Source organism: Sphingobacteriaceae bacterium, assembly GCA_016715905.1.
GTDB lineage: Bacteria > Bacteroidota > Bacteroidia > B-17B0 > Aurantibacillaceae > Aurantibacillus.
The window spans coordinates 461,373-646,955 of the sequence record JADJXI010000017.1 but is presented as its reverse complement, the minus strand read 5'-3'; the positions used below and the strand labels follow the sequence as shown (position 1 = coordinate 646,955).

Annotated in this window: 162 protein-coding genes, 3 tRNA genes and 2 pseudogenes (1 of these 167 cut by a window edge); 98 read left to right on the top strand and 69 right to left on the bottom strand. The window is 35.0% G+C overall.

The window, feature by feature from the left end; translation table 11 throughout:
* The first annotated feature begins 1,112 nt into the window (after nt 1–1,112).
* The 12 genes from IPM51_15300 to IPM51_15245 all read left to right on the top strand — a co-directional run bounded on the left by IPM51_15300 (nt 1,113) and on the right by IPM51_15245 (nt 10,282).
* Complete coding sequence (locus tag IPM51_15300; protein MBK9285666.1) at nt 1,113–1,286, top strand: GH3 auxin-responsive promoter family protein; 174 nt, start codon at nt 1,113–1,115, stop codon at nt 1,284–1,286.
* Between the two features lie 42 nt (nt 1,287–1,328).
* Nucleotides 1,329–1,439 (top strand): hypothetical protein, encoded by a 111-nt coding sequence (locus tag IPM51_15295; GenBank protein MBK9285665.1) that lies wholly within the window; start codon nt 1,329–1,331, stop codon nt 1,437–1,439.
* Between the two features lie 241 nt (nt 1,440–1,680).
* Complete coding sequence (locus tag IPM51_15290) at nt 1,681–1,872, top strand: hypothetical protein (GenBank protein ID MBK9285664.1); 192 nt, start codon at nt 1,681–1,683, stop codon at nt 1,870–1,872.
* A gap of 52 nt (nt 1,873–1,924) precedes the next feature.
* Nucleotides 1,925–2,131, top strand: coding sequence for a GH3 auxin-responsive promoter family protein (locus IPM51_15285; GenBank protein ID MBK9285663.1), 207 nt, complete (start codon nt 1,925–1,927; stop codon nt 2,129–2,131).
* Nucleotides 2,132–2,243: 112 nt separating this feature from the next.
* Complete coding sequence (locus IPM51_15280) at nt 2,244–2,600, top strand: GH3 auxin-responsive promoter family protein (protein MBK9285662.1); 357 nt, start codon at nt 2,244–2,246, stop codon at nt 2,598–2,600.
* 18 nt (nt 2,601–2,618) lie between these two features.
* A complete protein-coding gene (locus IPM51_15275; protein MBK9285661.1) occupies nt 2,619–2,795 on the top strand; it encodes a hypothetical protein in 177 nt (58 codons plus the stop codon).
* A 1,778-nt stretch (nt 2,796–4,573) separates the two neighbouring features.
* Nucleotides 4,574–4,729: a hypothetical protein gene (locus IPM51_15270; protein MBK9285660.1), complete on the top strand. Its 156-nt coding sequence runs from the start codon at nt 4,574–4,576 to the stop codon at nt 4,727–4,729.
* A gap of 1,179 nt (nt 4,730–5,908) precedes the next feature.
* Entirely contained in the window at nt 5,909–6,133 is a 225-nt protein-coding gene (locus IPM51_15265; GenBank protein MBK9285659.1) for a hypothetical protein, read from the top strand.
* 1,761 nt (nt 6,134–7,894) lie between these two features.
* Nucleotides 7,895–8,134, top strand: coding sequence for a hypothetical protein (locus IPM51_15260; protein ID MBK9285658.1), 240 nt, complete (start codon nt 7,895–7,897; stop codon nt 8,132–8,134).
* 92 nt (nt 8,135–8,226) lie between these two features.
* Entirely contained in the window at nt 8,227–8,457 is a 231-nt protein-coding gene (locus IPM51_15255) for a hypothetical protein (protein ID MBK9285657.1), read from the top strand.
* A 1,090-nt stretch (nt 8,458–9,547) separates the two neighbouring features.
* Nucleotides 9,548–9,826, top strand: a complete 279-nt coding sequence (locus IPM51_15250) for a hypothetical protein (GenBank protein ID MBK9285656.1) — start codon at nt 9,548–9,550, stop codon at nt 9,824–9,826.
* A gap of 225 nt (nt 9,827–10,051) precedes the next feature.
* Entirely contained in the window at nt 10,052–10,282 is a 231-nt protein-coding gene (locus tag IPM51_15245) for a hypothetical protein (protein ID MBK9285655.1), read from the top strand.
* Between the two features lie 807 nt (nt 10,283–11,089).
* On the opposite strand, the gene IPM51_15240 is transcribed toward IPM51_15245, so the two are convergent.
* Both IPM51_15240 and IPM51_15235 read right to left on the bottom strand, forming a co-directional pair.
* Nucleotides 11,090–11,263, bottom strand: coding sequence for a chorismate-binding protein (locus tag IPM51_15240; GenBank protein MBK9285654.1), 174 nt, complete (start codon nt 11,261–11,263; stop codon nt 11,090–11,092).
* A gap of 57 nt (nt 11,264–11,320) precedes the next feature.
* Entirely contained in the window at nt 11,321–11,419 is a 99-nt protein-coding gene (locus tag IPM51_15235; protein ID MBK9285653.1) for a chorismate-binding protein, read from the bottom strand.
* Nucleotides 11,420–12,423: 1,004 nt separating this feature from the next.
* Here IPM51_15235 and IPM51_15230 point away from each other — a divergent pair.
* The 5 genes from IPM51_15230 to IPM51_15210 all read left to right on the top strand — a co-directional run bounded on the left by IPM51_15230 (nt 12,424) and on the right by IPM51_15210 (nt 14,689).
* Nucleotides 12,424–12,642, top strand: a complete 219-nt coding sequence (locus tag IPM51_15230; protein ID MBK9285652.1) for a hypothetical protein — start codon at nt 12,424–12,426, stop codon at nt 12,640–12,642.
* A gap of 577 nt (nt 12,643–13,219) precedes the next feature.
* A complete protein-coding gene (locus IPM51_15225; GenBank protein ID MBK9285651.1) occupies nt 13,220–13,711 on the top strand; it encodes a hypothetical protein in 492 nt (163 codons plus the stop codon).
* Nucleotides 13,680–14,039 (top strand): hypothetical protein, encoded by a 360-nt coding sequence (locus IPM51_15220; GenBank protein MBK9285650.1) that lies wholly within the window; start codon nt 13,680–13,682, stop codon nt 14,037–14,039. Before IPM51_15225 ends, IPM51_15220 begins: the two co-directional genes overlap by 32 nt.
* Nucleotides 13,981–14,505, top strand: coding sequence for a hypothetical protein (locus IPM51_15215; GenBank protein ID MBK9285649.1), 525 nt, complete (start codon nt 13,981–13,983; stop codon nt 14,503–14,505). Before IPM51_15220 ends, IPM51_15215 begins: the two co-directional genes overlap by 59 nt.
* A 7-nt stretch (nt 14,506–14,512) precedes the next feature.
* Entirely contained in the window at nt 14,513–14,689 is a 177-nt protein-coding gene (locus IPM51_15210) for a T9SS type A sorting domain-containing protein (GenBank protein ID MBK9285648.1), read from the top strand.
* 325 nt (nt 14,690–15,014) lie between these two features.
* On the opposite strand, the gene IPM51_15205 is transcribed toward IPM51_15210, so the two are convergent.
* From IPM51_15205 to IPM51_15130, 16 genes and pseudogenes are all read right to left on the bottom strand, one after another.
* Nucleotides 15,015–16,406 (bottom strand): NADH-quinone oxidoreductase subunit N, encoded by a 1,392-nt coding sequence (locus tag IPM51_15205; protein ID MBK9285647.1) that lies wholly within the window; start codon nt 16,404–16,406, stop codon nt 15,015–15,017.
* Nucleotides 16,407–16,536: 130 nt separating this feature from the next.
* Nucleotides 16,537–17,996 (bottom strand): annotated as a pseudogene (locus tag IPM51_15200) (NADH-quinone oxidoreductase subunit M).
* Nucleotides 17,997–18,010: 14 nt separating this feature from the next.
* Nucleotides 18,011–19,897, bottom strand: a complete 1,887-nt coding sequence (nuoL, locus tag IPM51_15195) for an NADH-quinone oxidoreductase subunit L (GenBank protein ID MBK9285646.1) — start codon at nt 19,895–19,897, stop codon at nt 18,011–18,013.
* 23 nt (nt 19,898–19,920) lie between these two features.
* The gene (gene nuoK / locus IPM51_15190; GenBank protein ID MBK9285645.1) at nt 19,921–20,220 is read right to left on the bottom strand and encodes an NADH-quinone oxidoreductase subunit NuoK; all 300 of its coding nucleotides are present in this window, start codon (nt 20,218–20,220) and stop codon (nt 19,921–19,923) included.
* A 20-nt stretch (nt 20,221–20,240) separates the two neighbouring features.
* A complete protein-coding gene (locus IPM51_15185) occupies nt 20,241–20,609 on the bottom strand; it encodes a four helix bundle protein (protein ID MBK9285644.1) in 369 nt (122 codons plus the stop codon).
* 24 nt (nt 20,610–20,633) lie between these two features.
* Nucleotides 20,634–21,146, bottom strand: coding sequence for an NADH-quinone oxidoreductase subunit J (locus tag IPM51_15180; protein MBK9285643.1), 513 nt, complete (start codon nt 21,144–21,146; stop codon nt 20,634–20,636).
* Nucleotides 21,147–21,155: 9 nt separating this feature from the next.
* Nucleotides 21,156–21,758, bottom strand: a complete 603-nt coding sequence (gene nuoI, locus IPM51_15175; protein ID MBK9285642.1) for an NADH-quinone oxidoreductase subunit NuoI — start codon at nt 21,756–21,758, stop codon at nt 21,156–21,158.
* 39 nt (nt 21,759–21,797) lie between these two features.
* Nucleotides 21,798–22,856: an NADH-quinone oxidoreductase subunit NuoH gene (nuoH, locus tag IPM51_15170; GenBank protein MBK9285641.1), complete on the bottom strand. Its 1,059-nt coding sequence runs from the start codon at nt 22,854–22,856 to the stop codon at nt 21,798–21,800.
* 3 nt (nt 22,857–22,859) lie between these two features.
* The gene (locus tag IPM51_15165) at nt 22,860–23,864 is read right to left on the bottom strand and encodes a (2Fe-2S)-binding protein (GenBank protein MBK9285640.1); all 1,005 of its coding nucleotides are present in this window, start codon (nt 23,862–23,864) and stop codon (nt 22,860–22,862) included.
* Between the two features lie 41 nt (nt 23,865–23,905).
* Nucleotides 23,906–25,243 carry an NADH-quinone oxidoreductase subunit NuoF gene (gene nuoF / locus IPM51_15160; protein MBK9285639.1) on the bottom strand — a complete coding sequence of 446 codons (1,338 nt, stop codon included), beginning with the start codon at nt 25,241–25,243 and terminating at the stop codon, nt 23,906–23,908.
* Nucleotides 25,243–25,824, bottom strand: a complete 582-nt coding sequence (nuoE, locus tag IPM51_15155; protein MBK9285638.1) for an NADH-quinone oxidoreductase subunit NuoE — start codon at nt 25,822–25,824, stop codon at nt 25,243–25,245. Before nuoE ends, nuoF begins: the two co-directional genes overlap by 1 nt.
* 25 nt (nt 25,825–25,849) lie before the next feature.
* On the bottom strand, nt 25,850–27,061 hold the full coding sequence (locus IPM51_15150) for an NADH-quinone oxidoreductase subunit D (GenBank protein ID MBK9285637.1): 1,212 nt from the start codon (nt 27,059–27,061) through the stop codon (nt 25,850–25,852).
* 37 nt (nt 27,062–27,098) lie between these two features.
* The gene (locus tag IPM51_15145; GenBank protein ID MBK9285636.1) at nt 27,099–27,599 is read right to left on the bottom strand and encodes an NADH-quinone oxidoreductase subunit C; all 501 of its coding nucleotides are present in this window, start codon (nt 27,597–27,599) and stop codon (nt 27,099–27,101) included.
* Nucleotides 27,600–27,611: 12 nt separating this feature from the next.
* Nucleotides 27,612–28,139, bottom strand: a complete 528-nt coding sequence (locus tag IPM51_15140) for an NADH-quinone oxidoreductase subunit B (protein MBK9285635.1) — start codon at nt 28,137–28,139, stop codon at nt 27,612–27,614.
* Nucleotides 28,140–28,196: 57 nt separating this feature from the next.
* Nucleotides 28,197–28,568, bottom strand: coding sequence for an NADH-quinone oxidoreductase subunit A (locus tag IPM51_15135; protein MBK9285634.1), 372 nt, complete (start codon nt 28,566–28,568; stop codon nt 28,197–28,199).
* Nucleotides 28,569–28,645: 77 nt separating this feature from the next.
* Nucleotides 28,646–31,867 (bottom strand): PKD domain-containing protein, encoded by a 3,222-nt coding sequence (locus tag IPM51_15130; GenBank protein ID MBK9285633.1) that lies wholly within the window; start codon nt 31,865–31,867, stop codon nt 28,646–28,648.
* A gap of 151 nt (nt 31,868–32,018) precedes the next feature.
* Here IPM51_15130 and tatA point away from each other — a divergent pair, with 151 nt between their 5' ends.
* From tatA to IPM51_15110, 4 genes are all read left to right on the top strand, one after another.
* Nucleotides 32,019–32,216 carry a twin-arginine translocase TatA/TatE family subunit gene (gene tatA / locus IPM51_15125; protein MBK9285632.1) on the top strand — a complete coding sequence of 66 codons (198 nt, stop codon included), beginning with the start codon at nt 32,019–32,021 and terminating at the stop codon, nt 32,214–32,216.
* A 62-nt stretch (nt 32,217–32,278) separates the two neighbouring features.
* Entirely contained in the window at nt 32,279–33,703 is a 1,425-nt protein-coding gene (gatA, locus tag IPM51_15120) for an Asp-tRNA(Asn)/Glu-tRNA(Gln) amidotransferase subunit GatA (GenBank protein MBK9285631.1), read from the top strand.
* Between the two features lie 80 nt (nt 33,704–33,783).
* Complete coding sequence (locus IPM51_15115) at nt 33,784–34,650, top strand: cation transporter (GenBank protein MBK9285630.1); 867 nt, start codon at nt 33,784–33,786, stop codon at nt 34,648–34,650.
* A 10-nt stretch (nt 34,651–34,660) separates the two neighbouring features.
* The gene (locus tag IPM51_15110) at nt 34,661–35,398 is read left to right on the top strand and encodes a sulfite exporter TauE/SafE family protein (GenBank protein MBK9285629.1); all 738 of its coding nucleotides are present in this window, start codon (nt 34,661–34,663) and stop codon (nt 35,396–35,398) included.
* 11 nt (nt 35,399–35,409) lie between these two features.
* Here IPM51_15110 and IPM51_15105 read toward each other — a convergent pair whose 3' ends face one another.
* Together IPM51_15105 and IPM51_15100 are read right to left on the bottom strand one after the other, a co-directional pair.
* Nucleotides 35,410–36,135, bottom strand: coding sequence for a hypothetical protein (locus IPM51_15105; protein ID MBK9285628.1), 726 nt, complete (start codon nt 36,133–36,135; stop codon nt 35,410–35,412).
* A gap of 3 nt (nt 36,136–36,138) precedes the next feature.
* Nucleotides 36,139–36,867, bottom strand: a complete 729-nt coding sequence (locus IPM51_15100) for an outer membrane beta-barrel protein (GenBank protein ID MBK9285627.1) — start codon at nt 36,865–36,867, stop codon at nt 36,139–36,141.
* A 73-nt stretch (nt 36,868–36,940) separates the two neighbouring features.
* On the opposite strand from IPM51_15100, the gene IPM51_15095 reads away from it, so the two are divergent.
* Entirely contained in the window at nt 36,941–37,765 is an 825-nt protein-coding gene (locus IPM51_15095; GenBank protein MBK9285626.1) for a T9SS type A sorting domain-containing protein, read from the top strand.
* 2 nt (nt 37,766–37,767) lie between these two features.
* Here IPM51_15095 and IPM51_15090 read toward each other — a convergent pair whose 3' ends face one another.
* The gene (locus IPM51_15090) at nt 37,768–40,212 is read right to left on the bottom strand and encodes a T9SS type A sorting domain-containing protein (protein ID MBK9285625.1); all 2,445 of its coding nucleotides are present in this window, start codon (nt 40,210–40,212) and stop codon (nt 37,768–37,770) included.
* Nucleotides 40,213–40,305: 93 nt separating this feature from the next.
* On the opposite strand from IPM51_15090, the gene IPM51_15085 reads away from it, so the two are divergent.
* Nucleotides 40,306–41,841, top strand: a complete 1,536-nt coding sequence (locus IPM51_15085) for a hypothetical protein (protein MBK9285624.1) — start codon at nt 40,306–40,308, stop codon at nt 41,839–41,841.
* Nucleotides 41,828–43,366 carry a hypothetical protein gene (locus tag IPM51_15080; GenBank protein ID MBK9285623.1) on the top strand — a complete coding sequence of 513 codons (1,539 nt, stop codon included), beginning with the start codon at nt 41,828–41,830 and terminating at the stop codon, nt 43,364–43,366. The genes IPM51_15085 and IPM51_15080 overlap by 14 nt, the downstream gene beginning before the upstream one ends.
* Here IPM51_15080 and rfaD read toward each other — a convergent pair.
* Complete coding sequence (rfaD, locus tag IPM51_15075) at nt 43,363–44,328, bottom strand: ADP-glyceromanno-heptose 6-epimerase (protein MBK9285622.1); 966 nt, start codon at nt 44,326–44,328, stop codon at nt 43,363–43,365. The two genes, IPM51_15080 and rfaD, sit on opposite strands and share 4 nt — an antisense overlap.
* Before the next feature lie 69 nt (nt 44,329–44,397).
* Here rfaD and IPM51_15070 point away from each other — a divergent pair, with 69 nt between their 5' ends.
* Nucleotides 44,398–46,173, top strand: coding sequence for a long-chain fatty acid--CoA ligase (locus tag IPM51_15070; GenBank protein ID MBK9285621.1), 1,776 nt, complete (start codon nt 44,398–44,400; stop codon nt 46,171–46,173).
* A 3-nt stretch (nt 46,174–46,176) separates the two neighbouring features.
* Here the strand turns inward: IPM51_15070 and IPM51_15065 are convergent, their stop codons facing one another.
* The 3 genes from IPM51_15065 to IPM51_15055 are packed head-to-tail and all read right to left on the bottom strand — an operon-like array spanning nt 46,177 to nt 51,292.
* On the bottom strand, nt 46,177–49,689 hold the full coding sequence (locus tag IPM51_15065; GenBank protein ID MBK9285620.1) for a SpoIIE family protein phosphatase: 3,513 nt from the start codon (nt 49,687–49,689) through the stop codon (nt 46,177–46,179).
* A complete protein-coding gene (locus IPM51_15060) occupies nt 49,689–50,228 on the bottom strand; it encodes a YceI family protein (protein ID MBK9285619.1) in 540 nt (179 codons plus the stop codon). The genes IPM51_15065 and IPM51_15060 overlap by 1 nt, the downstream gene beginning before the upstream one ends.
* A 47-nt stretch (nt 50,229–50,275) precedes the next feature.
* Nucleotides 50,276–51,292, bottom strand: coding sequence for an SPASM domain-containing protein (locus IPM51_15055; protein MBK9285618.1), 1,017 nt, complete (start codon nt 51,290–51,292; stop codon nt 50,276–50,278).
* 11 nt (nt 51,293–51,303) lie between these two features.
* On the opposite strand from IPM51_15055, the gene IPM51_15050 reads away from it, so the two are divergent.
* The 10 genes from IPM51_15050 (at nt 51,304) to IPM51_15005 (ending at nt 60,539) form a co-directional block, all read left to right on the top strand.
* On the top strand, nt 51,304–52,980 hold the full coding sequence (locus IPM51_15050) for an Ig-like domain-containing protein (protein ID MBK9285617.1): 1,677 nt from the start codon (nt 51,304–51,306) through the stop codon (nt 52,978–52,980).
* Between the two features lie 513 nt (nt 52,981–53,493).
* Nucleotides 53,494–54,021: a hypothetical protein gene (locus IPM51_15045; GenBank protein ID MBK9285616.1), complete on the top strand. Its 528-nt coding sequence runs from the start codon at nt 53,494–53,496 to the stop codon at nt 54,019–54,021.
* A 148-nt stretch (nt 54,022–54,169) separates the two neighbouring features.
* A complete protein-coding gene (locus IPM51_15040) occupies nt 54,170–54,496 on the top strand; it encodes a PUR family DNA/RNA-binding protein (protein MBK9285615.1) in 327 nt (108 codons plus the stop codon).
* 85 nt (nt 54,497–54,581) lie between these two features.
* Nucleotides 54,582–55,157, top strand: coding sequence for an aminodeoxychorismate/anthranilate synthase component II (locus tag IPM51_15035; GenBank protein MBK9285614.1), 576 nt, complete (start codon nt 54,582–54,584; stop codon nt 55,155–55,157).
* The gene (locus tag IPM51_15030) at nt 55,154–56,227 is read left to right on the top strand and encodes a 3-dehydroquinate synthase (GenBank protein MBK9285613.1); all 1,074 of its coding nucleotides are present in this window, start codon (nt 55,154–55,156) and stop codon (nt 56,225–56,227) included. The genes IPM51_15035 and IPM51_15030 overlap by 4 nt, the downstream gene beginning before the upstream one ends.
* Complete coding sequence (locus IPM51_15025; protein MBK9285612.1) at nt 56,208–57,437, top strand: 3-phosphoshikimate 1-carboxyvinyltransferase; 1,230 nt, start codon at nt 56,208–56,210, stop codon at nt 57,435–57,437. The genes IPM51_15030 and IPM51_15025 overlap by 20 nt, the downstream gene beginning before the upstream one ends.
* Nucleotides 57,438–57,497: 60 nt before the next feature.
* Nucleotides 57,498–58,808 (top strand): aminotransferase class V-fold PLP-dependent enzyme, encoded by a 1,311-nt coding sequence (locus IPM51_15020; protein MBK9285611.1) that lies wholly within the window; start codon nt 57,498–57,500, stop codon nt 58,806–58,808.
* Between the two features lie 12 nt (nt 58,809–58,820).
* A complete protein-coding gene (locus tag IPM51_15015; protein MBK9285610.1) occupies nt 58,821–59,258 on the top strand; it encodes a RidA family protein in 438 nt (145 codons plus the stop codon).
* 98 nt (nt 59,259–59,356) lie between these two features.
* Nucleotides 59,357–60,193: a twin-arginine translocase subunit TatC gene (tatC, locus tag IPM51_15010; protein ID MBK9285609.1), complete on the top strand. Its 837-nt coding sequence runs from the start codon at nt 59,357–59,359 to the stop codon at nt 60,191–60,193.
* A gap of 1 nt (nt 60,194) precedes the next feature.
* Entirely contained in the window at nt 60,195–60,539 is a 345-nt protein-coding gene (locus tag IPM51_15005; protein MBK9285608.1) for a carboxymuconolactone decarboxylase family protein, read from the top strand.
* A gap of 25 nt (nt 60,540–60,564) precedes the next feature.
* Here the strand turns inward: IPM51_15005 and IPM51_15000 are convergent, their stop codons facing one another.
* The 3 genes from IPM51_15000 to IPM51_14990 are packed head-to-tail and all read right to left on the bottom strand — an operon-like array spanning nt 60,565 to nt 63,639.
* On the bottom strand, nt 60,565–61,875 hold the full coding sequence (locus IPM51_15000) for a YHYH protein (GenBank protein MBK9285607.1): 1,311 nt from the start codon (nt 61,873–61,875) through the stop codon (nt 60,565–60,567).
* A 22-nt stretch (nt 61,876–61,897) separates the two neighbouring features.
* Nucleotides 61,898–62,917, bottom strand: coding sequence for a c-type cytochrome (locus IPM51_14995; protein ID MBK9285606.1), 1,020 nt, complete (start codon nt 62,915–62,917; stop codon nt 61,898–61,900).
* Nucleotides 62,914–63,639, bottom strand: a complete 726-nt coding sequence (locus tag IPM51_14990; GenBank protein MBK9285605.1) for a hypothetical protein — start codon at nt 63,637–63,639, stop codon at nt 62,914–62,916. Before IPM51_14990 ends, IPM51_14995 begins: the two co-directional genes overlap by 4 nt.
* Nucleotides 63,640–63,780: 141 nt before the next feature.
* On the opposite strand from IPM51_14990, the gene gcvP reads away from it, so the two are divergent.
* From gcvP to IPM51_14970, 4 genes are all read left to right on the top strand, one after another.
* On the top strand, nt 63,781–66,651 hold the full coding sequence (gene gcvP, locus IPM51_14985; GenBank protein ID MBK9285604.1) for an aminomethyl-transferring glycine dehydrogenase: 2,871 nt from the start codon (nt 63,781–63,783) through the stop codon (nt 66,649–66,651).
* Nucleotides 66,652–66,701: 50 nt separating this feature from the next.
* Nucleotides 66,702–68,702, top strand: coding sequence for a tetratricopeptide repeat protein (locus tag IPM51_14980; GenBank protein MBK9285603.1), 2,001 nt, complete (start codon nt 66,702–66,704; stop codon nt 68,700–68,702).
* A 1-nt stretch (nt 68,703) separates the two neighbouring features.
* Nucleotides 68,704–70,167: a hypothetical protein gene (locus IPM51_14975; protein MBK9285602.1), complete on the top strand. Its 1,464-nt coding sequence runs from the start codon at nt 68,704–68,706 to the stop codon at nt 70,165–70,167.
* A 79-nt stretch (nt 70,168–70,246) separates the two neighbouring features.
* Nucleotides 70,247–71,800 (top strand): tetratricopeptide repeat protein, encoded by a 1,554-nt coding sequence (locus IPM51_14970; protein MBK9285601.1) that lies wholly within the window; start codon nt 70,247–70,249, stop codon nt 71,798–71,800.
* Nucleotides 71,801–71,806: 6 nt separating this feature from the next.
* On the opposite strand, the gene IPM51_14965 is transcribed toward IPM51_14970, so the two are convergent.
* Both IPM51_14965 and IPM51_14960 read right to left on the bottom strand, forming a co-directional pair.
* Nucleotides 71,807–73,735: an ABC-F family ATP-binding cassette domain-containing protein gene (locus IPM51_14965; GenBank protein MBK9285600.1), complete on the bottom strand. Its 1,929-nt coding sequence runs from the start codon at nt 73,733–73,735 to the stop codon at nt 71,807–71,809.
* Nucleotides 73,736–73,740: 5 nt separating this feature from the next.
* Complete coding sequence (locus tag IPM51_14960) at nt 73,741–74,235, bottom strand: hypothetical protein (protein MBK9285599.1); 495 nt, start codon at nt 74,233–74,235, stop codon at nt 73,741–73,743.
* Nucleotides 74,236–74,326: 91 nt separating this feature from the next.
* On the opposite strand from IPM51_14960, the gene IPM51_14955 reads away from it, so the two are divergent.
* Nucleotides 74,327–77,608, top strand: coding sequence for a T9SS type A sorting domain-containing protein (locus tag IPM51_14955; protein ID MBK9285598.1), 3,282 nt, complete (start codon nt 74,327–74,329; stop codon nt 77,606–77,608).
* 888 nt (nt 77,609–78,496) lie between these two features.
* Here the strand turns inward: IPM51_14955 and IPM51_14950 are convergent.
* The 5 genes from IPM51_14950 to IPM51_14930 are packed head-to-tail and all read right to left on the bottom strand — an operon-like array spanning nt 78,497 to nt 84,090.
* Nucleotides 78,497–80,290: a gliding motility-associated C-terminal domain-containing protein gene (locus tag IPM51_14950; protein ID MBK9285597.1), complete on the bottom strand. Its 1,794-nt coding sequence runs from the start codon at nt 80,288–80,290 to the stop codon at nt 78,497–78,499.
* The gene (locus tag IPM51_14945) at nt 80,280–80,501 is read right to left on the bottom strand and encodes a T9SS type A sorting domain-containing protein (protein ID MBK9285596.1); all 222 of its coding nucleotides are present in this window, start codon (nt 80,499–80,501) and stop codon (nt 80,280–80,282) included. Before IPM51_14945 ends, IPM51_14950 begins: the two co-directional genes overlap by 11 nt.
* A 48-nt stretch (nt 80,502–80,549) precedes the next feature.
* Nucleotides 80,550–82,970 carry a TonB-dependent receptor gene (locus IPM51_14940; protein ID MBK9285595.1) on the bottom strand — a complete coding sequence of 807 codons (2,421 nt, stop codon included), beginning with the start codon at nt 82,968–82,970 and terminating at the stop codon, nt 80,550–80,552.
* On the bottom strand, nt 82,925–83,416 hold the full coding sequence (locus IPM51_14935; protein ID MBK9285594.1) for a hypothetical protein: 492 nt from the start codon (nt 83,414–83,416) through the stop codon (nt 82,925–82,927). The genes IPM51_14940 and IPM51_14935 overlap by 46 nt, the downstream gene beginning before the upstream one ends.
* Nucleotides 83,413–84,090: an SDR family oxidoreductase gene (locus IPM51_14930; GenBank protein ID MBK9285593.1), complete on the bottom strand. Its 678-nt coding sequence runs from the start codon at nt 84,088–84,090 to the stop codon at nt 83,413–83,415. The genes IPM51_14935 and IPM51_14930 overlap by 4 nt, the downstream gene beginning before the upstream one ends.
* Nucleotides 84,091–84,161: 71 nt before the next feature.
* Here IPM51_14930 and IPM51_14925 point away from each other — a divergent pair, with 71 nt between their 5' ends.
* Nucleotides 84,162–84,701 carry a hypothetical protein gene (locus tag IPM51_14925; protein ID MBK9285592.1) on the top strand — a complete coding sequence of 180 codons (540 nt, stop codon included), beginning with the start codon at nt 84,162–84,164 and terminating at the stop codon, nt 84,699–84,701.
* Here IPM51_14925 and rlmD read toward each other — a convergent pair.
* The gene (rlmD, locus tag IPM51_14920) at nt 84,686–86,110 is read right to left on the bottom strand and encodes a 23S rRNA (uracil(1939)-C(5))-methyltransferase RlmD (GenBank protein ID MBK9285591.1); all 1,425 of its coding nucleotides are present in this window, start codon (nt 86,108–86,110) and stop codon (nt 84,686–84,688) included. The two genes, IPM51_14925 and rlmD, sit on opposite strands and share 16 nt — an antisense overlap.
* 88 nt (nt 86,111–86,198) lie before the next feature.
* Between rlmD and truA the strand changes: the two genes are divergently transcribed.
* The 3 genes from truA to mdh all read left to right on the top strand — a co-directional run bounded on the left by truA (nt 86,199) and on the right by mdh (nt 89,730).
* Entirely contained in the window at nt 86,199–86,963 is a 765-nt protein-coding gene (gene truA, locus IPM51_14915; protein MBK9285590.1) for a tRNA pseudouridine(38-40) synthase TruA, read from the top strand.
* Nucleotides 86,956–88,707 carry an ABC transporter ATP-binding protein gene (locus tag IPM51_14910; protein ID MBK9285589.1) on the top strand — a complete coding sequence of 584 codons (1,752 nt, stop codon included), beginning with the start codon at nt 86,956–86,958 and terminating at the stop codon, nt 88,705–88,707. Before truA ends, IPM51_14910 begins: the two co-directional genes overlap by 8 nt.
* An 87-nt stretch (nt 88,708–88,794) precedes the next feature.
* Nucleotides 88,795–89,730, top strand: coding sequence for a malate dehydrogenase (gene mdh / locus IPM51_14905; protein MBK9285588.1), 936 nt, complete (start codon nt 88,795–88,797; stop codon nt 89,728–89,730).
* A 202-nt stretch (nt 89,731–89,932) separates the two neighbouring features.
* Here mdh and IPM51_14900 read toward each other — a convergent pair whose 3' ends face one another.
* Nucleotides 89,933–90,934 (bottom strand): T9SS type A sorting domain-containing protein, encoded by a 1,002-nt coding sequence (locus IPM51_14900; protein MBK9285587.1) that lies wholly within the window; start codon nt 90,932–90,934, stop codon nt 89,933–89,935.
* A gap of 172 nt (nt 90,935–91,106) precedes the next feature.
* Between IPM51_14900 and IPM51_14895 the strand changes: the two genes are divergently transcribed.
* The gene (locus IPM51_14895; GenBank protein MBK9285586.1) at nt 91,107–92,705 is read left to right on the top strand and encodes a hypothetical protein; all 1,599 of its coding nucleotides are present in this window, start codon (nt 91,107–91,109) and stop codon (nt 92,703–92,705) included.
* Here IPM51_14895 and recO read toward each other — a convergent pair whose 3' ends face one another.
* The 3 genes from recO to IPM51_14880 form a co-directional block, all read right to left on the bottom strand.
* Nucleotides 92,706–93,428 (bottom strand): DNA repair protein RecO, encoded by a 723-nt coding sequence (gene recO / locus IPM51_14890; GenBank protein MBK9285585.1) that lies wholly within the window; start codon nt 93,426–93,428, stop codon nt 92,706–92,708.
* Entirely contained in the window at nt 93,428–95,746 is a 2,319-nt protein-coding gene (locus IPM51_14885; GenBank protein MBK9285584.1) for a hypothetical protein, read from the bottom strand. The genes recO and IPM51_14885 overlap by 1 nt, the downstream gene beginning before the upstream one ends.
* Nucleotides 95,747–95,846: 100 nt before the next feature.
* Complete coding sequence (locus tag IPM51_14880) at nt 95,847–96,332, bottom strand: hypothetical protein (protein MBK9285583.1); 486 nt, start codon at nt 96,330–96,332, stop codon at nt 95,847–95,849.
* Nucleotides 96,333–96,463: 131 nt separating this feature from the next.
* Here IPM51_14880 and IPM51_14875 point away from each other — a divergent pair, with 131 nt between their 5' ends.
* Nucleotides 96,464–97,003: a hypothetical protein gene (locus tag IPM51_14875; GenBank protein ID MBK9285582.1), complete on the top strand. Its 540-nt coding sequence runs from the start codon at nt 96,464–96,466 to the stop codon at nt 97,001–97,003.
* A gap of 2 nt (nt 97,004–97,005) precedes the next feature.
* On the opposite strand, the gene IPM51_14870 is transcribed toward IPM51_14875, so the two are convergent.
* A complete protein-coding gene (locus IPM51_14870) occupies nt 97,006–97,464 on the bottom strand; it encodes a ComF family protein (GenBank protein MBK9285581.1) in 459 nt (152 codons plus the stop codon).
* Nucleotides 97,465–97,742: 278 nt separating this feature from the next.
* Here IPM51_14870 and IPM51_14865 point away from each other — a divergent pair, with 278 nt between their 5' ends.
* Nucleotides 97,743–98,669, top strand: coding sequence for a hypothetical protein (locus tag IPM51_14865; GenBank protein MBK9285580.1), 927 nt, complete (start codon nt 97,743–97,745; stop codon nt 98,667–98,669).
* Between the two features lie 48 nt (nt 98,670–98,717).
* Here IPM51_14865 and queA read toward each other — a convergent pair whose 3' ends face one another.
* Nucleotides 98,718–99,767, bottom strand: coding sequence for a tRNA preQ1(34) S-adenosylmethionine ribosyltransferase-isomerase QueA (gene queA, locus IPM51_14860; GenBank protein ID MBK9285579.1), 1,050 nt, complete (start codon nt 99,765–99,767; stop codon nt 98,718–98,720).
* A 242-nt stretch (nt 99,768–100,009) separates the two neighbouring features.
* On the opposite strand from queA, the gene IPM51_14855 reads away from it, so the two are divergent.
* From IPM51_14855 to IPM51_14830, 6 genes are all read left to right on the top strand, one after another.
* Nucleotides 100,010–101,746: a S41 family peptidase gene (locus tag IPM51_14855; protein ID MBK9285578.1), complete on the top strand. Its 1,737-nt coding sequence runs from the start codon at nt 100,010–100,012 to the stop codon at nt 101,744–101,746.
* Between the two features lie 49 nt (nt 101,747–101,795).
* Nucleotides 101,796–102,311, top strand: a complete 516-nt coding sequence (locus IPM51_14850) for a ferritin (GenBank protein MBK9285577.1) — start codon at nt 101,796–101,798, stop codon at nt 102,309–102,311.
* Nucleotides 102,312–102,364: 53 nt separating this feature from the next.
* A tRNA-Arg gene (locus IPM51_14845) sits at nt 102,365–102,438 on the top strand.
* 507 nt (nt 102,439–102,945) lie between these two features.
* The gene (locus IPM51_14840; protein ID MBK9285576.1) at nt 102,946–106,185 is read left to right on the top strand and encodes a hypothetical protein; all 3,240 of its coding nucleotides are present in this window, start codon (nt 102,946–102,948) and stop codon (nt 106,183–106,185) included.
* Nucleotides 106,185–107,906: a hypothetical protein gene (locus IPM51_14835; protein ID MBK9285575.1), complete on the top strand. Its 1,722-nt coding sequence runs from the start codon at nt 106,185–106,187 to the stop codon at nt 107,904–107,906. The genes IPM51_14840 and IPM51_14835 overlap by 1 nt, the downstream gene beginning before the upstream one ends.
* 48 nt (nt 107,907–107,954) lie before the next feature.
* Entirely contained in the window at nt 107,955–108,500 is a 546-nt protein-coding gene (locus IPM51_14830; protein ID MBK9285574.1) for an NAD(P)H-dependent oxidoreductase, read from the top strand.
* 34 nt (nt 108,501–108,534) lie between these two features.
* Here IPM51_14830 and IPM51_14825 read toward each other — a convergent pair whose 3' ends face one another.
* The 4 genes from IPM51_14825 to IPM51_14810 all read right to left on the bottom strand — a co-directional run bounded on the left by IPM51_14825 (nt 108,535) and on the right by IPM51_14810 (nt 113,619).
* Nucleotides 108,535–110,547, bottom strand: a complete 2,013-nt coding sequence (locus tag IPM51_14825) for a urocanate hydratase (protein ID MBK9285573.1) — start codon at nt 110,545–110,547, stop codon at nt 108,535–108,537.
* 4 nt (nt 110,548–110,551) lie between these two features.
* Nucleotides 110,552–112,645, bottom strand: coding sequence for a SpoIIE family protein phosphatase (locus tag IPM51_14820; protein ID MBK9285572.1), 2,094 nt, complete (start codon nt 112,643–112,645; stop codon nt 110,552–110,554).
* Complete coding sequence (locus IPM51_14815) at nt 112,642–112,812, bottom strand: hypothetical protein (GenBank protein MBK9285571.1); 171 nt, start codon at nt 112,810–112,812, stop codon at nt 112,642–112,644. Before IPM51_14815 ends, IPM51_14820 begins: the two co-directional genes overlap by 4 nt.
* 189 nt (nt 112,813–113,001) lie before the next feature.
* Nucleotides 113,002–113,619, bottom strand: coding sequence for a thioredoxin family protein (locus tag IPM51_14810; protein MBK9285570.1), 618 nt, complete (start codon nt 113,617–113,619; stop codon nt 113,002–113,004).
* A 257-nt stretch (nt 113,620–113,876) separates the two neighbouring features.
* On the opposite strand from IPM51_14810, the gene IPM51_14805 reads away from it, so the two are divergent.
* The 3 genes from IPM51_14805 (at nt 113,877) to IPM51_14795 (ending at nt 119,175) form a co-directional block, all read left to right on the top strand.
* Nucleotides 113,877–114,959, top strand: a complete 1,083-nt coding sequence (locus IPM51_14805) for a T9SS type A sorting domain-containing protein (protein ID MBK9285569.1) — start codon at nt 113,877–113,879, stop codon at nt 114,957–114,959.
* A gap of 88 nt (nt 114,960–115,047) precedes the next feature.
* Nucleotides 115,048–117,633 carry an AsmA family protein gene (locus IPM51_14800; GenBank protein MBK9285568.1) on the top strand — a complete coding sequence of 862 codons (2,586 nt, stop codon included), beginning with the start codon at nt 115,048–115,050 and terminating at the stop codon, nt 117,631–117,633.
* A gap of 36 nt (nt 117,634–117,669) precedes the next feature.
* Nucleotides 117,670–119,175, top strand: coding sequence for a HAMP domain-containing histidine kinase (locus IPM51_14795; protein MBK9285567.1), 1,506 nt, complete (start codon nt 117,670–117,672; stop codon nt 119,173–119,175).
* Here IPM51_14795 and glmS read toward each other — a convergent pair whose 3' ends face one another.
* From glmS to IPM51_14780, 3 genes are read right to left on the bottom strand one after another with little or no spacing between them, the layout of a single operon-like run.
* Entirely contained in the window at nt 119,176–121,020 is a 1,845-nt protein-coding gene (glmS, locus tag IPM51_14790; protein MBK9285566.1) for a glutamine--fructose-6-phosphate transaminase (isomerizing), read from the bottom strand.
* 45 nt (nt 121,021–121,065) lie between these two features.
* Complete coding sequence (locus tag IPM51_14785) at nt 121,066–122,328, bottom strand: pseudouridine synthase (protein ID MBK9285565.1); 1,263 nt, start codon at nt 122,326–122,328, stop codon at nt 121,066–121,068.
* 13 nt (nt 122,329–122,341) lie between these two features.
* Nucleotides 122,342–122,689 carry a YraN family protein gene (locus tag IPM51_14780; protein MBK9285564.1) on the bottom strand — a complete coding sequence of 116 codons (348 nt, stop codon included), beginning with the start codon at nt 122,687–122,689 and terminating at the stop codon, nt 122,342–122,344.
* A 100-nt stretch (nt 122,690–122,789) separates the two neighbouring features.
* On the opposite strand from IPM51_14780, the gene IPM51_14775 reads away from it, so the two are divergent.
* A complete protein-coding gene (locus IPM51_14775; GenBank protein MBK9285563.1) occupies nt 122,790–123,428 on the top strand; it encodes a hypothetical protein in 639 nt (212 codons plus the stop codon).
* 35 nt (nt 123,429–123,463) lie between these two features.
* On the opposite strand, the gene IPM51_14770 is transcribed toward IPM51_14775, so the two are convergent.
* From IPM51_14770 to IPM51_14755, 4 genes are all read right to left on the bottom strand, one after another.
* A complete protein-coding gene (locus IPM51_14770) occupies nt 123,464–123,847 on the bottom strand; it encodes a phage holin family protein (GenBank protein ID MBK9285562.1) in 384 nt (127 codons plus the stop codon).
* Nucleotides 123,848–125,113 carry an asparagine synthetase B gene (locus IPM51_14765; GenBank protein ID MBK9285561.1) on the bottom strand — a complete coding sequence of 422 codons (1,266 nt, stop codon included), beginning with the start codon at nt 125,111–125,113 and terminating at the stop codon, nt 123,848–123,850. It abuts the gene before it with no gap.
* 67 nt (nt 125,114–125,180) lie between these two features.
* Nucleotides 125,181–125,564, bottom strand: coding sequence for a DUF4296 domain-containing protein (locus IPM51_14760; protein ID MBK9285560.1), 384 nt, complete (start codon nt 125,562–125,564; stop codon nt 125,181–125,183).
* A complete protein-coding gene (locus tag IPM51_14755; protein MBK9285559.1) occupies nt 125,545–126,150 on the bottom strand; it encodes a hypothetical protein in 606 nt (201 codons plus the stop codon). The genes IPM51_14760 and IPM51_14755 overlap by 20 nt, the downstream gene beginning before the upstream one ends.
* Nucleotides 126,151–126,365: 215 nt before the next feature.
* Here IPM51_14755 and IPM51_14750 point away from each other — a divergent pair, with 215 nt between their 5' ends.
* Nucleotides 126,366–126,644, top strand: coding sequence for a septum formation initiator family protein (locus IPM51_14750; GenBank protein MBK9285558.1), 279 nt, complete (start codon nt 126,366–126,368; stop codon nt 126,642–126,644).
* Between the two features lie 21 nt (nt 126,645–126,665).
* On the opposite strand, the gene IPM51_14745 is transcribed toward IPM51_14750, so the two are convergent.
* Nucleotides 126,666–127,067 carry a hypothetical protein gene (locus IPM51_14745; GenBank protein MBK9285557.1) on the bottom strand — a complete coding sequence of 134 codons (402 nt, stop codon included), beginning with the start codon at nt 127,065–127,067 and terminating at the stop codon, nt 126,666–126,668.
* Between the two features lie 189 nt (nt 127,068–127,256).
* On the opposite strand from IPM51_14745, the gene IPM51_14740 reads away from it, so the two are divergent.
* Nucleotides 127,257–127,484 carry a hypothetical protein gene (locus tag IPM51_14740; protein ID MBK9285556.1) on the top strand — a complete coding sequence of 76 codons (228 nt, stop codon included), beginning with the start codon at nt 127,257–127,259 and terminating at the stop codon, nt 127,482–127,484.
* On the opposite strand, the gene gatC is transcribed toward IPM51_14740, so the two are convergent.
* Genes gatC through IPM51_14715 form a run of 5 tightly spaced genes read right to left on the bottom strand, consistent with a single transcriptional unit; the run spans nt 127,459 to nt 140,834 of the window.
* The gene (gatC, locus tag IPM51_14735; GenBank protein ID MBK9285555.1) at nt 127,459–127,761 is read right to left on the bottom strand and encodes an Asp-tRNA(Asn)/Glu-tRNA(Gln) amidotransferase subunit GatC; all 303 of its coding nucleotides are present in this window, start codon (nt 127,759–127,761) and stop codon (nt 127,459–127,461) included. The two genes, IPM51_14740 and gatC, sit on opposite strands and share 26 nt — an antisense overlap.
* Nucleotides 127,745–128,497, bottom strand: a complete 753-nt coding sequence (locus IPM51_14730; protein ID MBK9285554.1) for a 1-acyl-sn-glycerol-3-phosphate acyltransferase — start codon at nt 128,495–128,497, stop codon at nt 127,745–127,747. The genes gatC and IPM51_14730 overlap by 17 nt, the downstream gene beginning before the upstream one ends.
* 41 nt (nt 128,498–128,538) lie before the next feature.
* Complete coding sequence (locus IPM51_14725; GenBank protein MBK9285553.1) at nt 128,539–130,734, bottom strand: OmpA family protein; 2,196 nt, start codon at nt 130,732–130,734, stop codon at nt 128,539–128,541.
* A 17-nt stretch (nt 130,735–130,751) separates the two neighbouring features.
* Nucleotides 130,752–131,708: a type IX secretion system membrane protein PorP/SprF gene (locus IPM51_14720; GenBank protein MBK9285552.1), complete on the bottom strand. Its 957-nt coding sequence runs from the start codon at nt 131,706–131,708 to the stop codon at nt 130,752–130,754.
* Between the two features lie 12 nt (nt 131,709–131,720).
* Nucleotides 131,721–140,834: a gliding motility-associated C-terminal domain-containing protein gene (locus tag IPM51_14715; GenBank protein MBK9285551.1), complete on the bottom strand. Its 9,114-nt coding sequence runs from the start codon at nt 140,832–140,834 to the stop codon at nt 131,721–131,723.
* 236 nt (nt 140,835–141,070) lie between these two features.
* Here IPM51_14715 and mutL point away from each other — a divergent pair, with 236 nt between their 5' ends.
* The 17 genes from mutL (at nt 141,071) to IPM51_14630 (ending at nt 162,358) form a co-directional block, all read left to right on the top strand.
* The gene (mutL, locus tag IPM51_14710; protein ID MBK9285550.1) at nt 141,071–142,888 is read left to right on the top strand and encodes a DNA mismatch repair endonuclease MutL; all 1,818 of its coding nucleotides are present in this window, start codon (nt 141,071–141,073) and stop codon (nt 142,886–142,888) included.
* 35 nt (nt 142,889–142,923) lie between these two features.
* Nucleotides 142,924–143,613: a rhomboid family intramembrane serine protease gene (locus tag IPM51_14705; protein MBK9285549.1), complete on the top strand. Its 690-nt coding sequence runs from the start codon at nt 142,924–142,926 to the stop codon at nt 143,611–143,613.
* Nucleotides 143,610–144,434 carry a rhomboid family intramembrane serine protease gene (locus IPM51_14700; protein ID MBK9285548.1) on the top strand — a complete coding sequence of 275 codons (825 nt, stop codon included), beginning with the start codon at nt 143,610–143,612 and terminating at the stop codon, nt 144,432–144,434. The genes IPM51_14705 and IPM51_14700 overlap by 4 nt, the downstream gene beginning before the upstream one ends.
* A gap of 41 nt (nt 144,435–144,475) precedes the next feature.
* Entirely contained in the window at nt 144,476–146,041 is a 1,566-nt protein-coding gene (locus IPM51_14695) for a PD40 domain-containing protein (protein ID MBK9285547.1), read from the top strand.
* A 54-nt stretch (nt 146,042–146,095) separates the two neighbouring features.
* Nucleotides 146,096–146,905 carry a carboxypeptidase-like regulatory domain-containing protein gene (locus IPM51_14690; protein ID MBK9285546.1) on the top strand — a complete coding sequence of 270 codons (810 nt, stop codon included), beginning with the start codon at nt 146,096–146,098 and terminating at the stop codon, nt 146,903–146,905.
* A 212-nt stretch (nt 146,906–147,117) separates the two neighbouring features.
* On the top strand, nt 147,118–147,861 hold the full coding sequence (locus IPM51_14685; protein ID MBK9285545.1) for an ABC transporter permease: 744 nt from the start codon (nt 147,118–147,120) through the stop codon (nt 147,859–147,861).
* Nucleotides 147,858–148,607 (top strand): ATP-binding cassette domain-containing protein, encoded by a 750-nt coding sequence (locus tag IPM51_14680; protein MBK9285544.1) that lies wholly within the window; start codon nt 147,858–147,860, stop codon nt 148,605–148,607. The genes IPM51_14685 and IPM51_14680 overlap by 4 nt, the downstream gene beginning before the upstream one ends.
* Nucleotides 148,608–148,617: 10 nt before the next feature.
* Nucleotides 148,618–149,622 (top strand): hypothetical protein, encoded by a 1,005-nt coding sequence (locus IPM51_14675; GenBank protein MBK9285543.1) that lies wholly within the window; start codon nt 148,618–148,620, stop codon nt 149,620–149,622.
* Entirely contained in the window at nt 149,623–150,825 is a 1,203-nt protein-coding gene (locus IPM51_14670; protein ID MBK9285542.1) for a TIGR03862 family flavoprotein, read from the top strand.
* Nucleotides 150,826–150,951: 126 nt separating this feature from the next.
* Nucleotides 150,952–151,740 (top strand): enoyl-CoA hydratase/isomerase family protein, encoded by a 789-nt coding sequence (locus IPM51_14665; GenBank protein MBK9285541.1) that lies wholly within the window; start codon nt 150,952–150,954, stop codon nt 151,738–151,740.
* A gap of 93 nt (nt 151,741–151,833) precedes the next feature.
* On the top strand, nt 151,834–152,427 hold the full coding sequence (locus IPM51_14660) for a DUF420 domain-containing protein (protein MBK9285540.1): 594 nt from the start codon (nt 151,834–151,836) through the stop codon (nt 152,425–152,427).
* An 8-nt stretch (nt 152,428–152,435) separates the two neighbouring features.
* Entirely contained in the window at nt 152,436–153,827 is a 1,392-nt protein-coding gene (locus tag IPM51_14655) for a hypothetical protein (protein ID MBK9285539.1), read from the top strand.
* A gap of 139 nt (nt 153,828–153,966) precedes the next feature.
* The gene (locus IPM51_14650; GenBank protein MBK9285538.1) at nt 153,967–156,525 is read left to right on the top strand and encodes a T9SS type A sorting domain-containing protein; all 2,559 of its coding nucleotides are present in this window, start codon (nt 153,967–153,969) and stop codon (nt 156,523–156,525) included.
* A 123-nt stretch (nt 156,526–156,648) separates the two neighbouring features.
* Nucleotides 156,649–158,439: an elongation factor 4 gene (gene lepA / locus IPM51_14645; GenBank protein MBK9285537.1), complete on the top strand. Its 1,791-nt coding sequence runs from the start codon at nt 156,649–156,651 to the stop codon at nt 158,437–158,439.
* Entirely contained in the window at nt 158,439–159,671 is a 1,233-nt protein-coding gene (locus tag IPM51_14640) for a glycoside hydrolase family 16 protein (GenBank protein MBK9285536.1), read from the top strand. The genes lepA and IPM51_14640 overlap by 1 nt, the downstream gene beginning before the upstream one ends.
* A gap of 96 nt (nt 159,672–159,767) precedes the next feature.
* Nucleotides 159,768–161,507, top strand: a complete 1,740-nt coding sequence (locus tag IPM51_14635) for a hypothetical protein (GenBank protein ID MBK9285535.1) — start codon at nt 159,768–159,770, stop codon at nt 161,505–161,507.
* Nucleotides 161,508–161,527: 20 nt separating this feature from the next.
* The gene (locus IPM51_14630) at nt 161,528–162,358 is read left to right on the top strand and encodes a hypothetical protein (protein MBK9285534.1); all 831 of its coding nucleotides are present in this window, start codon (nt 161,528–161,530) and stop codon (nt 162,356–162,358) included.
* Here IPM51_14630 and IPM51_14625 read toward each other — a convergent pair.
* The 3 genes from IPM51_14625 to rlmN form a co-directional block, all read right to left on the bottom strand.
* A complete protein-coding gene (locus tag IPM51_14625; GenBank protein ID MBK9285533.1) occupies nt 162,355–162,861 on the bottom strand; it encodes a hypothetical protein in 507 nt (168 codons plus the stop codon). The two genes, IPM51_14630 and IPM51_14625, sit on opposite strands and share 4 nt — an antisense overlap.
* The gene (locus tag IPM51_14620) at nt 162,839–163,771 is read right to left on the bottom strand and encodes a polyprenyl synthetase family protein (GenBank protein MBK9285532.1); all 933 of its coding nucleotides are present in this window, start codon (nt 163,769–163,771) and stop codon (nt 162,839–162,841) included. Before IPM51_14620 ends, IPM51_14625 begins: the two co-directional genes overlap by 23 nt.
* A 61-nt stretch (nt 163,772–163,832) precedes the next feature.
* Nucleotides 163,833–164,891 (bottom strand): 23S rRNA (adenine(2503)-C(2))-methyltransferase RlmN, encoded by a 1,059-nt coding sequence (gene rlmN, locus IPM51_14615; GenBank protein MBK9285531.1) that lies wholly within the window; start codon nt 164,889–164,891, stop codon nt 163,833–163,835.
* Nucleotides 164,892–164,983: 92 nt separating this feature from the next.
* Between rlmN and IPM51_14610 the strand changes: the two genes are divergently transcribed.
* The 10 genes from IPM51_14610 (at nt 164,984) to IPM51_14565 (ending at nt 172,906) form a co-directional block, all read left to right on the top strand.
* Entirely contained in the window at nt 164,984–166,135 is a 1,152-nt protein-coding gene (locus IPM51_14610) for an amidohydrolase family protein (GenBank protein MBK9285530.1), read from the top strand.
* A 12-nt stretch (nt 166,136–166,147) separates the two neighbouring features.
* Nucleotides 166,148–166,783, top strand: a complete 636-nt coding sequence (locus tag IPM51_14605) for an MBL fold metallo-hydrolase (protein MBK9285529.1) — start codon at nt 166,148–166,150, stop codon at nt 166,781–166,783.
* 196 nt (nt 166,784–166,979) lie between these two features.
* Nucleotides 166,980–167,483 carry a hypothetical protein gene (locus IPM51_14600; protein MBK9285528.1) on the top strand — a complete coding sequence of 168 codons (504 nt, stop codon included), beginning with the start codon at nt 166,980–166,982 and terminating at the stop codon, nt 167,481–167,483.
* The gene (locus tag IPM51_14595) at nt 167,480–168,547 is read left to right on the top strand and encodes an FAD-binding oxidoreductase (GenBank protein ID MBK9285527.1); all 1,068 of its coding nucleotides are present in this window, start codon (nt 167,480–167,482) and stop codon (nt 168,545–168,547) included. The genes IPM51_14600 and IPM51_14595 overlap by 4 nt, the downstream gene beginning before the upstream one ends.
* Nucleotides 168,544–168,966: an ATP-dependent zinc protease gene (locus tag IPM51_14590; GenBank protein ID MBK9285526.1), complete on the top strand. Its 423-nt coding sequence runs from the start codon at nt 168,544–168,546 to the stop codon at nt 168,964–168,966. The genes IPM51_14595 and IPM51_14590 overlap by 4 nt, the downstream gene beginning before the upstream one ends.
* A gap of 136 nt (nt 168,967–169,102) precedes the next feature.
* On the top strand, nt 169,103–169,999 hold the full coding sequence (rimK, locus tag IPM51_14585) for a 30S ribosomal protein S6--L-glutamate ligase (protein MBK9285525.1): 897 nt from the start codon (nt 169,103–169,105) through the stop codon (nt 169,997–169,999).
* Nucleotides 170,000–170,002: 3 nt separating this feature from the next.
* Complete coding sequence (locus IPM51_14580; GenBank protein ID MBK9285524.1) at nt 170,003–170,947, top strand: succinylglutamate desuccinylase/aspartoacylase family protein; 945 nt, start codon at nt 170,003–170,005, stop codon at nt 170,945–170,947.
* 123 nt (nt 170,948–171,070) lie between these two features.
* On the top strand, nt 171,071–171,322 hold the full coding sequence (locus IPM51_14575) for a twin-arginine translocase TatA/TatE family subunit (GenBank protein ID MBK9285523.1): 252 nt from the start codon (nt 171,071–171,073) through the stop codon (nt 171,320–171,322).
* Nucleotides 171,323–171,395: 73 nt separating this feature from the next.
* Nucleotides 171,396–171,806 carry a hypothetical protein gene (locus tag IPM51_14570; protein ID MBK9285522.1) on the top strand — a complete coding sequence of 137 codons (411 nt, stop codon included), beginning with the start codon at nt 171,396–171,398 and terminating at the stop codon, nt 171,804–171,806.
* A 68-nt stretch (nt 171,807–171,874) separates the two neighbouring features.
* A complete protein-coding gene (locus tag IPM51_14565; GenBank protein ID MBK9285521.1) occupies nt 171,875–172,906 on the top strand; it encodes a Rieske 2Fe-2S domain-containing protein in 1,032 nt (343 codons plus the stop codon).
* Here IPM51_14565 and IPM51_14560 read toward each other — a convergent pair.
* From IPM51_14560 to IPM51_14550, 3 genes are read right to left on the bottom strand one after another with little or no spacing between them, the layout of a single operon-like run.
* Nucleotides 172,901–173,716, bottom strand: a complete 816-nt coding sequence (locus IPM51_14560) for a purine-nucleoside phosphorylase (protein MBK9285520.1) — start codon at nt 173,714–173,716, stop codon at nt 172,901–172,903. The two genes, IPM51_14565 and IPM51_14560, sit on opposite strands and share 6 nt — an antisense overlap.
* Nucleotides 173,676–174,758, bottom strand: a complete 1,083-nt coding sequence (lpxK, locus tag IPM51_14555; GenBank protein ID MBK9285519.1) for a tetraacyldisaccharide 4'-kinase — start codon at nt 174,756–174,758, stop codon at nt 173,676–173,678. Before lpxK ends, IPM51_14560 begins: the two co-directional genes overlap by 41 nt.
* Before the next feature lie 45 nt (nt 174,759–174,803).
* Nucleotides 174,804–175,577 carry a hypothetical protein gene (locus IPM51_14550; GenBank protein MBK9285518.1) on the bottom strand — a complete coding sequence of 258 codons (774 nt, stop codon included), beginning with the start codon at nt 175,575–175,577 and terminating at the stop codon, nt 174,804–174,806.
* A 36-nt stretch (nt 175,578–175,613) separates the two neighbouring features.
* Between IPM51_14550 and IPM51_14545 the strand changes: the two are divergent.
* Nucleotides 175,614–175,975 (top strand): annotated as a pseudogene (locus IPM51_14545) (nuclear transport factor 2 family protein).
* Here IPM51_14545 and IPM51_14540 read toward each other — a convergent pair.
* A complete protein-coding gene (locus tag IPM51_14540; GenBank protein MBK9285517.1) occupies nt 175,976–176,611 on the bottom strand; it encodes a DUF4294 domain-containing protein in 636 nt (211 codons plus the stop codon). It abuts the pseudogene before it with no gap.
* A 48-nt stretch (nt 176,612–176,659) separates the two neighbouring features.
* A complete protein-coding gene (gene accC / locus IPM51_14535; protein MBK9285516.1) occupies nt 176,660–178,144 on the bottom strand; it encodes an acetyl-CoA carboxylase biotin carboxylase subunit in 1,485 nt (494 codons plus the stop codon).
* Nucleotides 178,145–178,277: 133 nt separating this feature from the next.
* Between accC and IPM51_14530 the strand changes: the two genes are divergently transcribed.
* The 4 genes from IPM51_14530 to IPM51_14515 are packed head-to-tail and all read left to right on the top strand — an operon-like array spanning nt 178,278 to nt 181,209.
* Nucleotides 178,278–179,054 carry a YdcF family protein gene (locus IPM51_14530; protein ID MBK9285515.1) on the top strand — a complete coding sequence of 259 codons (777 nt, stop codon included), beginning with the start codon at nt 178,278–178,280 and terminating at the stop codon, nt 179,052–179,054.
* Complete coding sequence (locus IPM51_14525; GenBank protein ID MBK9285514.1) at nt 179,047–180,270, top strand: DUF2851 family protein; 1,224 nt, start codon at nt 179,047–179,049, stop codon at nt 180,268–180,270. The genes IPM51_14530 and IPM51_14525 overlap by 8 nt, the downstream gene beginning before the upstream one ends.
* A 28-nt stretch (nt 180,271–180,298) precedes the next feature.
* On the top strand, nt 180,299–180,535 hold the full coding sequence (locus IPM51_14520; GenBank protein MBK9285513.1) for a PspC domain-containing protein: 237 nt from the start codon (nt 180,299–180,301) through the stop codon (nt 180,533–180,535).
* A 5-nt stretch (nt 180,536–180,540) separates the two neighbouring features.
* Nucleotides 180,541–181,209: a hypothetical protein gene (locus IPM51_14515; protein ID MBK9285512.1), complete on the top strand. Its 669-nt coding sequence runs from the start codon at nt 180,541–180,543 to the stop codon at nt 181,207–181,209.
* Here the strand turns inward: IPM51_14515 and IPM51_14510 are convergent.
* Nucleotides 181,206–182,054, bottom strand: coding sequence for a DUF3108 domain-containing protein (locus IPM51_14510; protein ID MBK9285511.1), 849 nt, complete (start codon nt 182,052–182,054; stop codon nt 181,206–181,208). The genes IPM51_14515 and IPM51_14510 overlap by 4 nt on opposite strands.
* Before the next feature lie 156 nt (nt 182,055–182,210).
* Between IPM51_14510 and IPM51_14505 the strand changes: the two genes are divergently transcribed.
* The 5 genes from IPM51_14505 (at nt 182,211) to IPM51_14485 (ending at nt 184,030) form a co-directional block, all read left to right on the top strand.
* A tRNA-Ala gene (locus tag IPM51_14505) sits at nt 182,211–182,284 on the top strand.
* Nucleotides 182,285–182,318: 34 nt separating this feature from the next.
* Nucleotides 182,319–182,564, top strand: a complete 246-nt coding sequence (locus IPM51_14500; protein ID MBK9285510.1) for a GIY-YIG nuclease family protein — start codon at nt 182,319–182,321, stop codon at nt 182,562–182,564.
* A tRNA-Ala gene (locus IPM51_14495) sits at nt 182,561–182,643 on the top strand. The genes IPM51_14500 and IPM51_14495 overlap by 4 nt, the downstream gene beginning before the upstream one ends.
* Nucleotides 182,644–182,677: 34 nt before the next feature.
* Entirely contained in the window at nt 182,678–182,923 is a 246-nt protein-coding gene (locus IPM51_14490; GenBank protein ID MBK9285509.1) for a GIY-YIG nuclease family protein, read from the top strand.
* A 141-nt stretch (nt 182,924–183,064) separates the two neighbouring features.
* Nucleotides 183,065–184,030: a hypothetical protein gene (locus IPM51_14485; GenBank protein ID MBK9285508.1), complete on the top strand. Its 966-nt coding sequence runs from the start codon at nt 183,065–183,067 to the stop codon at nt 184,028–184,030.
* On the opposite strand, the gene IPM51_14480 is transcribed toward IPM51_14485, so the two are convergent.
* Nucleotides 184,031–184,204 (bottom strand): hypothetical protein, encoded by a 174-nt coding sequence (locus IPM51_14480; protein MBK9285507.1) that lies wholly within the window; start codon nt 184,202–184,204, stop codon nt 184,031–184,033.
* Between the two features lie 155 nt (nt 184,205–184,359).
* Here IPM51_14480 and IPM51_14475 point away from each other — a divergent pair, with 155 nt between their 5' ends.
* Together IPM51_14475 and IPM51_14470 are read left to right on the top strand one after the other, a co-directional pair.
* Nucleotides 184,360–184,965 (top strand): transferase hexapeptide repeat family protein, encoded by a 606-nt coding sequence (locus tag IPM51_14475; GenBank protein MBK9285506.1) that lies wholly within the window; start codon nt 184,360–184,362, stop codon nt 184,963–184,965.
* On the top strand, nt 184,962–185,583 hold the 5' portion of the coding sequence (locus tag IPM51_14470; GenBank protein MBK9285505.1) for a tetratricopeptide repeat protein. Its footprint extends 824 nt past the window's final position; only the first 622 of its 1,446 coding nucleotides appear in the window; its start codon is at nt 184,962–184,964; the stop codon falls past the right edge of the window. Before IPM51_14475 ends, IPM51_14470 begins: the two co-directional genes overlap by 4 nt.

The following is a 185,583-nucleotide window of genomic DNA, read 5'->3' as shown; positions in this document are numbered from 1 at the left end:
TTAGCAACCAGCAATCTGAATTAAGTGTACGCCTCGTCGGGCAAATTCGAAGAAAATGTGAAACTATGATAGTATTCAAATTTTAATTGACGGAAAGAAGAATTGCGATACCGCCGAATTAGAAAAACGAATTCCACTTGCTGCTGAATTTATTTATTGTGAGCCGGAAGAATTTCATCTCAAACTTTTTGAATTAACAGCAACAACCGATCATTTAAATAAATGTGGCTTTCTATAATTTAGAAGAAAATATTTTTTCAGATGAAGAAGCAAATTTACAGCGCACTTCATCTGCAATATATTGAACCCGAATTAAGAAGGGTTAAACAGTTAGAGTTGGCTGCCCAAAATAATATCTTGAATTAATAACGTGCTACCGATTTAAAAGGCATTCTTCATAATCATTCCCTTTACAGCGATGGTGTTCATTCCTCGAAGAAATGGCCATGTACCGGGTAAACAATTGGGGTTTGAGTACTTTGGCATTTGCGATCATTCTAAAACCGCAGTGTACGCACAGGGATTAAGTATTGAACAAGTAAAACTACAACAAAAGAAATAGATAAATTAAATGCTAAAGAAACTTTCTTTAAAACTTTAAAAGGTATTGGGGGTTATATTTTATCGGATGGCTCCCTGATTATCCTTAAGAAACATTAAAAACATTTGATTTTATTGTGGCTTCCATTCATTCTACTTAAAAAGTGACGGAAGAACAAACCACCCGATTAATTAAATATTGAAAACCTTATACCAGTATTCTGGTCATCCCACCGGACGATTGGGGTTAGCCAGGTCTGGTTATCCCATCCATCATAAAAAGTAATAGACGCTTGTGCCGCTAATAAAGTGCACATATTGAATTAAACGCACATCCTTATCGGGACAGATATTGACTGGAGATGGACACAGTATTGTATCGAAAAATAACTAATTTCCATTAATCCCGATGCACATCATGCGAAGGTTTTCGATATGTATTACTGGGCTTGTTCCGGCACGCAGGCAAATGCTTACCAAAAGAAATGTGTTTAAATGCACTTTCCTATACCGAATTAATTAACGCATTTAAAAAATAAAATGGCGATTTTAAACCCATAGCCAGCTGGTTGATGAAAAAAGAATGCATCAAACAATATTCATTAAATATCCAATTGATACAAAGCGAATGGTTAAGCAGTTTATTAAAAGATGCGTCAAAACCGGAATATTTTAAAAAATATTCATTTGCCCACATTTCCAGTTGGCATGAATTTAAAAACAAAGTGCCTGTTGTTAATATGTGAAAGTTTAAACCTTCATAGAAAGAACTCAAAGGGGAACAAAATATTTGTAAGTACAGTGATATTAAATGGTTTGCGAAAAGTAAAGGCACAACGGATCAAAGTAAATTCATTCCTGCTTCAGAAGAAAGTTTCTTAAACGGCTATTGGCCATAATGCCGGAAGAGAAGTGGTTACTTTAAGATTGTTACATTAATCCCCAAACCAAATTATTCACCGGAAAATCTGGTTTAGCAGGAAGTTTAAAACCGATCAATTTGGAAATCATAATTTTCATGGCGATGTAAGTGCGGTCATCATTCAAAATCTTCCTAATGTGGGCCGATTATTTCAGAGCTCCTGATGTGAACATTATGCTGATAGCGAATGGTTAACCGAAAAGATTGCCCTTAGTATGATGGATGAAAACGTAACCATCATAGCCGGTGTACCCAGTTGGATGTTGGTTTTGCTGAATAGAATTCTTGAATTAAAAGGATCGGATCATTTTAAAAAATGTCAGCCTAATTTAGAAGTGTATTTTCATGGCGGCGTTAGTTTCAATTTCTTATCAGGAAAAATTCTCCGAAATATTTTAGTCCTAAAGTAAATTACGGTCAACTCTATAACGCCTCTGAAGGTTTTTTGGCATTCAAGATCAATTGAAAAGCGATGAAATGCTTTTAATGCTCGACTATGGTATTTACTATGAGTTTTTAGAATTAAAATATTTGAAAAATAATGAATATAATCGATGTATACCATTGGAAGATGTACAAATTGGCATCGATTATGCCATGATTATTACATCCAATGCCAGTTTATGGAGATATGATTTTGGGCGACGTTGTACAATTTATAAGTACTAACCCCTATCGATTCAAAATTAGTGGTAACAAAACAATATTTAAAATGTATTCGGAGAAGAATTAATGATTCAATAATACGGATTCTGCAATTGCATGGGCTTGGGAAAATCGCATGCTCCTGGTCAATGATTATACAGTTGTGCCCTTGTTTATGGATACCTCATCGGGAGCCCATCAATGGATTATTGAATTTGAAAAAGAACCTGATAATTTTGAATATTTTGTGGCCCTGCTCTACGAAAGCTTAAAAAGTCAAAACAGCGATTATGAATCAAAGATAAATGATTGTTCTTTAAAAGTTCCTCAAGTAATAAAAGTACTACCCAATCTGTTCTATAATTGGCTTAAATTCAAAAATAAATTGGGCGGACAAAATAAAGTACCTCGTTTATGTAACGACAGAAAAATTGCCAAGATATTTTGCTGTTCTTTTAAACGAAATTCAACCGGTTTTTTAATTAAATTTTAGTTTATAATTGAATTTCTGATGAAAAATATCAAATTCTCTTTTACGATTCGCGCTATCTCTGTATCTCTTTTCTTATTCGTGAATTTCGTTCCGCCCGATGCTGGACCTGTATTCACCATTAAAACAAAACACAATTATTTTACTACCGATAATTTAGGAAACATCTATGCGGTGAACGTGATGATGAACTCTTAAAGTATTTAAAAAACGGTACCTTTTAATCGATACAGTAACCTAAAATTAGGAAGCATTACCAGTGTAGATGCCGTTAACTGCATTAAAATTTATTATACTACCGTGATTTTCAACAATCGTTTTAGATAATCAATTAACTTCCAATAGCGAGATTATTTTCTTTAGAAGCATTGGGACATGAACAAACCGAGTGCTGGTTTGTGCCAGTGCCAATAATAGTTTTTGGACAATATTGATAAACAAAACAATGAACTAACCCGGTTTAATGAAAACTTTAAAAGCCTCAACCGGTAAGTTAAAACAAATTTTGCAAAGCGAATTGAACCTAAATTTATGCTCGAATACAATAATTATTTGTATTTAAACTGTCCACAAACCGGAATTTACGTATTTGATATTTTGTCGCCTATAGTAAATTACTCGCATTAAAAATATACAAAAGTTTAGGGTAAATGACTATTTAATTTATTATCAGAAAGATCCATCTATTTGTAGTTACAACCATAAGTTGTTTGAGGAGGGCTGTAAACCTATCCTTAATGGATCCGGCTGCAAAAGTGTAGAAATAGGTAAGCGTTTATTATATTTATCCTATTCCGACTCCATCGCCGTAGTAAATCTATAAGGCCCTTAGGCGGACAAATACTGGACCCAGCGTCATCCCATTTATTATTCAAATTTCACCCTCTTTAACAATTATTCATACAAGAAAACTTTCCTTTGTTATATATTTGAACCAAGCCATCCTGGTATTTAATACATGAAATGTGAGGTAAATTAAGCTTTGTAAGCATCTAACCATTAGAATGCAGCAACAACAAAATTTTTAATTGAAAACTGGACGAGTTTGTAACGCAAGTATTACAAAAATCACTCCTTAAAAGGCCTCATTTATTCCGGTGGGATATTACTTCGGCTTTTTTAACCGTTGTATTGTTGGAATATTTGGTGAATTTGATTCGGTTACCCGCGCCGTATTTTATTTTTGGTTTCTCAGCGCTGTAGTATCGGAGCTTATTAAATACATTACCATTCCTTTATTAAAACTGAATAAAATAGGCAAGATTATTTCAATGATCAGGCGGCCGACATTATTGGTTCACACTTTAACAGCGTTCAGGATAAATTGCTTAATGTATTGCAACTTCAAAATAATCAGCTTTTAAACGGATCCGGACACTTGCTACTCGCCGGAATCAATCAAAAAATTAAAGAACTAGAGCCCGTTCCTTTTCTACAGCTATAGATTTATCCGAAAATAAAAAATATTTAAAATATATAATTCCGCTTTTATTATTCTCCTCGCACTTTTATTTTATGGCCACAAGTGATCGCCAAAGTACAGCTCGTTTGGTTAATTATTCCACTTATTACGAAAAAGAAACACTTTTCGAAATAAATCTTTTAAATGATAAAACTGGAAGCGCTTCAAACTAAAGATTTCCCCTTAATGTAGAAGTAAAAGGAAATCAGTTACTGGCCGAATTAGCTATCAATATCAAAGGAATTGAATATAAATTGGAGAAAGAAAGTAAAAGCAATTTTTATTTTACTTTAAAAACTTCGGGATGAATACGCCTTTTCATTTAAATGCCGCCGGCTTCGATTCTAAAGAATATGAACTCAAAGCTTTCCCAAAACCTACCTTATTGCCAATTTAATCTCCAGCTTATTTATCCGGCTTACTTGCAAAAATAACGAGCGACTTAACAAGGCGGTGATTTACAAATTCTGCAAGGCACAAAAGTAGTTGGACTTTCAACACCAAAAACACCTCGATGATTTGTATCTTACGTATTGCCGATAGCGTATACAGCACCGCGCACAGTTCTATGGATTTGTTTACTTACGGTAAACGATTTATGGAAAGCAGTTCGTATAGCATAAAAGCCGTAAATCAAAAAGTAAAAAGTTTTATAGATTCGGTAAACTAGCAGCATTCGTGTAATGCCCGATCAATATCCCATTATTGAAGTAAGTGAGAAAAAGATTCGTGGGAAACCGGTAATGTTTATTTCAGCGGTCATGTAAGATGATTATGGATTTACTCGCTTGAATTTCAATATAAAAATACAGCACCGATTCCAGCGGTAAAAACTGAACTTTCCCGATCAAAACCTATTAATATCGATAGTAAACAAATTACGCAACCCTACTATCATTTTTTGATGCTAATCGTTTTGAATTGGGCCCCGTAAGTGATAAAAATAGAAGATTATTTGAGGTGTGACAATGATGGAGTAAACGGTGCTAAATCCACCAAAACACAGTTAATGTGTTTTTAAAGCCCCAACCAAAGATGTAAAAATAAACGAAGCTACCTCTAAAAATAACAACGCAATAAAAGAAGATTTAGAAGAAAGTATTAAAAAGCCAAGCAATTACAAAAGATGTAAAATGAAAATGGCCACAAATCAACGAGAAAAACAATTGGGCTATGAGGAGAAAAAGAAAATTGAGGAACTTATTAAAAACAAATGAGTTAAGAACTAAAGTGGATGAAGTAAAACAACAAAACCAATTAAATAATCAGCAATAAAATCAGTTTTCGGCAAACCGATGAAAAGACGTAGAGAAACAGAAACAGCTAGAGGAATTGTTTGAAAATGTAATGACTCCGGAAAATGAAAAATCTTTGATGAGTTGCTAAATAAGTTGATGGAAAAATGGATAGAAATGAAATTCAACAAAATTACGAACTCAAATTCAACTAATGAAGATATTGAAAAAGAACTCGACGAAATTTGGAAGCCTTTAAACAATCGGAAGCGCAACAAAAATGCAAACTGCTATTGATAAACCCGACGAGTTAAAAACAAAGAAATGAACTAGGTAAAGAAACTGAACAAGCGTCCCAGGATAAAAAGAAAACAAAAACGAAGAAAAGTCAAAAGAGTTAGAAAAGAAACAAGATGCCATAAATAAAGAATTTGATAAATTAAAAGAAGAATTAAAAGATATAGAGAAGAAAACAGTGAATTGGAGGTACCCATGTCGCTTCCCAAAAATGATAGGTCTAAAAGAAGAAATCAGTAAAGACTTAGAAAAGAGTTCGGAATCATTGAAGAAAATAAAAGAAATGCATTGAAGTCGCAAAAGGAGGCAGGCGAAAAATGAATGAGATGAAGGAAGACATGGAAAAATCCATGGAAGAAGAAGAGAGTCAGCAACAGGAAGAAAACGCTGAAGCCCTGCGTCAAATTCTTGAAAACTTATTAAACCTGTCTTATGCTCAAGAAGAATTAGTAAAAGAATTACCTAAAACCCGAATTGATAATCCATTGTACGTTAAAATTCCAGCAAGTACAAAACAAACTGAAAGATCGACAGTAAAATAACTGAAGATAGTTTATTGGTCTCTAAAGTAAAAGAGCCCCGCAAATTAGTGCCATTGTAAACCGCGTAAATTAATGCCATTAACTTAAACATGGATAAACCGTAAAATCATTAGCGGAAAGAAATACCAGTGGAGCTCACCATACCGATGTAATCAACCATGACTTGCGTTAATAATCTCGAAATTTTTAAACGAATCGCTCGAACAAAATGAGAAAGAGCAAATGAAACAACAACAAAAATGCAGGGTATGCCCGGCAAAGGCAAATGCAAAAGGCTGGTAGGGGTCGGTAAAAAACCTTCCGATAAACCCGGCACGCCTAACATGCGTCAATTACAAGAACAATTAACTCAGCAATTAGAACAACTTAAAAGCCCTTGAAAACGGCAGTAAAGTCAGGGATAAAACTGGGGATAAAAAGGACCTAAAACCTGTGAAGGTGGGCTAGGAAAACGTTCAACCCAGTACAGATACCCGGAAGCAGGTTAACAGTTGGCTTAAATGGTCATGCAACAAGAAGCCATACGCCGACAAATTGCGGAAATGATGAGTAAATTAAAAGATAAGGGGGAAATCCGGGAGGAGAAATGATGGAAATGATGGAACAAACTGAAAAGAGCATTGTAAATCGCCAGATTAGCAATGAAACCATGAAGCGCCAACAACAAATTTTAACCAAACTGCTTGAAAGTGAGAAAGTTGAGAGGGAAAGGGAACAGGATGAATAACGCAAAAGTAATGAGGCAAAAATGGAAAATTTAAGCAACCCTATCAGTTTTAGAGTATAAAGATTGAAAGAAAAGAACTGGAGTTGCTGAATACCGTACCTCCGGGTTTAACCCCTTGGTTTATAAGGAAAAAGTAAATAATTATTTCAATAACGTAAATGGTGCCGTCCAAAGGTGAAAATATAAAATAAGTTCTAGTCCTAAAAATCTGCACTGGTAGAACGCTTAATTGATGATGTTTGCCAGGTTTATAAAGTAAATGAAGATAGTTACGGTAATATTTAATTGCGGTAACCGAAGCGGTAAACAACGCTAAGTCTCATGGCAATAAAAATGATCCGCAAAACAAGTACATATTGGTTTCGAGGTCAACGATGGGCGGAACTTACCTTTAAAAATAAAAAGATGAAGGTCCGGGCTTTGATTACACTAACCTCCTTGACCCTACCGATCCGGCTAACCCCGAAAAATAAATGGCAGAGGCGTTTTTTAATGGAAAATCTGGCCGATAAAATTGAATTTCAAAACAACGGCAACGAAGTTTACCTGCATTTTCAGAATTAAACTTCTCACTTTATTCTTTTTCGGCCAACACAAAATCCCTTAAAATTATAGGCATCTATTCAAATTACAAGTATCTTTAATGTACTAATATTTAAAGAACTGCTTTATACTTTTACTTTTTGTTTCTTTCAGATTAGGCCTTGCGCAAACCTGTTCATAGGCAATGAATATGCCTTAGCCACGCAGTATTACGAACAGCGGGAATATGGTAAGGCCAACATTTACTTTGAAGACTTATTCGAAAAAAAAATCAGCACGGTATTTTTCCTTCTTATTATCAGGAGTTTGTTTACATTAAAAGATTTTTCTAAAGCCGAAAAATCACCAAAAATTTCTGAAAGCCAACCCATACAACGTGTATTTATACGTTTACCTTGCCCGTGCATTATAAAGCCGAAGAAAATCCCAAAAGAAAAGAAGCTTACGAGAAAGCAATCAAAGAAGTTCCATCCATTCAATAATACGCGCAAATGTTAGCCAATGCATTTGTTGAAGATGGTTTATATGATTATTCATTGAATGTATATGATAAGGTAAAACCAAAGATTATCCTTACTTCTATGAAAAGGGAAGTGTATAAAAAAAAAGGAGATTTAGTGAGTATGATTAATCAACATCTGGATGCGCTTGAATTCAGAGAAACTGAAATATTGATGGCGCAAACTTTTTTACAAAACTCCTTAGGTTATGATGATGAGAAGGTGGAATGAAAACCCAATACTAAAGTAAGAACTTCAAAACGATTACAAAAATCCGGATAAACTAATTTTATTGAACTTGGTGTTTATTTTAAAACAACAGAGTGATTTTGACGGCGCATTTGTACAAACTAAAAGCATTAGATAAAACAAATGAAGAAGTAAGTCGCATTTACGACTTAGCTCGAATTTGCACGGCCAATGAAGCCTGGGATGCAGCCTATCGTTGTTATGAATACATCATTCAAAAAGGTCCCAATAATTTATTTTATGACGGAGCTCGCGCTGATATTTTACATGTGGAATACAAGGCTCACCGCTATTGCCTAACCTAAAAAAAAAAGAAGATTTATTGGCCTTTAGAAAATAAGCTCATTAAAGCGCAGGAAATTTATGGAGAAAATTCACCTCAATGCCTTTATTGTAAAAACACTCGCCAACCTGCAAGCCTATTATTTAAATAAAGCCGACCAAGCCATTGAAATTTTGAGACCATAATTACACAACCCGGATTGGAAGCAGTAACAAAGCAGAATATAAAAATGTTACAAGCCGATATTTATGTAATCATTGGGCAAATTTGGGATGCTTTGTTATTGTATTCCTCAAGTTGAAAAGATTTTAAATACGAGGCCATTGGGCAAGAGTGTAAATTCAGAAATGCGAAGTTGAGTTTTTTATGCCGAGATTTTGAATGGGCCAAAAACAAGCCGATATCTTAAAAGGAGCAAATTGCAAATTAATTGCCAATGATGCCTTCCTGATTTTGCTTTAATTATTCGATGCCATTGGTGTAGATACCAATGCTGTGCCTTTACAGATTTTTGCTTTATCCGAATTAATGGTACTGCAACATAATTTTGATGCGCCTTGTTAGCATTAGATAGCATTAATAAAACATTTTGCACGCACACTTTAGGTGAGATGATATTTATTTTAAAAAAGTGCAGATCTTTAAATCAACAGGTAAACACGGAGGCGGAAAGCATGTATAAAAATATTTAGAATACTTTCCGAATGAACTGTATGGGGATGACGCTCAATTTAAATTGGCTGAATTGTATGAAAGAAATTTGCTCGATCAAGAAAAGCCAAACCGGCTTATCAGGATGTGCTTCACCAAATACCCCGGCAGTATTTATGTAGTTGAATCTCGTAAGAGATATAGAGATTTATAAGGATGCGATAAAGAATTAAAGTAAAACTTAATTATCTTTAACCCCGCCGCATTTTTCTGTATTTCCCATCATCATTTGTTTTGTCAAACTTCATTCTTAAATTCCTGCAATATGTTTTAAAAGACATATTTTTCTATTATTTCTAATGGCCCTTTTTAATTCCTTACGGCCAGAAATTGGATTCACTTAAAAATATATTGAAAACAATGACTAACGATTCAATCAAAACAAAGCCTCTTAGGGTTCTTTGGCTGAATTGGCTAATGATGAGGAGTTTTGGCCTTCACATAACAAACAAGCAAAAATCTCTTGCACTAAAAAATTAAAAGAATTAAATAATCAAAATTTTAACTTTCACACTAAATGCCTAGCTGATGCGCTTGGAAATGAAGGTTATTTACACGGTCTCAACGGCCAATTAAATGGAAGCGCTTCTGAGCTATACAATCAAAGTTTGCTATTACGTATTCAAATAAATAATAAGGATGGAATATCCAATTTCATAACAACATGGGGCGATATTTGAATAGAATTAAGGAAATATATCCAAAGCCTTAGAACATTATTTAAGTGCTTTAAAAATTAGAGAAGAATTAGGGCTTAAGAAAAACACATATATCTCTGATTAACATAGGTGTACTTTACAGTGATCAAGGGATAAAGATAAAGCATTAGAAATATTATTTGCGTAGTTTAAAAATTCAAGAAGAAATTGGTGATTTGGCTTATCCAGCAAACTCTTTAAACAACATTGGCGCACTTATGCCGACAGAAAAGAAAACATGTTACTTTGGAGTGCCATAATCGTAGTTTAAGTATTCGTAAAAAGTTAGGGGATAAAAGACAAATGAGTTATACCCTCAATAATATAGGCATGATATATTTGGATTCGGGAGAAAAAGACATAATTGATACGGTGCTATTTTACACTACCCGAAAAAGAGAAAAAGCTTTGGCTTGTTTTGCAATCACTACATATTAGTAAAGAGTTGGATGATAAAAACGGAATAATTGTAGCCATGAACAATATTTTGTTATTACTATTTCTGTACAAAAAGTTATCATAAATCGACAGAAATGGAGAATTAGCTTATGAGATACAAAAGAATAGTGGTTTTTTAAATACATTAAAAGTATTTCTTCATAGTAATGTTCCTATAAAGAATTGGGAAAAACAGGTCAGGCCCTAAAATTTCAAGAAATTTATGTTTATACAAGAGATAGCATTCGAAATTTAGATTTCAGAAAATCAAACTTTAAAGCCCAGGTAAAATACGAATTTCCAAAAAAGCAGCTGCTGATAGTTTAATCATTGTAGAAGAAAAAGGTTGCCCGAGCTAAAATTAGAAAATGAAAAACACAAAAGTATGCTTTGTTCGGGGTATTACCTTATTGGTGTATTTGGTTTTATTTATGGTTAATCATTAATGTAATTAAAAACAAAACGCATAATCGAATTAAAAGAAAAGAGACTCAAATTCAGAAAATAAAATAGAAGAAAAACAATTGGAAATAACACAGCATTCAATACGCCAAACGAATTCAAAATTCATTTCTACCAACCAATCATTACATTAATAAAATTGACGCAGATGATAAATAAACAGTGATATTTATTAAAGATTAATTTATCTCCGCATTCAAAGCTTCTTAATAAAGTTTTCCTGCTTTTAATAAACATTCTTTATATTCTTGCTCCGGTCGCCCAGGTACGTTATGGCACCGTTTACCGCAATAGACAAACGATTTGTTTTGGATTATAAAAAATACTTCGGATAATTACACACAATCAAAAATCCCCATTTTCTTCTATCAAACCCATTGCCCCGGAATAATACCTTCTTGCAAATTTTTCAAAGTGTTCAATAAAATTCATAGCGCTTATTTTAGGAGCTCCTGTCATACTGGCCATCGGAAATGTGGCCTCGATAATGGTATCAAAATCAGCATTTTCTTTGAGCACACTGCACCGTGCTTACCATTTGATGCATTTGTTTCAAAACTTTCCATATTATATAATTTATTTTACGTTTACACTTCCCCGTTTTGCAATTACCGATAAATCATTCCGGGCCACATCCACGGCCATTACATTCTCGGTCCTTTTCTTTGTTCTCAAATAATTTCTTTTTTAATTGTTCGTCTTCTTCCGGCGTTCTCCTTTCGTATGGTTCCTTATGGGTTTTGTAAAAAGTTGGAGTCCTTCTTTTAAAAAACAACTCCGGACTAGCGCAAATAATAAATTGCTCCTATTTTACTAAGGAAACATAAGGAGCCTTGCTAATTTCTGCAGAGTTTTAGAAATAAGAGATTCCGGGTCAATTTTGTTCCTTCGGCATAAAATTCCAAGCAATAATTTAAATTCATAAATATTCCTAAAGCAATTTCAAGCATTAATTTTTTTTAACATTTGTAAGATATTCCCTTAGAAATAATAGGTTTTAATTTATTTTAGCTCACTCATGTTGACTTTTGGATGGTAAACTGTTGAATTATTTATCTAAAAATCAATTGTATTTCCTCAAGGGGATGCTGATATTTAATCAGACAATAAGAGAGTTCACTCCAATGAAAAATTGTTTAACAGAAGAGCTAATTCCATTTTAATAAACTTTCCTCCTTCTTGCTTATTTTGATTAATTAAAAATCTACTTGTATTTTTAGATTTTTTAGATGCTAATCTGCCTACAATCCTAACTAAATTATCAACTTATCCACGCGACTTTGTAACTTTAATAGTCCAAATCACATGAATTTTATTAAGATTAAAATATTTTATCCTTTTATACTGTTTGTGTATTAATACCATTTTGCACAAACGAGTGTTAGCGAAATTGGTATGCAACCTAAAAACCGCTTTCGAGAACTACACTTCTTTAGCCCCAGTCCGTCTCCTATCAGTAAGCAGTAATTAGACCTGAAAACTCAAGAAGCATTTAAATCACATCCTGAATATGGCATTAATCCTTACAACACCCAATGCAGTGATTGTATTGAATTAATTGATCGCTGAACGGGACAGTAGCCGATATTTTATTAAAAACGGAAGCAATGGCTCCAACTTTTTTGTTCAAAAAGGTTTTGCCCACTTCCTTTCAAGAATACTAATAATCACTCAATCTATTGATGCCGACTAAAACTCATCCGTTCACAGCCAACAAATATTATGCTCCTAATCAGCAAATGCCCACATCTTATAATTCCATAAATGGTAATACTTCAATTCTATTAAGTCAATTTGAATTGATATTTAACAAAAACAATAAAGTTTATCATGTAATTAATAATAGTGAAAATATTATTTTTGGTAATGGAAACTTAGCCTCCAACTACTATTGGTGAAGACGGGGGCAAAAACTACCGGTATTGGCAGGGAACAGATAGAACTATATTGTTTGACAGAGGAAGTGTAAAAACAAATTACATTTTAAACGCTTCGCCAAATTTGCCGAATTTTTAGGTTGGCTTGCCTTTTGGAAGAGAAATTACATTACCTATAGGATATAAGATATTTAAAGATACTTTAGAGGGGGGGTGTTTATCCCTTATTGGTTATTGGAATGGAGAATTAATTATTATAAATATGTCTAACGGTCTTGAAGTTGGTAGAATTGGGAACCCTTAGTATATGACAGTAATGAACAAAAGCCTCATCCCATTTAACTGCTTATAGAATAAAATATCTGGGCAACACTTATTTTTGCAAGTGATGGTTAAGGCGAGTTGGTCATGGACATTAACACTTCATATCCGGTAACCGTTGATCCATTGATATCCGGAAATAAATACTTGGTCCGCCGGAAATATCGGATTTACAAACTATAATCCAGGGAATGGTTTTTGCGGGAATTCATCCACATGGTGTTTAGGAGGGACTTTAAATGTAACCTTTCCGGGAGGTGGGCAAATTACTAATGTATTGTGGTCAATGGTATATATTGCCACATTAGGAAATCCAATGCAAAGTGCGGGCTTTAGAATGGTTGGTCCATGTGGAGAAAACCCCACAAACACCAATAGCTGGTGGAGTTGCAACACAATTGCATCCGGAACTTGTAACACAACTAATTTGTCGGTTCCTAACTTGGCAACATGTTATCTTCCTTCCTGCAACCCAACTGTCGTTCCATTCCAGGTAAAAAATATTAATTGTGCTCAAAATGATGGAGTCTGCGGAACTACAAGATATTATACATTAAATAATTCTTGGATAGTTACCGTGCAAGGATTAACCGTAGAACAACCACCTGTTCCAAATTCGTCTTCCGGAACAACATTTTGCTCAGGTTTTTGCACAGTATTATCTGCAACTGGAAATTATGGTGTACCAGCTTACTCATATGTATGGAATCCGGGCGCAATCGCTGGTAATTCTATAAATGTATGCCCGCCTCCAAACACAACTAACTAATTACACTTGTACAATTACAGATCAATGTGGAAACACTGCAACAAACGTCGTTGCTATAACTACACAATCTGCCACACTCCCCTTACCCGCTATTAACGTTCAAATGAATCCTCCGAGTGGTTCTCCTTGTCCGGTAACCGTTACTGCTTGCTCGGATGTTGGAAATAATTACGGTGGTGGGCCAGAAAATTATCAATGGACTTTTCCAGGTGGTGTTGTTACAGGCGGAGGTGCATTATCCGGTTCTGCAAACGGTTCTACATACGGAGGTGCAGGATCTGCAAACGTTTTGCGCCGGAGGAGCATCATACACTATCGTTTACAATAGTCCCGGAACATATAATTTAGGCGTAGACATGGTTAAAGGTTCTGATTGCGCGGCTAACACAACACCCATAACTGTAAACTGTTTTATTTTACCCATAGAACTTTTGGAATTTAATGCGCACTATAACGGGACAAATGTGGAATTGAATTGGGCCACGAGTTCCGAAATGAACAGCGATTATTTTGAAATTGAAAGAAGTGTTGATGGCTTTAATTTTACATCTATTGAAAAAATAAAAGCGGCAGGTAATTCAAATACATTAAAAAAATATTCTGCCCTGGATTTAAATCCGGGAGATTACGGACAAGTTTACTATAAATTAAAATTATATGACATTGGGCACTCAGATGCTAAATTCACGCAAACTAAAATGGTAAACATTGTGAAAGGATTAAGCACTAAATTAAAAGTACAACCTAACCCCGCAACACAATTTAGAATTATTTGTGCCAAAATCTTTTTCTAGTAATCAATTGTTTATACAAGTATTTGATCAAAACGGAAAACGTGTATTCAATAAATTAGAAGAGAATTCTATTCCCGGTGCAGCTTTAAAAATTAACCTGGAACAATTTCCTAATGGAAGATATATTGTTCGGGTGGTAGATGAATTCGGCAAGTCTACTGAAAACAGTTTTATTAAAAATTAATATTCAAGCTTCTTCTTTTTTGAAATTGAATCATAATACAAAAGTAAAGTATTCTGAATTAAAATATTGCTATGATTAATAGCAAAACAATTTATTGTCAGTTCGAGTAGCGAAATGAAATGAAGTGTATCGAGAACTGCTTCGAAGAATCACTTCTCGATACGTCCCGCTAAATGGGGGACTACTCGAAGTGAAAATATGGTTCAATAAACTAGAAGATTTGAAAATTAGTATTTTACCCCCACTTTACTGCGAGGAAGATTAGTGGGTAGTGCACAGGCGTTCTAAAAAATTCTTCCAATCAAAAACTTTCGTTTTCTTGAGTTTAAAACTTAAACATATCGGCAATTAATCCGGGAACAACCCCAATTGCAATAATAACGATAGAGGCTATCACAATCACAAAGGAGTTAGAAGGTTTAATTTCAATGGACTCTTCCGTTTCCTGATTTTTAAAATACATGGCAATAATTACTTTTAAATAATAATAAGCGCCAACTGCGGAAGTTAAAACCGCTAAAATCAATAACCACTTATATCCTGTTCCAATCATGGCTGAAAATACAAAGTACTTTGCAAAGAAACCGGAAGTGATTGGTATACCTGCCAACGAAAGCATGGCCACACTCATACAAAGTGCCAATGCCGGATTTCTTTTTGCTAAACCGTTAAATGCAGAGATATCTTCATTGCCGTTGCGCGTAACGTTATACAAAATACCGAAAGCCGCAATGGATCCAATTGAATAAGCAAATGAGTAATATAAAATAGCATCAATCGATAAATTGCTTCTTACATTGGCTAAAATAACCATCAACATAAATGCAGCATGACTAATACTTGAGTAAGCCAACATACGCTTTACGTTATTTTGCATGGCTGCGCTAAAATTGGCGATAATTAAAGATAAAGCCACAACAGAAGCAAGTGTTCCGGTCCATATAGGACTTACTCCCGCAAATCCTATCATAAACAAACGAAGAAATGCGGCAAAGGCTGCGGTTTTTACTACAGTACTCATCAACGCGGTTATTAACGTTGGAGAACCTTGATAAACATCCGGGGCCCAGAAATGAAATGGAGCGGCAGAAACTTTAAAACACATGGCCACCAACATTAACATCACACCTACATAAAAAAACATGGGCATATCACCTGAATGATTAGCAATATACTGTTGAATGGCGCTCATGTCAAAAGTGCCGGTAGCGCCATAAATTAAAGCTATACCAAACAATAAAAATCCACTGGCGAAAGAACCCATGATTAAATATTTAAATCCGGCTTCATTGCTATATAAACTATTTTTTGCGCTGGATGCTAAAACGTACATAGGAATACTCATGATTTCTATTCCTAAAAATAAAGTAGTCATGTTTTTAAACGACGTCAACATCAACGCTCCCGTTAAGGCAAACAAAACAAGTGCCACGTGATCAACAATTGTATTTTCGTTGGAGAAATAATCATTGGCCAGAATAAACCATAAAAATGCTGTTGCTAAAATAATTCCGGAAAAAGCCAGTGCAATTTTATCAAAACCTATCATGTTATCAAAATAAGAAATACTGCAAGGCTGATTCCATTCCATAAAATTGAATGCATATGCAGCTACAATACCCAATAACACAAGTGGTAATAAAAGTTTTTTAAAGCGGAATATTTCTGCCAGCATGGCAACAATCCCTAGTCCGCTTATGATTAACATTCCTTTCATGTGTATTTATTTTATAAGTTTTTAAAGGTTACATGGAATGCCGCATAAAATTTATTCATTATCGGTGCGTATAATGTTAAATTTTATGCTTCATTTCATAATATTATAATCTCACTTTTTAATTTCAAATTTATTTTAATGATAACATAATCATTTTAATTCCTTCTTCGGCCAAATCGTTTAAAGGTTTAGGATAAACTCCAAAAACAATAATCACAATACAAATTATACTTAATACAATTTTATCAGTGGATGCTAGAGATCCGAATGCAATATGTGAATCTTTCTTTTCTCCCAGCATAATGCCCTGATAACTTCTGAGCATATAAACTGCGCCTAATATTACACTCAATCCTGCAAACGCGCCATTGTGGCACTAAACTGATACACGCCATTTATTAATAAAAATTCACCAACAAATCCATTCGTTAACGGTAAAGCTACAGCACCCAATAAAACAATTAAAAATAGCACTGAGAAGTTTCCATTCATACTACGAATACCTCCTAATTTATCAATTTCGCGGGTACCGGTATGTCGCAATAATATATCCGCTATTAAAAACAAGCCAACCACATTTACGCCGTGTGCTAACATTTGAATTACCGCGCCTTGTAAGCCTTGTTGGTTAAGTGATAATATTCCGGCGGAAATTAATCCCACGTGAGCAATAGAAGAATAAGCAATTAAACGTTTGAAGTCCTTTTGCACAATGGCAATACACGAAGCATACACCACACCAATTACTGAAAGCAACATGGCTGTTCCGCCCCACTGTTCTAACCCCATTGGTACAATTGGCAATAACCATTTGATGGCTCCAAAAGTTCCCATCTTTAACATAATACCGGACAATAACATGGTACCTTGTGTAGGTGCGTTCACATAGGTATTGGGTTGCCAGGTATGAAAAGGGAAAATTGGCATTTTAATAGCAAATGCAATAAATATTAACCAGAATACAATACCTTGTTGTTTATCCCCCAGTGATTTTCCGGCTTCATACAATTCCTGAATTGCCCACGATTTTGATCCATCAGCTCCGGTGTGATTGTATAAATAAATTAATCCGATTAGCATGAACAAGGAACCCAATAATGTATACACAAAAAATTTAAAGGTGACAGCACCTCGATTCTCTCCTCCCCATAATAAACAAATAAAATAAATTGGAATTAATGCAAGTTCCCAGAATACATAAAATAGAAAACCATCATTTGCAACAAAAACGCCAACCAATGCCATTTGCATAATTAAAATCAATCCGTAAAATGAAGATTGATTTGAATATTCGTTTCTAAATGAAGAAAGAATGATTAGTGGAACTAAAAAAGCAGTTAACAAAACCATCAGCAAGCTCAAACTATCTATCCCAACGGAGAAGTGAATGCCCAATGAAGCTACCCAGGCATAATTAGCAGAAAGCATCGGGCAATCCGGATCACCTTTATGACAAAAATATGCAGCAATGGATAATAGAAATTCTATTATAGAAAATCCAAGCGCTGCATTTCTGGCTGAATTTCCTTTTAAAAAGAATACCAACAAAGCTGCCAGTAGTGGAAATCCTATTAATGTAAGTGTAAGCATAATCTATTCAGAAATTAAATTAAAAAGGTTAATAATATTATACAAACAACACCAAGCACCATGCCTACAACATAAAAACCAATGTTACCTTGTTGTAGTAATCGTATGCCGGATCCAAGTCCTCTTACCGCCGCCCCTACGCCATTCACAATTCCATCAATCATGGCTAAATCAATAAATTTATGAAACACTTCGGATAATATATCCAAAGGCTTACGGATAAGCGCATCGTAAATTTCATCTACTTTATACTTATTATAAATCAGCCTTTGCCAAGGTTTAAGTTGTTCTTCTTTTTGAACCGGAAGTACTCCGGACTTAATAAACATATTATAGGCAAAATAAATAATTGCTAAAGCACCTGCCACCGCAATACCCATAAGCATCCATTCTGTATCATGGTGCATAATGCTTGGGTTTTTGCGTAAAATAATCTCATCCAAATGGTGATGCATCCAATTTGGCATTCCCCAAAATTCAGGCAATCCTAACAGTCCGCCTAATACCGACAATATTGCTAACACAATTAAAGGGATTGTCATAGTTGATGGCGATTCGTGAAGATGATGTTCTTGTTCGTGAGTTCCTCTAAACTTTCCAAAGAAAGTGATAAACATCATTCTGAACATGTAAAAAGCAGTAAGCATAGAAGTGATTGTTCCTATAATCCATAGTACTTTGTTATGTTCATACACATGCGCTAACAACTCATCTTTACTAAAAAAACCACTGAATGGAGGAATACCACTTATGGCAATAGAACCAATGAGCATAGTTAGAAATGTAATTTTAATATGACCCTTTAAGCCGCCCATTTTTCTGATATCCTGTTCACCACCCATGGCATGTATAACAGAACCTGCTCCTAAGAAAAGAAGCGCCTTAAAAAATGCGTGAGTTGTAACGTGGAATACAGCTGAGCTGTATGCGCCAACACCCAAAGCCAAAAACATTAATCCCAATTGAGAAACGGTTGAGTATGCTAATATTTTTTTAATGTCGTTTTGCAATAAACCAATAGTAGCAGCAAATAACCCGGTAGCTGCTCCTACAACGGCAACAACCATGGCTGCAGTATCCGAAATGGAGTAAAATATATTTGAGCGGGTAACCATAAAAATACCGGCAGTAACCATAGTGGCCGCATGTATTAAAGCGGATACAGGAGTTGGACCCGCCATAGCATCAGGCAACCAGGTGTATAATGGCAATTGGGCTGATTTTCCCATTGCGCCAATAAATAATAATAAGGCTATGGTGGTAACCACCGAAGTATTTACTGTACCTGCTTTTGCAAAAACCTCCCCATAAGAAATACTTCCATAAGTAACAAAAATTAAAATGATTCCCAATAGAAAACCTAAATCTCCTATGCGGTTCATCACAAATGCTTTTCTTGCTGCATTATTATAGGCTGTATTTTTAAACCAAAACCCAATGAGTAAATAAGAGCAAAGACCAACCCCTTCCCAACCAATAAACATGATTAAATAATTATTTCCTAAAACCAACAGGAGCATGAAAAACACAAATAGGTTTAAATACGTGAAGAAGCGGGAGAATCCCTCATCATCGTGCATATAACCAATAGAATAAATATGAATTAAAAAACCAATTCCGGTGATAATAAGTAAAAACCAAGAAGAAAGCGGATCAACTAAAAATTCAAAAGGAATATTTAAAGAGCCTGAACTAATCCATGAAAAAAGATTGATAACATGAGATTTTTCGGCAGAGCCATTTAGTTCCATGAAAATTAAAATAGAAAGCACAAATGATGCGAGTACACTAATAGAAGCTATACTACCGCTTAGCGATTTACTTATTTTCTTGCCAAAAAATCCGTTGATTAAAAAACCAATCAAAGGAAATAATGGTACTAGTCCGACTAATTTTATCATAATATTTTACTTAATATCAAAAATTAATTTTTTAAATTACTTAGGAGATTTGTGTCAATACTCTTCACGTTCCTATAAATCATGCTAAGAATTGCCAATCCAACGGCCACTTCAGCTGCCGCAACCGCCATAATAAAAAATACAAAAACTTGCCCCTTTGCATCTCCGTGCAAAGTACTAAATGCTACCAGTAATAAATTAACTGCATTAAGCATTAATTCAATACACATAAAAATAATAATGGAGTTACGGCGAGCCATTACACCAACGGCACCTATTATAAATAACACTGCGCTTAACAGCAAATAATAATTTATGGATATACTGTTTATCATATCAGATTTTAGTTTTTAGAAGTTAGATTTTTTCTAGCTGTTTTTATTGAAGATGTAAATATTGCCGATAACTCATCACTTTCCTTATGCAAATTTTTTAATTTGTTTTTATCAATATTGTCATTAGTCGCATCAATTAATTCAAACCAAAACATTGATTCATCAGCTTCCTCTAAAACAATATTTAATTTTGAAATGAATTCGGCTTTTGATCTTCCTCTCAATGATGCTCTATAATTTGCTGCAACTGAAGTCGCAGATTTCAATATTTGATATGTAACCACATCATTTGATTTAGATTTAGGTAAGGTATTAACAAATTGAATGGTTTCAATTGCAAATTTTTTAGTCCTATTTATCAAATCATTCTTATTCATAATTCTAAATTCTTCAATCTAAATTCAGCGTATTTCTTTTTTACCAATCATAATTGCCCCAACCATTGCAGCCAGTAATAAAATGGACGCTACTTCGAACGGGAATAAAAATTCGCTAAATAAAACTTTTCCTAGATTTTTAACGGTACCTATTTGGGAAGAACCATACGTATATAAATTCAGTTGCTCAGCTCCTTTCAAACTTCCAACCATCACAAAAAGCATTAAGCCCCCTGCAACAGCTGCAATAATTTTAGACAATCCGGTTTTTTGAGGTTCTGTATCTTTGTTTAAATTCATGAGCATGATTACGAAAAGGAATAAAACCATAATGGCTCCTGCATAAACTACGATGTGAACTATAGCTAAAAATTGCGCATTCATTAAAATATAATGTCCGGCAATACAAAAAAATGTAAGAACCAGATACAAAACTGAATTCACCGGATTTCGGCTAAAAACTACCATTAAGGCAAACATAATTGCCAAAAAGGAAAGTATTCCAAATAACCATTGTGTAATTGTATAACCTAACATATGCTACTATTAATGTTTTCCTTTATTAATTTGTTTTCCTTCCCACATTGAATTGTGTTTTAGGCCCGGGATTTTTTTAAATGCCGCTACCTCTGGAGTCTGACGTTTACTCACATCAATTCGTTTATCGGTTTTCTCTACTAATTTATTTTTCCCATAAATAAAATCTTCCCGCTCATATTCAGCATCCACCATACGGTCAGTTAAAAATATTGCTTCTTTCGGACAAGCTTCTTCGCATAAGCCGCAGAAAATACAGCGCAACATGTTTATTTCATACGTACGCGCATATTTCTCTTCTCTGTATAATCCTTCTTCTCCTTTTTTACGTTCTGCACTTTCCATGGTAATCGCTTCAGCCGGACAAGCTAACGCACATAATCCGCAAGCCGTACAACGCTCCGCACCGTTTTCATCACGTTTCAAAACGTGTGTGCCACGATACACAGGAGCCATAGTTCTAATCTCCTCCGGATACATAACCGTAGCGCGACGTTTAAATAAATGACTTGCAGTAATCAACATTCCCTTTGCAATGGCAGGAAGATATAATTTCTCCATTGCTGTTTGAGTTTTATTTGAAACTACCTTACTTCTATTGGTTAATTGCATTTTTAGTTTTTTATTTTGATATAACTAATTCTTTAATTTTTAAAAAGTGATGTGCCCTCTGAAATATTCTACAATCACAGTTATTCCTAAATTTAAAAGTGAAAGCGGTAATAAAACTTTCCATCCCAAATTCATCAATTGATCATATCTGAAACGCGGAAGTGTCCATCTTATCCACATAAATACGGAAATGAAAATGCATATTTTTGTAAAGAAGGCTCCAAATCCGATTAAGGTAATTAACCATGATCCTTCTTGCAAGCCCAAAGCACTATATAATTCCGAGGCAAAAGGAAAATTATATCCTCCAAAATAAAAGGCCGCCATTACCGCTGAAGAAACAAACATATTAATGTATTCGGCAAATAAAAATAATCCTAGTTTCATAGAAGAATACTCGGTATGAAATCCACCCACCAATTCACTTTCACATTCCGGTAAATCAAAAGGGGCTCGATTGGTTTCTGCTAAGGCGCAGATAAAAAAGATTAAAAATCCTAAAGGTTGCCACACTACGTTTGCGTATCCGGCGTCCTGTTGTTCTACAATTTCCGCCAAACTTAAAGTTCCACCGGCAGTAATGATTAAAGCTATTACTGAAATGCCCATGGCAATTTCATAACTAATCATTTGCGATGAAGCTCTGATTGCACCTAATAAAGCATATTTATTATTAGATGCCCATCCGCCAATCATAATGCCATATACTCCAATAGAAACCACGCCTAATAAATATAATACGCCGATATTGATGTCTGTAATCTGAAATGAATAAGTAACACCGGCCTCTGAAGTGAATGATTTTCCCCAGGGAATAACTGCTCCGGTAAGTAATGCAGTTACCATAAACATACTTGGCCCGAGTATAAATAAAAACTTATTACTCACGTTTGGAATAATTTCTTCTTTAAAAAACATTTTACCGCCATCCGCTAAAGGTTGTAATAAACCCATTGGACCAGCGCGGTTTGGCCCCACACGATCTTGCAATAAGGCAGAAAGCTTGCGTTCCCACCAAGTGGAATATGCGGCAACGCCTAATGAAAGGCCAAATACCACCACACAAACAATAAATTTATAAATTACAAATGCTATCATATATTACGGTCTTTTATCAAAAGGAATAAAGCCTAATGCTTTTTGTTGCTTAAGTATTTTTGTTTTTAATTCGTTTAAGTGCTCGTAATGGCCCTGTGAAATAACCGAGTGTCTGTCGATGTGCGTTGGACCTTCGATTACCCAATCACTTTTTTTCTTGTGATCGTAGCGACATGAATTACAAATAAATCCCGGTTTTCCATCATCCGTATCTTTCACCTCATCCCACTGATCTTTGCGAGACGTTACCCGAGCAACATCTTCACCTTTTAGCCATAATCTAACTTTTCCTGAGCAAGTTGGACAATCACGATGTGCATCCATAGGTTTAGTAAACCAAACCCTTTGTTTGAAACGGAAAGTTTTATCAGTTAATGCACCAACCGGACAAACATCAATCACATTTCCGGAAAAATCATTGGTAATAAATTTTTCGATGTAAGTAGAAATTTCTGCCGCATCTCCTCTGTGTACGACACCATGAACTCTTCCATCTGTAAATTGTTCGGCCGTTTTAACGCAACGATAACATAAAATGCAACGATTCATGTGCAGTTTAATTTTATCACCGATATCAATCATTTCGTATTCGCGACGTTTAAATTCAAAACGTGTTTTAGCAGAACCGTGTTCGTAACCTAAATCCTGTAACTTACATTCTCCGGCTTGGTCACACACCGGACAATCAAGCGGATGATTAATTAATAAAAATTCTACCACTCCTTTTCTTGCCTCTAAAATATCAGGATTAGTAACATTTTCTACTACCATTCCATCCATTACTTCCGTACGACAACTTGCCACGGGTTTAGGCATAGGATTTGGATTAGCAGAACTACCTTGTGTAACTTTTACAATACAAGTTCGGCAATAGCCACCGCTAGTTTTTAATTTTGAATAATAGCACATGGTTGGAGGTGCAACTTCAGGGCCAATCATTCGGGCGGCTTGAAGTATAGTTGTTCCCTTAGGAACATCAATTTCTATACCATCTATTGTTACTTTCATTTTAAATTCTTTTTCGTTCGTTCAAATTTTAAATTCTACACTTAAACACTCGCTTTATTTAATCTATTATAATGACTAACATCTACAAACTTTTTGCTTTTTGCGATTTCGATAAACTCGTGTTTAAAATGACGAATGGCTGCAGCAACAGGCCATGCCGCTGCCTCTCCCAATGGGCAAATTGTTTTTCCTTCAATTTTGCTTTGTATATCCCAAAGTAATTCAACATCACTTTCAGTAGCTGTGCCATTTAAAAACTTCTTCAATATTTTTTCCATCCAACCTGTACCTTCTCGGCAAGGCGAACACTGACCGCAGGATTCGTGATGATAAAAGCGAGCAAATGTAAATAAGTTTTTTACGATGCTGGTATCTTCATCCATTACTATAAATCCACCTGAACCTAACATGGTACCGGTTTGGAATCCTCCATCGGCCAAACTTTCATAGGTCATTAAACGAGGTTCGCCTTTGGCAGTTTTTAAAATTAATTCGGTGGGTAAAATAGGAACAGATGAACCCCCTGCAACTACTGCTTTTAATTTTTTTCCGTTGCGTATTCCACCGCAATACTCTTCACTATAAATAAATTCTTCCACCGGTACGCCCAATTCAATTTCATACACGCCCGGTTTATTGATGTGGCCAGAAGCAGAAATCAATTTAGTTCCTGTTGATTTGCCAATACCAATTTTTGCATATTCTTCTCCGCCCATCATTACAATTGGACAAACAGCAGCAATGGTTTCCACATTATTTACTACTGTTGGACAACCCCATAATCCGGCCACAGCAGGAAAGGGTGGTTTAATACGTGGATTACCTCTTTTTCCTTCTAATGATTCTAACAAGGCAGTTTCTTCTCCGCAAATATATGCTCCTCCTCCAACTTGTACTGAAAGTTCAAGCGAGTAATTTGTTCCTAAAATATTTTTTCCTAAAAATCCTGCGGCATATGCTTCTTCAATTGCGGTCTCTAAAATTCTAGCCACATAAAAATATTCGCCTCTGATATAAATATATGATCGTGCAGCACCCAAAGCATATGATGAAGTAATCATTCCCTCAATCAATGCATGTGGAATTTTTTCCATCAGATAACGGTCTTTGAAGGTCCCCGGCTCCGACTCATCGGCATTGCAAACCAAATAACGAGGAACGCCTTCCGGCTTAGCCAAAAAACTCCATTTTAATCCGGTTGGAAATCCAGCACCACCCCTACCCCGCAAGCCGGATTTTTTTACCTCATCCGTTACCTGATCAGGGGTCATGTGCTTTAATGCTTTTTCTACAGATGCATATCCGCCATTCTCTTTATAAACAGCTAAAGTGTGAATGTTTGGTATATGATCGTTATGTATTAATAATTTTTTGCCCATTACAATGTGTTGTTATAATCGTGATCGGTATAATTTCTTTGTTTGCCTTCTGATTTATATTTTTCAAGCAAATTATCCACTTTGGAATAAGTAAGATTTTCATGATAGCTTGCGCCAATTTGCATCATAGGAGCAGTTCCACAAGAACCTAAACACTCAGCTGTTTTTAAAGTAAACATGCCATCCTTTGAAGTTTCTCCCACTTTTATATTTAATTTTTTTTCTATGTGCTTTACAATATCATCAGCGCCATTCAACCAACACGATGAAGTTTGGCAAACTTCGATCACGCACTTGCCTACAGGTTTTAAATTATACATGGTGTAGAAAGAGGCCACTTCAAAAACTTCAATGGGTTTAATTTTTAAAATGGAGGCCACATAATCCATTACTTCAGGACTTAACCAACCGCCAAATTCCGCCTGAGCAATGTGCAATACAGGCAGTAAAGCAGATTTTTGTTTTCCTTCCGGGTAATTCGAAATAATTTTATTCACTACAGCCATTGCTGTATCATTGAATTTTATTTCGTCCCTTTTCTTTTTATCAAACGTTTGCGTTCCGTGTACTTGTGATCCCATATCCAATTTTTATAATCTCATTATTTTACGCATCCAATTCTCCGGCAATTACATTCATGCTACTCATAGTAATAATTGCATCACTTAACATACTTCCTTTTATCATTTCAGGATAAGCTTGATAATAAATAAAACAAGGTCTTCTGAAATGTAAGCGGAACGGCGTTCTGCCACCATCACTAACCAAATAAAAACCTAATTCTCCATTTCCGCCTTCCACTGCATGATAAACTTCTCCTTTAGGAATATCCGTTTCTCCCATTACAATTTTGAAATGATAGATAAGCGCTTCCATGTTATTGTAAACTTCTTCTTTTGGTGGTAGGAAAAACTCGGGCACATTTGCATGACAAGGTTCGTCTTTGGGCATATTTTTTATGGCCTGACGAATAATTTCCAAAGAATTCCACATTTCGAATTGACGAACCATAAAACGGTCGTATGTATCTCCACTAATTCCAACCGGAATATCGAATTTAAAATCCTGATAGGAAGAATATGGATTCATTACACGAACATCATAATCTACACCTGCAGCTCTCAAATTGGGGCCGGTAAAACTGTAAGCAAGCGCTCTTTCAGCAGATATCGGTCCGCAGTTTACCGTGCGGTCCATAAATATTCTATTACGCTCTAATAAATTTGAGAATTCAGTTAAAGCTTTAGGATAGCCATCGACAAACTCATGAATCATTTTCCAGGTTTCCGGTTTCCAATCTTTTTCAAATCCACCAATACGACCTATGTTTGTAGTTAAGCGAGCTCCACAAATACTTTCATAGATATCGTAAATTTTTTCCCGCCACTGAAAAATATATAAGAAGCCGGTCATAGCTCCGGTATCAACTCCTATAACTGAATTACAGATTAAATGGTCGGCTATACGCGCCAATTCCATTATAATCACACGCATGTAATCTACTTTTTTAGGAACCTGTACTTTGAGTAATTTTTCAACAGTCATTTCCCAACCCATATTATTAATTGGCGATGAACAATAATTTAAACGATCGGTAATTGGAGTAATCTGATTAAACGGTCTGCGTTCTGCTAATTTTTCAAATGCTCTGTGTATATATCCTACGGTTGGTGTTGCCTCATGAATAATTTCACCATCCATTTTAAGAATGTTTTGAAAAATACCATGTGTGGCAGGATGCGTTGGACCAAGATTCAGGGTAGATAATTCTCTTTCTTCGTTTTGAAAAATGGTATCTGAATTATTGTCTTTGCTCATTTTAATTTTTTTCTAATCTATTTCCGATTCTTACTAATTATCTTCCGAACATTTTATCGCTTTTATCTTCACGCGTTTGATCCTCCAACGGGAATTCTTTTCTGAGTGGAAAAATGTCCATTTCATCCACATTTAAAATTCGTTTTAAATTGGGATGTCCTTTAAAGCGTACTCCGTAAAAATCAAATGTTTCTCTTTCCATCCAGTTGGCTCCATCCCATAAATCAGTTGCGGTAGGAATTTCCGGTTTGTCAATAGGCATAAATGTTTTTACTCGAACACGAATATTTTTTGGCATGTTGTGTAAATGATAAATAACGCCTAATTGTTTTTCATCGGCTGTTTGAATTCCGGTTAAGTCAGTTAAAAAATGGAAATTGAATGTTTCATCGTTTTTTAAAATACTTAACACTTCGTGTATGGTTTCCTTCTTAACTGTAATAGAAGGGAAATCTAATGAATAATCACTGCTTTCAACTGCACCGGGAGCTATTGAATTCAATTTTTCAGTAAGTGTATTTAAAAATTCCTGACTCATAATTTTTTCGATTTATTCCATTCCGTAACTATTCAATAACTTTTTATACTCATCTGAGTTTCTTCTGCGGAACGATTCATTCTTGGCTAATTCCTGAATTTTCAAAATGCCTTCAATAATTTGCTCCGGTCGAGGTGGACATCCCGGCACATATACATCTACTGGAATTATTCTGTCAATTCCTTGTAAAACACTGTACGTGTCAAAAATTCCTCCGCTACTTGCGCAAGCACCAACAGAAAGTACCCATTTTGGTTCGGCCATTTGTTCATATACCTGACGAAGCGTTGGTCCCATTTTTTTTGCAATAGTTCCCATTACCATTAATAAATCAGCTTGTCTAGGAGAGAAACTTAAACGCTCAGCGCCAAATCTCCCCAAATCGTAATCAGAAGCCATGGTAGCCATGAATTCAATACCGCAACAGGAAGTTGCAAATGGAAGTGGCCATAAAGAATTGGCTCTTGCTAATCCGATTACATCTTCTAATTTAGAAACAAAAAAGCCCGGGCCTTCAAGGCCTTGCGGACTCTTTGCCATTTCGAGTTTTGTTCTTTTTACAATTTCTTTTGCCATATTATTTAATCTGCTTAAATATTATTCTTCCCACTTAATTGCTTTTTTCGAAAGCATATAATAAAATCCAACTAATAATAAAATGATGAAACTAAATACCTCTATCACACCAGTCATTCCTAATTCCCTATAATTCACGGCCCATGGATACATGAAAATCACCTCCACATCAAATAATACAAATAAGATAGCAACTAGAAAATATTTAATAGCGAATGGTACGCGGGCGTTGCCTTGCGCTTCAATACCACATTCAAAGGAATCCAACTTAATTTTTGTTTTTCTTTTAGGCCCTAAAAGGTGAGTGGCCACAATAGTAGTAACCACAAAGCCCATGGCTACTAAAAACATTAATACAACCGGAAGATAATCTAAAGGCGAAGAAGCGTTCATACAACAAGCAATTTAGACTGTAAGATTAACGATTTTTATATAAATCGTCAAATAAAATCGCTTGAATTTTTGCCCTTTTACTCCTTTATAAACTTATACGAAGATTTAGTTTTACCTATTGTAAAATTCAAATGGTAAACTCCAGGTGCAAGTTCTAATACCTCAATTAAGTTTTTATTGTTTTGATTGGGCAGTAATTGTGATTTTTGAACTATTTGACCAATGTTGTTCATAATTTCATATTGTATTTTTCCCTCAATATTTTGATTAGTTGTAACAATTAACTGATCACGAACCGGATTTGGTGCAACAGATAAGCCTTGAATAATGGACATTTCCTGTATATCTAATTCCAAAATCTGATAGGAATCCGAATAAACCTCACAGGTTCCCACAAACACTTGCACTAAATACCAACCGTTTTGTGTTGGCGTATATGAATTCGCAGTAGCTCCAGGGATAATATTCCCATCTAAATACCACTGATAGCCCGTTCCAACTACAGTTGTTGTTAAATAAGTTCCCATGTTTATAATAGTTGGAGTAGCGGGAGGTTGATTTACTGTTAAAGTATAATTACCCGAAGTGCTGCATGCACCCAAAGAAGCTGTAAATGAATAAACCGTGGTAACCGAGGCATTATTTACATACAATAAAAATCCTTGAGCGCCAGTGTTCCAGTTTACTACATTTGCATTGGTTTGTACTTGTAAATTAGTTGCCTCACCTACACAAATTGTTTTTGGTACAGTAGCAACCGTAGGTTGATTGATCACCGAAACCGTGCCCATATATGCGGTACTTGTTCCGTTACCGTTTGCGGCTAAAAGAGAAACAGTATAAATTCCAGAAGCGGTATAGGTTACCGATGGATTTTGTGCATTAGAAGAGGCTGGGCTTCCGCCCGGAAAAGACCAAGTCCATGAAGTTGGATTATTAGAACTAAGGTCGTTGAATTGAATTGGAGTACTTATACAAATTGGGTTAAATTGCGTATTGTAAAATGCCATTGGAGGTAATCCGGGACTACTGTATTGATTAGTTTCCCAAACTCCTCTGGCATAAGTTGCGGCACGCAGTTTTCCGTTCGGATAATAAATTTCTAAATCGTTGACGATGATATTCGGTAATCCTGTGTTATAAGAAACCCAACTATTCATGCTCGCCTCCCTATAAAACACGCCAATATCAGTACCTACATAAAGTACGCCCGGTGAATTGTTTTTGTATACAATACAATTAACCGGAACATTAGGTAATCCTGTTGAATAATTAGTCCAGGTAACACCACCATCCATGGAAGTGAAAACTTTATTGTTGGACGAATACCCTGAAAGGGTTACAAAAATATTATTAGGATTCGTATTATTAATAGCTAAATCTGTAATAGAAGCAGAAGCGGTGGGGATACTACCGGTAACGTTCACCCAAGAAGTGCCATCATTTATTGTTTTATGAACAGCCCCGGAATTTGTTACATAAATAATATTAGTGTTGGATGGTGCAATTTTTATTTCATCTAAAGTTGGGCCGCCGAAAAAACCTTTGTTTGTCCAACTGGTTCCTTGATTAGTGGATTTAAAAATATTTTGATAACCGCAATAAAAAATACTAGCGTTAGAAGGGTTTTGAACTATTGGTGCCAACCAGGGGGCTGTACCTGTTAAACCAGAAGTTATATTGTTAAAACTCCCCCCGCCATTGGTAGATCTTCTGAAACCGCCATTTTGTGTTGAGGCAACAATGGTATTATTGTTATTCCAGGAGATAAAGCAATCCATTCCATCTCCTCCATTAATTTGTGACCAATTGGTTCCGTTTAAATAATTAGTACCATTATCCTGCATACCGGTAACAATTTGAGAAGCCGATGAAGCAGATAAACCCATTTTGTAAATTTGAGCAATGTTCATATTGCCATTAATGGTTGTCCAATTCACCCCGCTATTAGTTGTTCTGGAAATTCCACCATCATGTCCCATAAAACAAGTTGTTCCATTAAAGTATTTCACATAATGCAAATCGGCATGTACAAAGGGTTGTCCCCCGCCACCGGTCCAGTGCGAATTTAAAACCCAGCTAGCACCGCCGTTAGTTGACATCCAGGAGTTAACGCCTCCGGCTATAATTTCATTTGAATTTGTTGGTGAAGCATCAATGGCAATATCATACCAACCTTGTCCGCCAGCTCCCGAACCGTTAGTTGACCAATCGAAAATATTAGGTGTAGAGCTCATCAAGGTCCAGTTATTTCCACCGTTTGTTGAACGATAAAGTCCGCCAAACCCATTGTTCGGAGCACTAGCCAGAATATAAATGCAATTACTGTTAGCAGCTGTTACTGCTAAGGATAATCTGTTAGAAGTTAAAGGATTCGCTACAGTATATCCTGTAAAGGTTACGCCACCATCATCAGAACGTGCATAGGTATTGCTTCCTACAATATGAACAACATTATAATCATTTGTTTTAAATTCAGCATCTACAAACGAACCAGGCAACACTAATGACCAGCTTACCGCAGCATTTGTTGACCGGTAAATACCATAATTAGTAGCCGCTATTAATATATTTGGATTGGCTTGATTAAGTAATAATCTATAAACCCGTGCCTGTTGGTTGATTGACCAAGTTAAACCCGTAATGTTCCAGGTATTCCCTCCGTCGAGCGATTTATAAATTCCATCAGAATAAGTATCTCCAGCATCTCTGTCACCAGTAGAAATGTACATAATATTAGGAGATGCCGTTACCTGTGCAATGTCGGAAACACCGCAAGAGCCCAGTTGGTCCGTTGTGGTATTATAAGAAGCGCCTCCATTTGTAGTTATCCAAAAACCTCCTGCAGCTGCACCTGCATAAAATGTATTTGTGCCGGCCGGATGTATTAATATTGTTTGAATTCTACCCGAACCCGCACCCGAACCGGAAGGAGAACCATAAGGGCCAAGTGGTGACCAATTGGCCACAGTAGCACTTAATTGTGATGGAGTGAAAATATTTTTATTCGCTGAATTTTCTTGTAAATATTGCTTATAAACTTCATAGGCGTAATTTCGGGCAGCAAACTTCATATTTCCGCTTGGATACACCCTTGGTTCAACAAACCATTGCCATCTTTTAAAGGCATTATAACCATGTCCCCGCTCATAAGGTTTATCTTTCCAATAGCTTTCAAATTCTTCTACAATATCATAATAGTTAGCGTTTGGATCTTTCATCATTTCGGTCCATTTTTGCGCCTGAAATGATTTAGCAAATGCTATGAAAATCAATAAAAAAATGACTTGTTTTTTCATATTAAAAGTGGGGGTTATTGTGTTCTAAATTATTTGAAGTTTACCTTACGCAATAAATGTATTAAAATTTAAGTACCACACAAACTCCGTTCAACACATTATTTTGCTGAATTCGATAGAATTGATACCTTTGTAGTCTAATTTAAAGAAAATGAATTTATTACTTGTTTTAGGTCTTTTAGGAGGATTAGGTGCTCCGGAAATTATCATCATTTTAGTGATTATACTTTTAATGTTTGGTGGCAAAAAAATACCTGAATTAATGAAAGGACTAGGTAGGGGCGTAAAAGAATTTAAAGACGCAAGCAAAGGTGAAAATGGTGAAAGTTCCGGAATCGAAAAAAAATAAGATAATCTTACATAATTTTAAGCGTTATTCAGATTGAATAACGCTTTTATTTTTTCATAACAATGACTTATAATTTTGAATCCATAGATGTATTAAATGCTGATTTGTTGGCAGGAAAGGTAAGTTGTGTTAATTTAGTAACTGACCTCATTTCTTCCATAAAATTGAAAAAACACTTAAATGCTTTTTTGGAAGTGTTTGAGAAATCTGCAATGGAACAAGCCCAAAAAGTTGATGAAAAAATTCAAAAAGGCCAGGCTGGAAAATTAGCCGGAGTTGTGGTTGGAATAAAAGATAATATATGTTACAAAGGTCACAAAGTTACTGCTTCTTCAAAAATATTGGAAGGTTTTGAATCCCTTTATAGCGCAACAGTTGTAGAAAGATTGCTTTCAGAAGATGCGATAATCATAGGTCGGTTGAATTGTGATGAATTTGCCATGGGAAGCAGTAATGAAAACTCAGCATTCGGGAATGTTTTAAATCCTTTAAATGAAAAATGTGTGCCGGGAGGTTCATCCGGAGGGGCTTCATGTGCGGTAGCTGCTAATTTATGCCACGTAAGTTTAGGTTCTGACACCGGAGGTTCAATTCGTCAGCCCGCCGCTTTTACAGGCACGGTTGGTCTTAAGCCTACTTACGGAAGAGTTTCCCGATATGGATTAATTGCCTACGCTTCTTCGTTTGATCAAATCGGTCCCATAACAAAAAACGTAAAAGATGCTGCATTGATACTTCAAATTATTGCAGGACAGGATAAGAATGATAACACTACATCATCTAGAATAATTCCTGAGTTTAGTAATAGTTTAAATAGCGGTAAAAAATATAAAATAGCGTACTTAAAAGAATGTGTAGAGGCTGAAGGCATTGATTCTGAAGTTAAAGAAAGCGTATTGAATCAGATAGAAAAATTAAAAACAGCCGGACATCAAGTGCAGGCCGTTAGTTTTCCGTTTTTAGAATATTTAGTGCCAACCTATTATGTGCTTACCACAGCAGAAGCCTCCTCTAATCTTGCGCGATTTGATGGTGTACATTTTGGTTATAGAAGTAAAGATGTTAAAGACTTAGAAAGCACCTATAAAAAATCACGAAGCGAAGGATTTGGAAAAGAGGTGAAGAGAAGAATAATGTTGGGAACGTTTGTTTTAAGTGCCGGCTATTATGATGCGTATTATAGCAAAGGACAGAAGGTACGTAAACTAATACAAAGTAAAACCAATGAAATTTTGAAAGAGTATGATTTAATCATAACACCTTCAACTCCGGGCACAGCTTTTGAGTTTGGGAAAAACAGTCAAGATCCAATAAAAATGTATTTAGAAGATATATTTACTGTACAAGCTAATATTGCAGGCATTCCTGCAATTTCAATTCCTTCGGGCATACATTCAAATGGTTTGCCAATGGGAATACAAATTATGGCAAAGTCTTTTGATGAAACCGCTATGTTTGATTTAGCGTCAGAAATTGAAAAAAAATAAATTATTTATAAATGGCATTGGTCCGATTTATAGATTTTTTAACGATACACTAATTTTAATTTAAGGAACTTTTAATTTTCATGACCAAAGAGGCTACAGCAATTAAAACAAGTTACTTTAATATTATTAGTAATTTATTGTTGTCTGCTTTGAAATGGATTACCGGCTATTTTGGAAATTCATACGCCCTAATTGCCGATGCGATAGAATCAACAACAGACATTTTTGCCTCTGCCCTTGTACTTTTTGGTATAAAGTATTCCAATAAACCGCCGGATAAAAATCATCCCTACGGGCATGGAAGAGCAGAACCTTTGATCACCTTTATTGTTGTTTCATTTCTGGTTTCTTCAGCATTATTTATCGCCCATGAAAGCATTCTTAATATTCAAACCCCTCATGAACTTCCTAAACCTTTTACCTTAATTGTATTAGGCGTAATAATATTTTGGAAAGAATTGTCCTATCGCTTAGTTATCAAAAAAAGTAAAGAGGTTGGTAGTTCTGCTTTAAAAGCTGATGCCTGGCATCATCGCAGCGATGCAATTACATCTGTAGCCGCATTTATTGGCATCTCTATAGCGCTGTTTTTTGGAAAGGGTTATGAATCGGCCGATGATTGGGCTGCACTTTTTGCATCAGGATTTATCATATATAATAGTTATTTGATTTTCCGGCCTGCACTTGGCGAAATTATGGATGAACATGTTTTTGATGACTTAATTACATTAATTAGAAAAGTATCACTTACAGTTGATGGGGTACAAGAAACAGAAAAATGTTTTATTCGTAAAGCCGGCATGAAATATCATGTAGATTTGCATGCTAAAGTAAATGCTAACCTAACAGTAAAAGAAGGTCATGAAATTGCGCATAAATTAAAAGACACATTACACAAAGAAATTTCGAACTTAGGCCACATATTAATTCATATTGAGCCATTTTAATTAAAAATAAATGAGTGATCATCTTATTGTATTCATTTTATTAGCTTTATTAGCTGAAATTTTAGGTACAGTGGGTGGCTTCGGATCTTCCCTTTTATTTGTTCCTTTAGCCGGCGTGTATTTTGATTTTCATAGTGTTTTAGGAATAACCGCAGTGTTTCACGTTTTCAGTAACTTATCTAAAATCGCACTATTCAGAAGTGGAATAAATAAAAAGATAATTATTCAAATTGGAATTCCTGCAATAATTTTCGTTGCTCTCGGCGCCTTTTTAAGCAATAGCATTAATAGTAATATTCTTGAACTTATTTTGGGTGTATTTTTAATTTTATTTAGCCTTCTTTTAATCATTTTTAAAAAGTTTAAAGTAAAATCATCCTTCAAAAATTCTATTCTAAGCGGAATTCTATCAGGTTTCACGGCAGGACTATTAGGAACAGGAGGGGCAATCCGTGGTTTATTTTTATCCGCCCTTAATTTAAACATGGAAATATTTGTAGCTACATCAGCAGTAATAGATTTAGGTGTTGATATTACACGGTCTGTTGTTTACGGAATACACGGATATATTCATCAACATGATTTATACTTGATAGGTATTTTGTTTTTCGTCAGTTTTATTGGCTCCTATCTTGGAAAATTAATCATGAAGAAAATTTCGCAAACGCAATTTAAAAAAATTGTACTTGTACTGATCCTTCTTACCGGTATTTATACCGTTACTTCTTTAATCATAAAACTCTACTAAATGGATCTCGTTTAAAAATTTGTTTCTTTATCCCAATACATCGAGCTTATGCTTTTAGAAAAAGCGAATGTAAAATAAATGGCAAATCCCGAAAAAAAGATCAACAAGTGAAAGTAAATGCCAATTCGATAGCCGCACCAATAGGTAGCAGTTCGATCGAGAGTAATTAAATTGGTGGGTAAAATAAGCGTTACGATCAATGTAAAAAGCATTAAAAAAACAAACATATTTTCAATGCTTTTTAAGGGCCAACTTAAATATTTTCTTTTGTTTGAAAATGGCTTCCCCCACTCTCCTATTAAGTAATAATTTCCAAAATCGGTTTTTGCAAAAAGCATACAACAATCCGTTTCATTTTCTTTTTTCAGAAAAGAATTAGTGCACAGCATTTTTAAACCTTTGAGGTTTTTTTTGAACTTAATATTTAAATCATTGCATTCTTGAATTATAAAATCCGGAAATTCAAATTTGTAACATTGCGTATTCAAAAACTTCAATCTATATTTTATTGCCAATTCCTTAATTTCTGATTCCTTGTAAATACGATTCCGATCCATCGCATCTTCATTTATAACCTCATCAAGCTTCTGATAATTTTTTAAATTATTTAATACGTTTTTTTTGGTGAATTGTTCACTAATCAGAATTTTATTGACTTCCTGCAATAATTCTTCTTCTTTTTTACGGCGCTTTGTCCTGATTTTTGCTAATTCTTCTATTCCAGTTAATTTACCCATTCTTTAATATGGAATTATAGCAATACCAATTGAATAGGGCAATATACCCTGAGGACCTTTATTATCCTGAAATAATTCTGAAAAATAATAAGAAGCTGAAAATGCAAATTGCTGAAATCCTATTCTGAAAGTTGCACCGTAACGTACCGGATTTATATTTTTTATTCTATATGTTCTGAATTTACCGTCTTTATCCTGTACAGACCGAAAATCATTAAGCATATAACCAACTCTAAAACCGACATGAATTTTAAACTGACGGTCGGTTTTAGTTCTGAATCGAAATTCAATAGGCATTTCTAAAATTTTCTGCGCATACCGATTTAATTTAGTTTCTCTTTGTATAGGCTCTAAGCGAGTGCCCGTGTTTTTGACGGTACTATCTGTTATGTATACAAATTCAGCATTGCTATGAAAATTATGGCTAAAAATACCAAGGCCATACCCGAAACTAAAGGCAGATTTACCAATTGGTTTATCAAACATTAACGAAAAATTTACGCCTATTGATTTTATGGATGATTGCTGAATATTGGCAGGCAAACCTGTGTAACCGGTATGCAAAATTTCAATGAGCATGCGGTCACCGGGATCAGATTTATAATTCTTCTTGTCAAATTCTCCAATCTCCCTACTACCTTTCTTTTTAGGAAGAGTGTCACTAACCGTTTGAGAAAAGCCAACTAGCGCAAATTGTACGAAAATCAAAAATATGGCAATTCTACTCATCATGTAAAAATACTTAAAATTTGTTTTCTGATAAACGTGTTTGAATTTTTAATACATTTACTTTTTGAGTTAAATTATGAGCAAAAAAATAAGCATAGTCATTGTTATTATCGTATCATTTAGCCTTTTGGCCTTTAAAGGTTTGTTTTCAAGCGGTAAAACAGATTCAACCGGTTCACCTAATGAAGGAACCTGTAGCAGTTGCCACGGAGGCGGCTCCGGAGCCACAACTATTTCGATTACCACAGTGCCCGCATTTACCAATAATGTTTTTGATCCTTCTACCAATTATACTGTTTCTGTGACACTAAGCAATTCAAACTTTAACGCTTATGGATTTGCTTGTGAAATATTAGGACAGGGAAATCAAAGTGTTGGCACAATGACTAATGCAGGAACCGGAGTGCAATTTGCTACCGGTGTTTTTGGCAGACGAACAGCTACGCACACTACACCAAAGAATGGTACTGGAACCGCAACTTTTAATTTTGAATGGATTTCACCTGCTTTCGGATTCGCTAATTTTTATGTTGCAGGTATTGCTGCTAATTTAAATGCTAATACTTCGGGAGATGCCCCTGCCAACACTGTCCTTTCGGCCAGTAACACCGTTACCTTTATAAATAAGGAAGAATTTGTTGATTTATCTTCATTCAGAATATTTCCAAGTCCGGCTAACGGACTAATTTGTATGAGTTGGAATCAATTGCAAGAAAGCAAAATAAAGGCTGAAGTTTTCTCACTTAGCGGAGCTCTGATTAAAGAATTATTTAATGAAAATAAATTGGCAGGTGATCATAAGCACATTGCAGATATTGATAACCTGCAAGCCGGTTTATATTTCATTCGTATCAGCAATGAAAGTAAAACTATATCACAAAAATTATTCTCCGTTCAATAATTTTATTCTTTCAAAAGTTTTTTGGAATACAAGATTTTATTTTCAGCCTTCAAAATAGCAATGTAATTGCCCTTTGCCAATTCTTCTGAAAAACGGATTTTACTTTTTTTGCTTTTTAATGCTTCTTGCAATACTATTTTCCCGTTTATATCACATACTTGTAATTCAAATTCGGTTTGTGGCTCTGTTGGTAATTCAATAATTAAATAGTCCTTAATTGGATTTGGGTATATTTTTGCTTCAACACCTTGCAAATAATTTTCTTTAACTTGGATGATATTGGTTGTATCGGTTGAATTTCCGAAGGTGTACTCTCCATTTTTTAAGGTATCAATTTCAATCCACCCGGTCTTAAGCCCTGATTGGAATTTAAAAACATTCATTACTAATTTCCAATCATCTTTCGCATTTTGACGATAAAACATACGAATGCTGTCTCCATTTATCGAAGCCAACAACGTGTCAAGATAAGAGTACGTTCCTAAATTTTTACTTCCATCGTAATTAAATCTTGCGGTAGCGTGAAAACCGTTAGAACGAATTCCTTCTACTTTCCAATATCGCTGATCGGATAATCGGTGATTGTTAGGATTGCTTTTAAATGGATCGGGAGATACAAAATTATGAATAACCCGAATAAGCGAAGAATCGGCGCCACTACTTGTTACGTTCATAGTCATTTTAGCTAAACCTAAACCTATATTCCCCGGCGCTTTAATGACCCTCGATTCAAATGAAGTGGCATCACCTATTTTACTGTCATAGTTCAAGGCGTGATAAACCGGAAGATAAGGTAGCGTTAAAGTAAAAGTGGCATTAGCGCCAGACATGGTTACAGTTTGAACTACTCGTGTCCAGTCGCTTTTAAAAAAACTTATTTCTAATGGTACATTGGAATATAAACTTGGGGCTCCGAGTTTTTTTTGTTTCAGAGAAACAATTGCACTGTAGGTAGATGGACCGGCATTAATATAATTAACAGAATCGATATCAAATTGTGGCCACCCGGGATTTAAAACCCAATCATTAAAAAATGAAACTAAATTCTGACCGCTACTGGTTTGAAACAGGTCGCGTAGCTCTAATGTATTTACGTTTTTTAATTCTTTTTGAATCATGGTGTATTTACAGGCATTAAAAAAAGCAGCATCGCCCATGTATCCTCGTAAAGTGTGAATCATATCTGCGCCTTTTTTATACACATAATCGCCATAGGTTAAACTATGCGGTATACCGGATATAGCCCGAAAGCCTCCTTCCTTATGGTGCAAATGATGCACCAACTGCATGTGCTCACTTTTTACACTAGACAAATAAGAATTTTTTCCGTATTGCCATTCTAAAAACATGTATGCACAAAATGTAGCCATCCCTTCGTTAATCCACATGTCTTCTTGTGTTTCGCATGTCACCAAATCTCCCCACCAATGATGCGCTAATTCATGCGCCATTAATACCGATTCGTAAGCAATATTTCCGGCAACGGCTCTTGGATATGAAATATTAGTAGCGTGCTCCATTGCGCCAGAATTAAAAGGAACTAAGCAATAACCTACTCTGTTCCATTTATAGGGGCCAAAATAATTTTCAAATCCGGTAATGCAGTTTAATAAGTTGGTAAATCCTACTTTCATAGCAGCTGTGTCACCAGCTACACCAACCAAATTCACAGGTTTTGGACCTAACAAAGTATTTGCTGTTAAATTAACCTGAGTGTATTTAGCTACTGAAACGCTTGCTAAATAACTTGGAATCTCTTGATTCATTATCCAATTTCGGGTGCGCTTTGCTCCATTAACCACATTGCTCATTAATACACCATTGCAATATGCTTTTCTGGCCGTATCGCAAGTGATGTTAAATTCATATTTACTGTGTTCTACAAAATTATCGAAACACGGAAACCAAACCCGACCAAAATTATGTGGCTTGGCTGAAAAGCCAACACCTAAATTATAAGCATATTCAGCGCCTCCGGTGTTATCAAAATAAAAGCCTCCCCATAATTGATCGGCTGAGGGTTGTCCTTTATAATAAACGGTTATTGTACTTGTATCAACCACATTTTTTGCAGCTAAAAAATTTACTTTTAGAATTGTGTCATTATAAGAATACAATAATGCGCTATTATTTTCCTTTACTGAATCTATCGTTAATTTTAAAAGATCCAATCGAATATGATTTTGGTTATTCATTTTAGGCGCAAACCGGATTGCGGTATTTCCTTTTATATCTTTCGTTGAAAAATTACCTATTTCTAAGTTGATGGTGTATTTCAATACATCTATGGTATCGCTTCTCAGGTTTTCCGCACTATAATACATAGGAGGTAATTGCTGTTGATTCTTAGCTTGTTGGCAACCGTAGGGTTGCGCAAAAGACAAGCCGGCATTTAACATGTTTGCTGCTACCAGCCAAATACCAATTGTATTCCCATTTATTCTCATACTATAAAATTACTAAAAAAACGATGTGTTTTTCGGTTAAATGAAGTTATATGTGGTATTTAAGAATCCTATAATGATGTTTAATTTAGGGTCATGATTGCTCTTTCAGAATTGCATTATTTGATACATTCGCTCAGTAAATCTGAAAAAAGATTTTTTAAGCTGGTTGCGGGCACACAAAATTTAAGTTCCAAAGCTATTGTTCAGTTATTTGATTTGATTGAATCTATAGAACCTATGCAAGATGCGTATTCTGTTCTTCAAAATCATAACGATGTAATAAGCACTCAAAACATGAGTGATTTATATAATTACATATTAAAAAGCCAACGCGGTTACCATGTAGCCGGTATTTTGAGTTTTAATATGAATAATGATTTAGCAGATTTACACGTGTTGTTTGAAAAAGCACAATTTAAACAATGCGCAAAAATGCTTATTGCCTTAAAAAACAAAGCAATTTCCAAAGAAGAATTTGGAATTTTAATTGAGCTTATTGAATTGGAGAAAAAGCTTTTACTCTTAGAGCACACTGCTTATAACAAGAATAATTATAACCATTTAATTGAAGAACAAGAGAAATATTTAACAAAAGACAAAAACTTAAGTGAATACTATAAATTGTATTCCACTATAAAATCACACCTTAAGAATAAGGACTTTAAAAAGCAGGGAACACAATCGGAGTATTATGCAAGCGTGCTCAAAAATACCATACTAACTGATAATAAAAAACCGCATTCCAAAAAAGCAAGCTTATTACAAAAAAAATGTCGAGCACTTGCGTTTACCGCGCTTAAAAAACAAGACTTCCGAAAAAAAGAATTGCTTGGAATAACCGAATTCTTTGATGAAAATAGTTTTGTTTTTGAAGAAATGCCTCGTCAATTAATTGATACTTTATACAATTTATCCAATTTATTTATTGAAACAAAAGACTTTAACAGATCCAAGGAAGTATTAAAAAAAATGAAAGCACTTTTGACTTCAAAGAAAATAATTGGCCATGATTTAAAGTTAAAGTTAGAAACGTATTGTTATATAGTTGAATTATTGATATTAACTTATTCGGGTAAATTTACCGCAACGAATACGATTGCTGCTGATATAATGGAGTTTTTATATGAATCGCAAAATACAATTAACAAAGAAGATAAAAGCATTATTTTATTTAATTTAATTAATTTTTGTATTTATACCGGCAATTATAGCAAAGCCGAAAAATTACTCGAAATTCAAATAGCAGATAGCGACCGAAAAGGAAGAATTGATATACGTTATTACTCGCGTTTTCAGCAATTAATTGTAATGAGTGAGCTCGATAAAGATTTAAGTATATCGCTCGTATTAGATGAGCTTAATGAGTTTAAGGAATACGAACTATTTAATACAGCGGTAGAAAAAAGTACAATTCAGTTTTTCCGTAATTATAAAGGAAGAAACAGCCCGGAATACAGAGAAAATTTAAAAGATTGGTTTACATCACTTTCTAATTCCATCAGAAATAAACAGGAAGCCTGGAGTAATTTCTTTTATATAAATACTTATGCTTATTGCGGATCAAAAATTGGCAAAGGAACAATTCAAGAATTAATTATTCAAAATCACAAATTCATTGAAACCCACTAACATATTATTTGAACTAGTTCATTCGTTAAGCGCTTCGGAGGAGTCGTACTTTAAAGAATTGGCTTCTTTACAGCATGGGGACAAAAATTACCTTAAAATATATACCTATTTAAAATCATTGAAGGAATATGACGAAGTGGAAGTTAAAAAACACTTTAAAAATGAAGTTTTTGTAAAACACTTTCCAAGTGAAAAGAATCAATTATTGCATCATATTTTAAGAAGTTTAAGAAATCATCGCTTCGAAAAAAACCAGGAAGCCATTATCAATGAACAAATAAAAAACATTCAGATTCTATTTAATAAATCGCTTTTTAGAATGGCCAGGCGAGAGTTGAATCGAATTAAAATTACGGCATATAAAAATGAATTTTTTTACTCGGTACTTAAGATAATAGAATTAGAAAAAGTGGTAATTGACATTGAGGTGAGATTTGACGAAAATGATATGCGCGAATTAGATATGCTAATGACGGAAAAGGAAGAGCTGCTTAAAAAAATCTCCAATCTAATTCAATTAGACCAAATATTAGCCGAATTAATTTTACAATACAATCAACACTCCTTTGTAAAAAATACAGAAGAAAAAAACAAACTAGAGACCCTTTTAAAAAATAAAAAACTTTTCCATGCAAAAAACATTCTTTCAAAAAAGGCGAGGATAACTGCCTTGTTAATTCAGTGTTTGGCGTTGCGACTATTGCATAAAGAAAAAGAATTATTACGCATCATTCCGATAACCATTAAGATGATGGAAGAAGAAGGTTTTTATATTAATGAAAACCCGAATAACTATATTTTATGCTATAGTTTTTTAGCCAGGTCATATGCCCTAAATCAACAATACAACGAGAGCTATGCCTGCCTAGATAAAATTAAAGCGCAACAATTGAGTCCGGAATTTGAACCGCTTATCTATCAAATTGAAATTTTTACAAGAAGCGTTATTAACGATTCTATGTTTTTATTGTATACCGGAAAATTTGAAGAGCACGGGAAATCAATCCCATTTATTTTAAGTGGATTAAAAAAATATCAGGATAAAATGCCAAGCGGTGAATTAAGTACCATTCACTACTTGTTATTCATGTCTTATTTCGGAAGAGGTGAATATCAAACCGGACTTAGTTGGCTGAATAAAATTATTAATAGTAAAGAGAAATTAATCAGACCCGATCTGTATCGTATTTGCAAATTAGTTAACCTAATTATGCACTTTGAATTAAACAATATTTCTCTTATCAATTACCTTTTCAAATCCAATCAACGGTATTATGAGGTAAATAAACAAATATTTCCGTTCGAGAAAATTTTCATGAAATACTTCCGCAAATTTGCGCTGAAAGAAGAAGGACAACACGATCTCATTCATTTAGAAAAAATGAAACAGGAAATTATGGTTGCATTTCAAGATCCTTATCAAAAATTTGCTTTAGAATACTTTGATTTTGAGGCGTGGATTAATTCAAAATTACACAACATCTCCTTCAAACAGGCCTTAATAAACAGCCGGCATTCGGGTTAATAATACTTATTCGGTAATAGGTAATTTTTCACATAATCTTCAACCCCATGTTCCAATTCTGTAAATGGTTTGGTGTATCCTTGTTGTTTTAGTTTATTCATGTTAGCCTCTGTAAAATATTGATACTTATCTCTAATATCCAAAGGTGTTTCAATAAATTCAATATGATTAGGCATTCCCATTGCACTTAATGTGGCAGTGGCTAAATCTAAAAATGTGCGCGCTTTACCACTCCCCAAATTATAAATACCGCTTGCAATACTATTTCCGTATAAATACCAAATTACTTCAATTACATCCACAACATAAACAAAATCTCTTAATTGTTCGCCATCTTGAAATTCCTTGCGATGAGATTTGAATAATTTTATTTTTCCGGTATTTTTTGCTTGATTAAATCCATGAAAAATTACGGATGCCATTCTCCCTTTATGATATTCATTTGGGCCATATACGTTAAAAAATTTCAACCCATACCAATGTTCGGGTTTTATCGTTTGTTTCAGCGCCCACTTATCAAAATCATTTTTACTGTCGCCGTAAGGATTTAGGGGCTTTAATAATTCTATTTTGTTTTCATCATCGTCATAACCCTGTTCACCCAAACCATATGTTGCCGCCGACGAAGCATAAATAAATTTTATCTTGTTTTCTGAGCAAAATAACCACAGTTCTTTAGTATAATTTAAATTAAGCTCATTAAATATAGCCCTGTTAAATTCTGTGGTATCGGTTCGCGCACCAATATGAATAACACAACTCACCTCGCCTTTATTTTCCTTGAGCCAGTTAAACAAATCCTTTCTATCTACTAATAACTTATACCTTTTATTGCTATAATTGTTTTGCTTTTCCAATCTTGCAAAATCATCAACCAATACCAAATCATTTTTCAACTCGTTATTGAACTTCCGAACAAGGCAACTTCCAATAAATCCGGCTGCTCCGGTAATAATAATCATAATGCCAAATTTACTTAATTATTTTTGTCATCATTTGCATTTTAATAAAAATGTGAACACATTTGTTCTATGACAGTAAAAAGGGTTTTTGACATTCTTAATAAATTGGGAGGATCTGAGAAGAAACCCGACATTTTAAATCAGAAAAAAAACAAACAATGGGTAAATTACAGTACTGATGATTTTATTGAAAAAGTAAATTATATCAGTTCGGCATTAATTGACCTGCAATTATCTAAAGATGATACAGCGGCAATTATGTCCCCTAACTGTCCGGCCTGGAATTTTTGCGATTATGGCATTCAACAAGCCGGATTAGTTTCTGTTCCAATTTACCCAACTGTTGGTGCCGACGATCTGAGATTTATTTTACAGCATAGTGAGGCAAAATTGATTTTTATTTCAGATAAAAACATTCTTAAAAAACTAATATCCATTGAAAAAGATCTTCCGCATTTAAAACATGTTATTTCCTTTGAGGAAACAGAAGGCATCCAATCTTTAGAAGATTTCACGAATAAAGGAAAAAGTGTATATAATGAAGAAAAACTAAATCAGATAAAAAGCGGTATTTCCGAAAAAGATGTTTTCACCATTTTATACACCTCCGGAACAACCGGCTCTCCAAAGGGTGTAATGATTACGCATGATGGACTCTTAAGTAATGTGAGAGCAATCCAAGACATAGTACCATTTTCACCAAAATGGAAGGCGCTTAGTTTTTTGCCGCTAAATCATGTGTATGAACGGGTATTGAATACTTTGTATTTATATCAAAATACTTCCATTTATTACGCCGAAAATTTTGAAACCATTGGTGATAATTGTCGTGAAATTCACCCGCAATTGTTTGTTGCGGTGCCTCGTGTATTGGAAAGAGTACTTGACAAAATTTCATCTGCCGGAGAAAAACTTACCGGTTTCAAGAAAAAGATTTTTGATTTAAGTATGCGGCTAGCTGAATCGTATGAGTTAAAAGGAGAAAATGGTATTTGGTACGAGATACAAAGAAAAATTTGCGATAAACTGGTTTACTCCAAGTGGAGGGCTGCCGTTGGGGGTGAATTGTATTGTGTTGTGAGTGGCGGAGCAGCTTTAAATCCGAGGTTAGAGCGAATCTTTTTTTGTGCAGGAATTCCATGTTTACAGGGATATGGATTAACAGAAACTTCGGTCGTAATTGCTGTAAATCAATTTAAAGATAATTCCATCAAATTTGGCACCGTTGGCCCGGTAGTAAAATCTGTCGAAGTAAAAATTGCTGAGGATGGAGAAATTTTGATGAAGGGTCCTAGTTTAATGAAGGGATATTATAAAAATCCGGAAGCCACAACTGAGGCTATTGATTCAGCAGGATGGTTCCATACCGGCGATATTGGGGAGTTTATTGAAAACAAATTTTTAAAAATCACTGACCGGAAAAAAGAATTATTTAAAAGCAGTGCCGGAAAATATATTTCTCCGGTGATGCTCGAAAATAAATTGAAAGAATGTAAATATATTGAACAGTGTATGGTTATTGGCGAAAATCAAAAATTTCCGTCAGCAATAATTATTCCCTCATTAAGTGCATTTAAAGAATATTGCAGTATTCACAATATTAATTGGGACGGCAATGAAGCTATGTTTAATAACGAAACATTAAATAAAATTATTCAAGATCATGTTAAAAACATCAACAAGTCGCTTGCGCCACACGAACAATTAAAAAGATGCAGATTAATTAAAGGAAGTTGGACTGTTGAAGGAGGCGAAATAACTCCAAAATTGAGTTTAAAAAGAAAAATAATAAACCAAAAACACAAAACGGAAATAAATGAAATTTTTGGCAGTGCTGAAAATTGAAGCTTAACTTCTTTTAAATCCAATCACACACAAATCGTCAACTTGTTCGTTTTCCTGTTTCCACTCTAAATGTTTGTCCAGTAAAATTTTTCCTTGCGTTTGAAAGTCTAGTTTATGATTTTTAATGAGTAATTCTTTAAATCTGGCGCTTCCCATTTTCTTTCCCTTTTCGCCTCCAAATTGATCGGCATATCCATCGGTGAAAATATAAAACACGTCGTCTTTGTCAGGAGTAAGCTGATGCGTTTTGTAATCAATTTCCGGATGAGTTTCATCTTGCTTTGTTCCGATTGGTATTTTATCCGCCTTAATTTCGGTCAACTGTTCGCCATTAACAATCCAGATAGGTCTCATAGCTCCTGCATAGTCAACCCTATTTTTATTAAAATAAATTTTACAGATTGCAGCGTCCATTCCATCCTTTGAATCGCTGTTTTGCTGATTAGCATGTAAGGCATCAACCACACCTAAATTTAAATTCTTTAATATTTGACCCGGGTCGGTTACATTATTTTCATTCACAATTTTATTCAAAATATTATAACCAATCAAACTCATAAAGGCCCCTGGAACACCATGGCCGGTACAATCAACAGAAGCAATAATGCAGAAACTTTCCTTTTCAGCAAACCAGTAAAAATCTCCGCTAACGATATCCTTTGTTTTATAAAATACAAAAGAATGAGGTAAGCTTTTTTCTATTTTTGACTTTGAAGGAAGTATAGCCGTTTGGATTTTCCGGGCATATTCTAAACTATCTGTGATGTCTTTATTTTTTTGTTCAATAATTTTCTGTTGATGCTTGGCCTCTGTAATATCACTATCAATAATAATTAATTTTTTTATTTCATTATTCTCATCAAAAATAGGAGTAAGCGTTGAGGCTTCCCAAACTTTATTGGCAGGATCTTTTTCGTTTAATGACTCGTATTTTACAGAACGCTTATTCTGAATGGCATCCTTTACATAATCAGCAATTCGGGGATTATTACTGGAAGTTAAAATATTTAGTTTTCTCTCAAGAATTTCTTTTAAGGTAATTCTATTTAATCGCTCAAAGGCATCATTTACATATTCAATATCACCATTCGGATTTAAAATCAACACCACGTTTGATGTTTTACTAGCCACAATGGATAATTGTTCTAATTCTTTATTTGCCGCCGCAATTATTTCACTTTGTTTTTCAATTTCATGTGTACGTTGGGCAACCTTTTCCTCCAATAACTGATTTTCTTTTTGAAGAGTTTTTAATCTCCATTTCACCAATAAATAAATAGAAACAATTAATGTAATGCTGCTAACCACCCAAAACCAAGGTTCTTCCCAAATAGGTTTTAATATGCGGAAACTGAATTGCTCTTCCTTGCTCCAAATATCTTCCTCATTTTTACATTGAACAACAAATGTATATGTACCCGAGTTTAAATTATTGTAGTTTATTAATTGCGAAAAAGTTGAAGTTTTCCAATCTTCGTCATAACCCGCCAATTTAAAACGGTAATTAAGTTTATCTGGATTTCTTGACCAGGTTCCCGTAAATTCAAAAGCTAAATTTTTCTGAGAATGATCTAACACCATTGCGCTATCCAAAGCACTTTGCTTGTAATTTATTAAAAACTTACTTATCTGAACTCCCGGCTTTAAAGTATCACCGGCATTTTGTTGTAAGCGATAACATAATACACCGTTATTTGTGGCAGAAAACATTTGACCGTTGTTAATCAAAATAGAATTTAAATTAGGTTCAAGATCTCCATCCAACACATCATAATAGCTTACTTTTCCGGTATTAATATTCAACTTGTCTATTCCCTTAGGATGAAGCAAATACAATGTTTTTTCATAAGCAATTATTTGTGCGGGTTGTTCATCGCGCAAACCATTCTCTATACCAAAAGCGGTAACAGATTTTTCTGCAATTTTTAATACGCCATCAGAATTGGATACGGCCCATAAATTTTGATACTCATCCTCACAAAGTGAGTAAATAATATTAGACTTTAGTTTTAATTTGGTGTTCATTAATTCAAACTTCCCATCCTTTAATAATTCTAATCCACCATCGCTAGCAATATACAGCTCTCCTTTTTTGGTTAAAATTGAGCAGTAAACATAATTACTTACCAGTCCATTTTCTTCATTATAATGATTTAAAACAATTAATTTATCATCTTCAATTTTACACACAATTAATCCGGCTCCAAGGGTTGAAATAAATATTTTGTCGCCGGTAACAGTAATGTGTGAAACATTATCATTGGGTAAATCACTTGTTCGGGTATTAAAAATTTTTATCTTTTTATCCTTAATAACTACCAATCCGCTTTCATAGGTGCCAAAATATAAAGCACCGTTTTTATGACTCGCTGATGAGGAAACGGTAACCTCCGGAAAATCCTTCACCTTACGGAATTGAAAGTAATTTTCCTCATTCTTAAATATTTCAATTAACCCTTTTGATGTTCCTGCCCAAATGGTATTATTATTATCACACAAAACAGAAAGGATATTTTCATCCGGTATTCCTGCTATTGAATTTATGAATTCAAAACGTCGCGGAATTATTTGATGTAAACCCACTTCACTGCTCAGCCAAATACTATTTGAATGGTCAACATGCAAAGCATTGAAGTTGGTAGCTTTGAGTTGACTTTTAAATTCTTCATTATGTAAAATACCGTTTTTAAATAAAAAGAGTCCTTTTTTGGATGTGGCAAAAACTATTTCGCCGTTTTTATTGATTAAGCAATTGGTAATTGGTCCCTTATCCCAATTAGTAAAGAATAAAATTCGTTCAAATTCTTTTTTATTGATATTATAGAGGCATATACCCGAATCTTCCGTTCCAATTAAAAGTTTATCAGCCGAAAATGGACTTATACATCTTACTATATTATCTGGCAGGCCGTTTTTTGACGAAATAACTTCAATTTTTGGGTTAGTATTTAAATCTTGTAAGATAGATATACCGGCATCTGTTCCGCACCACAATTCATTGTTTATTAATTGCATGGAATAAACCACATTATCTGACAAGCCATTGTCTGAATTAAAATGTTGAATCTGTTTATTGTTTTCAAACACGTAAATACCACTTCCGTATGTACTGATAAACAATACATTTTTATTGCTTTGTTTAAACCCGGTAATCTTCGAATCAGGGGGTTCACCGTTAAAAATTAAAGAGTCTATTTTATCCTCTTTAGTAATGTGATACACTTTACCTTTTTCGTTACCTACCCAAACGCTGTGATCATAAGCATGAAACAAACAAGTAATTTTTCCTGCGTTTAAGCCTTCCTTTATTCCAAATACTTTATTATTCTTTCCATCAAATTTCAGAATTCCATCTTTACTCCCAACCCAGAGGCAACCATTATTATCTTCTGATATACAATATAGAGGTGAGTTTTTTTTTGGTAATAAGTTCAAATGGTTTTTAACGGCAAATTGGGCATGAACTGAATAGGTTATACCAATAAGGAATGAAAAAATTAAACCTGTACGACACATCATCTAACCTTTAGGGTTGCATTTAACTGCACTGCGATGACAGACGCAATTTTTTGATTTACAATTTTAGGAATTTTAATATCATGATCGCTCAAAGGAACATCAAAGCTTGAATCAACAACTATTTCTTTATCCTTTACCACAACCTTTACTTTAACAATTTTTTCTTTAGAAACTCCATGAATTTCAAAATTACCTTTGGCCCGTACGGAATAATTACCATTTTTACTGATATCAATGTCATCAATTAGTTTCCCCTTAAATATTGCTTTAGGATATTTACTGGCTTCCACATAATTTTCTAAAAAATGCTCCTTTTGTAACTCACTGTTAAATCCCTCAAAAGTACTTAAGGCAACCGCGAATGCTACATTTTTATTGCTGAAATCTATTGCCCCTATGGTCATTTTTGATTGGGCCTTTATCATTTCAAGTGGCGCCTCTGAAGTAAATTTTGAAACACCGTCTTTGCAAGAATAAATTTGTGCATTTAGCGTTACGGCACAAAAAATCAGTATATATAATATTATCTCTTTCATTTTTATTTTAGACTAGTAAATATAAGTAAAATTCTTTTCTTAATTCATTAATCATCGCTCCAAACTTTAGTTCCTTCTGTGCAATTGGTACAAATGTCAATTTCCGACCTTCCTTTTAAAATTTTCGCTCTAAAACGGGTGTATTTGTCAGAAAACCAAATATTTTGAAACGACTCTTTTTGCATATCGCCCATTTGATGTTTTGCATCCTTATCAAAACAACAAGGTACAACCAAACCATTCCAGGTTATTACGCAGCCCTGCCACATCCGCCAACATTGGTTCAATAATTTATTTTTTATTTGATAATTGCCATTTTCGGTTCTTTTATATCTTGAAAATTCAGCGTTTTCAGGTATTAATTCGCTCCCATTTTCGTAATCATATATTTGCGCGGTTTTAATTTGAATTTTATCTACACCATATTCTTTAGCTAAACTTTTAATTTGATTAATTTGATTTTCATTATGCTTAAATACGATGAATTGCCAAACAACAGTAGGTGTTTTTAGATTTAGTGCCTTTTTTTGTTGCACAAGATGTTTGGTGCCTTGTAATACTTTTGTTAAATCCCCACCCACTCTGTATTTTTCATAAGATTCCTGATCGGCTCCATCTACTGAAATAATGAGCTTACTCAAGCCGCTTAAAACAGTTTTTTTGGCCAAATCTTCCGTTATATAATGTGCATTTGTACTAGTAATGGTATAAATACCCTTTTGTTCGGCCAGTTTTACCATTTCCAAAAACTTTGGGTTCAAAAATGGTTCTCCCTGAAAATAAAATACAATATTATGTACATATTTTTTTAATTGTTCAAGTATTCCGTTAAACAATTCAGGTTCTAACATGCCTATATCCCTACTAAAACTTCTAAGTCCGCTAGGACATTGCGGACATCTTAAATTGCAACTCGTTGTAGGTTCAACACTGATAGAAAAAGGTCTCCCCCACACCAGAGGTTTATGAATTAATCTCGAAATATGGTAACTCAATAGTAATTTTATAAAGTTTAACACCTTTATAAAGGAAAGCCTGCGGAGAATATGTATATAATAATACATCAGTGCTATAAATGATTAATATTGTAATTGCTATTTTGCATCCTATGCCCAGGCAATTAATAAATATACTACTTCTTTTCATGTGCTTAATGCTTTTTATTAAATGCGCTCAGGTAGTTCAACTCACCGGTGGTGAAAAAGATTCGGAAGCTCCTAAATTAATTCAATCTTTGCCGGAAAATAAGTCGGTTAACTTCGTAGCCGATCAAATTATTTTACAATTTGACGAATTCATACAGTTAAAAGACATATCTAATCAAATAATCATTAATCCACCTTTACCGGAAATTCCGGAAATGGAGGCCGACGGTAAAAAATTAAAAATAAACTTAAAAAAATCAAAAACGGAGCCCAACACAACCTACCGCATCTTTTTTGGTAACGCTATTAACGATATGCATGAGGGAAATGTACTTAAGGATTTTGAATTTGTATTTTCAACCGGAAGTGAAATTGATACCTTAAAGGCCAAAGGTGAAATTGAAATTGAATTTGATAAATCGGAGCCGGGTGAATGTGTAGTTGCACTATATAATACCGATAAAATTACAAACGACAGTTTTGCGTACCAGTTAAAGGCAGATTATATTGTAAAAAGTAACAAAACAGGCAATTTTGATTTTAAATACCTTCCCAACAAAAACTTTAAAGCATTGGCTTTTTGGGATAAAAATAAAAATTACCTGTATGATGGGGAGTCAGAAAGAATAGCATTTTCAGATTTAACACATAATCCTTCAATAGATACCACTTCAATACATTTAAACATGTTTGCTGAAAAAACCGGAAAGCTATATCTAAAAAAAACATATTCACCTTATTATGGAAAAGTTCAACTCATTTATAGTAAAGAGGTAATTAGCAATATTAAACCCCTACACGATTCTGACCAAACAAAAATTTATCATCACCAACAAAATAAGGCAAACGACACCTTGTCGGTTTACTACAAAAACATAACTGATACTTTAAAACTAATTTCTACCAATCCTGAGTTCTCCATATTAGATACATTAATTATTGGATTACCGAAATTTAAACCAACTATTGCGAAAAAACTGATGTTTACCCAAAATTGGTTAGCGGGGGTACTTGAAAAAAATGTAAAGCCCCGGCTTCAGTTTTATAATCTCATTGATACCGGTTTGGCAAAAAATGCGCTACTGAAAATAAAGTATATCAAAGACACCTTAAAAGTGACCGAAGATGTCGAACTAAAAGTAATAGACCCAATAACGGTTGAATTAGCTAATAACTTCGCCGAAGGAATAGATTATAAAGTTGTTTGCGACACCGCAGCTTTTCACGATTATACCGGAAAATATAACGATAGTATTAAATTAAACTTGAGCAGAAGGGAAAGCAGTGAACTTGGAAAACTGAAACTCAATTTACTTTTGGACAAAAAACAGCATTACATTATTCAATTGATAGGTGCTAACCATACCGTTGTAATGGAAAAATCAGTTTACCTAAGTCTTTCCTCCAGTAATTCCGTTGAAGTAATTATGGATGAATTATTCCCGGGAACTTACCGGATTAAAATTATTTATGACGATAATGCAAATAAAAAGTGGGATACAGGTAATTTGCTAGAAAAAAGGCAACCCGAAAAAATACGCATTCCAGCCAAAGAAATAAAAATTATGGCCGATTGGGAAGTAGAAGAAGAAATAAAAATTCAGTAAATTTTATTTTTTATTTTAAATAAAAGTCATTTTTCTCCAATGAAAAATCAAAAAAATAAAATTTGTAAATTATTATTTAATCAAAAAAATATTTGATGTTTGTTTGAAAAAAAATTTGAGTTCAGTTTCACACAAAAGCGCTATTAACAATTTCAACAAATTGATGTTGAAAAAATAAATACTTAATATATAGATAAGAACAAATAATTTATTTACTTCGTATCAACAAATCTCAAAAAACAATAACCATGGCAAAAAAAGCAACCAAGAAAAAAGCCGCTCCTAAGAAAAAAGCTGCTCCTAAAAAGAAAGCTGCTAAAAAGAAAGCTGCTAAAAAGAAAACTGCTAAGAAAAAGAAAAAGTAGTCAACTAAAAAAACCCTCCGCGCAGCGGGGGGTTTTTTGTTTCTATTCGTCTCCCTATTCGCTCTATTAATTACGAATATCCTCAAAGCAACTTAAAATAATTGTCTTACCGCTATTTTTATTTTATCTTTACTCAAAAAAAAATCTCATGAAAAAAATTTTAAGCATCCTATCAATTGTGTTAGTCACTAGTCTACTGACTTCGTGTGGCGACAAACAATCTGAACCCATTGTAGCTCCTCCGGGCATGATTTCTCTGGATTTAAATAATTACGGGAAACCTTTTGTGGTGTTTGTACCAGATACAGCCAATACACCATTTAGTATTGAAGAAAATCAATCCGGCGCTTTAGAAATTAAAGTAGGAAAAACGTTCGGCATATGCATCAATGAGCAAGCCGGGGATATTGCCATGAAAAAAGAAGACTTAAAGGGAGATGACGTGAACAGATTCAAAAGTTTTTTAACGGATGAGCCTACTGCCATTTTATGGGAAAGTGAAATTACTGCACCTGAATTCCATTTCCTGGTAAATATGAAAATTGGTGAGTCAGACTACTGCTTTGAAGATATCCGAAGCACCGAAAATGATCCTTTTACTAAAGAAGCAATTCAAAAAATGTTTGATAGTGCCAAAAACATTAAGGAGAAAAAGAAGGATCAACCTTCAACATAAGCTCATTTAAATCATTAAATATTAAAAACCACTCTAAAAATAGAGTGGTTTTTTTATGCGATGACTATTAACAATAGTGTCGAATTATCAACACTCTGGTATTTCTAGCATCTTTTTTACAATATTTGCTCTGAATCAAAACAATATTATGTCGGAAGATTTAGAAAAAAATGATAGAGGCGATTTGTTCTCTAAACCTGTAAGAGCGGGAAAGCGTACTTATTTCTTTGATGTGAAGAGCACAAGAGGAAATGATTATTACCTAACCATTACCGAAAGCAAAAAGCGATTTGGCGAGGATGGTAAATTCTTTTACGAAAAACACAAAATTTTCCTTTATAAAGAAGATTTTGAAAAATTTGTAGAGGGTTTAAATGAGTCTATTGCTCATATTAAAGAAAATGCACCACTAATCGAGAATACTCCTTCATCATCTGAAAGTTCAGATGTAAATTTTGAAGACTTAGGTAATTAATCTTCCATTTCAGTCCTTTCAGGCGCTTTTTTATAAAAGCGCCTTTTTTATTTAAAATACCTTACATTTAATTGCCATTTTACCCATGCATAAAATCGCGCTGATTGATAATTACGATAGTTTCACTTTTAATCTGGTTCATCTGCTGGAAAAAAGTGGCGATGTGGAAGTGCAGGTATTTTTAAATGACCAAGTAGATCTTAATACGCTAGGTAAATTTTCCAATTTTGTAATTTCTCCGGGTCCTGGAATTCCTAGTCAAGCCGGTATAGTTCCCGAGTTTCTCCGGCAATTTGCAAAACAAAAAAATATTTTGGGTGTTTGTCTGGGACATCAGGCTATTGGAGAATATCTGCACTTAAAACTTAGAAATTTAGAAGCTGTTTTTCATGGTATTGCTACACCCATTCAACACCACTCCAATCATATTCTCTTTCATAATATCCCCAAACAATTTATAGGCGGTCGATATCATAGTTGGGTACTTGATAAAAATTCAATAACAGAAGATGTAATCATTACCGCACAAGATCTAGCTGGAGAAATTATGGCCATCAAACACAAAACCTTAAATTTACATGGCGTACAGTTTCACCCCGAAAGTATTTTAAGTGAACACGGTGAACTATTAATGAAAAACTGGATAAGCACATTCACATGAAAATTCCACCTGTTTATATTCATTCTAAACTGCCTAAAGAGTTAATCACCTTTTTAAGCAAAACACCATTTGATTCTTATTTTGTGCTTTGCGATTCAAACACTTTACAATATTGCCTGCCCCACCTTGTACTCTTAAAACCTTTGTTGAATAAAGTGGATGTGATAGAAATTGAACCGGGAGAAGAAAGTAAAAACATTGATGTGCTCGAAAACATCCTGCAAACTTTAGCTGAAAATTCGGCCGGAAAAAAAAGCCTGTTCATTAATTTAGGCGGAGGGGTTGTTTGCGACATAGGCGGTTTTGCCGCTTCTATTTATAAAAGAGGAATTCCTTTTATACATATTCCAACTTCGTTATTATGCATGGCTGATGCTGCTGTTGGAGGTAAAAACGGAATAAATTTTTTAGGTGTTAAAAATATTTTGGGCACCATTCACCAACCTTTAGGTGTTTACGTAAATACTTCTTATTTGCAAAGTTTACCTGAACAACATCTTCGGAATGGATTCGCCGAAATATTAAAAATGGCCCTAATTCTGGATAAAAAGTTTTTTAGTCAAATCAGCCACTTAAAAATTCAAAACGGCTCTATTAGTCCGGCTTTAATAAAAAAGGCCATTGGTTTAAAAACTGCTGTTATTAAAAAAGATCCGCTCGAAAAAAAACTTCGTAAAATTTTAAATTTCGGACATAGCGCCGGTCATGCTATTGAAAGTTTATTTATGCAAAATAATTTGCCGCTTTTACACGGTCAGGCAGTTGCCATTGGTATGGCCATTGAAAGTTATATCTGTTTACTTTTAAAACGTATTACCCAAAAAGAATTCGACCTAATTATTAATTCTCTCAAAATAAATTATTTTTTTCCTTCGCTTCATATTTCAGAAAGTGCCGACTTTTTCACCTTTTTCAATCAGGATAAAAAGCATAAGGGTAAACAATACTATATGGCCCTTTTGAATGGAATCGGCAAATGTGATCCGGAGGTAAAAATTAACCGTTCACATATCGAAAAGGCCTTAGTTTATTATAATACCATTTTAGTAAATGCAGCTTCAATACAATAACCAAACCTTAACGTGCGATATTACACTCCCCGGTTCTAAAAGTATCAGCAACCGATTACTGATTATTCAAAAGTTATTCTTAAAAAATCTGGCAATTAAAAACATTTCGGATGCCCAAGATACGCAAACACTAATTCAAGCGCTCAGTCAAATTCATTCCAATACCAAAGCAAGCATTCATGCAGGAGAAGCCGGTACCAATTTTCGGTTTTTATGTGCGCTTTTAGCTGTTACTCCGGGCCAATGGGAATTAAGCGGGTCCGAAACACTAATGAAGCGACCCATATCCAATTTAATTATCGCCTTAAAAAAACTGGGCGCCGATATTCAAATTCAGGAAAATGAACAAAATAAAATATTAATAAATGGGAAAACCTTAAACGGAGGTCGTATTGAAATGGATGCAAACATTAGCAGTCAATTTATTTCTGCTTTGCTTTTAATTGCACCTGCATTTAAAAACGGTTTGCAAATAAAATTAAAAGGTTCAGTTTTGTCATTGCCTTATATTAAAATGACTATTTCCCTCCTGCAGCATTTTGGAGCCAATATACAATATCATGATTCCGTCATTCAAATTCAAAATTCAACTTTAAGCATTCCGCAAACTGAATATTATGTAGAAGGCGATTGGTCTTCGGCATCTTATTGGTATAGTGTGGTTGCCCTTGCTCCCGCTGCTCAAATTAAACTATTTAATCTTCATCAAACTTCTTTACAAGGTGACTCTATTTTAAAAAACCTGTTTTTAAAATTGGGCGTGCATAGCGAATTTGAGCAGGCCGGTTTAAAATTGTATAAAACAAAAATGGAGATCGAACACCTTGAACTGGATTGCAGTGATTTTCCGGATATAGCTCAAACATTAGTGCCATGCTGCTTTGGATTGGGTATATCTTGTTCCCTTTCGGGTCTTTCTACTCTAAAAAATAAAGAAACCCACCGACTCCTCGCCTTAAAAAATGAATTAACCAAACTTGGAGCAATGGTAGAGATTAACCAGGATTCCATTCAACTAGCCAAAAACACTGCCCCAATAAAAAATGAATTAAATATTGAGACTTATCAAGATCACCGCATGGCCATGAGTTTTGCCCCCTTGGTTTTAAAAACTAATTCTCTTCAAATTTCAAATCCTGAAGTGGTGAATAAATCCTATCCCGGCTTTTGGCGGGATTTGAAAATGGCCGGAATTTCGATAATTGAATAATTGAAATACTGATTTTTATCTCTGCGCATTTATCCCTACTTTTAAGTATAAATTAATAACATGCATCGTAGAGATTTTTTTCAAAAAGGCGGGGCATTCGCGGTAGGCGGACTTGCCTTTTTATCTTCCATCAATAAATCATTTGCCGAAAATTTTGAGAAAAAATTAAATCGGCTCGAAAATCTGAGCCCCGAAGAAAGTGCTTCTGATGAAGATTTTTGGGGATGGATTAAAGAAAGTTATACGGTTTCTCCCAACGTAATTAATTTAAATAACGGAGGCGTTAGTCCTTCACCAAAAGTTGTGCAGGATGCTCATATTCGTTACTATCAATATTGCAATGAAGCACCAAGCTATTATATGTGGAGGATTTTAGATGCAGGTCGTGAAGGTTTGCGCGCAAAACTTGCGGATTTGGCCGGAGTAAGCCCTGAGGAAATTTGCATTAACAGAAATTCAACCGAAGGATTAAACACCGTAATTTTTGGATTAGACTTAAAAGCAGGTGATGAAGTGGTGTTAAGTAAATACGATTATCCCAACATGATGAATGCCTGGAAACAAAGAGAGAAAAGAGACGGAATAAAATTAGTTTGGATAGATATTCCTCAACCTACCGAAAACGATGAGGTAATTGTTGAATTATATAAAAAAGCCATCACATCAAAAACTAAAATAGTTCATGTTACCCATCTCATTAATTGGTCGGGTAATATTGTGCCCGTAAAAAAAATAGCCGACATGGCTCACGCGAAAGGATGCGAGGTAATTGTAGATGCGGCGCACTCATTCGGACATATTGATTATAAGATTGAAGATACCGGGGCTGATTATTTTGCAACTTCTTTACACAAATGGTTATGCGCCCCTTTCGGCAGCGGATTATTATACATTAAAAAAGACAAAATAAAAAAAGTGTGGGCTTTATTATCAGCACCTGAACCCGATGGTACCGACATCCGAAAATTCGAAAATTTAGGCACCCGAAATATGGCTGCTGAAATGGCCATTGGTGCTGCCGTTGATTTTCACAATGTGATTGGCGCCAAAAGAAAAGAAGACCGTTTAAGATATTTAAAAAATTATTGGGCCGAAAAATGCAAAGATTTACCTAAATCAATACATTCCAGTTCATTTAAACCCGAATACTCCTGCGCCATTCACAATATTGGTTTTGAAGGCTGGAAAGCGAATGATATCGATAATCACTTATTCGTCAATCATAAAATTCATGTTACTTCCATCATCCTCGAAAAAATAAACGGTATTCGGGTTACGCCCAATGTTTATACCTCAACAAAAGATTTAGATGTTTTGGTAAAAGGCTTAACCAATTTTTCTAAATTAACTCCGCCTGAAAAGAAAAAATAAAACAACATTGGTATGTATAAGGTTTTATCATTTTTAATACTGAGTTTTTCTTTAAGCAGTGTTTTTGCGCAAAAAAAAGTAATTTATTCCGATAAAGCACCAAAACCCATTGGGCCCTATAGTCAGGCTATTCAAAATGGGAATACTTTATATGTATCCGGACAAATTGCGATTCGGGCAGATGGAACTATGGATACCAGCTCCATAGAAAACGAAACCAAGTTGGTGATGGAAAATTTAAAGGCGGTTTTAGCCGCGGCTGAATTAAATTTTAATCATGTATTAAAAACTACCATTTACATGACGGATTTAAAAAAATTTAAAACCATGAATGAAGTTTACGGCCGTTATTTTACAAGTGACCCCCCCGCCCGGGAAACCGTAGAAGTTAAAGCATTACCCAAAGGTGCCCACATCGAAATTTCGGTGATAGCAAAGAATAATAAGTGAGATTAAGAATCTGATTAAATTTATTTTTTGGGCGCCTACCTACCATTTAACAATTTCATTGCTTAAACCCTTATTTTATTACCTTTGTCAACTCATAAATGGGATTTTTTGGTTCAAATAAAGAAGCGAACGAAGCCGGCGAAATGTCTTTCCTGCAACACCTGGAAGCCCTGCGCTGGCATTTGGTCAGAAGCGCCGTTGTTATCATGGCCTTTGCTATTGCCATTTTTTGTTTGCCTCAACTTTTTATTGATACCATTTTACTTGGTCCTATTGAACAGGATTTTATTTCCTATCGCGCACTTTGTGCTTTAGGTTATAAAATTGGTGCGGGCAGTGTAATGTGCATGCACGTTAAACAGGTTAGCTTACAAACATTAGGAATCTCAGAACAATTTTTTACACACATGGGTTTTGCTTTTATGGGCGGCATAATATTAGGTTTTCCATATGTGTTGTGGGAGCTGTGGAAATTTATACGACCTGCGCTCAAAGATAAGGAGTTGGGACCGGTAAAAATATTTGTAGTAATTGCTTCCTTTTTATTTTTAGTTGGTATTTGTTTTGGGTATTTCATTATGTTTCCCATGTCTTACAATTTCCTCATCAATTATCAGATGTCGGATAAAATTATTACCAATCAAACCTTAAGCGATTATACTTCTTTTATTTATACACTTACTTTGGTTTCAGGAATTATTTTTGAAATGCCAGTATTAGTTTATTTTCTTACCAGACTAACTTTAATAACTCCACAATTTATGCGCAAGTACCGTAAGCATGCAGTTGTTGTTTTATTAATTGTAAGTGCAGTGGTTACACCGAGCCCTGATGTTACTTCTCAAATGGTAGTAGCAGTACCCATGTATTTATTATATGAATTGAGTGTTTTCATTTCAGCATGGACAATAAAAAAATATAAACTAAACGATTAATATGGCATCGCAGTTAAAAGAATTTAACGATTACCGTTCAAAAATGAATGAGGTGATTTTAGGAAAAGACAATTTGGTTATCAAAAGACTTTTTAATTTAGATACGCAAACTTATCAGGATGGTGCCTTAAATGTAAAAACCAAAGAACTATTGGGATTAGTGGCCAGCATGGTTCTTCGTTGCGACGATTGTATAAAATATCACTTAATTAAATGTCACGAGCAAAATTGCAGCACCGAAGAAATTTATGAAGTTTTTGCAGTTGCCAATATTGTTGGAGGCACCATTGTAATTCCACATACCCGCAGAGGTGCAGAATTTTGGGAAGAGTTAATGAAAAACTAATCGCCAATAATAAGGGATTAATTTTTTATTCTGTTAATACAATTTTCTTGACCAACTTTTTTCCATTGGATTCAAAAGAAATCAAATAAACGCCCGGAAGTAAATATTCAGTAGAAAGATTTATTTCGCCGGTATATTCCCCGCCTTTATATAAATGATTTACCAAAACCCGTCCTTGGTAATTTATTATTTTCACAATTAAATCATTCGTGTTTTCAGAAACCGTAAATTTTAATTGATCATCTGCTGTTGGATTCGGGTAAATATTGATTTGCTGATTTAATGTATTCATTTCCTGAATAGCCGCCGGACTGGGCGTATATTGTGTTGCACCGCCGGGAATGGTATTGCTACCTCCGCCTGGTCCGGTATTACCGGAACCAACTACACCATAATATTTTGGTCCTAATACATATGGAAAAACCGGATTATAAGAAGCATCCACCGTTACAAAATAAGCGTAAATTCCCAAAGGATATTCAGGAGTAACACAAAATCTGCCATTATACTCATCCAAATCTCCGGAGCCGCTAGCAAAATCATAATCCTCTAAAAAAGTGCCGGCGTAATAAGTACTTGGACTTCCATTAATAATACAAGTAGTACTCATGGAAGGACCTAAATTTCGGGTAGTATTTCCAGTTAAAGTATAACTGGGTGTCATGCGTTTTATCGGGCCGGTTCCATTCGTATTTGTAAAACCAAAAGGTCCGTAAATTGGAAAACCATCAAATGCATATCCAATAATGGGTGAATGTTGCGCACTGTTGTTATAAGCAAATAAACATTTTGGAATAACGTGGTTGTGATAGGCACCGGTTTGGTTTGGATGACCAAGACAAGCATCAAAACTTACTCCTTCAAAAACATAAGCGTTACGATTCCAGGTTCCTACTCCTGGACTCACTGTGTTTGTTCCGTTATTCCAGGTAAAACCATCCATGCCATTAAATATTACCATCCCATTACTCCATACCCCAATAGGTCCTAAGCCCGTTGTTGTTTTTGTACCGGTATTATTTACCGGGTTTAAAGTAATTTTCCATTTTTTATTTTGAGCCGAAGGAGTATTGGGGTTCATAGTCCAGGGTCCCACATTATAACTCGGTATACCTTCTGAGCTTACATAAGCGTCTGTTCCTGTATAATAAACCGATTGTACATTGGCCGGAATAGAACCGGCAACCGTTGGCGTACAACCCGAACAATTATATCCGGTTAATCCGGTTTGATTAATTACCCATGAAGTAATAGCAGGACTGAGTTGCGACTTTAATCCGGTAGTAAAAAAGATTAAGACACAAGCCATTCCAAAAGTTTTATTAAGTCTGTTCATTATATTTCTCTTTTATACAATATTAATGATTTGGTCTATAATTTGCATTATATAAATAGTATTTATCGGTGAGTGTCCTTAAAAATGCGGTAAGATCTTTAATATCCTCTTTCGTTAACGCTATCTTCAATAATAAAGGGTCTAAATCAGGGTTTGATTTATTGATGTTCGCATAGTAATTTAAAACTTCTTTCAACTTTTTCATTCGTCCGTCATGAAAATAAGGCCCCGAATACTCAATATTTCTTAGTGTGGGGACTTTAAATCTCATTTCATCGTTTTTTAATTTAGAGATTTCCATGCGGCCGTAATCTTTAAAAACGGTATCCAAGATTAATCCATTATTTCTGAAACTATAATTTGTGAATAGTGGTTCGGTATGGCATGAAGCGCATTGCTTTTTAAAAATTTCGTAGCCCTTTTTTTCAGCTTCTGTAAACGAAACATTTGCATCTTTGCGCATTACGCTATCATACTTAGCATGGTAAGAAACTAAGTTGGACGTAAACATCGCTAGGGCATTCAAAATTTTTTTTTCGTTGACTAGGCTATCTTTATAAGCTCTGTAAAATAATTTTTTATAATAAGCATTGCGCTGCAGTCTTTTAATTAATTCTTTAATACTCATGTCCATTTCTATCGGATTAGTAATGGGTAACAGCGATTGCTCTTCAAGTGATTTTGTTTTTCCATCCCACATAAAAATGGGCGCCCAGGCTAAATTAACCAAGGAGGGTGCATTTCTTTTTCCTGTTAAACCGAGTATACCGTGACTAACCCGATGATCGGGATGAGAAAATGCGGTAAAAGAAAGATGACAACTTTCACAAGAAATAGTACTGTCTTTGGATAAAATGGGATCATAAAATAAGGCCCGGCCCAACTCAAATTTTTCATTACTGATTTTATTTTCATGGAAAGAATAAAGCGGTTTCGGCCAACCTTTAGGAACAAAAAACTTCATCTCTTCGGTTTTATGTATGGTGAGACCTAAAACCAAAAATATTAATAAGGATAAAATACCTATGAACAACCTTTTCATTCGCTTTCAACCGAAATAATCTTAAACATTTTTGAATAATTATCAGCTAAAATCATGGCCTCTTTTCCCGGTATTACAACGTGAAATGTTTCGCTAAGATTTATCCCTGAAAATAATTTAATAACATCTGCTTCAATAACAACTTCCGCTTTTTTTGAAATATTTCGGCTTTGTGGAAATTTCAAATCAACTGTTCTATAAGTGTTATATGGACTTAAATAACCCCCAATATGAAAATCAACGGCCGTTTTATTTGAGTTTTTAGCAATATAATTCCCTTCGATTTTCAGAGAAACATAACCTGTATTCCAGGCCCAAAACATTCCATTGGCCGGATCCAAATCTCCTGAAAGTATACCCGCATTATTTTTAGCACTGTCTACCCCAATTCCAAATTGTATACCGATGTATTTATCTGTTTTTATTTGCTTACAGCTAAATGCTAAACGTTCTTCCTCTTCAGCATCCATTAAATGACAACTCTCTTTTTCTTCTTGCGCAACAGCATTATCATTTATGAACTTAACATTAGAAACATAAAATTTTAGCATAGTAACCTGAAAACTATCTGCTTTTTCATTTAACGCATACGTTTTTCCGAGTTGTAATTCAGCCCCTTTAAAAACCGGGTTAATTTTAACTTTAACTACAGCATTGTTTTGCCCCACACAAAATAGCGGACAAAGCCATACAAAAAAGCAAATATGAAATGTAATTTTCATTAAAACCCAACAAACAAATTTACGGAAAGGTTTTATAACTGATTATAACAGAAATTCATATGATTTTTACCCATATATTCATGTTCCATCCTATTGAAAATTGCTAATAATTGCTACATTTAATGTCTAAAATTAACCGCCATGAGTACAGATAAATTTGTGAACCGTCATAACGGACCAAGAGAAAATGAAGTAAAGGAAATGCTAAAAAAAATTGGCGTTTCCAGCGTAAAAGAATTGATTGAACAAACTGTTCCGTCTGCTATACGATTAAAAGCGCCCTTAGCCACAGGTGAGGCACTGAGTGAACATCAATATTTAAAACATTTAAAAGCTGCCGGTAAAAAGAATAAAGTTTTCCGCAGTTATATCGGTCTTGGTTATTACAATAATATTTTGCCCGCTGTTATTCAAAGAAACATATTAGAAAATCCGGGTTGGTATACAGCGTATACTCCTTACCAGGCAGAAATTGCGCAAGGCCGACTTGAAGCTTTGTTAAATTTCCAAACCATGGTGATGGATTTAACTGCTATGCCCATAGCCAATGCCAGTTTATTAGATGAGGCAACTGCGGCCGGAGAAGCTGCTTTTATGTTTTATAGCAACCGATCACGCGATAAACAAAAAAATAATGCCAATAAATTATTAGTGAGCAGTTCCATTTTCCCTCAGGTGATTGATGTGGTTCAAACCCGTTGTAGTCCGGTTGGTATTGAAGTAGTAATAGGTGATGTTGATTCGGCAAAGCTGGATGAAACTTATTTTGGAGTACTCTTACAATATCCTGATATCAATGGAGAAATAAAAGATTACAAAGGTTTTTCTGAAAAGTGTAAAGCCATGGAAATTCAAATTGGTGTGGGCACCGATTTATTGTCGCTTGCATCCATTGTTCCTCCGGGAGAATGGGGAGCAGATGTGGTGTACGGTAATTCACAAAGATTTGGTGTTCCATTAGGATATGGCGGACCTCATGCGGCATTTTTCGCTTGTAAAGAAGATTATAAAAGATTAATTCCGGGAAGAATTATTGGTGTTTCCATTGACGCTGAAGGAAATCAAGCCTTGCGTATGGCATTACAAACCCGCGAACAACATATTAAACGAGATAAAGCAACATCTAATATTTGTACAGCACAAGCCTTATTAGCCATCATGGCGAGCATGTATGCAGTGTATCATGGTAAAGACGGAATAAAAGCTATTTCAGAACAAGTACATGGAAATACTGCTTTTGTAGCTTCTGAACTTAAAAAATTAGGATTCGAAATAAAAACCAAATTGTATTTCGATACGCTTGTCGTTGTTGCCGATAGTAAGAAACTAAAAAGTTTGGCTGAAGCGAAAGAAATAAACTTCCGATATATAGATGATAAACATGTTGCGTTTTCTATAGATCAAACAGTAGAAGAAGAAGACGTAAACGATATTCTAAATGTTTTTGCAGGATTGGCCGGTAAAACTTATAGCGGAAAATATACGCAACAAAATATTTTAAAAGGCACTTTTGCAGAGCGTAAGTCTCCTTACTTAACACATCCTGTATTTAATACCTATCACAGCGAAAGTGATATGATGCGTTACATCAAGCGACTTGAGAATAAAGATTTATCCCTAGTTCATTCCATGATTTCATTAGGCTCATGTACCATGAAATTAAATGCAGCCAGTGAATTATTGCCATTAACCTGGGCCGAGTTCGCACACATCCATCCTTTTGTTCCGGTTGAACAGGCACAAGGATATGCTGAAATTATTAATACGCTTGATAAAGATTTAAGCAATATCACCGGGTTTGCGAAGATGAGCTTTCAACCTAATTCAGGCGCGCAAGGTGAATATGCCGGATTGATGGTTATTCGTCAGTACCACATTGCTAATAACGGTGCTCACCGTACAGTTGCCTTAATTCCGCAATCCGCTCATGGAACCAATCCGGCTAGCGCGGCCATGGCGGGTATGGATATTGTTATCGTAAAATGTGACGCTAAAGGAAATGTAGATATTGCCGATTTAAAGGCAAAAGCAGAACAACATAAAGCCAATTTAAGTTGTATCATGATTACTTATCCTAGCACACACGGAGTTTATGAGGAAGGAATTACCGAAATAACTAAAATCATTCATGATAATGGTGGATTAGTTTATATGGATGGTGCCAATATGAATGCACAGGTTGGATTAACCTCTCCCGGAAATATCGGAGCAGATGTATGTCACCTCAACTTACACAAAACATTTGCCATTCCTCATGGAGGCGGTGGACCCGGCATGGGGCCTATTGGTGTGGTAGAAAAATTAGTTCCTTATTTGCCAACTCACCCTATCATTAATACCGGTGGAGCCAAAGGAATTCAGGCCGTAAGCTCTGCACCATTCGGAAGTGCTTTAATTTTATTAATCAGTTATGGTTATATTAAAATGTTAGGAGCCGATGGTTTAAAATCAGCAACAGAAACTGCAATCTTGAATGCCAACTACATGAAAGAAATATTAAAAGACCATTATAAAATTTTATATACCGGAACAAATAATCGTTGCGCACACGAAATGATTTTAGATTGCAGTGATTTTAAAATGGCCAGTAATGTGGAGGTTGCCGATATTGCAAAACGTTTAATGGATTATGGTTTCCACGCGCCAACCGTTGCCTTTCCGGTTGTAAATACATTAATGGTTGAGCCAACTGAATCCGAATCAAAAGCAGAATTAGATCGTTTTTGTGAAGCCATGATAAACATCCGTAAAGAAATTCAAGAAATCATTGATGGTAAGGCCGACAAAGTAAACAATGTGATTAAAAATGCACCGCATACCGCTAAACTTATTATTTCAGATAAATACGATAAACCTTACGGTAGAGAAAAAGCAGCTTTTCCACTGCCTTGGGTTAAAGCTAATAAATTTTGGCCGAGTGTTGCACGAGTAGATAATGCGTATGGCGACAGACACCTGGTTTGTTCTTGTGCTCCGATTGAGGATTACATGACTGAAGGTGCGGAAGCCTAATAATAATTTAAATCCCCGTTTTCCTCGGGGATTTTTTATTAAATTAAATAATGAGGCAGAAACTTTTTTGGCTAATATTCTTGACCTTTTACGGGTTATACTTTTTTTCTCAAGAAAAAACGAAGTCTGATCTAATTCAAAATATTTACACGAGCAGTGTACACGATACACTTAAGATTATTCAACTAGGGCAATTAATTAGCAATGATCTAATCGATGACCCATCTGGAAATCTTCAAATCTTAAATTCAATATTAAAAATTGCCGATGGCAAAATTGGAATTGTTAAAGGAGCTGAAAAGAAGTTTTACGTGATGACGGTTTTTACGGTTTACAATAACATCGGATTAATCAAAAAGAAAATTGGTGATATAAATGAAGCTACTAATTATTATTTTAAAGCACTAGAAATGGCCGAAACGGCAAATTATTTACATGGCATATCCTATACAGCTAATAACATAGGGGCTTTATATAAAACAGTTAATAACCACGAAAAATCACTTAAGTATTACAAAATAGGACTTGAGGCGTCAATAAAATCTAACGACGAAAGAGGCATGGCGAATGCATATAAAAGTCTGGCCGGATATTATAAAAATATTCAAGATACCGGAATGGCCCATGAATACTTAAATAAAGCTATCGAAATTTATAAAAAGCTTGAATCAAATTCCGCTTTAACTACCTGTTATAACAATCTGGGTGATCTTTATTTAAGAAACAGATTGCCTGAAGTTGCGCTAAAGCATCTTCAATTGGCAGAAGAAAATTGTAAACCTCAAAAAGATCAGGAAAATCTATCAATAATTTATAACAATTACGGTAGAGCATATTTACAATTAAATAACTACAACAAAGCCATTGAATATGCTAATAAATCTTTGGGATTTCAAAAGGAAAATAAATTTCCCGAAATTTTTTTAAGTTCTCATCAAATTCTGTATAATGCCTATGAAGCCGGAAAAAACTATAAAAACGCAATTTATCATTACAAAATTTATAGGCAATTTGATGATTCTATAAACAACTTGAAAAACCAGGGACTTTTAATAACGAGTGATTTAAGACACGACTTTGAAAAAAAAGAAATGCTGATGAAATCTGAACAAGATAAGAAAGAAGCAATAGCTGAGGCAGAAAATAAAAAACAAAAAATTATTTCTCTCTTAATTGGCGCAGCTCTAATTTTATCTTTAGTCTTTTTTATTATTGTATATAAAAACTATAAAGAAAAAAAACAGTTAAGCGCAGAATTAGCTAATACAAACCAGGTAATAATAAATCAAAAACATTTAGTTGAAGAAAAACAGAAAGAGATTGTTGACTCCATTAATTATGCGCAAAAAATTCAAAAAACATTATTGGCTAATCACGAATTTGTGAATCAAACTATTCCTGACAGTTTTGTTTTGTTTCAACCCAAAGATATTGTTAGCGGTGATTTTTACTGGGCCACTAAAAATGAATCGCGTTTTTATTTAGCGGTTTGTGATAGTACCGGCCATGGTGTGCCGGGGGCATTTATGAGTCTATTAAACATTAGTTTTTTAAACGAAGCCATCAACGAAAAAAACATTAAAGAGCCCGGAAAAGTATTTGATTTTGTACGACAGCGATTAATTGAGAATATTTCTCAAGAAGGCAGACAAGATGGAATGGATGCCATTTTACTTTGTATACATGACAACGGAAAAATTGAATACGCGGGCGCTAATAATTCACCGGTTTCGTTTCATGAAGGTGTAATGCAATCATATGCAGCAGATAAAATGCCGGTTGGCTTGGGAGAAAAAAACGAATCATTTAAAACCAATACTTTAAAATTACAAAAAGGCGATATGCTTTATTTGTATACCGATGGTTTTGCTGATCAGTTTGGTGGGCCTAAAGGGAAAAAATTCAAATACAAACAACTAAACGAAATGCTGAGTTCAATATCAACTTTAGATGTAAAAGCTCAGGAAAAATTAATGGAATCTAAATTCAAAGAATGGAAAGGCGATTTAGAGCAAGTGGATGATGTATGTGTTTTAGGAATTAGAATATAAGATGGATAAAGTAGAAAAAACCAAGGGGGCGCAACTATTATTTGGTTGGTTAGCTGCATTCTTTATCTCAACCGGTACTTTTTTTAAATTAATGCATTGGCCCAGCGCATCACAACAACTTATTATCGGAAACATTTGTTTTGTTTTATTTTACCTGCCGCTTTGGTTATTGAATTTGAAAAAAGAAAATCGAAACTGGAGAACTTATTTTCAATTTTTGGCACTACTGCTTACCGCTGTTACATTTTTATTTAAAACACAATATTGGCCCGGAGCCGGAATTTTATTTAACCTTTGGATTTCCCTTAGTCTATACATTATTTTCCCTTTAGCGCTTTATCAACTTTTTAGAAATGGAGGTAAATCACAAGCATTCCTTCACCAATTAATTATTTATTTTTTACTTGGGTCGCTCATTATTGGCGGAATAGGTGGCGGAGTACAGCGAGGCGATTTTATTGCTCGTTCATTTGCAAAAAATACGCTACAGGTTAAAAATTCTATAAGTAGATTAGAATTAAGAAACAAACAGTTATATAATGTCTTTGATGAAATTTCAAGAAAAGACACTTTATTTTTTTATACAAGAGCGTTACGTTTAAAGCAGCTAACCGATTCAGTAGAACAATATTTGAAGAGTTTTAGAAATGCGCTAATTTCTAATGTTGAAGAAGTGAATTTAAGTAAAGCCGACACTATGGATATAGCTGACATGAAATCTATTTCCAATATAAAATCTCCCACTAATTTTATTTGTGGATTGGATTATTTTGAACCTAAAAAAGGTAAATATTCCGGAACAGAATTAAAACAATTAATTGAATTATTCAGAGATTCTATACCGGAATTTATGAATGGTGAAAATAAGAATTTAATTAAAAATGGGATGAATCTTGATACAGAGCCCGGTTATAATGAAAATGGCGATCAGATAGATTGGGTATTTGCCACTTTTCGCGATCAGAATCTTTCATCCGTTCTCCTCACCTTAGAAAATATTAAATATGAAGTAAAAAACGCAGAAACACAAGTGCTAACTGAATTAGTAAATTCTTACAAGAGCAATTCAAATAATCTTGCTCTTAAAGTTGCTGAATTAGGCACTAAACTAGAAACTGAAAAGAAACAAAGGGAAATTGAACAATTAAAATCAGAAAGAGAATTAAACGCTTTAAGTATTACGGCCAAAAATATTGAAATTGAATCTCAAAACCACATTATCATATTATTTGTGTCAGGCCTCCTATTATGCGGAGTGTTGATTTTTTTTACGATTAGAAGTAACCTACTGCGCAAAAAAATTTATTTAGAATTACAAGAACAAAAAAGAGAGATAGAAGAAAAACAAAAGGAAATTTTAGATTCAATCAATTACGCACAAAGAATTCAGAGGTCACATTTACCAACTGATAAATATATCAATAACAAAATTAACAAATTGAAAGACTCTTCGTTTGAATCCTAAACTGTCAATTAATTATAATATTTTGGTTGGAGCATTACTTAATCGGTTATATGCTTTTATCATATATTTGATAAGCATTATGTTTAGGAAATTACATGTAATATTTGTTTTTGGAATATCTCTAAATTCGAGCCTATCTCTAGCGCAAAATGTATTTATTGAAGACTCCACCAAAATCATCCCATATTTGTTGCGTGGAGAAAGCATTTACAGTTTCAAATTAGATTCAGCAGCAATTCTGTGGAAAAAAGGACTTGAACTTACCAGAAAATCAGAAAAGGATAACCCTGCTTACGAAGCAAGACTAAAAAAAATTGAAGCTGTTTTTTTAAACGATTTGGGTTACGTTGAACTTTCCAAAGGACGAAATGATGGTGCCATGCAATATTTTGATTCCTGCATGGCAATTCAATACAAACTTGAGTTATGGGATCAATATGCACTAGCACTTAACAATAAAGCCAATATTTATCTCACAATTGGTGATTACGAAAAAGCCATAGCCATTTTTATTGAGAGCATTAACTTTTACAAAAAAGTAAATAAACTAACCGAGCTCCCAATGGTATATAGTAATATTGGATTAGCTTATCAGCAAAGTGGTAACTATGCCAAATCCGTTGAGTTTTTATTTGAAGCAGAAAAACAAGCGGATAAATACAAGAAAAAAGATAAAACTGCCATCAACCTTAATTTAGCAGGGCTATTTTTGGAAGAAAAAGATACAGCCAATTTTATAATTTATAATGATAAAGCTATTACCTCTGCAATATATTATAATGATTTCAGCCAGCTTGGCTATGCCTACCTGAATGCCGGCAGAATAGTATCAAAACAGAATAAAAACCTTGCACTTTATTATTATAATAAATCGCTTACTATAAGAAGAGATATAAATGATTTAAACGGGATTGCAAACTCCTTATATAATATGGCCAATCTTTTTCCCGGAGATTCTGCTCTAAAAGTATACAACCAAGCATTACAATTATATGTCCAAACACAAAATAAAGAAGGTCAAACCTATACTGAAATGGCCATTGGAACTCTTTACAAAAAAAAGAATGAAAACTCCAAAGCAGAACGAATCTATTTAGATTGTTTTAAGAAGTTCAACGAAATGAAAGCAATCAATGGCATTAAAATGGCTGCCGATAATTTATACCAATTGTATAAGGAAAATAATAATCCGGTTAAAGCGCTTCAATTCTTTGAATTGCATAGTAGGTTAAAAGACAGCATAAATGATTTTGATATCAGAAAAAAAACGCTTCAAAAAAATATATCTTACATTTTTGAACAAAAAGAAAACAAATTAAAGGAAGAGCATCTTTATAAAGAACAATTGCATGCTAAAGAACAGCAAACACAAAGGATTATATCTTATTCTATTGGCGCATTTATGATTATAGTAGTTTTATTTTCAGTTACCCTATATCGAAATCTGCAGGATAAAAAAAAGGCCAATGCCATTATTTCAGAACAAAAGAAAGAAGTTGAAAAACAAAAAGAAACAATTGAGCTAAAACAAAAAGAAATAGTTGATTCTATTAATTACGCACAACGTATACAATACGCCCATATGCCAAGTTTGAAAAAAATGGAGAATATATTCAAACGATTAAAAAAATAACGTGTATTAATTTCCCTGAATTTCCAACCAACGCATGCTGCTTACTTCTAGAGCGTCGTTCACTTTTTGGAATTCCTCCGTTAGTTTTTGAATTTGCTCGTAATCATCGCTCATTTTACTTAACTTTTCTTCCAATTCCTTTTTTTGTTTTTCTAATTGCGGAATAATTTTATCTAATTCATCCAACTCCTTTTGCAGTTTATAAGATAACTTCTTTGGGGGCGATTGTTCTGTAACTTTGTTATCAATTTTACTTTTTTCTGCAATTGAATTTTCAGGCTCTTCTACTAATTCTTCTAAAACAGGTATTTTAACCGTACCCTTTTCATCAGCAACTTTTTGTTTCCAGTTTCTGTACTCCGTGTAGTTACCCGGATAATCTTTTATGGCACCATCTCCTTCCAAAACAAAAGTATGATCAACCAAGCGATCAATAAAATAACGATCGTGAGATACAATCAACACACATCCTTTAAATTCTTCCAGAAATTCTTCTAAGGTTTGCAAGGTAAGTATGTCTAAATCATTGGTAGGCTCATCTAAAATTAAAAAATTAGGATTCTTCATTAATATCGTACATAAGTACAGTCTCCTTTTTTCTCCTCCACTTAACGTATGCGCAAAACTGAATTGAACCGCCGGCGAAAAATTGAATCTGGTTAATAATTGCGAAGCAGACAAACTACTACCACTTGCTAACGGTATATGTTCAGCAATATCTTTTATTATTTCAATTATGCGTTTATCATTCGGAATCATCATCCCGGCTTGTGAATAATGTCCAAATTCTATAGTATCCCCTAAAGAAACTCTTCCGCTATCTACGGCCTCTTTACCTTGAATAATATTCAATAAGGTGGTCTTCCCCACTCCATTCTTGCCGACAACTCCAATCTTTTCACCCGGAATAAATGTATACGTGAAAGGATCTGTAATAATTTTTTTGTTGGGATAATTCTTAGTAATGTTATGCAGCTCTACAACCTTAGAACCCATTCGCTTCATATTAAGCGTAAGTTCCAGTTTCTTTTCAATTCTTTTCTGTCTGGCCTTCTTTTCTATTTCAGCGAAAGCATCCACACGTGATTTAGATTTTACAGTTCTGGCTTTTGGCATTTTTCTAACCCAAACAACTTCTCTTCTGTACAAATTTTTAGCTTTATCTATTTCCGCATTTTTAATTTGTTCTCTCTCCGCTTTCTTTTCCAAATAATAATCAAAATTCCCTTTGTATTCGAACAATTCGGTATTATCAATCTCAATAATTCGTTCACACACCTCATCTAAAAAATAACGGTCGTGGGTAACCAGTAAAATACTCAATGAAGGATCGTCTAAATAATTCTCCAACCACTCAATCATTTCAATATCGAGATGATTAGTGGGTTCGTCCATAACAATCAACTCCGGTTTATTTATCAATAACAAGGCTAACGCTACTCGTTTCTTTTGGCCGCCGGATAAAGTATTTATTAACTGTGCAGTGTTACTTATTTCTAATTTCGATAAAATCTCAGCTATGTTCTTTTCATAATCCCAGGCCTCTACCAAATTCATTTGATTTAAGGCCTCTTCTAATCTGTCGGCTGTTTGGTCGCTGGATGAAGTTTCACTCTCTTTTATGGCGGAATCATAATTCCGAATAGCTTTCACAAATTTATTATCTGCCGTATCTATTAATTGTTGAATACTCAACGTTTCATCAAAAGCGAAATTCTGATCTAAAAAGCCAACTTTCATTTCTTTTCTGAATACCACCTCCCCCTCATCCGCTATTTCTAGTCCTTTTAATATTTTAAAAAGTGTGGTTTTGCCCGAACCATTTTTGGCAACCAGCGCCACCTTTTCACCATAGTTTATACCAAAACTTATTTTATTAAATAAGACTTTTTGCCCGTAGGCTTTTGAAAGATTATTGATTGAGAGTACGTTCACTATGCTTATTCTCGCTGCGGAATCTGATTATCAACTTTTAGGCAAGGATAATTGTTCGGACAAGTAAGTTCTATTATTTCGGGCTTTAAGGGCAAAGTAGTTGATTTTGAAAAATTAAATTTTAAATACACTTTTTTCCATTCATTTTCCAAACAGTCTTTGTCAAAATTATCTAACTTTTCGTCGCCCGGAATTTTTTTGTTATTTCGCCATTCTTCCATTAAAGAATAATCTCCGTAAGGAATTTTTATTTTAATTAATCCTTCCGTATTTGTAGATATAGGATAAGTTTTTTGATTGGTATTAACCAATATAAATTTAGCATTGGCATAATTATGTTCTTTTTCTGCTTCAGCCAAAACCTCCGGAGTTGGCCGTGCGCCGCCACAATACGGTTGTTTGTATTTTACCTGAACAAGTAACTCTCCCTTTTGTACGCAAGAAGTAATAAAAACAACAAGTAACAAGAGGTAAAAAGTTGGGATAAGCGGTTTTTTCACGGCCTAAATTTACGGTTTAGATTTGAATAGTTAAAGTTTTGATTTTAAACCAATAATTTTATAATATTACTACATACAAAAATACTGACTAATGAAAAAAATCACACTTCTTTTAGTAATTACGCTCTTTGGAGGAAATATTTTAGCCCAACGATGGATAGAAATGATGAATGAACCCGGGCATAATTTTTATGATATTCAAAGAGAGTTTAACGAGTACTGGAAAGACAAAGACATTACCGAAAAAGGAAAAGGATATAAACAATTTAAAAGATGGGAAGCTTTTATGGAGCCCCGTGTTTATCCTTCCGGAAATTTATCATTGGTTTCCAAAACCTGGGAGAATTTTAATGAAGCTTTTCCAAACACACAAAGCGGTGGCGGTAAATACAATGAAATTGGAGGTGAAAACTTAACTGCTTCTACAACCTGGACAGCGATGGGTCCTTTTGGTCCAATGAGCGGTGTAGCTAATAATGGATTTCCGAGAAAAGCAGGCAGAGATAACTTTATTACTTTTCATCCTACAATTGCCAATACCTATTGGTGTGGCGCTCCTGCTGGGGGATTATGGAAAACCACCAATAATGGTAGTACCTGGACCACAAACACTAATTCATTATCAGTTATAGGAGCTTCAGACTTAGTAGTAGATCCCAGCAATACCAACATTTTATATTTAGCAACGGGTGATGGTGATGCAGGTGATACCTATTGCATTGGGGTATTAAAATCTTTAGACGGAGGCATTACCTGGAATACAACAGGACTCACATTTGCAGTTAGTCAACAAAGAAGAATGAGAAGATTAATTATTAATCCATCAAATCCACAGATTTTATTAGCTGCCACAAATGTTGGAGTTTACAGAACTACCAATGGTGGAACTAATTGGACACAGATCAACAGTTCAAATTCATACGATGTAGAATTTAAGCCCACTGATCCGAATACCGTTTATGCAGCCGGAACTACTTTTTCTGTGTCTACCAACGGAGGTGCAAGTTTTACACAAATCAGTAATGGTATTCCTACTTCCGGTTCAACTCGTATGAATATTGCCGTTACTCCTGCAAATGCAAGTTATGTGTATGTGTTATCCGCTTCCACAGCAAATAATTTACAAGGCGTTTATCGTTCTACCAATAACGGAACGTCGTTTTCCTTAATGGCAAACTCGCCAAACGTTTTAGCCAATTCCTGTTCATCTCCCGGATCCGACGGACAAGGATGGTATGACTTGGCTTTTGCGGCTTCACCAATAAATGCAAACGAAATTGTTACCGGTGGCGTAAATGTTTACCGTTCTACAAACGGAGGAACAAACTGGAGTATTATTGGATGCTGGATTGGTACCGGAAATCCTCCTTACGTACATGCCGATCATCACGAATTAGAATATACCACAACAGGAACTTTGTATTCCGCAAATGACGGAGGAATTTTTCAATATACCGGTTCATCATGGACAGATTTAACTTCACCAAGAAATATTGCACAGATTTATAAGATAGGTTTATCAACTCTTTCACCTAACCTTTGGATTACCGGTCACCAGGATAACGGTTCAAATATTTACAATAACGGAACTTATAATGCCAGTATGGCCGGAGACGGAATGGATTGCTTTATTGATAGAACCAATAACAATAAAATGTACGCTTCTTATTATAGCGGACAATTTCAACGTTCAACTAACGGAGGCGCCAGTTGGAGTTCTTGTACCAGTGGCATGAGCGGAAATGCAGGCTGGGTTGCTCCATGGAAACAAGATCCGGTTACCGCGGCTACTTTATATGCCGGAAGAACGCAAATGTTTAAATCAACTAACTCCGGAGGGAGTTGGGCTCAATCCGGTACTTTACCCGGAATAAATACCGGACAGCGTGTAGTTGAGTTCGCTATTGCCCCATCTAATAATTCTGTATTAGTTTGTTTACACGGAACACCATTGGTTTTAAAATCTACTAATGCCGGTTCATCGTGGACAAACATTACCGGAACCTTACCGGTAGGAAGCGCTGCACCAACTAACGTTTGTTTTGATCCAACCAATGCTAATATTATTTATGTAACATTAAGCGGTTACTCCGGAGGTAATAAAGTTTTTAAATCAACCAATGGTGGCACCAGCTGGACCAACATATCTTATAATCTACCAAATCTTCCGGCTAATTGTATTGTTTATGAACCCGGCACAAACGGCAGAGTATATGTTGGAATGGATGTTGGTGTTTATTACATTGATAATTTAGCGGTAACCTGGACTTTATATAATGCAAACTTACCAAACGCGCCGGTTTCTGATTTAGAAATTTCACCGGCCTTGTCTACTCGTTTAAGAGCAGCTACATATGGTAGGGGTGTGTTTGAAGTGGATGTTGTTCCTTCTAATTCTCCACCAACCAGTTCATTTAATTTCAATGGTAGCATTTGTCAAGGAGTAGCTAAACAATTTATGGATGGATCAAATAATACACCCAATGCCTGGAGCTGGAGTGTAAGTCCGGGAGGCGGAGTAAATATTAATACCCCTTCCTCACAAAATCCGAATATAACATTTACTAATCCCGGGCCTTACACCGTTTCCTTAATTGCAAGTAACGGATTTGGTCCCGGAAGTTTAAGCACACAGGTGGTAACCGTTATGGCTACTCCGGTAGTATCTATAAGTAACTCGGTACAATCTATTTGTCAGGGTAACAATACCAATATTATTGCAACTGGAGCTTCAAGCTACACCTGGAATACTGGAGCATTAACAGCGGGAATTTCGGTGAGTCCTTTGGTAACAACAACGTATACAGTTACCGGAGCTGTAGGTTCTTGCGTTTCGGCTAATAAAACCGCAACCGTGATTGTGAATTTACCTCCAACCATTAATCTAAGCGCGAGTGAAACTACAATTTGTGTTGGACACAGCGTTACTTTAAATGCGAGTGGGGCATCTACCTACACTTGGCAACCGGGCAATCAAACCGGAACTTCTATAACCGGTTCACCTAGTGTTACAACTGTTTATACGGTAACAGGAACTGATGTAAATGGTTGCACGAATACTTCCATCATCAACATCATGGTAGACCCTTGCACCGGAATTATTCAGAGTGGAAATTTAACGGCTGAATATAAAATTTACCCTAACCCAAGCAGTAGTGAAATTAATGTAACCATAAACACGCTTAAACCCATGGAATTGGAAATTAAATTATTTGATAATACCGGTAAATTAGTACACGACTCCAGTCAAGCCTTCTCAAAAGAAAAGAAAAATTATACAATGAAAATAAATCATTTGGCTGATGGAATTTACAATTTACAAATTAGTGACGGAAAAGATTTTTCTAAACTAATTAAGGTCATAAAAGAATAGATTATTAAAAAGCCGGACAAAGTGTTCGGCTTTTTTTTGAAATAATCTCATTTAGCCAACAATCCTAAAACGGTTATTCTACTTAGTCGGAACGGTGATATCATGATTCCCGAAAATGTGGCTAAGAATGATCAACACCAATCGTCAACTCAACATCGACGCTATCAGCTTTCGCAATTTCTTTTCTTTCTTGATAAAGAAAAGAAACAAAAGAAATCAAGGCTACAAATAAATTCCTTGATTTGCTCATTTCAATTTTTTTGTGTCGCCGCGAAGTCACGTTCTGCAATCACTCCGACAAGTCGCGGCTCGCTGAAATTTCATGCCAATAAATAGGTTTACGCCTACATAAATCTTGAAATTTCCACGTTTAAAAAATAGAAATGGCAAATACTACGGAATTTCTTTGAGGCCGGGATAAGTTCGAGTTTTATTTAATTTTTTGTAGAGATAAAATATTCAAAGATGAAAAAACGTGTCGGTACGAGCATACCGAATACTCTTGCTCTACTCGACCTGACCATGCTGTCACTTCGAGTAGTCCCGCATTTAGCGGGACGTATCGAGAAGTGTTAACTACATTCAGTTCTCAATTCACATTATTTCATTAGGATAATAACAATGATAATTGTTATAATACAAAAACGCCTCGATACAATTTTTGCAAGAGGCAGGCCAGTTAATCTGCAGGCAGGTAAAAATCATCTGCCTTTATTTTATTTCGGCAGACAGGCTCGGCGTGACAAACCCATAGTCACTTCGAGTAGTCCCGCATTTAGCGGGACGTATCTAGAAGCGCTACGCTATTCAGTTCTCGATACGCTTCATTTCATTTCGCTACTCGAACTGACAACTACGATGTCACCACGTTACGCTATACGAACTAACTCACTGCATCAATGTAATATTCCCCTTGATAATTTTTTGAACGCCTGCTCTACCAGTGTATTGCAACACGTAAAAATAAACCCCTGCGCTTATTTCTTCACCACTTGTATTTCGTCCGTCCCAACCAATCAAAGCATAGCCTTGTTTATTAAAATTCAAATTTTCTCGATGATAAATGAGCGTACCCCAACGATCAAAGATGGAAAGATTTTGAAGAGAATAACCATATGGAAATTTAATTAACCATTGGTCGTTTGAATTATCATTATTCGGAGTAAAAATATTGGGAATAACAAGTTCTTTAAAACAAGTATCAGCCACGCTTATGGAAATGCTTAATGAACGACTAAAAGCACAAATACTTGCATTGCCAGTACTTGAAATATTTACCGAATAATTTGTATTAATGTGTGTTAATGTTTTTGCGATTAAATTACTTGTATAAGTAAAGGATGATTTGGGAAACCAATCAGAACTAACCGAATTGCCCGGAACAGAATTTAAATAAGAGAAAATAATAGTGTCATTTGGACAAACCGGATTTAAATTACTGATTAAAGTTGGTGAATTGGTATAAATTGGAACGGAAATGCTTAAGCTTGCAGTTTTTTGAAAAGGGCAAAAGGTATATTCGCCATTATTATTAATATTTAAGGTAAAAATAGTATTGGCATTTAATTGAGCCTGTGCAGAAAAATTATTTGTTTGAGTATAAATTTCTAATGGCAACCAAGAATAAGTATTTGTGCCAGGTGGATTATTTAATATGTTAAGCGTAATTGTATTGTTGGGGCAAGTAGTGGGCGAATTAGAACTTAGTATTGGTTCTAAACCATTATACTTTGGTTTTACTTGAACTTGTACGGTATCTTTTTTAATTAAGCCACAAACATCTTGTGTAACAATATATGTTTGTGTAGTGGCTGGTTTTACCCATAAGCCCCCACCGTTACCAATGGTTGTGGAATTTGCCGAAGTGCTCCATAAACATTCTAAGCCAATTTCAGGAGGTCGACCAATAAAAACACTATCACCTATACAAATTATTGTGTCTTTGCCCGCGTAGGCAGCAAGATCTGTCTCTATAACGGATACGTCATCTACGTGATAATCGGCCACAACTTTAAATGCACCTGGATAAACTAAACTGGCTGTCAATAAGGCCTGAGGTTTAAAATTTCCTAACGTGATATAGGACTCATTACCTGAAGCAATAAAGGTTTCTTGAACTTTCATCCAGTTTAAAGTATCACTTAAAAAAATACCTACAGGGCTTTTTATTTGCGGATTAACAACCGCAACCTCACCAAAAGCAATGGCAGCAATAGTACCATCGTCCAAATAAGCACTTAATTCATCTGAAGCATATTTACTCGAATTGAAAAGGTTCACGTAAAATGTTACGCAATAAGATTTGTTTGATACTAACGATTTTGTTAGAGGTGCCTGAATGTAACTTCGCCATTTTAAAAATGAAGTGCTATTATAATAATTTATTCCTGCCATGAAATTTCCAGTCCGTGCTGTCTGAAATCCCATAACAGGAATCATACTTGGGGAAGGTGGCCCAATTATACTACCACCCCCTCCACCGGCTTTTAAAGTATCCCAAGGAACAGCTTTATAAATAACGTCAAAATAAAGAGTTGTGTCTAAATTAATTATTGTTTCAAAACTTGGATTTGGGACATAGTTAACCTGACCGTTGAAAGATGAAATAATTAAACAAAGAGCCAAAAGCATAGCCTTTGGCTCTTGTAAGCCAAGTATTTTATTAGTTATCTTATTTATCAATAATAAGTCGGTGTACATCCGTGCTTCCGTCCTGTAATTTTACTTTTACAAGATAAGTGCCATTAAGAAGATTTTGACTCATTCTAATTTCATCTCCATCATCAAGTAACCTATTCTCCTTTAAAATTTCCTTACCCGTTATATCAAAGATAGTGATTTCAACGCTTTGTTTTTCAGATTCATTAAAACTCTGAACCACATTAATCGTCAAATTATAAAGGATCTTTCTAAACTCATCAAAGTTAAAAAGAATAGAATATTAAAACATCAAACGGTATTGCGGAATGACAAAAAACTTTAATTGATAATCCGTTTTTATCCGTTCATTGGTAATGTCATATGCTTCCTGGAAAACGTTATCATGTTTGGTGATGTTTTGTATATCCACTGAAAATTCATGGGTCACTTTTTTTGAATTGAAACGATATCCGGGTTTTACGTCTATCCTGAAATAATAAGGATATTGAAGACTGTATGCTTTTGATTCATCATTCCTTTGCTCCTTTGCAGCGATGCTTGCCTGCATATCAATAGGTGTGTATTTTTTTCCGCCGGCGTAAGTCATACGTGCATCTAATATTAAAACATGTTTTTGATTTATTTTAAATTCTTTTCCGGCCAATGCATTGGTAACATAATTACCGTTAAAAGCTGTACTTCTTTCAACACCGTCACTTCCCTTATACAAACTTTGAAAAAAACTTCCGGTTATTAAAAAATAATAGCCTTTGCTATAAAATTTTTCAATGGTCAATTCCAATCCATAATTTTTTCCGGTTCCTTTACTGACTAAATCGGTAATATTTGGACTATCAAAATCGGCTCCTAAATTTAGTACAGAGAAAAAACTGGCCGTATCCTTTACCGGTGCATTATAAATATATTGATAATACAATTCTGTTTTTAACCGAAAACTGCTTGATAAAACTACATCATGCGCAATTACGGCATGAGCCGCACGGGTAAAATCTAAATTTCTATTTGTTTCTATTCTGTCTCCATTGGGTAAAGTTTTACTGGCAAAATATACATAGGCCGGCTGTAATTGACTATGTAATCCTCCTCCCAAATTAATACTCTGTTTGTTCGTAATTGAATATTTTAATCCAACGCGAGGTTCAATAGCGTTTGATTCATTTAATAAAAAGTATTGATTGCTAATGCCGGTATTTAAAGCTACTCGATCACTGAATTTATGTTGCCATTGGAAGAAAGCTCTTAAAAGTCCGCTATTTCCTTTATAATCTCTTAAAGTTTCAAAAGTGTTTACACCAAAATAATTATCTATACTATCCACAAAAAGGGAAGTGAACATATCCACATATAATCCGGTACTTATATAATTTCTCGAATTAAATTTTTTATGAAACGTACTGTTTCCAATACTATGAACAGTTTGTGTAATTTGTCGGTATTCGGGTTTTAAATTTTTTGGCGATTGAAAAGAAGTGTCTATTCTGTCGGCAATAATATTATTGTAAGAGCCGCTCATGCCCACATTTGTTTTTAAGTATGCATTATTTTTAAACAGAAAAGTATGACTTACACCGGCAGCGCCTACATTGGAGCGAAAATAGGTATCGCGTGCACTGTAACCATATAAGTCCTGCCCTTCTTTCTTATCACTTTCCAAAAGCGCAATGTAACTCAATCCTCCAATACCCCACGCGGAAAATTTACCGGCACGTTCTGAATTCAGATCTGCTTTAAAAGTAATGTCCTGATATTGAGGAACAGCACTCCCCGTACCAAAATCTATATTCAAAGCTTTAAATACCGATAAGGTTGAATATCGGTAATCTACTAAAAACGATGCATTTTTCTTCTTATTCATAGGTCCTTCTGCACCCAACTCAAATCCATTAAAACCTACTTGTCCCAGAAATTCAAATTTTTCATCATTCCCTTTTCTCATTCTTAAATCGAATACGCCGGCGGTTGCATTTCCATAATCGGAAGCAAAAGCACCCGTCATAAAATCTGAATTATCGAGCGTATTGTTGTTTAATATACTAACCGGACCTCCGGTTGAACCGGAATTACCAAAGTGATTTGGATTTGGAATATCTAAACCGTTTAAACGCCACAGCACTCCTAATGGAGAATTACCACGAATTATTATATCATTGCGCGAATCATTAGCGCCACTCACACCGGCAAAATTGGCGGCCATGCGCGCCGGATCATTTCTACTCCCCGCATAACGTGCTGCTTCTTCCGCACTAAAAAGACGAGAACTAACGGTATTCATTTTGTTATTGGTTAGCGTTTTATCTTGTTCAGCAATTATTTCCACTTCTTCACCTTGCACCACATTTTCTTCTAACTCAATAATATTAACTGATTCTTTCCCGGCATTTAAAACTACGGTAATAAATTTTTCTTTGTAGCCCAACATGTAAATTTTAATTTGCCATCTTCCGATAGGTACTTGCTGTAGTTTAAAATTTCCTTTCTCATCGGTAGCATTTCCAATAGGAGCATCTGTTCCAAGCAATTGTACAATAGCACCGGGTAAGGGAGACTGAGATTGCTTATCAAGCACAGTTCCTTTTATGGTTTGCGTAATTTGTGCGTATGAATGATTAAACTGAACAAATAGAAATAAGAATATGTAAAATCTTACGGTAATGATTAATTTCTTTTTATTTGTCCAGGTAAGTGACGAACTTTTAAGCAGGCATAAGCATCCGGACAACGACTAGCACTAACTTCATAATAAGTCATGGTAACCTCATCATTTGCAAATACAATTTTATAATTTGGCTTTTGCCAAACCTTAACTAAACAATCGGCAAAAAAATCAGATTTAGGGGATCCATCCGGAGTTCGTTTAAATTGTTTCCATTCTTCAAAAAGAAAAAATTCTCCATCTGTTAACTTGATAACAACAATACCTTCCTCATCAGTAATAATGCTATCGATGCAATGTTTGTCTTTATACACATAAAACTTCGTATTCTTCAAAGGTCGGTCGGTAATAAACATTTTAGTAGTGTCGGCCGCTTTGCCTTCATTACAAACCGGGGGAGTATATCTGAAAATAAGTTCCACCTTATGAATTTCCTGCGCAAAAATTAAGTTGGAAACAAAACAAAAAACTGAAACGATGATTATTTTTTTCATGGTGTTTTTAAACTAACGGGTATTACTTTGCCGTTCATATATTTTTGGCCTTCTAATGCAAACCAGGCTATATATCCCGCCATATCTTTTGCACTTAAGGGTGCTTTATATCCGGGAAAGGCCTGACTTAACATTTGTGTTTGGGCACTGCCTAATGCCAAACAATTAACTGCAATTTTTTTGGATGAAAGTTCTTCGGCAAGGCATTCCGATAAGCCTGCTATAGCTGACTTGCTGCTACTGTAAGCGCTCAATCCCGCAAACTTTGAACTTCCCTGAAAACCACCCATACTCCCTATATTCACTATATGTGAATTCGCATTTCTTTTTACTAAGGGCAAAATTTTTTGAATTAATAAAAAGGGGGCAAATACATTGGTTGAATAAACAGCCAGTAATTCTTTTTCACTCAATTTCTCAAATGGTTTTTTGACCAATAAACCTGCATTGTTTATAATTATCTCAACCTTTTTTCCGGTTTTTACAGCGGCATTATAAATTTTGGTTCTTCCGCTAACTGTGTTGATGTCTGCTTGCACCGAAATCACATTTTTGGATTTAAATTTTGTTGCAGTGCGTGAAACCGCCAAAACGACAAGATCTTGATGAACTGCCAAAAGCTTTACCAATTCATGTCCAATTCCTTTTGAAGTTCCCGTAACTATTACAAGCATATTTTGTAAATTTGTTAAACAAAGATATAGCAAACTTGCGATTTACTCTAACATATTTAATTGTTTTTTTAATGAGTGCAGGCTTATGGTCGCAAACAGATAGCGTGTATTACGGTGCAACAGATGATTTACCCATTCGAGAAAAGAAAAAAGAAAAGAAAGATTTGATAGAAAAACTGAATTATGGCGGTAGCTTTCAATTATTTTTTGGCACAACCACTTTTATTTATCTGGCCCCAACTATTGGTATTTATGCTAATGAAAGATTAAATGTTGGGGTTGGGGGTGTTTATTCTTATTGGAATACCCGTTTTAATAATAGAAATTTTTCGCAATCACTAGCCGGGGGGCAAGTATATGCAAAATTTAATATTATTGAAAATTTAGCATTAGTAGGACAATACGACAAACTTTATCAACCTGACTGGAATTCTTTAAGCCCCGATTCCAAAGTTTGGGTAGATTATGCCTTAGTTGGATTTGCCTATGCACAACCGGCGGGAGATAAAACTGTTTTTTATACTACACTTATGTATAATTTAACGCCCCATCGTTCATCCATATATCCGGGTAATTTTGTATTTCAATTTGGATTTCACATTGGATTCTGAATCTTCCTTTTTTCAAGCAATACCACATTTTCAACGTGAGCGGTTTGCGGAAACATATCAACCGGTTGAATTTTTTTAATTTCATACATTGCTTCCATCAAAGCTAAATCTCTGGCTTGTGTAGAGGGATTACAACTTACGTATACTACTTTTTCGGGCGAGGCATTTAGGATTACTTTTATTACATCTTCATGCATCCCGGCTCTCGGAGGATCGGTAATTATAACATCCGGTTTTCCATTTTGCGTAATGAAATTACTATTTAAAATATCCTTCATATCTCCTGAATAGAAAACCGTATTTGTTATATTATTTGCTTTAGAATTAATTCGGGCATCAACTACAGCATCCTCTACATATTCTATCCCTACAACTTTTTTAGCGTTTTTAGCTATAAAATTAGCAATAGTGCCGGTGCCGGTATATAAGTCGTAAACAATTTCATCCCCTTTTAATTCGGCAAACGCTCTGGTTATTTTATACAATTCATAAGCCTGTTTTGAATTGGTTTGGTAAAAAGATTTTGGGCTGATTCTGAATTTTAATCCTTCCATTTCTTCTGTAATAGTGTCAGTTCCTGCATAAACTTTTATTTCCAATCCGGTTAAGGTATCATTGGGTTTATTACTATGCACATATTGTAAGGAAGTAATACCGGGAAATTTATTTTTAAGATGATTTAATAATTGAAACAGCACTTCCTCATTCCAGTCATATACCGCTACCACAACCATAGTTTGCCCGGTACTTGTGGTACGAATCATTAATGTTCTTAAAAATCCCCCTTTGTTTCTTATATTAAAAAAAGTGAGCTTATTCTCTTCGGCATACTTTCTAACTTCGTTTCTTATTTCATTACTTAATTCGGTTTGTAAATGACAATGTGTAATGTCTAACACTTTATCAAATAATCCCGGAATATGAAAGCCAACTGCATTCTTATTTTTAATCTCTTCCCCGTCCTTCATTTCTTCCTTACTTAGCCAGCGCTTATCCGAAAATGAAAATTCAAGTTTATTTCTGTAAAAATATTCGGTGGCATTTCCTAAAATAGGAGCTATGGAATCAAAGGTAAGTTTGCCAATGCGAGTAAATGCATCAAACACATACTTCTGTTTAAATTCAAGTTGTTTTTCATAAGAAAAATCTTGCCACTTGCAACCGCCACAAACGCCAAAATGTGTACAAGCCGGCTGAGTTCTAAAAGGCGATAATTTTTTGATGGTTTGCGTGTATCCTTCTGCATAATTATTTTTTTTTCGGAAAATAAAGGCATCTACAACATCACCGGGCACGGCCCCATCAATAAATACAACCAAACCGTCGTGCCGGGCTATAGCTTTTCCTTCGGTACTGATATCAACTACCTCTAAATCTTCTAGAACAAAATTCTTTTTAATTTTAGTCATGTGGGCACAAATTTAGCAAATAAAGGGGGCCCTTTAAATATTAATCATTAGCTGAATTGAGCCATAATTTATACGTAAATTTGCGGACATGTCGAGGTACTTTCTAACACTTTCCTATCAGGGCAAAGATTACAATGGTTGGCAGATTCAGGATAATACGCCCAACACCATTCAGCAGGTTTTGGAAGAAAAAATATCAATGCTACTCAATGAAAATATTGAAATTACCGGATGTGGAAGAACGGATACCGGTGTAAATGCACAGAATTACGTGGCTCATTTCAATTGCAGAAAAGTTGAACTGATAGAAAACAAAAATCATTGGATTTATAAATTTAATACGGTTTTGCCTCCTTCCATTGCAATAAGTAATATCAGAAAAGTGAAAGAGGAGGCCCACGCTCGATTTGATGCACAAAAACGCGTATATTATTATTATTTACATCAATTAAAAAATCCGTTTATTGAAAATAAAAGCTGGTATTTATATGGTGAGCTTGACTTTGAATTAATGAATCGAGCAGCCGTATTACTTTTTCAATACGAAGATTTTAGTTGTTTTAGTAAAGCTAATACACAAACCAAAACAAACAACTGCAAAATTTACAAAGCCAAATGGCAAAAGGTAGGTGACGCTGAATGGAGATTTACAATTGCTGCCGATCGTTTTTTAAGAGGGATGGTAAGAGCCATTGTAGGAACCCTGATTTTAATAGGGAGAAATAAAATTACATTATCAGAATTTAAAGCAATTATAGAAAGTAAAGACAGAAAAAACGCCGGAGCCAGCGCCCCCGCTCACGCACTTTACTTAAGTGGTGTTCAATATCCCAATCACATTTTCATTGACTGAAACTACAAAAAATAAAGGCCTAAATTTTGCGTTACTTAAACGAATACTAAGTTACATACGTTCGTATAAACTTTTATTTTTTGGCGCATTAACAATCACGCTTTTACTTTCCGCATTATCTATTGTTAGACCCGTACTCATAAATAAAGCATTAAATAGTTTTGTGGTATCTAATTCAACAGACGAATTAAATAATTATGCGCTTTTAATACTTGGCTTTTTAATTTTTGAAGCCTTGGCACAAATACTAAATATTAGATTTACCAATTTATTAGGACAAAATATTATTTTCGATTTGCGTAATCAAGTTTACAAGCATCTAATAAGTTTAAAAAATGCTTATTTCGATAATACCCCGGTGGGAATGCTGGTAACCAGAAGTATTTCAGATATTGAAAGTTTGAGTGAAGTTTTTTCACAAGGCTTTATTATGATTTTGGGAGACCTATTGATGCTAATAATTTTTATTGCGGCCATGTTTTGGTCGAATTGGGTTTTAGCACTCATGGCACTGAGCACTATTCCCCTTTTATTTATTGCCACTGCCTTATTTAAAAGAGGAATCAAAAAAACCTTTACTATGGTGAGAAACGCAGTTTCAGACTTAAATACCTTTGCCCAAGAGCGAATTACCGGAATGAAATTAGTACAACTTTTTAATCGGGAAAAAGAAGAGTTTGAAAATTTTAAAGAAATCAACAATAAACATCGCCAGGCTAACATTCAATCTATATTTTATTATTCCGTATTTTTTCCGGTTGTAGATATTCTATCCTCGGTTTCCATTGCTTTGGTTATATGGTTTGCCGGTGTTAAAAGTAATGTTTATCAAATCAGCCTAGGTGATATCACCTTTTTCGTCATGATGGTGAATATGATATTCAGACCCATTCGAATGTTAGCAGACCGACTCAATACTTTGCAAATGGGTATTGTTGCCGCTGAACGCGTATTTAAAATCCTGGATACGGATGAAAAAATTGAAAATACGGGTACCATCCCTTTTACCGGAGTAAAAAATAAAATTGAATTTAAAAATGTATATTTTTCATATAATCCCAATTTTGAGGTTTTAAATGCTTTAAATCTTTCTGTAAACGCGGGCGAAACCATTGCTTTAGTAGGTTCTACCGGGTCAGGCAAAACTACAGTGATAAATTTATTAAGTCGTTTCTATGAAAAAACAAAAGGTGAAATACTCATCGATGAAATTATGCTGGAAAACTATGACTTAAGCAGTTTAAGATTAAATACCGGTGTTGTTTTGCAGGATGTGCATTTATTTAATGATACCTTATTAAACAACATTACCCTTAAAAATCCGGATTATTCCTTATCGCAGGTTGAAGAGGCCACTCGTGAAATTGGACTAATGGACTTCGTAGATGAATTACCCGGTGGATTTAATTATCAGGTTACCGAACGCGGACAAGGATTATCGGCGGGACAGAGACAGTTGGTGGCTTTTATAAGAGCTTATATTTATAATCCGGCTTTATTTGTTTTAGATGAAGCCACAGCTGCAATTGACAGTAAAACAGAGCAATTAATACAAAAAGCATCTGAAAAATTGGCCAGCGGAAGAACATCAATTATCATTGCTCACCGGTTATCAACCATTAAACATGTAAACTGTATATATGTATTTGAAAAAGGGAAAGTTATTGAAAGTGGAACTTTGAATCAGCTATTAGAACAAAACGGATATTTTAAAAAATTATACGAGACTAGTTCTGATGCATAAATATTTAATAAAATGGCTTTGCTTAAAAAATATATTCTCTTACTTTTACTCTGATATAAAAATTAAACTTAAATTAAAAATAATAATATGAAAGTATCTATCATCGGCGCCGGAAATGTAGGTGCAACTTGTGCAGAATATATTGCACTTAACAGTATAGCAAGTGAAGTTGTTATCTTAGACATCAAAGAAAATTTTGCAGAAGGAAAGGCATTAGATTTAATGCAAACAGCCACCCTAAACGGTTTCAATACAAGGGTTAGCGGAAGCACCAATGATTACAGTAAAACAGCAGGAAGTAAAGTTGTTGTAATTACAAGTGGAATTCCAAGAAAACCGGGTATGACCCGCGAAGAATTAATCGGAATTAATGCAGGCATTGTAAAAACAGTAACCGATAACGTATTAAAACACTCACCTGATGCGGTAATTATTATTGTAAGTAATCCGATGGATACGATGACTTATTTAGCATTAAAAGAAAGCAAATTGCCAAAAAACAGAATCATTGGAATGGGTGGAATTTTGGATAGCGCACGTTTTAAATGTTATTTATCTATGGCATTAAATGCTCCGGCAAGCGATGTAAACGGAGTAGTAATTGGCGGGCACGGTGATACCACCATGATTCCATTAACGCGATTAGCTTCTTATACCGGAGTTCCGGTTTCACAGTTTTTAAATGACGAAACTTTGAAAAAAGTAGCTGCTGATACCATGGTAGGTGGCGCTACCTTAACCGGCATGTTGGGTACCAGTGCTTGGTATGCACCGGGAGCAGCTGTTGCTCAATTGGTAAACAGCATTATTAACGACCAGAAAAAATTATTCCCTTGTTGCGTTGCCTTAGATGGAGAATACGGACAAAAAGATATTTGTTTAGGTGTTCCGGTAATTATTGGAAAGAATGGTTGGGAAAAAATTGTGGATTATAAATTAAATGCAGAAGAGCAAGCCGCATTTAACAAAAGTGCCGAAGCGGTTAGAAATATGAATAATGTATTGAGTACCATGAAAGCATAATAAAATTACAGTTTCAGATTAAAAAAACCTCTGTTTATTCAGGGGTTTTTTTATTGAAAAAATTGATTGAACATTATGCATCGGACAAAAATTATATGAAATTGATGTGCTTGAAATTGTAACAGGGATTTATGAAAAGAAAGAAATTTTGCAAGGCGAAAATTGTCGTTTATGGTAACCCTTTAAATTCAAATAATTAAACTTACTCCTTAATAAATTTCTGACTTAACTCCCCGGAACGGATAAAGTACACGCCACTATTTAAATTTTTAATATTCACATCGGCTTCATTTGAATTCAATTCTACTTTTTGGCGCTGAACTACATCTCCTATTAAATTATAAATTTGAAGTTCATCCATCAAATGGCCACTCAAATGTATATTGTCGGTTGACGGGTTAGGATAAATCTTCAATTCATTTTTCATCTTGTGACAATTCCCGGCCAATATAGTTTGTGAAAATTTATAATATCCCATATCATCCACATGTTTTAATCTATAATAGGCAACATCATTTTCTTCTGAATAATCTGTATAAGTATATTCTCCGTCGCCATGATAATTCTCATCATTATATACTTTTAAAGTCGTCCAATCTTCCCCATTAAAACTTTTTTGAACTTCCAGCATCCCTCTATTCCATCCGCCGATAACTTTCCATTGTAGCTTAGCTTCATTTTTATTTGAACACTCCGCTTTGAATGAAGCAAGTTCAATAGGTAAAATAATTAAAGGAACAAAACAATCTAAAAGTGTAACTCTTGATCCAGCACCTAATCCATTATGCGTAATAGTATAGGTAGTTGAACCGATATTATTATTTACTGTCATTATAGAACCATTAGCCGGTAATGCGTTATCTGTTACAGATGCACCGGCAGCACTGTAATCTGGCGTACAATAATTGCTCATGGTAATAGCGCCTGTACCTGCGGCAAAATAAAATGTTTCGGTTTGATTGGTGCCATTTACAATTATGGTCAAATTGGTAACGGGGGCCGAAAATGTTAGTCTGATATAATGTGTCGTTGTAATTAATCCCCAAGCCGGCGATGCACAAGCATATAAGTTTCCGCCACAACTATAACTTATGTTATTATAATTTCCACAATTAGTAGATACTGAAACGGTAATTCCAGAGCCAATACTAAAATACGGATACGAAGTTGTTGGAATTCGATAGGCAGTCAAATAATTTCCCATTGTGCAGGCCTGCGCTGGCAAATTTTTGTTAATCAAAAACAAAATAATACAGAATATAATTTTTAATTTCATTCTCATAGTAAAGATAGCCAAATTTTCAATATTGCAAAACGTGCTTAAATCTGATAATTACCGCAAGCGAAGCGGCTTTTTATGTACTTTTACTTTATAAATGAAGAGGATTTTTATACTACTATTTTTGTTAAATCATGCTCTCATTGCACAATATGATCAGCAGGCCCGAAATGCTTTTTTAGAAAACCAGGTGAATGAAGCCTTCGATTATCAGAATATACAACGACCGGATCTTAAATTTCACTCCTCTTTTAAACCTTATTTAAGCAGTACTTTCTCAAATTATAATGACTCTTTAATACCTTTCAAATTTTATGCTTTTAAAAATTACTTTTTAAGTAAAACGTTTAACGAAAAACCGCAGAAAAGAAACTGGTTTAATTTACAACTTCATCCTGTTGTTAATGCATCAATAGGTTACGACCCTCTTTTGAAAAGTCCGCTAGCCGAATATTTAGGCGGGATGCATTTAAAAACCAATATTAACGACGACTTCACTTTTGCCGCAACTCTTGTTGGTGGCAGAGTGTCTTTACCCTATTTTAACGACACCTTAGTTTACGCCAATAAAGTTATTCCTGAATTCGGACAAGCCTATAGCAACAATAAAAAAGGATATCAGGTTTTTGATTACACGGGTTATTTATCTTATTCGCCCCACAATAATAAAGTTTTTAATTTTCAGGCCGGGAGAGACCGGCATTTTATTGGCGATGGATATCGCAGTTTATTGTTGAGTGATGTTGCGCCGGCCTATCCTTTTTTTCGAATCAACACTAATATCTGGCGCTTTCAATACAATGTTTGGTATACCATGATGACAGACATTAGTGGGGCTAATGGTGAAAAAGAAAAATTCAGAACTAAGTTTGCGAGTTTTCATTATTTGAGTTACAACATTACTAAAGAACTAAATGTTTCTGTATTTGAAAATATTATTTGGCGAGGCAATGATAGTTTGAGTAACAGAACTTTTGATGTAAACTACCTAAACCCTGTTATCTTTTTTCGTCCCGTTGAATATTCGGTTGGCTCTCCCGATAATGCCTTGATGGGATTAAATATAAGTTACAAATTTAAATCACATTTTAAATTATATGGTCAATTGGCCTTAGATGAGTTTTTGTTATCTGCCATACGAGCCCGCACCGGATGGTGGGCAAACAAACAGGCCTGGCAACTTGGAGCACGTTATATCAATGCCTTTGGCAAAAGAGGTTTAAGCTTTCAGTTTGAATATAATGAGGTGAGGCCGTACACATATACCCATGGCATTGTACAACAAAACTACGCGCATTACGGTTCGCCCTTGGCCCATCCCATGGGAGCGAATTTTCGTGAACTTCTAGGTATGGTTAAGTTTCGCAAAAAGAACATAGAGTTTTCGGGCAAATTAAATTATGCACTGATAGGTAAGGATACCTCAAACTCAAAAACTAACATGGGTCAAAATTTATTTATCAGTTATGTTAACCGTCCTTATGAATATGGACACTATACCGGACAGGGTATTCAAAATAATTTTTTACAGTTTGATTTTAAATTCACTTATTTTCTCATTCCGGATATGAACCTAAGAATGGAAGCCGGTTTTATTCAAAGATCGCAAAGTACAACAGAGGGCTATATTATTCAGGACCCTTTTATTTATTTTGGTATTAAATCCGGGATTTGGAACTCCTATAGAGATTACTAATTACAGCTCACTCATTACTTCCTTCAAAACAATATGACTTTTAGGAGGCGAAAAACCCGGAATATGCATTTGATAATAAGCCAGTAAAAGATCTAATAATTTTATACGATGTTCCTTACTCCATTTTTTCTCAGGCGAATTGTTCTGAATAGCTTCATTAAAAAGTTGGGACTCTTCTCTGTCAAATCCCATTGGAAAAGGCAAATGAACGGCTACAAATCTCCCTTCACGATTATCAAAAAAGCAATTGATGTTATCAAAATTAGCCTGCGGTTCTATGCCCAGATAAATAGAAAGTTCTAGCATAAAATACACGTGTAAAGCATTTAAATTGTTATCGCATTCATTCAAGTACTTTATAAATTGTTCAATAAAATCAAAAAGTATAAAATTTGACGATTGCTCCTTTAAGGTTTTAATAAGCAATTCATTTATAAACTGAGCTATGCCTATTTTAGCAAAATTGCCTGTAATATTTTCATTCGGGCAATAACAAAAAGCCTCGTTTAATTGCTGTACATCTTTATTTTGTTTTACAATCAATTGTGCTTCAATTAAACTACAAGGAAGTATACTTGATGTTTTAACTTTTGCTTTTGGAGAACTTCCTGTAACCACAGCCACGCTCAGTAATCCATGCTCTCGCGTGTATAATTTCAAAATAGATTTTCTGTCGCCGTATTTTACAGCTTGCAAAACAAGCGCTTTGTCATTTACTCGCATTAATTTACAACCAGAATTTTGGTTAATGCTTTAATTTCTCCGTTGGGCACCATTGCATATATAATATATACACCGGATGCTGCCCTGGCACCGGAAAGATTTTTTACATCCCAAACAATTTGTCCCCCATTAGATTTGGTTTCCCACACTAAATTTCCGCTTTCATCCGTAATCTTTACAATAGACTCGTCTACCAATCCTCTTACAAATACATTTCCTGTATAGCCCGGTTTAACCGGATTTGGGAATGCATATATTTGGGAATAGTTTTCGGCTCCTTCTATTATTCCGCTTCTAAATGATTGTAAACCTAAATCAGTTCCAATAAAAACATCTCCGGTTTCCGGGTTGTAATTTAAATCAACCACATTGTTTGAATACATAGGACTGTTTTCTTTTGTAAAATGATATAATTCCTTTTGACCGTCTGAATTAAAACAATATAGGCCGCTGGATAATGTACCTACCCATTTATTGTTAGCTCCATCCACAACAATTGAAGTTACTGTTTCTTTTTCCAATAACAGTTCTACATTCCCATCCTGAATAATTTTAATCGGTTCGGCATCAAAGTTGGTGGGATCAAAAATATTAGTTGGTGTATAAAATACGCGAATACCTTCGGAAGTACCCACCCAAATTTTTCCATCTTTATCTTCCGCAATAGAGTAAACTGAATTGGATTGTAAATTTCCGGCACCGGCTTCTTTAAATAATACTTTTGCAACGGAGGTGGTAAAATTATCATGCTTATAAACAGTTAGTCCACCATCTCTTTCGTGTAGAGCCCAAACAAAGTTATTTCGGTCAACCATTATTTTACGAGTGAAACGCGGTACCGTTAAATTAAAGGATAAAAAATTTCCATCGGCTTTACGAACGGCAATATATTCTTTAACATCGCTGTTGGCAATCCATAAATTCCCGTCTTTATCCATTGATAAGCCACCAATGCGAATTTGATCCTGTACCACTTCTTTTAAAGTACTATTGGTAGTATTGTATATTTTCACAAGTGTGTGATCTTTAAATTCACACAAGCCTGTGCTCCATGAGCTGGCCCAAATACGGGAATGATCTTTCCGGTCGAAAATAACATGATTAATATCGTAGATATAATTATTTGAAAAATCTTTAAAAGTAAAATACTCCCAATTATTTTCACGGTAGTGATTAATCCCTTCAACTAATAATATGGTGCCGCCACCATCATTTGGATAAGAAGGGGAAACTAAAACTTCACCTTTATCTACGTCTATATTACTTACGTAGCTTTTATTGGTACCGTTCACCGTAATTAAGTTTTGAGGGTAAAATGGATTGGAACCATAGGTTTGAAACAACCCGTTCCTTCTATCCGCTACCCAATAAGACAGCTCGTTGGTATTGTCCATAAAAAAAATAGCATCTTCTGCCTTTATTTCTATACCGTTATAAGATGTTATATATGCTTTTGTTTCTTTAGTATTCACATCTACAATTAAGGGTCCGAATTGAGCCATAAACGAAAAGTATTTTCCATCTACATGCAGTAATTTATTTACAATATAGTTTTGTCCTATATCCGTATATCGCTTCCAAATATTATTTTCTAAAATAAATAAAGTATCAATTAATTGTCCGGGTAATATTTTTGAAGGGGCGAACGCAGCAATTATTTTATTTTCTACAGCAACAACCCCGGAATAAATACCATTTGGAAGTGGTGTTGCTAATTTCCAATTACTGAAATTGTTTAATATTTTCAATTTATGATTGGCACGAAACAGACCGTTAGGCGTTGCCGCAAAGATTAACGAATCATTTAAAGCAACCTGATATACCTCCAAATTAGTTCCATTAGGGCCGATAATATAGGAATCTTTAATTTCCAATTTTTCCATATCAAAAACAATAACCCCAAGGCCGGTAGCCAGGTAAGCCAAGTGACCAACAAAAAAAGCCTCGTTTATGGTTTTTTTCCCATTTATGGTTTTGATTTTAATATCCGGAAAGTTTTTAACTTGTCCTTCTGCATCTATCACATCAATATTCGAGTTATCATATACCACCAACATTTTATTATTATTGGGATTTACTCTCAATAATTTAACTCCTACGTCGTTTAAACCATTAATTTTATTTAATCTAGTGCCGGTTCCCTCCTCTATATCATAAATCATCAGGCCATTGTAATTTGACGCATAGATTTTGCCGTTAAACCGACAAAGGGTGTTTGCCGAATTAAAGCTCAGGTGATCTTGCCAGGAAAAAGGACCGATTTGCGCGCTCGCGTTTGAAATTACCCAAATAAGTATAAGTACCAGCCTTTTTTTCATTTCCAATGTAGTATCCTACAACGTTAAAATTAATGTTTTATTACTTTTAAAATCAGGTTTATTTATCGGTTAATGGGCTGTTTATTACAATTCGGATAAATCATTTCTTAGTTTCTTTTACTAAAACTGTATAATCCGGGGAGAATTTATAATACCAGGCCCCTTTTTTAAAATTAACATAAAATGAAATCCCTTTTGTTACCGAATTGGGATAATCAAAATAGCCACTTATTTTATATTTGGATAAGTACTCTGCCTGTTCAATTTTATCAAGTTTATTTACTTCTATATCCTTAATGGGCAAACGATTATTTATAGCCGTATCCAAAAACAATTTCAGCTCTTTAAAATGTTCTTTAATATCCTTTATTGTAAATTGTATCTGATGATTAGAAGAATCAACATTATTCAAATCCCACAATTGAACGAACGACATCTCATCAGAAACTTTCAAAAAAGTAATCGTTTTATCTAGTAATAATTCGGCATCTTTTTTCTGTAGTTTTTGGGCGAAAATACAGGGTAATGTAAAAATTATTAAAAGTACTGTAAGCTTAATTCTAAAATCGGTATTGATTTTGGCCATTCACTAAAATACGTAATTCTCAGCTTTATTTAACGCATTTGAGGGGATAATTTTGTTTGTATTGCTGTTAGTTAATTAGCATTTTATTGTTCTTTAACACTGTTTATTTTGTAAATTTAAACCTTAAATCTATGCGATTACACCTAATATCCGGCTTTGCCATGTTAGCTTTGTTTTTTATAACGGGCTGCAAACAGGAAATTGTTGAGCAAACTCCTGTAAAACAAAGGGTGTTTGAAGGATTTCATCCCTTATTAGATGAAATTATTTTAACCAAATCCGGTGTTTTTAGAGGGCTGGATTTAAATGCTAAAACTGAAGCTATTCTTAATAGTGAAAAAAACACGCCGGCTGAAAAAGAAAACGGAAGATTATTTTATGAATTTTTAAAGGATTCTGACACTAATTTTTCGGTAGAATACGTCATCCATAACGATTCTTTGGAAGAAATTAACGTGCAAATAAACAGTAACGATCTTGAATTAACCTCCTATTTATTTTGTGATATTAAAGATTATTATGCCAATAAACTGCCAAACCCTATAGAAGACCAGGGTCAAGTCGTTTACAACTGTTTTGAAGGCGAAAGAAAACCTTTTGTGGTTGCCTTAAGCGATAACTCAAGCCCAACCAAAGGCAAAATCAATATGGTTATTTACAAAGACAAGTAAATTTATCTTTTAGGCGCAAAGGCTAAAGCTGCAATTGATAATTTTAAACCTTTTATCTGCAATAAGCGTTGTGATGCAGCTTCCAAAGTGGCCCCTGTAGTAATTACATCATCAACCAACAATACATGTTTATTTTCAAGCAACAATTCATTTGAAATTTCAAATACCTTACCCACATTTTCCCAACGTTCAAATTTTTTAAGCTTGGTTTGAGTCCCGGTTTCTTTAGCTTTTAAAAGTATATCCGTAATTAAAGGTTTATTTAATTTATTGCTTACTCCTTTGCCTAAGTATTCGCTTTGATTATAACCCCTTTGTTTTAATTTTTTTGAGTGAAGCGGTATGGGGATGATCACATCAATGTCTGACATTACCCCATCATTTAACAAATCATAAGCAAATAATTCCCCTAAAAAAATGGCCAATTCTTTGTTTCCTTGGTATTTGATGGCATGTATCATATTTTGAACCCTACCCTGTTTTTCAAATATCAAAAAGGCAGCTATATTTTGAAATAGTACTCTGCCGCTTAACAAATGATAAAGTGGATTGTTGGGCGTTTTATGGAAATTGCTGCGATTCAATTGGACCAAACAGGAATTACATATCTGCTTTTCGTGTTTAAAAAGATTAACCCTGCAAGACTGACAAGCCCTGGGAAAAATTAATGACAAGAAATCGTTAATAAGTGTCATAAGCTTTAAGCGAATGTACTATTTTTTGTAAGTATTTTTGTTATGTGAATCAGAACAAACAAGAAGAAAATTCAAGAAAAAAAAGGGCCCTTTTTTTATGGCTCATAATTATTTTGTTAATGTGTACCAACGGAATAACCGGCTGGTTGTTATTTAACGAGAAAAACAAAATAGTTGAACAAAAAATAGTAACCGAAAAAATTATTATTGAACGCGACAATGTGAAGACGGATTTAATGGAATTACAACGCGATTTTGAAACCCTGCAAACCAACGATAAGTTTTTAGCACAAGACATTGAAGAGAAGAAGGCAAGAATTGAAGAACTAATAAAACAAGCTGAAAAACACAGGGGTGATGCTTACATCATTGGAAAATTGAAAAAAGAAACTGAAACTTTACGTGCCATTATGAAAGGCTATGTTCGCACAATCGATTCTTTAAACACCTTAAATCAAACCTTAGTAGCAGAAAAAAAATCGGTTTTAAAACAACTCGATAAGGAAAAAGAAAAACAAGAAGTGCTGGAAAAAGAAAAAGATGAATTAAAAAACACCATTGCTAAAGGAAGTGTTTTAAGTTGTTTTAATATTTCGGCAAAAGCTGTTTATTATAAGCGTGGGGGTAAAAAAGAAGTTGAAACCACTAAAGCCCGCAAGGCAGAAAAAATTAAAGTTAGTTTTAGTTTAGGGGAAAATAAAATTGCTAAAGCCGGTGAAAAAACCATCTTTATTCGAATCATGACTCCCGATGGAAAGGAAATGGCCAAAAGTTACGATGATAACTATAAGTTCAGCTTTAACAAAGGCAGCGGTTATTTTGCCGGTAAGGAAAGTTTAAATTATGCCAATACAGAAATAAGTGGCGCAACCTATTGTGAGGGCCAGGGTGAAATGGTGCCCGGAAATTACATACTCGAAATTTCCTGCGAAGGATCCATAATAGGAAGCGGAGGATTTAAATTAGATTAATAAAAAAGGTAAACATATAGTTTCCCTTTTTTTAGATCAAATCCGTTTTTATATAATCAACATGGCATCCCCATACGAATAAAAACGGTATTTTTCTTTTATAGCTTCTTTATAAGCCTTCATAATTAAATCATATCCGCCAAATGCACTCACCATCATTAATAGCGTGCTCTCCGGCATATGAAAATTGGTAATCATGCAGTTTGCCACACTAAATTCGTATGGAGGAAAAATAAATTTGTTGGTCCAACCCACATAAGGGTTTAGTTGCCCTGTAGTAGATACTGAGGTTTCAATGGCTCGCATAACTGTTGTACCTACTGCACATACTTTTTTCTTATTCGCTCGTGCTGCGTTAACAATCTTACAAGTATCACTCGAAATTAATACCTCCTCACTCTCCATTTTATGTTTGGTTAAGTCTTCTACTTCCACCATTCTAAATGTTCCTAAGCCCACGTGTAAAGTCAATGGTGCAAATTGTACACCTTTTATTTCCAGTCTTTTTAATAACTCTCTGCTAAAGTGTAAGCCGGCTGTTGGTGCAGCTACCGCTCCTTCATTTTTAGCAAACACAGTTTGGTAACGTTCAATGTCCGATTCTTCGGCATTTCGTTTAATGTATTTTGGTAATGGTGTTTCACCTAAATCATACAGCACTTTTCTGAATTCCTCATACGAACCATCGTATAAAAATCGCAATGTTCTTCCGCGCGACGTGGTATTATCAATCACCTCTGCTACTAAATTATCGTTCTCGCCAAAATATAATTTATTGCCAATTCTAATTTTACGGGCCGGGTCTACTAAAACATCCCATAACCTGCTTTCTGCATTCAATTCCCTCAATAAAAACACTTCAATTTTAGCACCTGTTTTTTCTTTGTTTCCATACATACGTGCAGGAAAAACTTTAGTGTCGTTCAACATCATCACATCTCCATCATCAAAATAATTTAAAATATCCTTAAATTTTTTGTGTGTGATTTTTCCACTGGCACGTTCAACCACCATCAAGCGTGAATCCTCACGGTTTTTGGATGGATATTCAGCTAATAATTCTTTCGGCAAATTAAATTTAAAGTACGACAGTTTCATGATTTAGTTTTTAAGGTAAGAAGTTTTGGATTTTCAATTTTCTCCAAAGCCACAAGAAAGGCTGATTTTGTATTGTATTGGTTGGAGAAATCGGAAAGCATAATCTTACGGGATTAGGGGCGCAAAATTAATACATTTTCGAGCGCTTGGTATCAAATTATTGCTAAAAATCGATAAATAAGCATTTTTATACCACCAAGACAGAGATTTTTTCTAATTTTAGGTCTCTATTTGAGCACTTTATGATTAATTACCAGGGTATTATACTTCGCTTTTTATTATTTGTTTTTGTTGGTATTACAGGTAAATCCGGGCAGGTTTTGGGCCAGTCTGTATTAAAGCCCGAAACAGGTTCTCAAAATCAAGATTACTTCGAAATCAGCAAAAACCTGGATATTTTTAACGCCCTGTATCGCGAATTGAATGCCCGTTATGTAGATGGAACCAAACCCGGACAATTAATGAAAACCGGTATTGATGCCATGCTCAATTCACTCGACCCCTATACCGTTTATTATACCGAAAACGATATTGAGGATTATCGGTTTATGACCACAGGGCAATATGGTGGCATTGGCTCATCAGTAGTTCAAATAGATAAAAAATTAATTATTGCCGATCCGCATGAAGGTTATCCGGTTCACAAAGCCGGTTTAAAATCAGGCGATGAAATAGTTGGCATTAATAATAATGATGTACGAGGAAAAACTATTGATGATATTAGTCCGCTTTTAAAAGGCGCAGCCGGCACACCTATTAAATTAAAAGTTATCCGTTCTTCGGGTGGCGAGCCCATTGAGTTTAATTTGGTGCGGGAAGAAATTAAAACCCCGGCCGTTATTTATTCAGGTATCTTACCCAATAAACAAACCGGATTAATTAAACTGCACACCTTTACCGATAATTGCAGTGGAGAAGTGCGCGATGCTTTTTTAAAATTAAAGGCCGAAGGTTGTAAAAATTTAATTCTCGACTTAAGAGGGAACTTAGGCGGGTTATTACATGAAGCAGTAAACATTGTCAATTTTTTTGTGGAGAAAAATCGCGAAGTGGTTTTCACTAAAGGTAAAATAAGCGATTGGGATAAAACATACTTTTCACAAAATAATCCCCTCGATTTAAATATTCCATTGGTGGTATTGGTTGATGAAAATTCGGCCTCTGCATCAGAGATTGTTGCCGGGGCATTGCAGGATTTAGACCGCGCAGTTATTATTGGCAAAAGAACTTATGGTAAAGGGCTGGTTCAGCAAACAACCGATTTAATGTATAATGCCAAAGTAAAAGTTACGGTAGCCAAATATTATATTCCCAGTGGACGCTGCGTACAGGCCTTGGATTATAGCCATAAAAATGAAGAAGGACGAGTAGAAAAAGTACCCGATTCCTTAATTACTGCTTTTAAAACTAAAAACGGACGTATAGTTTATGATGGTGCCGGTATTATGCCCGATGTTAAAGTAGAACATGAAAGGTATAGTGATATCTTAATAGCCTTAGCTAGTAAAAATCACATTTTCAATTATGCAACGGAGTACTTCAATAAAAATCCTCGTATTACCGATATTCAAAGCTTTGAGTTTACCGAAAAAGACTATTTTGACTTTATTGAATATCTAAAAGGAAAAGATTATGCCTATAAAACATCTGCCGAAATAAAGATGGAAGAATTAAGAGAAGAAGCTGAAGAACAAGCTGTATTTTCTTCGATGATCACTGAATATTATAATTTCATGAATAAAATTCAAAGTAACAAGAGTTTAGATTTAATTGAATATAAGGCCGAAATTAAAAAATACCTGGAAGAAGAAATTGTGGCCCGGTATTACTTTCATAAAGGCAGAATTGAGTGCGCGCTAAAAAAGGATAACGATGTGAAAGAAGCCATGCGTTTGTTAAGCGATGAAAATAAAATTAAAATAATATTAAGTTTAGTAGAGAAAGCAAACAAACCTTTTAATCCTAAAAAGAGATTTTAAATCATTTTATTGATTTCCTATTAAACGTATATTTGTAAAAAAATAAATTATGTTATCAGCAAAATTAAGTGCCGCTTTAAATAAGCAGGTTGAATTGGAAGCCTCCTCTTCTCAATTATATTTATCCATGGCCAGTTGGGCCGAAACCCAGGGTTTAAATGGGATTTCAACTTTTTTATACGGGCATGCCGATGAAGAAAGAATTCACATGCTCAAATTAATTAAATTTTTAAATGAGCGTGGTGGTCACGGAATAGTTCCTCTTTTAAAACAACCTCCGGTTACTTTTAAATCTGTAAAATCAGTATTCGAAGAAATTTTAAAACACGAAGTAAAAGTTACCCAGGAAATTAATAACCTGGTTGAAATTACTTTAAAAGTAAAAGATTATACCACGCACAACTTTTTACAATGGTATGTGAGTGAGCAAATAGAAGAAGAAGCTTTGGCGCGCCAAATAGTAGACAAACTAAAATTAATTGGCGGTGATAAAGGCGGTTTATATTTCTTTGATCGTGATTTAAGCACATTTGCTACGGTTACAACCGAAAAAGAAGGCAAATAGTTTTTCTTTATAACTAAAATGAACCGTGAATAAGAATGGTGCATTTTATTTCAGGCCCCGTAGTTCAACTGGATAGAATGACAGATTCCGGTTCTGTTGGTTGGAGGTTCGAATCCTCTCGGGGTCACTGATGATCAAAAATCAAATGCAAGAATTTATGAAGCGAATAAAACGTCAAGTTTACTTGTAAGTTTTAGTAGCGTAATAAATTCAGCTGCGTTAGCAGCATTGATTTTTGATCCACTCCATTCGAGCACTAAGGATCAACGTAGTTAATCCTCAAGTTTACTTGTAAGTTTATCGAACGGAATAAATTAGGATGCGTAGCATCGTTGCTTTTTGATTATCAACCGCCGGTCCTTAATGGATCAACGTAGTTAATCCTCTCGGGGTCACTGATGATCAAAAATCAAATGCAAGAATTTATGAAGCGAATAAAACGTCATTTTACTTGTAAGTTTTAGTAGCGTAATAAATTCAGCTGTTTTAGCTGTTTTTTTTGTTAAATATTCGACTTTTTTCTCTAGTTTTTATTTCCTTTTTACCTCCAAATCAAAAAACTTTTTATTTTTGATACCCCGATTTTTCCGGGAACTCTGAAACGGTAATTCGGTTAAACTGCACCTAAATTTTCTTGAAAAAAATTGTTGTCATATTCATGCTTTTGCAATCGGTTATTTTAGCCCAACCGATTGTGGTGAATAGTGATGCCTATGCTGCTGTAAACAGTACAGCCTACGATTCCATCAATAATAAAATTTACTTTAACCTATTGAATGGATGCGCTACCTGGGGAATTCCTTGCGCCATCAATTATTCTTTTTTTGCACAGCATAACCTCATCACCAAACATGAGTACAGCGATAATGCTTTGCTCACCTCGCTAGAAAGTAAGTATCAGGTTGCAGGAGCTCCTTATCCACTCATTAATTATAATTCAGGTGTGGCTAACCAAACCAAAATAAGCGATAACAGTGTATTTACGAATTTTGGCTACTATTTCAATCGCATCAACGAAAATTTATCTTTGCCCGGTACCATTTGGTCTTATTCACCGGCCACCAATCCATCTTATAAAGAAATTTCTACTTTCGAACTAAAGGGCGATAGTGTTTTCTTATTTCAAAAAGATTCTACCTCCGGCATTAATTATTATTCACTTTTACTCAAAAACAAATTTAATGGAGTTGATATTCCTTATAATTCACTAATAGCTTCTAATCCACTTAATGCACAAGGTGCTATTGAGGGTTATATCAAAAATTCCGTCTTGGTAAACAATAAAATTATTTTATCCGGAATTTTTACGGCTTCAGTTTCCGGAAATTTTATCGGCAGAAATTTAGTGAGTCTGGATATTTCCAGCGGACAACTAAACGCAGCTCCGGTTACGTTTACGCCCGGCAGTGCTATATATGACATGAAATTAAATAACAATAAAATTCACATCGCCGGTTTATTTGCGCAGGTAAGTAACAAATGGAGGAATAATTATGCGGTGTTGGATTACAACCTGAATCTTACTTCCGATAGTTGTTATTTTAATGGTGATTTTGCTAACAATACTTACGTAGATAAAATTGTTTTTTATGACAAATACATGATTGCCAAAGGAAATTACTGGGCAGTGGCCGGAAGTCAGTTTAATATTTTTTTTAATCCTTACGTTATTAAAGCTGTGGATTTAAGTAATAATACCTTAATGCCCTGGACTTTTACCATTTCGGGATATCCGGTGATTTGGCAAGATCAAGTGTTTGATATGCACAAAAACAAATTGTATGTGAAACGTAGAAACTATATCCCCTCCGAATTTTTTATTTATTGCTTCCCCCCAATTAACACCTCTGATAATATTTTATATCCCGGCAGCAATTTGCCTAGTCCGAATACCAGCGTAAATATATGTTCGCCCAGCAACGGAAACGATAAAATATTTATTGCCCCAATTCGTTATGCGAATACATATACCTGGACATACTCCGGAACTAATGCCACTTTGGTTCCATTGGGAAATGGAAGTACGGCCAAATTAATAACCACCACCTTAAGCACTAACGGTACGCTCAGTGTTATTGGCAGCAATGATTGCGGACTTAATTCCACCACATCCACCTTAGTGGTCAATATTATATTTAAACCGGAATTTGTACTTCCCCCATCTCCACTCAATTTAATTTGTAATCCAGATTCTACACTTTTACAAGCAAACAGTACAAACACAAACACCACTTTGGAATGGAGAATTAATAATGGTTTGAGTTATACTACTCAACCGGTTTATGCTAAATCTGCATCCGATTATCACATGATTATTACTGATAATTTGAACGGCTGCAAAGATAGTGGTTTGGTAACTCTACAAAATTTTAAAATTTTTCCAAATGCAAAAATTATTTCGCATACATATTTGGGGCCTATTATCCCCATTGATACCATTACCTGTTTTAAACCACAAACCAATATAGTGGGCGCATCGGATACTTCGGGGGTTATAATTAGTTGGAAAAGCATTGCAGATAATTCTGTATTTGTAAATCCTTTAGCTTTAGTTACACAAAATAATTTGAAATTAATTGTAACACGCTCAGCTAACAATTGTGTGGATTCTTCTTTGATTGTATTAGTCAATCAAAACACGCAAGCTCCTCTTATTAGTATAAACAATTATACCCCTCAACTCAATTGTAGTATTTACTCGGTAAGTGTAAACGCCATACCCGCACCGGCAAACTGTAATCTCACCTGGTCCGGACCACAAAATTATTCTTCTTCCAATCCGGCCATAATAAATTCTCCGGGAAAATATTTTCATTATGCTTTTAATCCGGAAAACGGATGCACAAAAATTGATTCGGTAAATGTAGTATATACCCCAAGTCTGGTTTTATCCAAATCTAACGATACAACGGTATGTAAAAACAGTATTGCTATTTTATCAGCAATTGCTCAAGGAACTTTAAATGGCATTTCCTATCTCTGGAGCTCCGGAAGTATCAGCAGCACCGCTATTGTTACTCCTTCTTCCACACAAATTTATACCGTAAATGCTAACGGTCCGGGAGGATGTGCAGGCACACAAACAATTCAGGTTAATGTTCCTGCTGATATTCAGGATTCCACCATCACGTTCAGAGATTGTGATATTGATAATTCGGGAACGCTTTTAATTTATGCCAAAGGGGGAATTCCGCCTTATAAATATTCAGTAAACGGTTCTGCTTTTACCAATCAAAATGTTTATGGCGGTTTAGCTTTTGGAAATTATCAAATTAATATCAAAGATTCGCTTGGATGTATAATCACTTCCAGTGCCAACATAAATGCATACAGTAATTTACCACAGCCCCGGTTTTTAGCCAGTACCAAAAATTATAAATCGGATACTATTGTACTGGTGGATATCAGTATTCCTCGTCCAGACTCTGTTCACTGGACTTTACCTCTAGGAGCATTTAAAATTGGAGGGGATATGTTTAATCCGGTAATTGTAATGCCCGATACCGGCAGTTTTAATTTTACCATGACCGGGTTTTTTGGAGATTGCGTTATACAAAGCACTAAAACCATTCGATTTTTGGAAAGTGATAGTTTGCAAGCCGATTTATACAATGCTAATGGAATCAAATCTTGTATTTTATTTCCTAATCCTAACTCCGGAGAATTTTTTGTTCAGGTTGAATTTTACAAAAAACAAAATGTAAGTTTACAAGTTTGGAATGGAAATCCGACGAAGTTTTTTCAACAGAATTATTACGATACCAATTATATACATACGCCTATAAGTTTACCCTTACTGCCTAACGGAACTTACTTTTTAAAAGTAATTGGGGAATTTGATTCTAAATCTAAAATCTTTTCCATCAATAAATAATGAGGTTTGCCGTAATAATTATTGGAATTGCGATTTTCGCCAAAAATATTGCAGCGCAAGATTTAGAAAAAATTGGTAAAAAAGACATGTTGAAAGTAAACGGAGGATTAAATTACTCCTCTGTATTTTATCATGCGGATGGCATAGAAAACAGAAGACAACCGTTTACTTATTTTGTAAGTGGAAACATCAGCGGAAATATTGCCGGAATATCTTTGCCTTATACTTTTAATTACAGCAACAATCTACTCAGCTATACACAACCATATAATATTAATTGTTTTAGTCCGAGTTACAAATGGGCCAAAGCATACATAGGCCATACAAGCATGAATTTTTCGCCTTATACTTTAGGCGGACATTTATTTTCCGGAGCCGGCATTGAGCTAAATCCGAATAAAATTAAATTTTCGGCCATGTATGGCAGATTAAAAAAAGCCGTAGAATATGATTTTGAAAACAACAACGACATAAATATGTCATACAAACGAATGGGCTATGGCGCCAGTTTGGGATACGATTGGGGTGGACATGCCATTAAAGCTATTTATTTTTCGGCCCGTGACGTAATCAATTCCTTATCCTTCGTTCCACTCAATACACAAATTACGCCCATGGAAAATACCGTTATTAGTTTAGGAGGCAAAACAACCTTGTCTAAAAATTTAACGCTGGAAGGAGAATACGCTTTAAGCGGAATCACCAGAAATTTATTGTCTTCGCCGGAACTGAATGCCTATCCTCAAAACAAAATGCCTTTGTTATTTAGTGTAAATGCAACCTCACAATTTTTTGCCGCATACAAAGGAAGCTTGGGTTACCGACTTAAATTATTTAGCATTAATTTTAATTACGAACGAGTAGAGCCGGATTACAAAACTTTGGGAGCTTATTATTTCAATAATGATTTTGAGAATTATACCATTGCACCAAACCTAAGTTTATTACAGGGAAAATTAAATATTAATGTAAATACAGGTTTGCAAAAAAATAATTTAAAGCAAGATAAATTAAATACCACCAAACGATGGGTAGGATCAGCTTCCGTAAATTACGCACCCAATATGAAATGGAACTTTAATGCAGGATACAGCAATTTTACATCCTTCACCAAACAAAGACCGCAGGAAGATCCCTTTTTCAGAAATAATTTGGATACCTTAAATTTTTATCAGATAGCACAAAGCGCCAATTTCACAGCCATGCATCAATTCGGAAACAACAAATCTAAACAAAATATTATGTTGAACGCAAATCACATGATTAGTTCGCAAGCACAGGGTAATTTTAATACAGTTCCACTTATGCAGTCAGCTCAAGAAATTCCAGCTGTGGTCCGAAATTTAAATTTATCGTATAATAATATGTTTATTAAAAGCAAATTAAACTTCTCGGCGCTTTTTAATTTAAACGAAGTGATAGCACAAAACACACAAATTATTTATTGGGGTCCCGGAATTAATATAGGAACGAGTTTATTTAGCACTAAAATGAAATTAAGCGGAGGCAGTACTTACAATGCTTCCATTGCTAACCAACAAAATTCGAGTGCCCTTTTTTCGCATAGAATTAATTTGGCTTATAGTCCTAAAATTTCCAATAATAAAATCGGAAAATTAAATTTTTCGGCCAGTGTTATATACTTACAAAAGCAAGCCGGCCCTAGCGTTAAAGGATTTAATGAATTCACCGGGAACTTCAGTGCTAATTATAGTTTTTAAAACAATTAAAAATTAATTCAAAGCGTTTCATTAACTTTATACTTAAAAATGAAATTATTAAGTATAGGGGGAAGCAATTCTAAAAACTCAATTAATAGAAAATTTGCAAAATATGCTTCAGGCTTTTTTGAATCTACCGAAAACAATTCTATTAATGTAAGTGAAATAAATTTACCAATATATAGTTTGGATGAAGAAGCTGCAAATGGCATTCATCCTATTGCAAAATCCTTCGCGCAAAGTATTGATAGTTGCGATTTAATCATTATTTCTCTTGCAGAAAATAACGGCTCTTACAATGTTGGATTTAAAAATTTAGTGGATTGGACTTCGCGAATTAAAGAGAGAAAAACATGGGGGAACAAAGCCATGCTTTTACTTTCTACAGCGCCCGGTGCAAGAGGAGGATTAACCGTTTTAGAAGCTGCAAAAAATTATTATCCGAGGATGGGTGCCAATATTGTGGGAAGTTTTTCTTTACCTAAGTTTCAGGAAAATTTTAGTGAAGCAAACGGAATAATTAACGAAGAACTAAAAAAAGATTTCTTACATGTAATTGAAAAAGTAAAATTAGCGCTGGCAAGCACAAGCTAATAATTAAAGTGATTGTATTAAAAATTATTTAAATTTAAAATAATCCATTTAGTAAATTCTCATCCACTAAATTCGGTAAGGTAACTTTTAAATTGGGTGTACGTTGCATTTCTCTTTTGATGGCAAACAATGCCTCGTCATTTCTGGCCCAGGCCCTGCGCGAAATTCCGTTGTTTACATCCCAAAATAACATTTGTTGTAACTTACGGTCTGCATCTTGGCTTCCATCCAACACTAAACCAAAACCTCCATTAATAACTTCTCCCCATCCTACTCCACCGCCATTATGCAAACTAATCCAGGTTGCTCCCCGAAAGGCATCTCCCACAAAATTTTGCACGGCCATATCGGCGGTAAATTTACTTCCATCGTAAATATTAGAAGTTTCCCGATATGGAGAATCCGTTCCGCTTACATCATGATGATCTCTCCCCAAAACAACCGGAGCTGAAATTTCATTTTTGGCAATGGCTTGATTAAAAGCTTTGGCAATTTTGATTCTGGCCTCACTATCGGCATACAAAATTCTGGCTTGTGAACCTACCACCAAATTATTCTTCATGGCATCGCGAATCCAAATTATATTATCACTTAATTGTTGTTTAATTTCAGCTGGAGCCGATTTGTACATCTCCTCCAATACGATCAATGCCAATTCATCTGTTTTACGTAAGTCTTCTTCTTTGGCGCTGGTGCAAACCCAACGAAAGGGACCAAAACCATAATCAAAACACATAGGGCCTAAAATATCCTGTACGTAAGAATTGTATTTGAAGTCGCCACTTGTTCCATTTTTAAAAACATCTCCTCCTGCTCTACTCACTTCCAGCAAAAAGGCATTACCGTAATCAAAAAAATACATGCCCTTGGCGTGTAATTTATTTACGGCATTAATATGACGAACCAAAGTTTTTTGAACTTCCTTTTTAAATTTATCGGGTTCATTGGCCATCATTTCATTACTTTCTTCCAATGAAAAACCTACAGGATAATATCCTCCGGCCCAGGGATTATGCAAAGAAGTTTGATCTGAACCTATACTTACTTCCATGTTTTCTTCGACCAACTTTTCCCACAAATCAACTACATTGCCCTGATAAGCTAAACTCACGGCTTCTTGTGCTGCCATGGCTTTTTTTGTTCGAGCTATTAATTCGGTTAAATCCGCATACACCTCATCCACCCATTTTTGACTATGACGGGTTTGAACAGCTTTGGGATTTATTTCGGCCGTGATAGAAACCAATCCCGCAATTTTTGCGGCTTTAGGTTGTGCTCCGCTCATGCCTCCCAAGCCACAGGTTACAAATAATTTTCCTTTGCTGCCCTTTTCATTCTTAAATTTTTTACGGGCAGCGTTCATAACGGTTATGGTTGTGCCGTGTACAATGCCTTGCGGACCAATGTACATAAAACTCCCGGCTGTCATTTGACCATATTGTGTTACACCTAAAGCATTAAATTTTTCCCAATCATCGGGTTTGCTGTAATTAGGAATCATCATGCCATTAGTAACTACCACCCTGGGCGCATCTTTGTGCGAAGGAAATAAGCCCATGGGATGGCCACTATACAACACCAAAGTTTGTTCATCCGTCATGGTAGCCAAATACTGCATGGTTAATAAATATTGTGCCCAATTTTGAAAAACTGCGCCATTACCGCCATAAGTAATTAGCTCATGCGGATGTTGTGCAACGGCATAATCTAAATTATTACTAAGCATATGCATGATAGCGGCGGCCTGTAGGCTTTGATAAGGAAAATCCTGAATAGGGCGAGCGTAAACTTTATAATCCGGACGAAAACGATACATGTAAATGCGTCCGAATTTTTTTAGTTCTTCCGCAAACTCGGGTGCTAAAACAGGGTGATGTTTTTTATCAAAATAGCGCAAGGCATTTTTAATAGCCAAACGCTTTTCTACGGTAGATAAAATATCTTTTCTTTTAGGAGCGTGATTGATGTTGGGGTCGTGTGGTTTTAATTCCGGCAATTCATTAGGAATTCCCGTTAAAATCGTTTTTTTAAAATCTTGTTCTGTCATTTTCTTAAACTTTCAATCCTATAATACAAATATCATCAGTTTGTTCTATGTCACCTTTCCATTGTTGGAAATAATTTTCGATGGCCGTTTTCTGTTCTTGCATAGAGGCATCTTTCAAATCAATTAATATTTGTTTCAGTTGTTTGTATTTAAACTTTTTTCCTTTAGGTCCGCCAAACTGATCTGCAATTCCATCTGTAAAAATATAAAGGGCATCTCCTTTTTGTAAAGGAATTTGAGTTTTGGTGAAAGGTAAGGTTTCGCCATGATAATAGCCAACCGGTTTTTTATCCGGTTTAAATTCAGTGATCATATTTTCGCCTTTTTTTAAAATCCATAAGGGATTATTGGCTCCGGCGAACTCAACAGTATTGAAGTGTTCATCAAAAGTTAGTAAGGCCATATCCATGCCATCCTGCGCTTGTTTTTCTGAATCCTTTTGTTTCAAGGCTGTTTTAATTTTATAACGGAGTAAGCCTAAAATTTCAGCCGGGTTGGTGATTTCATTCTCATTTACAATTTCGTTTAAAAAAGAAATGCCAATCATGCTCATGAATGCACCCGGAACACCATGACCGGTACAATCGGCCACCGTAATAATTTTTTTCGAATTATTTTGTGTAAACCAATAAAAATCGCCGCTCACAATATCTTTAGGTTTAAAAAGAATAAATCCGTTCTTAAAATGTTCTAAAAATTCATTATCGTTAGGCAAAACCGCACTTTGAATTATTTTTGCATAGTTTATACTATCGGTTATGTTTCTGTTTTTTTCATTTATAAGTTCATTTTGAGCTTTTAAAAGTTTATGGGCTTTCTTTTTATCAATAAATATTTTACCTAAAAATGCGGAAAATAAAATCACAACAATTAATCCGGAGGCAATTAAATAATTGATGATTTTTTGATGTGAAATTTCGGTATCCTTTGCTTTTTGCAACTGATTTAATACAATAATTTCTTTATCTTTCTGTTCCGTTTCGAATTTGGTTTCTATCTCTTGTAAGGATTTCATTCGTTCCTGATTCTGCAATTCATCACTCACCGTTTTAAAAAGTTTGTGATATTTTAAGGCCAAATCTGCTTCTTTACTTTGTTGATAGATTAAATATAATTGCTCATAACATCCCATTTGTATATAAGGCGCTCCAATCTCATCTGCATACTTTAAAGCTTCCAGGGTATAATACACTGCGCTGTCTTTTTGATTCAATTCAGAATAGTTATGTCCGATATTGGTAAGCGTACTGGCAATGGAAATTTTATTGCCTAATTTTTTACGTATTACCAATGCTTTTCTGCAATAATCCAATGACTTTTTATATTCCTTTTTAAAGCCAAAAAGGGCTCCCAAATTTGAATAAGATGCCGCCAAATTTACATCATCATTGGTTTGTATTGCTTTTTCTGCACTCTTTGATAAATGCTTAAAGGCATTTTCACCATCTTTTTCATTATTAGTGGAGAAAGCTCTTTTTAAGTAACTCACTCCCAAATTCATTTGCATACTTATTTCCCCGTTTACATCCTTGGCCAAAATATAATTTTCCAAAGCCTTTAATCCATATTCAAATGATTTATTAGATCCCCTCTCCGTAGTTAATGCACTTAAACCGTGGTAGGCTCTGGCAATACCCAAATAATCATTTAGTTTTTCATACACCTTTAAGGCATTTATGGAATTTTTCATCACTAAATCAGCATTACCATCGGCTAAATAAATATTGCTCAAGGTTAAATAATAGGTGCCTAAATAAATGTTAGGTTTTATCGTATCAATGTAAGGTAACATCCCTTTCAGGCATGCATAGGCTGCTTCGCTTCCCTGCAATTTCAAAATCAGTTGTGCTTTTTTTGAAAAGGCTTGTGAAATACCAAATACGTTTTTGGATTTAACCGAAAGTTCCAACATTTTATTTATGGTTATCCGGTTGTTTACGGTATCGTTTTTGTAATAAATATTTGATAAAGCAAACAAGGCGTTAATTTTTGCAGAATCCTTTCCGGTTTGAATGATGTTTTCCAAACTGTCTTTTTTGCTTTGAGCCATATGGCCAAAAAAAGAAAATACAAACAGAATATTTAAAAAGTATCTCATTTAATCGGTTTTTCTATACGTCCGGTTTTTTTATTGTAGCCATACGGACAATGCTTACAGCCGCTTTTGCAGCAATAGCCCCGTTTTAAATGATACTTTTCAGTAAAAATAACGTAACCCTCCGGACTCAAATAATAATCTTCCGGATCAAGCTCTTTATTAAACATAATTAATTCAAACAAATTTACTGAATTTGCCCATTCCGAATGGCTTGAGTTTTAGAATTAAATGGAATTATTTGGGAATAACTGATATTACAATTATAAACGCCAAGAAAAAGCTCCAGATTCTTAATAAAATTAGTAATGACCCCTATAATTCAGCCCTCAAAAGTTTACGAAAAATAGAGCAACAAATTACTCTATGCGTTTAATTGTACAACCAATGGATTTGGTTTCCTGTGTGGCCGGTTTACTTCCCTTTACCAAAGCATTTAATGCATTTTTCAAATAAGGATCTTTCACTTCAGCAGGATCTTTCACATTATCATCAATAGCTCCTTTATAAATTAATCCTTTGGCATCAAATAAAAATACCTGAGGCGTGCGGGTTGCGCCAAAAGCATCAGCCAATGCACTCTTTATATCCACAGTATAAGCGCATTTTAATTTTTGCTCATTATAGTAAGCTACCATTTTATCAAAACTATCTTCTTCGGCACGCTGCGCTTCATTGCTGTTTACCAAAACACAACCAATTCCGTTACTTAAACAAAAATCGCTGTATTCCTTAATTCTGCTTTCGCTCTTTTTAACATACGGACAAGTATTACAACTGAAAATCACCAACAAACCCTTAGCGGTTTTGGCTTCGCCCAAAGAAATCTCTTTACCGGAAACATCTTTCATCTTATAATCAGCTTTTGGAATTGCGGCGTTCAAAGCCAATTCTTCAAATGCCGGTTTATAGGTGAAGGAATAAAATAGCAGACCTGATAACAACAGACTAAAAAGAAATTTCAACTGGATTTTCATAATTAATGGATTTGATTGTTGAAGGTACAAAAAAATTGATTTAGTATCTATGAAAAATAGGCTGTTGCCGTTAATCCCAATGAAATTAACAAAATTCCGCACCCAAATATTAACAATATCTTTAAAATTAATTAAAATTTTAGCTGAGAAAAATTATTATTTTTAATGTGTAAAATCAAACAGGATAAAGTGATCATCCTAATGGAGGTTATGTTGTAATAACATAAGTAATCCCTAGCCGCTTTAAAGATTAAAAATTGAATAAGGCTGGAATTATATTTACAAGCATTTTTATACTAATTTTTAGTAAGGGATTCGCACAAACCGTAACCGGCTATTTATCCATTAAAACAGCAACAACAGCTTTAGGTTGCGGTTGTACCGGCTGTAACGATGCAGCTTATTCAGGAAGTGTTACCTATCCCGATCCAAATGGCGCTTGCGGAACAACAGAGCCCTCTGGTAATTCAGGGGGTTGTTCAACAGTTAGTAAAATTGCTGATTTTTCTATTCCCGCGGGTTGTACCGTAAATGTAAATGCCTGTATGGGCGACAGAACAAGCTGTTCGGGGAGTACTCAAGGCCCGGGCCTAGACAGTGGAGATTCATTTAGAATTTTTGGAACCGGTGGCTCACCCAATGGAGATAGTGGCACCATAACCGGAGCAAGTAATTCAAATAGCTGTGCAAGTATAGTACAAGTTGGAGGAGTGCTAACTTTTTCCTTAACAGCTAACCGAGTAGCCGAATTATTAACGTACACCATTGTTTATAGTGGTCCGGCGTGTACACCAACCCTTTTACCGGTTGAACTTACCCATTTTAATGTAAAACTTAATGCGGATGAAGTTATTTTTGAATGGGAAACCTATGGAGAAAATAAATTACAGGGATTTGAATTACAAAATGCTGCCGATGCCTTTTCCTTTTACACTTTTAACAGCACTGCCTCCAAAGGAAAACTAAATGAAAAAACAAATTACAAAGTAGTTTCGCCTAACAATTTTGAAACTAATCAAAATTACTTTCGCTTAAAAATGATAAATGAAGACGGATCTTTTGCCTATTCTCAAATTATTTATCTTGACCTTGATTTCAAATCTATGTTTCAGTTAGGTCCAAATCCGGTAATCAACGGGGAATTAAATATTTTAAGTCAGTTTATTCCACACCATTCGCTTCAATACGACATTTATGATTTTACGGGCAAAGAAACGCAAAAGGGGCAGATTACATCTTCCATTCAAAAAATAAGTTTGAATGAATTAAGGCGCGGAGTTTATTTTATTCGTATTTATTCGGGTGGCCGATCCTTCCTGGAAAAGTTGATTATACCCTGATTTTAACTGTTTTTATTAAAATCACTTTGTTTAAATCCTGTATCTTAACTTCTCACCTTGCATTTTACTTTTATGCACCTTTAGTAAAGTGGAAGAACAGCCAAATAAACTCGTAAAAAAAAATCCTTTTATTCGATTGCTTAAACTAATTGTTTGGTTAGCAACTGCTTTTGTTCTGTTTTGTTTAATTGGTATTACTTTAGTTTTTATTTATGAAGATAAAGTGAAAAGTTTGCTGATTACCGAATTAAATAAAAATTTAAAAAGTGAAATAAAAGTACAACCGGAAAATATTGATTTAACTTTTATCTCCAGTTTTCCAAAATGTGCCTTATTGTTTAAAGATGTTGTGGTGATGGAAAGCTGGAATAAAAAAAACAGAGATACTTTGGCTCAAATTGGTTCCATTGGTTTAAGATTTAGCTTAAAAGATTTGTTTTACAAAAAGTATAACATCTCCGAAATACAAATCATGCACGCTGAAATAAATTTAAAAACTGATGGGAAAGGAACGCATAATTTTGAAATTTGGAAAAGCAATGCGGAAAATAATAATTCTGTTAACGATAGCCTTAACTTTAAACTCGAAAAAATTTCTATTCAAAACAGCAGCATAAACTATCGCAACAAAAAAGAATTATTAATGAGTGAATTTGTAATTCATGAAATTCACTTTAAAGGAAACTTTCATGAAGAAGAATTTGAATTGCAAACCCAGGGTGAACTACAAAAAGCTTCTTTGCAGAAAGACAAACTTTCCTACTTCCAAAACAAAAATATTAAATTAGAAATAAACTTGGAGGTAAAGAAAAATGAATACCAATTTAAATCGGCCCTCGTTCAGTTAAACCAAATGATTTTTGATTTAAACGGAGATTTTAAATATTCCGACTCCTTAGAATCCTTAGACCTGCGCTATCAGGCTAAAAATTTAGATGTTTCAGCCATTCTCTCTTTACTTCCCGAAAAATACAAACAACGAATTAACGAATATAAAAGTGATGGGGAGTTTTATGCCGGAGGAAAAATAAAATATGCAACAAATGAACCTTTGATGATGCAAAGTGATTTTGGCGTAAAAAACAGTTCCATTCTCTATAAACCCACCGGTGTTTCATTAACTAACATTCAATTGCAAGGCACTTTTTTCATGGATAAAACAAAGTCCGGACTTACCTTAAAAAATATTCACGCTTTGTTGGAAGGAGATAAAATTCAAGGTGAGTTTGCTTTAAATGATTTTAATAATCCACACCTAAACCTTAAAGCAGATGGTGAACTAAATTTAAATAAGCTGATGAAGTTCTGGCCTATTGATACGCTGGAGAAGCTGGAAGGGAAATTAAACTTTAAGGCTAGTGTAAGCGGAAAACTAGAAAATTTAAAAGAGAAAACTTTATCTGAAAATGTAAATATAAATATAGATGCAGGTTTAAATCAAATCCTCATCCAATTTAAAAACGATCAAAAGGAAAGTAAAATAGAATCCTGTCGGGTTGTTTTAATTGAACGCAGTGCTACAGTTGAAAATCTGGTTTTAAAACGCGGAGGCTCGGATTTAACCATAAATGGAAAGATACCCGGACTTTTTAATTTTATTTTAAACAGTAAACAAAATTTAAATATTATTGGTGAGTTAAAAAGCAATAATTTCCATGCCGAAGATTTTATTTATTCCTCCGGGCAATCCTCTGAAATTAATATTCCGGAAAATTTAAATTTAAAATTGAATGTACTGGTCAATGAACTGCAGTTTAAAGAATTTAAAGCTCAAAACATTTCAGGTGAATTTGAACTGAAAAATCAAAAGATCATGATTAGTGACATGAACTTTGAGACCATGGATGGCAAAGCAGAAATTGATGCATTGGCCGACGGTTCCAATCAAAACTTAAGCGTGAATATGCAAGCTAATCTGCAAAACATAAACATTCAAAAATTATTTTCACAACTCAATAATTTTGGACAAGCTACATTAACCGATAAACAGGTAAAAGGGTTTGCTAATGCACAAATACATTGTTCGGCGAAATGGGATAATCACTTAAATGTGGATTTAAATTCGATACGCTCCACGGTCACGTTAAACATTAATCAAGGCGAGCTTAATGATTTTAAACCCCTTGAAGGTTTGTCTAAATATGTGGATGTAGAAGATTTAAAAAGAATTAAATTTTCGACCTTAAGCAGCACGATCAGTATTCAAAACAAGATTATTTATATTCCGCAAACTACCGTTAAAAATACTGCCCTCAACATTGAATTAAACGGTACCCATGACTTTGACAACAATATAAATTATCACATTCGATTATTGATAAGTGAATTACTTTCTAAAAAACGTAAAGGAAGCGATGACGAATTTGGGCCGGTGGAAAACGACCCCGAAAACCGCAGAAGTGCATTTATACAAATGAGCGGGAATATTGATGACATACATTACAAATACGATAAACAAGGCCTAAAACAAAAAATTAAAGAAGACATTCAACTTGAGAAACAAAATTTAAAACAAATTTTAAAAGAAGAGTTCGGTTTATTTAAAAATGATACCCTTAAACCCAAAGAAAAAAATAAAGCCGATCAAAAATTTGAATTGGAGCAACCTAACAATAAGAAGAAAGAAAAACCGTTAGAACCTAAAAAGAAAGACGACGACGATGATGACTTTTAATGCATCAAAATGTTTATCTTTAACTACGTTTAGCCTGTGAATATATACACCCAAAAACAAAGATGGAAATTAGTATTGGCCGGAATTGCCTTTATTATTGTTTTGGCTTCGTGGTGGTATACCCGAAACGTTATTGAGCGAATTAAGAACGAAGAAAAACAAAAAGTACAGTTGTGGGCCAAGGCCGTTCAAAAAAAGGCCAAGCTGGTTAAATTCACCAATGAACTTTTTGAAAAAATTAAAACCGAAGAATTAAAAAAGGCGGAATTGTATGCCGAAGCTACCCGGCAATTGAGCAGCGATATTCAAAACCCGGATTTTGTTTTAAAAGTTTTATCGGAAAATACCACCGTGCCGGTTATTTTAACCAACGATGACGATAAAATAACAGCCTATAGAAATTTAGATTCTACCATTGAAAATAATCCGGAAGCCATAAAAGCCGAATTAATTAAAATGAAATCGGCTTACCCCGCCGTGGTTATCAATTATTACAAAAACAAAAAAGCCTATTTATATCATAAGGACAGTAAGGTTTTTACCGACATACAATTGGTATTTGACAGTTTAACCAAATCCTTTATGGATGAAGTGGCCGTTAATACCGCTGCTGTACCGGTTATCTACACCGATTCCACTCAAAAAATAGTATTAGAGAAAAATAGTAAAATAGATTCGGCCTCTGTATCGAGTGAAGAAAATTTAGCTTCAACCTTAAAAAATTTAGCTTCGCAAAATGAACCCATAGAAATTGTTTTGAAAGAAGGCGATAAAAATTATATTTTTTATGCGGAGTCGGAAATACTTACCCAATTGCGTTGGTACCCTTATGTACAATTTGGTGTAATTGGCTTGTTTTTACTCATAGCTTATATTTTGTTCAGCACAGCCCGTAAGGCAGAACAAGATCAGGTTTGGGTGGGCATGAGCAAAGAAACCGCCCATCAATTAGGAACGCCTCTATCCTCACTCATGGCCTGGAACGAACATTTAAGAGGAATTGGTGTGGATGAAAATATTATTAATGAAATGCAATCGGATGTAAAACGTTTGCACACCATCACCGAACGATTCAGTAAAATTGGTTCACAACCTACTTTAACTTCAGAAAATGTAAATGAAATTATTGCCAATGCCATTGCTTATTTAAAAACACGTACTTCAAAAAATGTAAAGTATCATTTGGATTTACCGAATGAAGTAATGCAAGCCAATCTTTGTGTTCCTTTATTTGAATGGGTAATCGAAAATATTTGCAAAAATGCCATTGATGCCATGGATGGTAAAGGAGAAATATTTATTACAATGAAAGATGTGCCGGAAGGATTAACGATAGACCTGAGAGATACCGGAAAAGGAATTGCGAAAACTAAATTTAAAACGGTATTTGAACCGGGTTATACCAGCAAGCAAAGAGGTTGGGGCTTAGGGCTCAGCTTATGCAAAAGAATTATTGAAAATTACCACGAAGGAAAAATTTACGTATTGGACAGCGAAATTAATAAAGGAACTACCTTTAGAATTGAGTTGAAAAGGAATTGATTACTCCACCGTTACACTCTTTGCCAAGTTTCGAGGTTGATCGACATTACAGCCGCGCATTACCGCAATATGATAGGATAAAAGTTGAAGGGGAATAACGGAAATTAAAGGAACCAATAACTCATCTGTTTCAGGAATTTCAACGGCATAATCAGCCATGCTCTTTACTTCTTTATCTCCTTTAGTAACTACAGCAATTATTTTTCCTTTACGGGCTTTTACTTCCTGAATATTACTTACCACTTTTTCATAATTCAATCCTTTGGTGGCAATTACAAACACCGGCATTTCTTCATCTATTAATGCAATGGGTCCGTGTTTCATTTCCGCAGCCGGATAACCTTCGGCGTGGATGTAAGAAATTTCTTTCAGCTTTAAAGCGCCTTCTAATGCAACGGGAAAAGAAACCCCGCGGCCCAGGTAAAGTGCATTATTACAATCTTTATACTTATAGGCAATTTCTTTAATGGTATCATTCATCTCCAACACTTCTTGAATTTTAGCAGGTATGCCTTCTACTTCAAACAATAAACTTCTGAAACGACTTTCGGTTAAGGTGCCTCTTACTTTAGCCATCTCCAGAGCCATTAAGGTAAGCACAGTCACTTGCGCAGTAAATGCTTTGGTAGATGCAACACCAATTTCCGGTCCGGCATGGGTATAACTTCCGCCATGTGTTGCACGGGCAATAGAAGAACCTACCACATTACAAATTCCCAATACGGTTGCTCCTCGCGATTTAGCCATTTCAATTGCCGCTAAAGTATCGGCCGTTTCACCACTTTGAGAAATGGCGATAACAATATCATCTGAATTAATAATTGGATTGCGGTAACGGAATTCGGAAGCATATTCCACTTCAACCGGAATACGAGCCAATTCTTCCATCAAATATTCACCCACTAATCCGGCGTGCCAGGAAGTGCCACAGGCCACAAAAATAATTCTGCGCGCTTTTTCAAATTTTTTAATGTGATCTTCAATTCCTCCCAATTTAATTTCTGCCTTGGAAGCATTTAATCTTCCTCGCATACTATCTAAAACCGAACGGGGTTGCTCATAAATTTCTTTAAGCATGAAATGATCAAAGCCTCCTTTTTCAATAGACTCTAATTCTAAAGTAAGCTTTTGAATATATGGTGTAATTTCTTTAGCCTTTAAATTTCTAATTTTTAATGGCTCTCCTCTTCGCATCACAGCTACTTGTTCGTCATCCAAATACACTACATTTTTAGTATACTCCACTATAGGTGATGCGTCTGAAGCAATAAAATAATCATTGTCTCCTACACCGATTACCATGGGACTTCCTTTTTTAGCCGCAACTAAATTGTTTGGATCATTTTTATCCATCACCACTATAGCGTAAGCCCCAATGACCTGATTTAATGCGGCAACAACTGCTAAACCTAAAGTACAATTTTCGTTTTGTTGAATTTCTTCTATTAAATGCGCCAGTACTTCCGTATCCGTTTGCGATTCAAACTCATGTCCGCGTTTTTTTAATCCTTCTTTAATGGAGGCATAATTTTCGATAATGCCGTTATGAATAATTACAATATTTTTAGTTTGAGAATAATGCGGGTGCGAATTAACATCATTAGGTTCGCCGTGTGTGGCCCAACGCGTATGTCCAATACCAATATCACCGCTTCTATCACTACTCTTAATAAAATCAACTAAGTCGCTAACCTTACCTTTCTTTTTATATATGTTTAAATTTCCGTCAGGATTAATAACCGCAACACCGGCGCTGTCATAACCGCGGTACTCCAATCGTTGTAATCCTTTAATAATTATGGGATAAGCCTCTCGCTTTCCAATGTAACCTACAATGCCACACATAGAATATTAGAATTTGGACAAATTACAAAATAAATATACAAAATTTTAACCAATCATGTTTAAGAAACTTATTTCCTTTTGCGTTAAAAACCGGTGTTTTCCTCTTGGTAAATCTTTTTTTGTGAGTCCCGCAAAAGCCACCCGATCCAGTTTAAGCACTTCATAACCTAAATGCTCGAATAAGCGGCGAACAATTCTGTTTCTTCCGCTGTGAATTTCAATCCCCACTTCTTTTTTTCCTTCTCCTACAAAAGCTAAATCATCGGCTGAAATTTTTCCGTCTTCCAATTCAACCCCTTCAATAATAGCCTTAAAATCTTCGGTACGCAACCCTTTATTTAAACTCACGTGATACAATTTTTTAATACCATGTTTAGGATGCGTTAATTTTTTAGTAAGCGCGCCATCATTGGTGAGTAAAAGTAATCCGGTTGTATTTCTGTCTAATCGGCCCACCGGATAAACCCGTTCGCGGCAAGCCCCTTGAATTAAATCCAACACCGTTTTTCTTTCCTGCGGATCATCCATGGTGCTGATGTAATCTTTGGGTTTGTTTAATAATAAATAAACCTTTTTTTCATTTTTAACTGCGGCGTCGCCATAAGTAACTTTATCGGTTGGGGAAATTTTAAATCCCATTTCTGTTATCACTTTTCCGTTTACTTTTACCGTTCCGCTTTTGATTAAATCATCCGCATCGCGACGTGAAGCAATACCGGAGTGTGCCAGATATTTATTTAAACGGATAAGTCCATCGTCATTCGTTTGTTTTTTCTGAGGAGCTTTGCCTGATTTTTTCTTATCGAATGTATCCTTAAACCTTGGTTTTTCTTCTAAGTCGGAATATTTAATGCGTTTCTCTCCTTCGTATTTATTTTTTTTGCTGTAACGATCTTTGGAATCAAACGAGCGTTCTTTAGATGGGTACTTGGGTTTTGAATCGCGCGATTCACTGTTTCCTTCCTTACCTTCTTTCTCAAATTTATTTTTACGTTCAAATTTATTTTCGGTGAAGTCTCTTTTAAACGGACGTTTATGCGTTTTATCACCCTTACTTTCGAAATAATTTTTTTTGAATCCGGAACTATTGGTAGACCGAAATTCTTTATTTCTGGTGAATGAACGTTTTTGTTTATAGGATTTTTTTTCTTCCTCTTCGGTCTTTTTTTCGTCTATATCTTCATTCTTTTTTTTCGCGAATGAATCTTCATTTTTTCTTTCAGAAAAAGTTCTTTTTTTAGAAGTATAATTATTGGTTTTAGAACGTGGTTTTTTATGTGGCTCTTCGTTTTTGCTCTTATTTTTCATGTTGTAAAGTTAGCTACTTAAAGTGAGGATAAAAGGCCGATTTTAGATGTTTTACAACATAATTGTTATTAATTAATAAAATGGCGATGACATCAAACCGGGCTTCCAATACAATGTCTTTTTGTTCAATATAATGATGGGCAGCTTCCACTATAAAGCGCTGTTTTTTAGGATTTACAAAGATTTCCGGCTCTCCAAAATCCGCCGTACTGCGTGCTTTAACTTCAAAAAAAACCAGATTATTTCCGTCAACACCAATAATATCAATTTCTAATTTTTTATATCGCCAGTTGGTATCTAAAATTTTGATTCCTTTCGACTCGAGAAATGCTTTAGCCCTACTTTCAGCCTCTCGGCCCATTATTTGTGAATTTTTTAGCTTCAATTTATATCAAATTTTATATATTAGATGTTTTATATTATTAACTTTAAGCCTCTATAAAACTATTAATTTTATACACATGAAGCGTTGTATTTTCTTTTTTTCTGTTTTTCTTGCTACGGTTGCTGTATCGGCCCAATCTTTTAATGGAGCCATTGATTTTAAATATTATAAAGGGAGTGATACCCTTAATAATGTTTATTTGGTAAAAGATCAGGTTGTTAAATTGGTACAATACGGTAAAAAATCAGGAACAATTGAGGGTGGTTTTATTTTTGATTTAACCAATCATAATATTCGTTGGATTAACCCGAAAAGAAAAGTGTGGGGAGATCATAAAAGTGAAACGCCGGCTTTGATAAAAGGTAAATGTGAAGTGAGTAAAGGAAATCAGACTAAAACCATACAAGGATTTAAGTGCCAGGAATACATTGTAAAAAACCCGGACGAAAACACCAGCATTACCTATTGGATTTGCACCGAAAAGTTTAATTTTTTCATTCCGGTTTTACAATTATGGAACAGAAAAGACAAACAAAGCGTTTACTTTAATCAAATTACCGGATTGCCACAAGGCGCAATGCCATTGTTGAGTGAAGAGAAACAAATTAACGACGGGAAAGTATTAACCAGACTGGAAGTAGTTAAAATTGCCAATAAATCATTGGATGAAGCCAGCGTTAGTGTACCTTCTGATTTTACCAAGTTCGATAAATAAGACAACGTTTTTTAATTTGAAATTACAGGGCAGGATTAATAATCCTGCTCTTTATTTTTATGGATACGTATGTTGGTTTTACTTATGCCAAATACCACATTTAAAATTCCGGTGATGATGGATAGAATAATGCTAAATAATAAAGCATACCAAAAACCATTCACATGAAAACCACTTACTAATTTATCGGCAAATAAAATAATAAAGGCATTTATGGCCAAAAGAAAAAAGCCTAATGTAAAAATGGTAATAGGAATAGTGAGTATGGTAAATAAAGGTTTTACTATGGTATTTAAAAATGCCAAAACAATGGCAACTAAAACAGCATCCAAAATATTATCTACCTGAACACCCGGAGCAATATGTGCTACCACAAATACAGCCAAAGCCGAAACCAATAATTTAGCTAAAAAATTCATTTAGGTTTTTTGTTTTTTCTTTTTAGCAGCCGGAAATAAAATATTATTTAAGATTAAACGATAGCCGGGTGAGTTGGGGTGCAAACTTAAATCAGTTGGCGGTTCTTCAACTCTATGCTCATAATCTTCCGGATCGTGTCCGGCATAAAAAGTCCAAGTTCCTTTACCATGATCTCCATGAATATATCTGGCTTCATTAAAGGCTTTAGCTTCTCCCATAATTAGTACACCTTTTTTAATGTATTTTTTATCGAAGCCTGCGGTTTGTCCCCAAAATCCCTGAACTATGCTGGTGTGATTTTGGCATAACATGGTTGGTACCGGATCCCATTTTGCCGAAAATTCAAATAAAGAGAATACATCTGTTTTTTGAGTCATTCCATATTGACGACGGTGGCCGTAAGTATCAATGGTTGAATACTCATATTCCATGGGATTCATGCTTAATTTATAATTTTCAAACGCAAAACCCTTAGTGAAATCAATTTTTGAATTTGCACTTTTATCCATAGGATCGTGATCAAACATGCTCTCGCAAATATCTACCCCTTCACTTGCCAATGCAATATCATAACTATCCGTGGCGCTGCACATGGCAAATAAAAAACCGCCGCCGAAAACAAAATCGCGAATTTTTTTAGCAGAGCTTAATTTCATTTGAGATACTTTGGTAAAGCCCAACTTTTTAGCTGTGTTTTCGTTTTCTCTCACCTCAGCCTGATACCAGGCCGCAAATTGAAATTGTCCGTAAAACTTTCCGTATTGTCCGGTAAAATCTTCGTGATGCAGGTGCAACCAATCATAATCTTTGAGTTTATCTAAGTGCAATTCTTCGTCATACACTAAATCGTATGGAATTTCAGCATATTTTAAAACTAGGGTAACCGCATCATCCCAGGGTTGTTTTCCCTTTGGAGAGTAAACAGCAATTCTTGGCGCTTTTTCCAATTTAATGGCATCTTGATTTACTTCGGGGTTTGCAATTTCTGCGAGAATATTGTTTTTTTGAGCATCGGAAATTATTTCATAGGATATACCACGTATTAAACATTCGTTTGCCACCGGTTTTGCATTCGGAATTAAAAAACTGCCCCCTCTGTAATTGGTTAACCAATAAATTTCTAATTCTCCTTTTAAGGCCCAATAAGCCAAGCCATAGGCTTTCAAATGATCTTTTTGTCCGGCATCCATTGGGATTAAAAGCTGGGAAGCGAAATTTTTAAACCCAAAACAGATCAATACTATAATTAGGAAGCTTTTTTTCATTTGAACACTAAATTAATAATTAAAAGTGGGGCTTTTATTTTTACGGCCTGAAAAAAGGTTAAATTCATTATTTCAACGTATCTGTATTTTTATTTTCTTTTTTCAATTTTCGGTTACTTAATTCGATGAGTACCTCGTCAAAAATTTCTTTTAGGGCCTGAGGATTTCGCGTATAAAAACGGGTTGTAGAATCGTAAATTGCTTTTTCAATTTTATTTTCTTTTAAGGGATTAAAAGCATAAGCCGAATCAAAAGCATTTCCCGCTAAGTTGAGTAAATTTAAGTTGGTTGCACTTTCTGCCATTGCCATATCGGCCAGTAAATTTATATACCGCTCTTTTTTCAAAACATAATCGGGTATTTGAAGTTCATCCTGCTTTGAAGAGCAGGCGCTTAAAAGAACGATAACAATACCCAGGGAAATATTATTTTTAATTGGTGTGAAATTCATAATCTCCTGATTTATTTATTTTAAAATTGGGCATTGTTTTGTAGTTTTCAAAATACAGATAAGCGATTTTAAGGTTTGTCCAAAATTCGTAATGCTCATGTTTTTTTTCAGCGGTTTGAAAGTGTTCCCAATTTTTTTCATTCATGCGAAAAGGAAAAATGCTTACGCCAACATCATTACCTGCATTTTTTGCTTCAACACAAAGCACGTAAACTTCTTCTATCGGTTCGTTTTGAAGCGGAATACAACCAATGGTAACACAATAACCATGTATCATGATGTCTCCGCCCGGCCTTGACCCTTTTGCCTTTTTTTTATCAGATAAATTCGGGTAATTAATTTTCATACCCAGATGATAATCGCTCATGGGATTAAACCAGGAAACATGATACATGCCTTCCGGAATTTGTCCGTCTCCCTCTTTTCGTTTAGGACCTAAATCTCCGCTAGTTGCACAGATGGGTATAGTTTTAAGGAGTGTAAATTGTTTTGCGCCTTTATTTCTGGCCCAAATTTCAAGTTCTTTTTCACGCTTAAAGCTTCGCAAGTGAATTTCTATATTTTCTGTAGCTAGGCCTTTGCTTATCAAAAGCTTTTGTAAACCGACCCATTTAGAATCATAGGCTGTTTTCACCCTTTTGTATTTTATTTGACTGCTTTTGAAACTTGTGCCATTTGATTGTGACCATAAAGAAGAAGTCAAAAAAACTAACAATACACCCTTAATAACCTTTTTAGTATAACTACTTACAAACAGACACATTACCTTAAATTTGATATGCACCTCTAAGATAATGTGTTTTGCTAAAAGTATTCAAGAATAAGTATTTTTTAACGTGCGTGGCCATTTTGGCCTGGCTGTTATTTTTTGATAAAAACGATGTTTTTTCTCAATGGGAACTCATTCAAAAATGCAAAAAATTAGAAAAAGAACGGAATTATTATATCCATGAAATTGCCGAAAACCGATTTCACTTGAATGAACTGGCGACTAATAAAAAGAGTTTAGAAACCTTTGCCAGGGAAAAATACCTTATGAAAAAGGATAACGAAGATGTTTTTGTGTTTGTGACAAAATAATTTTTTGATTCATTATTCTTTTTACTTCAAATTTTCCTGTACAAATTCTATTAATTGATTATCGGTCATTTGATCTGCGGATTCTACTTTAATTTTTTTATCAGAAAATTTCTTGTTTTCCAGAATTAAGTTGTACAATTCGTTTTTAGCCTTTGTTGGTCCAAAAAGTAATATGTTTTGATAATCTGCAAGCAATTCCATCAGTTGATTAAAATACTCCTTAATTTGTGCATTTTCTTTCTGATTTTTTGTGAATTCATTATTGGAAGAATTTGGACCCCATCTTGTGCCATCAGCGCCTTGACCGTCAACTCTTGGGAATTTGTCATGGCCTGAAACTACAATGGCAATTTCTTTTTCAACTGTGATGAATTTTGCTTGATGATAATCCATCCAAACACCTACACTATTTTCTTTTTTCATATTCTCCAAATTTATACATTCAAATGAATGTACCCTTAAATTATATTCATTTTACGCTAATTATTTTGAAAAACGATAAAAATCATGTTAAAATGTTCAAAATACTCCGTCCTTTAATTTAACTTTACAACATTGGATAGAAAAAATAAATATCTGTTAATTTTTTTCGTTTTCATTTTTTTAATGGTAATGAATACTCCATTAATTGCGCAATGCGCCATGTGTAAGCAAGCAGCAGAAACTTCTTTAAAAAGCGACCCGAATTCTGTGGCCAGAGGTTTAAATTCCGGAATACTGTATTTGCTTTTGATGCCCTATTTATTGTTGTGTTTTATTTTTCGTAAGCAAATAGCTTCTTTGTGGAGAAAAATCCGGAACAAAGGAGAGCCAACTACACCTGTTGATCAATTACCTTAGGTACCTTAAAATAATCGCTATCTTTTCTCGGTGCATTTTTTAAAGCTTCTTTTTGATTGAGTGTAACTTCAGGACTATCTGCTCTTAAAACGTTAGTTTCTTCAGTCATGTATATAAGTGGCTGTATAGAATCTGTATTTAATTCATTCAACTTATCTACAAAGCTCAACATTCTATTGAGATCATTTAAAATTTCTGCTTTTGAGTCATCATTAAACTCAAGTCTTGCCAAATGTGCAATTTCATCTACTGTTTTGATATCAATTTTGTTTGCCATGGTAATTTTCTAATTCCTGTTTTACAAAGGTAAATACTTTTTGCTTAAGTTCTTCGATATTGGTTTCGTTTAAGTTTTGGGTTTCTATAATATCGCCAACAATAATTTTTGGAATACCGGGTCTACCATTACTTTTAAAAAACCCGCCATTTTGCAAAAATTGCCAGTTATTCAAATTTGCAACAGGTACAATAGGTACTTGTTTTTCTATTGCTAATTTAAAAGCTCCGTTTTTAAAAGGTTTAAGTTTGCCATGAGAGGAAATTGTTCCTTCGGGATAAATAACCACGCTTTGTCCCTGATCAATTTTTTTTCCGGCTTCAATAAATGCTTTGTGTGAATCCTTCACGCTTTTTCTGTTTACCGGAATATCAAGATAAACAAAAAAATACTTAAATAAGGGTATTTTTAATAATTCGGCTTTGGCCATATAAACAGCAGTGTGATCGATGTAAAGCGGACTTAAAACAATATCCAGATAAGAAGTGTGATTAGAAACAATAATACAGGGTTTAGGTAATTTTATTTTTTTGGATTTATATTTTATTACCGGAAAAAGAAATGAGCTATATAAAATAATTTTAGCCCATACTCTTTTTAATGAAAATGCCAAATCTGCATTTTTAGTTAAAAAACAAAAATAAAACAATGGAAATAATATTAAAAATGGAATGATAAAACTAAGTGCAAACCAAATTTTCCATAGCGGAGAAAATATATAACGTAATAGATTCAATAATAAAAATGTACACAAAAGTAAACCAAAGAACTACATCTTTATTTCATTTTGGTGATAATAAATTCTGTTCTTCTGTTTGCAGCGTGTTCGTCTTCACTGCATTTAGATTGTACTTTACCTTCGCACTTACAATCATTTAATAATTTCGATTCCCCATAACCCTTGCCTTTTATTCGGGCACTTTCAATTCCTTGTTTAATAATATACTTTGCGCTTGCTTTTGCTCGTTTGTCGGAAAGTGACATATTAGCCTTTGCTGCTCCTCTGCAATCCGTATGTGAGCCCAATTCGATGTACATGTTCTTGTACTCCTTCATGGTATTTACAACTTTATCTAACTCCACGGCAGCATCTTTTCGTATATTAAATTTGCCTAAGTCAAAGAAAATTGGTTTTATATCTATCATCTTGGCTAAATCCATACCTACCATGGCTTGTCCCATTTTCATATCTATACTTTCATTTAATTTAATATCGCCTGGAGATTTAATATCATAAATGAATATTAATTCTTTAGTAACATATTTATCTTTTTCCAATTTCACGGAGTAGCTGATTTTATCTCCTAATTTTTTACCGCTAATTGCTTTTCTATAATCTCCTTCTGCTGTTGTTGTGTAGGTATCAAATGCATCATTGGAAGGTAATTCTTTGATAGTCATTTTAACTCCGTCCAAGGGTTTTCCCGTTTTTACATCCGAAACAATTCCAACCAAAGCCAATTTCGGATCTTTTTCTAATAATAATTCCTTGGTAAAAGAATCTTCGCTGCTGGTTTGTGTTGATACACTGTCTTGAAATTTATAATAATCGGGCTTGTCTACTGCCAATTTATACAACATATCTTCTTCTACTGTAGTGTCAAATTCTCCGGATTCATTTGTTCGAATAGTATCTTCATTAAATTGAATAAGGGTATTGGCTAAAAGTTCACCGCTGTCTTTATCTTTGGTTATAAACTTCACTTCTTTCCCTCTTTTTACTTCTCTTAAAATGGTAAGATCGTAAATGTCATCATCCATGCCGCCATTTTTACGATTAGAGCTGATGTAACCCACTTTATTATCTGGTCCTAAAAACAATCCAAAGTCATCGTCTTTACTATTTACAGGCTGCCCCATATTATAAATTCTTCCTGCCTTGCCGTCTTTTATTTTTGTTTCATAAATATCTAACCCGCCTAAACCATCATGTCCATTAGAAGCAAAGTATAATAAATTGTTGGATGCTATAAAAGGAAATACTTCGTTACCGGGTGTGTTAACTTTATCACCTAAATTAACTGGGGCACTCCAAGCGGTATCACTTTCCTTTACAACTTTGTAAATATCCATTCCTCCTCTACCTCCCGGCATGTCTGAGGCAAAATACAATGTATTTCCATCTGCGGATATACTTGGGTGAGCACAATTAAAATCATTATTATTAAAATCTAATTCGGTAACGCGCTCTAACCCGTTTACGTTCATTGTTGCTTCAAATATTTTTAACTTATATGTGCCATCGCTTGAAACTGCTTTTTTGTTGTAATTGTTTCTTGTAAAATAAAGTGTATTAAAATCAGCACTAAAACAAACCGGACCATCATTATACTTGGAGTTTAAATTCCCCATAAATTCTTTTGGTTTTAAGTCGATGCCGCTGCTTTTTTCGGTAGTGTATAGATTTAAATAATTGTTGTTTGTCCAAGCATGTTTTTTATTAATCCATTTGGTTTGATTTCTTGTTGATGCAAAAACTACGGTAGAATTGAATAAAACAGCGCAGAAATCAGCATTGGTGGAATTGTAACTAACGGACTCAACAGAATACGCATCCATGTTTTTAGTATACATTTTCATTTTTTCAAAAGAAGAGGCTAATTCCTTACCGCGCTCGTCGGCTGTGTACTGTTCAAAATAAGTTTTTGCTTCATCGCCTCTTCCGCTTTCCATGAGCGCCTGACCATAATAAAGCTTGTGAATTAATTCAGCATTTCCTGTTCGAACTAATCCGCCATAACATTTTAGCTGACCGGAAGCATTATTGGTTAAACGATAACAATCACCCAAATTAGTTAATATACTTTTGTTGCTACTATCCTTCAGATAAGCTTTTTCATAATGAGGGATGGCTTGTGAATAAGCTTGTGTGCTGAAATATTTATTTGCTTTTTTTAAATCACGTGTTTGCGCAAAATAAAAAACAGGAAAGAAAAGAGTACAAGTTATGACTTTGAGAATAATGTTTTTCATACAAATTATTTAATTGCTTAGAAATATCTTGGTGTTATTACTTTTTTGCCTTTGTAACTAAATAAGTAATTCAAAACTATTTCATGAGAGCCTTGTGAATATTTCTGAATGTCATTTAATGTATAATCAAAGGCATAGCTTACTAAAAACTGCGCATTTACCTGCAAGCCTACCATGGCAGAAGCTGCTGAGCCGTTTCGGTACCCTAAACCAGCCCAAACCATATCTTTAATTAATAGATTTGCGTTAAGATCAAATTGCAAAGGTGAATTTTGCACGGCCTTCAACATTCCCTGTGCTTTTAATTTTAAATCTTTATTTAGTTTAAATAAATTTCCTACAGTTAAATAATAATGAAAATATTCGGGCTGTACTTTTGAATCAACAACCACCGAACCGTTAGTGGAGAATTTAACTCTGTCGTCAATAAAACGAGGAACGGACAAACCGGCATAAAACGATTGATTGTTGAAATAAATTCCGGTACCGAAATTAGGAGCCATGGTGCTAGGCGTACCTATAAACTGAGGGTCTTTGGAGCCATCATCGTTTGATTTTATCTGATCAAATTTGTTTACTTGATTATGCAATCCGCCCATTAAACCAAAAGCCAATGTGCTTTTTTCTCCGGTTTTTAGTCTATAGGCGTAATTCAAATAAATTAAGTTATGATTTAGCACTCCTATTCTTTCGTTTAATACGCTTAAACCTAAACCCATTTTATTTTCCATCAATGGTCCATGAATAGCAAACGAAGTGGTTACGGGTCTTCCGCTGAAGTTAACCCATTGCTGACGGTGCAATAATGTAGCACTCATTGCTTCCTTACTTCCGGCATAGGCAGGATTAATAAACGTTTCATTAAACATATATTGCGTAAACATATAATCAAACTGCGCTTTTAACTCGCCACTTATCTGGAATAGCACTGCTGTAATTGCTATTACGATTGATTTTTGAATTGACTTTTTCATACTTAATTTCTTTTAATATTGAATTACAACAAATCCGTTTTTGGTTCCTATTGTTGAATCTTTAAATTCAATAATATAATAATATGTTCCTTGTGATAATTTATCGCTACCTATGGTTCCGGTTACATTTGGATAACCATTCCAAGTGTTATCGTAGTTTGAGTTCTGATAAACTTTATTTCCCCATCGGTTATAAATCGTCACTTTAGTTTCTTTTGGTAAACCATTAATCACCCACAAATCATTTTTATTATCTCCGTTAGGCGTAAATCCGTTTGGAATAAATAAGGTGCCCGTGTTTGGTATAATTAAAATGGTAGGTACATTGTCTGCTGCTTCGTTCCAAATGCCGTTGGAATTTGAATCAGGATCATTTCCATTATTGGAAGTATCATTTACCAAAGTGTTATTGCTACTCAAGGCATTTCCGTAAGCGCTGTTTTTTACAATAGTAACTGTATCCGGCGTTACATTAATGGTAAATTCAATACTCGCAGTTGTATTTGGTGGCATTTTACTTTGCGCCGGCATGGTTAAATTAACTTCTCCATTACCATTGTAAGAATTATTTGCCGTTAAACTTCCGTTACCATTAATTATGGGTCCTGCTTTCATAATATATGTAGCTGGAGCTTTAATGGTGTTATTGAATAAACTGTCCTTTATAATCACATTGTATAAAGTGTCGTTTCCTTTGTTGTGAACTGTAACGGTATAAGAAATATCATACGAATCATTGTCATTTTTCTCTCCTAACATTCCCACTTTAGTTAAACCAAAAAATAAATTAGGATTTAAATTTAGAATAGTAGGCAAATTATTGTCGGTAGGATTGCCATTCAAATCCGGGTCAGGTTCATAGCCTGTATTGGAAGAATCACCAAACACAACACCAAGGGTTGGAGATGCAAATCCGATGACAGAATTATTAAACGGACCAAATATACCGTTTGGAATAATATTTACGGTAAACATTATTGTATCTGACTTACCCGCTGCCAATTTACTGGTTGCGGATTGGGTCATCACGGTTTGTAATGTACCGTCGTAAGCTATATCGAGTGTTAAGCTGCTGTTTAAACTTGTCACTAACGGAGCGCTAATTATTGAGAATGTTGTCGGCGAAGGGAATGTGGCCGATAAATTTTCAATAAGTGTAATGTCGTTTAATTCATCCGGACCATTATTTTTCACAACAATAGAGTAAGAAACATCGTAACTACCATCTATATTCAAGGTAGGAGAGCTAACAGCTTTCGCAATACCGAATACCGTATTGGTAATACAACTTGTAGGTAGAAGGAACATAGTTGTATCTTTAATACATCCGTTTTCTGCAAAGAATCTTACCGTGTAAGGTGTAGGTGACCCCGGATTATTTAAGGTGTTCGTTAATATTCCGGTGATTGGAATAACCGGAGCTGAAGTATAGGTAGCCACTCCGGTATAAGTTAATCCGGTCACATAATCATAATGATCATTGGCTCCAAATCCACTTACAATAATCATGGCATCATTATTCGCCATTGTTCCAGAACATGTGGCCGGAATTATAGTTGCCGTAATAGGAACACCGGTATTAGTAATAACTACAAAAATTGTACTGGCCTGACAGGTATTATCTAAATCAATAACGGTTAAGGTATAATTACCGCCTAAATTAACAGTAGGTGATTGTAATGAACTTGTAAAACTTGATGGACCTGACCAATTAAACGAAGCATTGGTTGCAGAACAAACAGCATTTAAAGTTGCCGTCGGATTTGAACAGGTAATTGTGCCATTTATGGTGACTGTTACAGTAGGAATAGTTGAATCTGTATTCACAGCTACAGTTGCATCAGCTGAACATCCACCGGAATTATTAATTACCGTTAAGGTATATGTTCCGGATATAGCAATGCCGGTTGGATTTTGAACCGCAGATGTGTAACCAAAAGGTCCACTCCATAAATAAGAAACATTTGTAGAAGTGCTTGCTCCAAATAAATTCACAGATGGCGTTGAACAGGTAATTTCAGAACTTACAGAAGCTGTAACGTTGGCCGGTACTTCATTAACTTCTAAACTTAATGTTGTACTTGAGCTTCCACATATTCCATTCGAACCATCTATTGTATAAATTGTTGTTGCTGTTGGAGTAACAATTACCATTGAACCTGTTAATGCTCCAGGATTCCAGGTATAAGATGTGGCACCGTTTGCAGTTAAAGTTGCCGAAGACCCTTCACAAATAGCGGTTGGAGACGCGGTAGCTAAAATAGTTGGAGTAGTAGGGAAAACAACCAACTGAACTGTTTCGCTTCCTGCACAACCTCCTAAATCATTTCCCGAAATAGTATATGTTGTAGTTAATGTTGGACTCACCACAATAGAAGAACCATTTAACGCTCCAGGATTCCAGGTGAATGTTACAATACCACCACCGGCAGTTAATGTTGCAGAACTTCCTTCACAAATAGATGTTGGGCTTGCCACAACAGTTATGCTTGGCGCTGCATTTACAGAAACGGTAGCAATTGTATTTCCAATACAACCGTTATTATCTGTTCCGATTACCGTATAATTTGTTGTGATAGTTGGTGAATCAGTTACCGTTGCTCCGGTTACACCTATCGGATTCCAGCTGTAAGAGCTAGCCCCAGATGCAGTTAAATTAACCAGTGAACCGGCACAAACAACTGTAGGCGAAGCATTCGCTGTAATTGTAGGATTACTGTTAACCGTTAACGTAATGTTTGACATTCCATCACAACCTCCGGAATTGCCAATAAGGGTATATGTTGTATTAATAGTTGGACTAACCACGATAGATGTTGAATTCAATCCTCCCGGTTGCCAGGTATAATTAGTGGCACCATTCGCTGTTAAGGTTGCTGAACTTCCGGCACAGATTGCAGTTGGCGTAGCAACTATATTTACTAACGGCCCCTGATCTACCGACACTGTTACCACAGCCGTATTAGTACAAGAACCACTACTTCCAACAACTGTATAATTTGTGGTAACAGTAGGATTTACTGTGATGGTGCTTCCGCTAACCGCCGGTGGTAACCAAGCATATAATAAAGCTCCACTGGCAGTTAAAGTAACAGTACCTCCGCTACATACAACTGTAGGTGATGCGTTTGCTAATATAGTTGGTGAAGGTATTACACTTAATGAAACAACTGCTGATGATATACAAAATCCATTACTTCCATTTACAGTATAAGTAGTGTTTATTGTAGGAGATACCACAACCATAGACCCTGTTAAAGCTCCCGGATTCCAAGTATAAGATGTAGCTCCGTTTGCAGTAAGCGTTGCCGAACTTCCGGCACAAACAACTGATGGGGATGCGTTGGCCGTTACAGTTGGGCCAGGACCCACAACAATTGTGGATTGTGCACTAGCCGTACAACCACCGATTCCGGTTCCAATTAAAGTATAGACGGTGTTAGCGGTTGGTGTAATCACAATATTACTTCCGGTTAAAATGCCCGGATTCCATGTATAACTTGATGCTCCGGATGCGGTTAATGTTGCTGAGCTTCCTATACAAATATTAGTAGCAGATTCAACTATCGATAAAGTTGGGGTGGCATTTACGGATAAATTAATAACTGCACTTGAAGTGCAACCCGCCAAACTTTGTCCAACTACTGTATAAGTTGTGTTTATTGATGGACTCACAACTATAGCAGTTCCTGTTAGCGCTCCCGGATTCCAGGTATAACTGTTCGCGCCACTCACCGTTAAGGTTGATGAGTTTCCTGAACAGATTACCGTAGGTGAAGCAATGGTGATTAATGTTGGAGTTGGATTAACAATTACTGTTATTGTTTGATTCATAGAACAAGGGCCATTCGCTCCAGTGACCGTGTACACGCTAGTGACAGAAGGAGAAATTGTAATAGTTGAGCCGATTAATCCACCCGGATTCCAGGTGTATGACGTAGCGCCGTTTGCCGTAAGCGTTGTGGTATTACCAAAACAAATTGTACTTGGGGATGCAGTAGCATTTACAGTGGGGTTTGGGGTAACAGTTTGTGTATAATTAATACTAGAGGTACATCCTTGCGCACTAGTTCCAATTAGTGTATATATCGTAGTTGTTGTAGGAGAAACAGCAATCGTGTTTCCAATAATACCTCCAGGATTCCATAGATAACCAACTGCTCCGGATCCGGTTAGTGTTGCCGAATTCCCGGCACAAATATTTGAATTTGTGCTAGTCACTGTTAATGAAGGGAGTGGGTTTACAGTAACTGTGATTGAAATTGTACTAGTGCAACCCGAAAGATTAGTTCCCATTACTGAATAGGTAGTGTTAACTACAGGCGATACGGCAATAATAGTTGAACTAATTCCAGGAGGATTTAACCAAGTATATGAATTAGCTCCGCTTACCGTAAGCGATACAACGGAGCCTGCACAAGATGGATTAGGATTTGCACCGACATTTAAGGTAGGACTTGGCGTAACCTGTACACTAACGGTTTGCATATTTACACAAAGACCGTTTGCTCCTGTTACAGTGTAAATTGTAGTTATGCTCGGATTTACAACTACCAAACTACCGGTTAATCCACCCGGATTCCAAGTATAACCAGACGCACCATTAGCCGTTAAACTTGAAGATGATCCTGCGCAAATATTAGTTGGGTTTGAAATCGCTACCACAGTTGGGTTTGGCGTAACCATTTGCATAAAGGTTTGTGTATTGATACAACCCACGCTACTTGTGCCAACTAAGGTATAAATTGTTGTAGCGGTTGGTGTAACAGCAATTGTTGAACCTAATATTCCGCCGGGATTCCATAAATAACTTACCGCTCCGGATCCTGTAAGTGTTGCTGAATTACCGGCACATACATTAGAATTTGTACTGGTAATAGTTAATGTTGGAAGCGGATTAACTGTCACATTAACTATTGCTGTTCCGCTACAACCACTTAAATTTGTTCCGGTAACTGTATAATTTGTATTTACTGTTGGAGAAACAACCACGTTACTGCCCGTTATCGCTCCTGGATTCCAAGTATAATTTACCGCGCCCGTTACTGTTAACGTAACCGGATTACCAATACAAACCGGATTAGGAGAACCATTGGCAATCAAAGTTGGATTAGGGTTAACAATTAAATTTAGCGTTTGGCTTGTTGTACAAGCACCATTTGCACCGGTTACAGTATATAACGTGGTGCTAGTAGGCGTTACTACAATATTGCTTCCGGTTAATGCGCCCGGACTCCAAGTATAAGATGTTGCTCCACTTGCTGTTAATGTTGCATTTGATCCTACACAAATAGCTGTTGGATTTGCGTTTGCAAGAATGGTTGGAGTAGGAGTGACCGAAACGGTAACAATTGTATTATTTGTACAGCCAAAAACATTTGAGCCTGTAACGGTATATATTGTAGTTATTGATGGGGTAACATTTACTGTACTACCCGATAAAGCTCCGGGATTCCATGTATAAGAAATTCCACCTAATGCACTTAAGGTAGATGAACTTCCTGAACAGATATTAGATGGACTTGCAACTGCGGTTATAGTTGGTAAAGGATTAACAATTAAAGATATGGTTCCGTTAGTAGAACATCCGCCGTTTGAGGCTAACACAGTATATATTGTTGTAGAAGTTGGACTAACAACAACACTACTTCCGGTTAAACCTCCCGGATTCCAAGTATAAGCCACAGCTCCGGTTACACTTAATGTTGACGCACCGCCACTACAAATTGCAGTAGGACTAGCTACAATGGTAATCGTAGGCACGGCATTTACAGTTACCGTAACTATTGTTGAACCGGTACACCCAAAACCGTTAGTCCCAGTTACAGAATAACTAGTAGTTACCAAAGGAGAAACCACCACACTTGAGCCAGACAAGGCTCCCGGATTCCAGGTATAAGTTGAAGCCCCATTTGCAGTTAAAGTAACGTTTCCAGTTACGCAAATCGCGGTTGGTGATGCATTAGCTATAATAGTTGGCGTTGGATTAACAATAAGCGATACTGTTGCGTTACTTGAGCATCCTCCGCTACTACCGGATACTGTATAAGTTGTTGAAACTAGAGGAGTCACTACAACAGCACTTCCTGTTAAAGCACCAGGATTCCAAGTATAAGTAACTGCGCCATTAGCTGTAAGTGTTGAAGAAGATCCACTGCAAATAGTTGTTGGATTTGCTACTGCACTAACCGTTGGAGTCGGAACAACAACAACCGCTAACGTACCAGTTCCATTACAACCTAAAGTTTGACCTATTATAGTATAAGTTGTACTTACCGTTGGTGAAACCACAATATTACTTCCGGTTAAGGCGCCAGGATTCCACGTATATGTGCTTGCCCCGTTCGCTGTTAATGTAGAACTATTACCGTTACATATTACAGATGGGCTTGCATTTGAAGTAATAGTAGGATTTGGATTTACAATAAGATTTAATGTTTGTGTTGTTGTGCAACCAATAATATTATTTCCGATTACAGAGTATATCGTTGTTGATCCCGGCGAAACACTAATGCTGGGTCCTGTTAACGCTCCAGGATTCCAAGTATAACTTATTGCTCCATTTGCCGTTAATGTAGAACTGCTTCCTGCACAAATAACGGTTGGTGAAGCATTCGCTGTGATTGTAGGTCCGGTGTTAACCGTTAGTGTTACCATTGACGAATTTGTACAAGTTCCATTCGAACCTATAACTGTGTAATTTGTAGTTACAGTTGGAGAAACAACTACAGTTGCTCCAGTTAAAGCTCCCGGCAACCAGGTATAACTTGTAGCTCCACTACCAATTAATGATGCAGAAGATCCGGCACAAATAGAAGGAGATGAAGAAGAGGCAACTACAGTTGGTACCGGATTAACAACTAACGTTGTGCTAATTGTCGAAGTACAAGTTCCGTTACTTCCGATAAGTGTATATGATGTTGTTACTGTTGGATTTAAAGCAATCGTTGCCGTATTTATGCCTCCAGGATTCCAGGTATACGATGTTGCGCCGGATGCCGTTAAGGTTATTGCACTTCCAATACATATAGATGGAGATGTTGGAGATATTGTAAGGTTGGGGGCCGGTATCACCACTTCTGAAATGGTTTGCGTTCCCGGACAACCAAGTCCGGTGACACCTTGAACGGTATAGGTTGTTGTTACAGTTGGAGAAACTACAACACTAGTTCCCGTACTTCCCATTGGCAACCAGGTAAAGGACACTGCTCCCGAAGCACTAAGTGTTGCACTTGAGCCCGGACATATTGCTGTTGGTGAAGCCACCACGGTCATAGTTGGTCCCGGATCAACCGATAAACTAACCACCGCTGAATTGGTACATCCACCATTTGCAGCAATTACCGTATACTGTGTAGTAACGGTTGGACTAACGTTCACGAAATTACCGACAAGACCTCCGGGAAACCAAGTATATGAAGTTGCGCCTAAAGCAGAGGCAAATAAATTGGCATTTCCTCCTATACAAATAACTGTTGGAGATGCTAAAGTAACAAAATTCGTAGGCGTAGGGACAACGTTTATTGTTATTGATGCAGTTCCAATACAACCGGTAGATGATGTTCCAATTACTGAATAAGTAGTGGTGGTAGTTGGATTTACAATTGTTGATGCTCCATTAGCGCCGGTACTCCAGGTATAGGTGCTCGCGCCGGAAGCAGTTAAAGTTGTTGGCATTCCCGCACACACACTTAAACTGCTAGCTGAAATATTTAATGTTGGGCTAGGATTGACGACTACTTGTACCGTTTGTGTACCTGTGCAACTTCCGGTATTAGCAGTTAAAGAATAAATTGTAGTTATTGTTGGGGTGACGACCAGTGTTGGTGAATTTGAACCGCCGGGCATCCAGGTATAATTTGTGGCGCCGCTAGCAGTTAGCGTTGCGCTTCCTCCGCAAATTCCGCCGGGTGGATTTACATTCACCGTTGCCGGGGGAACAAATTGCAAATTAATAATTCGAAAAATAGGAGTACAAACACCGGTAGGTGTCATCACTAAAGTATAATTGCCGGCAACAGAAGTTGAAATAGTTTGATTGGTATTATTGGTGACACCACTTAATGGAGGTCCGTTCCATAGATAAGGATTCAACCCACCGGGAGCAGTTAAAGTGGCTGTAGTTCCACATAACACTTGCGGTGTTACGGTTTGTGATGGCATAGAAACAGTATTTGTTCCATTTACCACTAAATTCATGGTGTTGCAATTTGAATCGAAATAAGTGTACAAATAATGAGCTACAAAAGGGCAATCTCCAACCATAACTTCTATGGTAACACATGTTCCGATATATTGTGTTAAGTCAATAGAGTACTTCTGCCAACCGTTAGTTCTCCAAATACACTCACCTCCAGGACACACCCCGGTGTTCACCCAAGAAGTAGGGCCGGTTCCGGGACAAGCGTTACTATTTGTAGCCGGGGCATTAAATGTAAAATTCGGACAAGCTAAAAGATTACCGACACAATCACGTAATCTTACAAACATGTATGGTTGATTACAACAATTATGTGGGCCGTTTTGCACTGCGAAATACGCAAAATCATACAAGTAATTTGAATTTGTAACTACAAAATTTTGGGTCATTTTTGTAACCCCTGCTCCGCCGGTTTGATTGTTTAATTTGGCAACCATCGTACCACCTAACGGCGAATTTGGAAGCAAAAACCCGGTAACCGGATCAACCAAGGGCGTACTTAAGATAGTTGCTGTTGGTCCGGGACTTAAAGGAATGGTGGCAGTTGGGTAAGAACAAGAATTTGTATTAGTACCTTGAGTGAGCGTCCATCCCGTAAAATTTCCCAATTCAAATCCTTCATTTACACAGGGCGGATTAAACATCATGTTATTTGACGGCGGAATTTTATAATTGTTAATATCATAAGCATTTGGATAATACTTGTCAATAATAAATTGTTTTTTTGCAAGGTATAAAGCAATTTCATATTCTTCGGCTAGAATTCGATCTGTTATAGCATTTATTCGGAATGCACCTTCGTCAAATCCTTTTAATGAATCCGGCGAAATATATTTTTTAGAAAAACTTAATTTCTGATTTTGAGAAAATGATTGCAAAGAACCAAAAGCAATCATTAAGCAAAACACGAGGAGTTTAATGCGCATAATATTTAAAATAAAACGCTAACTTATTAAAATTTTTTCAACAATTTTTAACGATTTAAGCCGATTAAACCAATTCACGCTCAACACATTGTATTGTAGCTATTTAAATAAAGACAAGCGGCTTTTCTTGCAAGAATGAAAGTAAATAAATGATAGCTAAATCGTTTTATATTTAATAATTATCTGACAACTTATGCCTATTGAAAATATACAGAATTGCTAATTTTGGGGGACTTATGTCAGACAATATTATTGCCCTGTTACCGGAACATGTGGCCAATCAGATTGCAGCGGGAGAAGTTGTTCAAAGACCGGCAAGCGTTGTAAAAGAATTATTAGAAAATGCGGTTGATGCCGATGCCACTACCATTAAGCTAATCATCAAAGATGCCGGAAAATCATTAATTCAAGTTATCGATAATGGTAAAGGCATGAGTGCCGCTGATGCCAGAATGTGTTTTGAACGTCACGCCACTTCTAAAATAAAAACATCTGACGATCTTTTTGCTTTAAACACTAAAGGATTCAGGGGCGAAGCTTTATCAAGTATAGCCTCGGTTGCGCAGGTAGAATTAAAAACTGCACAAAAAGAAAATTCAACCGGACAACATATTGTTATTGAAGGAGGGAAATTTATTTCACAAGAAGAGTGTCAAACACCTATCGGAAGTACATTCATCATTAAAAATCTATTCTTCAATATACCAGCCAGAAGGAATTTTTTAAAAAACGACACCATAGAGCAAAAACACATCATTGAAGAGTTTGAAAGAATTGCCTTGGCTCACACCAATATCAAGTTCATATTAATAAGTAATGGAAATGAAATTTTAAATCTGGCTAATGGAAGTTTAATTGTTAGAATAAAACAATTATATGGAAATTATTTGCAAAAAGATTTGATACCTGTTGCTGAGAGCACTAATTACCTCAAGATTGAAGGTTATGTAAGTACGCCACCCGCAGCAGTGAAAGTTAGAAAAGAACAATTCTTATTCGTGAATAAACGTTTTATTAAAAGTCCTTTTTTAAACCACGCCATTTACGAAGCTTATAAAGAACTTATCGGATTTCAATCTCATCCAAAATATTTTATTTTTCTGGAATTAGACCCTAAAAATATTGACATTAATATTCATCCGACCAAAACGGAAATTAAATTCACCGACGAACGTACAATATACATGTTGTTATTAAGTGTGATTAAACGCGCGTTAGGAAAAGCGAATGCCGGACCATCCATAGATTTCGAAAATGAAAGTATATTGCTAAATGACAATTCTTTCTCTTCCGAAAAAACCCTTACTCCACCGCAAGTAAATTACAATCCAAATTATAATCCATTTTCTTACTCCGATACAACGTCTACTAATTCTAACAAAAAAAACTGGGAAAAATTATTTGAAGGATTTAAACACGATACGGAAATCCAAACCCCTGAATTAGAAGGAAAACAAACAAATATCCATAGTGAAGATTCTGAGCTCGAGGAATTAGACGTGTTTCAACTTGGCAAAAAATATTTAGTTACATCCATAAATTACAATGTATTTATTATAGATCAGCAAAGAGCGCACGAAAGGATTATTTATGAATACTATTTTCACTCCGGGGTTGATACTAAAATTCCAACGCAACAACTGCTTTTTCCGGAACAAATTGAAATGAGCGCTAACGATTTTCAATTGGTAAAAAACCTATTGAAGGAGTTCAAAATTTTAGGATTTGACATAGAAGAGTTTGGTAAAAACAGCATTGTAGTGAATGGCGCACCTGCCGAATTAAAAGAATTTAGTATTCAATCAACTATCGATGGTGTTTTAGAAACCTATAAATTAAACACCTTAGATGCCAAATTAGAAATGCATGATAATTTATGCCGAGCTGTTGCTAAAAATACTTGTATTAAATACGGAAAACAACTTCAGCCGGAAGAAATGAAAATGCTAGTCGCTAATTTAATGAAATGCCAAAACCCACTCTATACGGCTAACGGTAAACCGGTCATTATGGAAGTGTTAAACGAAGAAGTAGAAAAATTTTTTAAAAAATGAGCTTCAATCAATATAGACCCGGTGGCTTTTTGCAAATGCCGGTTGTAACAAAAAATATTATTATCATTTCGGTTTTATTATTTGCTGCTACTTATTTAACCCAGGATTCTAATCTTAACTTGTATGACTATTTAGGCTTGCATCATCACTTGGCTCCAACTTTTAAACCTCATCAGTTCGTAACCTACATTTTTATGCATGGTAGTTTTATGCATATTTTCTTTAATATGTTTGGGGTTTATATGTTCGGGCAGGTTTTGGAACAAGTTTGGGGACCCAAAAAGTTCTTAATATTTTATATCCTAACCGGTTTAGGTGCTGCAGTAACCCAGTACATTATAATGCATATTCAAATAACTGAAAATTTGGATGCCATCAATCAAAATATTAATCTTTTTATAGAAGACGCTAATTACAAAGCCATGCTGATTAATCAAAAATATGAATATTTAAATGCAAACGTAATTGTAGGAGCCTCTGGTTCATTATTTGGTATGTTAGGAGCTTATGGATTACTTTTCCCAAATCAATTATTATATATCTATTTTCTGATTCCCATCAAGGCCAAATGGATAGTAATTATTTATGGCGGATTAGAATTATTATTAGGACTTAGTAACCAGGAAGGTGACAACGTGGCTCATTTTGCTCATGTTGGGGGCTTATTTGTAGGGCTTATTATTGTATTAATTTGGAAGAATAAAAGCAAGAATTACTATTCATGAACTTTTTTCAAAAAATAATTCATTCATTTAGGCAACAAGGGAGATTAGCTCAACTTATTATCATTAACGTTGCCCTTTTTTTAACTCTGAATTTATCAGTTCATATTCTGCATATCGACCTGCTACCCTACCTTGGACTCCCTATTGGAGAAACAGATTTTATATTTAAAATATGGACCCTGGTTACCTACATGTTTTCACATGAATCATTGGGTCATATATTCTGGAACATGTTACTTTTTTATTACTGCGCTCAATTATTTTATTTAATCCTGGGTGAAAGTAGGCTGCTTTACGTTTACATAATGAGCGGGCTTTCAGGTGCCGCCCTTTTATTAATCTGCGGAATCTTATTGCCCGACTCTTTTTCCGGATCTATTCTAATAGGAGCCTCTGCTGCTGTTACAGGTGTTGTAATGGTTATGGCAATATACGCCCCCAACTATCAGGTTAGTTTATGGGGAATTATACAAATGCCTTTTAAGTATTTTGCAATCCTTACATTTATTTTAAGCACTTTTATTGACTTTTCATTAAATACAGGCGGTAAAATTTCTCATATTGGGGGGGCTGTTTTTGGGTTATTATACGGTTTAAATTTGAAAAAAGGATATGACTTTTTTAATTTTTCCTTTTTAACAAAAAATAGACAAAAATTAAAAATTGTAAGGGGAAATAAGTCAGAAGAAGTTAGAAATGAGGACAAACGCTTTGCAGAAAACCGAATGAATGAAATTTTAGATAAAATTGCTAAAAGTGGGTATGACAGCTTATCCAAAAAAGAAAAAGACGAACTATTTAATCTTTCACAAAAAAAATAGAGAATAGTAATTATTTCCCTATATTAGGTGGGTCATTTTTAATGAAGAAATTTTCATACATAATTATTTTCTTGCTAGCTGCATCTTTTTCCTTTGCGCAAAAAAAAGGATTTGGTCCACCTACCGTTGATGATGCCGATGAACACTTTAAACATGATAATTATTTAATGGCGATTCCGATTTACAGATCAGAATTAAAAAAAGACCCGAAAAATAATAAAATCAGGCTTAAATTGGGCATCTGTTACATTCGAACAAAAATAAGCAGAGAAGAGCCGATAAAATATTTAGAACAATATGTAAAGGATCCTAAATGTGAAGAGGAAGGTTGGTTGCATTTAGGAAAAGCGTATCATTTAAATAACCGAATTAATGATGCCATAACAGCTTACGAAAAGTATAAAACCTTAAAACCAAAAAAAGCAGAAGAAGCTGATCGACTAATTGAGCAGTGCAAGAACGCTGAAAAATTTATTAATAATCCGGTAAACGTTGCCTTTCAGAATTTAGGGAAAGATGTGAATAGTGATGAGCCCGATTATTACCCTTTTGTAAGCTCAGACGAAAACTTCTTAGTTTTCACATCTAGAAGAAAAGAAGGCATTGGAGGTAAAAAAGTGGAAGTAGATGGGTATCACCCCAGTGATATTTTTATAAGTAATGTAGAAAACGGTAAATGGGGGAAAGCTCAAAATATAGGGCGAAATATTAACGGAAGTATGGATGAACAAGCTGTTGGATTAAAATCTGATGGATTAGAATTATATGTGTACGAAGATCACATTGATAAATTCGGCGATTTATACATTAGCACACGAAAAGATACCAAAACAGATTTTTCAAAACCTAAAATTTGTGATCCCCTTATTAATGAAAAAATTGAAACCAGCGGTTGCTTAAGTGAAGATGGCATGACCATGTTTTTTGCCAGAAGAGATAAAGTTGAATCTACAAGCGACATTTATGTTTGCAGAAAACTCCCTAATAACAAATGGGCATTACCTCAAAAATTACCCGAAATTATTAATACAAAATATAATGAAGATTTCCCTTATTTGTTAAATGATGGGGTTACTCTCTATTTCGCAAGCGAAGGTCATAATAGTATGGGCGGATATGATTTATTCAGAACAACCTGGAATATTGAAAATAATACTTTTTCTAAACCGGAAAACCTGGGATTCCCGGTGAATTCTACAGACGATGACAGAAACATTTGCGTAACTCCGGATGACCGTGTAGCATATATCAGTGCTTTCCGAAACGGGGGACAAGGAGATTTAGATATTTACCGGATTAAATTCAACGACCACGATCAACTTGCCAGACTCTATGTTGGAAAAGTATTTTATGGCGACTCCCTTTCTCCTAATCAACCTAAAAATGTTGCTGTACAAATTTTTGCTACGAATAAAAAAACTAAATACGAGTACTTGTATACACCACACACCAAAACCGGAAGATTTGTTATGAACCTTCCTGTTGGTAAATACGCTATACGCGTAATTGCTGAAGGATATGAAGAATACACTGATGATATATCAATTTCAGATATCGGCAAAACCGAATCTTACAATTACATAAATTACGTCTTGCGAAAAAAGTAGCTGCAACTGTAACTTATAACCCCTTTTCTTCGTCTCAACTAAATAATAATTTATATGAAAAAACTATTCATCCTGTTTTTTATTGTTAATCAATTTTTAAATGCACAAACGGTATGCAAGGGTAAATTAATTGACGAATCAAATGGTTCTCCTGTTGAATTCGCAAACATAGGCATACTAGGTAAAGGAATTGGTACGGTTTCGGATGAAAATGGCGAATACAGCCTGATGATACCCGATAGTTTAAAAAATGAAACTATTCAAATTTCACTTATAGGTTACGAAACCATTAAAACAAAAAGCAAAGATTTAATTACGAATCCGATTGCTAAAATGAAACAGGTTTCCGTAAATCTTAAAGAAATATCTGTTACTTCAAAAAAAATTAAGACAAAAATTTTAGGCAATAAAACCACCGCTAAGGGCATTTCTGCAGGTTTCAAAAACAATAATTTAGGAACCGAAATGGCCATAAAACTAAACATCAAAAATAAACAAACACACCTTAAGTCACTTATGTTTCAGGTGAACAATAATGAAATTGATAGTGTGATTTTTCGCGTTAATTTATATTGTGTAGGCAAAAACGGTTTGCCCGATACTAATTTGCTCCAACAAAACATTTACATTACCATGCCTCAAAAAACAGGATTTATAAAAACAGATTTAACCCCTTATAATTTATTTTTGGATGAAGATGCATTTATTTCCATTGAATGGATAAAAGATTTAGGAGATGCCAGTAAATTATCGTTTGCTACAAAATTAGTTGGTAGCGCAACTTATTTCAGACAAGCCAGTCAGGATAAATGGGAAAAAGTAAGTCCAATAGGAATTGGATTGCATGTAGAAGTTGCCTATTAAAAAAATTTAAATTGAACCTTTAGATTGTTTTTTTGATTTCTTTACCTTCATGATTCCCGGACATGAATCGCATTTATTTTTTGATTTAAAAAGAAAACAAGACGATAAACTTGTGCTGAATACAAGCAGTCCTATAAACAGGATGAATACTCTTTTTATCTTCATACAACAGTAAATATACTGAGAATTTATTATTATTTTTAATCTTTAAAATGAAGCCGCTATATCATATCGGAAAATATACTGCGTTAATGATACGCGTATTTGGTAAACCTGAAAAAACAAGCGTTTACTGGAGGCAAATTATTCATGAAATAAACAGTATAGGTATTTCTTCCCTTCCCATTATCTCCATTATTTCAATTTTTATGGGGGGGATTATCACCATTCAGGCTGCTTTTGGCTTTACCAGTCCTCTAGTTCCTTTGTATGCTGTTGGATTTACAACACGTGAAAGTATGTTGCTTGAATTTAGTCCTACAGTAATCTGTTTAATATTAGCCGGAAAAGTAGGTTCAAACATCGCTTCTGAAATAGGAGCTATGCGAATTTCTGAACAAATAGATGCATTAGAGATAATGGGAATTAACTCTGCCAGTTATTTAATTTTTCCGAAAATTGCAGCGTCAATATTAATTTTTCCGTTTTTAATTGCATTAAGTATGTTCCTGGGCTTGTGGGGTGGATATGCCATGGGTGTGGCTGCAGGCGCGTGCAGTGCCTACGAATATATTTATGGAATTCAAGCATTTTTTGAACCCTGGAAATTATATTTTGCCTTTACTAAAGTATTGGTTTTTGCCTTTTTAATCACTTCTATCTCTTCCTATTTTGGTTACCACACCAGTGGAGGTGCCCTGGAAGTTGGCAAAAGCAGTACCAACGCCGTTGTATATAGTAGTATTCTTATTCTATTATTTGGATTAATTATTACCAATTTGTTTTTTACACGTTGATAGAATTAAAAAATATTAATAAATCCTTTGATGGACGACACATTGTTAAGGACGTATCATTTAATTTCTTTCCCGGTAAAACCAATTTAATAATAGGAGAAAGTGGATGTGGAAAAACAACTATTCTTAAATTGATGGTTGGATTGTATCCTGTTGATTCAGGAGAAGTGTTATACGCCGGTCATAACTTTCCTACTCTACTCCCAAAAGAAAAACAGGAAATCAGAAAAAAAATAGGCATGTTGTTTCAGGGCGGCGCACTATTTGATTCACAAACCTTAGAGGAAAATGTTCGATTTCCTTTAGACATGTTTACAAACTTAAGTAAGGCCGAAAAAAAAGATCGAGTAAACTTTTGTCTGGAACTTGTAAAATTAGAAGGGAAAAATCATTTGTTCCCGTCAGAACTAAGTGGTGGGATGAAAAAAAGAGCGTCGCTGGCCAGGGCTATTGCCAACAATCCTGAATATTTGTTTTGTGATGAACCTAATTCAGGGCTAGATCCAAAAACATCTATTGTCATTGATGAACTAATCAGAGATATCACTTTAAAATATAATATTACAACAATAATAATTACACATGACATGAATAGTGTAATGGAAATTGGAGATAATATTCTATTTGTTCACCAAGGTAATAATTGGTGGTCGGGAACAAATAAAGAAGTGTTGAGGTCAGAAAACAAGGAATTGAAAGACTTTGTTTTTGCAAGTGAATTCATGAAAACTTTTCTGAAAATTTAATTTTAATACTATGGCAAAAAAAACTACCCCGGTAAAAGAACTTTTAATTCAAAACAATTTTATTACCAAATTAAAAGAAATTCTCCCAGCAAACGTTGGACTTGCAGAAGAGATAGCAGATGTTTTAAATATTAGTATTGATAGTGCATATAGAAGAATCAGGGGAGAAACTGAATTAACCATAGAGGAAGTATATAAACTCACTAAAAAATATGTAATAAGTGTTGATGATGTATTTAGCAATAGAAGCGACACGGTTACATTTTCATATACCAAATTGATTGACAGTTCAGAAAATTTAGAAAATTATTTTAATCGGATATCCGGACACCTCAAACTAATTACCCAGTTCGATAATAAAAAGCTACATTATGTTGCAGAGGAAACGCCTTTATTTTATTCGTTTTTCTCAAAAAAAAATGCAGAGTTTAAACTTTTTTACTGGCAACGCAGTGTGTTAAATGTGCCTGAATACCAAAATAAAAAATTTGAATGGGGCATAATCCCTGATCGATTAATTGAAGTGGCCCATCAGTCCTTTTTAGAATATTTAAAAGTTCCCAGTGTTGAAATTTGGACCCGAGAAACCATACTTACAAACCTTCGTCAAATTCAATTTTACTTAGACAGTGGCATTTTGAAAAAAGAACAAGCACTTGAATTGCTGGAAGAAAACCGAGATATGCTTACTATGGTGCAAGGTTTTGCTGAAAACGGAAGAAAAAATATAAGTGATAAAAATGAAACATTTCAATTGTACAGTAGCGAAGTAGTTTTGGGAACAAATTGCATTTATGTTCAAATGGGTGAATCCAGGTATTCTTATATTACGTTCAACACTTTAAATTCACTTACTACCAACAATCCTGAGTTTTGTGAAGAAACCGAGCACTGGATGAAGAATTTAGAAAAGAAAAGTACTTTAATAAGTGGTATTGCTGAAAAACAACGCTATCAATTTTTTAGCGATATGTTTAAAACGCTTGATCAGTACGTTAATCTTGCCAAATTATAATTGAAAAAAAAAGTCTCGATAATTGGATCAGGCGCATGTGCCTTAGCACTGGCCCTTGAATTAAACACAGAACTTTTTGAAATTACTATTTATGAAAAAAGTAAATCGGCCGGTAGGAAATTTTTGGTTGCCGGTCAAGGAGGCCTAAATATTACGCATTCCGAATCCCCTACTTCATTTATTGAAAAATATACTCCGAAAATCTTTTTAGAAAAAGCATTTCAACAATTTTCAAATATTGATTTTATCAATTGGTTAGATCAACTTGGGATTGAAACTTTTGTAGGTAGTAGCAAAAGAATTTTTCCGGTTTCAAATTTAAAACCCATACAGGTTTTAAACATTTTATTAGATAAAATAAAAACGAAAAAAATTAGATTTCTATTTGAACATGAATGGGCAGGATTTAATGAGACTAAATTATTATTTAAAACGCCAAAGGAAAAGGTAGAAATCAGCAGTGACTTTACCGTATTTTGTTTAGGAGGTGCTAGTTGGCACGTTACCGGTAGTGACGGAAGCTGGAAAGATTTTTTTAAAACAAAAGGAGTTCAGGTAAATAATTTCGAGGCCAGTAATTGCACCTTTTTAATTCATTGGCCCGAAATATTAATTCCAAAATTAGCAGGTAAATCCTTAAAAAATATATCCATTTCCTGTCATAATGTAAATCATTTGGGCGAAATAACTTTTACCGCACAGGGTATTGAAGGCAGCGGAGTATATCCTTTAAGTCCTCAAATTAGAGCCGATTTAAAAGCGAATAATGGAAAGGCGATATTAAATGTGGATTTAAAACCATCGTTAAGCAAGGCTCAGCTTGTGGAAAAAATAAATAAAATAAACGCTAAGAATAATTATACGGAGCAAATTAAAAGAGAAATAAATTTACCTTCATTTCTAATTCAGCTACTCAAATTTTATCTTACTAAAGAAGAATTTTTAAATGCTGAAACACTTGCCGAAAAAATTAAATCTTTTCCGCTAGTTGTATATAGATGCGGGGCTATAACTGAGGCTATTTCAACTGTTGGGGGAATTGATTTGAATGAAATAGATGAAAATTTTCAAATTAAAAAACTGCCTCAGCATTTTGCTATTGGCGAAATGTTGGATTATGATGCGCCAACCGGCGGATATTTGCTGCAATCCTGTTTTACGATGGGCGTTGTACTTGCCAGAAAACTAAATAATATTTTTTAGATTTAAACTGTGTATTTAAATATTTTAGGTTATTTTCATTACTAAAATTAATTATCCACAGCCGTTTATAACTTTTAATCCTATTCAATTCATTTAATTTATATTTGTTCAAACTAAAAAACCAACATGGTGGCAACAAGTGAATTCATTTTAAGCGAAATCAAAACTGGCGTTTTGCTAATTACGATTAATCGTCCCGATAAATTAAATGCGTTAAATAAACAAACCATTGAAGAATTGCATGAAACTTTAGTGGAAGCAGAAAATACAAATGAAATTAAGGCAATTATTATTACCGGAGCGGGTAGTAAAGCTTTTGTGGCCGGAGCTGATATTTCCGAATTTGCACATTTTTCAGTTGAACAGGGGAAACAGCTCAGTTCTAACGGGCATTTTAAAATTTTTAATTTTATCGAAAATTATTCCAAACCCATTATAGCCGCAGTGAACGGATTTGCATTGGGTGGGGGATTAGAGTTAGCCATGGCTTGTCATATGCGCGTGGTTAGTAATAATGCTAAAATGGGATTGCCTGAAGTTAGTTTGGGAGTAATTCCCGGTTACGGAGGAACGCAGCGTTTAGGACAATTGGTAGGTAAAGGAAAGGCCTTTGAAATGATTGTAACAGCCGATATGATTAACGCACAGGACGCTTACCAATGGGGTTTAGCTAATTATGTTACTACACCGGAAGAATTAATTTCTAAATGTTTCGAAATAACCAATAAAATTTTAAGCAAGAGCCCAACTGCCGTGCGCACTGCCATTAAGGTAATTAATGCCGGTTATAACAGCTCATTAAACGGATTTGAAGTTGAAATAGAAGAGTTTGGTAAATCTTTTGGCACGTCTGATTTTCGTGAGGGGGTAGATGCCTTTCTGGAAAAACGTAAAGCAGATTTTAAAGGGAACTAATTATCCTTATTTTCTTTATGGAAAACCCTCGGTTAAACGCTGAGGGTTTTTTATTTTTTAATATCTGTAACTAAGCTTACTTTTGTAAAGTATATGATTCAACTCACCAATTCATCCGATTTAAAAGCTAAAAAATTAATTTATGGCTTAACTATTCTGATCTGTGCGCTTGTTGTTGCCCTTAACCAAAAATTAATTCCGCATCCCGAGGAAATTCCATCATGGATTTACAAATTACCCATGTTAAATGCTATATTGAACGGCACCTGTTCTGTTTTACTTATTTTATCTTTAATTGCTATACGCAAAAAAAATATTGCGCTTCATAAAAAAATAAATATAACCGCATTTATTTTAAGTACGCTGTTTTTACTCAGTTATGTAACCGCTCACTATTTTATACCCGACACAAAATTTGGAGATAGCGACCATGATGGAATAATGAGTTTAACAGAAAAAAATGAAGTTAGCGGTATTAAGCCGGTTTATCTGATTATTTTATTGAGTCACATTTTTTTTGCGGTATTAGTTTTACCTTTGGTTTTATTATCATTTTATTATGGTTTAACCGATCAGCGCTTAAAGCACAAAAAATTAACACGCTTCAGCTATCCCATTTGGCTATATGTTACGGTTTCGGGCGTTATAGTTTATTTGATGATTTCGCCTTATTACGCGTATGCTTAAATTATTAAATGCAAAAAAAAATAAGACATACTTTTTTTGCATTATTCATTCCACTTTTTTTTATTCTTCTTTTTTCGTGTACCGAAAAATCTCCTATCGAAAAAAATTCCAATGTCACTTGGTCTGCCGATATCGCACCAATAATTTACAAAAACTGTTCTCCTTGTCACCGTCCGGGTGAAAGCGGTCCTTTTCATTTATTGTCTTATCATGATGCGATAAAAAAGGCGAAACTGATTAAGTTTGTTACCCAAACCGGTTATATGCCGCCCTGGCCGGCCGACCCATCCTACTCCCATTTTATTGGCGAACGTGTGCTTACCAAAAATGAAATTGCAATAATTGCTTTATGGGTTGATAACGGTATGCAAAGGGGCGACAGTGCTGTTGAGCCTTCCGCTCCTACTTTTTATTCAGGTTCTTTTTATCGTAAACCGGACTTAACCATTGAGTCGGTAGGACAAATTAAAATAAAAGGAAACGGAACTGATGTTTTTTATATTTTAAAATTCCCATATGAAATGGACAAGGACACTCTGATTGATTTTGTAGAGTTCGTTCCCGACCAAAGAAAAATAATACACCATGTAAATGGGCATTTAATCTCTTATGATCCTAATCGCACATTCAATCACATGAAGGGTGATTGGGCCTCTATTGATACCCGTGAAAAAGTTTTAGAAGTATATAATAAAATGAATATCCCGTACACCGATGGCAAATCCCCTTTATACCCCACGCTAACTCCTAATACAGTTTATTATCTTCCCGGTTACACCCCGCCGGTTTATCCGAAATCCATAGGTGGATACCGAATGAAAAAAAACGGAGCTTTTTTATTGAATAATATTCATTATGGCCCAAGTAATATTGATACAGTGGATGAAAGTAAAATAAATGTGTTTTTCCGGAAGGAAAAAATTCAAAGACCGATAGTTGAATCACAACTAGGAACCTTTGGGACAGGAAAAATTAAACCGGATTTTATAATTCCAGCCAATCAAATTAAAACTTTTCATACCAGCATCACACTTACCAAGGCTATTTCATTGTTATCAGTTAATCCGCATATGCATTTATTAGGAGAAAAATATTGGGCATTTGCATTGAATCCGTCCGGGGATACGATTCCTTTAATACGGATTAATAAATGGGATTTTAAGTGGCAGTATTATTATACCTATACAAAACCCATTGCTCTTACTGAAGGTTCACAAATACACGTATACGGAACTTTTAATAACACAAATAAAAACCCGCTTAATCCTTTTCATCCGCCCCAGGATATTACCAGTGGCAATGGCGTAGAAAGTATGAAAACCACTGAGGAAATGTTTCAGTTTATTTACTCCTATATTCCCTATCAAAAAGGAGACGAAAATATTAAATTAGATAACTAACCTTTGGCCATTTTTTTTCTAAAACTAACACCTAAAATAATCTAAATTCATTAAATGGATTTAGGGGCCTTGGTCAATTTTCTTCGTTATTATGTATTAATTTTTCATAGTTTAGTAGAAAATTTTAACCCTATTCTTCATGAGAAAAATTTACAAATTAGCATTGCTCTTTACAATTATTTTTCAATATGTAGTTCAAGCACAAACTTCGTATCTAAAAGTGCCGGCTATTGAAACAACAACAACTGATACTAGAGCAGCAAACGGAACAACCAATCATGTAACCTTTCGTGGTGTTTATATAATGAGAGCTTCTGAGTTAACCACTATTGGTACCAATACCGCAATTAATGCCTTAGGTTTTTTCTTAAATTTTGGTTTAAGTCCGGCCGTTACCGGTACTATGCAAATTTATTTAGAAAACACCAGTGATTTAACTTACCAAAAAGGGATAAATTTTACAACGGCAATTGCCCCAATGACATCAGTATATAACAATACAGTTACTATTCCGGTTGGTACAACAACTTTAACGATTCCCTTCCCGGCAGATTTTAATTATACAGGTGGTGGATTATATGTAGCTATGGATTGGGTTACTACGGGGCCATTTTCAAATAACTCAGCAAAATACAGGGCCGATAATACTTTGCCAATAGGAGGAGCTGCCATCAGCACAACTGCGGTTCCTGCTTCTAACACTTTAGTACAAGGTAATGTTAGACCGGTGTTCAGAGTGGGTTATGTGAACACGTATACCAACGAGGCTCAGGTCTATGGTATTTATGGGAACGGACGACAACCCTTAGTAAACGGATCTCCTTACTCTTTCAGTGTGGCTGTGAGAAATAATGCAGGTGTGGCCATGACCAATGTTGTACCTACCTTATCAGTAACTGGACCAACCTCTTTTGTTGCTACAGCAACCATTGCTAATATTAACCCGGGAGCTTTAGCTGTTGTTGCCTTCCCTGGTTTTACACCTACAGCTCAGGGAATGCATACGGTAGAAGTTATATTACCTTCAGACGAAAATAATACCAACAATAACGGTAGTATTCAGCACTCCGTTACCTGTAATTATTTAAACGCCGGGCCTCCGGTTCCATTATCCGGTAACTTTACACAAGGTGTAGGATTTAATACCGGCAGCGGTTTATTACTCAACAGAACAACTATTCCAAACACCAGCTCATTAACGGCTTTAAGAATAGGTATTGGAAATACCCCACAAAACGCCGGTAACGCTGTATATGGTGTGTTGTGTAGTAGCGGCGGGGTAATTTTAGCCACCACTAATACAATAGTTTTAGCTCCGTCCATGTTCGGAACCTATAAACAATTTGATTTTGCCACGCCTCCAACTTTAATTGCCAACAGTTTTTATTATGTAGGATTAGCGCAACCGGCCAATACAGTATCGGGATATTTCCCTTTGGCTACAATGCCTAGCGCTACTAATAATATGCCTTCGAATATATATGCAACTTCTGGAATCAACGGGGGATTTATAGGAACTATTACACCAACCTTGGGGTGGTTTGCTATTGAAAGTGTTTATGATAATGGAATTTCATTAACTGTAACCCCGCAAACGTCTACCATTTGTAGCGGAAATACATTGGCTATTACAGCTTCAGGTGCTAATAGCTATAGTTGGAGTAATGGAGCAAATACTGCTGCTATTTCTTTAACTCCGGCCGTTTATTCTGCTTATACATGCACAGGGAGTGCAGTAGTTGGAACTGTTGGTGCATGTGTAGTTGTTAAGTCAGCTGAAGTATTTGTGAATTTAACACCTACCATTAGTTGTCCTAATGGTGCAATTTGCCCTGTTGGTGGTTCATTTACATTAAATCCAAGCGGCGCCGCCACCTATACGATTTCTGGAGGATCAGCTGTTGTTAGTCCTACTACTACCAGTATGTATACTATAACCGGAGAATCTGGTGCGGGATGCCCATCTGCAAACACTGTAGTAACAACGGTATCTGTTTCAAATAACCCGCTTGTATCAATTAACGGCCCTTCTTTAATTTGTATTGGCGGAACGCCACTGTTAACTGCGTCCGGTGCGCTTACCTATTCTTGGAGTACCGGATCAACTTTCAGTGCGGTTATCGTTAATCCAACTATTGCCACAACTTATACCTTAACCGGATATTATGGAACTTGTACTGTTTCGGCAACTAAACAGGTGAGCGTAAGTCCTAATCCAACCTTGTCTGCTCAATCAAGTCATACTTTACTTTGTATTGGTGAAACAGCAACCTTAAGTGCATTTGGTGCAGGCACCTATACCTGGAGCACAGGCGGAAATGGCTTAACGGAAACTGTTTCTCCTACTTCTGAAACTACCTATACTTTAACAGGAGCTATCAATGGCATTTGTCAGCAAAGTGTTGCTATAACACAATCTGTTATTTCGTGTATTGGTATACAAGAAAACATTTCTTCGGCAGATCAAATTAATTTTTATCCTAACCCCAATAATGGCGAATTAAATATTTCGTTTAATTCTTTATCTCCAAAAATGAGTGTTGAAGTATTATCCATTACCGGGCAGATTTTATTAGAAGAACATCATTTGAACATGCAAACTAAATTAAATTTAAAACATTTAGCAAAGGGTGTGTATTTCATTCGAATTAAAGAGAATAACGCCATTATCCGAACATCAAAAATGGCAATTGAATAATTGAACTCGAAAATTATCTCGAAAAGCGGGGCCGATTGGTCTCGCTTTTTTGCTTTTGATTCCTTCTTAACAATCCGTATCATTTAGTATATTTGTGTCCCTTTTTAGGTTATTCATTTATTCATGAAACACATCCGTAACTTTTGTATCATCGCTCATATCGACCACGGTAAAAGCACTTTGGCCGACCGTTTATTAGAACACACTAAAACGATCAGTAGTCGTGAAATGCAAGCTCAGGTTTTGGATGATATGGATTTAGAGAAAGAAAGGGGCATTACTATAAAAAGTCATGCCATTCAGATGGAATATAATTATAAAGGAGAAAAATACGTTTTCAATTTAATTGATACTCCCGGCCACGTTGATTTTAGTTATGAAGTTTCGCGCTCAATTGCAGCATGCGAAGGGGCCTTATTAATTGTTGATGCTGCCCAGGGTATACAGGCGCAAACCATTTCGAACTTATATTTAGCACTGGAGAACGACCTGGAAATAATTCCCATTTTGAATAAAATGGATTTACCCAGCGCCGAACCTGAATTAGTAAAAGATCAAATTGTTGATTTAATTGGATGTAAGCGAGAAGATATAATTCCCGCAAGTGGCAAAACGGGAATGGGAGTTGATCAAATATTAGAGGCCATTGTAGAACGAATAAATCCTCCTGTTGGAGACCTTGAAGCTCCTCTACAAGCACTTATTTTCGACAGCGTGTTTAATAGCTTTAGAGGAATTATTGCCTATTACAAAATCATAAACGGAGTAGTTAAAAAAGGAGATAAAGTTAAGTTTGTGAATACCGGCGCTTCCTACTTTGCTGATGAAGTTGGTGTGTTAAAATTAAAACAGGAACCTCGTAATGAAGTTAGAACCGGAGATGTAGGTTATATTATTTCAGGAATTAAAGATGCGCGTGAAGTAAAGGTAGGTGATACCATTACGCATGTTGATCGTCCTTGTGAAAAAGGAATTGATGGATTTGAAGATGTGAAGCCCATGGTATTTGCAGGAATTTATCCGGTAGATACAGAGGATTTTGAAGAGCTTCGTTACAGCATGGAAAAATTGCAGTTAAATGATGCATCGTTAACCTGGGAGCCGGAAAGTTCGGCCGCTCTTGGTTTTGGTTTTCGCTGCGGATTTTTAGGCATGTTGCACATGGAAATTGTTCAGGAAAGACTTGAACGCGAATTTAACATGACGGTTATTACTACTGTTCCTAACGTTTCGTATAAGGCATACACTACCAGTAATGAATTGGTAACGGTTAATAATCCATCTGATTTACCCGATCCGGGGAAAATTGATTTTATTGAAGAACCATACATTAAAGCTAATATTATCACTAAATCTGAATACATTGGGCCGGTGATGAGTTTATGCATCGAAAAACGCGGCCAAATTGTAAATCAAAATTATTTAACTGCCGATCGTGTTGAATTAATTTTTCATATGCCATTAGCCGAAATTGTTTTTGATTTTTACGATCGTTTAAAGTCAATTTCCAAAGGATATGCCTCTTTCGATTATGCACCACTTGAAATGCGCCAGAGTGATTTGGTAAAAATGGATATTCTACTGAATTCGGAACCGGTGGATGCCTTATCTGCACTTGTGCACAGAAGCAACGCGCACAGCTTAGGAAAAAAAATGTGTGAGAAGTTAAAAGAATTAATTCCACGACAACAATTTGAAATACCTATTCAGGCCGCCATTGGAGCAAAAATTATCGCCAGAGAAACCATACGAGCCATGCGTAAAGATGTAACTGCAAAATGTTACGGAGGTGATATTTCCCGAAAAAGAAAATTACTTGAAAAACAAAAAGAAGGTAAAAAAAGAATGAAACAAGTGGGAAGTGTTGAAATTCCACAGAGTGCATTCATGGCTGTATTAAAACTAAATGATTAATGAAAAAAGTTTTAGTTATAATATTTTTTCTTTCAATTCTTACTCCGCTCTCTTCACAAATTATGTGGCAATTCAAAAAAGACACTTTAATCACCTGGCATTATTCGGGCGGTGATGAGTTTAATGGCGATAAAATAGATGAAGTAAAATGGAATTACAGTTACGGATGGGCCCGTTCTATTTTTACCAATAAGGAACAACAATATTATACCGAAGGACATAATCACAAAGTAAAAAACGGACAATTATCTATCCAGGCAATTCGTAAAGACACTGTTGCTAAAACGGTTGACTATATGAAAGACAGCGATTCATTGATAGACAACAAGCGTTTTTTTGGGCTCAATAAAAAAACATTTGCTTTTACCTCAGGGATGATTCAAAGTAAAGAAACTTTTTCGCATGGCTATTTTGAATGCAGATTAAAAATTCCGAAGCAAAAAGGGTATTGGCCGGCTTTCTGGTTATTCAGCGGCGACCCCTATGAAGAAATAGATATTTTTGAAGGAAAGAGCGAACGAACGTCACAGGTACATATTGATACACATTGTCGCGGTTGCGATAAAATCAGTTATTATTTATCGAAAAGAAGCTATGGAGGCTGGGCAAAAACCCGGGCCGATTTATCCGGTGAGTTCAATATCTTGTCTTGCGAATGGACCAACGATTATGTTCGTTATTATTTAAACGGGCAATTTATTGGCAACTCTAATGTAAATTTTAAAAACCCGAAGAATATTATTTTTAATCTGGCTATTCCGGCCGATGACGGTCCCTTTCATCCCGGTCCTGTAAAAAAAGACACCGGTAAAGTTGCTTTTGAAATTGATTACCTGAGAATTTGGGATAAAAGTCCTTCTCATCAGAAAAAAAATCCGGAATTAATTCAACGTCATGGTACTTATATTGCAAACGAAACTAATTTTATTGATAAAAAGTTTAACAAAAGAAAAAATAAATTGGTTTATGGTAAAAAATCTGCCGCCAAAAATGAAGGAATATTTATTTCCTTTTTTAATGATCCCGGTCAATTACAATTTACTGTGCTAGGTTCTTTTGGCAAACAATTTCCGTTATTGGAAATATTAGATGAAGAAAATAAAATTCTGGAAAGTAAATTGCTCACTCAAACCATTGTAAATATTAATTCCTGGCCCTTTAAACAAAAGTCAGTTACTATTAAAATATCGTACCAAAACAAAGTAGCAAGTTCTGTAATTGCGATTCCTTAGCCATTTGCGCTTGATTTTCCGTTTGCCAACAGAAAATTGTTCACAAAACCCGTATCCTTTCTCCGGCATTCCCGTTATGCAGGCTAAATTTACACTATGTATTATTCTCGCATTTTTATTCTGTCCTGCTTCTTCATTCAAACTATCGGTAAAAGTCAACTTAAAAAAGAATACTACGACGCTAAAGAGTCTCAATTAAAATCTGAAACAGATTACTATAAGGGAATGCCGCACGGTTCACATACTGAATTTTACAAATCAGGCAATGTGAGCAGAAAAGGAACCTATTATGAGGGAAAAGAAGACAAAATTTGGACATTTTTTTACGAAGATGGTACCAAAAAAGCAATTGAGTTCTATGAAAAAGGAAGAAAAGAAGGCACCAATGTTTACTACTTCAAATCGGGAAAAGTTGCTCAACTAACAAAATATGAAAATGATTTAGCCGACAGCATCTGGACTTCCTTTTTTGAAAACGGGAAAACAAAAAGTAAGGAGCCTTTTACTAAAGGAAAAAAAGAAGGTGAGTGGATTTATTACTTTGAAAACGGCCAAGTAGAAAGCAAAGGTTTTTTTGAAAAAGATAAACGAAGCGGCAAAGTTGAAACTTTTTTCAGCAACGGAAAAATTAAATCGATACAAAATTTTTGCGAAGGAAAACCTTGTGGTAAATGGGAAGAAAATTATGAAAATGGAAAACGCAAATTCGAAAAAGAATACAAAGATTCAACTTTGTATTTAATCAATTTGTGGAATAATAATGGCATACAACTCGTAAGTAACGGCCAAGGAAGTATAACCGCCAATTATGATAATGGAATTATTCGTGCCATGGGAAATTATAAAGATGGATTACAAGATGGCATATGGCGGTTTTTTCATCAAAATGGCGAACTAGATTACGAAGCTACTTACAAAGAAGGTGCGTTAAATGGATATTATTCCTCATATTTTCCGAATCACAAAATTAAAAGTGAGGGAGAATTTCAGGCCGGTAAAAAGAACGGGATTTGGAAATTTTATTTTCCGGAAGGCAATTTAGAAATGAGTGGAACATTAAAAGATAATTTACGGGAAGGGAAATGGACATATTATTATAAAAACGGGAAAATTGAAAGCGAAGGTAATTTCGCCAGTGATATGCAAAACGATACCTGGAATTATTTTTACCAGGGCGGCGAAAAATGGAGAAGAGGAAATTACCTAAATGGTATAAAAAATGGTATGTGGGTTACCTGGTTTGAAAACGGCAACAAATTACAAGAAGGTGCTTATTTAAACGGAAAAGAAAACGGTTTGTGGTTAAGCTGGTGGCAAAATGGAAAGAAAAAGGATGAAGGATCTTTTACTTTGGGTTTACTCACCGGAAACTGGCAAGGCTGGTATAGCAATAGTCAACTAAATTATACAGGCAAATACAACAAAAAAGGGAAAAAAACCGGAAAATGGAATTACTTCTTTGACAGTGGAAAACCAAGGGAGATTTCTAATTATGTAAATGGAATAAAACACGGCCAACACATAGAGTGGTTTGAAAGAGGCGGATTTGTTGATACCAAAGGAAAATATCGCAAAGGTCATCAACACGGCACCTGGGAATATTTTTTTGAAACCGGAGGATTAAATAAAACACAAAATTTTAATAAGGGTAAATTGCAAGGCAAAAGTGTAAGTTATTACAACAATGCCCGACTCCAATCCGTTTGTTATTATGCTGTTATTAAAGAACGTAGAAAGGGCAAATTACAGAGTGTGCCCGACGGAGAGTGGATTTTTTACGATAAAAACGGGAATGAAATAAACCGTGTCAGGTATGACAAGGGAATAAAAAAATAATATATATTTGTACTACTCGAATGAAAAAAAGTTTCAAATTCATCTTTTACCCGGTTATCATTTTAATGATAAATGCATGTGGCAGCGGTGAAAAAATTGATGATTCGTTAGATCACATGGATTCAACTAGAATTGCTGTTGAAGAAACTAAATTAAATGCGCAAAACGTGTTTAACACCATGCCGGATAGAAAAGAAATTTTGAAACTTATTGAATCTCACCAAATCGATTATAATGCCGATTTATTAAACGATCCTAACTTTGTAGATAAATACACCATAGAGTCTGCAAAAGCTGTAAATCTTGGGGTATATGGTTCAGATTTAAGTATTGCCAGTGCTTTTGAGCAAACACAAGAAAGTATAATTTTTCTGAAATGTGTAAATGTGCTTGCCGGTGATTTAGGTGTGAATAACGCTTTCGATCAAAGCATGTTTGACAGAATGGAAGCTAATAAATCCAGCAAAGATTCTACCTTGGAAATCATCACTAACGCCTTTAAATCGGCCGATCAAATATTAAAAACGAACAACAGACCGGCAACATCAGCCATCATTCTTTCCGGTGCGTGGATTGAAGGATTGTATGTTTCTTGCAAAATAACCGAGTCGCTAAATTCAGATGAAGTTGCAAAAAGTATTTTAAGTCAGGAAGAATCTTTAAAAAATCTGATTATTTTATTAGAAGCTTCCAAATTAAATGACCGTTCTGATTATATTTTACACGGATTAAAAAAACTCCACGATATTTTTGCGGCTTCTATGCAAACAGAAAAAACCGGATTTGAGGCTATTAAAGATATCAGTGAGGGAATAACCGCTTTACGTACAAAAGTGGTTTCGGGTATCTAATTTTTTGGAACTACTTTTCCGTTGTTTAAAGTAAAAGAATCGGCAACCCTTCCTATACTATCGTAGTAAATCCAAACGCTATCCTGAATGTCATTTTTATAATATCCTTCATAACGTATTTTACCGTCTTGATAATAGGCTACATTTTTACCTTGCTTGAGACCGTTATCAAAAGTAAGTTCACTCCATTTCATACCATTGGGATAAAAACTAAACCAATCGCCATGTCGTTGCCCAAATCTAAACATGCCTTTAAACTTTACTATTCCGGTAGGATACTTGTCAATATATTCGCCGGTATATTCACTGTCCGGAGGCATAATCAATAAAGGATTCGCCCTTTTCATGCTATCACTATACTCCCTTTGTTTTACTTTTCTTAAAGAATCATTTTCTCGCTTTTGGGCTTCGGTCATAACCGTTTCATTCACACAAGAAGAGAATACCGTGATAAATAATGCATACGTTAAACCCAGTATTTTACTTTTTTCTTTCAATGGCATATATCAATAAATTTTCTAAGCTTTTTCCGGCTTCATTTTCGGGCAATTGTTTTAAAATTTGCAAGGCTTTGTTTTTATACTCATGCATAATTTTTATGGCATATTCTATTCCGCCTTTTTCAATCACAAATTTAATAACCTCCTCCACTTTTTCACTTTCCTCGCTGTGATTTTTAATAATATTTATAATTTTCCTTTTTTCTGCAGATGAACAATTGTTTAAAGCATAAATGAGCGGCAATGTCATTTTTTTCTCTTTAATATCAATCCCCGTTGGTTTTCCGATCTCATCTCCACTGCCAAAATCAAACAAATCGTCTTTTATCTGAAAAGCAATGCCGGTTAATGTTCCAAATTCTGTAGCTAATTTGATTAATTTCTCATCTTGGCTAACCGAAGCTACTCCCGCAGCACAACAGGCCGCTAACAAGGCGGCCGTTTTTTTGGTAATAATTTCAAAATAAATTTCTTCCGATATATCTAAGCGCCGGGCTTTTTCTATCTGCAATAATTCTCCTTCACTCATTTCCTTTACAGCAATACTCATTATTTTTAGCAAGTGAAAATCGTTGTTTTCAATAGATAAAAGCAATCCTTTAGAAAGCAAAAAATCGCCAATTAACACGGCAATTTTATTTTTCCATAAAGCATTTACACTAAAAAATCCTCTCCTTTCATTACTATCATCCACCACATCATCATGCACTAAAGTTGCGGTATGCAACAACTCAATTAAGGCTGCCGCTCTATACGTACTTTCATTTATATCACCGGCATTTTGAGCGCTTAAAAAAACAAACATGGGCCTGATTTGTTTGCCTTTTCTTTTTACAATATAATTGGTGATTTTATCCAATAAAGGCACAGTACTTTTCATGGCTCCTCGGAATTTCTCCTCAAAGGCCTCCATGTGATCTTTAACCGGTGCTTTTATTTCTTCTACTTTTCTCGACACGAATCTAAATTAAACTTTATTTTAATTCATTTAACGCCAATTTGTTTTTGTTGGCTAATTGTCCGCAAGCCGCATCAATATCTTTTCCCCTACTCCTTCTTACATTACAAATAATGCCTCTTGATTCTAAATGATCGATAAAAGCATTTAATCTTGCCCTTGTGGTTTGTTTAAATTCTTCGTTATCAATTGGATTATATTCTATAATATTTACTTTCCCCTTTACTTTTTTACAAAATTGCACCAGTTCTTCGGCATCCGTTTCTGAATCATTAAAATCTTTAAAAACAATGTATTCAAAAGTAGGTCGCGTACCGGTTTTTTTAGTGAAATAAATGAGCGCCTCCTGCAAATTTTCCAAGTTATTGGTTTCGTTAATAGGCATTATTTCATTTCGTTTGGTATCATTAGCCGCGTGTAGCGAAATAGCTAAATTAAATTTGACTTCATCATCGCCCAATTTTTTTATCATTTTAGCTACGCCGGCAGTTGATACGGTGATACGTTTTGGCGACATGCCCAAACCTTTTGGCGAAGTAATTTTTTCGATTGAACTTAACACTTCTTGATAATTTAATAAGGGCTCGCCCATACCCATGTACACAATATTAGTTAAGGGACTATGGTATTTTTCTTCTGCGGTTTTTTTAACCAATACCACCTGATCATAAATTTCATCGGCATTTAAATTGCGCATGCGTTTTAATTTTCCGGTAGCACAAAATTTACAAGTTAAACTACAACCCACCTGCGATGAAATACAAGCCGTCATTCTACTCTCTAAAGGAATTAATACACTTTCTACTACGTAATTATCATGCAAGCGCATGGCGCATTTAATGGTTTTATCGCTGCTGATTTGCAATTCACTGATCTGAACCGCATTAATTACAAAGTTTTCATTTAAATAAGTTCTTAGTTTGAGGGAAAGATTCGACATTTTAGAAAAATCAATTTCGCTCTTACTCCACAACCACTCATACAATTGTTTGGCCCTAAAGGCAGGTTCGCCCAATTGCTGAAAAACTGCAGTTAGTTCTTCTAAGGTTAATGCCCGAATATCACGTTTTTGAATCAAGACAGTAAAGATACGGTTATTCTTCCTTGCCTCTCTAATATCTCCTGCCTTTCCCCTCCATTATCCCTTAAATTTCTTTAAATTTACTTGTGCGTTTTATAACAGCCGATCATATTTTTAACGGAGAAAAACTATTGGATGCGGGCTCCGTTCTGGTGCTTGAAAATAATGGCACAATCAGCGATATTTTAAGGGAAGGAACTATTGAAAATAACCGAGTAGAAAAATCAGCGGGTTGGCTTTGTCCGGGTTTTATAAACATTCACGCTCATTTAGAATTAAGTCATTTAAAAGATAAAATTCCACAGCAAACGGGCTTAGCGGGATTTGGAGAAAAAATAATTAGTATTCGACCGGGCTTTAAAAACGAAGAAATAAGAGAGGCTATGCAGCAAGCTGATGCCTTTATGTTTAATGAAGGGATAGTTGCTTGCGGAGATATTTGCAATACAGCCGATAGCCTAAAAATGAAAGAAGGTTCTTCTATTCATTATCATTCCTTTATTGAGTTGCTGGCTTTAAATCCCGACAGAGCAAATGACATGCTAACGGCCGGAAAATATTTATTTGATCAATTTGAAAACGCTCAACTGAGTTGCAGTTTGGCGCCTCATGCCGCATACAGTTCTTCTAAAAAACTAATAGCAGCCATTGCTCAGTTTAATATAGCAAGAGATTTACCGGCCAGCATTCATAACCAGGAAAGCGAAGAAGAAAATAAATTTTTTAATGGAGAGCCATCTGCATTTCACAATTTATACCGCTTTTTAAATATGGATATCTCTTGGTTTCTGGCCCCGGGTTGTAGCAGTTTAATGCATTACACCGATGCTTTAAGTACACAACAAACTATTTTAATTCATAATACTTTCACTAGTTCAGCTGATCTAAATTTTATGAATACTGAAAATATATATTTTGGGTTTTGTCCTAATGCCAATATTTACATTGAAAATCAATTACCAGATTTTAAAATATTTGAGTCCTATAAAACAAAAATTACTTTGGGTACCGATAGTTTGGCTTCTAATTATAAATTGTCATTAATAGATGAAGCTAATGTTGTATTGAAAAATTCAAATTTTACAGTGGAAGAGGTTTTGCGTTTTATGACTTTAAATGGAGCCCGGGCTTTAAAATTACCGGAACATTTTGGGAAAATTAGTATTGGAAAAACGGCAGGGCTTAATCTTTTACAAATAAAAAACAACCAAATTAATTTCACTAAACGAATCTGCTAAGTATCTTTGTTCATGCTTTATTTAAAATCTTTTGCCTTTAATGCTTTTCAGGAAAACACTTATGTTGTTTATGACGATAAAAATAACGCTATTATTTTTGATCCCGGAAATTCTAACACTTCCGAAAATTTAGTGTTAAAGCAATTTATTGCCGATAATCAATTAAACTTAACTCGCTTAATTTTAACTCATGCCCACTTAGATCATGTATTGGGAAATAAATTTATACAAGATACTTACGGATTGTTGCCGGAAGTGAATGCCGAAGATCTTTTTTTATTGGAAAACATGATGAATACGGCCAACATGTATGGTGTTCCCGCCGAAGAATCACCAATGCCCGAAAAATATATTTCAGAAGGAGACCAAATAATTTTGGGCGATTATACATTTGATTGCATACATGCGCCGGGGCATTCACCCGGAAGTATTTGCTTTTATAATGAACCAAACAAAATTATTATAGTTGGCGATGTTTTATTCAGAGGAAGTATTGGCAGAACAGATTTGCCCGGAGGAAATCACCAGCAATTATTAGACGCTATACAATCTAAATTATTTACATTGCCTGATGATGTTAAAGTATTTAACGGCCACGGCCCATCCACTACCATAGGCTTCGAAAAAAATAACAATCCGTTTTTTTAGTCCAATTATGTAATAAAACAAACCAATTATATAAATACTTAAAAAATTAATTTCATTTTTATTAATTTCCCTTATCAAAATTCTTAAACACATATTTATTTTCTTCATTTCATTTTCTTGTTTTGGTCAAAGCGACAGTTTAAAAACTGAAAAAGAAAAATATTACAGAAAAGAAGAAATCATATACGACGGCAAATTGTACAGAAAATACAATAACTATGCTACTTTTGGCGCAGGTTATTTGAGCAGTTCGCGCCGGTCTGATATTTCAAAAACGATTGGTATAGATTTTCAATTTCACATACGCCGAGAACAATTTCAGATTGGCATGAATATGAGTGGTCCCGAATTTTTATCCAATAATAATTTGCAAGGTCATTTCGGTTACGGGTGGCGAAAAGAAAAAAATAAAAGTAACATTGCCGTGTTTGGTGGTTTGTCTTATTATACCGGTGTATTAGCCATTGAAGATACGGCGCTTGGAATTATTCCTTATTATTATGAAGGATTTGGCCTTTATGCTTCCGCACAATTCATTACTAAATTCACCTATGATATTGGAATGGGCATAGAGGGGTTTGGCGAATTAAGCCCCGGCCAAAGTTCTATCGGAATAAAATTCATTCTGTTCTTTTCAGGTGCATATAGGGGGCCTAAGAAAAATTACAATGTAAACGTTCGATCAGAAAACAAACGATGAAGCCTTATCTTATTGTTGGACGTGGGTTATCTGCCTTTGTTTTAGCGCATCATCTTCATCAGCAAAAAATAAACTTTACTATTATCGGCAAAAAAAATTTAAGTAGGGCGTCCTTAGTTGCCGCCGGCATTTGGAATCCTGTAGTTTTGCACTCCTTAAGTAAAAGCTGGCAAGTTGATCTTTTTTTACCCTATCTGATTAATTTTTATCGAACACTCGAAAAATTATTAGGCACAGCACTTATTACCAATAGAACCATAATCAGGCCGTTTTCGGAAAAACAAGAAATAACCCTTTGGGAAAAAAAAGCACAAGGAGAAATGCGGGAATATTTAGACCCGGTGATTTATCAGCAAGAAAAAAATATTTCGGGCCTCTATTCTTTTCCACTTGGGACTGGAAAAATTAAAGGCGCCGGAAATTTAGACATTCCCTTCTTTATTCAACAAAGTGAAACTTTCTTTCAAAATAAAATGCTGGACGAAACATTTAATCACAATTCAATAAAAATTATAAACGAAGGCCTTGAATACAACAAACAATTTTATAGGGGTATAATTTTTTGTGAAGGTCATTTGATGAAAAATAATCCTTTTTTTAATTATCTCCCCTTGAAACCTGTAAAGGGAGAATTGATAAATTTTGTAGCCAAAAATTTAACTATGGGTGATTCTATCTTAAGCAAGGGGAAATTTATTTTAAAAATGGGTTCAGAATATAAAGCCGGCTCTACCTTTAATTGGAATACCATCAATGAAGAGCCCGAAACTGATAGCAAAATAGAAATAGAAAAAAAAATAAGTGAACTAATTGTAGGCCCGTTTAAAACCACGGCACACCGGGCCGGAATTAGGGCCTCGGTAAAGGACCGAAGACCATTGATTGGCGTACATCCGAAATGGCCTAATTTATTTTTGTTCAACGGATTCGGAAGTAAAGGTGTTTTATTAACGCCATACTTAGCCAATAATTTAGTAAATTTCATCGCCGGAAAAGAAAGCATTATGCAGGAAGCAGACATAGCCAGATTTAACTCTTATTATTTAACAAATAAAAAACCGTGAAAATAATAGGAAGAAGAGAATATGTGGATATACCTGAATTAGGTTTATTACAAGTAGAAGCCAAACTGGATACAGGCGCTTATACCTCATCCGTTCATTGTGAGGAAGTGTTGCTAAAAGAAGTATCCGGCATACCTACTTTGGTTGTATCCATCATCACTTCTGATTCCGAAACAAAAAAAGAATTCCATTTCAATACTTTTACGCTAAAAAAATTTAGGAATTCCTTTGGCGAAATGGAGGAACGATACGTTATAAAATCGATATTAAAAATTGGGAACAAACAAATTCTGGCTTCCTTTTCCTTGTCAAAGCGCGATAAAATGAAGTATCCCGTTTTATTGGGGAGGAGGCCTATTAAAGGTCGATTTTTAATTGATGTTAGCCATTTGCATTTGGGCGGAAAAAATGAACAGTAAAAGCCCTGAAATCGCATTTTTTATTTGCAAAAGAAGCTAATTTCATTGTTTAATTTAATTTTACTCTTTACCTTGTCTCTTCAATTTTAGACCTTCTTTTATCTAAACATTTCAATACACTTCAATACCATCTACTATGAGAATTGTTGTTCTTTCGCGAAACCGTCATTTGTATTCCACGCAGCGAATACTGGAAGCAGGCGCAGCCCGTGGACATGAAATGATTTTGGTAGATCACATGAAGTGTGTTCTAGTAATAGAGCAAGGGCAACCTCATGTGTATTATGGAGGCAAGCCCATTAAAAATATTCAAGCTGTTATTCCTCGTATTGGCGCAAGTGCCACGTTTTTTGGAACTTCAGTAGTACGTCAATTTGAAATGATGAGGATTTTTACAGCTATTGAATCACAGGCCTTGGTTCGATCCAGAGATAAATTAAGAAGTTTACAAATATTAGCGAGAGCCGGAATTGGAATACCCAAAACTGCATTTGCATCTTCACCAAAAGCAGAGGACATAGATAGTTTGGTGAACAGTATTGGCGGAGCACCCTGCGTTATTAAATTATTAGAAGGCACGCAGGGTATAGGCGTAATTTTAGCCGAAAACAAAAAATCGGCCAGTAGTGTAATTGAAGCATTTTTAAAACTAGATGCAAACATGTTGGTGCAGGAATTTATTAAAGAAGCAAAAGGTGCTGATTTGCGTGTATTTATTGTTGATGGTCAGGTTGTGGGAGCCATGAAAAGACAAGCCAAACCCGGAGAGTTCAGAAGTAATTTGCACAGAGGCGGAACAGCCAAAGTTATACGTTTAACCGACGAAGAAAGATCTACTGCCATAAAAGCTGCTAAAAAATTAGGATTAGGTATTGCCGGTGTTGATTTGTTACAATCTAGTAGAGGGCCTTTGGTTATGGAAGTTAACTCATCTCCCGGTCTGGAAGGAATCGAAGGGGCAACAAAGGTGGATATAGCCGGAAAAATAATTGAGTATGTTGAAAGAAATGAATTTAATAAGCCAGGAGAGTAAAATTTGCCAATAATAATAAATAAACAACACGTTGCGCCGGGAGAGCGAAAAACAGTAGTTCTGAATTCCTATGAGCTGCACACTAAAACTAACATTCAAATTCCGGTACAGGTAATTCGGGCAAAAAAACAGGGCCCAACCATGTTGTTAAGTGCGGGCATGCACGGAGAAGAAACCAATGGAATTGAAATAGTTCGTAAAATTTTAATTCGGGAAGAAGTTCAGGATTTAAAATGCGGTTCGCTGGTTGTTTTACCGGTAATTAATATTGTCTCTTTTTTATACGGAAGCAGGGATTTGCCCGATGGAAGAGATTTAAACCGTTGTTTTCCGGGCAGTAAAAAAGGCTCCTTTGGAAGCCGAATCGCTTACGACATTACAAATCATATTTTGCCCATCATTGATTTTGGTGTAGATTTTCATACCGGAGGAGCAAAAATTAATAATCATCCCCAATTGCGATGCGTTTTTGATGTTGGAAATAATTTAAAGTTGGCTGAAAGTTTTGCACCTCCTTTAATTATTGATAGTAATTATCGAGCTGGTGCTTTAAGACATGAAGCCGGCAAAAGAGGAAAACCCATTTTAGTTTATGAAGGCGGTGAAAGTATGCGTTTTGATTATTACGCGATTAATGAAGGTATAAACGGATGTTTGCGATTAATGAAGTCATTTGGCATGATTGATGCCGAACTTCCCAATAACTCTTCCATTAAAATAGGAAAAGATTTATGGGTAAGAGCCAACGATAGCGGACTTTTTCATATGTCGGTAAATAACGGCGCACATGTAATGAAGGGTGATTTACTTGGGTTTATTTGTAATCCTTTTGGGGATATTGAAAATAAAATAGTAAGTCCGGTTGATGGATATATTTTTGGTTTAAACAACCAACCTGTAGTTAATGAAGGAGATGCCTTAATACACATTGGAATTGAAATAGATTAATTAACTTTGTAAAATGAACCACTCAGCCGATTTTGGAGATTATTTAATTGCTTTATTTATTGGGGCCGTTTTTATCACCGGAATTATTGTAGTATTTAAATTTATGAGGGCCGGAAGAAAAAAATGAGTACTAGTTTATACATATTGTTCTTAAATTTAGGCGGAGGCGAAATTGTACTTATCGTTTTTGTTATTCTATTATTATTCGGGGGTAAAGGTATTCCGGGTATTGCCAAAACACTTGGCAAAGGAATCAGAGAATTTAAAGATGCCACGGATGGTATACAACGAGAAATTCAACAAGGTACCGGCGGAATTACCAAACAGGTAGAAGAACAAATTCAAGAAGTGAAGAAAGAACTAGACAAAGAGTAAGTTCATTTTTTTGCTACATTTTTTCGAAATTAAACACAAAAGCACATATTTAATTTATTTACTTTTTTATTGCTTGCCTTTAATTTCCCCGGCTCAATCCGCTTTTACTATTAAAAAAGAATCGGATATTATTTATTTTCAAAAAGGGAATAAAACAGATTCAATCACCAAAACAAAAGGCAGTGAGTTTTATTTTATTGTTCCCGAAAATAAAAAAAGTAAAATTGTGATTCAGATTGAAAACGGACATTTCACCGGTACAGAAAATGACAGCATCATAAAATTACATTATATGCCGGGTTTAAAATATGAATGTGTTTACGAATTAAAAGACGAACACGCACCAGTTCCCCACTTTGAGTTTAAAACCTTAATGAACGGAACCAGCACTACAAATGATTCGGCCATTCAAATTAAAATTTTTCAGAATTATGCTTTATTTACTGAAAACAAATACTACTTTAGTACTTCTTCAAAACAATAATTATTAAAAATCTAGCTAAATATTTTGTAGATGAAAATATTGCGGTAGCCCAAACTATTCATACGGATGTGTACAACAGTGCTGACGTATTTGAATATTTAAAAGAAACGCTTTTTTTCAACAGCTGGCAGTTGGTGGCTGACCAAGATAATTTTAGCGAAACTGAAACTATAATTCCTGTTACACTTTTAGAGGGATTTTTAAATGAGCATATTATCTTAATTAAAAGTAAAAGCGAAGAGTTAATGTGCTTAAGCAACGTGTGCACACATCGCGGAAATTTATTGGTGAAAGAAAAATGTAAACTGAATCAATTGGTTTGCAAATACCACGGAAGAAGGTTTGATCTAAAAGGCCAATTCATTTCTATGCCTGAATTTAAGGAAGTTTGCAACTTTCCTTCCGATGAAGATCACTTGAAAAAACTTGCGGTATTTACCTGGGGAAAATTAATATTTACCTCTTTGCATCCAAAAGTGGAAGCCAAAGAAATTTTTGGTGAAATACAGGAACGATTACATTGGTTTCCCATGGATAAGTTAATTCTTCAAAAATCCAAATGCAGAGATTACCCAATTGAAAGTAATTGGGCCCTGTATTGTGAAAACTATCTTGAAGGATTTCACATTCCTTTTGTTCATGCCGGACTAAATGACGTACTTGACTTTGGAGAATACACCACTGAATTATTCCCTTATTCTAATTTACAAATTGGTATAGCTAAAGACGGGGACGATTGTTTTGAACTGCCGGAAAGTTCCATTGACTATGGTAAAAAAATTGCCGGTTATTATTTTTGGGCCTACCCCAATTTAATGCTCAATTTTTACCCTTGGGGCTTATCGGTGAATATTGTTAAACCAACAGGCGTAAACCAATGTAAAGTGTGTTACCTGACTTATGTATTTGAAGAAAAAGAAAATTTTACCGGTGCAGGCGGCGACTTACATACCGTAGAAATGGAAGATGAAGAAATAGTTGAAAGCGTTCAGCTTGGAGTACAATCGAGGTTATATTCTCATGGACGATATTCGGTAAATCGGGAACAGGGGACGCATCATTTTCATCGCTTATTATCAGAAAGTTTAAAAGCTCTATAGTCTTTTAATCAGTTCCCTAACAATTAAACTCATTTTTGGCTCCTGCATTTTAGCAATATGCTGAACTTCTTCATGACTAACGGTTTGCACAATACCTTCAACACCTAAATCTGTAACTATGCTAATACCAAAGCATTCCATGCCGGAATGTTTAGCTACAATCACTTCCGGAACAGTACTCATACCAACAGCATCGGCACCAATTCTCCACAAATAGCGATATTCTGCAGGCGTTTCGAAGCAGGGCCCGGTTAAGCCGGCATACACACCTTCACTTACTTTTATATTATTTTCAATTGCGATTTGTTTTGCCAATTGTAAATACTCTTTTTTATAGGCCTCACTCATATCCGGAAAACGCGGTCCAAGACTGTCTTCATTTTTTCCAATCAAAGGATTAGTTGGAAACAAATTAATGTGATCATTAATGAACATGATTTCTCCCACTTCAAAATTAGGGTTCATGCCTCCACTGGCGTTACTAACAATTAATGTTTTTATCCCTAAAGCTTTCATCACCCGAACCGGAAAAGTAATTTGTTGCATGCTATAGCCCTCATAAAAATGAAAGCGGCCCTGCATGGCCATTACTTTTTTTCCTCCTAAATCCCCGAAAATTAATTTGCCGCTATGACCTTGAACTGTACTTACCGGAAAATTAGGAATTTCATTATAAGGAATAGCAAACTCTACAGTTATTTCCTTCACCAATCCCCCTAATCCGGTGCCTAAAATAATTCCAACACTTGGTTTAAAATTTTTGGTTTCTTCAAGTATACTTTTGGTGGTAAATTCTATTTGATCTAACATATTTTAATATTTCATTATTAAACTCTTCTTCCTTTTCTTTAAAGGTAATTTCAATTGGAAGCACAAAAATATTCATTCTTTTCGCAATATGACTCACACTTTCATCCATCAATCGCATCATGTCTTTTTCAGTAGTTACTATAATTTTATTTCCCCCTTCAAAACTATTATAATAACGCTCTATATCCTCCAGATCTTTCGGAATAAACTCATGGTGGTCATTAAATGGTAAGTGACTTACTTCGCTGGCATATTCACGTAAATAATTGATCATGGGTGTTGCATTTGCAATTCCTGTAAATGCAATGATCCGGAATCGGAATAAATCATTTAAGGTGTCAATTTTATTAAATGGATCGGTTAGAGAATACAGCTCTCCATATTTTATATAAGAAAAAAACACGCGTTGGTGCGCCATTGGTTTTACGTCCTTTAAAACATTTCTAATCTCAACGGGAGTGGTGTTATCCGGTGTTTTTGTAATTACTATAATATCTGCTCGTGCTATTCCTGATTTGTATTCGCGAAGTCTTCCTCCAGGCAAAATACTATCATTAAAATATAAATTGCCAAAATCGCTCACAACAATACTTAATCCAACTTTTATATATCTATGCTGAAAAACATCATCCAGTATAATTACTTTGGGCGGAAATTCTGTTGCCAATAATTGTTTAACTCCACTTACCCTTGAGGCATCAACGGCAACTGTAATTTGATGTTTCAATTTGTACATGAGGGGCTCGTCGCCAACATCTTTTACTCCGCTTTCATCATCAGCCAACACAAAACCTTTTGTTTTTCGTTTATATCCTCTGCTAAGTGCTGCGCATTTCACCCCTTCTTTTTTTACAAGAGTAATTAAATATTCAACTAAAGGCGTTTTGCCTGCTCCGCCAACGGCCAAATTACCTACGCCAATGGTATGTACGTCAAATTTTTTTTGAGTTAAAATTCCCCAATCAAAAAGTTTATTTCTGAAACCGGTTACAAGTCCATACAAAAATGAAAAAGGGAAAAGTATTATTTTATACCCATTCAATTTTCGCGTGTATAGAATTACAGATAGACAAAGTATAATTTATATTTAATCATCCGTGTTTTCGTCTTTCGAAATCTGAAATCCGAGTTGTGGTTTTGCAGGATCAATAATTAATTCCGTGAAGTTCAATCCCCTATTGTATTTGATTTCCAACGGGGCTGACTTATCCCAGTCTTTAATTGACGTTTTTGTCATATTGGTAATGCCTTTGGTACAAGATGAAATTGTTTTATGCTTCCACTTTGTTTTCATGGTTTTAATATTCCATTTCACAAAATACAATTTGGTTTCGTGTCCGGCTGCACATAGCTGATCGGCCGATTTATTAAAGGCATCGATATAAAGATATTGATAAAGTGTATCTCCAATCAACTTTTCCATTAACACTCTTGAAACTTCCGGATCCACACAAATCGTATCATTTACTTTATGAATCACAAAAGTGTCTTTGTATACAATGTTTATACATAGTTTCATTTTTTCAGGTTTTTTGGCCTTTGGATTTGGTCTTTGTGTCCAGGCCCTGAATGATAATCGCTCTTTCTTCAATCTATCTCTTAAATCCTTACGTAAAGAGTCATTTTTACGTTTAATTTCCGGATGTTTAATCTCTTTTCCTGTCATGGCGTCCAATTCCACTTCCAAGTCAAGGGTTTTCTCTAAGGCTTCCATCGGGTCCAATTCTTCTTCTTCTTCAACTACTGCGGTTGAATCTTCAACAACCACCGGTTTCTTTTTTCCTTTTGGTGTACCTTTTTTAGTTTGAGCGCTAACTGAAATAGCGAACATGCAAACAATAATTAGAATTTTTTTAACCATGCTATGAAGTTAAAGAATATTATTAATTTGGCAAAAATGAAAACTGCAAAAAATAAACAAATCGCTGTGAATTGGTTCGAGGCCTTTAACACTAAAAACCTCCAAAATTTGTTAAGTTTATACGATAACAACGCTATTCATTATAGTCCTAAATTAAAATTGGCGAAACCCGAAACAAAGGGATTTATTCAGGGTAAAAATGAATTAAAAGCCTGGTCGGGCCAAGCCTTTGAAAAATTACCGGATTTGCGCTATGAACCGGTTAAAATTATTGCCGACGAACACGGTGTTTTATGGAATATATTCGCAAAGTAAGTGGAGAAAGTGATTTATTGGTAGGGGAATTACTGGAAATAGAAAACGAATTAATCGTAAAATCAAAGGTGTTTCACGGGTAGCTAAATCTGTCCCGTTTCTACCAATTTAATCGCTCTTTCCACCATTATATCTTCTATGGGATCAAATTTTACTTTCATGTTGTTGCCAAACAAAGTGGCTAAAGCATTCCACATGGCCGCCTGAAATGAGCCTCGAAGTTGAGCAACAATTTCATAAGTAGTTTTTCCACTTTCCCGATCAATCAGCTTCATGAGAATTTTGCCTTGTGAAACGCTCATTTGTTTTAACTCATCTTCAAACTCTTTTCTTAAATCTCGTTCGCAACATTTCAAAAATACTTTTTTCATTTGCTCATCTTCAATTTTCGCCAGGGCCTTATCGTATTCTTTCAATTTTGCTGCGGCTAAAATGGCATAAGGATAAACTTTTTTTACGTTATGTTTGGTTCTGGTCCATTGTTCATAATGGTATTTCGTTTTATAAACGTAAGTAGTATAAATATCAATATCGGAAATATCGAACACAGGTATGGTATCCCCTTCTTCAACTACGGCTCTACAACGGTATCCATATTCCGGTGTACTAGTAATATCTGAAGCTATATTTTGTGCGTTAAAATTAGGACAAAGCAAAATCAAAAAAACAGGTATTGTTTTTAAACACGACTTAAAAATAGGTGAGCTTAACCACATCATACAACTATTTATACTATTATACGCTTGAAGTAACCTTTAAGTTACAACTCATTCTAAGCGTCTTTCTTTCCATTTGCTTTTTTTAACAGCCCCATTTTCAGCGAGGGCGGGTTTTTGAGTGCTTTGATTTTGAATGATGGATGCGGCGAGGGCTGCTACCAGATTTAACTCTTCCTGTTTTGGGTACAATAATTCGGGGGTGAAGAAATTTTTTATAAAGCCCGTATCAAAATCCCCGCTTATAAATGCTTTGTGATGTAAAACAAATTTGCAAAAATCAAGTGTAGTTTCTACGCCTATAATTTTATAATCGTTAATGGCGCGCAACATTTTATCAATCGCATCTTTTCTGTCTTTGCCATGCACTACCAATTTGGCTATCATGGGGTCGTAATAAATCGGAATATCCATACCTTCTTCAAAACCATCATCTACGCGAACTCCGGGCCCTGAAGGAGTTTTGTACACGACCAATTTTCCGATATCCGGTAAAAAATTGTTGGAAGGATCTTCCGCACAAACCCTCACTTCAATAGCATGCCCATTAATTTTGAGATCTTTTTGTGTAAAGCTTAATTTTTCATTGCGCGCCACTTTTATTTGTTCTTTCACCAGATCGAGTCCCGTAATCATTTCCGTTACCGGATGTTCAACCTGCAAACGGGTATTCATTTCTAAAAAATAAAAATTTAGTTTATCATCTACTAAAAATTCAACCGTTCCTGCACCGCTGTAGTTACAGGCTTTACACACATCCACAGCACATTTGCCCATTTTTTCTCTTAGCTCTTCCGTTAAAACCGAACTAGGTGCCTCTTCAATTACTTTTTGGTGACGTCGCTGTATGCTACACTCCCGTTCGAATAAATACACACAATTTCCGTGATTATCGGCCAGTACTTGTATTTCAATATGACGAGGTCCACTTGCATATCTTTCAATAAAAACGGCCCCATTGCCAAAAGCTGAAATAGCTTCACTTATGGCCAATTTCATTTGCTCTTCAATTTCGCTTTCTTTTTCTACTAAGCGCATGCCTTTTCCCCCTCCCCCGGCACTGGCTTTTATAAGTAGGGGAAAACCAACTTCTTTGGCAACTCGTACCGCTTCTTGTATATCACTAATTGCGCCATCTGAGCCGGGTATCATAGGAACATTCATTTTTTTAGCTGTTGCTTTTGCGCTTAATTTATCTCCCATCAAATCCATACTTTCTGCACTAGGGCCAATAAATGTAATTCCTGCTTTTTTTACTTTACGTGCAAAATCTGCATTCTCACTTAAAAAGCCGTAACCGGGATGTATAGCATCAACTCCCAATTCCTTGCAGATATCTATTATTTTATCCCCTTGAAGGTAGGACTGTGCGCTAGGAGGTGGACCAACACAAACGGCCTCATCGGCATAGCGCACAAATGGCGCATTACGATCGGCCTCCGAAAAAATGGCTACTGTTTTTATTCCCATTTCGCGAGCGCTTTTCATAATACGTAAAGCAATTTCGCCTCGGTTTGCTATTAAAATTTTCTTCATAAAATCTAGTTCAATTTAACGCTTAAATATAGCTAATTAACCTTGTTTTTTGGAGTAGAAATTCAAATTTCTGGAGCAATAATGAAGTAAAATAAATTGGCCGCTACCTCAAGCTAAAGTAAAAATTATAACTTTGGGTTTCATGTTCTTCTATGTTTCTAAAATACTGGCCTTTTTAATTTCCCCGTTAACCTGGGTTATTTTACTATTGCTGTATTCCTTTAAAACAAAAATTACAAGCAGAAAACCCAAATTAATTTTAGCTTCTTTATTAATTCTCTATTTGTGCAGTAATTCTTTTTTAGTGGATGAATTATTCAGAGCCTGGGAACCGGTAACAGAAGATTATGATTTACAAAAAAAAAAATACGACGGGGCCATTGTGCTAGGCGGAATTGGCTCCATTGATAAAAGATTGCAAAAAATAAATTTTGGAGAAAGTGCTGATCGTTTATTGCAGATACTCCCTTATTATTACAACGGAAGAATAAAGCGAATTATTTTTACAGGAGGATCAGGAAGCATAGAGTTTCCGGAAAACAAAGAAGCCCTTTATGTGAGAAATTATTTAAAACGCATTCGTTTTCCGGATTCGGCATTAGTGATAGAATATCAAAGTAAAAACACGTATGAAAATGCGGTGTTTACCAAAAAATTAATAGATAGTTTACAAATTGACGGTACTTATTTATTGGTAACCTCCGCCTATCACATGCCACGTTCCTTGGCGGTCTTTAAAAAAGCAGGTTACAAAAATATTATACCTTATATTACTAATAAAAACAGTGGGATAAGGCGGTACACCTTTGATCATTTATTTATACCTAATGCCGATGCTTTATTTAGCTTAAATTATTTAATACATGAATGGGTAGGATATGTAGTTTATAAAATGAAAGGATATGCGTGAAATTGATGAAGAAAAATTACAAAATATTTGGGAGCTAGGATTATTAAAACCGGGAACATACTATTCGGTGAATAATAAAGAAATTCGGATACTTAATCCGGGTGTGCGAAATAAGGACTCCGGGCCCGATTTTTTTAATGCAAAAATACAAGTAGATGGTATAACCCTGGTCGGGAATATTGAAATTCATGTGAACAGTAAAGATTGGTTGTATCATGGGCATGATGATGACCCTAGTTATGACAAATTAATTTTACATGTAGTTTATCATTGCAACGGCGAAATTCAACAGAATACCCAAAATCAAGTGGAAGTACTTGAAATAAAAAAATATTTGCCGGATATTGCGCAAAACACAAATCAAAATCGGGGACTAGCCTGTAGGAATTTTCAGCCCAATATTTCAGAAACGGAATCGAAAATATTTTTAAATGAATTATTAAGCACAAGATTTGAAGAGAAATTAAAAGAAACAAATCGTATTTTTTTAAGAACAGGGAAAAATACGGCAGAAACATTTTATATTTTACTGGTTAAAAACTTCGGTTGCAGAATTAATGATTTACCTTTTGAAATGATTGCCGATATTCTCCCGTTAAAACTAATGTTAAGGTATAGGACAGACTTTGTAAAAATTAAATCGCTTTTGTTTGGGGTGGCAGGTCTATTGCCGAACATGAAAGATGAAAAGGAAAGAAAAATATTAGAAAAAGAATTTTTTCATTTGAAACATAAACACCAATTGAATTCACTTCAACCCGGCATTTTAAAAACTGCGAGGTTTCGTCCTGGTAATTCTCCTTTAATAAAGTTGCATCAATTGGCGGTTTTAATACATCTACAAGAAGAATTATTTTTTAATCCCCAAAACCTAAACTCCATAGAAAAAATTACAGCGTGTTTAGGCACGCAAGAATTAAAACTCAGTAAAGATTTTATTGAAAATCTTATTATAAACAGCATCATTCCTTTTTTGTATTTTAAATTTTCAACCGGAAACAAAGATTTGACTTATGATCAGTTAATACAATTAATAAAAAGTTGCCGATTTGAGCAAAATCACAAAACAAAATTTTTCACTTTTTTGTCCGGACAAAGTGCGGCGGATAGTCAGGCTATGCTATTTCTTTATGATCATTTATGTTCCAAAAAAAAGTGCATGCAATGTAAGATTGGTAACTCCATTTTGAAGGAAGAGACAATAGTTTACCATTAAAAATTCCAATATTTTATTATATTTGTATATGATTGATAAAATTGTTCGCTGGTTTGAACAGCAAGCCTTTGGTGTTTGTGCATGGTGGGGAAAAAAACTTGGGATAAAGAGCACCACGGTGAGAATGTATTTTATTTATCTGTCATTTTTTACATTTGGGAGTCCGGTTATTATTTATTTTGTTATGGCTTTTATATTAGAACATAAAAATTATTTTAAGCCGTTTTATAAAAAGAAACGTCCTAGTGTTTGGGACATTGAGTAAATTGTATGAAGAATATTTTATTTATAGTATTTGGGCTTTTGGTCCTAAAAATGCAATCGCAGTCTATCAAAGTTAACGAGGGCAGTTCCAAATTCAGTGTTGGCTCACAAAACGCATTGAAATGTATGATTTATGAAAATAAGTTAGACGACGTGATGCATGAGTGGAAAAAAATAATGAAGGATTACAAACATGAAAAGGTAAAAGATCACAGCAGCGAAATTTTTGGGGATAATATAGTAGTGAAAGACTGGGGCAATAATCCGGTAGATGTTTATGCGTCGTTTGAAGAAAACGAAAAGGAAAAAAGTATATTAGTTTCAGTTGCTGTAGATTTAGGTGGCATTTACTTAAGTTCTAATAAGGACAAGGATAAATTTAAATACTTTGAAAAAGTAATTAAAGAGTTTTGTTTAAAAATGACTTTAGAGCCTATTGAAGCTGCCGTTAAAATGGCTGAAAAAAGTGAACATAAGCTGGAAGACAATCAAAAGGATTTAGAAAAGGAAAATAAAAACTTGAAAGATGATATTGAGAATTATAAAGAAAAAATTAAAAAAGCCGAAGACGGTATTAAAAAGAACGAAGAAGATCAAGTAAAGAAAAAAGCTGAAATTGAGGCGCAGAAAAAAGTAACTGAAGAATTGAAAAAGAAATTGAAAAAATTTGATTAATCTTTTATCGTTTTTATTTTCACCTGAACTTCACCAATCACAATTGGAGTTTTAATGAGTAATGGTATTTTTTTATCATCATCAGTCACCCAAACTTTCATTCCTTCCCCTCCCGAAAAAATCGTTCCCTTAATTAACAGGGGGCTAAATAATATGCATTGTTTTTCGCCCAGTGCAGTTTTAATCTTTTCTTTGCCCAAATAACGAATAAAAAGTGAGTCATGTATTTCACCGTCTAAATATAATGTGATGGGTATTTTTTCTCCCTTCATGCAATGACTGTAATCAATAGTTCGTGCATAATAAATCATGGTTAATACATCAAAGGTGCAGGGTAAAATCTTAACGGTGTCTTTTTCTACTTTAACTTTTTTATCAATTTTAAAACAGGTAGCTTCATTTTTTTTGTAATTAAAATAAGTATCGTTGTATACTTTTGTTCCGCCTTCGTATGTGTTGCGAATATATCGGTAAGGTTTGAAGCTTACCGTATCTATCCAGCTGTCGAAACGATCCCGTACCCGGTAAAACACATCGTAATTCTTGTAGGTTGCCCCTTCACCAATAATATGGAAACAATCTTTACCTCCCAATTTGTCGCGTTTCATTTCAAAAGTGGATAATCCGGCATTCATCCAAATTAATCCCCAGTGATAAAACACCTCGTAAACCAAAGTTTCGCCCGGTTTTATTTGTCTGTTTTTTATTTCACAACTAGGTTGCGCTTTAACTATATACGTATTGGCAAAATAACTGACTATAAAAGATAATATTACTAAGGATTTAGAAATTCGATTCTGAAGTTTTTCTATGCTAAATCCATCATATATTTGAAATAATTTCACCTGTACTTTTCTACTTTTTTTTTAGCTCCTTGTTCAAACTCAAATTTAAGCTTATTTATCACTAGCGTGCAATTCGGGCCTTTCATTGATTATGTATATTCTGAGAGCTTATTATTGTTAATTCAAAAAAAGTTCTACATTTGCCTACTCAAAATTGGGGGATTAGCTCAGCTGGCTAGAGCGCTACCATGGCATGGTAGAGGTCATCGGTTCGACTCCGATATTCTCCACAAAATCCCGTATTATTCAGGGATTTTTCATTTAATGTTTTTTGTATATATACTGTATTCTAAAAAATTAAATAAATATTACACCGGGCAGACTGACAACTTGCATACCCGGTTACTCTCTCATAAAAAAGGTATTTCAACTTACACTTCAAGCAGTGATGATTGGCAATTAGTTTACTCTGAATCCTTTCATACAAGAGCTGAGGCCATTAAAAGAGAGTCTCAAATCAAAAGAAAAAAAAGTAAAAAATACATTGAATTCTTAATTCAATCTTCTTAGTAGCTCAGCTGGTCCCGAAAACTTTCGGGACGCTACCATGGCATGGTAGAGGTCATCGGTTCGACTCCGATATTCTCCACAAAATCCCGGATTATTCAGGGATTTTTCATTTAATGTTTTTTGTATATATACTGTATTCTAAAAAATTAAATAAATATTACACCGGGCAGACTGACAACTTGCATACCCGGTTACGCTCTCATAAAAAAGGTATTTCAACTTACACTTCAAGCAGTGATGATTGGCAATTAGTTTACTCTGAATCCTTTCAGACAAGAGCTGAGGCCATTAAAAGAGAGTCTCAAATCAAAAGAAAAAAAAGTAAAAAATACATGGAGTTCTTAATTCAATCTTCTTAGTAGCTCAGCTGGTCCCAAAAACTTTCGGGACGCTACCTTGGCATGAAAGTGGTCATTGGTAAAGAATCCGGTAAAATTTCTTCCATTTCAACCCTTTCTGAATTCTGCCGTTTTCGAAGTATTAATTTGTAATTTTGAATAATGCATAAATTAAAAATATTCGGTTTTATATTATTTATTGGCTTTGGTTTTGCTTCTGCACAGAATTGTAAAATTGCCTATGAATACAGCAAACCGGAAATTTTAAGTAAAAACAAAGTAAAGGAAGTAAAGGTGTACAAAGGTTTAGACAGCGCACAAAAATTATTTTTCCATTTTTTTCTGAACGAATCAGGTTGTCCATACAAATTATTGCATTATGATTTATATAGTAAAGGAGTTGAACCGGTAATGACAGAATATAGCAGCAACGTGCAAGGTACTATCCAAACTTTTCAACGAGGAAGATTAATGAACAAGGCCTTAAAACTATATGAAAAGACAGAAGAGGTATATACCGAATCCAAAAAAATTATTTCGCGCAAAAAAATTGAAAGTATAGATTTTACAGTTGTTACCATTCAGAAATTTGACACACTGGATTATGAAAAAACATTTTCCCACGTACTCAGAATATTACCCAATGGCGGAGATACGCTTTCTTCCATCCTAAGTTCCTTTGATAAAGTAAAACGGATATATGTTTATCGCCTCAAAAATTCGATGGGCTGGATAGAAAGTGAAAAATTGATTACTTATTACGCAAAAGAAAAAATGATGAAACAAGAACGTTTTAAAGATGGAATTTTAACTCAAACATTAAACGAATCGGAATTAAATGAACAAAAAGTAGTGGAGCTTAACCATTCAAAAAATATGGAAAACCCCCTGCCCTATACCAACACTATAAAAATTGATACTTCTTATAGTGATACAGAAAAAATTGCATTGCAAATAAAGGACTTAAAAAATAAAAAAGGAAAATTTATGGTGATCCGTTTTGCTGAGACCAACGACAATTCTAAAGTTGAACATGCCGATTTAATTTTACAAAAAAACGGGTTAATTCAAAAAAGCATTCACAATTATGCAAGTGAAAGTCTACGCTTTGAATACATTCTGAAATAATTATTTCAAAATTCCCAATTGCATTTTTTTGGTTAATTGATAAATCAAACTTTCTGCATCACTGCTTTTTTTAATAAGTGATACTTCTTCTTTTTTGGCCTGATTTAATTTTCCTTTAAACATACTCCACTCCTGCAAAGTTGTTGGATTTCCGAACTGAATTGTTGTTTGCATATCTTTCTATTTTATAATTCAAAATTACTACGTTTTAAGGTAAAGCGTTGCTACGTTTTATAGTAAAATCAACGATTGGATATCTGGTTGATTATGTGCTAATTATGTTTATAAATCTGCTTTATTTATCAAACTAAAAAACATATTTTTAAGGCATGGCGAATGTATTTGAGTTTAATGGCTATAGGCCGGTAATTCACCCAAGTTCTTTTATTCACCCAAACGCAACAGTTACGGGCAATGTAATAATTGGTAAAAAAGTTTATGTTGGTCCGGGCGCTGCTATTCGTGGTGATTGGGGCGAAATCATTATTGAAGACGGATGTAATGTGCAAGAAAACTGTACCATTCATATGTTCCCGGGCACTACTGTGTTGTTGAAAGAAAATGCTCACATTGGCCATGGCGCAATAGTTCACGGCGCTACAATTGGGAAAAATGCACTAGTTGGTATGAATAGCGTAATAATGGACAATGCAATTATTGGAGATGAATGTATTGTTGGCGCGCTCAGTTTTGTTTCGGCTGACAGTGTTTATGAAAAAAGAAAAATAATTGTTGGGAATCCTGCAAAGGCCGTAAAAGAGGTGAGTGATGAAATGATAAAATGGAAAACAAAAGGAACACAATTATACCAACAGTTGCCTGCTGATTGTTTTTCGTCTTTAAAAGCGTGTGAGCCCCTAACCAGGGTGCCTCCATTTAGGATGAAACAACAAGATGAATATAAAACCTGGGGAGAGAACAAAAAGAAAAAATGATTATTTTGTTTAATTCAAAACGTACTCCCTTCGGTCATTTGCTATCCATACGCATTATGCATTTGTTGCTATGTGCAATAATTTTGTTTTTTAATCACACACTCATTGCACAAAATGAAAATAAACTAAACGCAGCAGTTGAAAGTATTTTTAATAAGAAGGATTACGCCTATCAAAAAAACAGATTTACTTCTATACACGACACTTTAAAAACTTTTAATGATTTAAAAAGTGAATTCTCCTTTCTTAAAATTACCGCAGAAATTGCCAAAGAAAGAAAAGAGTATTTAGTAGAAATGCTTGCGTTGAATTCACTTGGAATTTTATATAACCGCAACGGTAAATACCAAAATGCCATACAGGGTTTTGAAGAAGGTTTAAAGATTTCAAAAACCAACTTACCCGATACGCTTACCTCCAATTTAATTATTAGAAGTAATATTTACATGAATTTGGGAAATAGTTTTTATTACCTCCAAAGTCCGGAAAGAGAACTAAGCAGTTACAAAAATTCATTAGCTGAACTTGAAAAAATTAAAACTAAATCGAGTGAAATGAAAAGCCGATTTGCTTTAATTTATAATAATTTAGGCATTGGGTATTCCAATCTGGGCGACT

Excerpts from the sequence above, each read along its gene's own strand:
- IPM51_14875 (MBK9285582.1), top strand. The coding sequence starts at position 96,464 with ATGCGATTACACCTAATATCCGGCTTTGCCATGTTAGCTTTGTTTTTT.
- IPM51_15065 (MBK9285620.1), bottom strand. The coding sequence starts at position 49,689 with ATGTGTCGTACAGGTTTAATTTTTTCATTCCTTATTGGTATAACCTAT.
- IPM51_15005 (MBK9285608.1), top strand. The coding sequence starts at position 60,195 with ATGGCATCGCAGTTAAAAGAATTTAACGATTACCGTTCAAAAATGAAT.
- IPM51_14765 (MBK9285561.1), bottom strand. The coding sequence starts at position 125,113 with ATGAAAAAAAGCTTCCTAATTATAGTATTGATCTGTTTTGGGTTTAAA.
- gatC (MBK9285555.1), bottom strand. The coding sequence starts at position 127,761 with ATGGCAAACAAAATTGATATCAAAACAGTAGATGAAATTGCACATTTG.
- IPM51_14690 (MBK9285546.1), top strand. The coding sequence starts at position 146,096 with ATGAAAAAACTATTCATCCTGTTTTTTATTGTTAATCAATTTTTAAAT.
- IPM51_14995 (MBK9285606.1), bottom strand. The coding sequence starts at position 62,917 with ATGAAAAGGTTGTTCATAGGTATTTTATCCTTATTAATATTTTTGGTT.
- IPM51_15035 (MBK9285614.1), top strand. The coding sequence starts at position 54,582 with ATGCATAAAATCGCGCTGATTGATAATTACGATAGTTTCACTTTTAAT.
- IPM51_14685 (MBK9285545.1), top strand. The coding sequence starts at position 147,118 with ATGAAGCCGCTATATCATATCGGAAAATATACTGCGTTAATGATACGC.
- IPM51_14955 (MBK9285598.1), top strand. The coding sequence starts at position 74,327 with ATGAAAAAAATCACACTTCTTTTAGTAATTACGCTCTTTGGAGGAAAT.
- IPM51_14885 (MBK9285584.1), bottom strand. The coding sequence starts at position 95,746 with ATGAAAAAAAGGCTGGTACTTATACTTATTTGGGTAATTTCAAACGCG.
- IPM51_14745 (MBK9285557.1), bottom strand. The coding sequence starts at position 127,067 with ATGAAAAAAGAAAATAGTGTAGGTGTTTGGATGGATTATCATCAAGCA.
- IPM51_15180 (MBK9285643.1), bottom strand. The coding sequence starts at position 21,146 with ATGTTAGGTTATACAATTACACAATGGTTATTTGGAATACTTTCCTTT.
- IPM51_14700 (MBK9285548.1), top strand. The coding sequence starts at position 143,610 with ATGAACTTTTTTCAAAAAATAATTCATTCATTTAGGCAACAAGGGAGA.
- IPM51_14650 (MBK9285538.1), top strand. The coding sequence starts at position 153,967 with ATGAGAAAAATTTACAAATTAGCATTGCTCTTTACAATTATTTTTCAA.
- IPM51_14525 (MBK9285514.1), top strand. The coding sequence starts at position 179,047 with ATGCGTGAAATTGATGAAGAAAAATTACAAAATATTTGGGAGCTAGGA.
- IPM51_14830 (MBK9285574.1), top strand. The coding sequence starts at position 107,955 with ATGAAATTATTAAGTATAGGGGGAAGCAATTCTAAAAACTCAATTAAT.
- IPM51_15205 (MBK9285647.1), bottom strand. The coding sequence starts at position 16,406 with ATGAAAGGAATGTTAATCATAAGCGGACTAGGGATTGTTGCCATGCTG.
- mutL (MBK9285550.1), top strand. The coding sequence starts at position 141,071 with ATGTCAGACAATATTATTGCCCTGTTACCGGAACATGTGGCCAATCAG.
- rfaD (MBK9285622.1), bottom strand. The coding sequence starts at position 44,328 with ATGATTATTATTACCGGAGCAGCCGGATTTATTGGAAGTTGCCTTGTT.
- IPM51_15015 (MBK9285610.1), top strand. The coding sequence starts at position 58,821 with ATGTATAAGGTTTTATCATTTTTAATACTGAGTTTTTCTTTAAGCAGT.
- IPM51_15105 (MBK9285628.1), bottom strand. The coding sequence starts at position 36,135 with ATGGGTAAATTAACTGGAATAGAAGAATTAGCAAAAATCAGGACAAAG.
- IPM51_15100 (MBK9285627.1), bottom strand. The coding sequence starts at position 36,867 with ATGATGAGTAGAATTGCCATATTTTTGATTTTCGTACAATTTGCGCTA.
- IPM51_14970 (MBK9285601.1), top strand. The coding sequence starts at position 70,247 with ATGTTTAGGAAATTACATGTAATATTTGTTTTTGGAATATCTCTAAAT.
- IPM51_15165 (MBK9285640.1), bottom strand. The coding sequence starts at position 23,864 with ATGAAAGTAACAATAGATGGTATAGAAATTGATGTTCCTAAGGGAACA.
- IPM51_15290 (MBK9285664.1), top strand. The coding sequence starts at position 1,681 with ATGGATGAAAACGTAACCATCATAGCCGGTGTACCCAGTTGGATGTTG.
- gatA (MBK9285631.1), top strand. The coding sequence starts at position 32,279 with ATGACTTATAATTTTGAATCCATAGATGTATTAAATGCTGATTTGTTG.
- IPM51_14595 (MBK9285527.1), top strand. The coding sequence starts at position 167,480 with ATGAAGCCTTATCTTATTGTTGGACGTGGGTTATCTGCCTTTGTTTTA.
- IPM51_15025 (MBK9285612.1), top strand. The coding sequence starts at position 56,208 with ATGCAGCTTCAATACAATAACCAAACCTTAACGTGCGATATTACACTC.
- tatC (MBK9285609.1), top strand. The coding sequence starts at position 59,357 with ATGGGATTTTTTGGTTCAAATAAAGAAGCGAACGAAGCCGGCGAAATG.
- IPM51_15060 (MBK9285619.1), bottom strand. The coding sequence starts at position 50,228 with ATGAAAGAGATAATATTATATATACTGATTTTTTGTGCCGTAACGCTA.
- IPM51_14935 (MBK9285594.1), bottom strand. The coding sequence starts at position 83,416 with ATGAAAAAAATAATCATCGTTTCAGTTTTTTGTTTTGTTTCCAACTTA.
- nuoE (MBK9285638.1), bottom strand. The coding sequence starts at position 25,824 with ATGGGATCACAAGTACACGGAACGCAAACGTTTGATAAAAAGAAAAGG.
- nuoH (MBK9285641.1), bottom strand. The coding sequence starts at position 22,856 with ATGATAGCATTTGTAATTTATAAATTTATTGTTTGTGTGGTGGTATTT.
- tatA (MBK9285632.1), top strand. The coding sequence starts at position 32,019 with ATGAATTTATTACTTGTTTTAGGTCTTTTAGGAGGATTAGGTGCTCCG.
- IPM51_14770 (MBK9285562.1), bottom strand. The coding sequence starts at position 123,847 with ATGAATTTTTTAGCTAAATTATTGGTTTCGGCTTTGGCTGTATTTGTG.
- IPM51_15130 (MBK9285633.1), bottom strand. The coding sequence starts at position 31,867 with ATGAAAAAACAAGTCATTTTTTTATTGATTTTCATAGCATTTGCTAAA.
- IPM51_14665 (MBK9285541.1), top strand. The coding sequence starts at position 150,952 with ATGGTGGCAACAAGTGAATTCATTTTAAGCGAAATCAAAACTGGCGTT.
- IPM51_14480 (MBK9285507.1), bottom strand. The coding sequence starts at position 184,204 with ATGCAAACAACAATTCAGTTCGGAAATCCAACAACTTTGCAGGAGTGG.
- IPM51_14990 (MBK9285605.1), bottom strand. The coding sequence starts at position 63,639 with ATGAAAATTACATTTCATATTTGCTTTTTTGTATGGCTTTGTCCGCTA.
- IPM51_14855 (MBK9285578.1), top strand. The coding sequence starts at position 100,010 with ATGATTAATTACCAGGGTATTATACTTCGCTTTTTATTATTTGTTTTT.
- IPM51_15140 (MBK9285635.1), bottom strand. The coding sequence starts at position 28,139 with ATGGCAAAGAGTCCGCAAGGCCTTGAAGGCCCGGGCTTTTTTGTTTCT.
- IPM51_14725 (MBK9285553.1), bottom strand. The coding sequence starts at position 130,734 with ATGAAAAACATTATTCTCAAAGTCATAACTTGTACTCTTTTCTTTCCT.
- IPM51_14850 (MBK9285577.1), top strand. The coding sequence starts at position 101,796 with ATGTTATCAGCAAAATTAAGTGCCGCTTTAAATAAGCAGGTTGAATTG.
- IPM51_14475 (MBK9285506.1), top strand. The coding sequence starts at position 184,360 with ATGGCGAATGTATTTGAGTTTAATGGCTATAGGCCGGTAATTCACCCA.
- IPM51_15095 (MBK9285626.1), top strand. The coding sequence starts at position 36,941 with ATGAGCAAAAAAATAAGCATAGTCATTGTTATTATCGTATCATTTAGC.
- IPM51_14720 (MBK9285552.1), bottom strand. The coding sequence starts at position 131,708 with ATGAAAAAGTCAATTCAAAAATCAATCGTAATAGCAATTACAGCAGTG.
- IPM51_14575 (MBK9285523.1), top strand. The coding sequence starts at position 171,071 with ATGAGTACTAGTTTATACATATTGTTCTTAAATTTAGGCGGAGGCGAA.
- IPM51_15185 (MBK9285644.1), bottom strand. The coding sequence starts at position 20,609 with ATGAATAAGAATGATTTGATAAATAGGACTAAAAAATTTGCAATTGAA.
- IPM51_15050 (MBK9285617.1), top strand. The coding sequence starts at position 51,304 with ATGATTAATATTGTAATTGCTATTTTGCATCCTATGCCCAGGCAATTA.
- IPM51_14715 (MBK9285551.1), bottom strand. The coding sequence starts at position 140,834 with ATGCGCATTAAACTCCTCGTGTTTTGCTTAATGATTGCTTTTGGTTCT.
- IPM51_15040 (MBK9285615.1), top strand. The coding sequence starts at position 54,170 with ATGTCGGAAGATTTAGAAAAAAATGATAGAGGCGATTTGTTCTCTAAA.
- queA (MBK9285579.1), bottom strand. The coding sequence starts at position 99,767 with ATGAAACTGTCGTACTTTAAATTTAATTTGCCGAAAGAATTATTAGCT.
- IPM51_14880 (MBK9285583.1), bottom strand. The coding sequence starts at position 96,332 with ATGGCCAAAATCAATACCGATTTTAGAATTAAGCTTACAGTACTTTTA.
- IPM51_14695 (MBK9285547.1), top strand. The coding sequence starts at position 144,476 with ATGAAGAAATTTTCATACATAATTATTTTCTTGCTAGCTGCATCTTTT.
- IPM51_15000 (MBK9285607.1), bottom strand. The coding sequence starts at position 61,875 with ATGAACAGACTTAATAAAACTTTTGGAATGGCTTGTGTCTTAATCTTT.
- IPM51_15055 (MBK9285618.1), bottom strand. The coding sequence starts at position 51,292 with ATGTATTATTATATACATATTCTCCGCAGGCTTTCCTTTATAAAGGTG.
- IPM51_14975 (MBK9285602.1), top strand. The coding sequence starts at position 68,704 with ATGGATAAAGTAGAAAAAACCAAGGGGGCGCAACTATTATTTGGTTGG.
- IPM51_14900 (MBK9285587.1), bottom strand. The coding sequence starts at position 90,934 with ATGGGAAATTATTTGACTGCCTATCGAATTCCAACAACTTCGTATCCG.
- IPM51_14870 (MBK9285581.1), bottom strand. The coding sequence starts at position 97,464 with ATGATACATGCCATCAAATACCAAGGAAACAAAGAATTGGCCATTTTT.
- IPM51_14635 (MBK9285535.1), top strand. The coding sequence starts at position 159,768 with ATGTATTATTCTCGCATTTTTATTCTGTCCTGCTTCTTCATTCAAACT.
- IPM51_15145 (MBK9285636.1), bottom strand. The coding sequence starts at position 27,599 with ATGAGTCAGGAATTTTTAAATACACTTACTGAAAAATTGAATTCAATA.
- IPM51_14515 (MBK9285512.1), top strand. The coding sequence starts at position 180,541 with ATGAAGAATATTTTATTTATAGTATTTGGGCTTTTGGTCCTAAAAATG.
- IPM51_14775 (MBK9285563.1), top strand. The coding sequence starts at position 122,790 with ATGAAGCGTTGTATTTTCTTTTTTTCTGTTTTTCTTGCTACGGTTGCT.
- IPM51_15275 (MBK9285661.1), top strand. The coding sequence starts at position 2,619 with ATGAAAAATATCAAATTCTCTTTTACGATTCGCGCTATCTCTGTATCT.
- IPM51_15070 (MBK9285621.1), top strand. The coding sequence starts at position 44,398 with ATGACAGTAAAAAGGGTTTTTGACATTCTTAATAAATTGGGAGGATCT.
- IPM51_14835 (MBK9285575.1), top strand. The coding sequence starts at position 106,185 with ATGAGGTTTGCCGTAATAATTATTGGAATTGCGATTTTCGCCAAAAAT.
- rlmD (MBK9285591.1), bottom strand. The coding sequence starts at position 86,110 with ATGACTAAAATTAAAAAGAATTTTGTTCTAGAAGATTTAGAGGTAGTT.
- lepA (MBK9285537.1), top strand. The coding sequence starts at position 156,649 with ATGAAACACATCCGTAACTTTTGTATCATCGCTCATATCGACCACGGT.
- IPM51_15110 (MBK9285629.1), top strand. The coding sequence starts at position 34,661 with ATGAGTGATCATCTTATTGTATTCATTTTATTAGCTTTATTAGCTGAA.
- IPM51_14550 (MBK9285518.1), bottom strand. The coding sequence starts at position 175,577 with ATGGTTAAAAAAATTCTAATTATTGTTTGCATGTTCGCTATTTCAGTT.
- IPM51_14930 (MBK9285593.1), bottom strand. The coding sequence starts at position 84,090 with ATGCTTGTAATAGTTACGGGAACTTCAAAAGGAATTGGACATGAATTG.
- IPM51_15260 (MBK9285658.1), top strand. The coding sequence starts at position 7,895 with ATGTTAGCCAATGCATTTGTTGAAGATGGTTTATATGATTATTCATTG.
- nuoF (MBK9285639.1), bottom strand. The coding sequence starts at position 25,243 with ATGGGCAAAAAATTATTAATACATAACGATCATATACCAAACATTCAC.
- IPM51_14520 (MBK9285513.1), top strand. The coding sequence starts at position 180,299 with ATGATTGATAAAATTGTTCGCTGGTTTGAACAGCAAGCCTTTGGTGTT.
- mdh (MBK9285588.1), top strand. The coding sequence starts at position 88,795 with ATGAAAGTATCTATCATCGGCGCCGGAAATGTAGGTGCAACTTGTGCA.
- IPM51_14675 (MBK9285543.1), top strand. The coding sequence starts at position 148,618 with ATGGCAAAAAAAACTACCCCGGTAAAAGAACTTTTAATTCAAAACAAT.
- IPM51_15090 (MBK9285625.1), bottom strand. The coding sequence starts at position 40,212 with ATGAGAATAAATGGGAATACAATTGGTATTTGGCTGGTAGCAGCAAAC.
- IPM51_15020 (MBK9285611.1), top strand. The coding sequence starts at position 57,498 with ATGCATCGTAGAGATTTTTTTCAAAAAGGCGGGGCATTCGCGGTAGGC.
- IPM51_14605 (MBK9285529.1), top strand. The coding sequence starts at position 166,148 with ATGCTTTATTTAAAATCTTTTGCCTTTAATGCTTTTCAGGAAAACACT.
- recO (MBK9285585.1), bottom strand. The coding sequence starts at position 93,428 with ATGCGAGTAAATGACAAAGCGCTTGTTTTGCAAGCTGTAAAATACGGC.
- gcvP (MBK9285604.1), top strand. The coding sequence starts at position 63,781 with ATGAGTACAGATAAATTTGTGAACCGTCATAACGGACCAAGAGAAAAT.
- IPM51_14815 (MBK9285571.1), bottom strand. The coding sequence starts at position 112,812 with ATGTTTAATAAAGAGCTTGATCCGGAAGATTATTATTTGAGTCCGGAG.
- IPM51_14810 (MBK9285570.1), bottom strand. The coding sequence starts at position 113,619 with ATGAAAATCCAGTTGAAATTTCTTTTTAGTCTGTTGTTATCAGGTCTG.
- IPM51_15270 (MBK9285660.1), top strand. The coding sequence starts at position 4,574 with ATGATTTGTATCTTACGTATTGCCGATAGCGTATACAGCACCGCGCAC.
- IPM51_14485 (MBK9285508.1), top strand. The coding sequence starts at position 183,065 with ATGCATAAATTAAAAATATTCGGTTTTATATTATTTATTGGCTTTGGT.
- nuoL (MBK9285646.1), bottom strand. The coding sequence starts at position 19,897 with ATGATAAAATTAGTCGGACTAGTACCATTATTTCCTTTGATTGGTTTT.
- IPM51_15030 (MBK9285613.1), top strand. The coding sequence starts at position 55,154 with ATGAAAATTCCACCTGTTTATATTCATTCTAAACTGCCTAAAGAGTTA.
- IPM51_15220 (MBK9285650.1), top strand. The coding sequence starts at position 13,680 with ATGTATGCCCGCCTCCAAACACAACTAACTAATTACACTTGTACAATT.
- accC (MBK9285516.1), bottom strand. The coding sequence starts at position 178,144 with ATGAAGAAAATTTTAATAGCAAACCGAGGCGAAATTGCTTTACGTATT.
- nuoI (MBK9285642.1), bottom strand. The coding sequence starts at position 21,758 with ATGCAATTAACCAATAGAAGTAAGGTAGTTTCAAATAAAACTCAAACA.
- IPM51_14925 (MBK9285592.1), top strand. The coding sequence starts at position 84,162 with ATGAGTGCAGGCTTATGGTCGCAAACAGATAGCGTGTATTACGGTGCA.
- truA (MBK9285590.1), top strand. The coding sequence starts at position 86,199 with ATGTCGAGGTACTTTCTAACACTTTCCTATCAGGGCAAAGATTACAAT.
- IPM51_14620 (MBK9285532.1), bottom strand. The coding sequence starts at position 163,771 with ATGGAGGCCTTTGAGGAGAAATTCCGAGGAGCCATGAAAAGTACTGTG.
- IPM51_15150 (MBK9285637.1), bottom strand. The coding sequence starts at position 27,061 with ATGAGCAAAGACAATAATTCAGATACCATTTTTCAAAACGAAGAAAGA.
- IPM51_15135 (MBK9285634.1), bottom strand. The coding sequence starts at position 28,568 with ATGAACGCTTCTTCGCCTTTAGATTATCTTCCGGTTGTATTAATGTTT.
- IPM51_15300 (MBK9285666.1), top strand. The coding sequence starts at position 1,113 with ATGAAAAAAGAATGCATCAAACAATATTCATTAAATATCCAATTGATA.
- IPM51_14500 (MBK9285510.1), top strand. The coding sequence starts at position 182,319 with ATGTTTTTTGTATATATACTGTATTCTAAAAAATTAAATAAATATTAC.
- IPM51_14820 (MBK9285572.1), bottom strand. The coding sequence starts at position 112,645 with ATGAGATACTTTTTAAATATTCTGTTTGTATTTTCTTTTTTTGGCCAT.
- IPM51_15280 (MBK9285662.1), top strand. The coding sequence starts at position 2,244 with ATGCTCCTGGTCAATGATTATACAGTTGTGCCCTTGTTTATGGATACC.
- IPM51_14640 (MBK9285536.1), top strand. The coding sequence starts at position 158,439 with ATGAAAAAAGTTTTAGTTATAATATTTTTTCTTTCAATTCTTACTCCG.
- IPM51_15265 (MBK9285659.1), top strand. The coding sequence starts at position 5,909 with ATGAATGAGATGAAGGAAGACATGGAAAAATCCATGGAAGAAGAAGAG.
- IPM51_14490 (MBK9285509.1), top strand. The coding sequence starts at position 182,678 with ATGTTTTTTGTATATATACTGTATTCTAAAAAATTAAATAAATATTAC.
- IPM51_14625 (MBK9285533.1), bottom strand. The coding sequence starts at position 162,861 with ATGCCATTGAAAGAAAAAAGTAAAATACTGGGTTTAACGTATGCATTA.
- IPM51_14825 (MBK9285573.1), bottom strand. The coding sequence starts at position 110,547 with ATGACAGAACAAGATTTTAAAAAAACGATTTTAACGGGAATTCCTAAT.
- IPM51_14660 (MBK9285540.1), top strand. The coding sequence starts at position 151,834 with ATGATTCAACTCACCAATTCATCCGATTTAAAAGCTAAAAAATTAATT.
- IPM51_14895 (MBK9285586.1), top strand. The coding sequence starts at position 91,107 with ATGAAGAGGATTTTTATACTACTATTTTTGTTAAATCATGCTCTCATT.
- IPM51_14560 (MBK9285520.1), bottom strand. The coding sequence starts at position 173,716 with ATGTTAGATCAAATAGAATTTACCACCAAAAGTATACTTGAAGAAACC.
- IPM51_14980 (MBK9285603.1), top strand. The coding sequence starts at position 66,702 with ATGAGGCAGAAACTTTTTTGGCTAATATTCTTGACCTTTTACGGGTTA.
- IPM51_14540 (MBK9285517.1), bottom strand. The coding sequence starts at position 176,611 with ATGATGTGGTTAAGCTCACCTATTTTTAAGTCGTGTTTAAAAACAATA.
- IPM51_14780 (MBK9285564.1), bottom strand. The coding sequence starts at position 122,689 with ATGGGCCGAGAGGCTGAAAGTAGGGCTAAAGCATTTCTCGAGTCGAAA.
- IPM51_15045 (MBK9285616.1), top strand. The coding sequence starts at position 53,494 with ATGAAAAAAATTTTAAGCATCCTATCAATTGTGTTAGTCACTAGTCTA.
- rimK (MBK9285525.1), top strand. The coding sequence starts at position 169,103 with ATGAGAATTGTTGTTCTTTCGCGAAACCGTCATTTGTATTCCACGCAG.
- IPM51_14655 (MBK9285539.1), top strand. The coding sequence starts at position 152,436 with ATGCAAAAAAAAATAAGACATACTTTTTTTGCATTATTCATTCCACTT.
- IPM51_14785 (MBK9285565.1), bottom strand. The coding sequence starts at position 122,328 with ATGAAAAATAAGAGCAAAAACGAAGAGCCACATAAAAAACCACGTTCT.
- IPM51_14760 (MBK9285560.1), bottom strand. The coding sequence starts at position 125,564 with ATGAATTTCACACCAATTAAAAATAATATTTCCCTGGGTATTGTTATC.
- IPM51_15085 (MBK9285624.1), top strand. The coding sequence starts at position 40,306 with ATGATTGCTCTTTCAGAATTGCATTATTTGATACATTCGCTCAGTAAA.
- IPM51_15115 (MBK9285630.1), top strand. The coding sequence starts at position 33,784 with ATGACCAAAGAGGCTACAGCAATTAAAACAAGTTACTTTAATATTATT.
- glmS (MBK9285566.1), bottom strand. The coding sequence starts at position 121,020 with ATGTGTGGCATTGTAGGTTACATTGGAAAGCGAGAGGCTTATCCCATA.
- IPM51_14630 (MBK9285534.1), top strand. The coding sequence starts at position 161,528 with ATGAAAAAAAGTTTCAAATTCATCTTTTACCCGGTTATCATTTTAATG.
- IPM51_14705 (MBK9285549.1), top strand. The coding sequence starts at position 142,924 with ATGCCGGTTGTAACAAAAAATATTATTATCATTTCGGTTTTATTATTT.
- IPM51_14740 (MBK9285556.1), top strand. The coding sequence starts at position 127,257 with ATGAATACTCCATTAATTGCGCAATGCGCCATGTGTAAGCAAGCAGCA.